The 230686-nt window shown below is 71.3% G+C and carries 206 protein-coding genes, 1 tRNA gene and 1 riboswitch (1 of these 208 cut by a window edge); of the genes, 91 read left to right on the plus strand and 116 right to left on the minus strand.

Annotation, left to right across the window (positions count from 1 at the left end):
• Together ABEB28_RS11840 and ABEB28_RS11845 are read right to left on the minus strand one after the other, a co-directional pair.
• The coding region (locus ABEB28_RS11840) for a helicase-related protein (RefSeq protein ID WP_345728087.1) at positions 1-1441 on the minus strand (1441 nt) is incomplete at its 3' end.
• Positions 1419-2066 carry a DUF998 domain-containing protein gene (locus tag ABEB28_RS11845; protein WP_345728088.1) on the minus strand — a complete coding sequence of 216 codons (648 nt, stop codon included), beginning with the start codon at positions 2064-2066 and terminating at the stop codon, positions 1419-1421. The genes ABEB28_RS11845 and ABEB28_RS11840, both read right to left, overlap by 23 nt.
• A 153-nt stretch (positions 2067-2219) precedes the next feature.
• Between ABEB28_RS11845 and ABEB28_RS11850 the strand changes: the two genes are divergently transcribed.
• Both ABEB28_RS11850 and ABEB28_RS11855 read left to right on the plus strand, forming a co-directional pair.
• Entirely contained in the window at positions 2220-3080 is an 861-nt protein-coding gene (locus ABEB28_RS11850; protein ID WP_345728089.1) for an ATP-grasp domain-containing protein, read from the plus strand.
• A gap of 10 nt (positions 3081-3090) precedes the next feature.
• Positions 3091-3660 carry a hypothetical protein gene (locus ABEB28_RS11855; protein WP_345728090.1) on the plus strand — a complete coding sequence of 190 codons (570 nt, stop codon included), beginning with the start codon at positions 3091-3093 and terminating at the stop codon, positions 3658-3660.
• An 82-nt stretch (positions 3661-3742) separates the two neighbouring features.
• Here ABEB28_RS11855 and ABEB28_RS11860 read toward each other — a convergent pair whose 3' ends face one another.
• The 3 genes from ABEB28_RS11860 to ABEB28_RS11870 all read right to left on the minus strand — a co-directional run bounded on the left by ABEB28_RS11860 (position 3743) and on the right by ABEB28_RS11870 (position 6691).
• On the minus strand, positions 3743-4810 hold the full coding sequence (locus ABEB28_RS11860) for a TIGR03885 family FMN-dependent LLM class oxidoreductase (RefSeq protein WP_345728091.1): 1068 nt from the start codon (positions 4808-4810) through the stop codon (positions 3743-3745).
• 6 nt (positions 4811-4816) lie between these two features.
• Complete coding sequence (locus ABEB28_RS11865) at positions 4817-5587, minus strand: SDR family oxidoreductase (protein WP_345728092.1); 771 nt, start codon at positions 5585-5587, stop codon at positions 4817-4819.
• 99 nt (positions 5588-5686) lie between these two features.
• Positions 5687-6691: a glycoside hydrolase family 6 protein gene (locus ABEB28_RS11870; RefSeq protein ID WP_345728093.1), complete on the minus strand. Its 1005-nt coding sequence runs from the start codon at positions 6689-6691 to the stop codon at positions 5687-5689.
• A gap of 287 nt (positions 6692-6978) precedes the next feature.
• Here ABEB28_RS11870 and ABEB28_RS11875 point away from each other — a divergent pair, with 287 nt between their 5' ends.
• Entirely contained in the window at positions 6979-7398 is a 420-nt protein-coding gene (locus tag ABEB28_RS11875) for a hypothetical protein (RefSeq protein ID WP_345728094.1), read from the plus strand.
• On the opposite strand, the gene ABEB28_RS11880 is transcribed toward ABEB28_RS11875, so the two are convergent.
• Positions 7376-8026, minus strand: a complete 651-nt coding sequence (locus tag ABEB28_RS11880; RefSeq protein WP_345728095.1) for a SecDF P1 head subdomain-containing protein — start codon at positions 8024-8026, stop codon at positions 7376-7378. The genes ABEB28_RS11875 and ABEB28_RS11880 overlap by 23 nt on opposite strands.
• A 128-nt stretch (positions 8027-8154) precedes the next feature.
• Between ABEB28_RS11880 and ABEB28_RS11885 the strand changes: the two genes are divergently transcribed.
• Together ABEB28_RS11885 and ABEB28_RS11890 are read left to right on the plus strand one after the other, a co-directional pair.
• Positions 8155-11250, plus strand: a complete 3096-nt coding sequence (locus ABEB28_RS11885) for an AfsR/SARP family transcriptional regulator (RefSeq protein ID WP_345728096.1) — start codon at positions 8155-8157, stop codon at positions 11248-11250.
• Between the two features lie 126 nt (positions 11251-11376).
• Entirely contained in the window at positions 11377-13458 is a 2082-nt protein-coding gene (locus tag ABEB28_RS11890; protein WP_345728097.1) for an MMPL family transporter, read from the plus strand.
• Between the two features lie 66 nt (positions 13459-13524).
• Here the strand turns inward: ABEB28_RS11890 and ABEB28_RS11895 are convergent, their stop codons facing one another.
• Positions 13525-15795 carry a GmrSD restriction endonuclease domain-containing protein gene (locus tag ABEB28_RS11895; protein WP_345728098.1) on the minus strand — a complete coding sequence of 757 codons (2271 nt, stop codon included), beginning with the start codon at positions 15793-15795 and terminating at the stop codon, positions 13525-13527.
• A gap of 85 nt (positions 15796-15880) precedes the next feature.
• On the opposite strand from ABEB28_RS11895, the gene ABEB28_RS11900 reads away from it, so the two are divergent.
• The 7 genes from ABEB28_RS11900 (at position 15881) to ABEB28_RS11930 (ending at position 26948) form a co-directional block, all read left to right on the plus strand.
• Complete coding sequence (locus ABEB28_RS11900; RefSeq protein WP_345728099.1) at positions 15881-17932, plus strand: UvrD-helicase domain-containing protein; 2052 nt, start codon at positions 15881-15883, stop codon at positions 17930-17932.
• A 151-nt stretch (positions 17933-18083) separates the two neighbouring features.
• Entirely contained in the window at positions 18084-19445 is a 1362-nt protein-coding gene (locus ABEB28_RS11905; RefSeq protein WP_345728100.1) for a hypothetical protein, read from the plus strand.
• 38 nt (positions 19446-19483) lie between these two features.
• On the plus strand, positions 19484-21217 hold the full coding sequence (locus ABEB28_RS11910) for a wax ester/triacylglycerol synthase domain-containing protein (RefSeq protein ID WP_345728101.1): 1734 nt from the start codon (positions 19484-19486) through the stop codon (positions 21215-21217).
• A 24-nt stretch (positions 21218-21241) separates the two neighbouring features.
• Complete coding sequence (locus ABEB28_RS11915) at positions 21242-24028, plus strand: glycerol-3-phosphate 1-O-acyltransferase (protein ID WP_345728102.1); 2787 nt, start codon at positions 21242-21244, stop codon at positions 24026-24028.
• On the plus strand, positions 24022-25485 hold the full coding sequence (locus ABEB28_RS11920) for an HAD-IB family hydrolase (RefSeq protein ID WP_376980330.1): 1464 nt from the start codon (positions 24022-24024) through the stop codon (positions 25483-25485). Before ABEB28_RS11915 ends, ABEB28_RS11920 begins: the two co-directional genes overlap by 7 nt.
• 21 nt (positions 25486-25506) lie before the next feature.
• Positions 25507-26067 carry a hypothetical protein gene (locus ABEB28_RS11925; RefSeq protein WP_345728104.1) on the plus strand — a complete coding sequence of 187 codons (561 nt, stop codon included), beginning with the start codon at positions 25507-25509 and terminating at the stop codon, positions 26065-26067.
• Positions 26061-26948 (plus strand): hypothetical protein, encoded by an 888-nt coding sequence (locus ABEB28_RS11930; protein WP_345728105.1) that lies wholly within the window; start codon positions 26061-26063, stop codon positions 26946-26948. Before ABEB28_RS11925 ends, ABEB28_RS11930 begins: the two co-directional genes overlap by 7 nt.
• Positions 26949-26952: 4 nt before the next feature.
• On the opposite strand, the gene ABEB28_RS11935 is transcribed toward ABEB28_RS11930, so the two are convergent.
• The gene (locus ABEB28_RS11935) at positions 26953-27459 is read right to left on the minus strand and encodes an SEC-C metal-binding domain-containing protein (protein WP_345728106.1); all 507 of its coding nucleotides are present in this window, start codon (positions 27457-27459) and stop codon (positions 26953-26955) included.
• Between the two features lie 127 nt (positions 27460-27586).
• Between ABEB28_RS11935 and ABEB28_RS11940 the strand changes: the two genes are divergently transcribed.
• On the plus strand, positions 27587-28294 hold the full coding sequence (locus ABEB28_RS11940) for a histone deacetylase (RefSeq protein ID WP_345728620.1): 708 nt from the start codon (positions 27587-27589) through the stop codon (positions 28292-28294).
• An 851-nt stretch (positions 28295-29145) separates the two neighbouring features.
• Positions 29146-29907 carry a PP2C family protein-serine/threonine phosphatase gene (locus ABEB28_RS11945; RefSeq protein ID WP_345728107.1) on the plus strand — a complete coding sequence of 254 codons (762 nt, stop codon included), beginning with the start codon at positions 29146-29148 and terminating at the stop codon, positions 29905-29907.
• Here the strand turns inward: ABEB28_RS11945 and ABEB28_RS11950 are convergent.
• Both ABEB28_RS11950 and ABEB28_RS11955 read right to left on the minus strand, forming a co-directional pair.
• Positions 29873-30421 (minus strand): GNAT family N-acetyltransferase, encoded by a 549-nt coding sequence (locus tag ABEB28_RS11950; RefSeq protein ID WP_345728108.1) that lies wholly within the window; start codon positions 30419-30421, stop codon positions 29873-29875. The two genes, ABEB28_RS11945 and ABEB28_RS11950, sit on opposite strands and share 35 nt — an antisense overlap.
• A gap of 223 nt (positions 30422-30644) precedes the next feature.
• Entirely contained in the window at positions 30645-32123 is a 1479-nt protein-coding gene (locus tag ABEB28_RS11955; protein ID WP_345728109.1) for an expansin EXLX1 family cellulose-binding protein, read from the minus strand.
• Positions 32124-32792: 669 nt separating this feature from the next.
• Here ABEB28_RS11955 and ABEB28_RS11960 point away from each other — a divergent pair.
• A complete protein-coding gene (locus tag ABEB28_RS11960; protein ID WP_345728110.1) occupies positions 32793-35426 on the plus strand; it encodes an ATP-binding protein in 2634 nt (877 codons plus the stop codon).
• Between the two features lie 131 nt (positions 35427-35557).
• Complete coding sequence (locus tag ABEB28_RS11965; protein ID WP_345728111.1) at positions 35558-36370, plus strand: LuxR C-terminal-related transcriptional regulator; 813 nt, start codon at positions 35558-35560, stop codon at positions 36368-36370.
• A 36-nt stretch (positions 36371-36406) separates the two neighbouring features.
• Here the strand turns inward: ABEB28_RS11965 and ABEB28_RS11970 are convergent, their stop codons facing one another.
• The 4 genes from ABEB28_RS11970 to ABEB28_RS11985 all read right to left on the minus strand — a co-directional run bounded on the left by ABEB28_RS11970 (position 36407) and on the right by ABEB28_RS11985 (position 40329).
• Positions 36407-37507 carry an ABC transporter ATP-binding protein gene (locus ABEB28_RS11970; RefSeq protein ID WP_345728112.1) on the minus strand — a complete coding sequence of 367 codons (1101 nt, stop codon included), beginning with the start codon at positions 37505-37507 and terminating at the stop codon, positions 36407-36409.
• Entirely contained in the window at positions 37504-38307 is an 804-nt protein-coding gene (locus ABEB28_RS11975; RefSeq protein WP_345728113.1) for an ABC transporter permease, read from the minus strand. Before ABEB28_RS11975 ends, ABEB28_RS11970 begins: the two co-directional genes overlap by 4 nt.
• Complete coding sequence (locus ABEB28_RS11980) at positions 38304-39134, minus strand: ABC transporter permease (RefSeq protein WP_345728114.1); 831 nt, start codon at positions 39132-39134, stop codon at positions 38304-38306. Before ABEB28_RS11980 ends, ABEB28_RS11975 begins: the two co-directional genes overlap by 4 nt.
• A 118-nt stretch (positions 39135-39252) precedes the next feature.
• The gene (locus ABEB28_RS11985; RefSeq protein ID WP_345728621.1) at positions 39253-40329 is read right to left on the minus strand and encodes an ABC transporter substrate-binding protein; all 1077 of its coding nucleotides are present in this window, start codon (positions 40327-40329) and stop codon (positions 39253-39255) included.
• A gap of 440 nt (positions 40330-40769) precedes the next feature.
• Between ABEB28_RS11985 and ABEB28_RS11990 the strand changes: the two genes are divergently transcribed.
• Positions 40770-42677 carry a serine/threonine-protein kinase gene (locus tag ABEB28_RS11990; protein WP_345728115.1) on the plus strand — a complete coding sequence of 636 codons (1908 nt, stop codon included), beginning with the start codon at positions 40770-40772 and terminating at the stop codon, positions 42675-42677.
• Positions 42678-42700: 23 nt separating this feature from the next.
• Positions 42701-43474 (plus strand): universal stress protein, encoded by a 774-nt coding sequence (locus tag ABEB28_RS11995; protein ID WP_345728116.1) that lies wholly within the window; start codon positions 42701-42703, stop codon positions 43472-43474.
• Here the strand turns inward: ABEB28_RS11995 and ABEB28_RS12000 are convergent.
• A complete protein-coding gene (locus ABEB28_RS12000) occupies positions 43471-44949 on the minus strand; it encodes a family 8 glycosyl hydrolase (protein ID WP_345728117.1) in 1479 nt (492 codons plus the stop codon). The genes ABEB28_RS11995 and ABEB28_RS12000 overlap by 4 nt on opposite strands.
• Positions 44950-45011: 62 nt before the next feature.
• Entirely contained in the window at positions 45012-46604 is a 1593-nt protein-coding gene (locus tag ABEB28_RS12005) for an AI-2E family transporter (protein WP_345728118.1), read from the minus strand.
• Positions 46605-46950: 346 nt separating this feature from the next.
• Here ABEB28_RS12005 and ABEB28_RS12010 point away from each other — a divergent pair, with 346 nt between their 5' ends.
• Both ABEB28_RS12010 and ABEB28_RS12015 read left to right on the plus strand, forming a co-directional pair.
• The gene (locus tag ABEB28_RS12010) at positions 46951-47658 is read left to right on the plus strand and encodes a hypothetical protein (RefSeq protein ID WP_345728119.1); all 708 of its coding nucleotides are present in this window, start codon (positions 46951-46953) and stop codon (positions 47656-47658) included.
• 114 nt (positions 47659-47772) lie between these two features.
• The gene (locus ABEB28_RS12015; RefSeq protein WP_345728120.1) at positions 47773-47964 is read left to right on the plus strand and encodes a hypothetical protein; all 192 of its coding nucleotides are present in this window, start codon (positions 47773-47775) and stop codon (positions 47962-47964) included.
• Between the two features lie 238 nt (positions 47965-48202).
• Here ABEB28_RS12015 and ABEB28_RS12020 read toward each other — a convergent pair whose 3' ends face one another.
• Complete coding sequence (locus ABEB28_RS12020; RefSeq protein WP_345728121.1) at positions 48203-49069, minus strand: winged helix-turn-helix domain-containing protein; 867 nt, start codon at positions 49067-49069, stop codon at positions 48203-48205.
• 437 nt (positions 49070-49506) lie between these two features.
• Here ABEB28_RS12020 and ABEB28_RS12025 point away from each other — a divergent pair, with 437 nt between their 5' ends.
• From ABEB28_RS12025 to ABEB28_RS12035, 3 genes are all read left to right on the plus strand, one after another.
• The gene (locus ABEB28_RS12025) at positions 49507-49998 is read left to right on the plus strand and encodes an acyl-CoA thioesterase (RefSeq protein WP_345728122.1); all 492 of its coding nucleotides are present in this window, start codon (positions 49507-49509) and stop codon (positions 49996-49998) included.
• A gap of 92 nt (positions 49999-50090) precedes the next feature.
• On the plus strand, positions 50091-51371 hold the full coding sequence (locus ABEB28_RS12030; RefSeq protein WP_345728123.1) for a hydroxyacid-oxoacid transhydrogenase: 1281 nt from the start codon (positions 50091-50093) through the stop codon (positions 51369-51371).
• Positions 51372-51540: 169 nt separating this feature from the next.
• Positions 51541-51726, plus strand: a complete 186-nt coding sequence (locus tag ABEB28_RS12035) for a hypothetical protein (protein ID WP_345728124.1) — start codon at positions 51541-51543, stop codon at positions 51724-51726.
• 90 nt (positions 51727-51816) lie between these two features.
• Here the strand turns inward: ABEB28_RS12035 and ABEB28_RS12040 are convergent, their stop codons facing one another.
• From ABEB28_RS12040 to ABEB28_RS12070, 7 genes are all read right to left on the minus strand, one after another.
• A complete protein-coding gene (locus ABEB28_RS12040) occupies positions 51817-53127 on the minus strand; it encodes an NAD(P)/FAD-dependent oxidoreductase (protein WP_345728125.1) in 1311 nt (436 codons plus the stop codon).
• A gap of 56 nt (positions 53128-53183) precedes the next feature.
• On the minus strand, positions 53184-54827 hold the full coding sequence (locus ABEB28_RS12045) for a fused MFS/spermidine synthase (RefSeq protein WP_345728126.1): 1644 nt from the start codon (positions 54825-54827) through the stop codon (positions 53184-53186).
• A 12-nt stretch (positions 54828-54839) separates the two neighbouring features.
• Positions 54840-55604: a DUF4230 domain-containing protein gene (locus ABEB28_RS12050; protein ID WP_345728127.1), complete on the minus strand. Its 765-nt coding sequence runs from the start codon at positions 55602-55604 to the stop codon at positions 54840-54842.
• Between the two features lie 264 nt (positions 55605-55868).
• On the minus strand, positions 55869-56855 hold the full coding sequence (locus ABEB28_RS12055) for an MHYT domain-containing protein (RefSeq protein WP_345728128.1): 987 nt from the start codon (positions 56853-56855) through the stop codon (positions 55869-55871).
• A gap of 406 nt (positions 56856-57261) precedes the next feature.
• Positions 57262-58167, minus strand: coding sequence for an MHYT domain-containing protein (locus ABEB28_RS12060; protein ID WP_345728129.1), 906 nt, complete (start codon positions 58165-58167; stop codon positions 57262-57264).
• Positions 58168-58376: 209 nt separating this feature from the next.
• Positions 58377-59057: a response regulator gene (locus ABEB28_RS12065; RefSeq protein ID WP_345728130.1), complete on the minus strand. Its 681-nt coding sequence runs from the start codon at positions 59055-59057 to the stop codon at positions 58377-58379.
• On the minus strand, positions 59054-60541 hold the full coding sequence (locus ABEB28_RS12070; protein WP_345728131.1) for a sensor histidine kinase: 1488 nt from the start codon (positions 60539-60541) through the stop codon (positions 59054-59056). Before ABEB28_RS12070 ends, ABEB28_RS12065 begins: the two co-directional genes overlap by 4 nt.
• 209 nt (positions 60542-60750) lie before the next feature.
• Here ABEB28_RS12070 and ABEB28_RS12075 point away from each other — a divergent pair, with 209 nt between their 5' ends.
• Positions 60751-61350, plus strand: a complete 600-nt coding sequence (locus tag ABEB28_RS12075) for a DUF1707 domain-containing protein (protein ID WP_345728132.1) — start codon at positions 60751-60753, stop codon at positions 61348-61350.
• Positions 61351-61506: 156 nt separating this feature from the next.
• Positions 61507-61734, plus strand: coding sequence for a DUF397 domain-containing protein (locus ABEB28_RS12080; RefSeq protein WP_345728133.1), 228 nt, complete (start codon positions 61507-61509; stop codon positions 61732-61734).
• A 66-nt stretch (positions 61735-61800) separates the two neighbouring features.
• On the opposite strand, the gene ABEB28_RS12085 is transcribed toward ABEB28_RS12080, so the two are convergent.
• Positions 61801-63033 carry a hypothetical protein gene (locus tag ABEB28_RS12085; RefSeq protein ID WP_345728134.1) on the minus strand — a complete coding sequence of 411 codons (1233 nt, stop codon included), beginning with the start codon at positions 63031-63033 and terminating at the stop codon, positions 61801-61803.
• Positions 63034-63184: 151 nt separating this feature from the next.
• Positions 63185-63874 carry a DedA family protein gene (locus ABEB28_RS12090; protein ID WP_345728622.1) on the minus strand — a complete coding sequence of 230 codons (690 nt, stop codon included), beginning with the start codon at positions 63872-63874 and terminating at the stop codon, positions 63185-63187.
• A 237-nt stretch (positions 63875-64111) separates the two neighbouring features.
• Here ABEB28_RS12090 and ABEB28_RS12095 point away from each other — a divergent pair, with 237 nt between their 5' ends.
• On the plus strand, positions 64112-65590 hold the full coding sequence (locus ABEB28_RS12095; RefSeq protein WP_345728135.1) for a glutamate-cysteine ligase family protein: 1479 nt from the start codon (positions 64112-64114) through the stop codon (positions 65588-65590).
• Here the strand turns inward: ABEB28_RS12095 and ABEB28_RS12100 are convergent.
• From ABEB28_RS12100 to ABEB28_RS12110, 3 genes are all read right to left on the minus strand, one after another.
• Positions 65513-66421, minus strand: a complete 909-nt coding sequence (locus ABEB28_RS12100; RefSeq protein WP_345728136.1) for a lysophospholipid acyltransferase family protein — start codon at positions 66419-66421, stop codon at positions 65513-65515. The two genes, ABEB28_RS12095 and ABEB28_RS12100, sit on opposite strands and share 78 nt — an antisense overlap.
• Positions 66418-67209 carry a GNAT family N-acetyltransferase gene (locus ABEB28_RS12105; protein ID WP_345728137.1) on the minus strand — a complete coding sequence of 264 codons (792 nt, stop codon included), beginning with the start codon at positions 67207-67209 and terminating at the stop codon, positions 66418-66420. The genes ABEB28_RS12100 and ABEB28_RS12105 overlap by 4 nt, the downstream gene beginning before the upstream one ends.
• 88 nt (positions 67210-67297) lie before the next feature.
• On the minus strand, positions 67298-68122 hold the full coding sequence (locus ABEB28_RS12110) for a DUF2470 domain-containing protein (RefSeq protein WP_345728138.1): 825 nt from the start codon (positions 68120-68122) through the stop codon (positions 67298-67300).
• Between the two features lie 62 nt (positions 68123-68184).
• On the opposite strand from ABEB28_RS12110, the gene rpsD reads away from it, so the two are divergent.
• The gene (gene rpsD / locus ABEB28_RS12115; protein ID WP_345728139.1) at positions 68185-68796 is read left to right on the plus strand and encodes a 30S ribosomal protein S4; all 612 of its coding nucleotides are present in this window, start codon (positions 68185-68187) and stop codon (positions 68794-68796) included.
• Positions 68797-68889: 93 nt separating this feature from the next.
• Here the strand turns inward: rpsD and ABEB28_RS12120 are convergent, their stop codons facing one another.
• Positions 68890-69420, minus strand: a complete 531-nt coding sequence (locus ABEB28_RS12120) for a magnetosome magnetite crystal formation protein family (RefSeq protein ID WP_345728140.1) — start codon at positions 69418-69420, stop codon at positions 68890-68892.
• Positions 69421-69979: 559 nt separating this feature from the next.
• Here ABEB28_RS12120 and ABEB28_RS12125 point away from each other — a divergent pair.
• Positions 69980-70972, plus strand: coding sequence for an esterase/lipase family protein (locus ABEB28_RS12125; RefSeq protein WP_345728141.1), 993 nt, complete (start codon positions 69980-69982; stop codon positions 70970-70972).
• Positions 70973-71079: 107 nt separating this feature from the next.
• Here the strand turns inward: ABEB28_RS12125 and ABEB28_RS12130 are convergent, their stop codons facing one another.
• The 4 genes from ABEB28_RS12130 to ABEB28_RS12145 form a co-directional block, all read right to left on the minus strand.
• Positions 71080-71733: an ACT domain-containing protein gene (locus ABEB28_RS12130; protein ID WP_345728142.1), complete on the minus strand. Its 654-nt coding sequence runs from the start codon at positions 71731-71733 to the stop codon at positions 71080-71082.
• A gap of 122 nt (positions 71734-71855) precedes the next feature.
• Complete coding sequence (locus ABEB28_RS12135) at positions 71856-73955, minus strand: MMPL family transporter (RefSeq protein ID WP_345728143.1); 2100 nt, start codon at positions 73953-73955, stop codon at positions 71856-71858.
• A gap of 173 nt (positions 73956-74128) precedes the next feature.
• Complete coding sequence (locus ABEB28_RS12140) at positions 74129-74401, minus strand: hypothetical protein (protein ID WP_345728144.1); 273 nt, start codon at positions 74399-74401, stop codon at positions 74129-74131.
• Positions 74402-74408: 7 nt separating this feature from the next.
• Positions 74409-74741 (minus strand): ArsR/SmtB family transcription factor, encoded by a 333-nt coding sequence (locus tag ABEB28_RS12145; RefSeq protein WP_345728145.1) that lies wholly within the window; start codon positions 74739-74741, stop codon positions 74409-74411.
• A 140-nt stretch (positions 74742-74881) separates the two neighbouring features.
• On the opposite strand from ABEB28_RS12145, the gene ABEB28_RS12150 reads away from it, so the two are divergent.
• The 3 genes from ABEB28_RS12150 (at position 74882) to ABEB28_RS12160 (ending at position 76003) form a co-directional block, all read left to right on the plus strand.
• Positions 74882-75172: a DUF427 domain-containing protein gene (locus ABEB28_RS12150; RefSeq protein ID WP_345728146.1), complete on the plus strand. Its 291-nt coding sequence runs from the start codon at positions 74882-74884 to the stop codon at positions 75170-75172.
• Between the two features lie 130 nt (positions 75173-75302).
• A complete protein-coding gene (locus ABEB28_RS12155; RefSeq protein ID WP_345728147.1) occupies positions 75303-75692 on the plus strand; it encodes a YidH family protein in 390 nt (129 codons plus the stop codon).
• Positions 75689-76003, plus strand: a complete 315-nt coding sequence (locus tag ABEB28_RS12160) for a DUF202 domain-containing protein (RefSeq protein WP_345728148.1) — start codon at positions 75689-75691, stop codon at positions 76001-76003. The genes ABEB28_RS12155 and ABEB28_RS12160 overlap by 4 nt, the downstream gene beginning before the upstream one ends.
• 11 nt (positions 76004-76014) lie before the next feature.
• Here the strand turns inward: ABEB28_RS12160 and ABEB28_RS12165 are convergent, their stop codons facing one another.
• Both ABEB28_RS12165 and ABEB28_RS12170 read right to left on the minus strand, forming a co-directional pair.
• Entirely contained in the window at positions 76015-77217 is a 1203-nt protein-coding gene (locus ABEB28_RS12165; protein WP_345728149.1) for an extracellular solute-binding protein, read from the minus strand.
• A 140-nt stretch (positions 77218-77357) separates the two neighbouring features.
• Complete coding sequence (locus ABEB28_RS12170; RefSeq protein ID WP_345728150.1) at positions 77358-78803, minus strand: aldehyde dehydrogenase family protein; 1446 nt, start codon at positions 78801-78803, stop codon at positions 77358-77360.
• 216 nt (positions 78804-79019) lie between these two features.
• On the opposite strand from ABEB28_RS12170, the gene ABEB28_RS12175 reads away from it, so the two are divergent.
• The gene (locus tag ABEB28_RS12175) at positions 79020-80297 is read left to right on the plus strand and encodes an esterase-like activity of phytase family protein (RefSeq protein WP_345728151.1); all 1278 of its coding nucleotides are present in this window, start codon (positions 79020-79022) and stop codon (positions 80295-80297) included.
• 191 nt (positions 80298-80488) lie between these two features.
• Complete coding sequence (gene gabT, locus ABEB28_RS12180) at positions 80489-81919, plus strand: 4-aminobutyrate--2-oxoglutarate transaminase (protein WP_345728152.1); 1431 nt, start codon at positions 80489-80491, stop codon at positions 81917-81919.
• 144 nt (positions 81920-82063) lie between these two features.
• Here gabT and ABEB28_RS12185 read toward each other — a convergent pair whose 3' ends face one another.
• The gene (locus tag ABEB28_RS12185) at positions 82064-82690 is read right to left on the minus strand and encodes a TetR/AcrR family transcriptional regulator (RefSeq protein WP_345728153.1); all 627 of its coding nucleotides are present in this window, start codon (positions 82688-82690) and stop codon (positions 82064-82066) included.
• 244 nt (positions 82691-82934) lie between these two features.
• Here ABEB28_RS12185 and ABEB28_RS12190 point away from each other — a divergent pair, with 244 nt between their 5' ends.
• From ABEB28_RS12190 to ABEB28_RS12200, 3 genes are all read left to right on the plus strand, one after another.
• Positions 82935-85133 (plus strand): MMPL family transporter, encoded by a 2199-nt coding sequence (locus ABEB28_RS12190; protein WP_376980293.1) that lies wholly within the window; start codon positions 82935-82937, stop codon positions 85131-85133.
• 118 nt (positions 85134-85251) lie between these two features.
• Positions 85252-86076: a DedA family protein gene (locus tag ABEB28_RS12195; protein WP_345728155.1), complete on the plus strand. Its 825-nt coding sequence runs from the start codon at positions 85252-85254 to the stop codon at positions 86074-86076.
• 101 nt (positions 86077-86177) lie between these two features.
• Positions 86178-89480, plus strand: coding sequence for an AfsR/SARP family transcriptional regulator (locus ABEB28_RS12200; RefSeq protein WP_345728156.1), 3303 nt, complete (start codon positions 86178-86180; stop codon positions 89478-89480).
• 52 nt (positions 89481-89532) lie between these two features.
• Here the strand turns inward: ABEB28_RS12200 and ABEB28_RS12205 are convergent, their stop codons facing one another.
• From ABEB28_RS12205 to ABEB28_RS12230, 6 genes are all read right to left on the minus strand, one after another.
• On the minus strand, positions 89533-90372 hold the full coding sequence (locus ABEB28_RS12205) for an ABC transporter permease (protein WP_345728157.1): 840 nt from the start codon (positions 90370-90372) through the stop codon (positions 89533-89535).
• A complete protein-coding gene (locus ABEB28_RS12210; RefSeq protein WP_345728158.1) occupies positions 90369-91325 on the minus strand; it encodes an ATP-binding cassette domain-containing protein in 957 nt (318 codons plus the stop codon). Before ABEB28_RS12210 ends, ABEB28_RS12205 begins: the two co-directional genes overlap by 4 nt.
• Positions 91326-91473: 148 nt before the next feature.
• Entirely contained in the window at positions 91474-91896 is a 423-nt protein-coding gene (locus ABEB28_RS12215; RefSeq protein WP_345728159.1) for a DUF2530 domain-containing protein, read from the minus strand.
• 118 nt (positions 91897-92014) lie between these two features.
• On the minus strand, positions 92015-92401 hold the full coding sequence (locus ABEB28_RS12220; protein ID WP_345728160.1) for a hypothetical protein: 387 nt from the start codon (positions 92399-92401) through the stop codon (positions 92015-92017).
• Between the two features lie 140 nt (positions 92402-92541).
• The gene (locus ABEB28_RS12225; RefSeq protein ID WP_345728161.1) at positions 92542-93825 is read right to left on the minus strand and encodes an MFS transporter; all 1284 of its coding nucleotides are present in this window, start codon (positions 93823-93825) and stop codon (positions 92542-92544) included.
• Positions 93822-94247, minus strand: a complete 426-nt coding sequence (locus tag ABEB28_RS12230) for a MarR family winged helix-turn-helix transcriptional regulator (protein ID WP_345728623.1) — start codon at positions 94245-94247, stop codon at positions 93822-93824. The genes ABEB28_RS12225 and ABEB28_RS12230 overlap by 4 nt, the downstream gene beginning before the upstream one ends.
• Positions 94248-94552: 305 nt before the next feature.
• On the opposite strand from ABEB28_RS12230, the gene thpR reads away from it, so the two are divergent.
• Together thpR and ABEB28_RS12240 are read left to right on the plus strand one after the other, a co-directional pair.
• Positions 94553-95113 carry an RNA 2',3'-cyclic phosphodiesterase gene (thpR, locus tag ABEB28_RS12235; protein WP_345728162.1) on the plus strand — a complete coding sequence of 187 codons (561 nt, stop codon included), beginning with the start codon at positions 94553-94555 and terminating at the stop codon, positions 95111-95113.
• A 73-nt stretch (positions 95114-95186) separates the two neighbouring features.
• On the plus strand, positions 95187-95993 hold the full coding sequence (locus ABEB28_RS12240; protein WP_345728163.1) for a thioesterase family protein: 807 nt from the start codon (positions 95187-95189) through the stop codon (positions 95991-95993).
• Positions 95994-96059: 66 nt separating this feature from the next.
• On the opposite strand, the gene sepH is transcribed toward ABEB28_RS12240, so the two are convergent.
• From sepH to ABEB28_RS12255, 3 genes are all read right to left on the minus strand, one after another.
• Positions 96060-97361, minus strand: coding sequence for a septation protein SepH (sepH, locus tag ABEB28_RS12245; protein WP_345728164.1), 1302 nt, complete (start codon positions 97359-97361; stop codon positions 96060-96062).
• 305 nt (positions 97362-97666) lie between these two features.
• A complete protein-coding gene (gene serC, locus ABEB28_RS12250) occupies positions 97667-98800 on the minus strand; it encodes a phosphoserine transaminase (RefSeq protein WP_376980332.1) in 1134 nt (377 codons plus the stop codon).
• A 213-nt stretch (positions 98801-99013) separates the two neighbouring features.
• Positions 99014-100117, minus strand: a complete 1104-nt coding sequence (locus ABEB28_RS12255; RefSeq protein WP_345728166.1) for a citrate synthase 2 — start codon at positions 100115-100117, stop codon at positions 99014-99016.
• Between the two features lie 513 nt (positions 100118-100630).
• On the opposite strand from ABEB28_RS12255, the gene pdxH reads away from it, so the two are divergent.
• Positions 100631-101251, plus strand: coding sequence for a pyridoxamine 5'-phosphate oxidase (pdxH, locus tag ABEB28_RS12260; RefSeq protein WP_376980334.1), 621 nt, complete (start codon positions 100631-100633; stop codon positions 101249-101251).
• A 119-nt stretch (positions 101252-101370) separates the two neighbouring features.
• A complete protein-coding gene (locus ABEB28_RS12265; protein ID WP_345728624.1) occupies positions 101371-102579 on the plus strand; it encodes an MFS transporter in 1209 nt (402 codons plus the stop codon).
• Positions 102580-102617: 38 nt separating this feature from the next.
• Here the strand turns inward: ABEB28_RS12265 and ABEB28_RS12270 are convergent, their stop codons facing one another.
• The 3 genes from ABEB28_RS12270 to ABEB28_RS12280 all read right to left on the minus strand — a co-directional run bounded on the left by ABEB28_RS12270 (position 102618) and on the right by ABEB28_RS12280 (position 105511).
• On the minus strand, positions 102618-103595 hold the full coding sequence (locus ABEB28_RS12270) for a quinone oxidoreductase family protein (protein WP_345728168.1): 978 nt from the start codon (positions 103593-103595) through the stop codon (positions 102618-102620).
• Positions 103596-103609: 14 nt separating this feature from the next.
• On the minus strand, positions 103610-104602 hold the full coding sequence (locus ABEB28_RS12275; RefSeq protein ID WP_345728169.1) for a quinone oxidoreductase family protein: 993 nt from the start codon (positions 104600-104602) through the stop codon (positions 103610-103612).
• A gap of 282 nt (positions 104603-104884) precedes the next feature.
• Complete coding sequence (locus tag ABEB28_RS12280; protein WP_345728170.1) at positions 104885-105511, minus strand: UdgX family uracil-DNA binding protein; 627 nt, start codon at positions 105509-105511, stop codon at positions 104885-104887.
• 125 nt (positions 105512-105636) lie between these two features.
• Between ABEB28_RS12280 and ABEB28_RS12285 the strand changes: the two genes are divergently transcribed.
• Positions 105637-106554: an aldose 1-epimerase family protein gene (locus tag ABEB28_RS12285; RefSeq protein ID WP_345728171.1), complete on the plus strand. Its 918-nt coding sequence runs from the start codon at positions 105637-105639 to the stop codon at positions 106552-106554.
• Between the two features lie 57 nt (positions 106555-106611).
• Here ABEB28_RS12285 and ABEB28_RS12290 read toward each other — a convergent pair whose 3' ends face one another.
• Positions 106612-107973, minus strand: a complete 1362-nt coding sequence (locus ABEB28_RS12290; protein ID WP_345728172.1) for a cryptochrome/photolyase family protein — start codon at positions 107971-107973, stop codon at positions 106612-106614.
• 198 nt (positions 107974-108171) lie between these two features.
• Between ABEB28_RS12290 and ABEB28_RS12295 the strand changes: the two genes are divergently transcribed.
• Entirely contained in the window at positions 108172-108504 is a 333-nt protein-coding gene (locus ABEB28_RS12295; RefSeq protein ID WP_345728173.1) for a type II toxin-antitoxin system VapB family antitoxin, read from the plus strand.
• On the opposite strand, the gene ABEB28_RS12300 is transcribed toward ABEB28_RS12295, so the two are convergent.
• The 3 genes from ABEB28_RS12300 to ABEB28_RS12310 all read right to left on the minus strand — a co-directional run bounded on the left by ABEB28_RS12300 (position 108505) and on the right by ABEB28_RS12310 (position 113701).
• A complete protein-coding gene (locus ABEB28_RS12300; RefSeq protein WP_345728174.1) occupies positions 108505-109830 on the minus strand; it encodes a TolB family protein in 1326 nt (441 codons plus the stop codon).
• A complete protein-coding gene (locus ABEB28_RS12305; protein ID WP_345728175.1) occupies positions 109827-112751 on the minus strand; it encodes a sacsin N-terminal ATP-binding-like domain-containing protein in 2925 nt (974 codons plus the stop codon). Before ABEB28_RS12305 ends, ABEB28_RS12300 begins: the two co-directional genes overlap by 4 nt.
• 95 nt (positions 112752-112846) lie before the next feature.
• A complete protein-coding gene (locus ABEB28_RS12310) occupies positions 112847-113701 on the minus strand; it encodes a DUF3027 domain-containing protein (RefSeq protein ID WP_345728176.1) in 855 nt (284 codons plus the stop codon).
• Between the two features lie 321 nt (positions 113702-114022).
• Between ABEB28_RS12310 and ABEB28_RS12315 the strand changes: the two genes are divergently transcribed.
• From ABEB28_RS12315 to ABEB28_RS12335, 5 genes are all read left to right on the plus strand, one after another.
• Positions 114023-115450: an MFS transporter gene (locus ABEB28_RS12315; protein ID WP_345728177.1), complete on the plus strand. Its 1428-nt coding sequence runs from the start codon at positions 114023-114025 to the stop codon at positions 115448-115450.
• 118 nt (positions 115451-115568) lie between these two features.
• Positions 115569-116045, plus strand: a complete 477-nt coding sequence (locus ABEB28_RS12320; RefSeq protein WP_345728178.1) for a hypothetical protein — start codon at positions 115569-115571, stop codon at positions 116043-116045.
• A gap of 187 nt (positions 116046-116232) precedes the next feature.
• Positions 116233-116868, plus strand: a complete 636-nt coding sequence (gene mqnB, locus ABEB28_RS12325; RefSeq protein WP_345728179.1) for a futalosine hydrolase — start codon at positions 116233-116235, stop codon at positions 116866-116868.
• A 76-nt stretch (positions 116869-116944) separates the two neighbouring features.
• Positions 116945-117787, plus strand: a complete 843-nt coding sequence (locus ABEB28_RS12330; RefSeq protein WP_345728625.1) for a 1,4-dihydroxy-6-naphtoate synthase — start codon at positions 116945-116947, stop codon at positions 117785-117787.
• 60 nt (positions 117788-117847) lie between these two features.
• Complete coding sequence (locus tag ABEB28_RS12335) at positions 117848-119899, plus strand: hypothetical protein (protein ID WP_345728180.1); 2052 nt, start codon at positions 117848-117850, stop codon at positions 119897-119899.
• A gap of 135 nt (positions 119900-120034) precedes the next feature.
• Here the strand turns inward: ABEB28_RS12335 and ABEB28_RS12340 are convergent, their stop codons facing one another.
• Positions 120035-120421: a cold-shock protein gene (locus ABEB28_RS12340; protein ID WP_073253992.1), complete on the minus strand. Its 387-nt coding sequence runs from the start codon at positions 120419-120421 to the stop codon at positions 120035-120037.
• Between the two features lie 200 nt (positions 120422-120621).
• On the opposite strand from ABEB28_RS12340, the gene ABEB28_RS12345 reads away from it, so the two are divergent.
• Positions 120622-120882 (plus strand): hypothetical protein, encoded by a 261-nt coding sequence (locus ABEB28_RS12345; RefSeq protein ID WP_345728181.1) that lies wholly within the window; start codon positions 120622-120624, stop codon positions 120880-120882.
• 437 nt (positions 120883-121319) lie between these two features.
• On the opposite strand, the gene ABEB28_RS12350 is transcribed toward ABEB28_RS12345, so the two are convergent.
• Positions 121320-121952 (minus strand): HAD family hydrolase, encoded by a 633-nt coding sequence (locus tag ABEB28_RS12350; RefSeq protein ID WP_345728182.1) that lies wholly within the window; start codon positions 121950-121952, stop codon positions 121320-121322.
• Positions 121953-122677: 725 nt separating this feature from the next.
• Here ABEB28_RS12350 and ABEB28_RS12355 point away from each other — a divergent pair.
• The gene (locus ABEB28_RS12355) at positions 122678-122953 is read left to right on the plus strand and encodes a hypothetical protein (protein WP_345728183.1); all 276 of its coding nucleotides are present in this window, start codon (positions 122678-122680) and stop codon (positions 122951-122953) included.
• A 174-nt stretch (positions 122954-123127) separates the two neighbouring features.
• Here ABEB28_RS12355 and ABEB28_RS12360 read toward each other — a convergent pair whose 3' ends face one another.
• Both ABEB28_RS12360 and yidD read right to left on the minus strand, forming a co-directional pair.
• A complete protein-coding gene (locus ABEB28_RS12360) occupies positions 123128-123316 on the minus strand; it encodes a hypothetical protein (protein ID WP_345728184.1) in 189 nt (62 codons plus the stop codon).
• 63 nt (positions 123317-123379) lie between these two features.
• Positions 123380-123850 (minus strand): membrane protein insertion efficiency factor YidD, encoded by a 471-nt coding sequence (gene yidD, locus ABEB28_RS12365; RefSeq protein ID WP_345728185.1) that lies wholly within the window; start codon positions 123848-123850, stop codon positions 123380-123382.
• 130 nt (positions 123851-123980) lie between these two features.
• Here yidD and ABEB28_RS12370 point away from each other — a divergent pair, with 130 nt between their 5' ends.
• A complete protein-coding gene (locus ABEB28_RS12370) occupies positions 123981-126395 on the plus strand; it encodes a helicase-associated domain-containing protein (RefSeq protein ID WP_345728186.1) in 2415 nt (804 codons plus the stop codon).
• Positions 126392-126844: a flavodoxin family protein gene (locus tag ABEB28_RS12375; RefSeq protein WP_345728187.1), complete on the plus strand. Its 453-nt coding sequence runs from the start codon at positions 126392-126394 to the stop codon at positions 126842-126844. The genes ABEB28_RS12370 and ABEB28_RS12375 overlap by 4 nt, the downstream gene beginning before the upstream one ends.
• A gap of 5 nt (positions 126845-126849) precedes the next feature.
• Here the strand turns inward: ABEB28_RS12375 and ABEB28_RS12380 are convergent, their stop codons facing one another.
• A complete protein-coding gene (locus tag ABEB28_RS12380; RefSeq protein ID WP_345728188.1) occupies positions 126850-127533 on the minus strand; it encodes a L,D-transpeptidase in 684 nt (227 codons plus the stop codon).
• Positions 127534-127968: 435 nt separating this feature from the next.
• On the opposite strand from ABEB28_RS12380, the gene ABEB28_RS12385 reads away from it, so the two are divergent.
• Positions 127969-129630 carry a DNA repair helicase XPB gene (locus ABEB28_RS12385; RefSeq protein ID WP_345728189.1) on the plus strand — a complete coding sequence of 554 codons (1662 nt, stop codon included), beginning with the start codon at positions 127969-127971 and terminating at the stop codon, positions 129628-129630.
• Between the two features lie 66 nt (positions 129631-129696).
• Here ABEB28_RS12385 and ABEB28_RS12390 read toward each other — a convergent pair whose 3' ends face one another.
• A complete protein-coding gene (locus tag ABEB28_RS12390; protein WP_345728190.1) occupies positions 129697-129837 on the minus strand; it encodes a hypothetical protein in 141 nt (46 codons plus the stop codon).
• Between the two features lie 115 nt (positions 129838-129952).
• Between ABEB28_RS12390 and ABEB28_RS12395 the strand changes: the two genes are divergently transcribed.
• Both ABEB28_RS12395 and pgfA read left to right on the plus strand, forming a co-directional pair.
• On the plus strand, positions 129953-131476 hold the full coding sequence (locus tag ABEB28_RS12395; RefSeq protein ID WP_345728191.1) for an aminotransferase-like domain-containing protein: 1524 nt from the start codon (positions 129953-129955) through the stop codon (positions 131474-131476).
• A gap of 222 nt (positions 131477-131698) precedes the next feature.
• Entirely contained in the window at positions 131699-133366 is a 1668-nt protein-coding gene (pgfA, locus tag ABEB28_RS12400) for a cell envelope lipid trafficking protein PgfA (RefSeq protein ID WP_345728192.1), read from the plus strand.
• 3 nt (positions 133367-133369) lie between these two features.
• On the opposite strand, the gene ABEB28_RS12405 is transcribed toward pgfA, so the two are convergent.
• Positions 133370-133915, minus strand: a complete 546-nt coding sequence (locus ABEB28_RS12405; protein ID WP_345728193.1) for a type 1 glutamine amidotransferase domain-containing protein — start codon at positions 133913-133915, stop codon at positions 133370-133372.
• Between the two features lie 255 nt (positions 133916-134170).
• Between ABEB28_RS12405 and ABEB28_RS12410 the strand changes: the two genes are divergently transcribed.
• The gene (locus ABEB28_RS12410; RefSeq protein WP_345728194.1) at positions 134171-134338 is read left to right on the plus strand and encodes a hypothetical protein; all 168 of its coding nucleotides are present in this window, start codon (positions 134171-134173) and stop codon (positions 134336-134338) included.
• Positions 134339-134361: 23 nt separating this feature from the next.
• On the opposite strand, the gene ABEB28_RS12415 is transcribed toward ABEB28_RS12410, so the two are convergent.
• Positions 134362-136086 carry a glycerol-3-phosphate dehydrogenase/oxidase gene (locus ABEB28_RS12415; RefSeq protein ID WP_345728626.1) on the minus strand — a complete coding sequence of 575 codons (1725 nt, stop codon included), beginning with the start codon at positions 136084-136086 and terminating at the stop codon, positions 134362-134364.
• Between the two features lie 108 nt (positions 136087-136194).
• On the opposite strand from ABEB28_RS12415, the gene ABEB28_RS12420 reads away from it, so the two are divergent.
• Positions 136195-138615 (plus strand): S8 family serine peptidase, encoded by a 2421-nt coding sequence (locus ABEB28_RS12420; protein ID WP_345728195.1) that lies wholly within the window; start codon positions 136195-136197, stop codon positions 138613-138615.
• A gap of 85 nt (positions 138616-138700) precedes the next feature.
• Here ABEB28_RS12420 and groL read toward each other — a convergent pair whose 3' ends face one another.
• The 6 genes from groL to ABEB28_RS12450 all read right to left on the minus strand — a co-directional run bounded on the left by groL (position 138701) and on the right by ABEB28_RS12450 (position 147953).
• Positions 138701-140329, minus strand: a complete 1629-nt coding sequence (groL, locus tag ABEB28_RS12425) for a chaperonin GroEL (RefSeq protein ID WP_345728196.1) — start codon at positions 140327-140329, stop codon at positions 138701-138703.
• Between the two features lie 547 nt (positions 140330-140876).
• On the minus strand, positions 140877-141095 hold the full coding sequence (locus tag ABEB28_RS12430; protein WP_345728197.1) for a cold-shock protein: 219 nt from the start codon (positions 141093-141095) through the stop codon (positions 140877-140879).
• A 506-nt stretch (positions 141096-141601) separates the two neighbouring features.
• Complete coding sequence (gene thrC, locus ABEB28_RS12435) at positions 141602-142879, minus strand: threonine synthase (RefSeq protein ID WP_345728198.1); 1278 nt, start codon at positions 142877-142879, stop codon at positions 141602-141604.
• 10 nt (positions 142880-142889) lie between these two features.
• A riboswitch (SAM riboswitch) is annotated at positions 142890-143020 on the minus strand.
• 178 nt (positions 143021-143198) lie between these two features.
• Positions 143199-143990, minus strand: a complete 792-nt coding sequence (locus ABEB28_RS12440) for a sporulation protein (RefSeq protein WP_345728199.1) — start codon at positions 143988-143990, stop codon at positions 143199-143201.
• Between the two features lie 235 nt (positions 143991-144225).
• Positions 144226-145131 carry an ABC transporter permease gene (locus ABEB28_RS12445; protein WP_345728200.1) on the minus strand — a complete coding sequence of 302 codons (906 nt, stop codon included), beginning with the start codon at positions 145129-145131 and terminating at the stop codon, positions 144226-144228.
• Positions 145128-147953 carry a CocE/NonD family hydrolase gene (locus ABEB28_RS12450; protein WP_345728627.1) on the minus strand — a complete coding sequence of 942 codons (2826 nt, stop codon included), beginning with the start codon at positions 147951-147953 and terminating at the stop codon, positions 145128-145130. The genes ABEB28_RS12445 and ABEB28_RS12450 overlap by 4 nt, the downstream gene beginning before the upstream one ends.
• A 277-nt stretch (positions 147954-148230) precedes the next feature.
• On the opposite strand from ABEB28_RS12450, the gene ABEB28_RS12455 reads away from it, so the two are divergent.
• Positions 148231-150585 (plus strand): AAA family ATPase, encoded by a 2355-nt coding sequence (locus ABEB28_RS12455; protein ID WP_376980298.1) that lies wholly within the window; start codon positions 148231-148233, stop codon positions 150583-150585.
• Positions 150586-150695: 110 nt separating this feature from the next.
• On the plus strand, positions 150696-152462 hold the full coding sequence (locus ABEB28_RS12460) for a sensor histidine kinase (protein WP_345728202.1): 1767 nt from the start codon (positions 150696-150698) through the stop codon (positions 152460-152462).
• A gap of 21 nt (positions 152463-152483) precedes the next feature.
• Here the strand turns inward: ABEB28_RS12460 and ABEB28_RS12465 are convergent, their stop codons facing one another.
• A complete protein-coding gene (locus ABEB28_RS12465) occupies positions 152484-152903 on the minus strand; it encodes a DUF3263 domain-containing protein (protein WP_376980300.1) in 420 nt (139 codons plus the stop codon).
• Positions 152904-153194: 291 nt separating this feature from the next.
• Between ABEB28_RS12465 and nagA the strand changes: the two genes are divergently transcribed.
• The 5 genes from nagA to ABEB28_RS12490 are packed head-to-tail and all read left to right on the plus strand — an operon-like array spanning position 153195 to position 157380.
• Positions 153195-154340 (plus strand): N-acetylglucosamine-6-phosphate deacetylase, encoded by a 1146-nt coding sequence (gene nagA / locus ABEB28_RS12470; RefSeq protein ID WP_345728203.1) that lies wholly within the window; start codon positions 153195-153197, stop codon positions 154338-154340.
• 9 nt (positions 154341-154349) lie between these two features.
• Complete coding sequence (locus ABEB28_RS12475) at positions 154350-155330, plus strand: Gfo/Idh/MocA family protein (RefSeq protein ID WP_345728204.1); 981 nt, start codon at positions 154350-154352, stop codon at positions 155328-155330.
• A 5-nt stretch (positions 155331-155335) separates the two neighbouring features.
• Positions 155336-155875 (plus strand): YbaK/EbsC family protein, encoded by a 540-nt coding sequence (locus tag ABEB28_RS12480; protein ID WP_345728205.1) that lies wholly within the window; start codon positions 155336-155338, stop codon positions 155873-155875.
• Entirely contained in the window at positions 155872-156864 is a 993-nt protein-coding gene (locus tag ABEB28_RS12485; protein ID WP_345728206.1) for a S66 family peptidase, read from the plus strand. Before ABEB28_RS12480 ends, ABEB28_RS12485 begins: the two co-directional genes overlap by 4 nt.
• A 45-nt stretch (positions 156865-156909) precedes the next feature.
• The gene (locus ABEB28_RS12490; RefSeq protein ID WP_345728207.1) at positions 156910-157380 is read left to right on the plus strand and encodes a pyridoxamine 5'-phosphate oxidase family protein; all 471 of its coding nucleotides are present in this window, start codon (positions 156910-156912) and stop codon (positions 157378-157380) included.
• A gap of 53 nt (positions 157381-157433) precedes the next feature.
• On the opposite strand, the gene ABEB28_RS12495 is transcribed toward ABEB28_RS12490, so the two are convergent.
• The 3 genes from ABEB28_RS12495 to ABEB28_RS12505 all read right to left on the minus strand — a co-directional run bounded on the left by ABEB28_RS12495 (position 157434) and on the right by ABEB28_RS12505 (position 160025).
• Entirely contained in the window at positions 157434-157877 is a 444-nt protein-coding gene (locus ABEB28_RS12495; RefSeq protein ID WP_345728208.1) for a hypothetical protein, read from the minus strand.
• Between the two features lie 417 nt (positions 157878-158294).
• Positions 158295-159416 (minus strand): MBL fold metallo-hydrolase, encoded by a 1122-nt coding sequence (locus ABEB28_RS12500; protein WP_345728629.1) that lies wholly within the window; start codon positions 159414-159416, stop codon positions 158295-158297.
• Positions 159417-159599: 183 nt separating this feature from the next.
• Complete coding sequence (locus ABEB28_RS12505; RefSeq protein WP_345728209.1) at positions 159600-160025, minus strand: hypothetical protein; 426 nt, start codon at positions 160023-160025, stop codon at positions 159600-159602.
• Positions 160026-160167: 142 nt separating this feature from the next.
• Between ABEB28_RS12505 and ABEB28_RS12510 the strand changes: the two genes are divergently transcribed.
• Positions 160168-160542: a hypothetical protein gene (locus ABEB28_RS12510; protein ID WP_345728210.1), complete on the plus strand. Its 375-nt coding sequence runs from the start codon at positions 160168-160170 to the stop codon at positions 160540-160542.
• Here ABEB28_RS12510 and ABEB28_RS12515 read toward each other — a convergent pair.
• Positions 160527-161369 carry an alpha/beta fold hydrolase gene (locus ABEB28_RS12515; protein WP_345728211.1) on the minus strand — a complete coding sequence of 281 codons (843 nt, stop codon included), beginning with the start codon at positions 161367-161369 and terminating at the stop codon, positions 160527-160529. The two genes, ABEB28_RS12510 and ABEB28_RS12515, sit on opposite strands and share 16 nt — an antisense overlap.
• A gap of 101 nt (positions 161370-161470) precedes the next feature.
• Positions 161471-162088, minus strand: a complete 618-nt coding sequence (locus ABEB28_RS12520) for an NADPH-dependent F420 reductase (RefSeq protein WP_345728212.1) — start codon at positions 162086-162088, stop codon at positions 161471-161473.
• A 70-nt stretch (positions 162089-162158) separates the two neighbouring features.
• On the opposite strand from ABEB28_RS12520, the gene ABEB28_RS12525 reads away from it, so the two are divergent.
• The 7 genes from ABEB28_RS12525 (at position 162159) to ABEB28_RS12555 (ending at position 166195) form a co-directional block, all read left to right on the plus strand.
• Entirely contained in the window at positions 162159-162524 is a 366-nt protein-coding gene (locus ABEB28_RS12525) for a winged helix-turn-helix transcriptional regulator (RefSeq protein WP_345728213.1), read from the plus strand.
• A 98-nt stretch (positions 162525-162622) separates the two neighbouring features.
• Entirely contained in the window at positions 162623-162853 is a 231-nt protein-coding gene (locus ABEB28_RS12530; protein ID WP_345728214.1) for a hypothetical protein, read from the plus strand.
• Positions 162850-163107: a hypothetical protein gene (locus ABEB28_RS12535; protein WP_345728215.1), complete on the plus strand. Its 258-nt coding sequence runs from the start codon at positions 162850-162852 to the stop codon at positions 163105-163107. The genes ABEB28_RS12530 and ABEB28_RS12535 overlap by 4 nt, the downstream gene beginning before the upstream one ends.
• A gap of 90 nt (positions 163108-163197) precedes the next feature.
• Positions 163198-163575 carry an ArsR/SmtB family transcription factor gene (locus ABEB28_RS12540; protein ID WP_345728216.1) on the plus strand — a complete coding sequence of 126 codons (378 nt, stop codon included), beginning with the start codon at positions 163198-163200 and terminating at the stop codon, positions 163573-163575.
• Positions 163556-164035, plus strand: coding sequence for an SRPBCC family protein (locus ABEB28_RS12545; RefSeq protein ID WP_345728217.1), 480 nt, complete (start codon positions 163556-163558; stop codon positions 164033-164035). Before ABEB28_RS12540 ends, ABEB28_RS12545 begins: the two co-directional genes overlap by 20 nt.
• A gap of 103 nt (positions 164036-164138) precedes the next feature.
• Entirely contained in the window at positions 164139-165116 is a 978-nt protein-coding gene (locus ABEB28_RS12550) for a methyltransferase (protein ID WP_345728218.1), read from the plus strand.
• Positions 165113-166195 (plus strand): carboxylate-amine ligase, encoded by a 1083-nt coding sequence (locus tag ABEB28_RS12555; protein ID WP_345728219.1) that lies wholly within the window; start codon positions 165113-165115, stop codon positions 166193-166195. Before ABEB28_RS12550 ends, ABEB28_RS12555 begins: the two co-directional genes overlap by 4 nt.
• Here ABEB28_RS12555 and ABEB28_RS12560 read toward each other — a convergent pair whose 3' ends face one another.
• Positions 166196-166459 (minus strand): DUF6343 family protein, encoded by a 264-nt coding sequence (locus ABEB28_RS12560; RefSeq protein WP_345728220.1) that lies wholly within the window; start codon positions 166457-166459, stop codon positions 166196-166198. It abuts the gene before it with no gap.
• 9 nt (positions 166460-166468) lie between these two features.
• Positions 166469-167119 (minus strand): TetR/AcrR family transcriptional regulator, encoded by a 651-nt coding sequence (locus tag ABEB28_RS12565; protein ID WP_345728221.1) that lies wholly within the window; start codon positions 167117-167119, stop codon positions 166469-166471.
• A gap of 79 nt (positions 167120-167198) precedes the next feature.
• On the opposite strand from ABEB28_RS12565, the gene ABEB28_RS12570 reads away from it, so the two are divergent.
• The 3 genes from ABEB28_RS12570 to ABEB28_RS12580 all read left to right on the plus strand — a co-directional run bounded on the left by ABEB28_RS12570 (position 167199) and on the right by ABEB28_RS12580 (position 169332).
• Positions 167199-167561: a hypothetical protein gene (locus ABEB28_RS12570; protein WP_345728222.1), complete on the plus strand. Its 363-nt coding sequence runs from the start codon at positions 167199-167201 to the stop codon at positions 167559-167561.
• Positions 167562-167627: 66 nt separating this feature from the next.
• Positions 167628-168179 (plus strand): GNAT family N-acetyltransferase, encoded by a 552-nt coding sequence (locus tag ABEB28_RS12575; protein ID WP_345728223.1) that lies wholly within the window; start codon positions 167628-167630, stop codon positions 168177-168179.
• A 487-nt stretch (positions 168180-168666) separates the two neighbouring features.
• Positions 168667-169332: a hypothetical protein gene (locus tag ABEB28_RS12580; protein WP_345728224.1), complete on the plus strand. Its 666-nt coding sequence runs from the start codon at positions 168667-168669 to the stop codon at positions 169330-169332.
• A gap of 32 nt (positions 169333-169364) precedes the next feature.
• Here ABEB28_RS12580 and ABEB28_RS12585 read toward each other — a convergent pair whose 3' ends face one another.
• Positions 169365-169613 carry a hypothetical protein gene (locus ABEB28_RS12585; protein WP_345728225.1) on the minus strand — a complete coding sequence of 83 codons (249 nt, stop codon included), beginning with the start codon at positions 169611-169613 and terminating at the stop codon, positions 169365-169367.
• Positions 169614-169616: 3 nt separating this feature from the next.
• Positions 169617-169856 carry a hypothetical protein gene (locus tag ABEB28_RS12590; protein WP_345728226.1) on the minus strand — a complete coding sequence of 80 codons (240 nt, stop codon included), beginning with the start codon at positions 169854-169856 and terminating at the stop codon, positions 169617-169619.
• Positions 169857-170211: 355 nt separating this feature from the next.
• Between ABEB28_RS12590 and ABEB28_RS12595 the strand changes: the two genes are divergently transcribed.
• Together ABEB28_RS12595 and ABEB28_RS12600 are read left to right on the plus strand one after the other, a co-directional pair.
• Positions 170212-170613 carry a hypothetical protein gene (locus ABEB28_RS12595; RefSeq protein ID WP_345728227.1) on the plus strand — a complete coding sequence of 134 codons (402 nt, stop codon included), beginning with the start codon at positions 170212-170214 and terminating at the stop codon, positions 170611-170613.
• A gap of 84 nt (positions 170614-170697) precedes the next feature.
• Positions 170698-170997, plus strand: a complete 300-nt coding sequence (locus ABEB28_RS12600) for a 4a-hydroxytetrahydrobiopterin dehydratase (RefSeq protein WP_345728228.1) — start codon at positions 170698-170700, stop codon at positions 170995-170997.
• Positions 170998-171132: 135 nt separating this feature from the next.
• Here the strand turns inward: ABEB28_RS12600 and ABEB28_RS12605 are convergent.
• From ABEB28_RS12605 to ABEB28_RS12615, 3 genes are all read right to left on the minus strand, one after another.
• A tRNA-Thr gene (locus ABEB28_RS12605) sits at positions 171133-171205 on the minus strand.
• A gap of 50 nt (positions 171206-171255) precedes the next feature.
• Positions 171256-171825: a hypothetical protein gene (locus tag ABEB28_RS12610; protein WP_345728229.1), complete on the minus strand. Its 570-nt coding sequence runs from the start codon at positions 171823-171825 to the stop codon at positions 171256-171258.
• A 65-nt stretch (positions 171826-171890) separates the two neighbouring features.
• Positions 171891-172964, minus strand: a complete 1074-nt coding sequence (locus tag ABEB28_RS12615) for a LacI family DNA-binding transcriptional regulator (RefSeq protein ID WP_345728230.1) — start codon at positions 172962-172964, stop codon at positions 171891-171893.
• Positions 172965-173315: 351 nt separating this feature from the next.
• On the opposite strand from ABEB28_RS12615, the gene ABEB28_RS12620 reads away from it, so the two are divergent.
• Both ABEB28_RS12620 and ABEB28_RS12625 read left to right on the plus strand, forming a co-directional pair.
• On the plus strand, positions 173316-174404 hold the full coding sequence (locus ABEB28_RS12620; RefSeq protein ID WP_345728231.1) for an ABC transporter ATP-binding protein: 1089 nt from the start codon (positions 173316-173318) through the stop codon (positions 174402-174404).
• A gap of 134 nt (positions 174405-174538) precedes the next feature.
• Positions 174539-175066, plus strand: coding sequence for a VanZ family protein (locus tag ABEB28_RS12625; RefSeq protein ID WP_345728232.1), 528 nt, complete (start codon positions 174539-174541; stop codon positions 175064-175066).
• Positions 175067-175135: 69 nt separating this feature from the next.
• Here ABEB28_RS12625 and rlmB read toward each other — a convergent pair whose 3' ends face one another.
• Both rlmB and cysS read right to left on the minus strand, forming a co-directional pair.
• Positions 175136-176113 carry a 23S rRNA (guanosine(2251)-2'-O)-methyltransferase RlmB gene (rlmB, locus tag ABEB28_RS12630; protein WP_345728233.1) on the minus strand — a complete coding sequence of 326 codons (978 nt, stop codon included), beginning with the start codon at positions 176111-176113 and terminating at the stop codon, positions 175136-175138.
• A 28-nt stretch (positions 176114-176141) separates the two neighbouring features.
• Positions 176142-177518 (minus strand): cysteine--tRNA ligase, encoded by a 1377-nt coding sequence (cysS, locus tag ABEB28_RS12635; RefSeq protein WP_345728234.1) that lies wholly within the window; start codon positions 177516-177518, stop codon positions 176142-176144.
• Positions 177519-177671: 153 nt separating this feature from the next.
• Here cysS and ABEB28_RS12640 point away from each other — a divergent pair, with 153 nt between their 5' ends.
• From ABEB28_RS12640 to ABEB28_RS12650, 3 genes are all read left to right on the plus strand, one after another.
• Positions 177672-178187, plus strand: a complete 516-nt coding sequence (locus ABEB28_RS12640; RefSeq protein WP_376980302.1) for a SigE family RNA polymerase sigma factor — start codon at positions 177672-177674, stop codon at positions 178185-178187.
• Positions 178184-179266 (plus strand): hypothetical protein, encoded by a 1083-nt coding sequence (locus ABEB28_RS12645; RefSeq protein WP_345728236.1) that lies wholly within the window; start codon positions 178184-178186, stop codon positions 179264-179266. Before ABEB28_RS12640 ends, ABEB28_RS12645 begins: the two co-directional genes overlap by 4 nt.
• Positions 179267-179480: 214 nt before the next feature.
• Complete coding sequence (locus ABEB28_RS12650; RefSeq protein ID WP_345728237.1) at positions 179481-180245, plus strand: hypothetical protein; 765 nt, start codon at positions 179481-179483, stop codon at positions 180243-180245.
• A gap of 257 nt (positions 180246-180502) precedes the next feature.
• Here ABEB28_RS12650 and ABEB28_RS12655 read toward each other — a convergent pair whose 3' ends face one another.
• The 16 genes from ABEB28_RS12655 to ABEB28_RS12730 form a co-directional block, all read right to left on the minus strand.
• Complete coding sequence (locus ABEB28_RS12655; protein WP_345728238.1) at positions 180503-181453, minus strand: TolB family protein; 951 nt, start codon at positions 181451-181453, stop codon at positions 180503-180505.
• Between the two features lie 136 nt (positions 181454-181589).
• Positions 181590-182162: a nucleotidyltransferase family protein gene (locus ABEB28_RS12660; protein WP_345728239.1), complete on the minus strand. Its 573-nt coding sequence runs from the start codon at positions 182160-182162 to the stop codon at positions 181590-181592.
• A gap of 54 nt (positions 182163-182216) precedes the next feature.
• Positions 182217-183350, minus strand: coding sequence for a barbiturase (bar, locus tag ABEB28_RS12665; RefSeq protein ID WP_345728240.1), 1134 nt, complete (start codon positions 183348-183350; stop codon positions 182217-182219).
• 14 nt (positions 183351-183364) lie between these two features.
• Entirely contained in the window at positions 183365-184285 is a 921-nt protein-coding gene (locus ABEB28_RS12670) for a carbamate kinase (RefSeq protein WP_345728241.1), read from the minus strand.
• A gap of 198 nt (positions 184286-184483) precedes the next feature.
• Positions 184484-185980 carry a carboxyl transferase domain-containing protein gene (locus tag ABEB28_RS12675; RefSeq protein ID WP_345728242.1) on the minus strand — a complete coding sequence of 499 codons (1497 nt, stop codon included), beginning with the start codon at positions 185978-185980 and terminating at the stop codon, positions 184484-184486.
• Between the two features lie 205 nt (positions 185981-186185).
• On the minus strand, positions 186186-186884 hold the full coding sequence (locus ABEB28_RS12680) for a hypothetical protein (protein WP_345728243.1): 699 nt from the start codon (positions 186882-186884) through the stop codon (positions 186186-186188).
• 136 nt (positions 186885-187020) lie between these two features.
• Positions 187021-188277: a HipA domain-containing protein gene (locus tag ABEB28_RS12685; protein ID WP_345728244.1), complete on the minus strand. Its 1257-nt coding sequence runs from the start codon at positions 188275-188277 to the stop codon at positions 187021-187023.
• The gene (locus ABEB28_RS12690) at positions 188270-188548 is read right to left on the minus strand and encodes a helix-turn-helix domain-containing protein (RefSeq protein ID WP_345728245.1); all 279 of its coding nucleotides are present in this window, start codon (positions 188546-188548) and stop codon (positions 188270-188272) included. The genes ABEB28_RS12685 and ABEB28_RS12690 overlap by 8 nt, the downstream gene beginning before the upstream one ends.
• A 79-nt stretch (positions 188549-188627) precedes the next feature.
• Positions 188628-189800, minus strand: a complete 1173-nt coding sequence (locus ABEB28_RS12695) for a CaiB/BaiF CoA transferase family protein (protein WP_345728246.1) — start codon at positions 189798-189800, stop codon at positions 188628-188630.
• Positions 189801-189893: 93 nt separating this feature from the next.
• Positions 189894-191213: a lysine N(6)-hydroxylase/L-ornithine N(5)-oxygenase family protein gene (locus tag ABEB28_RS12700; protein ID WP_345728247.1), complete on the minus strand. Its 1320-nt coding sequence runs from the start codon at positions 191211-191213 to the stop codon at positions 189894-189896.
• On the minus strand, positions 191210-193021 hold the full coding sequence (locus tag ABEB28_RS12705; RefSeq protein ID WP_345728248.1) for an IucA/IucC family protein: 1812 nt from the start codon (positions 193019-193021) through the stop codon (positions 191210-191212). Before ABEB28_RS12705 ends, ABEB28_RS12700 begins: the two co-directional genes overlap by 4 nt.
• Positions 193018-194571, minus strand: coding sequence for a pyridoxal phosphate-dependent decarboxylase family protein (locus ABEB28_RS12710; RefSeq protein WP_345728249.1), 1554 nt, complete (start codon positions 194569-194571; stop codon positions 193018-193020). The genes ABEB28_RS12705 and ABEB28_RS12710 overlap by 4 nt, the downstream gene beginning before the upstream one ends.
• A gap of 37 nt (positions 194572-194608) precedes the next feature.
• On the minus strand, positions 194609-195985 hold the full coding sequence (locus ABEB28_RS12715) for a glutamine synthetase family protein (protein ID WP_345728250.1): 1377 nt from the start codon (positions 195983-195985) through the stop codon (positions 194609-194611).
• Entirely contained in the window at positions 195982-197808 is a 1827-nt protein-coding gene (locus ABEB28_RS12720; RefSeq protein ID WP_345728251.1) for an IucA/IucC family protein, read from the minus strand. Before ABEB28_RS12720 ends, ABEB28_RS12715 begins: the two co-directional genes overlap by 4 nt.
• Positions 197809-197965: 157 nt before the next feature.
• Positions 197966-199309, minus strand: a complete 1344-nt coding sequence (locus ABEB28_RS12725; protein ID WP_345728252.1) for a diaminobutyrate--2-oxoglutarate transaminase family protein — start codon at positions 199307-199309, stop codon at positions 197966-197968.
• Between the two features lie 68 nt (positions 199310-199377).
• The gene (locus ABEB28_RS12730) at positions 199378-200721 is read right to left on the minus strand and encodes an alanine racemase (RefSeq protein ID WP_345728253.1); all 1344 of its coding nucleotides are present in this window, start codon (positions 200719-200721) and stop codon (positions 199378-199380) included.
• 251 nt (positions 200722-200972) lie between these two features.
• Between ABEB28_RS12730 and ABEB28_RS12735 the strand changes: the two genes are divergently transcribed.
• A complete protein-coding gene (locus tag ABEB28_RS12735) occupies positions 200973-201890 on the plus strand; it encodes a hypothetical protein (RefSeq protein WP_345728254.1) in 918 nt (305 codons plus the stop codon).
• A 31-nt stretch (positions 201891-201921) separates the two neighbouring features.
• On the opposite strand, the gene ABEB28_RS12740 is transcribed toward ABEB28_RS12735, so the two are convergent.
• From ABEB28_RS12740 to ABEB28_RS12755, 4 genes are all read right to left on the minus strand, one after another.
• Positions 201922-202281: a hypothetical protein gene (locus tag ABEB28_RS12740; RefSeq protein WP_345728255.1), complete on the minus strand. Its 360-nt coding sequence runs from the start codon at positions 202279-202281 to the stop codon at positions 201922-201924.
• 84 nt (positions 202282-202365) lie between these two features.
• Complete coding sequence (locus ABEB28_RS12745) at positions 202366-203181, minus strand: SDR family oxidoreductase (protein ID WP_345728256.1); 816 nt, start codon at positions 203179-203181, stop codon at positions 202366-202368.
• On the minus strand, positions 203178-205049 hold the full coding sequence (locus ABEB28_RS12750) for a hydantoinase B/oxoprolinase family protein (RefSeq protein ID WP_425558949.1): 1872 nt from the start codon (positions 205047-205049) through the stop codon (positions 203178-203180). Before ABEB28_RS12750 ends, ABEB28_RS12745 begins: the two co-directional genes overlap by 4 nt.
• 95 nt (positions 205050-205144) lie before the next feature.
• Positions 205145-207187 carry a hydantoinase/oxoprolinase family protein gene (locus ABEB28_RS12755; protein ID WP_345728257.1) on the minus strand — a complete coding sequence of 681 codons (2043 nt, stop codon included), beginning with the start codon at positions 207185-207187 and terminating at the stop codon, positions 205145-205147.
• 360 nt (positions 207188-207547) lie between these two features.
• On the opposite strand from ABEB28_RS12755, the gene ABEB28_RS12760 reads away from it, so the two are divergent.
• Both ABEB28_RS12760 and ABEB28_RS12765 read left to right on the plus strand, forming a co-directional pair.
• Entirely contained in the window at positions 207548-207901 is a 354-nt protein-coding gene (locus tag ABEB28_RS12760; RefSeq protein WP_345728258.1) for a YciI family protein, read from the plus strand.
• An 84-nt stretch (positions 207902-207985) separates the two neighbouring features.
• Positions 207986-209239 (plus strand): RNA polymerase sigma factor, encoded by a 1254-nt coding sequence (locus tag ABEB28_RS12765; protein ID WP_345728259.1) that lies wholly within the window; start codon positions 207986-207988, stop codon positions 209237-209239.
• 14 nt (positions 209240-209253) lie between these two features.
• Here the strand turns inward: ABEB28_RS12765 and ABEB28_RS12770 are convergent, their stop codons facing one another.
• Genes ABEB28_RS12770 through ABEB28_RS12785 form a run of 4 tightly spaced genes read right to left on the minus strand, consistent with a single transcriptional unit; the run spans position 209254 to position 211659 of the window.
• The gene (locus ABEB28_RS12770) at positions 209254-210099 is read right to left on the minus strand and encodes an NAD-dependent protein deacetylase (protein WP_345728260.1); all 846 of its coding nucleotides are present in this window, start codon (positions 210097-210099) and stop codon (positions 209254-209256) included.
• Positions 210100-210132: 33 nt separating this feature from the next.
• The gene (locus tag ABEB28_RS12775) at positions 210133-210750 is read right to left on the minus strand and encodes a VOC family protein (RefSeq protein ID WP_345728261.1); all 618 of its coding nucleotides are present in this window, start codon (positions 210748-210750) and stop codon (positions 210133-210135) included.
• A complete protein-coding gene (locus ABEB28_RS12780; RefSeq protein WP_345728262.1) occupies positions 210743-211255 on the minus strand; it encodes an RNA polymerase sigma factor in 513 nt (170 codons plus the stop codon). The genes ABEB28_RS12775 and ABEB28_RS12780 overlap by 8 nt, the downstream gene beginning before the upstream one ends.
• Entirely contained in the window at positions 211252-211659 is a 408-nt protein-coding gene (locus ABEB28_RS12785; protein WP_345728263.1) for an Mpo1-like protein, read from the minus strand. Before ABEB28_RS12785 ends, ABEB28_RS12780 begins: the two co-directional genes overlap by 4 nt.
• 107 nt (positions 211660-211766) lie before the next feature.
• Between ABEB28_RS12785 and ABEB28_RS12790 the strand changes: the two genes are divergently transcribed.
• Positions 211767-212207, plus strand: coding sequence for a nitroreductase family deazaflavin-dependent oxidoreductase (locus ABEB28_RS12790; protein ID WP_345728264.1), 441 nt, complete (start codon positions 211767-211769; stop codon positions 212205-212207).
• Positions 212208-212246: 39 nt separating this feature from the next.
• On the opposite strand, the gene ABEB28_RS12795 is transcribed toward ABEB28_RS12790, so the two are convergent.
• The 9 genes from ABEB28_RS12795 to ABEB28_RS12835 form a co-directional block, all read right to left on the minus strand.
• Positions 212247-212861 (minus strand): TetR family transcriptional regulator, encoded by a 615-nt coding sequence (locus ABEB28_RS12795; RefSeq protein ID WP_376980308.1) that lies wholly within the window; start codon positions 212859-212861, stop codon positions 212247-212249.
• A 77-nt stretch (positions 212862-212938) separates the two neighbouring features.
• Positions 212939-213814, minus strand: a complete 876-nt coding sequence (locus ABEB28_RS12800; protein WP_376980310.1) for an NAD(P)H-binding protein — start codon at positions 213812-213814, stop codon at positions 212939-212941.
• Positions 213815-213868: 54 nt separating this feature from the next.
• On the minus strand, positions 213869-215140 hold the full coding sequence (locus ABEB28_RS12805; RefSeq protein ID WP_345728266.1) for an amidohydrolase family protein: 1272 nt from the start codon (positions 215138-215140) through the stop codon (positions 213869-213871).
• A 170-nt stretch (positions 215141-215310) separates the two neighbouring features.
• A complete protein-coding gene (locus tag ABEB28_RS12810) occupies positions 215311-216210 on the minus strand; it encodes a carbon-nitrogen hydrolase family protein (RefSeq protein ID WP_345728267.1) in 900 nt (299 codons plus the stop codon).
• A gap of 10 nt (positions 216211-216220) precedes the next feature.
• Positions 216221-216937, minus strand: a complete 717-nt coding sequence (locus ABEB28_RS12815) for an SRPBCC family protein (RefSeq protein ID WP_345728268.1) — start codon at positions 216935-216937, stop codon at positions 216221-216223.
• On the minus strand, positions 216938-219349 hold the full coding sequence (gene cutA, locus ABEB28_RS12820; RefSeq protein WP_345728269.1) for an aerobic carbon-monoxide dehydrogenase large subunit: 2412 nt from the start codon (positions 219347-219349) through the stop codon (positions 216938-216940). It lies immediately after the preceding gene.
• Positions 219349-219849 carry a (2Fe-2S)-binding protein gene (locus tag ABEB28_RS12825; RefSeq protein ID WP_345728270.1) on the minus strand — a complete coding sequence of 167 codons (501 nt, stop codon included), beginning with the start codon at positions 219847-219849 and terminating at the stop codon, positions 219349-219351. Before ABEB28_RS12825 ends, cutA begins: the two co-directional genes overlap by 1 nt.
• Entirely contained in the window at positions 219846-220730 is an 885-nt protein-coding gene (locus tag ABEB28_RS12830) for an FAD binding domain-containing protein (protein ID WP_345728271.1), read from the minus strand. Before ABEB28_RS12830 ends, ABEB28_RS12825 begins: the two co-directional genes overlap by 4 nt.
• Positions 220731-220881: 151 nt before the next feature.
• The gene (locus ABEB28_RS12835) at positions 220882-222360 is read right to left on the minus strand and encodes a uracil-xanthine permease family protein (RefSeq protein WP_345728272.1); all 1479 of its coding nucleotides are present in this window, start codon (positions 222358-222360) and stop codon (positions 220882-220884) included.
• Between the two features lie 292 nt (positions 222361-222652).
• Between ABEB28_RS12835 and ABEB28_RS12840 the strand changes: the two genes are divergently transcribed.
• Together ABEB28_RS12840 and ABEB28_RS12845 are read left to right on the plus strand one after the other, a co-directional pair.
• Complete coding sequence (locus ABEB28_RS12840; protein ID WP_345728273.1) at positions 222653-223603, plus strand: DMT family transporter; 951 nt, start codon at positions 222653-222655, stop codon at positions 223601-223603.
• Between the two features lie 32 nt (positions 223604-223635).
• A complete protein-coding gene (locus ABEB28_RS12845) occupies positions 223636-224118 on the plus strand; it encodes an OsmC family protein (RefSeq protein WP_345728274.1) in 483 nt (160 codons plus the stop codon).
• A gap of 24 nt (positions 224119-224142) precedes the next feature.
• Here the strand turns inward: ABEB28_RS12845 and ABEB28_RS12850 are convergent, their stop codons facing one another.
• Positions 224143-225789, minus strand: a complete 1647-nt coding sequence (locus ABEB28_RS12850) for a PucR family transcriptional regulator (RefSeq protein ID WP_345728275.1) — start codon at positions 225787-225789, stop codon at positions 224143-224145.
• 103 nt (positions 225790-225892) lie between these two features.
• On the opposite strand from ABEB28_RS12850, the gene ABEB28_RS12855 reads away from it, so the two are divergent.
• The 4 genes from ABEB28_RS12855 to ABEB28_RS12870 all read left to right on the plus strand — a co-directional run.
• Positions 225893-226762, plus strand: a complete 870-nt coding sequence (locus ABEB28_RS12855; protein WP_345728276.1) for an oxamate carbamoyltransferase subunit AllH family protein — start codon at positions 225893-225895, stop codon at positions 226760-226762.
• Positions 226759-228273, plus strand: a complete 1515-nt coding sequence (locus tag ABEB28_RS12860) for an AllF/FdrA family protein (protein WP_345728277.1) — start codon at positions 226759-226761, stop codon at positions 228271-228273. The genes ABEB28_RS12855 and ABEB28_RS12860 overlap by 4 nt, the downstream gene beginning before the upstream one ends.
• Positions 228270-229676 (plus strand): YlbE family protein, encoded by a 1407-nt coding sequence (locus ABEB28_RS12865; protein WP_345728278.1) that lies wholly within the window; start codon positions 228270-228272, stop codon positions 229674-229676. Before ABEB28_RS12860 ends, ABEB28_RS12865 begins: the two co-directional genes overlap by 4 nt.
• 451 nt (positions 229677-230127) lie before the next feature.
• Positions 230128-230686: the 5' portion of an RDD family protein gene (locus ABEB28_RS12870; RefSeq protein ID WP_345728279.1), read on the plus strand. It continues 485 nt past the right edge of the window; only the first 559 of its 1044 coding nucleotides appear in the window; it begins with the start codon at positions 230128-230130; the stop codon falls past the right edge of the window.

A 230686-nucleotide genomic window follows, 5' to 3' on the forward strand; every position in this document is an offset into this window, starting at 1 on the left:
TGGCGCCCGGGTCGGCTCCGCCGCGGAGTCCGCGCCATGCCGCCACCAGGTCACCGCGTCCACCGGCGAGCGTGTCGTCCGCCAGCAACGCCACCACCTCGGCCGCCCGTTGCGCTCCGACCAGCCCTCCCCCGTCGAGCAGCGCGCGAGCCAGCCGCGGGTGCACCCCGGTCCGCGCGAGGGTCCGCCCGCGCGGCGTGACCCGGCCGTCGTCGTCGATCGCGCCGAGGGCCCGCAGCGTGGCCCGTGCGACGTCCATCGCGGCCACCGGCGGCGCGTCCGGGAGCGCGAGACCGGCGCCGGTCGGCGTCCCCCAGCAGGCGAGGTCGAGCGCGAACGCGGTCAGGTCCGCGGCGGCGATCTCCGGCTCCGGGAACCCGGGCAGGCGTGTGTGGTCGGTCTCCGACCAGCAGCGGTACACGGTTCCGGGCGCTTCCCGGCCCGCGCGGCCCGCCCGCTGCGTCGCGGTGGCCCGGGACACCGGAACGGTCACCAGCGCCCCCAGCCCACGCCCCTGGTCGAGCCGGGGCACCCGGGCCAGCCCCGCGTCGACGACCACCCGCACTCCGGGCACGGTGAGGCTGCTCTCGGCGACCGCGGTGGCCAGCACCACCCGGCGCTGCCCCTCGGCCGGGCGGAGGACGGCGTCCTGTTCCCGGGCGGGCAAGCGGCCGTGCAGTTGCACCACCCGGGCGTCCACGCCGGCCAATCGGCGAGCCACCGCGGTGATCTCGAAGACGCCCGGAAGGAACACCAGTACGTCCCCCGACGTCTCCGCGAGTGCGCGCCGCACCACCACGGCGACCTGGTCGAGCAGGCGCGGATCGACACGGCCGCCGTGCGGGGGCGTCACCGGTGTCGGCGGCGGACACCACACCGTCCGCACCGGGTGCGGCGAACCGGAGACCTCCAGCACCGGCGCCCCACCCAGCACCGCCGCCAACTGCTCCGACGCCGCGGTGGCCGACGTCGCGAGGAGGGCGAGGTCTTCCCGGAGCGCGGCCCGCGAGTCGAGCGCGAACGCCAGCGCCAGGTCGGAGTCGAGGTGCCGCTCGTGGCACTCGTCCAGGATCACCGCGCCGACGCCGGGCAGCTCAGCGTCCCGCTGCAACCGGCGCACCAGGACACCGGTGGTGACCACCTCCACCCGGGTTCCCGCGCCCACCCGCCGCTCCCCGCGGACCGTGTATCCGACCGTCCCGCCGACCCGCTCGCCGAGCAGCGACGCCATCCGGGACGCTGCCGCCCTCGCCGCCACCCGCCGGGGCTCGGCGACGACGATCCGACCCTCGATCCTCGCCGCGAGCGCGAGCGGCACCAGCGTCGTCTTGCCGCTGCCCGGCGGTGCCACGAGCACAGCCGCACCACCATCCACCAACGCGTCCACGATCCGCGGCAGCGCCGGACGCACCGGAAGGTCAGGCAACTCCGGCAGCGTCAGCACGCTCCGACGGTATCCGGCGCCGCGCGGCACGCACGATCAGCGCACCCTCGACCAGGAACCAGACGAACAGCGGGAACACCGCCAGCCGTTCCATCCCGGCGACACCGAGACCCAGCCCGTGCTTGCTCAGGTGGAGACCGGTCGCGACCAGCCCGACGACGCCGAACAGCACCGGGAGCCATCGCGGCCCCCTCGTCACCGACCACGCCGCGATCATCCCGACGTTGCCCAGCAGGAACACCAGCGCAGCGCCGAGCACGTGCAGGTTCTCGTCGACGTCGGCCGGCGCGATGCCGACCAGGCAGCACCCGATCGCGGCAGCGAGCAGCAGGTACCTGGCCACCCTTCCGCGCCCGCCCCCGCGCAGTCCGAACACCGCCCCGATCCCGATCAGGACGCCGTTGGCGACGAAGACCGCGTTCATCACCGCGTGCCACGGCGAGCACACGTATCGCGCCGGATCACCCCAGGTGCGGCAGGACACCATGCCCAAGTCGCTGATGTTGTTGTCCGCCCAGCTGAACGACGTGGTCCAGGCGGACTGCACCACGAGCTGCCCGGCGAAGAACGCCGTGCCGGCCGCGGCGAGGGCCAGGCCGCCGAGGAGTCGAGAACGGTTCACCGGTGAAGCTCCCTTCGGTACGAGCACTAGGGGAATCCCACCAGCGGCCCGCCGGAAATTCACGGGCCCCAGCTCCCCGGTCGGGGTAGGCCTGACCCTACGTTCAGCACGAGCGGCTCTCCGACGAGCCGGGCGGATGGTAGGAGGCCATGAGTGAGCAGGCGAATCGTGTTGGTGACGGCCACCGAGCTACCCGGGCCGGACGTGGAGCTACCGGTACTGCGGGCCGCCGCCGACCGAGCCGGGCTGGTCGCCGAGATCGCCGCCTGGGACGACCCGACCGTGGCCTGGGACCGCTACGACGCCGCGCTGATCCGGTCGACGTGGAACTACTTCGACAAGGTCGAGCAGTTCCAGGACTGGGCGGACGCCGTCAGCGGCGTGACCCGCCTGGTCAACAGCGCGGCCACCATCCGCTGGAACTCGGTCAAGACCTACCTCGGAGACCTGCTGGCCGCAGGCGTCCCCACCGTGCCGACCACGTACCTGCCGCCCGGCGAGCCGATTCCGCTCCCCCGCTACGACGACTTCGTGGTCAAGCCGACGGTCGGGGGCGGAGCGCGCGGAGCACGGCGGTTCCGGTCGGCGGACGCCCAGGAGGCGCCGGAACACGTCGCCGCGCTGCACGCGCAGGGGTTCACCGCGATGGTGCAGCCGTACCAGAAGCGGGTCGACACCGACGGCGAGCGCGCGATCGTCTACTTCGGCGGCGAGTTCAGCCACGCGATCGTCAAAGGTCCGGTGCTCTCCGCGACCACCGGCGTCCGGGACGCGGAACCCCACCCGAATCCGCGTCCATACGAACCCAGTGACGCCGAGCACGCGGTGGCACGCGCGGCGCTCGCGGCAGCTCCGGAGGCCCCGCTCTACGGCCGGCTGGACCTGGTACTGGACGACGCCGGGGCGCCGATCGTGATGGAGGCCGAGCTGATCGAGCCGCACCTGTTCCTGGGCTTCGCCCCGGGAGCGGACGACGCGCTGATGTCAGCTTTAAAGCACTTGCCGGGCTGGTGACGATTGGACCGTGAAGGTGATGTTCCGGCGGCTGCCCGACCACGAGTGGGGTCACGTTCTGATCGAGCGTGACGACCACGTGGTGTACCGGATGCATGCCGGGCCGATCACCGCCGAGATCCCGCACGACCTGGTGCACTTCACGGTCGAGGACACGCTGGGTATCGCGGACGGGATCTGGGGCGCGATAGCCGGCGGTGTGGTGTTCCGCAGCATGACCCACGTCTCGGGACGTCGTCCGCCGCACGCGGCCGAGCGGTCGATCGAGCTGATCCGGGCGCACCGGGACCGGCTGCAGCGCGCCGAGCTGATCGGCGGGTTCGTCGAGTCGGCGGCGCACCAGGAGGACGCCGACCGCAGCTCGCTCTACCGGCTGTCGTTCTCCACGCTCGCCGATCCGCCGGACGTGCCCGCGGTCGAGCGCGCGGTGACCGCCCTCCAGCGCGCGGAGGAGCGCTGGCGCGCGCTCCCGATCGGCGCCGACCTGACGCTCACCTGGCCCGGGAATCGTCGCCTCCCCGCGGTGCCCTTGAACAAGCGACTGTCCCGCGGCAAGGCTCGCGCCCGCCGCGGGCACTGAGGCCCGAAGGTCGGGGCAGGACAGCAAAGAGTGGTGTGGGCGCCTGCCCACACCACTCCGAGCTGTCACTGCGTCTTCGACGTCACCGCGTCGGCGGGCCGGTGGGCTGCGGGCCCTCGCCGGCCGGGAGGCCGCCCGGCGCCGTCGCGTCTTCCCGCTTCTCGTGCAGCGAACGAGCCTCCGGCGCCTTCGTCACGTCGAGCTGGGGCAGCACCTTGTCGGCGAACGCGTCCAGGAACGGGTCGAGGTCCTGTCCGACGTGGTGGAGGTAGATCCCGTCCACGCCCAACGCTGCATACTCGGCCAACCATGCGGTGTGCTGCCCGAGGTCGGCGCTGACGTTCACGACCTTCCGCACCTGGTCGATGCCGACCTGCTCGGACACCACGTCGAAGTGATCGGTCATCTCCAGGTCCCAGCAGACCGGGGGCGGGAACACGTTGCTCCGCCACTGCTCCAGCGCGATCGCCTCGGCTTCCTCCTCGGTCTGCGCCCAGCTGAGGTGGATCTGGAGGTTGATCGGCCCCTTCCCACCGGCGCCGCGGTAGGCGTCGATCATCTTCCGGAGCTGTTCGACCGGGGCGCCGACCGTGATCAGCCCGTCCGCCCACTCCGCGCACCAGCGCGCGGTCTCGACGCTCACCGCCGCACCGACCAGCGCCGGCTCCACCTCCGGACGGGTCCACAGCCGGGCCCGGTCGACGGTGACCAGACCGCTGTGGCTGACCTCCTCACCGGCGAACAGCGCCCGGATGATCTCGACGCACTCGCGCAGCCGGGCGTTCCGGACGTCCTTGCGCGGCCACGGCTCGCCGGTGATGTGCTCGTTGCTCGCCTCGCCGGAGCCGAGCGCCGCCCAGAACCTTCCCGGGAACATCGCCCCGAGCGTGCTGATGGCCTGCGCGATGATCGCCGGGTGGTAGCGCTGCCCCGGTGCGTTCACCACGCCGAACGGCAGGTCGGTTGCTTGCAGCGCGGCGCCGAGCCACGACCACGCGAACGCGGAGTGGCCCTGTCGGGCGCTCCACGGTGAGAAGTGGTCGGACGACATCGCTGCGGTGAACCCGAGCCGTTCCGCTTTGGCCACGGCTGCCAGCAGGTCGGACGGGTGGAGCTGCTCGTGGGACGCGTGCACGCCGTAGACAGTCATGTCCCGTCAGGTACCCCGGCGGAGCCACTCGTCGAACGTCAACACTCCGGCGACGCCGTCGGTGCCGCCCAACTGACCGGAGCGCATCATCCGGCCGATCGAGCCGGGCAGCCGCAGCGGGACGACGATTCCCCGCTGGCCGCGCGCCTTCAGCGTTCGGCGCGCCATGTCGACGACGTTCTCGACCCGCGGTCCGTGCAGGTCGGGCGCCCGACCCGACGGCCCGGCCTCCACCGCGTCCGCCAGCGCTTCGCCGACCTCGGAGACCGCGACCGGCCGGGTCACCATCGACGGGACCGCCACCAGCGGTCCGAGCTTGATGCGGTCGGCCAGCTGTCCGGCGAACTCGTGGAACTGCGTGGCGCGGAGGATCGTGTACGGCACCGACCCGCCGGCGACCGCCCCCTCCTGTGCGACCTTGGCGCGGTAGTAGCCGAAGGTCGAGCCGTCGATCGCGACGATCGACAGCAGCACGTGGTGTCGAACGCCCGCGGCTTCCTCGGCCGCCAGCAGACGCTCGGTGGCGCCGACGAACGCCTTCCGCGCGACCTCGTACGACTGGCTCGTGACGTTGTACGTGTCCACCACCGCGTCGACGCCGGTCATCGCCTCCTTCAGGCCGGCGCCGGTGCTCAGGTCACCGCGGTAGCCGGTCGCGCCGGGCACGTCGGTCGTACCCGAGCGGCTCAGCGCCCGTACGTGGTGGCCGCGTGCGGCCAGTGCCACTGCGGCGGCCCGTCCAGCTGCTCCGGTACCGCCCACCACCAGGACGTCCATCGTCGTTCCTCCTCCGTCGGGGTGTTACCCCTGCTGGACGGGGCGACGCCCGTGAACGTGACGGGCCGTCGCGGTGACGCCGGACACAGCGTCGCGCCGTCAGACGCCTTCGGCGAGGGACGCGGCGAGGTCGGGTTCGAACACACCAGCAGCGGCGGCACACCCGTCCGCCTCGCCCGGACGCTTCACCCAGAGGTACGCGGCGACCTGGTCGTCGCCGGTCTCCAGCGTCGGGTACTCCCCGAGCTTGCGCCCGTCCGGGTCGCACCACTCGTCACCCTCGGCCGCGCCCGCGCCGTTGCGCGACGTGTCGATGACGATCTTCTTCCCGTCGACGCCGAGCTCGTCCAGGATCGCCTTGCCGTACCCGATCTCGTCGTCGGTGGGCCGGAAGTTCGACACGTTCAGGGCGATCCCCGAGCCGTACTCCTCCGCACCGGCCGCCGCCAGGCGCTTCGCCATCTCTTCCGGCTTCTTCCAACCGGAGTTACCGGCGTCGTAGTAGACCTGCGCCTGCGACGCCCGGTCGGTGATCGTCTTCGCCGCGTACTCGATCATCTCGTTGCGGGCGGCGCGCTTCGCGTCGTCGAGGCAGTCGTGCTGGGCCAGGGCGTCCGGTTCGAGCACGACGATCGAGGGGTCCGGGCCGAGCCCGGCGGCGAAGCCGTCGATCCACGCACGGTAGGCGTCGGCGTCCGGGGAGCCGCCCTTGCTCGCGCCACCGCAGTCGCGCTCCGGGATCGCGTACGCCACGAAGACCGGCACCTCGCCGGCTGCCTTCGCCGCGGCGGCGGTCTTCGCGACCTGCGATTGCGCCTTCGCCGGGTCGTCACCCCCGGTGACCCAGATCGCCTGCGGCACCCAGGCGATCTTCTCCTCGATCACCGCAGCCCTCGGGTCGCCCTGGTTCTCCTGTACCCAGGCGGCCGCCTGGCCGCCGTCGTCGTGGAGCGACCCCTCGAGCTTCGGCACGGTGATCGACCGGCGCTCGGCGTCGGACGAGTCGTCGCCGGACAGCCAGAATGCCGCGATCACGGCGCCGAGGCCGACGACGCAGACCCCGACGATCGCGACCACCACCAGGACGTTCCGGTGCCGCTGCATTCACTTCCTCCCGGCCGTCGCTCCGACGGTCCCCTGTGGACGCTCAGTACAAAATGTGCCTGGCACGACCCTTCCAGGCTACGAACCGAGAGCAAGCGGGCCGGTGATCGTGACATATCTGGTTAACTCCTACCCGCCGTGAACGTCCCGGGGCTCCGCCACGTAGTGCCCCTTACCGGCCGGTGGCGCGGTCGACCGGTAGCCGCTGCGCTGCCGGCCGGCCATTGCGAGACACTGCCTGACACCCTGACAACTTCCGTGCAACGTTCTGCAATGCGAGGAGTGGCGTGAACCCGGTCGCGAGCCCTACGTGTGAGGAGGGCGTCGTCGAGGCGCTCGGGTGGCACGGAACGCCGTTGGGCGGCGTCCGCGTGCCGGACGCCGAGCTGACCGTGGTGGCCTCGCTCGACGACGACGGGCAGCCGATGCCGACCGGGGTGCTGGTGCCGGTCGCCGGATCGTGGCGGCACGCGCTCTCGATCGCCCGGGCGTGCCTGGCGTTCGCTCCGGCCGCGCTGGTGCTCCCCGAGCCGCCGAGCGAGCTCTGTCTGCTGGAGTGCGGCTACGCGGACGTGGGCATCGTGGTCGACGGCGAGGTCGTGCTGCCCGCGCGGCCGCGGCGGCCGGTGCGCTCCACCCGGCGGGCGATGGACCGCACGCTGGAGCGCGAGCTCAACCGAGTGCTCAGTGGGTCGTCAGCTCGGTGAAGATCGCGTCGACGTCCTTCTTCGTGAAGGCGCCGACGATCTGCACTTTCCCGGCGGAGATCGTCTGGCTGACCTCCGGCGCGGCCAGTACCGTGCGGCCGAGCACCAGCGCGAGCCGCTTCCCGACGTGCTGGGACGTCAGCGCACGGAACGCCACCGTGTCCGCGCTCGAGAACCGCACCTCGACCAGCCACCGGCCGTCGCGGAGTGCGGTGTTCACGCGTTCGACCATCGTGACGGTCATGCCGCCCGAACCGAGCGTGAAGCACCCGTCGTCGGCGGTTCGCCCCGGAGTGCCGCTGCCCTTGCAGCCGCCCGGTGTGACGCTGCGGACCGGCACGATCCGTAACGGCTCCCCCAGCGCGCCGGTGTAACTCTGCGCGGCCGACTCCGCCGGAGCCGGATCGGACGAGCGCCAGAACGCCAGCCCCGCGACCAGGATCGTCACCATCGCGACGATCAGCAGCACCACCGAGCCCCCAACGAGGGACAGCACCGTCCGCCGGCCGCTGTCCGACTGCACCCCGATCCGGTGCTCGATCGACGCCACCGCATCGGACCCACCGGACAGCGTGGGCCGAGGCTCAGCCGTCACGGCCCGCGCCGCCGGTTCGGTCACGTGATCCACCCGAACACTCCGTTCCTCTTCGGCCCCATCCTGCACACACCCTGCTCGACGTGCTCCACCGACCACCCAAATAGCCGCCACTCGGCGGGCGCCGCTCCGCTGCGCGGAACCTGCGGGAGAATCGCGGTATGCGGTTCGGAATCCTGGGCCCGATCCAGGTCAGCACCGCCGACGGGGCATCGTTGTCCGTCGGCGGCGCCCGGCTGCGCGCCGTACTCGCACTGCTCCTGGCCGACGTCGGGCGCGTGGTCCCGGCACAGCGACTGATCGACGGCGTCTACGGCAGCGATCCGCCGGCCGGCGCGACGAACGCGCTGCAGTCCCAGGTCTCCCGGCTGCGGCAGATGCTCGGCGAGGCCGCACCGATCGAGTTCCACCCGGCCGGCTACCGGCTCGCGGTCGATCCCGACGACGTCGACGCCCATCGGTTCCGCTCGCTCGTCGCCGACGCCCGCGAAGCGCCCGACCCGCGGCGCGCGTTCGCCCTCCTCACCGAGGCACTCGACCTCTGGCGTGGTCCGGCGCTGGCCGACGCGGGTGACAGCGCGCCGATCCGCATGCTCGCCGCCGAACTGGAGGACGCGCGGCTGAACGCGGTGGAAACCCGGATCGCCGCCGCGCTCGACCTCGGTGACGTCTCCGAGGACACGCTCACCGAACTGCGGACGCTGGTGGCCACCCACCCGCTGCGCGAGACGCTCCGCGTCCACCTGATCCGGGCGCTGCACACGACCGGCCGGACCGCCGCCGCCCTGCTCGCGTTCGAGGAGGCCCGTCGGACGCTCGCCGACGAACTCGGCGCCGACCCTTCGGCCGAGCTGCGCGCAGCGCACCTGGCCGTTCTCCGCGAACCGGAGCACCGCTCGGTGTCCCCGGCCAAGCGGTTACCGGCGCAGCTCACCAGCTTTGTCGGTCGCGACGCCGAGCTCGACCGGCTGCGCGACCTGCTCGACACCCACCGGCTGGTCACGCTGACCGGGCCGGGCGGCGCCGGCAAGACCCGGCTGGCGATCGAGGCCGCCGCACGTTACCCGGGCGAGAGCTGCCTGGTGGAGTTCGCCGCGGTGCGGACGGGGGCCGAGATCGAACAGATCGTGCTCGACGCCCTCGGGCTGCGCGACGGCGGACTTCGGCCGACCGCCCAGGCCGGCAACCCGCAGGACCGCCTGGTCGCTGCCCTCGCCGACCGCCCGATGCTGCTCGTCCTCGACAACTGCGAACACGTCGTGGACGCCGCCGCTGCCCTCGCCGATCAGCTGCTGCGTCGCTGCCCGTCGCTGCGCGCGCTGGCCACCAGCCGCGAACCGCTCGGCATCACCGGCGAACGTCTGCTGCCGGTTCGCGCGCTCGCACTGCCCGCGGTCGGCGATCCGGTGGAGAAGGCCGGAGCCGCACCCGCTGTACAGCTCTTCGTCGATCGTGCGGCCGCGGCGAGCCCCGACTTCGTGCTGGACGCGACGACCGTGCCGGACGTGCTGCGAATCTGCCGGACGCTCGACGGCCAGCCGCTCGCGCTGGAGCTGGCCGCCGCCCGGCTCCGTGGCCTGCCGCTGGCCGAGGTCGCCTCCCGGCTGGACGACCGGTTCCGGCTGCTGTCCCGCGGCGAGCGCACCGGCCCCGCCCGGCACCGCACGCTGCGGGCCGCGATCGAGTGGAGCTGGGACCTGCTCGACGACAGCGAGCGGACGCTGGCCCGACGGCTGACCGTCTTTGCCGGTGGGGCGACGCTGGCGGCGATCGACCAGGTATGCGGCCTGGACGATGCGGAACTGCTGTCGGGGCTGGTGGACAAGTCGCTGGTCGAGCTGTCCGCGGGCCGCTACCGGATGCTCGACTCGGTGCGGATGTACGGCGAGGAGCAGCTGGCCGAGGCCGGCGAACTCAAGCAGGTCCGTCGCACACACGCCGAGTACTTCCTCGAACTGGCGCTGACCGGCGACGCTCAGCTCCGCACCGCTGACCAGCTGCGCTGGGCCGCGATCCTGGACCGCGAGCGGGACAACCTGCACGCCGCGGTGCGCTGGGCGAGCCAGGCGGACGCCGCCCTCGGGCTGCGGTTGACGGCGGCACTCGCGATGTACTCCTGGATCCGCGGCCGTCGCGGTGAGTTCACGGCGCTGGCCCGCGATCTGCTGGAGGCGGTCGGCGCGCGGCCACCCCACGGTCTGGACGAGGAGCACACGATATGTGTGCTCGCCGCGCGCCTCGGCGGATACGACGGGGCGTGGGCGCAGGGCGACATCGTCTGGCCGGCGAACCCCGCCGAGACGTACCGCCCGCCTCGCCTGCCGTTCCTCAACGTGCTCGCCGCATTGAGCACCGGGCCGCCGGCCGAGAGCGAGCACCTGCAGTTGGAGGCCTGGTACGCCGACCTGAACATCGATCCATGGACGAGCGCTCTGCAGAAGTTCGGGTTGGCGTACCTGCGGCATCTGTTCGACGGCGACGTCGCGGCGGCACGGGCGAACCTGGAGGAGTCGCTCGCGGGCTTCCGCGCGCTCGGCGAGCGGTGGGGTGAATCCATGGCGCTCGCCGAGCTCGCCGACATCGCGGACGGCCAGGGCGAGCACGAACGCTTCGTCGTGCTTAACGACGCGGCGATGCGGCTCGCCGCCGAGCTCGGATCCGACGAGGACCAGGCTGAACTGCTCTGCCGCCGGGCGACGAGCAGCCTCCGCGCCGGAGACGTGGCGGGTACCGAGGCGTCCTTCCGGGTCGCCGCCGAACTCGCCGCGCGGGCCGGTGCCTCCGACGTGCTGGCCCGCGTCCACGCCGGACGGGGTTACCTCGCGTGGCTGCGCGGCGACCTGGACGAGGCGGAGCGCGAGTACCGGCTCGGACTGGCCGAGGTGACCGGCAACTGGTACATCGCCGACGAGATGCGGGCGGTGCTGCTGATGGGATCCGGCTGGGTCGCGTACGCGCGCGGCGACGCCGCGGCCGCCCGCGAACACCACCACGCAGCGCTGCACAGCGGCATCCAATCGTTCTCACCGCTCACGGCCGACGTCGCGGAGGGCCTGGCCGGAGCGGCGGTGCTCGCGGGCGACACGCAGCGGGCCGCGACGCTGCTCGGACTGGTGCCGGCGCTGCGTAGCGGGCAGAGCGCGAGCTTCCCGCAGCTCCCGTTGCCGGACGTGACGTCCGCTCCCGAGTACCGGGCAACCGCCGCACTGGCCCGCACCGACGCGATCTCACTGCTCCACCGCCTGGCCGACGACTAATCGTTGTCTCGCTCGCCCGCGAGACAACGATTTCTCGTCGTCCCCGGGCACCCCGCGCACGGACGGGGTACGCGGCCGTGCGTACGACGTGCGTGATCCGTGCGCGCTCGGATCGACGCTGCGCGCATGACCACTCAACTGGACACGCCCCCAACCCCACTCCCGCCCGAGCCAGACCCTCCCGGCTGGCGCCGACTAGTCGCCCTGCCCGCCGGTCGGCGCGCCAAGTTCCTGGTTCTGCTCTGCTGGCTGGTACTGGCCGGAGTCGCCGCACCGCTCGCCGCCAGCTTGACCAGCGTCCAGGACAACGATTCGCTGACCTCGGCGCCGCACTCGTCGGAGGCATACCAGGCGCAGCAACGCATCGAAGAGGCGTTCCCCGGCGCGGACGCCCTGGTGGCGGTTGCGGTCTACGTCCGCGACGGCGGCCTGACCGACGCCGACCGGGCCGCCGTCGAGGCGGATCGCGCCGCGTTCGCGCAGTACGCGATCGACCGGACGGTGCCACCGGCCACGCCGAGCGAGGACGGGCAGGCGCTGCTGCTGTCGTTCCCGCTCGCCGGCGACAGCGACGCCCAGTCGGACGCGACCGAGAAGATCCGCGACGGGCTCGAGGCCGGCAACCCGGCAGGTCTGGACACCGCCCTCACCGGGTCGGCCGGCGCCGACGGGGACATCTTCGACGCGTTCGAGGGCATGGACCTCATGCTCGTCCTGGTCACCGCCGGGGTGGTGACCCTGCTCCTGCTGATCACCTACCGCAGTCCGATCCTCTGGTTGATCCCGCTGTTCTCGGTGGCGATCGCCAGCCAGGTCGCGAGCGCCGTCGTTTATCTGCTCGCGAAGAACGACGTGCTCTCGGTCGACCTGCAGGCGCAGAACATCCTCACGATCCTGGTGTTCGGCGCCGGTACCGACTACGCGCTCCTACTGATCTCCCGCTACCGGGAAGAGCTCCGCCGGCACGAAGACCGGCACCGGGCGATGGCCGTCGCACTGCAGCGGTCGTTCCCGGCGATCCTCGCGTCGGCGGCCACGGTGTCGCTGGCGCTGCTCTGCCTGCTCTTCGCCGACCTGAACGGCACCCGGTCGCTCGGGCCGGTCGCGGCGCTCGGCGTCGTCGCCGCGTTCGCCGCGATGACCACGCTGCTGCCCGCGCTGCTCGTGATCTGCGGACGGTGGCTGTTCTGGCCGTTCGTGCCGCGGGTGGGCGAGGTCGTGGAGCCCCGGGACTCGCGCGTTTGGAGTGCGGTGGCGCGGGTGGTTAAGCGTGCGCCGGGCCGCATCTGGGCCTCGACGGCGGCGCTGCTGGTCGCCGCTGCGTTCGGCGCGACCACGCTCGGGCTCGGCTTGCCCGCGGACGAGACGTTCACCTCCGAAGTGGGCTCGGTGACCGGTCAGCGGCTGGTCGAGCAGCACTACGCCGGCGGAACCTCTGCACCGGCGGACATCGTTGTCTCCGCCGACCAGGCCCCGGAGGCAGCTGCCGCCGCGGAGGGCGTCGAGGGCGTCAGCGCGGTGAGCGCTCCCCGGGTCTCGGAGGGCACCGCGTTGATCTCCGCGACGCTCGCCGACCCGCCGGACAGCGACGCTGCGCAACAGACCGTCGAGCGGCTGCGCGACGCGGTGGACGACACCGGGGCGCTGGTCGGCGGCCAAACTGCGTGGCAGCTCGACACCGAGCAGACGTCCGAGCGCGATAACCGGGTGCTGATGCCGCTCATCCTCGGCGTGGTGTTCCTGGTGCTGGTCTTGCTGCTGCGGGCCGTCGTCGCCCCGCTGCTGCTGATCGCCAGCGTCGTGCTGTCGTACGCGGCCGCACTCGGGGTCGCGGCGGGCATCCTGCACCTGATCGGGTACCCGCGTCTGGAGCACAGCATCGTGCTGTCGACGTTCCTGTTCCTGGTCGCGCTCGGCGTCGACTACTCGATCTTCCTGATGACGCGGGCCCGCGAGGAAGTTCGGCACCTCGGGCACCGGGAGGGCGTGCTCCGGGCGCTCACCGTCACCGGCGGCGTGGTCACCAGCGCCGGCGTCGTGCTGGCGGCCACGTTCGCCGCGCTCTGCGTGCTGCCGCTCGTTCCTTCTGTCCAGATCGGGATCATCGTGGCGGTCGGCGTCCTGCTCGACACGTTCGTCGTGCGGACGTTGCTCGTCCCGGCGCTCGCCATCCAGGTGGGGCCGAAGTTCTGGTGGCCGTCGCGCTGACGGCGACTCGTACGGCACATGGACGCTACGCCGCCCGGCGTAGCGTCCACATGCCGTCACATGCCCTTACTGCGGCGAGTAGTCGAACTGGGCGAGGCGGGCCCGGGCGATGTCCAGGTCGTCCGGCGTGAACAGGGATTCGAAGCGCGGGTCCAGCACCAGCGCCTCCACGGTCAGGTCCAGGCGCCCCTTGTGCCACAGCGCCGTGAAGCCCGTGCTCACGGTCGCGGACGCCAGGAGGCGCTTCGCGGTCTCCACGCCACCCTCCTCGGCCAGCATCGCGAGCAGGTAGGTCGCGGTGTATCCGGTCTCGTCCCGGGCCCGCTGGTAGATCGTCGCCATGGCTTGGTGGAACTCCTGCGCCGGGTCGGCGGCGGGTACCGGCGTCGACACGACCGCCGGCGACACCGGCGCGTCCTCGGGCGAACCGCCGGTCGCCTCGCGACTCCGGCGGAGCGCGTAGCCCCGGAGGGCCTCGACAGACGTGAACACCTCGTACCCGAGTTCGGCCATCCGCGGCAGATCGGCCTCGTCCGGGTCCAGTTCCAGGACGACCGGCGCGCCCTGGCCCGGCTGCAGACCGTCCGGCCAGACCGCCTCGGCCACCGACAATGCGCGGCCGGTCTCCGGATCCGGGATCTCGGAGTCCCGCTCCGGCGCGGCGAGCCCCAGCCCGACGAGTTCGTCGACCAGCGCTCCGACCTCCTCCGCCCGGATGTCGATCTCGTCGTCCCCGCCCGGCCGTACGACCACCCGCGGCAGGCGGGGCGCGTCGACCCTGGCACCGGTGCGCAGACCGTCCAGGATGTCGTTCGCCGAGTGGGCCAGCAGCTCGCGCCGCGCGGCCAGGAAGTCGCGGTACCGCTCCACCCGCCAGAGATCGGGGTCGGTGGGCAGGCTCTGGGAGGCGAGCAGCCCGGGGAACATCTCCTCGGCGCGGCCCAGGTACTCCTCCGGCCGCCGTCGCGCCACCTCGCTCGCGGTCTCCGGCGTGACCAGCACGAAGTTCGCGATCGCGTTGATCTCCGCGGGCCGGTAGCCGGCGCGGGACAGCACCGCCTTGCCGAACAGAGGCTGCACCCGCAGGTCCGCGGCGGCCGCCACCTCCTGGCCGGTGAGGAAGTCCCGTGCTCCGCGGACCCGGCTGACCAGGTAGACGAGCGGGTAGAAGCGCGCGCCCTTACCCGCGCCATCCAGGTCGCGCGGGTCGATCGTGAGGTCGTACCGACCCCGCCAGCGCTCGAGCCGGGCGATCAGTTCGTCGATGCCGTTCGGCTCGGCGACCGTCGCCAGGTCCTGGTTCAGGTAGGTCTCGGTGGAGCCCGCGAACCGGCCGGACAGCGCCGCGTGCACGTACCAGTGGAGCGCCTTGTCCCGCTCGACGGCGGAGGTGAACTCACCACCGTTCTCCGAGAGCAGCCGGGACAGCACCGCGAACGCCGGGCGGCCGGGCAGCACCCGGGCGTGGTCGAGTCCCAGCCGGGACGCGACCTCCTCCAGCACCAGGTCGATGTGGTCGGCCGCGCTGCTCAGAGCCTGCTCGAACTCGTCGGCCGACACGTCGTCCAGCGCGGAGAACGGTGCTCGGCCGGTCGCGACCGCGTTGACGGTGCGGAGCAGCCAGTCGAGGCTGAAGTCGTACCCCTCGTCGGCCCAGCGCTGCAGGTAGGCGCGCATCGTCGGCCGGGCACCGGACCACTCGGCGCAGATCTTGGCGAGCGCGAGGTCACCCTTGGAGAGCTTGGTGCCGCCCGAGTTGACCCGGTTGAAGATTTCGACGACAACGTCGGTCGTCTTGTCCGGACCGGTGATCTGCTCGGCGTGGAACTCCTTCTCCAGCAGGTTCTGCAGCTTCATCAAGCGGCCGACGTACGGCCAGTTCCGGGAGTCCGACGCGAGGCGCTCGATCTGCGACTCGGGGCCGCGGACGAACAGCTCGGTGACGTCGATCCAGAGCGGGTCGTCCTTCATCTTGACCGGCGCGTAGAACTCGAACGCCTCCTCGGCGACGTTGAACCGTAAACCGGTGAACGCCGCCGGGTCGCCCTCGAAGAACGTCGGCGGACGCCCCCGGGTCACACCGTAGAGCGAGGTGACCCGCTGCTGCCCGTCCAGAAGTAACTGCCGCACACCGGAAGCACCGACCCCGACTCCGCGTACTGCCTTGTCCGTGGTGTCGGTCTCCCAGACCAGCAGCGATCCGACCGGATATCCCAGGTAGAGCGACCGCATGAAGCCCCGTACCTGGTCGCGGTTCCACACGTAGCCGCGCTGGAACTCCGGCAGGAGCATCGATCCGGCATCGATCTGGTCGAGGATCGTGCTCAACTTCGCCATCGGTCTCCCCCGGGTGCGCGGCCAGCATCCCTGGTCTATCAGACTGGGCGGGACACGAGCGGAGCGACCGCAACGGAGGCAACTCGTGGCGCAACTGGCCGTACACGTCGAGTTCCTGGGCGAGTTCGGCCGGCTCGACCCGGCTGAGCGCGAGGACCTCCGGGCCGCACTGACCCGCTTGCCCGAGCTTCCGCTGGAGACGACGCCCGGCGCCAGGGACGACCGCCTCCGCACGGCGCGCCTCACCGACCGGCTGCGCGCGACGGTCGCCGCGCCGCACGGCGTCCGATTACTGCTCGGCGTGCGGCCGGACGCGGAGGCCGTCACCTGGGCGAAGCACCACGCGCTTTCGGTGAACACCGTCTCCGGCGTCCTGGAGATCACCTGTGTCGAGGAGCTCGAACGCCTGCTCCCCGACTACCGCAAGGCAGCCGAAGAGGCACCCGCACTGCTGTTCGACCGGATGTCCGACGCCCAGCTACACCGGCTCGGCATCAGCCCGGACGTCCTGGCGATCGCCCGGACGATCCGCACTTCCGACCAGCTCCGCATGCTCGAACACGTGCTGCCCGAGGCGCAGTACACGATCCTTCACCTGCTCGGCGACGGGCTGCTGCCCCCGAGCGGTACTGAGCAGACCTATCCGGACGACGTCGCCGCCGCGATCCGACGCTCGCAGGGCCGGATCGCGCTCGTCGACGGCCCAGCCGAGCTGCTGGAACTCCTCGCGATCGCGCCGTCCCGCCAGCGGGTCTTCCTGCATCCGGAGCAGGACGCGGTGGCCTACCGGCCCTCCTACGCCGGCCCGGCGATCGTCTTCGGTGGCCCCGGCACCGGGAAGACGGTGACCGCCCTGCACCGCGTCCGGCACCTGGTGACCCGTACCGACCTCCCGCCGTCGTCCGTGCTGCTCACCTCGTTCTCGGAGGGACTGGCCGCCGCGCTGGAGCGGGACCTCGCCCAGATCCTGGACGTGCGGCAGCGCCTGGCCGTCCGGGTGGTCAACGTGGACCAGCTCGCCTCGGAGTTGGTCAGCGAGCGTCGGGGCACGCTCCGCTACCTCACCGACGACGAGTACACCCGGCTCTGGGCGGACGCCTCCCGGCGAACCGGCGGACGGTACGGGCCGCACGTCCTCCGGCAGGAGTGGGAGGGCGTCGTCTTCGCGCAGCGCATCGCCGACCTCGACGGGTACCTGGCCGCCGATCGTCGCGGGCGCGGCCGACGGCTGGCCACGACGCAGAAGCAGCAGCTCTGGCCCGGTCTGGCCGAGGCGAGCCGGGTGCTGCTCGCCACCGGCGTGTGGACACCGCTGACCGTCGCCGACCACGCCGCGGTGTTGCTCGAGCAGCAACCAGAAAAGCCTTTCGCGCACGTGGTCGTCGACGAGGTGCAGGATCTGCACCCGGCTCAGTGGCGGCTGCTCCGGGCCGCCGTCGCGGCGGGTCCGGACGACCTGTTCCTCACCGGGGACGCGCACCAGCGCATCCACGGCTACCGGGTGCAGCTGAAGGCGCTCGGCATCGACGTCGGCGACCGGTCGCAGCGACTGACGATGAACTACCGCACGACCGCCGAGATCCTCGACTGGGCGCTGTGGGTGCTCGCCGAGTCCGACTCGGACGACCTGGACGGCGGGATCGACTCGATGCTCGGCTACCGCTCGGCCCGGCGCGGCGGGGAGCCCGAACTGGTGGGTTATCCCACGGCGGGGGCGGAGCACGCGGGATTGGTCGAGGCGCTCCGGGGCTGGCACGCCGAGGGCGTCGACTGGCGAGAGATCGGGGTCGCCGCCCGGACGCCGCAGGTCGCCCGTGCCGCCGTGGCGGTGCTCACCGACGCCGACGTGCCGGTGGACGACGACGGGGTCACGGTCGCGACCATGCACGGAATGAAGGGCCTGGAGTTCCGGCGGGTCGCGTTGATCGGCATCACCGACGGCGCGGTGCCGGATTCGTCCGCGCTCACCCCCGAGGACGACGATCCGCTCGGGTACGCGCTGGACCTCCAGCAAGAACGATCGCTGTTGTTCGTGGCCGCCACCCGGGCGCGTGAGGCGCTGCGCATTTCGTGGTGGGGATCGCCGAGTTCGCTACTCCCGCGAGGGAACCCTTTTCAACCTCCGGCCTGCTCGTGAGGTCAGCGACCTCAGCGACGGCCGGTCGAAAAGAGTTCCCTGATACTCCCTGGTATCACCAGCATCCGATTTCCCCGATAAAACGGTGATTATCAATCAATACCGGGGCGTCGTCGTCGCACCAGACGAATCGGTGGAAGGATCTTGGCGTATGAGCCAACGGACGCCCAAGCGCAGGCCGCCAGCGAGCCGCCCGCGCTCGTCCTCGCATTTGTCCCTGGCTACTCCCCCTCCGCCGGAAACCACCCACCCGGCGGACGCACTACCCGAGAACCTCGTCCGACTGCTGTTCCGGCAGGCCGCTGGCCTGGTCGACGAGGACGACCCGATCCAGGCGGAGCTTTGGTGCTCCGACGTGCTCGGCGCGGTGTGGGCGGCCACGGACGGCGATCCGGCGGCTGAGGAGACGTTCGCGGACGCGTGGATCGCCGCCGCCGAAGCCCTCGACGACCCCGACCGCCCGGCGGCGCTGACCGCACTGACCGCGCTGAGCAGGATCGCCGGCAGCGCGTCCGCACGGCGGGCCGCGACAGTTGCGGCGGACCGGATCGCGGCCACCGGAGTACCGCGTCCACGCTGGGCAGTACCTGCCGACGGGGCAGCCGACGACGTCTCCGCCGGAGAGTGCTGGCGCTACGGCGACGTGTTCGGCGACCAGGAGACCGTTCTCTGCGCGTTCCGCCGCGGGTCGAGCGAGCACGCGATGCTGGTCCTGATCGACCACACGCTGGGCGGCATCGCCAAGGACGTCTTCTTCACCGAGGCGGTCGCCAGCAGCCTCGCCGACCTGCAGTACGAGCTGGCCTCGACGCCGTTCGCGTTCCTGGAGCCGATCGAACCCGCAGCGGCCCGGCGCCGCCTGCAGCAGGCGTTCGCGATCACCGACGGGCTGGTCGAGCCCCGCGTCAACGAGGAGCTGGCACCGCACCGGGCGCTGGCCCTGGCCCGGATCCGGCAGCTGCCACCGAGCATCGGAAGCATCGTCCCGGAGCCTGCCGTGGAGCCGGAAGCCCTGGTCGAGGAGTTCCTCGCCGCTCCGGAAGCGGCCGACCTGCCCGACGCCGAGCTGGCCGCACGCTGGGCGGGGCTGCTGATCGACCGCGCGCTGGCCCACGCCGACACGCCGGCTCGGGTCGGCCCCGGCGTGCTCGACGAACTGCTGCTGGTCGACGTCCCCGAACACGCGGTGCTGGACGCGGCGGCGAAGAGCGCGATGCCCGGCGTCCTCGCGGCGTGGATCCGCTGGGCCGGGCGCCGGCAGAGCCTCTCCGAGCCAGCGGTGGCGTGGCTGGAGAACGCGTTGGACGAGATGCTGGACGAGTTCTCCGAGGCTTACCGGGACCCGGGAGCGGTCGCACACCGTAATACCTGCCCGGACGCCGTCGACCTCCGATCGCTCCGGCCGATGTGGCTCCCGATCGACCTGACCCGGTCGACACGAACACCGATATCGCCAAGTGTGTTGCGGGCCACATCCGGGGCAAGCAAAGTGGGACGCGCGCGACCGAAATAACCAGATCGGGGCGCCGCGACCAAACCGGGGAGGTGGCGGTGACCGGGCTCGAACTCCCACCCAGCGCGGTGGACGTCGACTACGGGGCACTCGGCTGGGGTTCCAGCCGGACGATGTCGGACTTCGAGGCCGGCATGTGGCGGCTGGAGACCGCCGAGCCGCGGTTACGGTCGACGATCGCCGCGATCGACGTCCTCGACACCACTCCCGACTGGGCTCGGCTGGTCGCCGCCCACGAGTGGGCGCTCGGGGTGATTCCGCGATTCCGCATGCGGGTGGTGGATCCGCCGTTTCAGCTCGGCAAGCCGGTGTGGTCGGTGGATCCGGAATTCGACCTCGACTACCACCTGCGCCGGGTCCGCCTCTCCGAGCCGGGCACGTTCGAGGCGGCGCTGGAGCTGTGCCGCACCGTGGTCGACCGGCCGTTCGACCGGGCCCGGCCGCCGTGGGAGGCGCTGCTGATCGAAGGGCTTTCCGACGGGAAGGCTGTTTACCTACTCAAAACCCACCACAGCATCACCGACGGCATGGGCGGCATGCAGCTGGTCACGCTGCTGCACAGCCGTCGGCGCGAGCCCACGCCGGGCAAGCCGTCCGCGCTGCCGCCGCCGCCCGAACGGCTGAGCGGCCTCGGCGCGCTGCGCGAGCAGCTGACCGACCGGGCCCGGACGCTCCCGGAGACCCTGGTCGACCAGGCCCGGTCCGGTTTCCAGCTGGCCGAGCGGGTGGTCCGCGACCCGGGGAGCGCGATCGAGTTCGCGCAGTCGATGCTGCGGCTGGCCGCGCCACCGGCCTGCCCGCCGTCGCCGATCATGCGCGAACGAGGTCTCGGCCGGAGGTTCGGCACGCTGGAGACGACCGTCGACGAGTTGCGGGCCGCCGCGAAGGCCGCGGGCGGCTCGCTCAACGACGCGTACCTGGCGGCGTTGCTCGGCGGCTTCCGCCGCTACCACGAGCGGATGGACGCGCCGATCGACCTGCTGCCGATCGGGATGCCGATCAGCCTGCGCGACTCCGCCGACCCGATGGGCGGGAACCGGTTCGGCGTCGCGCGGTTCGCCGCGCCGATCGGGATCCGGGACCCGGCCGACCGCATCCGGCGGATCCGTGAGCTGGTGCTGGACGCGCGCGCCGAGCCGGCGGCCGACATCCTGTCGCTCGCCGCCCCGGCGCTGTCCCGACTCCCGGTGGCGGCGGTGGCTCGCTGGTACCTCGGCCAGACCAGCCTGATCGACCTGCAGGCGAGCAACGTGGCGGGCATTCCGGTGCCGGTCTACATGGCCGGCGCGCGGATCGACCGGATGTTCCCGTTCGCCCCCGCGCCCGGCTGCGGCGTCATGGCGACGCTCGTGTCGCACACCGGCACGTGCTGCATCGGCGTCACGATCGACACGGCGGCGGTGACCGAGCCGGACCTGTTCCTCGAGTGCCTCTCCGAAGGACTCGCCGAGGTGCTCGCGCTCGCCGCCGGAGGTGCGGGAAAGCGGTCCACGGCCGCTGCGGGAAAGCCGAAGGCCCGTAAGCGCGCGGCCACCGACGGCGGGGGTACCGCGCGTCCCCGCAAGCGGGCCGCCGCAGCGAGCGGCGGCGCCACGAACGCGAGCGCCACCGCTCGTCCGCGGAAACGCGCGGCCTCGACCGCCGACGGTGCGGGAGCTGGGCGCTCGCGCAAACGGGCCGCCGCGCCGCCCGACGACACGGCGGCCGGCGGATCCCCAACCGGCGGCGCTGCGGGCGACGGCGGACCGGGCACCCGCCCGGAGAACACCTGAACCAGCGGACGGAAGGAGCGCATCGTGCGCGACCCAGAAGCAGAATCCGTCCAGCGCGGGACGCTGTACCTGGTCCAGTCGGACACCCCACAGGAACGGCAAGTGATCGCCGCCTGGCTCACCGAGCAGCTGGGCGCCGAGAACGGCGACCGCGACAGTGGGCGGCTGGTCGTCGACCTGACCGACGAACGACTCCACGAAACCCTCGCGGACGCCGGCGACCTGCTGGTCACCCCGCTCCGGGTGGCCTGGCTCCCGGCCGAGGAGAGCGACAAACCGCTCGCGAAGGTCCGTACGGCCGTGGTCCGGATGGGCGCCCGCCGCAAGCAGGCGACCGTACAGCGGCTGCTCCTGCGCCGCGGATCCGACCGGCACCGGGTACTGGTCGGTGAGCCCGCCACCGTCGACGACCTGCGCGAGCGGTGGCAGCGGCAGGCGTCGGCAGGCAATCGAGCCGACTTCGCGCGGTTTGTTCAGCGCCAGGCCGTGCTCGCCCTCGACCGTGCCGAGCGCGCGCTGATCGGAAGCCAGTACAAGGTCGCCCGGTACGTCGTTGAAGAGATCACCGCGAGCCCTCGCTTCCGCACCGGCGTCGAGAAGCTCGCGGTCGAGCTGGACCTGCCCGTCGAGGAGGTCTACCAGCGGGCGCTGACCGCGCTGCAACAGATGGTCGCCGCCCAGAGCCGTCGGGCGATCGACGCCTGGAACCGCCTCGGCCGGTACTTCTCCCGCGCCTACCGGGTAACGGTCGACGACTCGAAGGCCGACGAACTGCGCGAGCTCGGGCGCAAGTACCCGCTCGTGTTCCTGCCCAGCCACCGGTCCTATCTCGATCCGCTGGTGCTCCGGCCGGCGCTGCTCGCCCACGGCCTGCCGCTCAACCACGTGATGGGCGGCATCAACATCGACTTCTGGCCGGTCGGGCCGCTGACCCGCCGCAGCGGTTACGTGTTCATCCGGCGCAGCATCGCCGACGACGCCGTGTACCGCTGGGTCCTCCGCGAGTACATGGGCTACCTGCTCTCCAAGCGCTTCAACCTGGAGTGGTACATCGAGGGCGGCCGCAGCCGCACCGGCAAGCTCCGCCCGCCCCGCTACGGCCTGCTCACGTACTTGGCCGAGGCGTTCCGGTCGAGCGGCGCCCAGGACGTCTACCTGGTGCCGGTCGCGCTCAGCTACGACCAGCTCTACGAGGTCGGCGTGATGGCCGAGGAGGCACACGGCGCCGCGAAGTCGCCGGAGAGCTTCGCCTGGTTGCTCAAGTTCAACCGGGCTCAGGACACCCAGCGAGGCCACGTCCAGGTGCGGTTCGGCGAGCCGCTCTCGCTGCGGAAGGCACTCGCCGACGAGCCCGACACCCGCCTGGCGGTGCAGAAGACCGCCTTCGAGGTCAGTCACCGGATCAATGAGGCCAGCCCGGTGATGCCCCGGTCGTTGGTCACGCTCGCCCTGCTCGGGATCGAGGACCGCGCGCTCACCGTCGCCGAGGTCACCGCCGTCCTCGACCCGCTGGTGGCCTACTTCTCGGCACGTGGGCTGGCCAACCGCACCGGGCTCGGGCTCGCCGACGAGCGCGGCGTCCGCCACACGCTGGACGAGCTGGCGAACGCCGGGGTCGTCGAGCGTTACGACAAGGGCATCGAGCCGGTGTATCGGGTCGGCCCCGACCAGCACCTGGTCGCCGCCTTCTACCGGAACAACACGATTCACTTCCTGATCACGCGGGCGGTGGCCGAGCTCATGCTGCAGGCTGTCGCTGCGCGACAGCTCCGTTCCGAGGCGCACGCGGACGCTGCGCAGCCGGGCACCGCGGGTGCGGCGGCCGCCGCACCGAGCGAGATGGCTCTGCTGGAGTACGGCTGGCAGGCCGCCCTGGCGCTGCGGGACCTGCTCAAGTTCGAGTTCTTCTTCAGCGACAAGGAAGCGTTCCGGACCGAGCTGCACCGCGAGCTGGCGTTGATCGACCCGGACTGGCGGTCGCGCCTGAGCGACCCGGACGGCGCCGCGACGCTGCTGGCCTCCGCCCGGCCGCACTTGGCCCACCGGGTGCTGCAGCCGTTCCTGGAGGCGTACTGGGTGGTCGCCCAGCGGCTGGCCGCGCGCGATCCACGTCAGCCGGTGGAGACCAAGGCGTTCACCCGGGAGTGCCTGGACGTCGCCAGGCAGCTCCGGATGCAGCAGCAGCTGGCCAGCACCGAGTCGATCTCCGGGGAGCTGTTCGCCACCGCACTCAAGCTGGCGGCGAACCGCGACCTGGTCGACCCGGGCCGGGACGAGGTGCGCCGGGCTCGGCAGGAGTTCGCGGACGAGATCGACGGCTGGGTCCGCCGGGTGCGCCAGGTGCGGACGCTCGCCCTCGGCGGAACCGGCTCCTCCGAAGGCCCGTCCGCCGAGGCGGCGGCCGATCACCCGTCCACCGGGGGTCCGCCCGGCGGATCCGACCCGGGCGGCTCGGGAGCGGCCGGACCCGATCCGACTGCTGCCGAAACCGAGACGACCGGCGCCGGACTCGGGACGACCGGCGCCGGACCCGATCCGACCGCTACCGGCGCCGGGGCCGGGACGACCGGCTTCCGGGCGGCCGGCTCGGAAGCGGACGGTCCAGAGGCGGGCGGTTCGGAGGCGGGCGGTCCGGAGGCGGGCGGTCCAGAGGCGGGCGGTTCGGAGGCGGGCGGTCCGGAGGCGGGCGCCGTCGGCGGCACGACCGAGGCGAGCCACGGCTCGGCGTCCGGATCGCCGGGAGCAGCTGACAGCGCCGCGTCGCCGACCGTGACGGTGAGCGCCCGCCGACCGGGGGTATCTCGATCGTGAAGCTGAACGATCGACTGGCCGAGATAGCCGCCGGCCCACAGGGGCCAAGCGTCGGCGCGTTCTTCGACCTCGACGGAACGCTGATCGACGGCTATACGGCCGTGGCGGTCTACCGGGACCGGATCCGGAAGCGCGACGTCGGCCTGCGAGAACTCGGGCAGACGCTCGGGCTCGCGCTGGACATGCGTCTCCGCGGCGCCGACCTGGACGCGCTCGCCGCGTTCGCGGTCGGAGCGCTCGCCGGACGCCAGGAAGAGGACCTGGAGGAGTGGGGCGAGCGGCTCTTCCGGCAGCAGATCGCCGGGCTGGTCTATCCCGGGGCGCGACAGCTGGTGGAGGCGCACCGCCGGGCCGGACACACGCTGGTGATGGCCACGTCGGCAACCTGGTTCCAGGCCGGTCCGGTGGCTCGCGACCTGGAGCTCGACGACGTGCTGTGCACCCGGCACGGGGTCGCCCACGGCATGCTCACCGGCCTCCTGGACGGTGGGGCGCTCTGGGGACCGGCGAAGGCCCGCGCGGTCGAGGCCTACGCGGAGCGGGCCGGGATCACGCTGACCGACAGCTACGCGTACTCCAACGGCGCCGAGGACGTGCCGTTCCTCGCGGTGGCCGGCTACCCCTGTGCGCTCAATCCGGACGGCGACCTGCCCGCCGCAGCGTTGCTGCACGACTGGCCGGTGCTGCGCCTCGACCCGCCGGGGAGTCACTTCGGGGTCGGTGCGCTGGTCCGGACGAGCGTCGCGCTCAGTGCGTTGCTGGGGTCGGTCGGGCTGAGCACCGGCGTCGGGCTGCTGAGCCGCTCGCGGGCGACGGCGGCGAACCTGGCCGGCTCGATCGGCCCGGATCTGGCTCTCTCGCTCGCCGGGGTGCGCCTGCGGGTGAGCGGGGAGCACAACCTCTGGGCGCGGCGTCCGGCGGTCTTCATGTTCAACCACCAGAGCGGGCTGGACATGGCGATCCTGGGCAGCCTGATCCGCCGGGACGTCACCGCGGTCGTGAAGAGGGAGGCCCGGTCCGACCCGCGGTTCGCCGCGATCGGCGCGCTCCTGGACGTCGCGTACGTGGACCGTGCGGCCGGACGGGGGCGTGCCGCGCTGGAGCCGGCGGTGGCGAAGCTGCGGGCCGGTGTGTCGATCGCGATCGCGCCGGAGGGCACCCGATCGCCGACACCACGGCTCGGACGGTTCAAGAAGGGCGGCTTCTACCTGGCCGTGGAGGCCGGGGTACCGATCGTGCCGATCGTGATCCGGAACGCCGGGGACCTGATGTGGCGGGACTCCCTCCTGGTGCACCCCGGCACGGTGGACGTGACGGTGCTGGAGCCGATCGAGACCGCGGAGTGGCCGATCGACGAGATCGAGAAGCTGGTGGACGTCGTCCGCGCGCAGTACGAAGCCACGCTACGGCAGTGGCCAGGGGACCACGCGCCTGTGGAAACCGAACACAGCTCGTGAGGAGATCGCTACCGTTGATTCATGTGGACGGCGCGCGCGTTGGCGGCGGCGTGTCTCCTCGTGGGTGCCGCCTGTAGCGGCGCGGAGAACTACGGATCGCTCCCACCCGCGGCCCCGAGTGCCGCGTCGGCCGGGGCCTCGTCGGCGGGCGAGCCGTCCGCCGCGTCACCACCGCACTCCGCGGTCGAGGTGGACGTGCTGGCGCAGTACACCCGCTTCTGGGCCGAAGCCCTGCCCGCTGCGGCGGCCGCACCTGCGAACCGGCGGGTCGCGGTCCTCGCTCCGGTGACGACCGAGCCGGAGCTGAGCCACGTGGTCCGCAGCCTCGCGGTGCTGGAAGCGAACGGGCAGACGAACTACGGCGCCGACGTGCCGGTGCAGCAGGTCGTCCGGGTCGACGGCTCGCTCGCACTGGTCGAGGGCTGCCTGGACTCCAGTCGATCGGGGGTGGCCGAAGCCTCCACCGGCGCACCGGTGACCCGGGGCGTGCCACGCAACCCGGTCCGCGCCAACCTCGTCCGGGGTACGGACGGCCGCTGGCGCGTTTCGGCGGTGACGTACCCGCGGGGCGCCACGTGCTGAGCTCCGTGCCGGCCCGCCGCAGCACGGTGCCCCGCCGCCGCAAGGCGGCCCGGCGAGGAAGCTGCTGGGCGCGACCCGGGCGATGGTTGGTCGCCGGGGCGCTCGTCGGATGTCTCGCAGCGCTGACGTCCCCCGCAGCGGCCGCCCAGGCGGGAGAAGACCCGGTCACGGTGACCGGGGACAACCGGCGGTCGGTGGACATCACGGTCCGCGACGACGGACGATCCGCCACCCGGCCGTCCCGTCCGCGGGCGCCGACCGCCGCAGACGCTCCGGAGGCGTGGGACGAGGCCTGCATCGTGCCCAACGCGTCGACGAGCCTGCTCTGCAACGTCGGCAGTGGCTCGGCTCCGGGCACGGCACCGGACGACGTCGTCGCGCTCGCCGTCGAGGCCAGGAGCCGCTTGACGATTCCGCTGCCCCGGCCGACCGTGCGGCCGCTCGTCCGGTTCGCCGACGGCACGACCGGCGGGCTCACCGGCGCTCCCGCCTGGCTCTGGACCGACCCGGCGCACTGGCAGCCGTCCGGGACGCCGCTGACCCGTGAGGTCCGGGCGGGTGCGGTGACGGCGGTGGTCAGCGCTGCCCCGGTCCGGCTCACGTGGCGTCCGGGTGACGGGAGCCGAGTCGTCTGCCGCACCCCCGGGACGCCGCTGGAGGACCCGCGCCGAGGCCCGGCCGGATCACCCGACTGCGGCCACACCTACCGCCGGACGTCCGCGGACCGGCCGGGCGGCGAATACCGGGCGTCGGTGGCCATCACCTGGGCGGTGACCTGGGCCGGGTCGGACGGCAGCGGCGGAGCACTCGCCCCGCTGGTGGTCACCACGACGCTGGCCTACCCGGTCCGTGAGGGCCGGGCCCAACTCGTCGGTCCCTGATCCGTCAGCCGCGGGCCGCGCAGCACTCTCGGTAGGTCGCGCCGGACCCGCACCAGCACTTCTCGCGCAGCGCGGGCGGCCAGGCCGTCACCGTGGTGCCGGCCCGCCCGAGCTCCGCCGCGTACGCCGCCCGGGTCTCGGACACCGCCGGGTCGAGGTCGCGGGCACGCGCGAACTCCGCCAGCCCCTCCACGCTCATCGACGCGACGCCGAGCGCCGCGTCGGCGTTCTCCGCGTGCCGCCGCAGCATGACCTCGACCATGCGCCGGTGCGTGTCGTGCTGGTCGCCGTACTCCGGGACGAGCCGTGGCCAGCGCGCCGCCATCGCGTCCCACTGCTCGGCCGGCCAGTAGGCCAGCACACGGGTGATCTTCGTGGGTTTCTTCTTCCGGCCCGAGTTCTCGCTCCGCATCCGGGACAGGCTGCGCAGCCACGAGTCGATCCGGGCGTCCAGCGTCGGCTCAGCGGGCTCGGTGGGCCTCGTACCCGACCCGTCGCCAGACACAGTCACAGTTCGGAAGCCTACGCGCCGACGGAGCAACCGCCTCGGCGGTCACTGCCCACCACCTACAAGCGCGCGCCACCACCCGCCGCCGCGTGCCACCGCCGCGAAAAGGTTCACTGGAGGGGTGACCCGGTTGGTGTGGTACGTCGCGTACGGCTCGAACATGCATGCGGACCGCTTGCGCTACTACCTCACCGGCGGGCGTCCGCCGGGCGCCGCACGCACCTATCCCGGGTGCCGCGACCCCCGCCCGCCCCGTCGCACGGTCCCGGTTTTCCTCCCCGGTGGCATCTACTTCGCGCTCGAGTCCCGCACCTGGACCGGCGGCATGGCGTTCTACGACCGAGCGCTGCCCGGCCGGGCAGCCGCGCGCGCCTACCTGCTCACCGCGGGCCAGTTCGCCGACGTCGCGGCCCAGGAGATGGCGCGGCACCCGGACGAGGACCTCGACCTGGCCGAAGTGCTGTCGACCGGCCGGGCCCGGCTCGGACCGGGGCGGTACGAGACGCTGGCGTCCCCCGGCGTCCTCGACGGGCATCCGATGCTGACGTTCACCGCGCCGTGGGCGTGCGGGGACGTCGAGCCCAATCCGCCGGCACCGCGCTACCTCGGTCTGATCGCCAGCGGGTTGCACGAGGCCCACGGCTGGGACGCCGCCGCGTTGACCGCGTACCTCGCCGACCGGCCGGGCGTCCGCGGCCACTGGGCCCGGGACGCCGTCGCCGACCGGGTCGGACGGATCGAGTTCCGCTGGACCGCCGCCGGTCAGATCAACGGCGGTGGCGGCACCTCCCCGGACGAATGCACGCCTACCGACAATTTCCATTCGAAGAACGGATAACCGAGCACCCGCTCGAAACAGCCACCGCCGACGGGCGCGGAATACGTTATTCGCCGTCCGTCCGGCACCGAAATAACTGCATTCACCGGGGCGTCGCCCGATCGCCGGTCGCACACGGCGAGCGCGCGGGCGCGGCGCCCGTCGTGCGCCGCGGAATCGAGCCACGCCTCCCCCGCCAGCCCTCCGCCTTGACGAGCGAAGAGATACGTCTGACGGCTGTCTCCCTCGGCGAAGTACCGCACCCCGAACGTGACCGGATCGGCCGCCTCCGCGGCGGTAGCCGTGCCCGTTCCGACGCCGAGGAGAATTCCCGCCGCGAACGCGGCGATACGAACGAGAACCACGATGCACCTCCCACTGGATTCGACGCATCGAGAATGCGCCCCTCAGCGGCGAGAAATGCCTCGTCCCCAGCCCGAATAGTTGTCCCCGATGCCGAATTCCGTCCTTGACATTCGGCCCTCGCACGAGAAGCACCCGCGACGCGGCACCCGCTCGACGCCCCGCCAGAAGGCCGCCAGCCGCCCCGGCGGCGGCTGGAAGGCGCCCGGAGGCGGCCCGAACGGAGCCCGAACGAGGGCTCGAACGGAGCCCGAACCGGGCTCGACGACGCCCCGGCATTGGGCCACCACCAGACGTCGCGGCGCGGACTGGGTACCATCCGCGCGGTGACGTCGGTCAACGGCGTCCACAGTGAGTCTCGGTCCGGGCTGCGGCGTCCCCCAACGCGACGAGCGGTGGTGAGCCACGCCCCGGACGCTGCTGCTTTCCGCGTCGAGCGGCGCGGAAAGCAGCACAGGATGCTGGCGGGGCATAGCCTGTCGCCACAGAGCCGGTAGAGGAGGTCCACGGTGACCAGGGTCGACGTAGTCGCGGTGACGCATCACGGCCTGGTCCGCGGCCGCAACGAAGACACTCTGGCGGTGGCGGGGTTCCTCTCCGGCGCGTTCGAGAACGAACCGGTACGGCTCCAGGTGAACACCGATCGCCCGGTGTCGTTCTTGGTGGCGGACGGACTGGGCGGTCACGTCGAGGGCTTCCGCGCCAGCCGGCTCGCCGCCGCGCTGCTCAGCGACGCGACGCCTGAGCTGCACGACGAGGAGTCGATCGTCGCCGCCGTCCGGGGAGCCAGCGACGCGGTGTTCGCCGAGATGGCGCACAACCCCGACTGGTACGGCATGGGGACGACCGTGGTGGGGCTCGTACTCGACGGTGACCACGCGTTCTGCTTGAACGTCGGCGACAGCCGCTGTTACCGAGTGGCGGACGACGGCGCCCTGGAGCAGCTCTCGATCGACGACTCGCCGCCGCTCGACCCGGCGTCCGGGCGGCGCTTCACCACGATCGTCACGCAGACCCTCGGCGGAACCCGCCAGGAGAGCGTCATCCACCCGCACGTCTCCGCGCACCGCGTGGTGCCCGGCGACCGGTTCCTTCTCTGCAGCGACGGCCTCACCGACTACAGCGAGCCGGAGGCCCTGCCCGCCGCGCTGGCCAATCCGCACGCCGATCCGGTGGAGAGCGTCAACGCGCTGCTGCACGCCGCGTTCGAGGGCGGCGGCAAGGACAACGTGTCGATCATCCTGCTGAAGGTCGTGGAGACCGGGGACTGACCCCGACGACGCCGTCGGCGGACCCGAGCGTCCGCCGCATCATCACGCAGTGGGCTCGTCGGCGGACCGGCCGTCCCCCGGCATCCACGGCGTCCCACTCCTCGCCCTCCTCACGGGTGACCCGGTAGCCCAACCGCGTGTACAGACGACGCGCGCCGGTGTTCGTCGCCTCCACACCGAGTTCGGCGTGCGCTAAACCCCGCCGCTGGATGCGGTCCTCCGCGGCCCGCACCAGCAGCGTCCCGAGGCCACACGAGCGGAACGCCGGGTGCACGACGAACTGCCAGAGCCAGCCGGCGTCCGGACGGCGGCGGTAGTCCACCCCGCCGACGCCCAGCGGGAGATCACTCGGACCGCACACCGCCAGGTAGTCGACGGCTCCGGACGCCCGCCGACCGAGCGCAGCGGAGATGTAGCGGAGGTGGGTCGGCGAACCGGTCCACGCGCACCCCGCGAGGTCGGTATGCAGGAGGTCGCGGACGACCAGGTCGACGGTGACCGTGGCGGAGGCCATGCGGCCATTCTGAGCCGTCGACGCGTACGCCGCCGGGCGTTGCACCGTTGCCGCCCCGGTACGGGACAGAAATGTGCAAAGCCTCGGCTACTCCGGGTTCAGCGCGAGGAACGCGGCTGACCGGCGGGCGGCCTACTGAGTTGGGGACCGATCGGACCTCGCCGTGCCGATGCCGGGCGTCGACGCCCTCGCTTGGGCAACAACCGCCGTCGCCCCCCTGGGCCTAGCCACATGAGTTCCGCCCCGTGTATTCGGCCGTCGTTTCCTCAGCGCGTGGTACCGCCAGGGAGGACGACGGCACTGGGTTCGCAGCGATTTCCTCGGACGCGGACGCGTCCGGGGTCACCGCGCTCTCCGTCGTGTCGTCGGTCTGGTCACTGTTACTGTCACCGGCCGCCGCCAGCGGGGCGTCGGCCGAGGAGTCGGCGTCGTTCGCGGACTCCGCGGAGGCGCCGTTCGTCGGCGCCTGGGTGGTCTGCTGGGACTTCTGCGGCCCCGGCGTCGCTGTCTTGGTGGGCGGGGCGGTCAGCACACCGTCGCCGAGCGCGACCGTGGACTGCTGCACCGCGCCGGGGGTGAGCGTGACGTTCGGAATCGTCGCGGTACGACCGGCGTTGTCGGTGACCCGCACCGAGAAGGGACCGCCCCCGACGCCGCCTTCGGCGACCCAGTAGTTGAACGACGTCCGGCTGAGCGCCGTGAACGCGGTCGAGCCGGCGCCGCTCACCTCGACCTTCGTCAGCGGATTGCCGTGGTTGTCGATCAGGAGTGCCAGCCAGAACTCCGACGACCCTTCCTTGACCCGGACGCTGAGGTCAGCGGGGACCGACGGGTTGCTGACCGCGCTGTAGGTCACCGGTACGACGCCCGCTTGCGGGTCGGCGATGCGCGCGAACGCTTCCCGACTCAGGTCGATGTGACCGGCGGTGCACTCCGGGCACTGGTCGACGATCTTGACCCGGACGCTGCCCGTGGGGCCGGTGACGTCGAGGTAGCCGCCGCAGGCCGCGCTGTCGGAGTAGTCGTCCGGGCCGAGCGCGACGTAGAGGTCGTCAGCCGGCAGCGTCGGGTACGAGCAGTTACCGGTGCCGCCGTCGTAGAACGTCGCTTCCCCGCTCGTCGTCACTCCGGCGGGTGGCACCGCGGCGCACGCGGTACCGGCGAACTGGGCGACGCCGGTGACGAACGCGACCGAGCAGAGCACGGCACCGCCGGTCAGGCTCGGCGCGAACCAGCGACGCCGTAACAGCCGCCGTAGGCCCGCGAACCGCCCCTCGGTCCCGGCCGCCGGTTGCCCGGCCACGAGCTGGGTCTCTGCCGTACCGGCCCGAGTGAACGGGCTACTGGGACCGGACTCCGGCCGTCCCGACCAGCCGCCCGTGTCGAAGGACGGCGCAGTGGCGCTGACCGGCGTCCGCCCCGTGGCGGGCGACGCGCTGGAGGTGCCGTTCGTCCGCGCGGCGGCGGCACCGGAGATGGCGCTGGTCGCAACGCTCGGAACGGCACGGCGACGCGGCTCGGGGTCACGGTGCCGACCGCGACCGGACTCCGCGGGCTCGGCAATCTGGCGCAGTTCCCCGGTGTCTCCCGACCGGGCACGAGCGCGCGCACCGCCGTCCCGCGACCGTGGCGCCCCGAAGAAGTCCGTCTCGGCCAGCAGGTCCCGTGCGTCGTCCGCCCCGTCCCGACGTGCGCGGGTCACGCCTCAACGCCTTCGTCGAACGACGCCCTGCTGGCCAAGCTGTTGCCTCCACCGCTCCACGCCGGACGCACCTGCACCGGCACCGGCCGAACCCCGGGTCGACCGACGGACACCTAAACGGCTCTCATGGTGCCGGGCCCGGCGTGCGCGCTCCAGGCTCGGACGGCCGGTTTAGGCGGGGCTTCGGGATGTCTTAAGCCGGACGAAGTTCGGTACCCGGACGGGGGACCGAGCACTCGGCCGTCCCGGCGGGTTAGCGCCTGCACATCAGGCCTGCCCCCCGCTGCCGCCAGTTTGGGGGCATACTCGCACCCGCGCCATTGCGGAATCCGGTTCCGGGGAATCCACAGTGTCCATCGGCGTGTTCTGCGCCCGCTCGGCGGCGTCGCCGCCGAGCGCCATTTCGCGGCCGTAGATCGCCTTCCGACTACTCGACCCGATCACCCCGAAGTCACTGAGCGAACCCTTTCCCCGGATTGAACACGCAAAGTCATCACGAACCCGAACGCGCGCGGCGCCCAAACTCCAAGAACGGAAACGCCAGGCGGCGTGACGTACCCAGGAGCTGGGGAAGACCTCATACCTGAAGGTTTTTCGTGTTTACCGACGGTGTGTTAAGCCCCATAAAGAGCAAATTGGCAGAACCGACGACAGCGAAGGATAGAGCGGATGCCGCTGACATTGGTCTCCGCATTACGCGGTAGACCGGAGCACGTGCCGGCCGACTTTCCGGACGACGGCACGGCGCCCGCCCCGGAAGGCGCAGCACCGTCCTCCGCGCTCCTGTCGGGAAAGGTCGGCTTGGGCCCCGTGGCCGCCCGTTCCGGGGCCGTGCTGCGGTTCGCGTGGTGCGTCGTCGCTCCGGTGGTCGCGTACGGCAGCGGACCGGTGGCGGCTCCGTCGTACTGGCGGGACGTCTTGCTGGCCGGAGCCCTGCTGTGGGGGGTGAGCGCAGGGGCGGTGTGCTGGCGCGGACGTCTCCCGTACTGGCTCGTCCTCGGTGATGTCGCGGTCTCCGCCGGACTACTGGTCGCGATGGTCCGGCTGGTCCCGGCCGAGTTCACCGGCGCCGCCGGAAGCTGGGTCGTCGGCTGGGCAGGCGTATCCGTCCTGCTCGCCGCCTGGCGCCTGCGGGCCTCGCTCGCCTGGCTGCTGACGTTGGGCACGGTCGGCGCCTATCTGGTCGGGTCGCGGCTGGCGGGCGTGGAAGCCGAGAGCACCGAACCGTTCGGGCTGGCCCGGCCGATCGCCGCGACCGCGCAGGCGATCGGCGTGCTACTCGCACTGGCCGCGATCGGGCTCGTGCTGGTCCGGCTGGTCCGGCTCGGGGCCACGAACGCGGGCGGCACGATCACGGCGCGTAACGTCGCCCGCCAGGAGGACGAGGTCGAACGCGCCCGCCTGCACGACCGCGGCGTGCGTCGCCTGCTGCTGCACGACACCGTGCTGACGACGCTGACCGCGATCGCGCGAGGTGGGCTGGAGGGCCGGGCGGACGTCGTCCGCGCGCGGTGCACCGACGACCTGGAGTCGCTCGCCCGCGATCCGGAAGCGGACGCACCGATCCGGACCGGGAGCCAGCTGGTGGCCGTCGTCCAGCGCCAGGCCGAGTACCGCGGGCTGCGCGTGTACGTCGCGACCGGCGCTCCGGACGACCCGCTACCGGCCGACGTGGCGGCGGCGTTCGCGGCGGCGAGCCGGGAGGCGCTCTCCAACGTCGAGAAGCACGCAGGCACCACCGAGGTGGGGGTGGCCGCGCGCGGCGCGGACGGCTGGCTCGAACTCACGATCCACGACCGTGGACGCGGCTTCGACCCGGCGACGGCACGCAGCGACGGTCTCGGCTTGTCGAAGTCGCTCGCCGGTCGGATGAACGCGGTCGGCGGAACGGCCGCCGTGCAGTCGGCGATCGGGCGCGGGACCGTGGTGACGTTGCGCTGGTCGGCCGCGGACGCCGCGCGCGCCGGCCGGCTTCCCGCCCCCCGCGCCGCGACCGACGGCCAGCCACCGGCCGACGGCCACGGTTCTTCGTCGGCGGGCGCCACCCCAGGCCGCACTGCACCCGGCGACGGCGTCGCCCGCAACGGCATCGCCCGCAGCAGCGTCACCCGCCGGTCCGGAGGGCCCGCAGCCGACCTCGCGGAAGAACGTATCCTCGCTGACCGGTACACCCGCTACGGCCTTCTCGCCCTCGCCTGGATCGGCCACTTCTGGCACGCGCTGAGCCTCGGCTTGCTGATCACCAGCTGGTCGGAGTACCGGTCCGGCTGGGTCGCGGTCGGCGGCTGGATCGTGCTCTTCCTGATCACGTTCGTCCAGGTCTATCTCGTCACGTTCGCGGGCAAGCGCGGTCACCCCTCGGACTGGATCGACCACCACGCCTGGTGGATCACCGGCGTCTCGGTCGCGGCCGCCCTCGTCGTCCTGCTCGACTGCACGCCCGACGGCCTGCTCACCCCGGCGAACTGGCCGATCGGCGTCCTGGGCTGGATCCTCGCGGTGTTCGCGCTGCGACGCCCGGCCCTGTTCGACCTCGCCTGGCTGGCGATCGCGCTGACCACGTTGATCGCGGTCGCGATCGAGTGGGACGGCTCCACCACGGCGCTGGCGATCGCGCTGGGCGTGGTCTTCGGTGCCGGGGTTCCTCAGGTCGGCGCGCTCGTCATCGTCTTCGAACTACGGCGGCACGCGACCGCGGCCGCCTCCGCCCTGGCCGAACAGCACGGGTTGGACGCCGCCCGCGCGGCGCGGCAGGCGGTGATCAGCGATCGAACTCAGCGGGACGCGGCGCTCAACCGGGACCTGTTCCCGCTGCTCCGCGCGCTGGCCAACGGCAGCGCTGACCCCGACTCGCCGCTCGTCCGACGCCGCTGCGAGCTCGCCGCCGCCGAGGTCAGGGCGCTGGTCGACCACGACGACCTCACGACTCCGATAGCGACGCTGGACGCCGTCGCCGCGGTCACCCGCAGCGCCCGGCAGCGCGACATCGTCCCGATCGTCCACCTCGGAGAAGGGCTCGACGTCCTCTCTCCGGGCTGGCAGCGGACATTCGCCCAGCTGGCCGACCGAATGCTGGCCGAGGCCCTGCCCGGTGAGGCAACGCTCACCGTACGGGGTACTCCCGACGAGGTAGCGATCACGTTCTGTTTCCCGACCGGCACCCCGGCACCGCTCCTCGAGTCGGTGGCGGTCGGCGTCGGCAATCAACTGGTGCCGGACCGTCGAGTCCGGGTGGACATCGAACCCGATATGACACGCAACGCCTGGCTGGAGGTGACATGGGACACGAAATCGGTGAAGTGATCCGCGTCGCGGTGGTCGACGACGACGAAATTCTGCTGCATGGAATTCATGCCTGGTTGTGCCACGGAAACCCGCGACCCGATGGACCGACGGACGGCCTCGAGATTCGCGTGGTCAGAACCGCGAAGTCGGTGACCGAGCTGCTCAGGCCGTCCACGAACGGCACCTCGCCCGGTCACTCGCCGATCGCCGGCTCCGCATCACTCGGGGGCCACGCACCGCTCGGGGGTCACGCCCCGCTCGGGAACTCGGCCGCCCTCGGCGTGCAGGGTCCGACCGGCCGTCCGGCGCCGATCGTCGGCACGGCCTCGGTGGCCGGAGCGATACCCGCGGGTGGAACCCCGGGGCGCCGCAACAACGGCGTCACCCGACCGGTCGACCAGCTGCGGGCCGACGTCCCCCCGATGCGTGAACGCCCGCACTCCGAAGAGCCCCGCCTCGCGCCGGTGGCACTCCTCGACCTCCGGCTCCGGGACGGCCGCCGGGTCACCGACAACGTGCGTGCGCTGATCGACGGCGGCTACGCCGTCGTCACCTGCAGCACGATCGACGACGCCGGTCTGGTCCACGAGGCGGGCCGGGCCGGAGCACTGAGCTACGTCCGCAAGTCCCGCGAGGCCGGGGAGATGCGGCAGGCACTGGCCGCCGCCGCACACGGTGAGCGGCACGTGTCGCAGAGCCACGCGGCGCTGATCCAGCGGGCGCGGTCCTACGGGGTGCCGGAGCTGTCCGGCCAGGAGCGAGAGGCGCTGCGCCTCTACGCCTCCGGCCTGACGATGTCGAGCGTGGCCCGTCGGCTCAACGTCAAGCAGGGAACCGCGAAGAGCTACCTCGACCGGGTGCGGGACAAGTACGAGCAGGCCGGCCGCGCCGCCCGGACGAAGCTCGAGCTCCGCGACCGGGCCGTGGAGGACGGCGTGCTCAGCTCACCCCGGCTGGAGTGAGCTGTGGCCGGCGGCGGCTGGCCACAGCTCGATCCACTAAGCGTGCGCGGGTGGGGACAGCTGGGCGGCGGTCGCCGCGACCGGGGTACGGGCGAACGTGACCCGGACCGCGGTGCCCGGCGCCAGCTCCGAGACCGCCGAGCTCGGCACCTGCGCGAGGATCGACTCGTCGCCGGGCATCCGTACCGTCACCCGGCTGCTGGAGCCGAGGAAGGCGGTGGCCACGACCCGCGCGGAGCCCTGCGGATCGGCCGCCACCTGCACCGCCTCCGGGCGCAGGTACGCGGTGACCGCGGTGCCGCGTGGGCCGACGTCCGGATCGGCGAGGGGCAGGACCTGGCCGAGAACCTCGACGCTCCCGCCGTCCCTGACCTCGCCGGGCAGTCGGTTGCTCAAGCCGACGAACTCCGCGACGAACGCAGTGGTCGGGCGCGCGTACACGTCCTCCGGAACTCCGATCTGCTCCAGGTTGCCCGCCCGCATCACCCCGACCCGGTCGGCGACGGCGAGGGCCTCCTCCTGGTCGTGGGTCACGAACAGCGTCGTGGTGCCCACTTCCAGCTGGATCCGGCGGATCTCGTCGCGCAGCTGCACGCGGACCTTCGCGTCCAGCGCGGAGAGCGGCTCGTCGAGCAGCAGCACCGCCGGACGGATGGCCAGCGCACGGGCGAGCGCGACCCGCTGCTGCTGACCCCCGGAGAGCTCGTGCGGATACCGGCCGGACTGGGCAGCCAACCCGGTCAGCTCCAGGACTTCGGCGGCCCGCTTGCGACGCTCCGCCGACCCCACCTTGCGCAGCCGCAGTCCGAACTCGACGTTCTCCGCAGCGGTGAGGTGCGGGAACAGGCTGTACGCCTGGAAAACCATGCCCATGTTCCGCCGGCTGGCCGGCACCCGGGTCACGTCCTTGCCGCCGACGGTCACGGAGCCGGCGTCGGCGTCCTCCAAGCCGGCCAGGACCCGCAACGCGGTGGTCTTGCCGCAGCCGGACGGGCCGAGCAGCGCAACCAGCTCTCCCGGCGCCAGCGTGAGGTCGAGACCGTCGAGCGCGTGCACGGTGCCGAACGTCCGCCGTAGCCCGACCAGAGCGACTTCGACGCTGTCCTTTCTCAGATCAGCAATGACAGCTCCGGTCACGATGCCTCCTTGGACCGACGTCGGCGACCGACGAACGAGAGCGCGAACAGCAGGACGAACGCGAGCACGAGCGAGACCAACGACACCGCGACCGAGATCGTGGCGCTGCTCTTGCCCAGCAGGTTGATCGCGACCTGCAGGTTCTCGCGGTTGAGCAGGGACGCGATGGTGAACTCACCGAGCACCAGCGCGACCGACAGGAACGCGGCGGACAACACCGCGGACCGGATGTTCGGCAGCACGACCCGCCACAGCACGGTGCCCCAGCCGGCGCCGAGACTCCGGGCCGCCTCCGACAACGTCTTCACGTCGATCGCCGAGAGACCGGCGTCCAGGGCCCGGTAGGCGAACGGGAGGACGAGGACCACGTACGCGAACGTGAGCGTCAGCGAGGATCCGCCGACGAAGTACGTCACCCACGCGTACACCGGCGCCAACCCGACGACCAGCACGATCGCCGGGATCGTCAGCGGAAGCAGGCAGAGGAACTCCAGCGGCCGCCGTAGCCACGGTAGCCGCAGCCGCACCCACACCATGGTCGGGACCAGCAGCACGAGCATGAGCAGCGCGGTGAGCGCCGCCTGCTCCAGCGAGTACACGACGCCGGCCGAGAGGTCGGGGTAATCCTCCTGGATCTGACGCCAGTCCAGCAGCGTCTTCCAGACCTCGGCGGTACGGCCGTCGGGGGCCCGGGTGGTGAACTCCAGCATCGCGTAGAGCGGGAGCAGGAAGAACACCCCGAGGACGACGAGCACGGTCCAACGGAACAGGCGTTGCTTGCGCCTGCGGGCGGCGTTCATCCGAGCCAACGAGAAGTCCGGCGCTGGAGCAGCGCGTAGAGCCACATCACGACCGCGACGACCACGACCATGCCGAGGGCCAGCGCCTTACCGACGTTCTCCTGACCGAGCAGCACCTCGCTGGTGAGCGCGTTGCGGATCTGCAGCGGCACGATCGGGGCACCCTGGCTGACCAGGGCGGCCGCGGTCGCGTACGCCGAGAACGCGTTCGCGAACAGCAGCAGCGTCGAGCCGAGGAACGCCGGGGCCAGTAACGGGCCGCCGACCAGGCGCCAGTACTGCCAGGTCGAGCCGCCGAGGCTCTCCGCCGCCTCCCGCCACTGCGGCCGGATGCCGTCCAGAGCGGGCAGGAACACGATCACCATCAGTGGGATCTGGAAGTAGGTGTAGACCAGCGTCAGACCCGGCAGCTCGAACAGCCAGACGCCGCCGGAGAAGATGTTCACGTCGTAGTGGTCGGCGAGGTAGACCGTGACGAATCCGGTGAGGCCGATCGTCGCGTAGAACGCGAACGCCAACGTGACGCCGCCGAACTGCGCGAGCACGGCGCAGGCCGAGGTGACCAACCGGCGGAGCATCCCGTCCGGCTTCGCCGTGGCCACCGCGTAGGCGAGCAGCGCACCGAGAACCGCGCCGATCAGCGCGGATCCCGCCGAGAGCGAGACGCTGAAGACGAACGCGTCGACGACCTGGCGATTGCCGAGCGCCTTGATGTTCTCCAGCGTCGCGCCGCCGCCGTCCTCCGGGTTGGCGCCGAAGGCCCCGATCACGACGACCAGCGTCGGGATGATCAGGAAGACGACGACGTAGGCGCCGAACGGCACCACCCCGAGCAGGCTCAGCAGTGATCGGCGATTCAGGCGCTTTCGCCCGCCCGCCCCACCCTCCGATACGGAGAGTGGGGCGGACACTGAAGGCGCGGTCAGCGCCTCGACTCGTCCTGACTCAGGCAACGGCCTTCGCCCAGTTCGCGGCGAGGTACTCCTTGGCCTTCGTGGTCTGCGCCTCGGTCTGGAAGACCGGGGTGCCGGTCACCGCGGGCAGCTTCGCGAACGCGTCCTTGTCGATCGTGCCGGCCTTCTCCATGGCGTCGGCGCGCACCGGACGGGCCCCACCGGCGAGCCAGAGGTTCTGGCCCTCGTCGGAGTAGAGGAACTCCTGCCAGAGCCGCGCGGCGGCCGGGTTCGGCGCGTCCTTGTTGATCGCCTGGACGTAGTAGCTGCCGACCACGGCGTTCGCCGGGACGACGGTCTTCCACTCGACCTTGCCCTTGAGCTTCTCGCCCTGGCCGACGTTCAGGTAGTCCCAGTCGATGACGACCGGGGTCTGGCCCGACTCGATCGTGGCGGGCGTCGGGTCGACCGGCAGGAAGTTGCCGGCGGCCTTCAGCTTCTTGAAGAACTCGACGCCCGGCGCGATGTCGTCGGCGGAGCCGCCGTTACCGAGCGCGGCCATCACGACACCGCTGAACGCCGCACCGGCCTGCGTCGGGTCGCCGTTGAGCGCGACCTTGCCCTTGTACGCGGGCTTGAGCAGGTCGTTGATGCTGGTCGGAGCCGGAACCTTGCTGGAGTCGTAACCGATCGACATGTAACCGCCGTAGTCGTTCACCCAGAGGCCCTTCGGGTCCTTGAGCTCGGCGGGGATGTCGGCGAACGTCTGCACCTGGTACGGGGCGAACAGGTCGGTGTTCGCGGTCGCCACCGCCGGCCCGAGGTCGAAGACGTCCGGCGCCCGGTCCTGACCCTTGAGCGACTTGGCGGCGGTGATCTCGTCGGCGCTGGACGCGTCCGGCTGCGCCGAGTTCACCTTGATGTCGTACTTGTCCTCGAACGCCTTGATGATGTTGCCGTAGTTGGCCCAGTCCGGCGGGAGCGCGATGACGTTGAGCTCGCCCTCCTTCTTCGCAGCGGCGACGAGGTCTTCGAGGGTGCCGAAGTCCTTCGCGCTGGTGGCCTCGGCCGCCTTCGCGGTGTCACTGTCGCTGGACTTGTCGTCTTCCGGCGGCGAGCAGGCCGTCATCGCCAAGGCGAGCGCCGCCGCGGTCGTCAGCGCCGCGACCCGACCGAATCGGCGGGCGAGAGGGTTAAGCACTGGTCCTCCTTCACACAGACGGTTCCCATGAACCGTCCGAGGCGACCCGCACCGGTGGAGGTTGTTCACCGACATTGCGGGACCAGGCAATTCGTACCGCTGAGAACAGGCGTATTCCAGATCTGTTTCCGTTTTGCGACCTTGCCAGCCAGACATTCAGCCGGAAGAAACTCGGCGTTGGTCCAAATCCGGCAAACTCGGTCTCCTGCTGTGTGCCTCGTCACTGCCCGCTTGACCTGCTAAAGCATGCTTACCGAGGCGACCGGCCTGGCCAGAGGCCGTCCCCGACGCCGACCTATCCCCCGTTCAACGGACACAGTGGAGAATCGGTATCGTTTCGGTGACGGACTCGGGGGTACCTCAGAGCGATGGCCGACACGCAGCAGACGGTCTTGGCGGGCCGGTACCGCCTGGTCGACCAGCTTGGACGCGGCGGTATGGGGACGGTGTGGCGTGCCCATGACGAGCTGCTCGATCGTGACGTCGCCGTCAAGGAAGTTCTGCTGCCTCCCGGCGTCGACGACGAGACCCGCGACGACCTGCTGGAACGCACGAAGCGGGAAGCCCGTGCCGCCGCTCGGCTGAGCCACCCGAACGTCGTCACGGTCTTCGACGTCGTCGAGGTCGAGGGCCGGCCGTGGATCGTCATGGAGCTGGTCAAGGCGCGCGGGCTGAACCAGCTCGTCCGCGACGAAGGCCCGCAGCCTCCGGAGCGGGTCGCCGAGATCGGCGTCCAACTGCTCAACGCGCTCGGGGTGGCGCACGCGTCCGGCATCTTCCACCGCGACGTGAAGCCCAGCAACGTGCTGGTCGCCGAAAACGGCCGCGTGGTGCTGGCCGACTTCGGCATCGCCAGCGTGCAGGGCGACCCGGCGATGACGCGGTCCGGCCTGATCCTCGGCTCGCCGTCCTACATCGCGCCGGAGCGAGCCCGCGGCTTGCCCGCCGGGGCCGCCAGCGACCTGTGGGCGGTCGGCGCGACGCTCTACACCGCGGTCGAGGGCCGTCCGCCTTACGACCGGGACGGCATCGTGCCGATCCTCACCGCCGCCGCGATGGAGGACCCGGACCCGTTCGAGAAGGCCGGTCCGCTCGCTCCGGTGCTCACCGCCCTCCTGCAGCGCGAGCCGGAGAAGCGCCCGTCGGTGGAGGACGCGCGGCTCGCGCTCCGACAGATCTCACTCGCGGCGCTGCCGCCGATCCCGGATCGTCCACGGCGCCGGACCTCGGCCGCCACCGCCGTCCTGCCCACGCCCGATTCGCTGACGCCGACCAGTCCGGCGGCCGCCGGTGCCGCCTCGGACGCGGCTGCCGCCGAGGCGGTCGCCCCGGCCAGCCCCGCGGCGCCGACCAGCCCCGCCCCGGCCGCACCCCCACCCACGCAGCGCACGCCTCCGGAAAAGGCGGCGGTCAATCCTGCTCCGGTGTCGCCCGCCGCGGCCGAGGAGGTTCAAGCGGTCTCCCCGGCGGCGACCGGCTTCGCGTCCGAACCGGCGACGAAGACGCCGCGCCGCGCGTCGGTCCCGCTGGCGGACGACGTACCGGAGAGTGATGCTCCGGCGGCCGGCCGAGGTCGGCTCCTCGGCGTGGTGACGGCCGTGGTCGTCGTCCTGCTGGTGGTCGCCGGTCTCGCGTACGCGCTGAACAACCGCTCGGACGACTCCGACGACCCGACGCCTGCCGCGTCGTCGCCCGCACCGTCCGCTGCGGGCACCCAGGCTCCGTCGCCCGGCTCCACCGCCCAGAACAGCACCCCGTCCGCAGGGGCGAACCCGAGCACCGCCGGGACGCCGAGCGCGGGCGCGCCCAGCAACGGCACGCAGAGCACCGCGCTCCCGGCCGGCTGGCGCCGGGTCACCGGACCCGGCGGGTACTCGATCGGCGTCCCGAACGGCTGGAGCACCAGCAACAGCGGCGACGGTTTCCGCGTCGACGGCAACAACGGCTTCTTTCTGCTGATCCAGGCGTCGGACGCGCCGAAGCCGGACGCCAAGGCCGACTGGCAGCAGCAGGAGGCCGAGCGACGCGGACGCCTTCCCGGCTACCAGCGGATCAGCATCGAGTCGGTGCAGTACCGCAACTACAAGACCGCGGCCGACTGGCAGTTCTACCTCAACCGCGGCCAGGGGCAGATCCACGTTCTCAACCGAGGTTTCGTGACGTCCCCGACCCAGGCGTACGGCTTCTGGTTCGAGGCGCCGCAGAGCGAGTGGAACGAAGCGCTGAGATTCTTCGAAACGTTCGCCAACACGTTCGAGCCCGCTCCCGGTAGCTGACGCCCCTCTCGGACAATGGGGGCATGACGGAAGCGCGGCCGATCGTCGTCGGAGTCGACGGATCTCCGGAGAGTCGGTACGCGATCGCCTGGGCGGCGCCGGAGGCGGTCCGCGGCGGATACCGGCTGCGGCTGGTGCACGCGGTGTCCGCGCGGGGGCAGGAGGACGGTGTGCTCGCCGCGGCCAAAGAGGTGGCCTGCGCCGCGGCACCCACCGTCGACGTCGAGACGGCGCTGGTGACCGGCGGTCCAGCCAGTGCGCTGCTCGCCGAGGGCCAGGACGCGGCGTACCTGGTGGTCGGCGCTCGCGGCGAGACCGGGTTCGCCGGGTTGCTGCTGGGCTCGGTCGCGCTGCAGCTCGCTCAGTACGCGCCCGGGCCGGTCGTGGTGGCGCGGCCGCTGGAGAAGCGCACCGGGCGACTCGTCGTGGGGGTTGACGCCTCCGACGAAGCCGCCACCGCACTCCGCCTAGCGGGTGCCGAGGCCGACCAGCGCGGTGCCGATCTCGTCGTCCTGCACGCGACCCGGGATCCGATCTCGCCGCGCGTCCGGGCGGCGATCGACGCCGCGGTGGCACGCGTTCAGGCGCTGGCACCGGACGCGCACGTCGAGGGGCGAGTCGTCCAGACCCATCCGGCCGAGGCGCTGATCGAGGCGTCGGGCGACGCCGACCTCGTCGTCGTGGGGTCTCGGGGCGTCGGGGGCTTCCGGGGCATGCTGCTGGGATCGGTCGCCGCTGCGGTGCTGCACCACGCCCGCAGCCCGGTCGCGGTGATCCGTCGACGACCGGAGAGCTAACGGACGCCCGGCGTCCACCAGTTGCCGGTCAGCACCAGCATGACCTGCAGGCTGATCGTGGCCGGGTAGTACGCGTCCCGGCGGACCGGTGTCGTGGTCAGGTAGTGCCACTGGGCGTCGATCCAGCGCTGCCCGTTCCGGTCGAGCATGGCCGGCACTGCGAACGGCACGACGAACGCCGGCTCCACGTCGCCGGTGAGCGCGGAACCGTTCAACGCGTACCCGGCCCGGATCCTGGTCGGTTCGTCCCCGCTGGTGTGCCGCGCGAACGCGTTCAGCGCAGCGGCCGCCGCCATCGAGCGCGGTTCCCCCGACAGCACCGCGTCGGTCCCGACCCGCCAGGGCACCCGGCACGCGTTCCACCAGTACTGGCCGTCGTTCTCGCTCTCCAGCACCTCGCCCTCGGCCGGCCGTGGCGTCCGGTCGATGTGCGTCACGAAGTCCGGCAGCAGCCCGGTGCGCGGCGCGTACTCCGACTGCAGACGGGTGATCAAGCCGAGGTGGGCCTCGAGGACGCGATCCCAGAACGGGTCGCCGGTGACCGCGCGGAACGCCCGGAAGTGGCCGAGCATCCAGTCCGAGGAGCGGGAGATCCGGCTCACCTCGTCGTCCCCGTCCCGCGCCCAGTCACCGGCCCTGACCAGGTACGAGCGAGGGTCGACGACGCTCCGCTTGATCGCCTCGATCCGACGGCGCGCCAGGTCCAGGTAGGTGGTGCCGCCCCACTGCTCGTGCGCGAGCAACAGGCCGTAGGCGATGTCCAGATCGGCGTCCGCGGCCGAGTCACCACCGTTGACGCTCTCGCAGCGATCGTTCTGCTCGGCGGCGTGCAGGTCGTGGTCGATCGACGACGGATGCGCCAGCACGTACCGCAGGATCGCGTCGAACTGTTGCTGGGCGTTCGGGTCGGCGCCGGCCATCAGGGCGGTGATCACGAGCCCCCAGCCCTGCCCCTCGCCGACGTACGGCAGGTCGGCGTCCGGGGAAGCCACCGCGGCCCAGTTCTGCCCGCACGGACGCTGGCGCACGAACGCTGCCTGCCACTGCCGGTAGTGGGCGACGACGGCGTCGTTCAGGCTCTCCTGCGGACCGGACGGGCGGATGACCGCGCCGCGGTAGGAGGCTCTCCGGAGACTGCCGAACGGTACTGCGACGGATCGTTCCTGCGGATACAGCGCGTCCCCCTGTGCCGGTACCATCGTCGGCGTCGACGTGGTGAGCGCCGGACGCCGTTCACTCGTGACGATACCGCCGCCGAGCCCGTCGCCTTCGGGAGCGGTTTCCAGCAGGCTGGACGCTGTCGGCACCCCACCGACCATCAGGGTGGCGACTCCACCCGCAACCGCCGCGGCTCGACGACGCGCACGGCGGATCCGCCGTCGCCGGGTGCGCGGCCCCTCGGGGCCGTCCGGATTACGGCGGTAGACGTAGGGCTCGTCCCGCGCGGGCTGGTCAGGGGCCACCGGCCGCGACATGGCGGGGTCCTTCCGAAACGGAACTAATGGCACATTTAGTGCGATTTTAGGCCACTAGTTACCTATTGCGCGGCCCCGTTCCCCGGACGTGGTGCCGACGTCGACACCGGCGTGACCTTGACCTCCACCGCGACCTCCTCGATCGCGGGCACCTCCGCCACGGGTGACTCACCGGACCGCACGCCCGCCACGTCCTCGGTGCGCTCCGGCGCCGTCGACGTCTCCGGAGCCGCCGGAGCGGCCAGCGACCCGTCCGCGTGGTGCGGGGCGTCCTCCCCGTGCCGAGGGGGCACGGGAGGCAACGGCTCGATCGGAATCTTCGCCATCGCCTTCGGATCGTGGATCGGGTGCTCCTCGACCTCGTACCGGCGGATGTACGACCCGACGAACGTCTGGCTGATGGCGGTGAACGGGATCGCCAGGATCGCCCCGATCGGCCCGAGCACGGCGGCACCCGCCAGCACGGCACCGAAGGCCACGGCCGGATGCAGGTCGAGCGTCCGCGCAGTGATCTTCGGCTGCAGCAGGTAGTTCTCCACCTGCTGGTAGATCACCACGAACGCGAGCAGGAACAAGGCATCCACCGGGTCGGATACCAACGCCACGATCATCGGCAGCGTCGCCGCCAGGTAGGTACCGACGGTGGGGATCAGCTGGGAAACCAGCCCGACCCAGAGCGCCAGCGCCACCGCGTACGGGACGCCGAGCATCGTCAGCACGATGTAGTGCGCAAGCGAGGACACCAGCGCGAGCAGGAGCCGGGAGTACAGGTACCCGCCGGTCTTGTCGACCGCGATCTCCCAGGCCCGCATGACGTCCCGCTGGCGGGCCGGCGGCAGCACCGAGCACAGCGACCGACGCACCCGGGGTGCGTCCGCGCAGAGGTAGTAGCCGAACAGGATCACGGTCAACGTCTGGAAGATGACGCCGAACACGCTGGTGCTCAGATCGACCGCGTTCGTCGCGACGCCCTCCAGCCAACGCCGTACCGGACCGTCGTCAGCCGTGACCTGGTTCTGGATCTGCTGGATCGAGATGTTCGTATCGAACGTGCTGTTGATCCACTCGATCGTCAGGTCGAGGTACTGCGGGAACCGCGCGGAGAGCGTCGTCACCTGGGAGATCAGCAGCGAGCCGACCGCCACCATGAACCCGATCAGCGAGAGGAGCACCACGAGCATCGTCACGCCGGTGGCCGCGCCCCGACGCCACCCGCGACGCGCCAGCCAGTTCACGGCCGGTTCCAGCGCGAAGGCCAGGAACTGCGCCAGCAGCAGCAATCCGATCAGGTCGCGCAGCCGACCGAGCAGCCACCAGGTCAGGAAGAACACCGACACGGTGAGCGCCGCGAGCACGAAGGCCCGAGGGAGCCACCGCGGCATCTGGTCGCTGCGACGCCGATCCCCCGGCGCTCGGTGGCGTTCGGCGTCGTCCCGGCCGAACGTCGGGTCGCCCAAGTCGTCGACGGACGCCGCTCGCCGCGGGTCGGGGCGCCCGTGGTCGGAGTCCGGCTCCGCCAGCGGCGCGTCCATGTCCGGGTCGGGCGCGGACAGGTGCCCGCTCCGGTGTCGGCCACTCGGTCGCCCCGCCGCCACGCGCTGCCAAGCGGCCCTGGCGTAGGCGGGAAGAGCGAGCAGACGCTCGCGCTTGGCCATCCCGCCCCTCCCCTTGGGTGTTACCAGCCCGATCGCTTCACCTCGGAGAACGCCGGAGGCTGAAGCGGGTTCAGTGCCACGAGGATACGGCGACCACGCACGGCATGGATCGGCCCACTGCCGCGCGGGCTCGAGGGACCCGCGCACCGCTTCCATGCGGTTGCGGACGCTGTTTAATCTGTGCGTCGATGAAGGGTCTGACACGGACGTGTGAAGGACCACCTAGGATGGACAGGACTCTTCCAACCCGAATCGGTCCCGATTCGGGTTCAGTCCGTCCTGAGCTGGGCACGACAGTGTCAGCCCATCGAGACGTTCACCCCTCAGCTAGGAAGGAGGAGCCTGGATGGTTCTCTTCGTCACCATGGTCGTCCTGGCGGTCGCCGTCGCGACAACCGTGACCGCGCGCGACCGGAAGCGCCGCCAAGGTAGGGGGCAACGCGCGATGACCGCCCTCTCGATCACCGGCGGCGTGCTCTGGACGGCCGCCGCAGCCGGCCTCGCGGTCATGAGCGGCGTTCACCCGGTGCTCCTCGCGCTGGTCGGCGCCTCGCTCGGGTACGCGGTGCACCGGCTCACCCAGCGCGCCTTCGCCACCCGGAACGAGCAGCGTCCGACCGCACTGTTCCTGCTGAACCGCCGGCGCACCCCGCGCTCGGCGTCGGCCGACGACATCACGTTGACGCTCGACACGATCCGGACGCTGGACCTGGAGCAGTCCGAACGCGAGCCGCTGCACTGGTCGGTGGTGGCCGCCGCAGGTACCGCGGCCACCGCACTCGAGGGGTACTGGGCGTACCAGCACCTCATCGCCGGCGGCGGAGTGTTTTCCGACCTCTCCGCGCTGGCCGGATTCGCGCTGCTCGCCACGCTGACCGTCGCCCTCACCGGCGTCGCGGGCCTGGCCGTGCACATGCGGTCGACGCCGCGCCTCGACCCGGCATCGCAGCAGATGCCGGCGCCGAGCGAGATGCCGACGATCGCGTTCACGCCGATTCAGGTCAGCAAGGGCAGCCGGCGTCGCTCCCGACCGACGGCGTCCGCGAGTCGCTGACCCACCACTACCGGGAGCCCCAATCCGGTCGTAGGCTCCTTAATTAGCGCGAAATTGCCTGACCCGACCGCGAGCCCTTTCTTCGATTACCGAGCAGGCCGCAGAGGAGATGCCATGACGCCGCGCAGCTTTCCGTACTCGCCCGATATCGAGGCCGATCTGACCGACGTCGCCGAGCAGTCGCGCACGCTGGTGGACGAGGACGACGACACGACGCTTCCGCCGCTCGGCAATGCCGAGGTGCCGGACGCGGACGCGATCGAACAGTCCCGCGCCGTTCCGATCGACGAGGACGACTACCGCTAGGGCATGTTTCAAAGGTTCAGGCCGCCGTGGGCGTGGTCCAGGCGGCGGTCCGGCAAGGCGGAGGTTCGTCCGGATACCGTTTTTGTATCCGGACGGGCCGACAACGCGGCCGGTCGTCGTCTGGCCTCGGCCACGGCGGGTTGCTGGCCTTCGAAGCACGCCCTTGGCCTGGCTAACGGGCCGTCAGGGTTGGCGGGTGGCCTGTAACCGCCAACCCTGACGGCTGCCCGGGTGGCCGTCAGGCACCCTCGTGCACGACGGCGATCCGCTCCGCCGCGTCGAGCCGGTATCCGACCCCGCGAACCGTGGAGATCACCGGACCGGTGCCCTCGACCTTGGCCCGCAGCCGCCGCACGTGGACGTCGACCGTGCGCTCGCCGCAGATGACCTGGTGCCCCCAGACCAGCCGGAGCAACTGGGGCCGGTCGAAAACCCGCCCGGCGTGCTCGGCCAGGAAGAGCAGCAGATCGAACTCCCGGCGGGTGAGCAGCAGTTGCTCCCCGTCGAGCAGGGCCACCCGGCGGGCGGGGTAGATCTGCAGCGGTGCCCCTGCTGCTGCGGGCTGTCCCGTCGGCGCGGCCGGACCGGGGGCGACGCGCGCCGCCACCGGAGCCTCGGCTGCTCGCTGCTCGACCGTCTTCGGCTCGGCGGACCACGGGGCAGGCGCGACGAACGCCGGCAGGGGCACCGGCGACGAGACCGACCCGCCGACCGACGTCGGAGCGGGCACCGGCGTCGGCCGCGCGCCGGACGTCCAGGTGGCACGGCCCGGTTGTGACGGAAGCGTGGTGACCGAACTCAGCGCGGGCCGACCGGTCCGGGGAGCGCTGTTCCCGGCGCCGATCTGTAGCCCCACAGCGGCGGAGACCTCGGTGCTCGGCGATTCGGCGCCGGTCGAGTCGACCAGGTCGCGGATCTCACCGGCCAAGCGCGTCGCGGTCTCCAGCGCCTTGTGACCGGAGACGGCTACCTCGACCAGGATCGTCGCCGACGAGGGGGATGCGGTACTTCGGGGCGCTGCGACCCGGCCGGCGGGGGTGGTGGTGCGGGGACGCTGCGGCGCGACGCGCGGTCGGGCGTTCTGGGCGACGGGCTGTACGGTCATCGGCTGCTCCTGGCAGGGGGACGCGACCACAGCTCGGGGCGTGGTCGACGGCGTCGGGCGAAGAGGGGTCGGCGGATGCAGACGGCGTAGGAAGCAACGGTCCGACTACGCCGTGGACCGGCCGGTTGCCGTACTCAGGCTGTGTTGCCTCGTCAGGAGCGCCGACAGCGCGCGCTGGATGCGCGTCCGAGGTCGACGTAGAGGCGACCGGTCAAGTTCCAGGCGTCGCTCATGACGTCAGTCTTTCAGAGACGGGTCAAGAAAACAATTCCTATCGGCATAGTAGGTAGAGGCGAGTGAACCATGCCACCACGGCGGCAAAAGTTGTAACGGAATGCACAAGAATCTCGCCCAACTCACTCACCTGAACTGGCAAGACGCGCCACATTCCCCGATATCTCCGGTACCGCGCGGTTTCACCGAGGCACGATGACGCCATGCCGAACCTTCCGACGCGAGCCACGTTTCCCGTGCTCAGAGACGTGCCGACCCGCTGGCACGACAACGACCACTACGGCCACGTGAACAACGTCGTGTACTACGCCTACTTCGACACCGCGGTGAACGGCTGGCTGCTCGACGCCGCCGGCCGCGACATCCGCGAGCTCCCGGCGATCGGGCTGGTCGTGGAGACGTCCTGCCGCTACTTCCGGCCGGTCGGCTTCCCCGACCGCCTCGAAGTGGGCCTCGGCGTCGCGAAGCTCGGAAGGTCCAGCGTCGTCTACCGCTTGGCGGTGTTCCGGGAGGGCGACGACGAGGCAGTGGCGCTCGGACGGTTCGTCCACGTCTATGTCGACAGCGAGAGCAGGCGGACACTGGAGATCCCTCCGGTGCTGCGCAACGTGTTGGCACCGCTCGCCGAGAAAAGTGCCCCGACGTTCGCCGCCGCCGATCTGCTCGAAGCCACCCGTGAGGGGAGTTCCCGATGACGGACCCTATGAACCCTTTTCGACCTCCGACCTTCTCCGAGGTGGAGCCGCCTCAGCCACCGCCGGTCGAAAAGAGTTCACTGACTGAATCCGTGTTCACCTGGGGCGCACCGCCGTTGAAGTACGGTCCGGGCGCGGTCGACGAGATCGGCTACGACGTTTCGCGCCTCGGCGTCCGCAGGGTGCTGGTCCTCACCGACCCCCGGATCGCCGCCACCGGGCTGGCCGCCCGGATCGGTGAGGCACTGAAGGCGGCCGGCGTCGACCACGAACTCTACGACCAGGTGCACTGCGAGCCGACCGACGACAGCCTGCGTGCTGCGGCCGCCGCCGCGACCGAGCTCGCCGGGGCCGAGGCATTCGACGGGTTCCTCGCGGTCGGCGGCGGTTCCGTGATCGACACCGCCAAGGCCGTCAACCTGCTGAGCACGTCCGGCGGCGACCTGATGGACTACATCAACAAGCCGGTCGGCGGGGGCCTGGCTCCGCGGAAGCCGACGAAGCCGCTGATCGCGGTCCCCACCACCGCCGGAACCGGGTCGGAGAGCACTCCGGTCTGCGTTCTGGACATCCTCGGTCTGAAGGTGAAGAGCGGGATCAGCCACCCGTCGCTGCGTCCGGTGCTGGCCGTCGTCGACCCGCTGGTGACGCTCTCGCTGCCCGCCGCGGTGACCGCGGCGTCCGGAATGGACATCGTCTGCCACGCGCTGGAGTCCTACACCGCGCGGCCCTACACCAGCTTCCTGCGGCACGCCGCGGACGCCCGGGTCGCGTACAACGGCTCGAACCCGGTGTCCGACACCTGGGCGGAGAAGGCGCTCGCGCTGATCGCCCGGAGCTTCCGGCGCGCGGTGCTGGTCGGCACCGACCTCGCGGCGCGCTCGGACATGATGATGGCCGCGACGTTCGCCGGTATGGGCTTCGGCAACGCGGGCGTCCACATCCCGCACGCCTGCGCGTACCCGATCGCGGGCATGGTCCGCGATTACCGACCCGCCGGCTACGACGTCGACGAGCCGATGGTGCCGCACGGCCAGTCGGTCTCGCTGACCGCACCGGCCGCGTTCCGCTTCACGTTCCCCACCGATCCGGACCGCCACGTCCGCGCCGCGTCGCTGCTGTCCGGCGGCCGGTCCTCCGGTGGGGCCACCGCCGACGCGGCGCCGGCCGACCGACTGCCCGAGGCACTGGTCGCGCTGATGCGCGACATCGGGATCCCGTCCGGTGTCGCCGCGGTCGGGTTCACGTCCAACGAGGTGGACGCACTGGTCGAGGGCGCGCTCAAGCAGCAGCGGCTGCTGAACGTCGCACCTCGTGAGGTGACCGCCGAAGACCTGGCCGGCATCTTCCAGGCGTCGCTGGAGAACTGGTAGCCGCGCCCTGCGCCACCCCTTCGGATGGACCAGAGTTTCGGTCTGATCAGGACGGGGAATTGGGGGCGCATGTAATGAGGATTGTTCAGCCTCCCACCTTTGCCCAGCTCACCACCGGTGAGAAGGGCCGGCCGAGCAACCCTCACTCCTAACCCCCAAGGAGCCATGCATGTTTGCCATCCTGGCCGCGGTCACGTTCGGGATCTTGCTGTTCCTGGACCTGATCGACCAGCTCCCCATCGGCGACCTGTTCAACTGGAACACGCTCGTGGCACTGGGTCTGCTGTTCATCGCTCTGCACCTGTGCGGGGTCGGCACCGCGTACCCGGCGCGTTTCCGCGGTCGGCGTCGCTGACCGCAAGTTTCTACCTTCCGATGCCCGGCGGCCGTACGCGGCCGCCGGGCATCGGCGTCCCGGGGCATCGACGTCCCGGGCATCGGCGTCTCAGTGCTCGGAGCCGGTAGCGGTGTCCAGCGGTACCGCCGAACCGCGCACCAGACCGAGCTGGCTGACCTGCCGCCGGAACGTGGCGTCGAGGAGCCAGTCGGCGACGACCCGCGGGTGGTTCCCCGGCATCGCCAGCAGGTGGTAGCCGCGGGTGACCACCTTGGCCGGGAACCCCGACAGCGGGATGCCCAGCGGGTTCGCGGCCGCCTTGGCGCCGCTCAGATCGACGACGAAGCCCAGATCGTGATGCTTGTACTGGCGGGCCACGCCGAATCCGAGCGACGCCGCGACGTTCTTACCCGCCTGCACGCCCTGCCGCTGGGCGTGCTGCGCGGTCATCGGCGTGATCTCGCCCGGCCGGGTCAGGTCCGGCACCGCCGCGCCGTCACCGCACGCGTAGACGTCCGAGTGGTCGGGCACGCTCAGGAACGCGTCGACGGTCAGCCGACCGCCCTGGGTCGGCAAGGCCAGGCTCTCGATCAACGGGTCGGGCCGGACGCCGACGCACCAGGCCAGCGTGCGGGTCGGCACGAACTCGCCGTCCGTCAACTTCACACCGTCCGGGGTGGCCTCGGCGACCGAGGTCTTCATCCGCACCTCGACGCCCCGGCCGCGCAGGGTGCGGTCGGCGGCGGTTCCGAGCCGCGGGTCGAGCCCCGGCAGCACCGCCGGCGCCAGGTCCAGCAGCAGCCAGCGGATCTTCTGGTCGCGGAGGTTCGGGAGACGACGCGCGGCGGCCTCGGTGAACAGCTGGCAGGCCGCGGCCACCTCGGTCCCGGTGTAGCCGGCGCCGACCACGACGAACGTGCAGCGGGCCTCCCGCTCGTACGGGTCGGTCGTGACGCTCGCCAGCTCCAACTGCCGGACACAGTGATCGCGCAAGTAGAGGGCCTCGGCGATGCTGCGGAAGCCGTGCGCGTGGTCGGCGACGCCCGGCACCGGGAGCAGCTTGTTGACGCTGCCCGGCGCCAGCACCAGCCGGTCGTACCGGATCGAGCCGCGCTCCCCCTCCGGGTTCTCGAAGTAGACGCGACGCTCGGCCGTGTCGACGCCATCCACGTCGCCGAGCACGAGACGCGCGCCGTTGAGGGTGTTGACCAGCGGCACCGTGATCCGGCGGGGTTCGAGGATGCCGGCCGACACCTCGGGCAACAACGGGAGGTAGAGGAAGTAGTCGGTCGGGTTGACCACCACGACCTCGGCCTGGCCTTTGGTCTGGCGTACAGCCGTGCGGGCGGCGTGGAGCCCGGCGAACCCGGCACCCACGACGACGATCCGCTTCCTCGAGTTCGTACGGTCAGAATTCACTGACGCTCCTTCGGCTCGCGGAGAGGAAGTAGTCCCGGCTTACCCCTACTAGACGGTCACGAACGGTAGGGCGTGACAAGTTGGTCAACGGGCGCATAGTCGTCGGTCAGCACCTGGGCGTCCCGGACGAAGCCGGTGAGGTCGTTCCCGGACACGATCTGGACCGCCGGTGCCCTGCTGGCCAGCGCGGATCGCAGTGCGTCCAGCGGCAACGGAGCCCGGGACGCGAGCACGACCAGGTTGCCTCCGCGACCGGTGAACGCCGCGGGTTCTGCGACCAAAACCACATGCGGGAACCGGTCGGCGATGGTGGCGACCTCGGCCTTGACGAACGCGAGCGGGCCGTGGTCGATCAGGTTGACCGCGTACATGCCGGTCGGGGTCAGCGTGCGCTCGACATCGGCCACCACCTGACTGGTCGTGAGGTGCCACGGGACCGCGACGCCACCGAACGCGTCGCCGACCACCAGGTCGTACCGACGATCGGGCTGGTCGGTGAGACCGACCCGAGCGTCCTCGACCCGGGTCCGGATGCCGTCGCCTTCGCGGAGGCCCAGCTCCTCCCGGTCGAGTTGGAGGACGCCGGCGTCGATCTCGTAGACCAGGCTGTCGCTGCCCGGCCGGACCGCCTCCAGGTACCGGGGCAGCGTCAGCCCGCCGCCGCCGAGGTGCAGTGCTCGGATCGGTGTGCCCGCCGGGCGGAAAACGTCGGTGGCCGCCGCGATCACCCGGAGGTACTCGAACTCCAGGTGGGTGGGGTCGGCGAGGTCGACGTAGGAGTGCCGGAGCGTGTCGAGCTGCAGCACCCGGCCGGTGGAGCGCTCCGGGTCGGTCGTGACCCCGGCGCAGTGGTAGGCGGTCTCCAGATCGCACGGGTCGGGTGCCGCGGCCGTGGCAGCGCACCCCAGCAGCGCGAGCGCGAGCAGACCAGCGATGCGGCGTCGGCCCCGCTTGCGCACGACCTCGCCGTCGCCGGGCACCTCGGCGGCGGCCGGAGCTGAGTCGCGGCCATCGGCGTCGTCGGCGTCGTCGGCCTCGGGCCCGTCCGGGCGGTGGGCATCGCTGCGCCCGCCGGAGCGGCGGTCCTCGCTGCGACGGCTGAGCCAGACGACGAGCAGGCCGGTACCGACCAGGACGACGCCAAGACCGGTCAGGATCGTCGTCGTCGGCACCATCGCCACCAGCACGAACCCGGTGCCGAAGGTCGCGACGATCGAGCCGACCGTGCCCAGGCCGGAGAGTCGCCCGACGATCGTGCCGGTCTCGTCCAAGCTCGCCAGCCGCGCCTTCACCACCACCGGCGGCACCGCGGAGAGCAGCGCCGCCGGCGCGAACACCGCCGCCGCGGCTACCAGCAGGACACCGGACGCGTCACCGCCCTGCACCAGCGCGCCGACGAAGCGGACGAGCGGCGTCACCGCGAAGACCAGCGCACCGCCGCCGAGCAACAGCGGCCCGAGCAAGGCGGAGGGCGGCAGCCGATCGGCCACCGCCCCACCCATCCAGGCGCCGGTCGCGATCGCGGCGAGCGCGACCCCGATCACGGCCGTGTTCGTCTCCAGCGTGATCCCGACGTACGGCGCGATCAGCCGCAAACTCAGGATCTCCAGGACCAGCACTGCGCCCGAGGCCAGTACGACCAGGACGCCGGCGAGTGCGGAGCCTGGCTGCCAACGCGGGGTTCCGTCGGTCGCGGTCACCGCTCCATTTGATCAGGTCCCGGTGAACGTCACCGTGACGGTGGTGAACCCGAGGGACTTCAGTAGCCCTTCGAGCATCGCCTTGGTGTTCGCCTGGGCTCGCTTGTCCAGGTCGGTCTCCTTGGCCGCGTCGGCGATCTTGGCTTCGGCGGCCTTGTAGACGTCGCCGAGCCGGTTCGGATCGTCGTCGAAGAGCGACTTGAACCGGTCGATCACGCCGCGCTCCTGCGCGAAGACGTAACTCTTGTCCTGGTCGAGGTTGACCTTCTCCAGCGCGGGGGCGGGCAGCCGCAGCGAGACCGAGCGGCGGTCCTCGGACATCGTCAGCGCGTTGCTGGTGACGCCGGAGAAGTCGACGTACGCGTCCACGGTGCCGACGCCGACGAACAGCGTCCGCTGACCGAGGATCGACGCCGGCACGTACTTGGTGTCCTTCTCCAGGTCGACGACGACCTGGAAGGTGCCGGTGGCGGCCTGGAAGCGGGCCAGGTCCTGGATCGACTTGAGGACCACCGGACCACTCCGGTCGACGGTGCTCTCGGCGAGCGGCCGGTCGTCGCTGTCCCACCAGGAACAGGCGCGGAACGAGCCGACGCCGACCAGCACGATCACGGCCAGCAGGATCAGGCCCCAGATCCGGGACCGTCGGTCGACCCGGCGGTCGAACCCGCGGTCGGTCTCGGGCCCGTCGGACGGCACGGGGCGGCTCGGAGATTCCTTCGGGAGCTCCGGCAGGGGCTCTGTACGAGCGGTTCCGGACTCGTCCTCGTGGGGCATGGTCGCTCCCTCACCCGGTCGTCGGCCGACGATGTCACCGGCCGGTGACGATGAGGGTCCTCCAGCTTCCCCGGCGCCCAGTTCGGGACGGAGCGCACAGGCCGGCCGAGTAACCCTCGGTGTGGAGCTACCCGCCCGCCGACGAGGACGAACCCCCTGCGCGACACGAGTGCCCCACTCCCGGCGGAGGTTCTCCACCGAGTTCCGACGGTACGGCTACCGCGCTACAGTCGTTGACCAGGTCTTCGTGTCGGCGAGGCCGCCTTACCAGGGGTCGGACGCGTTCTTCCGGCGTGCTGCCTCCGCCAGGTCGACCTCGGCCCAGGGGTTCTTCCCACTGGTTTCGTCGTCCGGCTGCGCCCGGAGCGCGGCCCAGCGCGACGGTTCCGGCGGCGCGGCCCCCTGCCCGGCCGTCTGATCAGCGACGGGCCACTCCGGCGCGCCCCCGACCGATCCGGTGCCCGATCCGTTGCCCGCCCACGGCGAGGCCTGGCCGGCACGCTGGCCGGTTCCGGCGTCGGCACCGGCCCACCGCGACTGCGACTGCGGCTGGGCGGGCGGCGCGACGTCGGCCCAGTGACGGTCGGCCCCACCGGTCGACGCGGCCGCCGGGGTGCGGGGCGTCCAGAGGGAGTCGCCGGACGACGTCGGCTGCCGCCCGATCTCCTGCGCCCGAACTTCCTCGTCGGTCGGCGCCGAGAGCGCCGAGTAGAGCAGCACCACGACGATGATCCCGGCGACACCGGCGATCACCGGCAGCGCGGTGGTGACGTCGACGCCCTCCGCCGCGCTGTGCGTGTTGTCGAGCGTGACCCGTGACGCGGCCATGCCGACGTAGTGCATGCCGTTGACGGCGACGCCCATGATCAGCGCCGCACCGGTGATCAGCCAGAGGTTGCGCGCCACGACCGTGAACCAGAGCGCGGCGCTGGCCGCGACGACGGCGATCACGAGCGAGAGCGCGACGAGCTTCGCGTCGTACCCGACCGTGCCATTGAGCCGCATGGCGGCCATACCCGTGTAGTGCATGCCGGCTACACCCAGGCCGGCGAACAACCCACCGGCGAGCACCCGCCACCACCGCAGCTGCCCGGTTCCGAGGATGAGGAGGCCGATACCGACCACCACCACCGCGAGGACGGCGCTGAGCACGGTCGGCACCACCGAGTACCGAACGTCGCTACCGACGACCGCGAAGCCCAGCATCGCCAGGAAGTGCATCATCCAGATGCCGGTGCCGCCGATCGACACGGCGCTCAGCGTCAGCCATCCGAACCGTTTGGCAGCCGTACGCGCCTGGCGTCCCCGCGTTGTACAAACGAGTCCGAGCAAGGAGCCCAGTACTGACACACCGTAAGCAAGAGCGGGCGTCAGCCAGCCGTAAGCAAAGTGATGGACTTCCGCCATCGAGATCCCTCCCAGATGGGCTCTGAGACCCGACGTTCGCGCACGTCAAGGTGTTTCTCAAGGCCCAAAACGGACGAACTCGGAGGGTGTCTCCCCGGTTACTCCATGGCGATGTACATAGTCGATTTAGACGGACACTCGCACAGGAAACTCACATCCATCCGCGGATAACGATTACAATGCGCTTCGTGAGGCGAATCACGTCCGGAGTCACACAAAGACCCTTTTTAGCCGGATTGCCTGGTTCGATTCAGCGCGGTACGAACGCGCTGCCCGGCTTCCTCTCCGGCGCGGAATCCTCACGATCAGTCACCACGTGCCGCAGGTGGGTCCGCATCGTCGCGCGGGTCGGACGCGCGGCCGGTGGCGGCTGCTGCTCGTTGCAGTCCTGGAGCAACCGGGCCATCAGCGCCTCGGCCGCCCGCTCCTCGGCCGCCGGGGCGGACAGCGTTGCGTAGAGCAGCGCGATCAGCACCGTGCCCACGATGACCGCGCTCGGGATGAGCAGCGTCGTGACGTCCACACCCTCGACGCGACCCCGGCCGGCGACCTCGCGGACCGAGGCGGCGAACATGCCCGTGTAGTGCATGCCGGACACCGCGATCGCCATGATCGGGGACGCCGCCGCCAGCGCCGGCCGGCTCTTGATGACGATCGTGAACCAGAGCGCCACCGTCGCGGCGACCACGGCGATCCCCACCGAGAGCGCGACCAGCACCGGGTCGTACTCCACCACCCCGTCCAGCACCTGCATCGCGGCCATGCCGGTGAAGTGCATGCCGGCCACACCCAACCCGGTGACGACGCCGCCGACCAGCACCTTGAGCATCGACGGCCGACCCAGTCCGACCACGAAGATCCCGACCGCGACGATTCCCACCGCCATCAACGCGGAGAGCGCGGTCAGCGCCGGGTCGTAGAAGACGAACGTGTTGGAGACGGTGAACCCGAGCATCGCCAGGAAGTGCATCAGCCAGATGCCGGTGCCGCCGATCGAGACGGCGCCGAGCGCCAGCCAACGGACCCGCCAGACGATGCGCGCGGTCTCCCGAGCCCGCGCCGTGCAGATCAAACCGAGTAGGCAGCCCAGCACTGAGACCGCGTACGCGAGTACCAGCGTGATCAAGCCATACGTGAAGTGATGGACGTGGGCCACAGCCCTCTCCTTCGCCACGGCGCCCCCGTTGCGATTCGTCGCCTCCGGTGGCGAGCAGGGCCGAAGCCGGAAGGACCGGGGCATCGTGACTCAATGCCGACGGTGCTCGCAATCCGCGACAGACAAGTGACACACAGTGGCACGAAGCGGGTTCTAGCTGCGCGAACGCTGGTCACACCATTCGGGGGTCGAGCAACGGAGCCCTGCCGTCACCCCGACCGGGGTCGTACCAGTCCGGTTTCGTAGGCCAACACCACCAGCTGCGCCCGATCCCGCGCTCCCACCTTCGCCATCGCCCGGCTGACGTGGGTCTTCGCGGTCGCCGGCGACACCACCAGCCGGGCGCCGATCTCCGCATTGGACAGACCGGCCGCCACCAGCGCCACGACCTCCCGCTCCCGATCGGTCAGCACGTCCAGCTCGACGGTGGGTGCCGGCCGTCGGAGCTGTCCGGCGAACTCCGCGATCAACCGACGCGTGACCCCCGGCGAGAGCAGCGCGTCGCCCCGCGCCACGACCCGGACCGCCTGTACCAGCTCCACCGGCTCGGTGTCCTTCACCAGGAACCCGCTGGCCCCCACCCGGATCGCCTCGAAGACGTACTCGTCCAGGTCGAAGGTGGTGAGGATGACGACCCGGGTGGCGGCGAGCCGGGCGCTGGCGGTGATCCGCCTGGTCGCCTCGAGCCCGTCGACGCCCGGCATCCGGATGTCCATCAGGACGACGTCCGGCGCGAGCGCCTCGGCCAGCCGGGCCGCCTCCGCACCGTCCTTCGCCTCGCCCACCACGGCGATGCCGGGCTGCGCGTCGAGCAGCGCCCGGAAGCCCGCCCGCACCAGTGCCTGGTCGTCGGCGATCAGGACCCGGACGAGCCCATCCTCCTCGGTCACGCCGCACCGTCCAGCGGCAGTTCCGCACGGACCCGGAAGCCCCCGTCCGGCCGCGGACCGGCCGCCAACGTCCCACCGACCGACTGGGCTCGCTCCCGCATGCCTGGTATCCCGTTTCCGCCACCTTCCGGTGGCTGCTCGAACTCGATGCGGACGTCGGACGAGTCGTCGTCTTCGCGCACGGGGCCGTCGTCGTCGATCTGGACGACGAGCAGGTCGGCGTCGTACTCCAGCGTGACAACGGCCGGCACCGGCCCGGCGTGCCGCCGCACGTTGGTCAGCGCCTCCTGGACGATGCGGAACGCGGCCAGGTCGACGCGCGGCGGCAACGGACGCGGGTCACCGATCTGCTCAGCGGTCACCTGCAGGCCGGTCGCGGTCGCCCCGGCCAGCAGGTCCTCCATCCGGCCGAGCGTCGGGGCGGGTTGCCGCGGGGCGTCCTCGTCGACGCCGCGCAGCGTGTTGACCGTGGCGCGCAGCTCGACCAGCGCGTCCTTGCTGGACTGTTTGATGGCCGCGAGCGCGGTACGCAGCTCGGCGTGCTCGGCGGCGCTCATCTCGACCGGCACGTCGGTGCCGTCGGCGGTTCGAGCGTCCATCAAGTGCAGTGCCACGCCGGACTGGACGCTGATCAGTGAGAGGTGGTGCCCGAGCAGGTCGTGCACCTCCCGAGCGATCCGGAGCCGCTCGTCCGAGACGCGTCGGCGCTCACCCTCCTGGCGGCTGCGCTCGGCCTCCGCCCGGCGGGCGCGGTACTCCTCGGCGCGTTCCCGGCCGGCTCGACCGGCCTCGGTGCCGACCAGCACCAGCGCGGTCCACAGTGCAGCCGCGATCAGCCCACCGATCGGCACCCCGGGCCCCACACCGACGAGGTACTCGGCCACCGTGAAGGCCGTGTACCCGACGGCCGCGATCGTCCAGGCGATCCAGCGCCGGGTGGTGAGCAGAACCGTGTGCAGCGCGACGAGCTGCGCCACGAACGCTGGTCCGGGTGGGTAGCCCAGGAGGTAGTAGACCGACATCACCAGGCTGACCGCCAACGCCACCGGAACCGGCGCCTTCCGCCGGGCGCCGAGCAGCAGCGGGCCGGCGAGCAGGAGTGCCCATCCGCGGGTGTCGAGCGGTTGGTAACCGTCCAGCGTCTGCTCGGCCAGCACGGTGCCGAGCACGGTGACGATGGCGATGCCGCCCACCGCGGCACCGGCTGGGGACGGACCACGGTGTTCCCACCACTCCCCGTCCGCGCCGTCGGGCCCGAAGCGGTGCCGGTGCGAGTTCCGCCGGTCCGGCTGGTGCCAGGGGCGCGGGCCGTCCCAACCGCGCGCGGCCCGGCGATCCTCGGCCCGGGCCTCCCAGCGCGCTTCCCACCGGCGGCGCGGATCGGACTCGTAGCGCGAACCGTCCCAGGTCTGCGACTCGGCGCGGTCCCGGGAGCGACCGCGGGCGTGCGGATCCCGCCGCCCGTGCCGCTTGTCGCCTCCCATACCGCGACCGTAGGCCAGCATCCGCCGCCGGTCATCGGCCGCCGGGGCCGTCGCTCGTACGCCACCGGGAGTACGCCGGGCCCTCGCCTGCGCCCAGCGACGCAGGCGGACGGCAGCCCAGCAGCCGACGTAATCCCGCCCGCCCGGGCCGAGCATGGAGAGCGTCGGCAACCCCAGCCCCTCGCCGGCCAGGACGAACGGAGACAGACATGCCCGCCGACCCCACGCCACCGCCCTCGTCCGACGCACCGCGCGACGAGCCATCCCGATCCGGACCCGGCCGTCCGAGTCCCGGCCGGGTCCGCTCCTCCACCGCCGAGCGGGAACGGACCGCGTCGATCCTCCGCAGCGCCGCCGAAGCCGGACTATTGACGCTCGACGAGGCCGACGAGCGGATGGCCGCCTGCTACCAGTCCCAGTTCCGGGACGAGTTGGCGCCGCTCGTCGCCGACCTACCCGACGGCGGCCGAGGGCTGATCCCCCCGGACCCCGACGAAGAGGCCAGGGAACGCCGCGCCGATCGCGACCATTTGAGCCGACACATTGCATTCGTGACACTCGTCGGCACGGTACTGATCGGAATCTGGGCGCTGGCCGGTGCCGGATTCTTCTGGCCGGCGTGGCCGCTCGGTTTCCTCGCGCTGACGTTGGTGTTTCACGCTAAGCACCGGAAGCGCCGCCGGGTGTGGCGCGAACACCTCCGCGCCCGCGGTGAGGGATACGAGCTCCGCGGTCCGGCCGGTCATGGGTGCGGTCACGGCCACCGATCCGAGCGGTGGGCGCAGGAAAACACGTCCCGTTCCTGGTAAATGGGGTTCCCAACGTTCGGTCCTGCAGTGTTCGCGACGCTCTGGTGGCGCCCCGGTCCCAGCTTTCACAGGGCACCCGACACGTGTGACGGACGGTGTACCCTCTGCGCGTCAGCTCCTGTCCCTGGTTACAGGGAGTGCAGAACCGGAGGCACCATGCCCGACGTCGACCTCTCTGCGGCCGAGTGGCTGCGGAGCTCGCGCAGCGCGGACGACAGCGGTCCGACCGTCGAGGTCGCGTTCGTCGGTGACCAGATCGCAGTCCGCGACTCCACCGACCCGGACGCCGTGCTGCTGTTCACCCAGGCGGAGTGGGACGCGTTCCTGGCCGGCGTGAACGACGGCGAATTCGACCTCGACGAGGAAGGCGAGCTCGCGAACTGAGCTCTCCCACTTCCGAATCGACGCCGACCCGGCGACCGGGACGCTGCACAACCGGCGTCCGTTCGNTCAGCTCTCCGCGCTGACCCGCGACTGCTGGGCCGCGGCGCCAGGCGCCTTCGGGTGCGGGCCGACCCCGTTGTTCGGCGCCGGTGCGGCCTGCCCACCCTGCGGCGTACCGCCCGGCCCGGGCACCGCCAAGCGCTGCGTGGTCGCCGAGGGGGACGCCACGCCGGACGGCTGCTGGGGGGCGGACTGCTGCGCGTCCGGGGCCTGGGGGGCGGCGGCCGGAGCACCGCTCGTCGGAGCTTCCGGCGTTAACGTCGCCTCGGCGCCCTCGGGGTCGTCCTCTCCGAACAGTCCGCTGGCGCCACCGGTGAGCCGTGCGACCGCCTCACGCAGCCGGGTGATCTCCTGCTTGATCTGCTTCCGGCGGGTGTCGAGCTCGGCGACGACCCGGCGGGCCTCCTCGACGGTCTGCTCGGCCTCCGCCTTGGCCTTCGACCGGATCGACTCCGCCTCGGCACGGGCGTGGGTGATCGTCTGCTCGGCCTGGCGGCGGGCGGCGTCGGTCGCGGCGCGAGCGGCTTCGTCGGCCTTGCGCCGCACGTCCGCGGACTGGGCGTCGGCCTTGGCCAGGACGTCGGCCGCGTGCTTCTCGGCCTCGCCGCGCACCCGCGCGGAGAACTGGCTGGCGTCGTCCTGAACGCGGCGGGCGTCGGCCTTCGTCCGCTCCCGAATCTCCTCGGTCTCGCGGTCGGCTTCGGCGCGAATCTGAGCGGCGTCCTGGCGCAGCGCGGTGGCCTGCTGCTCGGCGTCGGCCACCAGCTTGTCGGCGTGCGCGGTCTTCTGCGCGTACTCCGCCTCGATCGCCTCCCGCCGTTCGGCGAACGCCTTCTCGACCCCGGCCTTGACCGCCTCGATGTCCTGCTCGGCCCTGGCCCGGATCTGATGCGCCTCGGCCTCGGCCCGCTGCCGGATCTCAGCCGCTTCGTCTTCGACCATGGCGAAGATCTGTTCGACGCGCGCACCGAGGTGTTTGTACGAGGGTTTCTCGGCGGTGGGCCGTCGCTGAACGTCCACGATCTGGTTCTGCAGATCGGTCACCTGCGCGGCGAGCGCATGATTCTGCGCCAGCGCATCGTCCCGGCGCGCGGCGAACTGGGACAGTTCGCTCTCGAGCTGGGCGATGTACCGATCGACCTGACGCCGGTCATAACCGCGGAGGGCGAGGTCGAACGTGACCTCGGCGGTCGCCGGGTCGCTGAGGGTGAACAAGTTCTGCTCTTCGCCGTGGGCCATGCGTTCTATCCAAACATGATCGTCCAGACTCACTGGAGTGCTTGGGGCCGACGCGTGACGCGTGTTCAAAACTGTGCGACGCACTACCGCTGCAAAGCCGCCGCCGACGCCGGGTTCCGCTCTGACCAGCGTCGACCCTCACCCAGCGTGGTCAACTGTCGGCCCGCGCCCGTTCCCTTCGTGCCGCCAGCGCACGTTTACCGACGAACCAGACCACAGCAAGCACAATGGCCGCGATAACTACCGCGTTGAGGAGATCGCTGTACTCACCCACCGTGCTCCATTGACTGCCTAGTACGTATCCGAGCACGACAAAAATCGTGTTCCACACGCCGCTGCCGAGCGTCGTGTAGAGCACGAACCGCCACAGGGGCATCCGCTGCACGCCAGCCGGAATCGAGACCAGGCTCCGGACGACCGGAATGATCCGACCGATCAGCACCGCGGTTCCACCGTGTCGGTCGAACCAGCCCTGCGCGCGGTCGAGGTCGCTCTCGTGCATCAGGGGTAGTCGCCGCAGCAAGGCCCGAATGCGTGCGTCGCCGAGCCACGCGCCGAGCCCGTAGAGGGCCAGCGCGCCCACGAGCGAGCCGATCGTCGCGGCGATGATCACCGTCACCAGGTCCATGCGTCCGGTACCGGCCAGGTATCCCGCGAGCGGCAGGATGATCTCGCTCGGTACCGGCGGGAACAAGTTCTCCAGCAACACCAGGAGGCCCACGCCGAACGGGCCCAGCAGCTCGACGACGTCCACCACCCAGCCGGACAGACCCGTGAGTTGTTGTGGGTCGCGAGCACTCCCGCTGGCCAGACTGAGTTCTCCGGCCAGTTGGGGGACCATTTCCGCCACGTGCAGCACACCTTTCACCCGAAGCGACATTCCCACTTCGCAACGGGTTACCCAGCCGGGTTGGTTCCGTAGCGAGGGACACGTCACGCGTTCCCGACCGACCGACAACGGGTACCGCCTGGATGAATTCTTTTCGATCGACCCCTGCGGACGGCGCCCAGCCTGCAGAGATACGTGAGGTTGAAAAGAGTTCACCGAGACCGATGCCCCTTGACCGAGGAGAGAAGCATGGGTCGGGACGTACCGGCGGTCGAATTCACCCGAGATGACCGTCGCCGCTACCGCGAGAAGGTCCGGGCTTGCCTGGACGTTCTCGCGCGGATGCTGGCCGAGTCCCGCTTCGACTTCGACCGGCCGCTGTCCGGGCTGGAGATCGAACTCAACCTGGTGGACGCCGCCGGACGGCCGGTGATGCGGAACGCCGAGGTGCTGAGCGCGATCGCGGACGACCAGTGGGCCACCGAGATCGGCCAGTTCAACCTGGAGATCAACATGCCACCCCGGCGGATCGGTGCGAACGGGCCGGGCGCGCTGGAGAAGGAGGTCCGGGACGCGCTCAACCACGCCGACGAGCGGGCCCGGACGGTCGGCGCCCAGCTGGCGCTGATCGGCATCCTGCCGACGCTGCGCGAGTCGCACGTCAATCTGGAGACGCTGTCGGCGAACGAGCGGTACCGCCTGCTGAACGAACAGATCTTCGCGCTGCGCGGCGAGGACCTGCCGATCCGCATCGACGGCGTCGAGCGGCTGGACACGTACGCGGACAGCGTCGCACCCGAGGGCGCCTGCACCAGCGTCCAGTTCCACCTGCAGGTCAGCCCGGCGACGTTCGGGTCGTACTGGAACGCCGCGCAGGCGGTCGCCGGCGCCCAGGTCGCCGTGGGCGCGAACTCGCCGTACCTGTTCGGGCACCGGCTCTGGGCCGAGACCCGGATCCCGCTGTTCGAACAGGCGACCGACACCCGGTCGGCCGAGCTGAAGGCGCAGGGCGTGCGGCCGCGGGTGTGGTTCGGTGAACGCTGGATCACGTCGGTGTTCGATCTGTTCGAGGAGAACTCGCGGTACTTCTCCGCCCTGTTGCCGCTCTGCGAGGAGGAGGACCCGGTCGCGGTGCTCGACTCCGGCGGGACACCGAAGTTGGCCGAACTGACCCTGCACAACGGCACTGTCTGGCGCTGGAACCGCCCGGTCTACGCGGTGGTCGAGGGCTGCCCGCACCTGCGGGTGGAGAACCGGGTGTTGCCGGGTGGACCGACCGTGGTCGACATCGCCGCGAACATGGCGTTCTACTACGGGCTGGTCCGGGCGTTGGTCGACTCGGAACGGCCGGTCTGGAGCCAGATGTCGTTCGCGGCCGCACGGGAGAACTTCCAGGCCGGGGCCAGGGACGGCATCCACGGACGGCAGTACTGGCCCGGCGCGGGCGAGGTACCCGTCTCCGAGCTGGTGCTCCGCCACCTGCTTCCGCTCGCCGCCCAGGGGCTGGACGCCTGGGGCGTGTCGGCGGACGAGCGCGACCGCTTGCTCGGCATCATCGAGGGGCGCTGCCTGACCCATCGCACCGGCTCGGACTGGCAGATCGCCACGGTCGAGCGGTTCGAACGGGCCGGGCTCGACCGGGACGAGGCGCTACGCCGGATGACCGTGGAGTACATCGACCACATGCACTCCAACGCGCCGGCTCACACCTGGCCGCTGGAGACCTGAGGCCCGCGCCGCCGGCACCGGCCGGATCGCCGCGGCGGCGGTCCGGCCGCCGTACACCAGCCCTTCCGCTGCGGCGGCGAGTCGGCCCCGATCGTCGGTGGGTGCGAGCACGCGGTGACCGCGCAGGTCGGCGACGAGGTCGCGGGTCCGCGCCACACGCCAGATCGACGCCACGAGTGGGTCGTCGCCGACGAACGCCGCTGCCGTGGACGGCCGCCCAGCGCTTCGATAGCTCACGGTGACCGGCTCGATCGGCGCACCGGCGTCGATCGCCGCCTGGAACAGCGCGGGCCGGAACCGGCCGCCCTCGGCCCCGCACCACGTGGTGCCCTCCGGGAAGACGAGCACGCGCGCCCCCGCTCGCAGCGCGGCCCGGACCTCGGCGACGGTGCCGGGCAGCGTCGAGAGTCGGTGCCGGTCGACGAAGATCGTCCCGGCGCGGGCGGCCACCGGACCGATCAGTGGCCAGCCGCGTAGATCCGCCCGGGCGACCACACGTCCGGGTCGCGCCGACGCCACCGCCAGGACGTCGAGCCACGAGATGTGGTTCACGACCACCAGCGCCGCCGTCGGCGACGGTGTCGACGCGTCCGCGGCGACCCGCACGCCGAGCGTCCACAACAACGTCCGGCACCAGGACCGGACGATCGCGGCGCGTCGCTCGCCGCGCACCAGCGGATGGACGACCGCCAGCCCGAGCGCAGCCAGCAGGGTCATGAACGCCCCCACCAGCCGCAGCGCGGCGACCGGGACGGGGACCCTGGCTTCGTCCGCGCCCAGGCAGCGCACCGCGCACGGTGAGTATGGTGCCCACGCCGGGATCGCGTTCATGCAGCCGCCCCCGAACCCGTGTCGCCCAGGAACCGGCGCAGGTAGCGCGGGTCGGTGTCGGCCAGCGAGAGCAGCACGAAGAAGTCCGCCGTGCCGAACGCCGGGTCGTGCGCCGGGGGCCCACAGACCTGGGCGCCGAGCCGCAGGTAGCCCCGGAGCAACGGCGGGACGAACGCAGCCCGCGGTGCGGCACCGGGCTCGACTGCCCAGGGACGCCACGGCTCGACCCGGTGGGCATCCGACGCGAGATGCTTGGCCCGCACCAGCGCCCAGGTAGCGGCCGCCGCCGCACCCCCGTCGGCCAACGGCACCGACGCGCAGCCGGCCAGCCAGCGGTGACCCGCGAGGTGCAGGTAGCGCGCGATCCCGGCCCACATCAGCCCGATCACCGCTCCGGTGCGGTGATCGGGGTGGACGCAGGACCGCCCGGCCTCCACCAGCTGCGGACGCAGGAACGCGAGCCGGTCGAGCCGGAACTCGCCGTCCGAGTAAAGCTCGGCGCTGCGGCCGGGTGGCAGCATGCGGTAGGTGCCGACGCAGGCGCCGGTGCGGTCGTCGCGGATCAGTAGGTGGTCGCAGAGCGGGTCGAATCGGTCGGCGTCGATGGGCTCGACGCCGGATCCGTCGAGTTCCGCGCCGAGTTCGTCGGCGAAAACGCGGTATCGCAGTTCCTGGGCGGCCCGTATCTCGGCCGGTTCGGTCGCGAGGACCACCGAGTACCCCGGTGTGCGGCGGGGGTCAGCGAGCGCCTCGACGGCGGGCGTCGAAGCGAGGACACGTGGAGGCATGCCGGAGGTGTAACGCCCACGCCACCTCGGGCGGAAGGAACAGCCGACAGGACGGCGTGGACATTCCGTGAATTGTTCGCCACGGCCGTCAGTGGGCGTGCGTCTCCGGTGCGTGCTGGTGCGGCTCGGGACGGCAGCGGCAGCAGGCGAGCAGGTGGAACACCTCGGCCAGCTCCTTGAGGTCGCTGATCGGGTGCCGGAAGCCGGCGCGGATCCAGCGCTCCTCCCCCGCGACGTCGACGCCGAGGGTCAGGCCGTAGCGGTCCAGCCGCAACGCCCGGGCGCTGCGAGCCCCCGGGACGGCGGTCTCCCGCGCCTGCGCGCAGAGTTCGGTGAGCAGATCGCCGTGGTGGTCGGCGAGGTCGGCCAGCAGCCTCTGCTCGTCCGCGCCGAACGGGTCGGGCTCGGCGTCCAGGAACGCGTCGACGTCGACGTCGACGCGGCGGAGGCCGTCGGGGTCGGTGTCCTCCGCGTCGTACCCGGGCGTCGCCCACTCGATCTCCGCCAGATCGAGCCGGTAGAGCACGCTGCCCCGGCCGACGTCGAGCAGCTCACCGGCGGCGTTCACCTCGGCGTAGTCCATCGCGGCCCGATGCGCGGCGATACCGGCCAGCCGGGTGGCCCAGCCCGACATCGTGATCCGGCCGCGCCACGGGCTACCCGGAATCGGCTGCCGGTCGGCGACCGTCAGCTGCGCCACCGCGTCCCCGTCCGCGGCGACCGGACGCAGCACGCGGTCCACCGGGCTGTCCTCGGCCAGAAGCAGCAGTACTCGGCCCATCCGGTCGGTGACATGAGTGACGGCGAACTCGGTCGCGGTGAAACCTCCGTCCGACCCACCGTCCGTCCGGATTCGCGCCGGCAGGTGTCCGGCCGCCAGGGTCCGGGCGATCTCCGCCGGGGTCGGTTCCATCACGCCTCCAAATACGGTTAGGCTCACCTTAGTTAGTGGAGCCTAACCCAGAAGGGTGTTCGATGAACAAGTCCCGGCCGAAGGTCCGCCTCTCCCGCGCGCTGGGTATCCCGCTCACGCCGAAGTGCGTGCAGTACTTCGAGCGGCGCCCGTACCCGCCAGGCGACCACGGCCGGCGTCGGCGCCAGCAGAGCGACTACCAGCTCCGGCTGCGCGAGAAGCAGCGCCTGCGCTTCCAGTACGACCTCGGTGAGAAGCAGCTGCGCCGGGTGTTCGACGAAGCGGTGAAGCGCCCCGGCAAGACCGGCGAGGTGTTCGTTTCGCTGCTCGAGCGCCGGCTCGACGCCACGGTCCTGCGGGCCGGCTTCGCCCGGACGATCTACCAGGCCCGTCAGTTCGTCACGCACCGGCACATCACGGTGAACGGACGCCGCGTCGACCGGCCCTCCTACCGCTTGGAGCCCGGCGACGTCGTGGCCGTGCACGAGCGCAGCCGCACGATGACGCCGTTCGTGACCGCCGCGGCCGGTGCGCACGTGGGCGCGGGACCGACCGCCCCGTACCTCGACGTCTCGGTCGGCACGCTCACCGCCCGGATGCTGCGCGAACCGCTCCGGTCCGAGGTCCCGGTCATCTGCAACGAGCAGCTCGTGGTCGAGTTCTACTCCCGCTGACGCGCCGCCCCTCCACGCGGGCCGCGGTGCGGGAGCGACGCGAGGGCGGCCCCATCCGTCGGGATGGGGCCGCCCTCGCGTCTCGTCCGGCGTTCAGTGCAGGATCGTTAAGCCCACCGGGTAGCGGTAACGCTCGCCACCGGCGGCCGAGAGCGCGGCCAGCACCGTGGTGAGCAGCCAGGCCAGGACCAGCGGCACCAGGAAGAGCGCCGCGAGCCCGAACGTCAGGAAACCCAGCAGCAGCGTCGGCGCCAGCGCGGCGAGGAACGCGAGCTGGAAGTTCGCCGCGGCCAGTGCCTGCTCACGCACGTAGGTCGAACGCTCACCCAAAGCGCGGGAGATCGCCAGCGGACCGGCCGCGCTCGACACGACCCCGGAGAGGTGCGCGAGCACCACCCAGGCGCGCTCACGGAGAGTAGGCGTGTAGGTGCGGTAGGCGACTCGGTCCACAGTGGCGGCGCGTTCCACCGTCGCCGTGGCAACCGGTGTGCGCGGAGCCGGCGTCTTCGCCCGCTCCGGCAGCCTCGGCGGGGCGACGACCGCAGTGGCGGCCGGGCGCCGGGTCGGGCGCGGCCGCCGTACCGTCCGCACACCGCCGTCCAGCACCGGCGTCATCACGCTCATCCGAATCCCTCCTCCGCCTACCGGTCCGGACCCCCGTCCGGCATGCGCCCATCGTGCTCGCGGACGGTGCCCGAGTGCGTCAGGGATCCCACTGGTTCTAGCCCTGGCGAAGTACCCGGCCTAACCCCGGGGACTCCCCGGATGGCTGTGAACTCCTCCACCCCTATCCAACCGTCAGTAACCGAAAACGATGTCGGTCGAACGACAGCAATTTCATGGCGCCGACCACACGTCGGATGACAACTCTCCGTGAGCGTCCATACTCGACCCCTAGGTGCGCGCCTACCCGAGTCTCCCGCGGACGCCGCTCCGAGCCAAGCGAAATTGAGACAAACCAGCATGCTGTCCCAAGCGCGCCGAGAGCCTCCGGATCGGGTCCGCGCTTGTCATCCCGCTACGCAAACTCGTCGACCCGCTCACCGGCGCCCCGACAAAGCCCGGCCACAATGGTGCTTCTCAAACAATTATCGACGCCCACTGTTGTCAGTTCGCTCAGTATTGCGACCGCATTTTCGTGGTGTTAATTTCCCCCCGCCTATTACGCCACGGAGGTACTCAAATGCGTCGCAAGCTGCTCGGCTCGATGTTAGCTGCGCTCGGCGCCACCGCGACTCTACTGGCCGGGGCCCAGCCCGCCGCGGCCGATCCGCTTCCGGTCAACTTCAACTGGCTGGCCGAATTCCCGCCCAATATCGGCAACTACCAGCAGGCCCCACCGGGGGCGATCACGGTCTCCCGCAACGCGGACGGCAAGCTCCCCGCCGCGTGCACCTCGTCGCAGCACCCGGTTCCGGTCATTCTGGCGCACGGCACGTGGGAGAACCAGAACGATAACTGGAGAGCCCTTTCGCCGTATCTCAAGAATGCCGGGTATTGCGTCTATACGTTCAACTACGGTGGTGACGACAACGCGGCACTGCAGGGCACCGATGCGGTTCCGTCGAACGCCAAGGAATTGGCCCGCGTCGTCGACAAGGTCATCCAGGTGACCGGGGCGCCGAAGGTCGACATCGTCGGCCATTCGCAGGGCGGAATGATGCCGCGCTGGTACATCAAATTCCTCGGTGGCGGCGCGAAGATCAACAAGCTGATCGGGCTCTCCCCGTCGAACCACGGCACAACGCTGTGGGGCCTGGGGCAGCTCGGCAAGGCGATCGGGCTCGGCTCGACGATCACCGAGAACGGCGGGGTCGTCGACGGCGCCTTCGACCAGATCCAGGGCTCGGCGGTCCAGCAGAAGCTGGCGACCTGCCCGAGCGGTCCGGCTCAGGACGTCTGCGTCGGCGACACGGTCAAGTACACGGTCATCCAGACCAACGGTGATCAGGTCGTCACGCCGTATCAGAACGCGTTCCTGATCGCGACCGACGCCCAGAAGGCGAGCGGCCAGATCACGAACATCTTGCTCCAGGACGTCTGCATCCTGGACGCCTCGGAGCACCTGGCGATCACCTACGACAGCATCGCGTTCCAGCTGATCCTCAACGCGCTCGACCCGAGCACCGCCAAGAGGCCCGTCTGCAAGCTGATCACCCCCTACGTGGGCGGCTGAGCACGCCAACGACTGAGCAGGCCAACCACTGCGGCTCGACCACGGCCGCACGAATCGCGAAGCGCCCCGGGAGTGCAGGCCCGGGGCGCTTCGTTCGGTTCGATCCGTCAGCCGGAGACGCCGTTCGCCGCCGGTTCCGGCCGAACGGGCCGGCCGACGATCGCGCCGACGATGTCGGTGAGCACGGTCAACCGGGTCAACTCGACGTCGTGGAAGGCCGGCGCGTGCTGGCGGGCGACCACCAGCGCGGTCGACGTCCCTTCGAACGGCGCCACCGCCAGGTGCGGGCCGCCGGGGAGGCTGATCAGCCGGGGACGCAGCGGTGTCAGCTCCGGGAGCCGGACGTCAGCGGGAGCCTGCCAGCTGGCGGCGACGACGCTCGTCGACGGTTCGGTCTCCACCAGCACCGCCCACTCCGCGCTGAACAGCGCCGGAGCGGCGTCGACCAGGGTGGCCAGCCCGTGCGCCGGGTTCATCGCCACCTGCGCGAGGACGCCGAGGTCCGGGTAGGCGCCCGGCGGCTCGATCGTCTCCCAGACCCCTTCGACCCGGACGCCCGGCGCGGCCTCGAGCCCGGCGCTGACCCGCTCGCGGACCGCGGGATTCGCCACCGACACCGTGAACTCGTCCAGCGCCCGACCCGAGACGCTCTCCAGCACCGTCACTTGAAGGATGTCGGCGCCGGCCGCACCGAGAGTACGAGTGACGGCACCGAGCGCACCTGGCCGGTCCGGCAGCGAGACCCGTACCCGTAGCAGCATGCCAACCCCCTACCAGCAGCGATATCGCTCAGCCTGCCACGACTGGGTTACCACCGTGTTGCTGCCCCGACGCGTCCGGATGCCCGCAGCGGCGAGACGCCACGGGCATCCGGCCGGGACGCTCACCGATCGGCGCGCCACCGCCGCCCGAGCCAGCTGGGCCACCAGACGGCCGGGCCGATGTCGAGTGCCAGCGCCGGTACCAACACGGTACGGACGAGCAGCGTGTCGAGCAGCACCCCGACCGCGACCAGCAGCCCCATCGCCAGCAATGAGATCAGCGGCATCCCGAGGAAGACCGCGAACGTGCCGGCGAGCACCAGGCCGGCGCTGGTGATCACTCCGCCGGTGGCTCGCAGCCCGGCCAGCACACCCTCGCGGTGGCCGGACTTCGCGACCTCCTCGCGCACCCGCGTCATCAGGAAGACGTTGTAGTCGACGCCGAGCGAGACCAGGAACAGGAACCCGAGCAGCGGCAGCGAGTAGTCGACCGCGTCGACGTCGAACACCCCTTCCAGGATCAGCGCGGTACCGCCCAGCGCGGCCAGGAACGACAGCACGTTGGTGGCGATCAGCAGCAGCGGGGCGACGAGCGAGCGCAGGACGGCGACCAGGATGAGCATGATCGCCACCAGCGCCAGCGGGATCACCACCCACCGGTCCCGGGCGGCGGTTTCCCGGGTGTCGAGCGTCGACGCCGTACGGCCGCCGACCGCGGCATCCGCGTCGGGCAGCTCGGCGAGCGCGGAGCGGAGCCGCTGCACGGTCTTCTCGGCGGCGCCGCTGTCCGGCGCGTCGGCCAGCACCACCGGGACCAGCACCAGATCACCGCCGCGAACCACCTGGTTCACCTGGGCGACGCCGGACGTCGACCGCGCGGCTTCGACCACCGCGTCGGCGGAGCCCGCCGCGGCGACGATCTGAGTCGGCTCGGTCGCCCCGGCCGGGAAGTGTTTCGCGACCAACTCCTGGCCCCGGACCGAGTCCGGCGGCGTCTTGTACTGCTGCGCGTCGCTCGCGCCGAGCGTCATGCTGCTCAGGCCCAGCGTCAGCGCGACGAGGAACACCACCGCGGAGGTCCAGAGCAGGCGCGGACGGCGGCCAACCACGGTGGCGACCGTGTGCCAGCTGACGAACCGGGTGGTGGTGGCCTCGCTGCCGACCCGCGGGACCAGCGGCCAGAACGCCCAGCGCCCGACGACGACGAGCAGCGCAGGCAGCAGCGTCAGGATGACGATCGCCGCACAGGCGACACCGATCGCACCGGTACCGCCGAGGCTCCGGGTGGAGTTCTGATCGGCGGCCAGCAGGCAGAGCAGGCCGACGACCACGGTGCCCGCGGACGCCAGCACGGCCGGCGCGGTGCGGCGGAGCGCGATCGCCATCGCGGTGTGCCGGTCGGCGTGGCGACGCAGTTCCTCCCGGTACCTGGCGATCAGCAACAGCGCGTAGTCGGTGCCCGCGCCGAACACCAGCACGGTGAGGATGCCGCCGCTCTGCCCGTTGACCGGCAGGTCGGCGTGCTTGGCGGCCAGGTACACGACCGCAGTGGCCAGCTGGCTGCCGATGCCCACCGCCAGCAGCGGCAAGATCCAGAGCACCGGGCTCCGGTAGGTGAGCAACAGCAGGACCGTGACGACGCCGACGGTCGCGAGCAGCAGGTTGGCGTCCAGGTCGTCGAAGACCGAGACCGCGTCGTAGAGGTTCCCGGCGGCTCCGGCGACGTGGACCTCGACGCCGGCGGGCGCCGACTCGGCCACCCGATCTCGCATCCGTTCGACCGCGCCGAGCGGGTCGTCGTTGTTGTCGACCGGCACCACGTACATCAGGGCTGCGTCGTCGTCCGACGGGATGGGGCCCTCGATGTCGCCGGCGCCGAGCGCGGCGAGCGCCGATCGGTCCGCGGTGATCGCCGTCCGGTCCGCCGGGGTCAGCCCGCCGTCGCGGGCGTAGACGACGACGGCGGGCAGCAGGTCGTCCTGCTGGAAGCGGGGCAGCAGCTCGGCGACCCGCGTCGACTGCGCCTCCCGCGGCAGGAACGAAGTCGCGCTGTTGTCCTCGACCTCGGTCACCTTGCCGGCGAACGGTCCGGCGCCGATCAGCACGACCACCCAGAACAGGACGACGAACCACTTGCCACGTTTCCAGTGGAACCGGCCGTCGGCCCGGTCGGACGGCGCGTCGTCGACCGGAGGCCGGGCATACTTCGGTGGGGAGTTCATGGCTCTCCTTCAGTGGAATGGGAGTTCCGCTGGGTGGGTCGTCGGGTGGCAGCCCGGCGGCCCACTGCTCATCCCGCGCAGGGCGCGGTGTTCCGATCCCGACGCGGCGGTGGCAGCCGTCGCGTCCGGTGGTTCAGGCGGGGACGCCCTCGGGGGGCGGCGTCGCCGTCAGGTCAGCCGACCTCGCGGAGCAGCTTGTCGATCGCCGCGACCCGGGCGCGTAACTCGGCGACGCCCTCGGAGATCTCACGCTGGCCCGCCGAGAGCTCGGCGAGCGTCGCGCGGAACTCCTCGAGCGCCTCCTGGTTCTCCTTCTGGACGTCCACCGCGATCTCCTTCCGGATGCCGTGGATCACCGCGACCCGGCCGGTCGCGAAGATCTGCCAGGCGATCACGGTGGCGAACAGCACGCCCGCGCAGGCGACGATGGCTACCGGCCACTCCATCAGCGCGTCACCGCCCCTCGTTGGTGGGGCCGCTGAGCGTGCGGGTGGCGGCCGCGATCTGCTGGGGGGTCAGCCGCAGGGCGAACGGCGTCACCTCGACGTATCTCATCGCTTTCCCGTCCTCCGAGACCTCGTGATGGCCTGACACCAACCCGGCTGCTTCCAAGCGCTGCAGGTGCATGTGCAACAACGGCCGGCTCATGCCCATCTCGCGGGCTAGCCGACTGACGTAGTTCCGGCCGGCGGCAAGGGCAGCCACGATGCGGAGCCGATGCGGATTCGCCAGTGCGCTCAGCATCAGCAACAGCTCGTCGCCGGTGGGGTCGGTGCGCTCTTCCATATGTCAGAGAACTCTGACAGGTGACGAGATCAACTGTCAACCAACAGAATTCCCTGTGGCTGCGGAATGGGGTCCACGCCCTCGGCGGGGTAGGCCGCGGCGGGCCTAAGCTGGAAGCACCGAGAGAACCGGGAGACGACGTGACCGTACGAGCGACCTGGAACGGTGTCGTGATAGCGGAGAGCGACGACACGGTCGTCGTGGAGGGGAACCACTACTTCCCCGCGTCGGCGGTTCGGGCCGACTTCCTGCGCCCGTCACAGACGCACACGTTCTGCCCGTGGAAGGGCACCGCGAGCTACTACTCGATCGAGGTGGACGGCACCGAGAACCGGGATGCCGCCTGGTACTACCCGGCGCCGAAGGAGGCCGCCGCCGCGATCACCGACCACGTCGCGTTCTGGCGCGGCGTCACGGTCACCGAGGACTGATCAAAAGGGAGGACCACCGCGCGCCCTTGCGGGCGAAGACGCCGATACCGAAGTACCGGCAGAACGGGTGGCCCTCCCCGTCACCCAGGTTCCCGCAGCGCGGGTGCGCTCAAACACCGGGCGGTACGGCATGGCTGATGAGGTGCGACTCCGCCAGCCGAACGAGGCAAGACCTACCGATCCGGCAGACGAACTCGACTACCGGTTCTCGCTGGCCAACGAACGCACGTTCCTCGCCTGGATCCGCACCGCGCTCGCCCTGGTCGGCGGTGGGCTCGCTGTCGACCAGCTGCTACCCGACCTGGGCCGTCCCGCGTTGCGGGCCACGATCGCGTCCGTCCTGCTGGTGCTCGGCGCGGCAACCGCGGTGCACGCGGCGGTCCGCTGGGTGCAAGTCGAGCGGCGGATGCGCTCCGGGCGTGACCTGCCGTCCACCCGGTACCCCCAGGTGCTCGCGCTGTTGCTGGCGCTCGGTGCGGTGCTCCTCGTCCTCGTCGTCGTTCTCGGCGCCGACAGGTGACGACGCGCCGGCGACCTCCGGGGCTGGCGTCGGAGCGCACCGCGCTGGCCTGGGTCCGATCGCTGACCGGCCTCGGCGGCGTCACGCTGTTGCTGTCCCGCGGGCTGTTGATGCACTGGCCGCTGCTCCCGGCCACGATCGTGATCGGCGCGATCGGAGCCTTCGTACTGGCGGCGTGCGTACTCGGCGAACGCCGATGGCTCGCTCTGCGTCGGCCCGAGCCGGGGCCGCCGCATGCGAGCGTGGTCGTCGCGATCACCGCCGGCGCGGTGCTCACCGCCGCCCTGGGCGGCCTCGTGCTCCTGCACTGAAATCTGGGGCGTCAGCCCACGGCGCGTTTCCACGCTTCTGACCAGGTGCCGTAGCTGGTGCAGGTGGTTCCGCGGTCATCGCGGCAGTCGACGAGCGGCGCCGTCTGCATCGCGACCTTCGCGTAGAACGGCTCGTCGGTCGCGTGGAACGTCCGGCACCAGGACCGGTCGGTCGTCTTCGCACAGGCGGCGGCGGTCGCGGGCGCGATTCCCAGCCACTCCGCCATCCGCGCGTTCACCGTGGGGCTGAGCACGTGGTCCATCCACCTGTACATGCAGTTGGGGTGCGGCGCCTTCGCGCCGAGCATCCAGGTGGTGGACGTTCCGGTCGACCCCTCGGCCGGCACCGCCGACTGCACCGGCGCACCGCTCGCCTTCGTCAGCTGAGCGATGGCCAAGCTGGTCTGTCCCACCACTACCCGCTTGGACGTGAAGGCCGGCACCGCCTGCCGGTAGTCCGTCCAGTACCCGCCGGCCAGCTTCCGCTGGATCTTCAGCGTCTCGACCACCGCGTCCAGCTGAGCCTCGGTCAACGCGTACGGACTGCGGATTCCGAGTTCCGGTCGCGCGGTCTTGAGGTACTGCGCGGCGTCGGCGATCGTCATCGGCGTCTCCGGCGCGGTCACCCGGCCCTGGTACGGCGAGCCCGCCTGGTAGACCGACTGCCAGGACGTCAAGGGCTTGGTCACCACGTCGGTGCGCCAGAGCAGGACGTTGGCCGAGCGCCCCACCGGGACGCCGAACCGCACGCCGTCCACGGTGTACCAGGGCTTGTCCTTCAGCCCCGGCACGACCTGCGCGTACCCCGGCACGAGCGTGGTGTTGACCGGCGCGACCGTGCCCTGGTTCACCAGCCGGAGCGCGACGTCGCCGGTCGCGGCCACGCCGTCGTAGCGTCCGCTCGCCATCAGCGAGGCGGTCTCGTCGGGCCCGCTGGTCAGCGTCACCTCGACCTTGCAGCCGGTGGCCTTCGTGAACGGCGTGACCCAGTCCGCGGACTTGTCGGTCCGGCCGGTCTCGACGTAGCCGGCCGGTGCGACCAGGTTCAGGGCACCCTCGGTCTGGCCGAGGCTGGACGCGGGGCCGGCCGTGGGGACCGTGAACTTCGTCGGCGACGGGACGCTCTTCTTCTCGTCGCCGTCGCCGGTGCAGCCAGCGAGGACGAGTGCGGCGACGAGTGCGGTGGTCAGTCTGCGGGCGTACGTGGGGAACAACTCCTGGCGTCGGCGTCACCCGGTGTGCGGAACCGGGGCGCGGGACCGTGTCGCCCCGCGCGGCCGCAGCCGAGGGCCGCGCGGGACTCCCCTGAGTTTGCCAGCGCTCCGCCAGCGTTCCTTCTGCCCTTAATGTGGAATTACAGATCCACACCCGTTAGGACCATCACCCGTTCTTCGGTGTAGTCGGTCATCGCCGATCGCAGGCCCTCGCGTCCGACGCCGGACGCCTTCACGCCGCCGTACGGCATCTGGTCGGCGCGGTAGCTCGGCACGTCCCCCACGATCACTCCGCCCACCTCCAGCACTCGCTGCGCGGTGAACGCCGTCTGGATGTCCCGCGTGAACACCCCGGCCTGCAACCCGAACTCGGAGTCGTTGACCAGCGCGAACGCCTCGTCGACGGTGTCGAACGGGGTCACCGTGAGGACCGGTCCGAACACCTCCTCGCGGTTGACCGTGGCGTCGGACGGCACGCCGGCCAGCACGGTCGGCGCGTAGGCCGCGTTGTCACGGACACCACCGGTGAGCAGCTCGGCGCCCTGCCCGACCGCCTCGTCCACCCACGACTCGACCCGCTGCGCGGCCGCGACGTCGATGAGCGGGCCGACGTCGGTCGTCTCGTCCGACGGGTCGCCGGTGACCTGCGCTTTCACCTTGTCGACGAGGAGCGGGACGAACTCCTCGTAGCGGTCGCGGGCGACCAGCACCCGCTGCACCGCGATGCAGGACTGCCCACCCTGGTAGTTCGAGAACGTCGCGATGCGGGTGGCCGCCCAGTCCAGGTCCGGGTAGTCACCGCAGACGACGACCGCGGCGTTGCCGCCCAACTCCAGCGTGACGTGCTTGCGCGGCACGGCGTCCTTGATGCTCCACCCGACCGGGCCGGAGCCGGTGAACGACACCACCGGCAGCCGCGGATCGGCGACCAGGTCACCGGCCCGCTCGTTCGGCACCGGAAGCACGCTCACCATGCCCGTCGGCAGGTCGGTCGCGGCCAGGAGTTCACCGAGCAGCAGCGCGGCGAGCGGCGTCTTCGGAGCGGGCTTCAGGACGATCGGCGCGCCGACCGCGATCGCCGGCGCGATCTTGTGCGCGACCAGGTTCAGCGGGAAGTTGAACGGCGAGATGCCCAGTACCGCCCCGCGCGGGAACCGCCGGGTCACCGCGATCCGGCCGGTCGCGGCCGGGTCGGTGTCCAGCCGCTGCAGCTCTCCGCTGAATCGGCGAGCCTCCTCCGCCGCCCAGCGGAACGTCGAGATTCCTCGGGCGACCTCCAGCCGGGCCCACTTCACCGGCTTGCCGTTCTCGGCGGTGATCAGCCGCGCGACCTCCTCGGAGCGCGCGGTGAGCTCGTCGGCGACGTGGTTCAACGCGGCGGCCCGGACGTGCGCCGGGGTCGCGGCCGCGGCGGTCCGCACCGCGTGCGCCGCCGCCACGGCCTGCTCGGTCTGCTCGGGCGTCGGTTCGGCGACGACCGCGACCAGCGACCCGTCGTGCGGATGACGGACCTCGAACGTCCGGTCGCTGGTGGCGGCTTCACCGGCCAGCCAGAACGGCACGACGTCAGGGGACGAAGCAGACATGCGGGCTCCTTGGTTAAGACACCGCCGCAACGCTAACTCGCAGGCAGTGGCGCGGTTCAGGGGGCACCACGGCGCAGAACCGACAACACTGCGATGGTCCCGATTCATCCGATGTTCGATCTGCGACGCTTCGATCGGGAACGGGCTCGATCGGGCCCCGCCCACCGCTCCGCCCGGACGCTCCCCGGGCGAGCCGCAGAACCCTGGAGGTCCTCGGTGCGCAGCCTCCCGCTGCCGTTCCGTCTCGCCGTTCCGGTCGGCACTGTGCTCACAGCGCTCGCCACGGTGATGCTCTCGGCGACCCCGTCCGCCGCGTACTCGTCGAAGTACAGCGAGGTGACGCTGCTCGGCCGTTCGGGCATCTCGGCGACGGACTACCAGCCCGGCCCGGTCTCCGGCACCGCGCTCGACAAGACGACGGTGAACGGTGTCACGCCGCCGTTCGACGGGCAGCCGATCCCCGGCTTCTCGGCGGCGATCACCGCCACACCGGGCGACCGGTCCGGCCGGCGGCTGCTGGCGATGCCGGACAACGGCTTCGGTACCAAGGCGAACTCCGCCGACTTCCTGCTGCGCGCCTACTACGTGCGGCCGCACTACCGGACCGGGCCGTCCCGCACGCCGGGCCTCGGTAAGACTTCGATCGACGGGTTCCTCAGCTTCCGCGACCCCGACCGCAAGATCCCGTTCCCGATCGTGAACGGATCGACGAAGGACCGGCTGCTGACCGGCGCCGACTTCGACATCGAGTCGCTCCAGCGGGACGCGCAGGGCAACCTCTGGATCGGCGACGAGTTCGGACCGTACCTGGTCAAGGTCGACAAGACCGGCAAGGTCCTGCAGGCTCCGATCCCGCTCGCGGACGGCACGAAGTCGCCGCAGTCGCCGGACCTGAAGGCCGGCGAGACGCCCTCCCTCGGCGCGAGCAACGGGTTCGAGGCGATGGCGATCTCTTCGGACGGCAGGAAGCTCTACCCGATCCTCGAGGGTCCGAAGGTCGCCGACACCGACAAGGCCCGCCGGGTGGTGTACGAGTTCGACGTCCGCGCGAACAAGTACACCGGTAAGACCTGGTCGATCAACGTCAGCGCGGTCGGGAACGTGGTCGCCGACGCCCAGGTGCTGGACGGACGTCGGATCGCGTGGCTCGAGCGGGACAACTTCGAGGGCGCCGAGGCGAAGGTCAAGAAGATCCAGATCGCCGACCTGGACACCGCCGACAGCACCGGCGCCGTGAAGTCGACGACCATCGCCGACCTGCTGAGGATCGCGGATCCGCGGCGGATCTCGACCCCGGCCCGCACCGGTGAGTTCGGCGTGGGCCCGACGTTCGCCTTCCCGTTCCAGTCGGTGGAGACGATCCTGCCGCTCACGGGCGAGAGGGTGTTCGTCACCAACGACAACAACTTCCCGGGCAACGACGGCCGGATCACGGGCAAGGCCGACGACGTCGAGCTGATCCAGATCGTGGTGCCGGGCCTGCGCAAGCACTGACCCGCACCGAGGCGGCCCCGCGCTTCGCGGGGCCGCCTGGTAGCGCACTGCGGGTCCGCTGCGGGACGATGGACGAACGTGCCCGCCTGGTGAGCCGATGACCACTCGATCCGTCGTTAACGGCGTGCAATACTGCGGATCCGAGCAAAGCCGCCCGGAAAAGATCGCGAAACAGCGCCCCTGGAGGACCGATGACTCAGACCGACCACCGCGTCGTCGACTCGGCAGGCGCCGGCAGCGTCCCGCAGGAGCGCAAGCTGGTCACCGCGATCCCCGGCCCACGCTCGACCGAGTTGCTGGCCCGCCGCAACGCGGCCGTCGCGCAGGGCGTCAGCGTCACGCTCCCGGTGTTCGTGACCGCTGCGGGCGGCGGCATCATCGTGGACGTCGACGGCAACCAGCTCATCGACCTCGGCTCCGGCATCGCGGTGACGAACGTCGGGAACGCGAACCCGGCCGTGGCCGCTGCGGTGGCCACACAGGCTGCCGCGTTCACCCACACCTGTTTCATGGTCACCCCGTACGAGGGGTACGTGGCGGTCTGCGAGGCGCTGAACCGCCTCACCCCGGGCGACTACGAGAAGCGGTCGGCACTGTTCAACTCCGGCGCCGAGGCGGTGGAGAACGCAGTCAAGATCGCCCGCGCGTACACCAAGCGCCAGGCCGTCGTCGTCTTCGACCACGGCTACCACGGCCGGACGAACCTGACGATGGCGCTGACCGCGAAGAACATGCCGTACAAGCACTCGTTCGGCCCGTTCGCGCCCGAGGTCTACCGGCTCCCGATGTCCTACCCGTACCGCGACGAAGCGGCGGGGCTGGACGCCTCCGGCCCGGCCGCGGCGGCGCGGGCACTCAGCGTCCTCGACAAGCAGGTGGGGGCGGAGAACGTCGCCGCGCTGGTGATCGAGCCGATCCAGGGCGAGGGCGGCTTCATCGAGCCCGCGCCTGGCTTCCTCGCTGCGCTCGCGGAGTACTGCCGGGAGCACGGCATCGTCTTCGTCGCGGACGAGATCCAGACCGGCTTCGGGCGTACCGGCTCGTTGTTCGCGTCCGAGCACGAGGGGATCGTGCCGGACCTGGTGACGACCGCGAAGGGCATCGCAGGCGGCATGCCGCTGGCGGCGGTCACCGGCCGGGCCGAGATCATGGACGCCGCCCACGTCGGCGGGCTCGGTGGGACGTACGGCGGTAACCCGGTCGCGTGCGCCGCGGCGCTCGCCGCGATCGACGAGATCGAGTCCGGTGACCTGGCCGGGCGGGCGCGGCGGATCGGCGAGGTCATGCTGCCGGCGCTGCACGAACTCGCCGAGCGGCACTCGTGGCTGGGCAACATCCGCGGACGCGGTGCGATGCTCGCCGTCGAGTTGGTCGAGCCGGGCACCACCAACCCCGCACCTCAGCTCGCGGCCGCCGTGAACAAGGCGTGCCACCAGCGCGGGCTGGTGACGCTGAGCTGCGGCACGTACGGCAACGTGCTCCGGTTCCTGCCGCCGCTGGTGATCGGCGAAGAGCTCCTCCGCGAGGCGCTCGCCCTGATTACCGAGGCGTTCGACGAGGTCGCCGCCGGCCTGACGCCGGTGCCTGCCACCGCTCCGGAGCGCACCACCGACACCGACTAAGTGCACCGCGACCATTCTGCTCTGAGCTGGAGCCCGTTCAGGGCGAGGCTGGCGTCCGAGCGCGCCGACACCTACTCGGGTTGGCCCTTACCGTCAGGCGCGCCACGCGTCAGCGCCCCTGGGGCCGTGACCTCGGGCCTGCCGTCATAGAGAGGCGCGCTCGGCCGTCAGGCTCGTTCTGAGCGGGCCGCCCTCCGTGCCGCACTCCAGAACGGCTAGGACTGCGGAGCAGATCGTCTCCTGCTCGTCCGGCGTGAGCAGCGGCCGCTGCGGCTGGCCGTCCGGACCGCTGTGGTCGTGGTGCAGCAATCCGGACATCAGCGCGCCCATCGCGCACCGGCCGCGCAGCAGCGCGGTCGGATCGTCCGAACCGGCGAGAACCCGCAGCAGAGACGCCACCCGGTTCGCCATCCCGAGACGCTCGAACATCGCGTGCTTCACCGACGGATCGCTGAGCACCGCGTTGAGGAACTCACCGCGCTCGTTCATCTGCGTGATCAGCCGCTTGACCAGCTCGGCCCGGGACCACTGCCCGGCCGCGGTCGCGGCGATGATCCGGTCGATGTCGTCCATGAACGGCGTCAGCAGCGCCTGCAGCACCTCTTCCTTCGACGGGAAGTGGTAGTACAGCGCCGCCTTCGTCATCCCGACCCGCACCGCGAGGTCGCGAATGGACGTGCCCGCGAACCCGCGCTGCTCGAACAACTCGGTCGCGGCGTCGAGGATCCGCTGCCGGGTGCCCTCGGCCGTACTTCCAGCCGTCCGCCCCACGTCACGCTCCTCTCCGCTAGGCGTTCGACTGCCAAGCGTACGAACTATGCGCTCCCCCGCACAGGGTCCGGCGGTACTGGACCGTAACCGCTACGACCCCACGACGACTCCACCCGGCCTACCCACGCGCTGCCGGATGTGAACTCTGCGTGACGACACGCACTAGTCAGTTGACATGCCGCCCTAGGCTGCCCAAAGTATTAACCGACCGTTCGATTAATTCAATCCCGCGGGGGTGTGACCGATGGCCGGACTGGCCAGGTGGTGCTATCGCCATCGAATCGTCGTGGTGGTCCTCTGGGTCGTCGGGTTGCTGGGCCTCGGTGCCGCCAGCCAGACGGCGGGTTCCGCTTACAACGATAGCTTCGCGTTACCAGGCACTGAATCGACAAAGGCCCTGGACCTTCTCCAGAACGCTTTCCCCGAGGCGGCCGGCGACCAGAACACGATCGTCTGGCACACCGACTCCGGTTCGGTGAAGGACCCCGCGGTCCAGCAGCGCATCGACGAGATGCTCGCCGAGGTCGCCGACTCCCCGTCCGTTACCTCGGTGACCAGCCCGTATACCGATCAGGGCGCGACGCAGATCAGCCGGGACGGCACGATCGCCTACGCCACCGTGACGTTCAACGGGCAGGCCGAAGAGATCGACCTCGAACACATCGAGAACGTGATCGGGCTCGCTGAGGACGCCCGCACCGACGGCCTCGACGTCGAGCTCGGCGGCAACGCGATCCAGGTGGCGACCCAGGCTCCGCCGGGCAGCTCCGAGATCTACGGCCTGATGGCCGCCGCGGTAATCCTGCTGATCGCGTTCGGCTCCGTGCTGGCGATGGCGATCCCGCTGATCACCGCGGTGCTGGCGCTGGCCGGGGGTCTGACGGCGACCATCCTGCTCAGCCACGTGATGTCGGTGGCGACGATCGCGCCCACCGTGGGCGCGCTGATCGGCCTCGGTGTCGGCATCGACTACGCGCTGTTCATCGTCACCCGGCACCGCAACGGCCTCAAGGCAGGCCTGTCGGTCGAAGAATCGACGATTCGAGCGCTGAACACGTCCGGCCGCGCCGTGGTGTTCGCAGGCATCACGGTCTGCATCGCCCTGCTCGGCTTGCTCGTGCTCAATCTCAGCTTCCTCACCGGCATCGGCGTCTCGGCCTCGGTCGTGGTGCTCTTCTCCGTTCTCGCTGCGGTGACCCTGCTCCCGGCGCTGCTCGGCTTCTTCGGGATGCGGGTGCTCTCCCGCCGGGAGCGGCGCCGACTGGCCGCCGAAGGGCCGCACGACGCGGCCACGCGCGGTGTCTGGGCCCGCTGGGCCGGAATCGTGGAGCGACGTCCGCGGATGCTGGCCGCGATCGCGATCACCCTCATCGCGGTGCTCTCGATCCCGACCCTCTCGATCCGGCTCGGCTCGTCCGACCAGGGCAACAACCCCGCCGACACGACCACCCGCAAGGCGTACGACCTGCTGGCCGACGGCTTCGGGCCGGGTTTCAACGGACCGCTGCAGCTGGTCGCCGAGCTGAAGTCGCCCGGTGACACCGCCGCGCTGAACGAGCTGGTGGAGCGGGTCCGGGACGACTCCGGCGTCGCCGCGGTGATGGCGATGCCGACCGAGCCCGGGGCGGAACTGGCGATCGTCCAGGTGATCCCGACCACGTCACCGCAGTCGGAGCAGACCAGCGAGCTGATCACCCGGCTGCGCGAGGACGTGGTGCCGAGCGTCGAGCAGGGCAACACGATCCAGGTGCACGTGGGCGGTCTGACCGCGATCTTCGACGACTTCGCCGACGTGCTCACCAGCAAGCTTCCGCTGTTCCTCGGCGTGATCATCGGGCTGGGCTTCCTGCTGCTGATGGTGGCGTTCCGCAGCCTGTTGGTGCCGCTCACCGCGGCGGTGATGAACGTGCTCGCAGCGGCGGCGTCGTTCGGGGTGATCGTCGCGGTGTTCCAGTGGGGTTGGGGCGTCGAAGCGCTGGGCGGCGGCGCCGCCGGGCCGGTCGAGGCGTTCATGCCGGTGATGATGCTGGCGATCCTGTTCGGACTCTCGATGGACTACCAGGTGTTCCTGGTCAGCCGGATGCACGAGGAGTGGGTGCACACCGGCGACAACCGGCGAGCGGTCAGGGTCGGCCAGGCCAGCACCGGTCGGGTGATCACGGCGGCGGCGGCGATCATGATCTTCGTCTTCGGTGCGTTCATCTTCGAGGGCGAGCGGGTGATCGCGGAGTTCGGAGTCGGACTGGCGAGCGCCGTCTTCATCGACGCGTTCATCCTCCGGACGCTGCTCGTGCCCGCGCTGATGCACCTGTTCGGCTCGGCGAACTGGTGGATCCCGAAGTGGCTGGACCGGATCCTGCCGCACCTCACGGTCGAGCCGGCCGACGAGCCGGTGGCACCGCCCCGCCCGGAGGAGAAGCCCGAGCCGGTCCCGGTGGGCTGACCGACCGCGCGGAAAAACACGCTTGCCCACAAGCGACTCCCGCCGGACGCTGGAAACGGCGTCCGGCGGGATCCGGCCCTACGGCGGCCGGTGCCGAGCCGCCGCGAAGGAGGCGTGAATGGACACGGTCGTCACGCTCGTGACCGACCTCCGTGCCCCCGTCCTCTACGCCTTGATCCTCGCCATCGTCTTCGCCGAGACCGCCGTCCTGCTGGGCATGCTCCTCCCGGGTGAGACCGCGGCGATCGTCGCCGGGGTCCTCGCCAGCCAGCAGCAACTCTCGCTGCAGGCCGTCATCCCGTTGGTGGTGGTGGCTGCGATCGCCGGTGACACCACCGGTTACCTGCTCGGTCGACGCTTCGGCCCGAACGTGCTGGAGGGCCGGCTGCTGCGGCGGCGGCACGACCAAGTCGAGCGCGCCGCCGCGTCACTGCGTCGCCACGGCTGGCTGGTGATCGTCGTCAGCCGATTCCTGCCGTTCCTCCGCACCGTGACCCCGGCCGCGGCCGGGGTGTCGCGGTTGCCGTACCCGGCGTTCTTCGCGGCCAGCGTCGCGGGCTGCGTGCTGTGGGGCGTGGGCTGCCCGGTGCTGGGATATCTGGCCGCCGACTCGTACGAGCGGGTCGAGGAGGTCGTCGGCAACACCGGCATCATCGTTCTCGCGCTGCTGGCGCTGACCGGCTGGGTGGTGCGGGTCCGGCGTCGGCGCCGCGCCCGGCAGGTCGCTGCGCCGGACGGTTCCGGCGTCTCGTCGGAGCCGGCTGACGCTCCGGACCTTCCGGACGCCCACCCGGTCGCCACCAGCACCCCGCCGGAAGCACCCGCCGCTGAGCCGCAGCCCCGCGACGATCCGGCCACCGTCCGACCGACGAGCCCGGCCGGCACCACCGGCTCGATCGACGTCCTCCGCCCACGCCGACGGACCGACCGCCGCCGCCCCTGACCACCGTTCCACCACCGCAAGATCGCCCAGAGGGGAACTCCGTCGCGATCGATGTGACAGGAGGCAGAGAATGAACCCCAAACGGCGGAGGTGGGCCAACGGTGGAGGTCGGACTACTCGGCGCGGTCGAGGTCAGGGCAGACGGCGCACCCGTCGCCGTCGGCGGCCAACGGTTGCGTGCGGTGCTGGCCCGCCTTGCCCTGGACGCTGGTCGTCTGGTCACCGTCGACGCACTGGTCGACGCCGTCTGGGGGGACGAACCGCCCGCCGGGGCGGTGAACGCTCTGCAATCGCTCGTCAGTCGGCTCCGCCGGGCGCTGCCCAACGGAGCCGTCGAGTCGGTGCCTGCCGGTTATCGGCTGGCGGTCGATCCGGACGCCGTGGACGCGCACCGCTTCGAGCGGGCAGCGACGTCCGGGCGCCGCGCGCTGGAGGGCGGTGACCCGCTCGGGGCCGCCACGACGCTCCGGGAAGCGCTGGCGCTGTGGCGTGGGCCGGTGCTGGCCGACGTCGGCGACGTGCCGTTCCGTGGGGCGGTCGTCACTCGGCTGGAGAACGCCCGGCTCGGCGCTCTGGAGGACCGAATCCACGCCGACCTCGCGCTCGGACGGCACGCGGACGTCGTCCCGGAATTGGAAGTTCTCGTCGAGGAGCACCCACTGCGCGAGCGTCCGCACGCGCAGTTGATGCTCGCGCTCGGCGGCGCGTCCCGGCAGGCGGACGCGCTGGCCGTGTACGACCGGATCCGCCGTCGGCTCGCCGATGAGCTCGGCGTCGACCCGGGGCCGGTGCTGGCGGCCGCGCACGCCAGCGTGCTCGGCGCGCCCACCCGACGGACCGCGGACAACAGCGCCCGGCCGCCGCGCACCGTCCGTCCGCCGGAGCCGAGGACGCCAGAGCCGAGGGCGCCGGAGAGCGGGGCACCGAACCGACCGCGGGGCAACCTGCGACCGCAGCTCAACAGTTTCGTCGGTCGCCGGACCGAGCTGGCCGCGGTCGCCGACCTACTGACCACCGAGCGGCTGATCACGTTGATCGGTCCGGGTGGTGCGGGCAAGACCCGGCTGGCCGAGGAGTCCGGCGCGCGGCTCGCCGACCGCTGCCCCGGCGGCGTCTGGATGGTGGCGCTGGCGCCGGTCGGTGACGGCAGCGAGGTACCCCAGACGGTGCTCACCAGCCTGGGGCGCCGCCAGGTCGGCCTGCTCGACCGCGGCCGGCCCGGTGTCGAGGGAGCTGGTCCGCCGGACGTGCACGAGATCCTCACCAAGGCGCTGAGCGCGGGCCCCACGCTGCTCGTGCTCGACAACTGCGAACACCTGATCGAGTCGGTCGCCGCGCTCGCCCACTCGCTGCTGCTCGACTGCCCGGAGCTGCGGATCATCGCCACCAGCCGGGAGCCGCTCGGCGTGCCGGGCGAGCGGCTCCACTCGGTGCCCAGTCTGGCTCTCCCGCCGCTCGGCATGCCCACGCCCGCCCAGGCCGCGCGCTACCCGGCCGTCCAGCTCCTGGTCGACCGGGCCGCGGCCGTCCGCCCCGGGTTCGCCCTGAACCCGGAGAACGTCGCCGCGGTGGTCGAGATCTGCCGGCGGTTGGACGGTCTGCCGCTGGCACTGGAGCTGGCCGCCGCCCGGCTGCGGTCGGTCTCCCCCCAGCAGCTGGCCGCCCGGCTCGGGGACCGGTTCCGGTTGCTCACCGGCGGCAGCCGCACCGCGCTCCCCCGCCACCAGACGCTGCGCGCCGTCGTGGCCTGGAGCTGGGAGCTGCTGAGCGTCCCAGAGCAGGTGCTCTGGCGACGCCTGTCGCAGTTCCCCGCGGGCGCCACGCTGGAGGCGGCCGAACAGGTCTGCGCGGACGAGGAGCTGCTGCCGCCCGCCGATGTGCTGGACACGCTCGCGTCGCTGGTGGACAAGTCGCTCATCGAGCTGGTCGCCGACGTCGACCCGCCGCGCTACCGGATGCTGGAGACCGTCCGCGCGTTCGGTGCCGAGCGGCTGACGGACGCGGGCGAGACGGCCCGGACACGGGACGCACTGCTCGCCTACTACCTCGAGATGGTCGAGACGGCCGAGCCGAAGCTGCGCGGCGCGGAACAGGCCGTCTGGACCGCTCGCCTGACGCTCGAGTACGAGAACATCAGCGCCGCGCTCCGGTGGGCCGTCGACCAGCGACGCGCAGATTCGGCGGTCCGGTTGGTCGCCGCCTTGGCCTGGTACTTGACGGTCCGCGGCGCGCACCAGGAGGCGGCCCGCTGGTGCCAGGCCGTCCTCCCGCTCGTCGACGAGGCGCCGCCGGTCAGCGCGGCGGTCGTCCGCGCGTTCACGGGTCTGATGGAGGCGAGCACCAGCACCGACTACCTCGCCGCACGCGAGCAGGCCCGCCGCATCGCAACGGAGATCGCACCCTACGTCGCGGCTCCGGACGCCCCGCCGATTCTGATCCTGGCCGACAGCATCGTCGGGTTCTTCGCCGATCAGAACGACCGCATCCGGGTCTCGCTCAACCGCGCCCGTACTCATCCCGACCCCTGGCTCCGCGCGCTCGGGATCTTCCTCGAAGCGGCGATCATGGAGAACGACGGGGACCTCGCCGGCGCCGAGCCGTTGTTCAACGCCGCCCGCGACGCGTTCGACGCGGTCGGCGACCGCTGGGGGCGGGGAGCCACGCTGAGTGCGTTGGCCGGTATCAAAGCACTCCGGGGTGATCACCATGGTGCGATCGCCGCCCTGGAGGAAGCCGACCAACTGATCACCGAGCTGGACGGCTTGGACGACCGGCCACGGATCCTGCTCCAGCTCTCGCTGCAGTGGGCCCGGCTCGGCGACTCGCAGCGCTCCGACCAGTACCTCGAGGAGAGCGCCGACGCGGTCGCGCGGATAGGAGACGACGCCTCGACCCGAGGGTTCTTCGGCGCGATCGAGGCGACCGTGCGTCGGCTCAACGGCGACGTGCAGACCGCCGCCGTGCTGCTCGCCGACGAATTGGCCAGGTACCGCGTGACCCCGTACGGACCACCGCAGATCAGATCCTTGCTGCTCGCCGACTACTGCTACGTGCTACTCGCCACCGACGACCCGGAACAGGCGCGGCGTTGTGCCCAGGAATCCCTCGACGCTGCCGAGGAATCCCGTGACGCGCCGGTCCTCGCCGGTGCGATCGAGTCGGCCGCGGCCGTGGCGCTCGGCGTCGGGGACGCGGCCAGCGCGGCGAGCCTGCTCGGGGCCGCCGCGCGCACCCGCGGTCTTCCCGACTTGGGCAACCCGGACGTCCTGCGCACCCGGGCCGCCGCTGCCGAGGCGCTCGGCGACGAGGAGTTCGCGGCCCGGTACTCCCTCGGCCAGCGAGCGCCCCGGGAGGACGTCCCGGAGCTCGCCCGCAAGCTGGTGGCCGCCGCCGGCACGCGGTGAGGCCGTCTCGGGTCGAGCGCCCTCAGCCGCGTGCCGATCGGTGCCTCGCGGGTCACGTACGTCGGCGGTAGGCGGCCAGCGACAGCGGCATGAAGATCACGCAGAGTACCGCTACCGAGATGAGCACCTTGGTCACGGGCTCGGCGACCGGCCCGACGCCGATCAGCAGCGCGCGAGCCGCCTCGACCACGAACGTGATCGGGTTGATGTTCACCCAGGCCTGGAGCCAGCCCGGCAGCGTCGAGGTCGGCACGAACAGGTTGCTGCCGAACGTCAGCGGGAACATCAGCATGGCGCCGATGCCCTGGACCGTGCGGGGGTTGCGGAGCAGCAGACCGATCAGCGCGGTCACCCAGCACAGGCCGAATGCGAACAGCAGCACCAGCGCGCAGGCCGCGAGCGCGGAGAGCGGGTTGGTCCCGATCCGGAAGCCCAGAATCATCCCGAAGCCGAGCACGATCGTCACCGTCACGACGTACCGGACGACGTCACCGAGCACCGCGCCGACCAGCGGCGCCGACCGGGCGATCGGCATCGTCCGGAAGCGATCGAACACCCCGGTCTCCAGGTCGCTGGAGAGGTTCATACCGACGCCGAGGCTGGCGAACGCGACGCTCTGGACGAGGATGCCCGGCAGCACGAACTGCAGGTACGTGTCCTGGCTGCCACTCACCGCGCCGCCGAACAAGTACACGAACAGGATGACGAAGATGATCGGCTGCAGCGTCAGGTCGAGCAGCTGCTCCGGTGAGTGCTTGATCTTGAGCAGGCTGCGCCAGGTGAGCGTCAGCGACTGGCCGAGCGTCCGGGCCGGGCCGAACCGGGTCGGAGCCCGGGGTTCGTCGCGGCCCGGTCCGGTGGTGGTCCGAGGGGTGACCATCGTGGCTGTCATGCCGCGCTCCTCTCGTCGTCGGTGGGGTGGCCGGTCAGCGTCAGGAAGACCTCGTCCAAGCTGGCCCGGCGCAGGCCCAGCTCCCCGGCCGCGATCCCGGCGTCGTCGAGGCGCCGGACGACGTCCGCGAGCATCGTGGGTTCGGCCACCGGAGCGGTGACCAGGGCGCGGGCCGGGTTGCGGGTCGGCTCCACCCGGGTGACCGCGGCGACGATCGCGGCGACGTCGTCGAGCCGGTCGGTGTCGAGCGGGCGTACCTCCAGCGTCTGCTCGCCGACCTGCGCCTTGAGCTGGTCAGGGGTGCCGGTGGCGATCAACCGTCCGCGGTCGACCACCGCGATGGTGTCGGCCAGCTGGTCGGCCTCGTCCAGGTACTGGGTGGTGAGCAGCACGGTGACACCGTCCGCCACCAGCCCGCGAACGGTGTCCCAGACGTCGCCGCGACTTCGCGGGTCCAGGCCGGTGGTCGGTTCGTCGAGGTAGATGACGTCGGGGTGGCCGACCAGGCTCGCGGCCAGGTCGAGCCGCCGACGCATGCCACCGGAGTACGTCTTCGCCGATCGACCGGCCGCGTCGGTCAGCTGGAAGCGTTCGAGCAGCTCGCGGGCGCGCGCCTTCGCGTCGCGGCGGGACAGTTCGAGCAGGCGGCCGATCATCACCAGGTTCTCGGTGCCGGTCAGATCCTCGTCCACCGAGGCGTACTGGCCGGTGACCGCGATCCGGGCGCGAACCGAAGGCGCCTGGCTCACGACGTCGAACCCGGCGACGCGCGCCCGGCCGGCGTCCGGCTTCACGAGGGTGGCGAGGACGCGGACCGCGGTGGTCTTGCCGGCCCCGTTGGGGCCGAGTACGCCGAGGATCGTCCCGGTCGGAACGGCGAGGTCGACGCCGTCGAGGGCGGTCGTCGACCCGTACCGTTTGACGAGGCCTTCAGCCTCGATTGCGTAGGACATTGCGGAGTCTCCCGTTCGGGTGGGGTGACTCCACTCTCGGCGCCCGGGCTGTCAGGGCGCGCACAGGCGACTGACAGCAAGGCTCTCGGCTGACGCCGCGCTCACCGGACGCTGAGACGCGTCCTGGCTGGGCCCGTGGGGCAGATGCTCAGGCCGGTTCGGAGCGGTGACCCGGCTTCGTCAGGTCGGTGTCGGCTGCTGCCTCGCCGGTCGAGTGCGCGGCGTCAGAGGTGCTCGCGGACGCGGTCGGGGCGGCCGGACCGGTCGGGTCGACGACGGACGCCACGGAGTCGGTCGGCGGGGCTCCGGGCGGCTGCTCGGCGCGCGCCGCGGCCACTCGTCCGAGCCGCGAACGACGACGGCGGAGGAACGCGATCCCGATCAAGCCGAGCACGAAGCCGGCGACGCACGTCCAGATCCACCACGTGTCGTCGTTCCGAGCGAGCCAGTTCCGGCCGAAGGTGGCCAGCACGAGGGCGGCGATGCCCCAGAGCGCGGTGCCGGCCGTGACGACGCTGACCGCGTCGACATCCAAGGGCTCCGGCGTCGGACGAGTCGGACGGCGAGCCATATCGGCAGCGTAACGCGGAAGACCACGGCCCGGCGCCGAGGGGCGACGCCGGGCCGGACAGGTGAACTCTTTTCGAGAGAAGGCCGGAGCTGGAGCGGGTCCGGTACGGACCGCAGCGTCAGTCGCAGGCGTTCTTGAACTTGACTCCGGCGGCCGTGACCTCGCTGGAGTCCGGAACAGTCGGGTTGGACGCCGTCGACGCGTTCGTCACCGTGTCGCCGAGCTTGTCGTAGGCGGCGCCGAGGTCCCGGGTGGCGTCCTGGAGATCGCCGTCCCCCTTCTCACCCTCGGAGCGGATCTTGTCCGCGAGGTCGTGGTACGACTGGCCGAGCGCCTTCGGGTCGTCGATGTTCTGCACCGACTGCGTGGTGAAGTTCTGGACCTCCTTCTTGATGTTCTCGCAGGCCTCCGTGTTGTCGGCGCCGACGATTCCGCACGCGAGGGTGCTGCTTAACGCCGCGACCGCGATCGCGGCTCCGACGAGCCGCGGGATCACTCGAGACATCCTGCATTCCTTTCCCCGTTGAGACGGCCGGGTGGGTACCCCCCGGGCGCCGCTGACAGCGGGGAAGCTAGCAGGAAGGATCGGACGTTCTCCGGCATAGTCGCTAAGACGTCACAGGCTTCACTGTTGCCACTGAAGTATCAGGATTTGACTCCTGTGGCGGCGGGTGCCCGGTCGGCGGGGGCCTCCCGCTCGGCCGGGACGGCGGGCCGTTTACGGGCGCGCATCCGGGCCACCGCGAGAGCGGCCGCCGCGATCAACACCGCGATCCCGCCGATCAGGAGCCCCGCGCGGGGCCCGTACCGCTCCGAGATCGGACCGATGATCAGCGAGCCGAGCGGCGTGCCGCCGAGGAACACCAGCATGTACAGCGACATCACACGACCGCGCAGATGCGCAGGCGTACCGAGCTGCACGCGGGCGTTCGCGGCGTTGTTGTGCGCGATGAAGGCGAGCCCCACGAACAGCAGGACGAGCGCCGCGATGCCGAAGTTCGGCGTGAACGCCACCGCGCACTCCAGTGCACCGAACGCGGCCGCGCAGGCGAGCACCCAGCGAGCCGACGGCCGCGTGGTACGGCGTGCCCCGATCAGCGCACCGATCAGCGCTCCACCCGCGAAGGCCGCGGAGAGCAGCCCGAACGAGGCCGGACCGACGTCGAACTCCACCTTGGCCAGTAGCGGCAGCGTCAGATTGAAGTTCATGCCAAGCGTGCCGAGCACCGACATCATCGCGATGACCAGCAGCAAATCCCTGCGGCCCCAGACGAACCGCAGCCCTTCCGTCACCTGACCGCGAGCCCGCTCGACCCGGCGGCCGGTGAGCAACTCGCTCGGGCGCATCGCGAACAGTCCGGCCAGCACCGCCAGGTAGGACGCCCCGTTGATCAGGAACGCCGGTCCCACACCCACCCCGGCGATGACCAGGCCACCGACCGCAGGCCCCAGCAACCGGGCGGAGTTGAACGTCGCGGAGTTGAGCGAGACCGCGTTCGGCAGCCGGTCGGGACCGACCATCTCGGAGATGAACGACTGCCGGGCCGGGGTGTCGAACGCGTTGACCGTGCCGAGCAGCAGCGCGAACACGTAGACGTTCCAGAGTGCCGCGGTGCCGGTCACGACCAGCACGCCCATTCCGAGGGCGAGCAGCATCGAGATCAACTGGGTGACGAGCAGCACCTTGCGCTTGTCCAGCCGGTCGGCGAGCGCTCCGGCCCACAGCGTCAGCAGCAGCACCGGCGTGAACTGCAACGCGGTGACGATGCCGAGCGCGGTACCGGAGTTGTCGGACAGGTCGAGCACCAGCCAGTCCTGGGCGGTGGTCTGCATCCAGGTGCCGGTGAGCGAGACGATCTGCCCGCTGGCGAACAGCCGGTAGTTCCGGACGCGCAGCGACGCGAACATCGCGCGATACCCCGGGCTCATGCGCGCGCCAGCCGGTCGAGGATCGCCACCGCGGCACGGAGTGCGGCCTGGTCGGCTTCATCGAGCTCGGCCAGGCGGGCGGCGAGCCACGCTTCCCGCGCCTGACGGTCGGCGACGATCAACGCCTCGCCTGCGGGCGTCGTCGAGAGCACGATCTGGCGTCCGTCGGTCGGGTGCGGTGCGCGCCGGACCAGGCCACGCTCCTCCAGCGCCGCCACGGTGCGGGTGGCGGCCGGCGGTTGAATCCGCTCGATCTCGGCCAGCCGACGCGGCGTCAGGTTTCCGCCGCCGTTCGCGACCGTGAACAGCGCCGAGATCTGCGTCATCGTCAGGCCGTGCCGCGGACGTTCGGCCCGCAGCCGACGGACGAATCGCCCGGCGGCGGAGCGCAGTCGGACCGCGAGCTCGTCGTGGGCGGGGATATCGGTGGAGTCGGTACCGGTGGAGTCGGTACCGGTGGAGTCGGTACCGGTGGAGTCGGTACCGGTGGAGTCGGTACCGGTGGAGTCGGTACCGGTGGATAGGTCGCGTAGCGCGGGTATGGCCGTCACAGCGGACGTGGAGTGCTCGGGCATTTCCTCTCGGTAGCCCCCTCAGTTGGTGCAGACAACTCGTTACCTGAGGTAACGATCTCTCGGATCTCTGCATTCCGCCAGTGCTGCCGACAGTCGAGTCGCTCACGTCGGCTGGAGCCGCCGCGCGCAGCAGCAGTGCGATGCTCTCCGGCATGCGTCTGTTCGTAGCGGTGCTGCCGCCGCCCGCGGCCGTGGAGCATCTCCGGGAAACCGTGGAGAAGCTGAACGTGGTCCGTGCCGGCGCCGGGGCGGTCCGGACCGAGCTCTGGCACCTGACGCTCGCGTTCCTCGGCGAGATCGAGGAGGAGCGGCTCGCGGCGGTGACCGAGCGCCTCGCGGAGGGCGCAGCGGCGGGCCGAGCGGGCACCCTGGCACTGGCCGGTGGCGGACGCTTCGGGGAGACGGTCCTGTGGGTGGGGGTGACCGGTGACGTCGAGGCACTCGGACGCACGGCGCGCGCGCTCCGCCGGCACCTGCGCGCGGCGCGGGTGGTGCTGGAGCGGCGACCGTTCCGGCCGCACCTGACGCTCGCCCGGCCGCGTGGCCGGGTCACCGCGGACGAGCTGCGGGCTGACGTCGCGGCGTTGCAGGCCTACGCGGGACCACCGTGGGTCGCCAGCCGAGTGCACTTGATGCGCAGCACGCAACATCGCACCCCGGAAGGCACACAAGCGGTCAGCTATCAATCACTGACCGACTGGCCTCTTGAATAAGTTTGTTGCTGGTTGCAAGTCGACGCGTGCAGAACAGGGGCAGCGTCGGGTGCGGTCTGGCAGGCTGGGCTGCGTGCTGGAGATCCATACCGAGATCCGGGAGACCGGTCCAGATCGGTACGCAACACTCATCGACGGCGGTTGGGCGATCGGTTCTTCGCTCAACGGGGGTTATCTTCAGCTTCCGGTAGTGAGAGCCGTGCTCGCGGCGGAGGGCCATCCACACCCCGTCGCGGTGACCACCGATTTCCTGACGGCTCCGCACGCCGGCGAAGCGGAGATCGTGGTCGAGCGGCTGCGTACCGGGAAGACGGTCGGCACGAGCCGGGCGACGCTGATCCAGGACGGGCAGCCGGTACTGGTGTCCTCGGTGGTCACGAGCACGCTCGACTCGAGCAATCCGGACGTCGACCTCGCGCCGCCGATCGAGCTGCCCTCCCCCGACCAGTGCACGCGGATTCGGTCGGACGTCATGCCCGGGACGCGCCTGGGGCTGATGGACCACGTGGACGTCCGGCTCGCACCGGAGTTCGCGAACCTGCTGCGCGGACGTCCGGACGGGAGCATGGCGTTGCGCGGGTGGGCGCGGATGGTGGACGGGCGGGACCCGGATCCGCTGGTCTGCCTGCTCGCCGCGGACGCGTTCCCGCCGGTGACGTTCACCATCGGACGGTACGGCTGGGCACCGACCGTCCAGCTGACGACGTACCTGCGGGTGCTGCCTTCGCCGGGGTGGCTGCGGGCCGAACTGCGCGGGCGCGTGCTCGCGTCGGGTTGGTTCGACGAGGACTGCACGATCCGCGACTCGGCCGGCCGCCTGGTAGCCCAGTCCCGCCAGATAGCCCGTATCCCCCGCGTCCCCGCCCCCACCGAGAACTAGGTCCGCCCAGATACGCCAAATCCGCCTCCACGCGCGCTGTGGAGGCGGATTTGGCGGATATTCGCGTCAGGACCTACGCGCGCCTGAGCCGAACAGGATGTCGTCCCAGCTGGGGAGCTCGGCCTTGCGTGACCGGCCACTGCCGCCCTTGGCAGGCGGTGCCGACGTCGGGTTCGCCGCGGGCGGCGTCCCCACACCGGTCGGGTCGAGCCGCTCCCGCCAGTCGCTCCGCCCGGCGAAGTTGTTCCCGCCGCCGGGCGCTGCCGGCTGCGGCTGCTCCCCACCGGTCGTCAGGTCACCACGTCGTCCCGCCGGACGCCGCGGGTCGTCGCCCCACGGGTCGGGACGCCGCACCTCGTCGGGGCGCGGACCGGCCGCAGCCGCCGGACGCGGCTCGTCGAGCCACCCGGCACCCCGCAGCCCGTCCCGTCCGGACGCGACGACCGGCGCAGGACCGGCCTCCGCGGCGGGCGGCTCCGGGGTCGGCGTCTCCCGCGGGGACGGCTCCGGACGGCGCAGGTCGTCGAAGCGCGGATCGAGCGGGCGACCACGACCGCTCTCGCGAGCCGCCGCCTGACGCAGGTCGCCGCGCCCCTCGCGAGGCAGTTCGCGCGGCACCTCCCGCGCCGGTGCGGCGACCGCTTCGGTGACCGCGGGCTCCTCCCGACGACGCTCGTCGCGCCGCCGCAGCATCGACAGTGCGGGGACGACCGGACCCTCCTTCGGGTCCGCGTCGTCCGGAAGCTTGCCTGCCGGAAGTCCGAACGCGAGCATCTGCTCGTCCGGTCCGATCAGGATGTCCTGGTTCTCGCTGGACAGGAAGTTCGCCATCTCGTCGACCGGCGTCACCATCGTCCGCGTCCGGTCGAGATCCCAGATCGCGTGCGCGGTCGCCTTCCCGGACGGCCACGTGGCGGTGGTACGCCAACCGCCGTCGTCCCGCCGGTAGCTGTCCCACGCCACGGTCTCCACGTCGATTCCGTGCGCCCGGAGGCGCCCGTCGACGACGTCCGCGAGGGTTTGGCCGCTGTCGGCTCCCCGCAGGCGAGTGCGGCGGGCGAGCTGCGCCATGGCGGCCCGCTCCTGCAGCACCGGCCCGGCGAACCGCAGGACCTTCTCCATCGGAACGTTCGCCAGCCGAGCGACGTGCTCCGCCGACTCGCCGGAACGGATCCGGGACTGTATGTCTCGCGGCGTCAACGTCGCCTCCACATCCATCGATAGCTGACCGGGGGTACCGGTCCGCTCCCGCTGGACGGCGGCGATCACCTGGTCGTCGATGGCGAGCGAAAGCATCCGCCCGACCTCGTCGGTCAGAATCATGGCCTGCCCGTCAGCGGAGAGCGCGACGAACCGCAACGGTCGCATTGCGACCTCCCTCTCCAGACACCGGCGAGCGTGCCCACCATACGACGGCAGGGCGCGTATGCCCCGCATACCACGCCGAATGGGCGCGCCGTTCTCCGGCCATGCCAACGGTACGCACTAATAGTCCCGTTTGTCTGTCCCGACGCGCCACTCGTCTTTGTACTGACCCGGAGCCCGCCCAGGACGAGGCTGGCACTCGAGCGCGAGGCCGCAGCGAACCACGGATCCGCCGGTGTCGGGCGCCGCTCGAGGCAGCTTCCGCTGGGCTCGACCTTGCTGTGGTCTCAAGGCCTCGCGCTCGCCTGTCAGGCTCGCCCCCTGGGCGGGCTGCCCACAACAAAGTCGATGGCGGCGGTTAGCTTGGCTACGTCGGCGGGGTCGATGCCGGGGAACATCGCGATCCGCAGTTGGTTCCGCCCGAGCTTGCGGTACGGCTCAGTGTCCACAATCCCGTTCGCCCGGAGCACCTTGGCGACCGCAGCCGCGTCCACCGACTCGTCGAAGTCGATCGTCCCGACGACGTTCGACCGCTTGGCCGGGTCCTTGACGTAGGGCGCGGCGAACGTGGACGCCTCGGCCCACTCGTAGAGGGTCCGGGCCGACTCGGCCGAGCGCTCGGTCGTCCACCGCAGACCGCCCTGGCTGTTGAACCAGTCGACCTGCTCGGCGGCGAGGAAGATCGTCGTCAGCGCCGGGGTGTTGTACGTCTGGTCCTTACGCGAGTTGTCGATCGCGGTAGCGAGATCCAGGAACGCGGGGATGTAGCGCCCCGACGCGCTGATCTCTTCCACGCGGGAAAGAGCGGCCGGCGACAGGAACGCCAGCCACAGGCCGCCCTCGCTGCCCAGGCCCTTCTGCGGCGCGAAGTAGTACACGTCGGTCTCCGACACGTCCACCGCGAGACCGGCCGCCGCCGACGTCCCGTCGTGGAGCATCAGGTGCTCACCGGGCACCCGCTTCACCGCGATCGCGACGCCGGTCGACGTCTCGTTGTGCGGGGTGGCGTAGACGTCGACGCCGTCCTCGAACTCGAAGACCGGGGCGTCACCGGGGGCCGACTCGACGATCGTGGGGTCGCCCAGGAACGGCGCGATCTTCGCGGCCTTGGCGAACTTCGCCCCGAACTCGCCGAACGAGAGGAACTGCGCTCGGTCGCGGATCAGGCCGAACACCGCCGCTTCCCAGAACGCGGTGGTGCCACCGACGCCGAGTACTACCTCGTAACCGTCGGGGAGCGTGAACAGCTCGGCCAGGCCGGACTTCAGCCGCGCCACCTGGCTGCGGACGGTCGCCTGCCGGTGCGACGTCCCGAGGAAGCTCCGCCCGGTCCCGACGAGTGCGTCCACCGATTCCGGACGGACCTTCGACGGGCCGGAGCCGAACCGGCCGTCGGCGGGCAACAACTCGGCGGGGATCGTGACGCTCACGGGCTTGATCAGCGCTCCTTCAGCATTCCGGTCGACGACGTTGCTGGCGGCTTCCGTGCCGCGACGATCCTCCCACCCGCGCGGCGAGGTGCCGAACCAGTTCCTGGGGACGCTCGGCGCGCGCCGAGCGTCCGCAGGAAATACGTACGGGCACGGGCGGCAGGTCACCGAGACACACGAAGGGCGAGCCGCCCTTCGGCGGCCCGCCCTTCGGTGTGGAAAAGATCAGCCGTGCTGGATCGTGTCCCAGCCCTCGACCTCGTCGGGCCGACGCGGGCCCGGGCCGGTGTAGAGCGCGGACGGGCGCACGAGCTTGTTCAGGTTCTTCTGCTCGACGACGTGAGCCGACCAGCCGGCCGTCCGCGCGCAGGTGAACATCGAGGTGAACATGTGCGCCGGAACCTCGGCGAAGTCGAGGACGACCGCGGACCAGAACTCGACGTTGGTGGCGAGCACCCGGTCGGGGCGGCGGGCGTGCAACTCGGCCAGCGCGGCCTTCTCCAGCGCCTCGGCGACCTCGAAGCGGGTGCTGCCGAGCTCCTTGGCGGTCTTGCGGAGCACCGCGGCCCGCGGGTCCTCGGCCCGGTAGACCCGGTGCCCGAAGCCCATCAGCCGCTCGCCCTTGTCGAGTGCGTTCTTGACCCACGCCTCGGCGTTGCCCGACTTCTCGACCTCGTCGAGCATCTTGAGCACGCGCGACGGGGCGCCACCGTGCAGCGGGCCGGACATCGAGCCGATCGCGGACGAGATGCAGGCGGCACAGTCGGCGCCGGTACCCGCGGCCACCCGAGCGGTGAACGTCGAGGCGTTCAGCCCGTGCTCGGCGGCGGAGATGAAGTAGGCGTCGACGGCCTGGACGTGCTTCGGGTCGGGCTCGCCGCGCCAGCGGATCATGAACCGCTCGACGATCGTGTTCGCCTTGTCGATCTCACGCTGCGGGACCGCCGGTAGGCCGATGCCCCGGGCCGACTGCGCGACGAACGAGAGCGCGGTGACCGAGATGCGAGCGAGGTCCTCGCGCGCCTGCTCCGGGCCGATGTCGATGAGCTGCTTCAGGCCCCAGTAGGGGGCCAGCATCGCGATCGCGGCTTGGACGTCGACCCGGATGTCGCCGGAGTGCACCGGCACCGGGAACGGCTCCGCGGGCGGCAGGCCCGGGCCGAACTTGCCGTCCACCAGCAACGCCCAGACGTTGCCGAACGAGACCTTGCCGACCAGGTCTTCGATATTGACGCCGCGGTAGCGCAGCGCGCCACCGTCGCGGTCTGGCTCGGCGATCTCGGTGTGGAAGGCTACGACGCCTTCGAGCCCCGGTTTGAACTCCGACATGGCTGGCTCAGCTCCCAGTGGTCTTCGGTGGCGGTACGCCCCGGCCGGCTCGACCGGCGGTGGGCTGTAGCCGACCACCAGTCGGGAACGTTTCTGTCATCTTCCTACCGTTCCCCGGTGGTCCGCGAGGTCAGACCGGACCAAGCCCATTGTGATCGTGTCGCAGCCCACATCCTCGGAGGACACGGCGGCGACATGAGCGCGTCACGAAACGGCCACACCTTCCGGCGGACGGTAACCATTCCCCGCATCGCCCCTGGATGGGGTAAAGCCGTCCGGGCGGTTACCACCCGATTTCCACCGGCGGGACGGGCTTAAAGTTGTGTCGGCCACACATTGGCCGGGGACGGAGGAATCGTGGACGGACCTGACCGGCGCGACGAGCCAGACGGCGCGACGCCCGCTGCTGCGGCTGCCGCGGAGGTGGCCGCCGCGGCCGAAGCCGCAGCTGCCCAGTCCGGCACGGGCGCCGCCGAGCTCGCGGCAGCGGTGGTCGTCTCGCAGGTCGGCGGGATGCGGGTCGGCTACGAGCGTGGGCAGCTCACCGAGAACCTCCTCGCCGATACCTGGTTCGCCCAGTTCAGCGCCTGGTTCGCCGAAGCCGTCGCGGCTCCGGAGATCATCGAGCCGAACGCGATGGTGGTGGCCACCGCGGCGGCCAACGGGACGCCGAGCGCGAGAACGGTGCTGCTCAAGGACGCCGACGAGCGCGGCCTGACGTTCTACACCCACTACCCGTCCCGGAAGGGCCGGGAGCTGACCGAGAACCCCCGGGCGACGCTCCTCTTCCCCTGGCATCCGATCCAGCGTCAGGTGAACATCGCCGGCACGGTCCGCCGCGTCGATCCGGCCGAGTCGGACGCGTACTGGAGTTCACGGCCGCGAGGTTCCCGGCTCGGGTCCGCAGCGAGCCCTCAGTCCCGGGTCGTGCCCGACCGGGCCACGCTCGAGCACGCCGAGGCCGAGCTCGCGGCCCGCTACCCCGATGACGTGCCGCGGCCGGACACCTGGGGCGGGTTCCGGGTGGTGCCGCACACCGTCGAGTTCTGGCAGGGACGCCCGGACCGGCTGCACGATCGGCTGCGCTACCGGCGGGACGGCGAGACCTGGGTCGTCGAGAGGCTCGCTCCGTGAGTGGTTCGCCCGACGCCACCGGCACGGGCGCGGAGACCACCGCGGAGGAGACCAGCCGATCGACCGGGGGCGCTGCGCCGCCTGCTGCGCCCCCGCCACGCGGCCCCTGGTGGCGGCGCGTGCTGGTGGACACCCGTCCGCTGCGGCAGACGGCATACCGGCGCTTGTTCGTCGGCCAGAGCGTCTCGTTCATCGGGTACCAGATCACCGCGGTCGCAGTTCCCGTACAGATGTACGCGATCACCGACTCCTCGTTCTGGGTCGGCATGCTCGGCCTGGCGGCGCTGGTGCCGCTGATCCTGTTCGGGCTCTGGGGCGGTGCGGTCGCCGACGCGATCGATCGACGGACGCTGCTGCTGATCTCGTCCGCAGTCGTCTGGGGGGCCACCGGCGCGCTGGTCGTGCAGGCGGTGCTCGGCCTGAACAGCACCTGGCTGCTGCTCGGGCTGACCGCGGTGCAGTCGGGAGCGTTCGCGGTGAGCGGACCCACCCGCAGCGCGATCATTCCGCGGTTGGTGCCGCGCGAGCAGGTGGCTTCGGCGAACACGCTGAACTTCACCGCGAGCAACTTCGGCACGGTGATCGGGCCGCTGCTGGCCGGCCTCCTCCTCGCGCGGTGGTCGTACGCCGTCGCCTACGCGGTCGACGCGGTGTTGTTCACGGTGGCGCTGTACGCGGCCGTGCGGTTGCCGCACCTGGCACCGACCGGGGAGCGGGTCAGCCCGGGGCTGCGCGCGGTCGGTCAGGGACTGGCCTTCATCATCCTGAAGCCGGTGCTGCTGATGTCGTTCGCGGTGGACATCATCGCGATGGTATTCGCGATGCCGCGGGCGCTGTTCCCGCAGGTCGCGAACGAGTGGTACGGCGGCCCGGGTGCCGTCGGCTGGCTGTACGCGGCGATCGCGATCGGGTCGGTGCTCGCCGGGCTGTCGTCCGGCTGGATCGGGCGGGTGCGTCGGCAAGGGCTCGCGCTCACGCTCGCGGTGATCGGCTGGGGCACAGCGGTGGCCGCGGCCGGGCTGGCGCGTCAGCTCTGGCTGGTCGTCGTGCTGCTGGCGCTGGCCGGTGCCGCCGACCTGGTGTCAGCGGTGTACCGGCAGACGATCCTGCAGGTCTACGCACCGGACGAGATGCGCGGACGGATGCAGGGGGTGTTCATGGTGGTCGTGGCCGGAGGACCGCGGCTGGGCGACCTGCGGGCGGGCGCCACCGAGTCCTGGTTCGGCCCGACCGTGTCCTGGGTCGGTGGCGGCTTGCTCTGCGTCGTCCTGGTCGTGCTGTTGACCCTCGCCGTCCCGAAGCTCATCAAGTACGACGGAGCGCCATAGCGTTTCGTCCGGACCTGGAGCCCGCCCAGGGCCGTGCACTAGGGCAGCAGGACCGTGCTGCCGGTCGTGGCGCGGGATTCCAGGGCCCGATGGGCATTCGCGGTCTCCGCCAGTGCGAAGCGCTGCCCGATGTTCGGGTCGATCACGCCGCGCTCGACCAGCTCGAACAACTCCGCCGCCGCGGCCCGGAGCTCGTTGCGGTCGCTCAGGTAGTGCGCCATCGTCGGTCGGGTCACGAACAGCGACCCCTTCGACGCGAGGATGCCCAGGTTGACCCCGGTCACCGGCCCGGACGCGTTGCCGAACGAGACCATCAGGCCCCGCGGCCGCAGACAGTCGAGCGAGTTCTCGAACGTCGCCGCACCCACCGAGTCGTAGACGACCGGGACACCTGCGCCGTCGGTCAGCTCCCGTACCCGGGCCGCCACGTCCTCCTCGCTGTAGAGGATCACGTCCCGGTACCCGTTCGCGGTCGCGATCTTCGCCTTCTCGGCGCTGCCGACCGTCCCGATCGCCCGGACCCCGAGGTGACGCAGCCACTGCCCGGCGATCAGCCCGACGCCGCCCGCAGCGGCGTGGAACACCACGGTCTCCCCCGGCTGCACCGGGTAGGTGCGCCGCAGCAGGTACCAGGCCGTGAGGCCCTTGAGCAGCACGGCTGCCGCCGCCTCGTCGGGCACACCGTCCGGAATCGGCACCAGGCAGTCCGCCGGGACGTTCTGCGCGGTCGCGTACGTCCCGAGCGGGCCGGTCGCGTGCGCCACCCGGTCACCGACGGCCAGGCCGGCCGTGCCCTCGCCCAGCTCGGTGACGACGCCCGTCGCCTCGGCACCGAGCGCCGACGGCAGTTCCACGGGGTACAGCCCGGTCCGCCGATAGGTATCCACGAAGTTCAGGCCGATCGCGGTGATCCGGATCCGAACCTCGCCCCGTCCTGGCGGCGGCAGCTCGATCTCCTCGTACCGCAGGACCTCCGGGCCGCCGGTCTCGTGGAAGCGGATCCCGTAGTCAGGCATGTGGAGCCTCCTCGTCAGGGTAGGAGAACCGTAGCGCCGACGGTGGCTCGCGACTCCAGCGCTTCCTGGGCCTTCCCGGCATCGGCGAGGTCGAACCGCTGCCGCAGGTTCGGCCGGATCACCCCGCGCGCGACCAGACCCAGCACCTCGGCGGACGCCGCCCGCAGCGTCGCCGTGTCAGGGAGGTAGGCGTCCAGCGTGGGACGGGTGACGAACAGCGATCCCTTCGCCGCGAGGATGCCCAGCTCGACGCCGGTCACCGGGCCGGAGATGCTGCCGAACGAGACCAGCAAGCCGCGCGGCCGTAAGGCGTCCAGCGAGGTGGCGAACGTGGCGGCGCCGACCGGGTCGTAGACCACCGGCACGCCGACGCCGTCGGTCAGGTCCCGGGCTCGAGCGGCCAGGTCGTCGGTGCGGTAGAGCACGACCTCGTCGTAGCCGTTGTCGACCGCGAGGCGCACCTTGTCCGCCGACCCGACCGTGCCGATCGCGCGGACGCCCAGGTGGCTCAACCACTGGCCGGCGACCAGCCCGACGCCGCCCGCCGCAGCGTGGAAAACGACGGTCTCGCCCGCCTGCACCGGATGGACGTGCCGGATCAGTGCCCACACCAGCAAACCCTTGGCGAGGACCGCCACGGCGTCTTCGTCGCCCACCTCCGGCGGGAGCGGGACCAGCGCGTCGGCGGGCACGTTGCGGGTGGTGGCGTAGGCACCGAGCGGGACGGTCGCGTACGCCACCCGGTCGCCGACCGCGAAGTCGGACGTCGGACGTCGGCGGGTAGCGGGCCCGATCGCCTCGACGACGCCCGCCGCCGAGCTACCGAGGCCGGTGGGGAGCGGGACGTCGAGCCGCCCGCAGCGGTGCAGCACGTCGAGGTAGCTCAGATCGACCGCGGTCTGCCGGATGCGAATCTCGCCGGGGCCCGGTGGTGGTACCTCGATCGGCTCGGGCGTCAAGACCTCCGGGCCGCCGGTGGTACGTAACCGGATCGCGTAGTCGGACACACGTGCCTCCAGTTCCCAGGCGGCTCCGGCGCCGCATCTGACCAGCGTAAACCGGAAATAGAGGCATTCCCTACCAGTGCGTGGGGAATTAGACCGACGCCACACCGCCGCCCGGGCGGGGGCCAGCCGTGAATTTTCGGGAAGACCACCGCTCCGGGCGGGCGCGCGGACGGATTTTCGGGAAGACCACCGCTCGCGGCGGGCGCGGGGCGGATTGTCGGGAAAACCACCCGCCCACGCGGGCTCGCGCCGCCCCGCTCGGGATGCGGCGGTGGTACGGGGTCAGGCGACGGCTCGGGCCGCCACCGTGAGATCCGCGACGAGGTCCGCGTAACCCTTCTCGCGGGCGTCGTCCGGCATCCGCAGGATCGCCGACGGGTGGATCGTGATCAGCGCCTTCGTGCGCTCCTCGGCACCGGGGCCGGTGTACTGCAGCAGCTCACCGCGGTCCTTGGTCACCCGGTACTTCGAGCCGAGCAGCGCCTTCACCGCGGTCGCGCCGAGGCACACCACCACCTCCGGGTGCACGGCCGAGATCTCGGCGGCCACCCAGGGATTGCACGCGCGGATGTGCTCCGGCTGCGGCGTCTGGTGGATCCGCCGCTTGCCCCGCTGCTCGAACCGGAAGTGTTTCACCGCGTTGGTCACGTAGACCGCGCCCTGCTCGAATCCGGCCTCGGCGACCGCCCGCTGCAACAGCTTGCCCGCCGGACCCACGAACGGCAGCCCGCGCTGGTCCTCGACGTCGCCCGGCTGCTCCCCCACGAGCAGCACTTTCGCCTCCGGGTTGCCGGCACCGAACACGGTCTGGGTGGCCGGCGCGTACAACTCACACGCGGTACATCCGGCAGCGACTGCCTTGAGCGCCGGGAGGTCCGCTTGGGCGGGGATGAGAGTGCTGGCGTCCATCGCCCGATATCGTGCCCCGAACGGAGTGCTCTATGCATTCCCAAACGCATGACTGCCCGGTGTCGGCCCGGTCCGGTGATCGGGTCGAAGCACCTGGGTGATCTTCCCGACGATGTGGAGGCTCGATGGCGGCGCGGTGGAACATCCCGTCCGGACATCAGTGGACGATCGAGGCGGGTACCCAGCGGGCGACGCTGGTCGAGATCGGTGGTGGTATCCGCGAGTACACGGTGAACGGTCGGGAGATCCTGGCCGGATACCCGGCCGACGCGATGGCGGCGAAGGGGGTCGGCCAGATCCTGGCGCCGTGGCCGAACCGGATCAGAGACGGCAAGTACACGTTCGGCGGCGAAGACCACAAGCTGTCCTGGGACGAGCCGGAGAAGCGCACTGCGATCCACGGTCTGGTTCGCTGGGAGATGTGGGACCGGCTGGACCACACCCCGACCGCGGTGACGTTGGCCCGGACCGTCCAGCCGCGACCGGGTTACCCGTTCGCGCTCGTCCTGCGGGTGCACTACTCGCTGGGCAAGGACGGTCTCAAGGTCGAGCACCAGGCGACGAACGTCGGGCCGAACCCGGCGCCGTTCGGCCTGGGCATCCACCCGTACCTGACGCTCGGCGGCGAACCGCTGGACGACGCGACCCTGCGGCTGCCCGCCGGTCGCCGGATCCTCACCGACGAACGTCTGCTGCCGACCGGCGTCGAGGACGTCGACGGCACCGAGTGGGACTACCGCAAGGGCCGGAAGATCGGCTCCGCCTCGCTGGACACGCCGTTCGTCGTCACCGAGCGGGACGCGGACGGCATCGCGGTCTCCGAGCTGGTCGACGCCGAAGGGCGCGGCGGGCAGCTCTGGCAGGACGCGTCGTTCGGCTGGGTGCAGGCCTACAACGGGGTCGGGCCGAACGGCGTGGCGAACCAGGCCGTCGCGGTCGAGCCGATGACGTGCCCGCCGGACGCGTTCAACTCCGGCGAAGGCCTGATCACACTGCAACCAGGCGAACGCTGGAGCGGTACGTGGGGCGTGCGTCCCCTCTAAGCCGATCGAGGCGTTGCACGTTCTCGTGCCGCATGACGGAGCAGAATGTGCAACGCCTCAGGCGCGGACCTCGTCGAAGCGGGCCAGGGTCTCTCGGCGTTCGGCTGCGTGGTCGACGATCGGCTTGGGATACCCGTCCGGGGGCTTCGGCAGCGTCCAGGGCTCGTGCACCGCACCGCCCCCGACCCCGGCGAGTTCCGGCACCCACCGGCGCACGTAGGCCCCGTCGGGGTCGAACTTCTTGCCCTGCGTCACCGGGTTGAACACCCGGACGTACGGCGCCGCGTCCGTTCCGGTGCCGGCCACCCACTGCCAGTTGTGGTTGTTGCTCGCGTAGTCCCCGTCGACCAGCCGGTCGAGGAAGTACGCGGCTCCCCGCTGCCACGGCAGGTGCAGGTCTTTCACCAGGAACGACGCGGTGATCATCCGCACCCGGTTGTGCATCCAGCCGATCGCGCGCAGCTGCCGCATTCCGGCGTCGACGATCGGATATCCCGTGTGACCGGAAGCCCAGGCGGTGAACCGCTCGTCGGCGCGCGGCCCCGAGTCCGTCCGGATACCACCCACCCGGGCGTCCAACGACTCCCAGAGGCTCTCCGGCCGGTGGAACAGCACATCGGCGTAGAAGTCCCGCCAACACAGCTCGTTCCGGAGCGTGTCGGCGCCGACCCCGCGGTGACGGGCCAGCTCGGCCAGGATCGTCCGCGGATGCAGCTCGCCGTACTTGAGGTGGACGGACAGACCGGAGGTGCCTTCCCGGTCCGGGCGGTTCCGCTCGGTCGCGTAGTCCCGGATCGGGCCGTCCAGGAACGCGGACAACCGCTCGCGGGCGGCGTCCTCACCGGCGTCGGGAAGGTCGACGTCCGGCAGGTCGGGCACCGAGGGAGGCCCGGCGGAGTCGTGCGCGGGCAGCCAGGAGACGGCGCGCGGCGCGGCGACCGGAGCCCGCCAGCCGTGGGCGGCCCAGGCTTTGGAGTACGGCGTGAACACCCGGTACGGCGAGTCATCAGACTTCCGGACCCGGCCCGGTGCGACGGCGTACGGCGAACCCGTGCGGTGCAGCGTGACGCCGTGGCCGGTGAGCGCCTTCTCGACCTGCTGATCGCGACCCCGGCCGTACGGTCCGTAATCGGCGGCGATGTGCACCTCCTCGGCGCCGATCGCGGCGGCCACCCGGGGCACCTCCTCGACCGGATCGCCGTACCGGATCAGCAGGGCGCCGCCTAGCGACTCGTCGAGCGCGCGCAGCGACCGCACCAGATGGCTGACCCGGGGCCCTCCTGCCGCCCGCAACGGCATCGGATCCAGCACGAACAGCGCCAGAACACCGTCGTCAGCGGCGGCGCTCACCGCAGCGAGCAGCGCCGGGTTGTCGGTGAGCCGCAGATCACGGCGGAACCAGAACACGGTGTTCGGCATGCGCCCGATCCTCACCCGGCTGGTCCGGTTTCGCGACCCGAGGCCGCTTCATACCGTGCAAAAACGACTACAACGGGTTATCCATAACAAGAACTGACCGGACGGTTGAGGCTGCCTGCGCCCGGTCGGCACCCCGGGGCGTGCGCCGCTCGCTAGGCTGAACCGACGGTGGCTGGGGACGAAAGGAGCGTAAGGACCGTGATATTCAAGGCGGTCCGGGACGGGAAGCCGTACCCCGACCACGGTCTGTCGCTGCGGGAGTGGGCTCGGATCCCACCCCGTCAGGTCCGCCTCGACCAGCTGGTGACGACCAAGCGGGAGCTGGCCCTCGACCGGCTACTCGCCGAGGACTCGACGTTCTACGGCGATCTGTTCCCGCACGTGGTCGAGTTCGACGGTGCTCTGTACCTGGAGGACGGGCTCCACCGCGCGCTGCGCGCGGCACTGCAGCAACGCACGACGATGCACGTACGCGTGCTGGTGCACGAACCCGTGCGTGACGACGCGGGCGCCCCGTCCGTCTCTGCCTGATCACGCGCCCAGGCGGCGGACGCGCAGCACCAGCCAGATCGCCAGTACCAGGACGACCACCACGGCAGCGTTCACCCAGAACGGCGCCGGCCAGGGCATCGGCCGTGGCGACCGGCCGTCGAACCGGTCGGCGGCGACCAGATTCGCGGCGACGTCCACGTGCCGGGCGCCCGACGGGAGCGTGACCAGCGTCCGCCGATCGCCGGTCGGACCGAGACCGATCAGCTCCGCGTCGCCCACTGCCCGGTAGTCGGTCTCCTCGACCTCGTCGCCGTCGACGCGCAGGGTGCCTGCGCCGTCGCTGCTCAGGTCCTCGCCTGCTCGGTACCGGACGACGGCCAGCTCGCCGCTGTCGGACCGGCCGAGGACCCGCACCGCCGAGCCGGTCAGCCGGTCGAAGCCGCCGGTGAGCGGCGCGCCGCTGGTCGCGTTGATCTCGTCGACCTGCCAGGTCCGGTCGTCCAGCGCGTCGCGGGTGCAGAGCTTCGTACAGCCGGAGAGCGTGAGGACGGCGATCCGGCTGCCGTCGGCGCTCCAGGCCCCGATTCCGGCCAGCCGGCGGTCCGGCCCGAGGTTGGCCAGCGTCCGGGCGCTCCGGGAGGCCGTGTCGACGATCCGCAGAGCGTCACCGACCTGGACCACGACGCTCCGCCCGTCCGGGGAGAACGCGGCCAGATGTGCCCGGTGGACCGGGACGGCGCCGAGGTCCGCGAGGCGGCTCACCGTGCCGGTGGCCAGGTCGAGCAGGTTCAGGTCCCCACCGGTCCACGGCCCGTGCTCGGGCGCCGCCGCCACGTGGACCAGCAGCTTCTCGCCGTCCGACGACCACGCCACCGGACGGGCCGCCCCACTTCCCCGAATCGCCAACCGGGTCGACTTCCCGGTGGACAGCTCGGTGATCCAGATCGCCGGATCAGTGCTGACCGGATCCGGCGACGGAGAGCCCGAGGCCCGCGCCACGGGGTGCGGGAGCGCGTCGGCCACCGCGGTGCCGTCCGGGGAGAGCAGGACGTCCTCACCAGCCTGGACGTCGACCTTGTACCGCAACGTGCGGTACACCCCGGTCTCGGCGACCACCGCGACCTTGCCGCGGTAGGTCACCCCGCGCATCCCCCAGCCGTCGCCGCTGACCAGTACGGTCGCCGGTCCGGCCGGATCGTCGCGCACGTTCGCCTGCCAGCCGAACGGCTCGAACACCTCCGCCGGTGCGACCAACCGGCCTTGGTCGACGACCCGTTGCGCACTGCCGTAGCCGGCGAGGACCGCCAGCAGCAGTGCGACGCACACCGTGATCGCGAGCGCGGCCAGGGTGCGTAACAGCTTCACAACTCGGATACCAGCGGCGCATCGAGCAGCTCGGCGACGGAGACCGGATCGTCACCGCCGAGGATCGGTGCCCGGCCGTCCAGCGCGTCGAGACGCCACGGCTGGTCGAGGATCGCGACTTGGTCGGCGTCGGCCACCGCGTCCGGAGCGACCCGGATCCGGGCCGGTGCCGGAACCCGGGCCCCGGCCAGCGCCTCGGCGATCCGGGCGTAGATCAGCGGAACGATCCACGGCACCGCGGTGCGGTCGGCGTCCGCGAGCCGGTGCAGCAGGTCGGTGGGGTCGGTCGCGATCGCGTCGTGCAGACCGGTACGGCAGCCGAGCAGTGCCAAAAAGGCCGGGTCCGCAGGCTGCGCGGTGGTGGCGGCCACGTCGTAGAGGCCGTCCAGGTCGACCGCGTCCGGAGTGCGGAGTTCACTCGGCGGACGTCCGTCCAGGATGGGTTCTCGGGCGAGCCACCAGCGGCTGTACGCCGGTACCTCGATCCGGGTGCCGTCGGGGGTGACCGCGAACGCGGTGGCGTTGAGCACGTCTCGCGGCGCCCCGGACGCGAGCAGCTCCAGCGCGACCGGCCACTGCTCCGGATCGACGAGATCCAGATCGCGGATGGCACGGAACCGTTCGATCCGGGTGCCGGGGGGCGCGCCGACGGTGCCGGTCGGGTCGATCGTCTCGATCACCGCGTCCGCCCACTCGGCCAGGCCGTCGAGGTCGAGGTCCGCGTCCTCGCTCTCCAGGTCGGTGAGGTCGACGAGATCGAGGTCGTCGGCTTCGAGCACGGTGAACGTCGTCAGGCAACCCACCGCGGGCAGCACGTCCGGCCCGTGGGCGGCGAGGACGTCGTTCGCGAAGTCCTCGTCGACGACGCCGAACGGGGCGTCGTCGGTGCCCATGCCGGCGAGCACCCGGACCAGCGGCGAGCCGGGTACGACCAGCTCACCGGCCGGGTACCAGTCGTCGTCGGCGGGCAGCGCGAGCTCGGCCAGCCACGGCTGCTCACCGGGGCGGATCCCGGCGGCGACGACGAGCGCGAGGATCGCCTCGGCCAGCGACTCGGGCTCGTCGGCGTCGAGCGAGTCGGCGACCGCGGCGCGGACCCGGTCGTCGGCCAGGATCGTGTGCACGGTTGCCGGGCGCGCCCCGAGCCGCACCAGCAGGTCGCTGCCGGTGGCGTCCGGGTGGACGACGCGGAGCCCCAGCGGCGCGAGTGTGTCCGGGGCGACCGCGGCGAGGTCCGGGCCGGGCAGCAGGGCCCCGCGCACGCCGGTGATCGTGCGTCCGTCGGTGAGCGGCACCGGCAGCGCGGCCAGGGCGTCCGGATCCAGGCTCGCCGGCTCCAGCGCCGCGTAGAGGCGACCCCACCAGGCCGGGGACCGATCGAGGCCGGCCACCGCGTCGACGACGTCGGCGACGCCCAGCCGCCGGACGCCCAGCGCGTCGAGCGCACCGGCGGCAGCGCGGGAGGACCAGTCGGCGGGTAGCAGCCCCGGCACGACGCCGGCCAGCGCGTCCACCAACGCGTCCGCCGCGGCCGCCAGCTCGGACGTGAGGGCGACCGCGTCTTCCGGCGTCACCCGCTTCGGCTCCGCCGTGACGTCCGGCCTCCCGGCAGCGTTCGGCTCCGGCGCGGCCTCCGGGGGGACGCCGAGGCCCGTGGCGAGCAGGTCGAGCTCGTCGTCGCGCAGCGGATCATCGGCACTGGCCACCGGCTCGGGGCTCGGCACCGCGGGCAGGAAGGCGGTGCCCCGGAGCTTCGTGAGCGTCAGCGAGCAGATCGCCGCATCGAGCGGAGCCTTACCGAGGCCGGGGCGCGGCACCAGCGCCAGCGCCTCGACCACCGGCGGGGCCGCGGCCAGCAACGACACCACCGTGTCCGCGGCCCGTGCCGCGAGCCAGTCGGTCAACGGTCCTTGCGCCACCCGGCGACGGGACACCTCCAGCGGGAACGTGGCGGCGAGGTGCAGCGGCAGCGAAAGCGGCTCGTCGGTCGGTGACGGCGCGTGCAGCACCGTGTCACCGGGCAACGGCGACGGCACCCCGTCGGTCAGCGGCACGGCCGCGAGCGTGCGGTACCGCGCCAGCGCCGCGCGCTCCTCCAGCGGACGCTCCGCCAGCAGCTCCGCAGGCACTTCGCCCTCGGCACCGTGGACGAGCCAGGTCGTCACCGTGCCGTTCTCGGCGAGCGACACCGTCTGCTCGCCTGCCCCCGCCCGCTCGATCACCCGCTCGACGCCGTCGACCGCGATCTCCAGGCGGCTCAGGCCGGGGAACGCGAACAGCAGCGTCGGCTCGACGTCGGCCAGCAAGGTCCGGACCCACTCGGTCGCGTCCGGCCGTACCGGCAGATGCACCTCGGTGTCGAATCCGGCCGGCGGCGGTGCGTCGGCCGGCCACGCGAGCCGGAGCACCGGCACGCCGCCGTCCCGCCGTGCCAGCTCGGCAGCGGCCGCTCCGCCGAGCGTGGCCACCTCGGCCCTGGTCCGCTCCGCGGAGAACCGCACCCCACCGGCGTGCGAACGCACCTCGGGTTCGTCGCTCACCGCGAGGACGGCGGCGAACCCCACCCCGAACCTTCCGACGGTGGCGGGCTCCCGGGCGTCGCCCGATGTGGTTTTGGCGGAGGCGCGCAGCGACGTGAGCCCGTCGACGCCGGCCGCGTCCAACGGCGCACCGGTGTTGGCGACCGACAGGACGCCGTCGGCGTACGCGAAGCGCAGTACGCCGGACGCGCCGGCGCGAGCCGCGGCGTCGGACGCGTTCTGGGCCAGCTCCACGACCAGGCGGTCGGCGTAGCCGCCGAGCCCGCCGCGGACCAGCTCCTCCTCGGCGTTCGCGTCCTCCCGGAATCGGGTCGCGACGCTTGCCCAAGACGCGAGAACGGCGGCCCGCCGCTCCGCAAGACCGAACGGGTCGGTGGTCACCAGCGCTGCACTTCGGCGACCGGTGACGACGGACGCGTCAGGGATGACGCCCGCTCGCACGGGCGCAGGTCGATTCCGGTCGACGACACGGAGCGTTAGCCGTGACCGAGCGGCTCGGCATCGGTGGAGTCCTCCACCGAGCCGGGCGTGTGCGTGGTGCGGATGACCTCGATGTCGTCGTCGAGCGCCATCGGCGCGGGCGGCACCGGCGGAGTCGGCTCGACCAGCGCCTCGGAGTGCGCACCACAGCCGTGGTCGGCCGACACGATCCGGCCGTCGTCCGGCGCGAACAGGTTGCCGCATGCACCGAAGATCGAGCCGAGCGACCCGGCCAGCTGCAGGTAGAAGCCGCAGGTGCCGCAGCGCGCCGGAGCGGCCTTCGCGAGGTCGCTCTCCGGCCCGGAGCGGCTGGTGTACCAGCGCTCGGCGGTCTCATCCCGGCCCAGCCGGCTCATCACGCGCGGACGGCCGAAGCCGATCTCGTACTCCACCTCGGCGAGCTCGGGGTCGTCGGAGAGCACGTAACCGGGCACCAGCCGGTCGTCGTCGGGTGCGGTCGGCAGCAGGTCGCCGACCCCCAGGTCTCCGGGGCGCAGCCGCTCGCTCCACGGCACCCACTCCGGTGCCAGCAGCGCGTCCGAGCCCGGCAGCAGCGCGACCTCGCTGACCGTCACGTGCTTGGACCGTGGTGCGCGCGCCACGGTGACCGTCCAGTACCAGCCGGAGTAGCCGGGCTGGAGCGCGGCGAACCGGTGAGTGACCAGTCGTTCGCCGTCGGCGGTGACGTCTGCCGGCGCGCCCACCATCTCGCCGCCGACCTCACGGGCCGCTTCGAGGGCGAGGTCGGTGGCTTGCGCGCAGACGGCGTCGAGTTTGACAGCGCGAGGGGCCCGGCGCGCGGCAGCTTTGCCGGGCCGGGTTGCATCAGTGGCCTCTGGGTTCCCGGTCACCACAGACTCCAGTGGGGGTACGGCAGCGGGCAGCGGGCCATCCCCGGCCGAGTCGGATGCCGCGGGACGGTTCACCGTGCGGGTCGTCACATCATTCATTCTTCCTCACGCGCCCCCGGAGCCGGGAACCCCGGTGCTGTTTCGGCGTGTACCCCCTCTCACGCTGGGGTTCTTCCGCTGCCGCGAGCTCCGGCTCGCCGACGGCGTCAACCCGCCGACCCGACCTCGAACTGGGTAAGGCGACCCCAAGACCTCATCCGGACGGGTGAACCCTCCGCAGGGAGGTGACTGCCGGGGCTTCGCGTGGGTAACGATGGATGCGTGGTAAACGACGGCCCTCACGGCGCTGACAGCCCAGCGCGGAACTATTCCCGGGGACCGTTCGCGACCGCGGTTTCGGGGGCGGCGCGGTTCGGCGGACGTGGCTGGGCTCGGGTACGACACGCGCGCCGTGCGGACGGCGCCGACGAGACCGGTCTGCACCGGATGTTCGACCTGCACGGACTGTCATGTGCCGGTGACGCTTTGGTCGCCGTCGGGCTGGCCGGGACGATCTTCTTCTCGGTGCCGGTCGGCGAGGCGCGGGTCCGGGTCGCGCTCTACCTGCTGATCACGATGGCGCCGTTCGCGCTGCTCGCTCCCCTGGTGGGGCCGGTGCTCGACCGGTTCCGGCACGGACGCCGGTACGCGCTGGCCACGACGATGCTGGCTCGGGGCTTCCTGGCGTACGCGATCGCCGACCAGCTCGACACCTGGGTGCTGTACCCGGCGGCGTTCGGCGTGCTGGTGATGTCGAAGTCGTACGGTGTGGCGCGCTCGGCCGCCGTGCCACGCCTGCTGCCGTCCCGGATCACGCTCGTCGAGGCGAACGCCCGTGGATCGCTGGCCGGGACGATCTTCGGCGGCCTCGCCGGTGCGGTCGGGGCGGCGCTGGCGACGTTCGGCCCGGGGTGGGCGCTGCGGCTGGCGACCGTGGTGTTCTTCGTCGGCATGGTGCTCTCGCTGCGGCTGCCCGCCGGCGTCGACTCGGATCGGCCGGAGGTACCGCCGCGGGTGTTCGCGCTGCTGGCGCACCGTGAGGCGCTGCGGCTGTGGAACCTGCCGGTCTGGGCAGCGGTCACCGCGGGCGCGACGCTCCGTGCGGTGTTCGGATTCCTCGCGCTGTTCATGGCGTTCCGGGTGCGGGAGGACGACCTGCTGCTGGCGCCGCTGACGGCGCTGGGCACGATCGCCGTCGCGCTGGCCGCCGGAAGCTTCGTGGCGACGCTGATCGGCACCCGGCTGAAGCTCCACCGACCGCTGCTGCTGGACGCGATCGCGGTCAGCGGCGTCGCGCTCGGTGCTGCCGTGGCGGCGGTGTTCTACTCGCTGCCGGTGCTGGTGCTGCTCGCGTTCGGCACCGCGCTCGCCAGCAGCCTGGCGAAGCTCGCGGTGGACGCGGTGATCCAGGAGCGGTTGCCGGACGAGTCGCGGGCCAGCGCATTCGCCCACTCCGAGACGATGATCCAGCTGGCGTGGGTGAGCGGCGGAGCGGCGGGCTTGATACCGCTGTCCGGGCGGTGGGGGTTGGCGATGGTCGCGCTGATCGTGGCCCTGGTGGCGGTGCGGGTCGGCGCGTGGGCGTGGGCAGCGCAGCGGGCCGCCACTGCCCCGGCGACCGACCCCGCGAGCGAGTGGACCCTCCAGGCCTACAGCGCCCCCTCGCCCACCCTCGAGCGGCACTCGGCCGGTCCCGCCCGCGGCGTGTGACGGCTCCTCGCGACCACCGACACAGGCGGGAAGCGACGCGCCGGACCCCGCAGGCGGGACGGCCGACCCGCTGGCTATGGTCGAACCGCTGGTCGTTCGGTGGATTCAGGAGCTGAAGATGGGTGTCTCGAAGCGCAGCCTGGCCCTCGCGGTGGCGGCGGCCACCCTCGGCCTGGTCACGGCGTGCGACAAGCCGGCCCCTTACGCCACCGTGGTCAGCGGCGGTGACTCGGTGGGCGGCGAAGCCACCGCCTGGTGCTTCGAGGAGGGCACGTTCAACGCCTCGACGCCCGGCTCGGACTGCAAGGCCGGCCCGAGCAACGCCGGCGAGATCAGCGTGAAGCCCGGCAGCACCGTCCACGTCGACGTCCCGCCGAACGTGGGAGAAGACGGGTGGACGGCCGCGCTGGCCAGCTCGGACGGCAACCTCGCGCCGGTCTCGTTCGTCCGCAAGGGCACCTCGTACATCCGGTTCACGGTCCCGAACGACGCGACCGGAGAGACCACGTACGTGCTGGAGCTGCTCGCGCTGCACCCCGGCGAGAGCGCGGAGAAGGCCCGCGGTCTCTGGCGTTTCGTTCTCAACGTCGGGTGAACCGTCCTCGCTGCCGGGCGTCCCGCGCTGGCCGGTCGAGAAGAGCCCACTGATGCGGGTGCTGCTCGTCACCGCCGTCCCGGCCGAGTTGGACGCCCGGCAGCGAGGACGGTTCACCCGACGTTGAGAACGAAACGCCAGAGACCGCGGGCCTTCTCCGCGCTGGCCGGTCGCTCGGAGCCCACTGATGCGGGTGCTGCTCGTCACCGCCGTCCCGGCCGAGTTGGACGCGGCGCTCGGCGACGTCGCGCCCGGGCCGATCACCGGCCTGGCCGGTGGTGTGGGGCCGGTAGCGGCCGCGGTGAGCACCGCGATGGCGCTGGCGTCCGGTGAGTACGACCTGGTCGTCTCGGCCGGCCTGGCCGGTGGCTTCGCCGGTCGGGCCCCGATCGGCTCGGTGGTCGTGGCCGACACCGTCCGGTGGGCGGATCTCGGCGCGGACACCGAGGAGGGCTTCCTCGACCTCACCGGGCTCGGGCTGGCCGGTGGTGACGTGCTGTCCGCGACGGGTGGCCGGTGGGTGACCGACGCCCTGGGCGCGGCCGGCGTCCCCGCACTGACCGGCGAGGTCCTCACCCTCGCCACGATGACCGGTACCGACCGTCGCGGCGCCGAGCTGGCGACCGTCCACCCGACCGCGGTGGCCGAGGCGATGGAGGGCTACGGGGTGGCGTGGGCCGCCCGCGCCGCCGGCGTCCGCTGGGCCGAGCTACGCGCGGTGAGCAACCTGATCGGTCGGCGCGACCGGAGCGCCTGGGACATTCCGGCCGCGTTCGACGCCCTGCGCCGCGCGATCAGCGCTCTCGCCGCAGCATCGGACTGACCCGCGCGCCCGCTCGGACGTTCCGGGAACGCCGACTACGGTTGGGGGCCGGGAGGTATGGCCGGTGACTGAATCGATGCGGTTGGCGTTCTCGCCCTGTCCGAACGACACGTTCGTTTTCCACGCGCTGGTGCACGGGCTGGTGCCGGGAGCGCCCCCTGTCACCGTGGACTACGCCGACGTCGACGTGACCAACGGCGCCGCGGAGCATGGCGAGTACGACCTGGTCAAGGTCTCCTACGCGGCGCTTCCGTGGCTACTGGACAAGTACACGCTGCTGCCGTGCGGTGGTGCCTTAGGGCGCGGTTGCGGGCCACTCGTCCTGACTCGGGAGGCGGCCACCGGCCCGGAGACCGTGGCCGGCAAAATCGTCGCCGTCCCTGGTGACCGCACCACCGCGTACCTGCTGTTCCGCCTGTGGTCGGCCGACCACCCGCCGGCCGAGGTCGTCGTCCGGCCGTTCCACGAAATCATGCCGGCGGTCGCAGCCGGAGAGATCGACGCCGGACTGGTCATCCACGAGGCACGGTTCACCTACCAGCGGTACGGCCTGCACGCCGCCACCGATCTCGGCGACTGGTGGGAGACGACCACCGGCCTGCCGATCCCGCTGGGTGCGATCTTGGCCCGCACCGACCTCGCCGAGCGCACCGGAGTGACTCCGGCGGCCGCCGCCGAGTTCGTCCGCGCCTCGGTGACCGCAGCCTGGGCCGACCCCACCGCGAGCCGCCACTACGTCCTCTCCCACGCCCAGGAGATGGAAGACCACGTCGTCGACCAACACATCGGCCTGTACGTGAATGAGTTCACCCGCAATTTGGGTACCGAGGGATATGCGGCGGTGGAAGCGCTGCTGGGGCGAGCAGCCGAAGCGGGACTGGTTCCTCCGGTGGTCATTCCTCGGTTGACCGCCGTTTAGCAGCACGGTGTTACCTGCCTAGGCACCCTGACCACGCGACCGACCCCCCGCGGAGAAGCAGTGGAGACGATCCCCGCGCTCGACCGCACCACCGCCCTGGAGATGCCGGCTTCCCAGCCGCTTCACCGCCGCCCCGTCGGCCTGCTGCTCGGGCTCCTCGCCGTGCCCGTCGGATGGGTGCTGCCCTGGCTGACCCACGAGGTCGGTGCGGACGGCGTACTGCCGATCCTCCTGCTACTGAGCATCGCGTCCCTGCTCCGGGGAGGGCGGACGCTGCTGGACCGGCTGGCGCTCGCGCTACTGGTGATGCTCGGCGTGATCAGCGCGGCCGGTCTGCTGTTCTCGGTGTGGCCGTGGGGCCTCGACCCGGTCGCGGTGGCCCGCGCCGGGTTCCTGAGCCTGGTCGCTGCCGGCCTGCTCACCCGGCGCGCGCCTCGGCTACCGACCCGGGTCACCTGGGGCGACGCCCTGTTGGTGGTGGGCGGCGTCGCACCGGCGCTGTTCCTCTGGTCGGCGTTCTGGGGCAAGTCCAGCGCCGAGCGGGTGGCGATGATGATCGGCGCCGAGGATTTGGCCCGCCACTTCACGATCTTCGACACGATCAGGTCGGTCGGCGGGTACCTGCCGTTCCACCGAGACGACGTCACGCAGGAGGTCATTCCCGGGCTGGTCGAGTATCCCCAGTCGTCCCACCTGTTCAGCGCGCTCATGGACAACTTCGCCCGCTCGTCGACCGAGCTGGACGACGGGCTGGTCGCGTTCGACCACTACCTCGCCTGGAACCTGGTCGGGTACGGGATCCTGTCGTTCGCGATGGTCTGGGGTGTCCGCTGGGTGGCGGGGCGGGCCCTGCGCGGCTGGCGCCTGGTGGCCGCGGTCGCCGTGATCACCGGCTGCACCGGCGGCGGCTACCTGGTCTCGCTGTTCGACCGGGGTTTCCCCAGCGAAGCGTTCGGCCTCGCGCTGCTGGCGATGGTGCTCGCGATCGCGGCCCGACCCGTGCGCGGGTCGCGCGAGCAGGCGCTGCTGCTGGCGGCCGGACTCGTCGGCGTCAGCTTCGCGTACTACTTCTTCCTGCCGATCGCCGGTGCGGCCGCGCTGGTCTGGGCCTGGACGTTCCGGCGGTCCCCGCTGCGGGGACCGCGGTGGGGCACGCTGGCAATCGGCGTGGTCGCCGCGCCGCTGGTGTTGTACTGGCCGGTGCTCTCGCTCACCGCCGGGGTCTCGCCGACGCGGGCCTTGCTGCCGGACGTCGGCATCCCGGAGCTCGACCGGCGGATCGTGATCGCGATGTGCGTCCTGGTGCTGCTGGGAACGCTCACCACGGCCGGGCGCCGCAATCCGGTCTGGCGATCGGTGGCCGCCCAGGTGGTGCTCGCCCTGCTGATGGTGGCCGCCATCGGTGGGTATCAGCTCGCCCGGACCGGCGGCGTCTCGTACTACTTCGAGAAGGCCGTGCACGCCGTATTGATCAGCTGCTTCGTCGGACTGGGAGCGGTCGCGCTGCTGCTGCCGATCGACCCGTTCCGGTGGGGTGCGGGACACACCGGGGCAGCAGCGGCGCTGCGCAGGCTGGCGGCGTTCGCGCTTCCCGCCGGAGCGTCGGTGATCGCCGCCGCGCTCGCGTACGGCGTTCTGGTGCCGACCCGGATGGTGGAGACCCGGACGTCCGAACGTGGCGGCATGACCGAACCGGCTCCGGGGACGAGCCGCGGCCGGGCGTTCCACGCCGACGCGCTCTGGCGGCCACCGGACGGGAAGGCGGCGGTCAATACCTACCGGCGGTTCCCGAACGGCGACGACGGCCGGGTGACGATCGTCGTGACCGCCTACCGGCTCTACGTCCCGTCGCTGTTCCTCGCCGGCTTCCGGCGGCAGGGCGGCGAGGCCTTCATTCCGGTCAGCGGGCTGAACGGGACGAAGGAGATCGCCACGCTGGAGCACGTCGCCGAGGTGAGCCCCAAGCCGGTGCGGTTCGTAGTCGCGCGGAAAGACCTGATCACCGGGTTGCGAGAGGTGGCGAAGCGGCGTCCCGGCCTGAAGCTCGAGATCGTCGTGGTGCCCGACTCCGAGGCTCCGACCCCGCCGCCGCTCCCCCCACCCTGGCGCTGAGAGCGCGCAGTGCATCCACAACGGCGGTGGAGCCCGTCCAGGGCGGGGCTGACAGTCGAGCGCGAGGCCGCCTCGTATTAGTCATACTCAAGGCCTCGCGCTCGCCTGTCAGCGTCGTTCTGGGCGGGCCGCCCGCTAGACCTCTAGTTCGCGGGCTACGGCGTGAACCAGCTCGGCGATCTTGCGGGCCGCCTTGCGGTCGGGGTAGCGACCCCGCCGAAGATCGGGCTGCACGCGCGCCTCGAGCACCTTGATCATGTCCTCGACCATGCCGTGCAGTTCGTCCGCCGGACGGCGGGTCTGAGCTACCAGCGAGGGCAACGGGTCGATGACTCGTACGGACAACGCCTGGTCACCCTTGCGTCCGGCGGCCACGCCGAACTCGACCCGGGTGCCGGGCTTCAGCTCCGTGACACCCTGCGGTAACGCGCCTTTGTGGACGAACACGTCGCCGCCTTCGTCCCGGGCCAGGAATCCGAAGCCGCGCTCCGGGTCGAACCACTTCACCTTGCCGGTCGGCACGTCCTGACCCCGTTTTCGTATCGCCGCGATAAACGCCGGGCGCGCGGTACCCCGCCTGCCCCGCTTAAGGCTAGCGACCCGGACGCCCCGCAACCAACGGACTACTTCTTCCGAGAGTGGCGGGAATCACGTCTATGACCTGCCGTAAGTCTGGTCACCCGATCCCTGCGACGTTCCCGGGCTGCTCGTAGGCTGTCGACGTGGCGAGTACCGAGGAATCTCCGGTCCCCCGGCGGGCCGGGCGCTGGCTGTTGCGCATCGGCGCGGCGTGCTTCGTCGTCGGAGTGGTGTTCGTGGGGATCGTGTTCCTGCCGTTCTTCGCGGGCTCGTCCGCTCAGCCGGCGCTCGCCGCCGTCGGCACGATGCTCGGGCCGCTCGGCTTCGTCCTCGTGCTCCTGGGGATCGGTCGCCAGGCCGCCGAGAACAACAGGGCGGCTCGGGCAGCACTCCAGCGCGACTGACGCCGCCTCTCTCGCGCGAGAGGGTGGTTTTCCCGAAAATCAACCTCTCCCGAGCGCCGGAGAGGTTGCCTTCCCGAAAACCCACCTCGCCCCCGTGCGGGAGAGGTGGCCTTCCGAAAATGCGCCCGCGACCAGGGCGCGCGGCGCACTCACGCCCGCACGGACGGCGCGCGGCGCGCTCACGGCCCGCTCGTACGGCGCAGCCCGCACAGACGGCGCGCGGCGCGCTCACGGCCCGCTCGTACGGCGCAGCCCGCACAGACGGCGCGCGGCGCGCTCACGGCCCGCTCGTACGGCGCAGCCCGCACAGACGGCGCGCGGCGCGCTCACGGCCCGCTCGTACGGCGCAGCCCGCACAGACGGCGCGCGGCGCGCTCACGGCCCGCTCGTACGGCGCAGCCCGCACAGACGGCGCGCGCGCGTTTAGCGGCGGCCGCTCAGCCCGCTCGTTGGGCGCTGCGCGCGTACTCCGCCAGCCACGACGGGAACTCCCGCAGATCGTCCAGCACCACGTCCGCGCCGGCGGCGCGCAGAGCGTCCACCCCGAAAGGACCGGTCGCGACCGCGACCGACACCGTCCCCGCGGCCCTGGCGGCGGCGATGTCCGCGGTGTGGTCCCCGACGTAGACAACGGCGCCGCGCTCGGCGAGCGCCGGTCCCTTGGCCTCCGCGTAGACGTTGCCGACCAGGTCGTCGACGGGTAGCCCGAGGTGTTCGACGTGCAGCCGCGCGTTCGGTCCGTACTTGCTGGTGACGACGATCGTGCGGCCACCGAGCCGGTGCACCGCCGCCAGCGCCTCGGTCGCGCCGGGCAGCGGGAGCGAGGCCGCGATGGCGAGCGAGGGGTAGAGCTCGCGGTACCGGTCGGCCATCGCGGATACCCGATCCGCCGGGAACCAGTTCGCGAGCTCGACGTCGAGCGGGGGCCCGAGGCGGGACGTGACCAGGGCGCTGTCGATCGGAACGCCGGTCTCCGCCGCGAGCGCGTCGTAGACGGCCCCGATACCCGGGCGACTGTCGATCAACGTCATGTCGAGGTCGAACCCGACAACCGGCGAGGGAAGGGACATGCCTGCCACGGTATCCGCCGGAGTACCGGAGCTCGTATCGCAGGGTGGAGGCGCGGCAGGGAGGCGGTCAGCTGCGCCCGCCTGCCGCGCCTCCATCGCAACGCTGCACACCCCTCCGAGATCCGCCACATTGCGGATCCTGCAGCGCCGCCGTCCCGAGCAGCAACGACCCCATTCGTCAGCCACTACCCGAGGAGACAGAGTGTCGTCGGAGCAGGACGAAGCAGCGACCCTACTCGACAACCGGTTTATTTGCCCCAAAATGTAGCATAGCTCTCACACAAAGCCGCAAGCGGTCTACTCAAGCCCACGGGGCACACCACCCCCACGGGCGGCCGGGGTCAGCGCATCGAATACCCACAGGTATCGCGAGGATCCGACCGGTAATCACATCCGACGGCGATGTGCGCGAAGGTTTGCTTGCAACTCCCGGCTAGGGCCGATCCCACCGGAGTTGTGACGTGCCCGCTGACGCGCACAGGAGGATTGATGAGCAGCCATCCGGCCGACTACCTGGAATTCGCCACCATCTATTTCTGGGACGAGACGGGCTCCTTCAGCGCCGAGAGCGAGCGCACCGAGCCGCGGCGTCCACTCGAGGACCACCGTCCCTACCCGGGCCGCCGCCAGAGCGCCTCGCGAAACCACCGATGCGGCGGATCCACGGCCCGGCCGCCCAGACCCGGCAGCGCCGACCCCACCAGCGAGGGCCCGAGGAGGCACCAGTGATCGGACAGGACGCCGAACGTCTCAGCCGCCACTACGCCGTCTGGCGGCGGCTACGCGACGCACGCACGCTGGCGCGGGAGGCCGATGACCTGACGCTCCTGGCGTACGCGAGGGACGATCTCGCCGACCTGTCCCTGGCGCTCTCGGAGTTCCTCAGCCTGCACGAGCCGCGCGACGGCTCGCCGTGGTGCCCCGAGTGTTCCGGCACCTGGGCACGCGTCCCGTGGCCGTGCCCGATCTGGCAGAACGTAGAGAAGTCACTCGGCCGCTGATCAGTGTGATCAGTGATGCGCGCCGTGCTCGTCTGGCCGGATCAGTGTGCACACGTGCACCTGATCAGTGATGCGTTCCGTGCTCGTCTGGCCGGATCAGTGTGCACACGTGCACCTGATCAGTGATGCGTTCCGTGCTCGTCTGGCCGGATCAGTGTGCACACGTGCACCTGATCAGTGATGCGTTCCGTGCTCGTCTCCCGGGTGCACGTAGTCGATGCGATCGGTCGGCAGCGGCAGCGGGAGGTCACCGAACGGGCTGGACGGCCCCTGGTGCTCACCGAGGAACTCGCTGACCGCCAGGTGCCCAGGCTTCACTTCAGTGCTCTTGCTGTGCTTGGCCTGCCGGGCCTCGGACGCCATCGTTCCTCCTCGCTTGCGCTGACGAGCACACCATGACCCATCAGCTAACCGGGATCAAGTGTGTCACTGGAGTGGGTCGGGAGTACCCAGCGGGACCTCACTCGTACACCGGTTGATCCGCGCAGCGATCAGGCGCGACCCGTCCAGCAGGCCGTATCGCCGCACGGCCTGGGCGCCGTACTCGCTGCACGACGGCTCGTAGCGGCAGCGCGTCGGCAGGTGCCGGCTGAGCATGCGTTGATACCCGCGGATCAGCACCACCCCACCCGCCGCAGTAGCGGAACGCCGGCCCGACCGCGGACGCGGTGTGGGCGTCGACCGCAGGAACGGCACCAGCATCAGAAGCGTCCCCAGGCTGAGCAGACCGAGGTTGCAGTCGCAGCCGCTGCAACCGTCGCAGCCGTCACACGCATCCAGGCCGCAGGACCCCGCGTCGGTGGCTTTCGAGTGCCGCCGGTGACGCCGCTTGCGCCGACGCGTCTCGCGCCAGCGCCGCCACCCGGCTAGCAGCACCCACCCGGCTTCGTTCGCCACTCCAGATTCCCTTCCGCCAAAGCTCGCAGTACTGTCCGACCGGCCGCAGAGTGGCATAACCAGGGCATCAAGTGCCCGTCCCTGTCGTCATGCGGACCGACGACGCCCGAAACCGGTTAGCGTCTATTCAGTGAGCACGGCGAGCCTGGCAGACCACTACCGCGCGTTGACCGACGAACAGCTGGAACGGCTGTTCGCCGCGCGCCCGGATCTGGCCGTGCCGGTGCCGTCCGACTTCTCCGTATTGGCCCAACGTGCCCACTCCCGGATGTCGGTCGCCCGCGCCCTCGATCACCTCGACCGGTTCCACCTGGAAGTACTCGACGCACTCCGCCTGGTCGGCGGCGCCGAGCACCGGGCCGACCGGAAACGAGTGCTTGATCTACTCGCCAGCGCACCGGCGGGCACCGGCTCGGGCGGCAGCGCAGCTCACCCGGTGCCCGACTTCTCCGTCCGCCGGGTACTGGACCACCTGATCACGCTCGGGCTCGCGTGGCCGGACGGCGAGACCGTGCTCCGCCTGCCCACCGTGCTCGACGAGGTCACCTCGCGCTACCCGGCCGGCCTCGGCCGCCCGGTGACGACGCTGGTGGAGGACGAGCGAACCGAGGACCTCGCACCGGTCCTGGCCGCGCTGCACCTCCCTGCGGCATCGCAGCCGGAGGCCACGGTGCTCATCGGGGAGGCTTTCGGCGATTCGGTGCGGCTGGCCGCCCTGCTCGACGCCTGCCCGCCCGAGGCGCTCGTGGTGCTGGAGCGGCTGGCGAGCGGCGGCAACCCGGTCGGAGCGATCCGCGACGTTCGCCGCCCGACCGATCCGACGGACGCCGACAGTCCTGTGCGCTGGCTCCTCGTCCATGGCCTGCTGGTGCCGCTGGACGCGTCCACCGTCGAACTCCCCCGGGAAGTCGGGCTGGCCCTACGCGGCGATGCGCCGCTCGGTCCGCTGCACCCGACCGAGCCGGCACCCACAGCGGACGCCGCCGCCCCGGCGATCACCCCCGATCGCATCGACGGCGCGGGCTCCGGCCAAGCCCTCGAAGTACTCCGACAGACCACCACCTTGCTCGACGCGTGCGCCGCGGAGCCGCCGCCGGTGCTGAAAGCGGGCGGGCTCGGCGTCCGCGATCTGCGTCGGCTCGCTCGGACCGCCGGGGTGGACGAGGCGACCGCGGCGCTCCTGCTGGAGATCGCCCACGAAGCCGGACTGCTCGCCCGGACCCCGGACGCCGACCCGACCTGGCTCCCGACGGCCGCCTTTGACGTCTGGCAGGCGACGCCGGCCGAACGGCGCTGGGTCCAGCTGGCCGGCGCCTGGCTCGCGATGGCCCGGATGCCGGCGCTGGTCGGCACGCGGGACGACCGGGACCGGGCGATCGCCGCGCTGTCGGCGGAGGTGACCCGGTCCGCCGCGCCCACGCTGCGGGCTCAGACCCTCCAGGTGCTGGTCGAGTACCCCGGTCCGCTGACGCACGCCGACGTGGTGAGCGTGCTGGACTGGCGGGCTCCCCGGCGCGGCGGGCGACGTCGGGACGAGGTGATCAGCGAGCAACTCGCCGAGGCGACCACGCTCGGCGTCGTCGCGCAGACCACGCTCACCAGGTACGGACGAGCGCTGGTCACCGGGGAGGATCCCGTTCCGCTGCTCGCCGACCTGATCCCCGACCCGGTGGACCACGTCCTCGTCCAGGCCGACCTGACCGTCGTGGCGCCCGGGCCGCTGGAGCCGACGCTCGCCGCCGAGATGGCGCTGGTCGCCGACGTCGAGTCCGCCGGTGGCGCCACGGTCTACCGGGTGACCCCGGAGAGCGTCCGCCGGGCCTTGGACGCCGGGCGGTCGGGTAGCGAGCTCCAGGCGTTCTTCGGCGCCCGGTCCCGGACGCCGGTGCCGCAGTCCCTGACGTACCTCATCGACGACGTGGCCCGTCGGCACGGCGGGCTGCGTGTCGGTGCAGCCGGCTCCTACCTGCGCACCGACGACCCGGCGCTGCTCGCCACCGTGCTGGCCGACCGACGCTGCGCGGAGTTGGGCCTGCGGCGGATCGCCGACACGGTGCTGGTGAGCAGCGCGTCGGTCCAGCGGGTCATCGACCTGCTACGCGGCTCCGGGTACGTCCCGGCCGCGGAGGACGCCGGCGGTGGGCTGGTGCTCGGGTGGCCGGAGGCCAAGCGGGCGCCCGGACGGTCGAACCGCGCCGTGCCGCGCGGCGCGAGCGAAATCTCGCTCGATCGGGACTACCTGGCCGGCGCGGTGGTAGCGGTCCGACGCGGCGACGAGGCCGCCCGGACGGCCCGCCGGGCGCCGGTGCTCACCCAGCAGGGCGAGGCCGATCCCGGTGCGGCGCTCGGCGTCCTGCAGCAGGCGGCGCGCGACCGCGCGCGGGTCTGGCTGAGTTATGTGGACGCGCACGGCGGCGTCACTGCTCGAGTGGTCCGGCCGGTCTCGGTCGGTGCCGGTTACCTCCGCGCCGAAGACGACCGGACGGAGACCGAGCACACTTTCGCTCTGCACCGCGTGGTCTCAGCGATCAGGACGCCGGAATGAGCACGTTGCTGGTGGTTCACCACACGATCTCGCCGGCGACGCAGGAGCTGTTGGAGGCGGTGCTCGCCGGCGCCCGCACGGACGAGATCGAGGGCGTGGACGTCGTAGCCCGCCCGGCGCTGGCCGCCACCGTGCCGGATGCCCTGGCCGCGGACGGCGTCCTGCTCGGGACACCCGCGAACATCGGCTACATGTCCGGTGCGCTGAAGCACTTCTTCGACCAGATCTACTACCCGTGCCTGGACGCCAAAGCCGGGACGCCGTACGGCGTCTGGGTGCACGGCAACAACGACGTCAGCGGCGCACTGCGCGGCGTCGAAACGATCACCACCGGCTTGGGCTGGCAACAGGTCGCCGCGCCGGTGACGGTGACCGGGGCGCCGGACAAGGCAGCCCGCGAAGCCTGCTGGGAACTCGGCGCAACGGTGGCCGCGAGCCTGATGGACTGAGTGACTCAGGTCCCGGCCTTGTGGCCGAAGACGTGCACCTCGGAGCCGATCTCGGTCAGGCCGTAGACCGTCTTCGCGTCGCCGGAGAGCAGGTTCACACCGCGCGAGTCGCTGTCGGGCTCGGTGTAGAACGAGGTATCGGTGGCGTGCAGCCCGAAGTCCTCGAAGAACCGCTGCCAGTACGGCAGCTCCGCGCCGGAGAGCGTGGGTTCCTTCTCGGTGATCTCGAACTGACCGGTCGGCGTGGCCAGCTTCGCCCCACTGGTGCGGATCACGACCGGAGCGAACACCACCGAACCGTCGCGCATCACCCAGAGCGTCTGGTGGCTGAGGTCGACGCAGACCGTCGTCGCGTCGGCGTCCGCCTCGCAGGAGGCCGGGGTGGAGTTGTAGAGCCGGTCCGCGATCTCTGCCGTGGCGTCGTCGGCGAACCCGGTAGCGGTTGGCAGCGCGACCGCGGTCTGGAACTTCTTGATCGCCGCGCAGTCGACGGCGTCCTGCTTCGCGTCCATCGAGACCTGGCCGAAGCGGGCGGTCTGAGTCGCGAGGTACCGCTCCACCCGGGCCTGGCCCGGACCGGTGCGGCCGCAATTGCCGCCGGAGCGGGACGCGCGCCCGTCACCGGTGCGGGCCGGCGCGGCGACGTCGATCTGGGACGAGGCGGTGGCTCCCGGGCCGGGACCCACCATGGAGACCGCACCGTAGGAGACACTCCCGGCGACCGCCGCGGCCGCTACTCCGGCGCAGGCGATCCTGGCGGCCCGGCTGGCCGCGCTCTGCCGCCGCCGACGGCCCCGGGGACGGGTGTGCTTGCCGCGCGGCGCTTCCTCAGCGATATAGATGAGTTCTGTGGTCTCCGCTGAGGATGAATGTCGTCCAGGCACGGACCGAAGGTTACGCGGGCGTCACAGCAAATGCCGACTCTCCGCCGCATTCCGTCCTGACACACACGTATCTGTGCTGGTCATCTCATGCGTGTGACAGTGCGCACGACGCATCGGGTGGACGTGAGGTAACCCTCCGCGGTTGAACGAGTGATTCATCCGAGCGGCCGGGTACCTGCGGCCCGCCCGGACAGGAGGGACACTTGTACTTCGCCGTGAAGTTCTTCGAGAGGTGTTCCCGTGCCGAACGGTCCGCTGATCGTCCAGTCGGACAAGACCCTGCTGCTGGAGACCGACCACCCCGACGCGTCGGCCTGCCGGATGGCGATCGCACCGTTCGCTGAGCTGGAGCGGGCGCCGGAGCACGTCCATACCTACCGTCTGACCCCGCTCGGGTTGTGGAACGCCCGCGCGGCCGGCCACGACGCCGAGTCGGTGGTGGACGCGTTGGTCCGCTACTCCCGTTATGCCGTGCCGCACGCCCTGCTGGTCGACGTGGCCGACACGATGGACCGCTACGGCCGCCTCCAGCTGCTGAACTCGCCGGTGCACGGCCTGGTGCTGCACGCGCTCGACCGGGCGGTCCTGGTGGAGATCACCCGGAACAAGAAGGTCTCCCCGATGCTCGGGGCGAAGGTCGACGACGACACGGTTGCCGTCCACCCGTCCGAGCGGGGTCGCCTCAAGCAGGTGCTGCTGAAGGTCGGCTGGCCGGCGGAGGACCTCGCCGGATACGTCGACGGCGAGGCGCACCCGATCGAGCTGGCCCAGAACGGCTGGACGCTGCGCTCCTACCAGCAGGAGGCGGTGGAGAACTTCTGGGCCGGCGGCTCGGGAGTCGTCGTGCTGCCCTGCGGCGCGGGCAAGACGCTGGTGGGTGCCGCGGCGATGGCCGAGGCCAAGGCAACGACGCTGATCCTGGTGACGAACACCGTCGCGGGCCGGCAGTGGAAGCGCGAACTGGTCGCCCGGACGTCGCTGACCGAGGACGAGATCGGCGAGTACTCCGGCGAGCGCAAGGAGATCCGACCGGTCACCATCGCGACGTACCAGGTGATGACGTCCCGCAAGGGCGGCGAGTACCGGCACCTGGAGCTGTTCGGCGCCCGCGACTGGGGCCTGATCGTCTACGACGAGGTGCACCTGCTGCCTGCGCCGATCTTCCGGCTCACCGCCGACCTGCAGTCCCGCCGCCGGCTCGGGCTGACCGCGACGCTGGTGCGCGAGGACGGCCGCGAGGGCGACGTGTTCTCGCTGATCGGCCCGAAGCGGTACGACGCACCGTGGAAGGACATCGAGGCGCAGGGCTGGATCGCTCCGGCGGAGTGCGTCGAGGTCCGCGTCACGATGACCGATGCCGAGCGGATGACGTACGCGGTCGCCGAGCCCGAGGAGCGGTATCGGATCTGCGCGACCGCGCGGACGAAGATCCCGGTCATCCAGAAGCTGGTCGAGAAGCACAAGGGTGAGCAGGTGCTGGTGATCGGCGCCTACCTCGACCAGTTGGACGAGATCTCCGCGGAGCTGGAAGCACCGGTCATCGAGGGCAAGACGACAAACAAGGAGCGGGAGCGGCTGTTCGAGGCGTTCCGCCAGGGCGAGATCAACACGCTGGTGGTTTCGAAGGTCGCGAATTTCTCGATCGACTTGCCGGAGGCCGCGGTCGCCATCCAGATCTCCGGGACGTTCGGCTCCCGGCAGGAGGAGGCACAGCGGCTGGGGCGGGTGCTGCGCCCGAAGGCCGACGGACGGCAGGCGCACTTCTACACGGTGGTCAGCCGGGACAGCCTGGACGCCGACTACGCCGCTCACCGGCAGCGGTTCCTCGCCGAGCAGGGTTACGCGTACACGATCGTGGACGCCGACGACGTGCTCGGCCCACCGCTGCCCGACGTCGGCTGAACCTGACGAAAACTCGAGGGCGTTGAGTGGACCGGTCCACTCAACGCCCTCGTTCGCGTCACGTCGTCAGCTCAAGCGTGGATGTTCCGTCCTCCGCCGGTGCGCTTCGTCGTAGGGACGCCAGTCCATGCCGTCCCGGCTGTCGGCACCGAACCGCGCCCCCAGGAGCGCGATCGCCACGATCAGGAGCAGGATTCCGAGCATCATCGGTTCCACCTTCCGCTACCAGTCCAGTCGATCTAGAATTGGTCCGTTCCAAGCTCTGATGGACCGGTCCAACACCGGGAATCATGGGACCACTTCGATCGAATGGACAGTGCCAATGACCGCCGAGGTGGACCGTTATTCGGGGAACGAGGACCGGGCCAGTGACGAGGCGCGGCTGCTCGTCGCCCTGAGCGACTGGTCGGTCGGCGACGGCCCGCTCTACCAGCAGCTGGCTGCCGCGATCCGTCGCGGCATCGCGGAGGGCGCGCTCCCCGCGGGCAGTGCGCTGCCCGCCGAGCGGCGGCTCGCGGCCGTACTGGCGGTCAGTCGGGCCACCGTGGTCGCGGCCTACGACCAGCTCCGCGGCGAAGGAGTGGTGGAGAGCCGGCGCGGCAGCGGCACTCGCATCGCCCGCACCGCACGCGCCAGCCGGCTGCCGGGAGGAGACGGTCGGGTTCCCGGCGGCCACTCGGCGCAGCTTTTCCAGCGGCTGATCGACGGGCCCGGCACCGTGCTGTCGCTCGCGTCCGCCGCCGGCAGCGCGGACGCCGCGGTGCCGGCCGCGCTGGAGGAGGTCGTCCGGCACGATCTGGCCGAAGCGATGCTCGATCCGGGGTACCAACCGCACGGCATCGCGTCGCTGCGGGAGGCGATCGCCGGCTACCTGACCCGGATCGGCCTGCCCAGCGGTCCCGGCGAAATCCTGGTGACGACCGGCGCGCACCAGGCCGTCGACCTGGTCGCTCAGCTGTACCTGCGGCCCGGTTCCCGGGTCGCGGTGGAGGCGCCCGGCTGGCCGGCGTGTTACGACGTGTTCCGGGCCGCGGGCGCGACGCTGGTGCCGGTGCCGATCGACCAGGACGGCGTCCGCCCGGAGGCGCTCGCCGCCGTGCTGACCGAGACGCCGGTGGATTTGGTCTATTTGATGCCGACGTTCCACAACCCGACCGGCGCGCTGCTCTCCGCGGCCCGGCGGCGGCGGATCGTGGAGCTGGCGGCCGAGCACGACGTCGTAGTGGTCGCGGACGACACGCTCTCCGGTGTGAGCCTCGGGCACGACGTGCCGCCGCCGCTCGCCGCCTTCGCCGCCGCGGCAGGCGACCGGCCGGTCAGCCTGATCCAGCTGGGCTCGCTGTCCAAGTCCGTCTGGGGCGGCCTGCGGGTGGGCTGGGCCCGGGCCTCGACCGACGTCATCAGCCGGCTCGCCCGGCGGAAGGCGCTGGCCGACCTCGGCTCACCGATCATCGACCAACTGGTCGCCGCACGGATCGTGCCCGGCTTGGAGACGCTGGTCGAGCGGCGGGTGCCGGAACGTCGAGCCCAGCTGGCGACGACCGAGGCGCTGCTCACCGAACACCTGCCCAGCTGGCGCTGGCGGACGCCCACCGGCGGGCCGTGCCTCTGGGTGGAGCTGCCCGGCGTCGACGCGGCGGTCTTCGCCCAGGTCGCGCTGCGCCACGGCGTCGAGGCCATCCCGGGGCGCTCGATGGACCTCTCCGGCGGCCACGACGCGTTCCTGCGACTGCCCTACTGCTTCAGCGACGACTTCCTCGCCGAGGTCGTCCGTCGGTTCGCCACCGCCTGGGCGGAACTGGACCGGCACGGCCCCTGGGAACCGAGGCTCCGACCCGTCGTCTGATTCGCTCGGAAAATGTTCGACATTGTCATCGCGGCGCGCAAATCCCCGTTAACATCCTGCCCGCGATGACTGAGTAACCGGCACCACCGCTCGATGGTGCCGAGGCCCTGGCCTGGCATTCTGCAAACTGCCGCGCCCGCGTGTTACCCCGTGGTAACTTACCTCACTCAAGATTCGTGACGGGCATCACCCTTAGCGCCGACTTCAATTCCGGGGGAAGCCATGCGCCGCGGCATCGGTTTCACGCTCATCTGTCTCGGCCTTTTCCTCGCCGTCCTCGGTGGAGCGATTCGGTACTGGGCCCACGAACGGCTCGTGGTGGTGCCGATCGACCTCTACAACACCCTCGACCTACCCGGCCGAGCAACCTACCTGGACATGACGACGGTCAAGGAGAAGACCGCGGACGTCGTCGCCAGGCAGACGATCCGCGCCGACGTCGACGCGAGCTCCGACCGGGTACTGGTCGCGGACCTCTCGCAGGTGATCTCCACCACGGACGGTCAGTTCATCCGGGCCAGCGTCGAGCGGGCCGCGATCGACCGGCGGACCGGCGTCGCGGTCAACTGCTGCGGCGAGATGGTGGAGCAGAAGCCCGCACGGCACGACGGCTACCTGTTCAAGCTGCCGTTCGACACACCGCAGAGCGACTTGGTGCTCTGGGACAGCACGACGGCGTCCGCGAACCCCGCTCGGTTCGAGGGCACGGACGTGATCGCTGGTCACCGGGTGCAGAAGTACGTCACGAACGTCCCCGGCCAGCAGATTCGCACGCAGCCCGACAGCGGCCTGCTGGTGGGCGAGTCCCGCACGTTCGACGCTCCGGTATGGAACACGAGCACGAAGACGCTCTGGGTGGAGCCGGTCACCGGAACGCCGCTCGCGGTCGAGCTGAAGACCCGGACGACGCTGCGGAACTCCCGCGGGCAGGACAAGGTGACGGTCTTCGCGGCGACGCTGCGGACGGATCGCGCGAATCTGGCCCCCGAGACGCTCGCGCTGGTCGAGGACAGCAAGCGCCGGATCGGACTCGTCCGGCAGGCACCACCGCTGGCGCTGGGTGCCGGTGCGACGCTCGCCGCGCTCGGCGTCGGGCTGCTGCTCCTGCGTCGCCGGCCGACCTCGACCGCGAAACACGCACCGGTCAGCCCCGCCGTGCCCGCGGGTCGTCTCGCGCTGGAGCCCGCCCGATCGGGCCGGCCCGAGTCCGCGCGGCCAACCGCCGAACCGCCTGCTCAGCGACGTCGCCCTGAGTACGGGCGGCCGGAAGGGCAGGAGCGGGGCCGACGCGCTACCGAGCAACGGCGCAGCGGTCGCCACGCGACCGGCGAATTCGCGGTTCCGGCGGCGCTCCGTCCCGGCGTCGAATCTCCGCGACGGCCACCGCAGGAGGTGCGGCCGTCGTGGGACGAGATCGGCCCCGGCCGTCCGGTGTCGCCGGCACCGGTGGCCGACCGGCCGCTGAGCCGCTACATCCGGCCCTATCTGGACGGTGACACCGGCGCTCACCGGCGTCCGGACCTCGGCCACGACCCGGTGGGCGAGCGCACCGGCAGTCATCGGGCGCCGGACCTCGACGGGGACACCGGTACCCACCGGCTTCCGGAACTCCCCCGGGAGGGTCGCCGTCGGGCGGCACCGGGCCCGGACGACGAGTGGTTCACCCAGATCCGACCGGAGGGCCTGGGCAGGCACGGGCGGCTCGATCCGGCGGACTGGTCACCGGCGTCCACGAGCGACCGACCCGCCACGCCCAGGTCGGACCAGGGCGCGCCGGCCGACCGCTCGCTCACCGACCTTCTGTCGGCCGACCGCGACGCGGCGGACGCGCCACCGCCCGTGGTCCCGCCCCGGCGCACGCAACGACGCCGGTACCCCGACGGCTGGTAGGGATCAGACCGCTGCCCGGACCAACTCCAGAACCTTCGCGCAGAACGCAGGCAGATCGTCCGGCTTCCGGCTGGTGACCAGCGTGCCGTCGACCACGACCTCCTGGTCGACCCACTCGGCACCGGCGTTGCGGAAGTCGGTCTGCAGGCTGGGCCAGGAGGTGAGCGTCCGTCCGGACACGACACCGGCCTCGATCAGCACCCAGCCGCCGTGACAGATCACGCCGACCGGCTTGCCTGCCGCGAAGAAGCCCTTAACGAAGTTCACAGCTCGCTCGTCCGCACGGACGAAGTCCCCATTGGCCACTCCGCCGGGCAGCACGAGCGCTGCGTAGTCGTCCGCGTTCACCGCGTCCAAGTTGTGGTCGACCTGACGGGTGTCGCCGTGGTCGAGGTGGTTGAAGGCCTGGATCTTCCCGGCGGAGAGCGAGATCAGTTCGGGGCGACCGCCGGCGTCGCTGATCGCGGACCACGGTTGGTCGAGTTCTACCTGCTCGACGCCGTCCGTAGCGACGAATGCGATCCGGGCGCCGTTCAATTGCGTAGCCATCGTCAGCCTTCCGTCGTCTTTGTTACCCAGTGCTGACGGCACCGGATGGCCGGAAATTCACAGCCACCCGCTGGCGATTGCCCTCCGATAGGCCGATCAAACGGTGTTCGCGCTCGCCGTTGCTGACCGTTCTCGGAACGCAGATTAAATTCGGCGATAGCGCAGAGTTGTACTCGTCCCTCGACCGGCCGGAGAGATCATCCGAACGGACCAGGGCGCTTGACGGTGGCGACTCGAGGTCCGAGGCTGGGGTGCATGAGCACACCTCTAGTTTTGACCCTCTTCACCGCGCTGACTGTCGCGGTTATCGCGGGCATCATGGGTGCGGCGATGTGGGGTCGCAAGCGCTCGAACGACGAGGAGTTCGAGCCTGCCTACGAGGGCCGCTACGAAGGCTCCAGCATCTTCGACGAGGTGCACTAGCTCCCTGCGCCCCTCCCGGGCCGTCAGGGCCTGGTGGAAGGCTTGCGAACGTCCGGAGCACCGAGCCGGGCGGCATCCGCGGTCCGGTCGTCGGGCATCCGCTGCGACTCCCGCTCCGCCAGCACCCGCGCCCGGTAGTGCTCCACTTCACGTCGCCGGGTCGCGGCGTCCCACCCGAGCACCGGAGCGAGCACGTCGGCGACGTCCTCCACCGAGTCGAGCCCCCGATGGGCCGTCTCGATCGAGATCCGGGTGCGCCGCGTCAGCACGTCTTCGAGGTGCAACGCCCCTTCGTGGGAGGCGGCGTACGCGATCTCGGCCGCGAGGTACTCGGGCGCGCCGACCACCGGCCGCCCCAGCCGCGGGTTCACGTCGATGCTTTCGAGCAGCTCAGCGGTGAGCGACCCGTACCGCTCCAGCAGGTGTTCGATGGCCCCGACCGTCAGCCCGTGCCGCCGCGCGAGATCGGCACGGTTCGCCCACACCGCAGCGAACCCGTCCGCGCCGATCAGCGGGATGTCCTGGGTACGGCTCTCCGGCACGTCGTGCAGCCGGCGTGCGGCCTTGTCGATGACGTCCGCCGCCATCACCCGGTACGTCGTGTACTTACCGCCGGCCACCAGCATCAGCCCGAGCATCGGCTCAACCACCGCGTGCTCCCGGGACAGCTTCGACGTCGCCTCGACCTCGCCCGCCAGCAGCGGACGCAGCCCGGCGTAGACGCCCTCGATGTCCTCGTGGGTGATCGGGCGCTCCAGCACCGCGTTCACGTGGTCGAGGATGTAGTCGATGTCGACGCTGGAGGCGGCCGGATGTGCCCGGTCGAGGTCCCAGTCGGTGTCGGTGGTGCCGATGATCCAGTGCCCGCCCCAGGGAATGACGAACAGCACCGACTTCTCGGTACGCAGGATGAGCCCGACGTCGCCCGAGATGACCGAGCGCGGCACGACGAGGTGGACGCCCTTGCTGGCCCGCACCCGCAGACCGGGGCGCTCGTGCAGCATCTCGGAGAGATCGTCGCTCCACACCCCGGTCGCCGCGACGACCGTGCGCGCGCGCACCTCGAACTCCTCTTCGCTCTCCAGGTCACGTACCTGGACGCCGACCACCTCGCGCGCGTTGCGGATCAGGCCGACCACCCGGGCGCTGGTGGCGGCAACCGCGCCGTAGGACGCCGCAGTGCGGGCCAGCGTCAGCACGAACCGGGCGTCGTCCACGTGACCGTCGTAGTACCGGATCGCGCCGACCAGGGCGTCCCGACGGAGGCCGGGGAACAGGCGACGCGCCCCGGTACGGGTCAGGTGCTGGTGCCGGGGCAGGCCGCGGGAGGTGCCGAGGATCGAGCCGAGCGTGTCGTAGAGCGCGACACCGGCGCCGTAGTAGAGCCGCTGCCAGCCGCGGTGCTCCAGCGGCAGCAGGAACGGCGTCGGCCGTACCAGGTGCGGCGCGAGCGTGGTCAGCAGCCGGCCGCGCTCCTCCAGCGCCTCCCGGACCAGCCCGAAGTTCAGCTGCTCCAGATACCGCAGCCCACCGTGGATGAGCTTGCTCGACCGGCTGGACGTCCCGGCCGCGTAGTCCCGCGCCTCGACGAGCGCGACCGAGAGGCCGCGGCTGGCGGCGTCGAGCGCTGCTCCGGCGCCGGTGACGCCACCGCCGATCACGACGACGTCGAACGTCTCGGTACGTAGCCGCTCCATCGCGGCGGCGCGCTGCTGCGGTCCGAGCTGGCTGGCGGCGAAGCGGGACACCTGAGGATCACGGCTCACTACTCCACGGTACGTCCCGCTCCTGGTGGGCCGCCCGGCAGACCAGGGTGAGTCCGGTTGCTGTTCAGCGCCGGAGGATACGGTGCGCGCATGCAGCCCCACACCCCTGCCGCCGGCGGTGTTCCCCGCTGGGTCGCGCCCACCCTGGTTTCGCTGGCCGGAGTATGGGCCGTCGCGGTCACCGCGATCGGGCAACCGGTCGCGTGGGGGCTCGAAGAGGTACTGGTCATTTCCGGGTTCGACCCGCCGGGAGCGTACTGGCCGGGGCTGACCGTCCTGACCGCCCTGCTGTCCGGCGCACCGGCGGCGCTGGCGTGGCTGCTGGTCAAGCGTCCGGTGATCGCAGGTGTGGCACGCGCGTGGACGCTTGCGGCCGGCTGCGCTGCGCTGATCGGCCTCGTGCGGATCGTGCCGTGGTCGGCGGGCGACACCGCGGTCGGCCTGCTGGAGGCGCTCGTCGCGCTGGTGCTGGCCTTCCTGTTGCGGCGCCGGTGGCGCCCGGCGGAGACGGCTTCCGATCGCTCCCGGATCGGGGGCGTCGGCGCGCTCACCGCGACCGCGGCCGGGCTCGTCGTGCTGTTGCCGTGGTGGTGGGTGGGCGCGTTGGGCAGCCCGCTCGACGCGGTAGCGGCGGTGCTGGCCGCGGTGGCGCTCAGCGCGCTCGCGGTGCGACTGCGGCGGTCCGGTCCGGTCCGGCTGCCGGTGGGTGGTCCGATCGCGGGGCTAGTGCTGGATGCGCTGGTGGTGGCGGTCTCGCTCACGCTGATCGGGGGCGCCTTCGGCGCGCCGGGCGCTCAGCTGCTCCTGCTCGCGGTGCTGCCCGCGACGTGTCTGCTGGTGGCGTGTACGGATCCGGCCCGTCGCTTTGCGGACGCACTGCTGCTGGCCGCCGCAGCGTTCGGTCCGCTCGCACTGGTCGACGCGGAGGAGGTCACGCTTCTCCTGGTGCCCGGCGACGTTCCACGCTGGGCGGCGATCGGTGCGGGGCTGTCGGCGTGGCTGGCCCTGGTCGCCGGAGCCGTCGTCGCGCTCGTCCTGCTCCTGCGCGTCCGGCACACGCTCCGCCCGTCGGGGGCGGAGGCGGCGCCGGGAAGGGCGCGGGCGTCGATCCGCGGGGGTGCGGGGCGGCGAGTGCTCGCGGGCGCGTCGATCGTGGCGCTGGTCGCCGCGTCGGTGGCCCTCTGGGTCGGTCCCGGGCAGTCCGGCTTCCACGGTGACCGGCTGTTCGTGGTTCTGAAGAGCCAGGCCAACCTGACCGCGGTCGGCAACGGCACCACCGACCTCTCCGATCGACGCGGCACGGTCTACCGGACGCTGGTCGAGCACGCGCGGCGGACGCAGGCTCCCGTGCTCTCGGCGCTGGATCGCTTCGACCCGGACCCGACGTCGTACTACCTGGTCAACGCCGTGGAGGTCGACGACACACCGCTCGTGCGCGCGGCGCTGGCCGGTCGGGACGACGTCCTGTCGGTCCGGCCGAACCCCGAACTCCGGCCGATTCCGGGCGAGCCCGGCCCCGCCGCGCAGAACGTCCCGGCACCGACCACGACGCCCACCAACCTGCTGACGATCAAGGCACCCCAGGTGTGGGCGGACGACGTCGACGGGCAAGGGGTCGTCGTCGGGATCTCCGACAGCGGTGTGGACGCCACCCATCCGACGCTGCGCGCCGGTTACCGCGGGGGCGCCGACAGTTGGTACGACCCGTGGTTCGGGACGACGTCCCCGCGCGACTCGAACGGCCACGGCACGCACACCGCGGCGAGCGCCGTCGGCAAGCAGGTGGGGGTGGCGCCGGGGGCGACTTGGGTGGGGTGCGCGAACCTCGCCCGGCCGCTCGGGAACCCGGCGTACTACCTGGGATGCCTGCAGTTCATGCTGGCGCCGTTCCCGACCGGCGGTGATCCGTTCGCCGACGGCAACCCGACCCGGGCCGCGGACGTGCTCAGCAACTCGTGGGGGTGCCCGGAATTGGAAGGCTGCGCGACCGAGACGCTCGAGCCGGCGGTCGACGCACTGAGCGCCGCGGGCGTCTTCGTCGTCGCGGCGGCCGGTAACACGGGGCCGCGCTGCGGTTCGCTCAGCGACCCGATCGGGCGGTACGACTCGGTCTTCACGGTCGGGGCGGTCGACGACGAGCGGAAGGTCGCGCCGTTCTCCAGTCGCGGACGGGTGCCGGGGGACGCGTCGGCGAAGCCCGATCTGGTCGCGCCGGGCGTCGACGTGCTCTCGGCGTGGCCGGGTGGCCGGTACGCCCGGCTGGACGGGACGTCGATGGCGACCCCACACGTGGCGGGGGTCGTGGCGCTGATGTGGCAGGCCGTCCCGGCCCTACGCGGGGACGTCGCGCGTACGGCGGCGCTGCTGCGGGCCAGCGCACAGGAGGCGACGCTCGGCCCGAGCGTCACGGTGTGCGGCGACAGCGAGCGCAACGTCATCGGCGCCGGTGCGGTGGACGCCGCAGCCGCGGTCACCCTGGCCCGCAAGTCCCAGTCGACCCGCCCACGCTGACCGGGGCTGGCGCGTCCGCACGCGGAAGGGCGGGCCCGGGATATCCCGGGCCCGCCCTTCCGTGTGCTAGCTAGCTAGGCGGGACTCAGAAGTCCATGCCGCCCATGCCGCCGCTCGGGTCGCCGGCCGGGGCCGCAGCCTTCTCCGGCTTGTCGGCGATCACCGCGTTGGTGGTGAGGAACAGCGCGGCGATCGACGCGGCGTTCTGCAGCGCCGAGCGGGTGACCTTGGTGGGGTCGATGATGCCGGCCGCAACCAGGTCGACGTACTCGCCAGTGGCGGCGTTCAGGCCGTGGCCCGACGGAAGGTTGCGCACCTTCTCCGCCACGACGCCACCCTCGAGACCGGCGTTCACCGCGATCTGCTTGAGCGGAGCCTCGAGCGCAACCTTGACGATGTTCGCCCCGGTCGCCTCGTCGCCCGACAGGTCGAGCTTCTCGAACGCGACACCGGAAGCCTGGATGAGCGCGACGCCACCACCGGCGACGATGCCCTCCTCCACGGCGGCCTTCGCGTTACGCACCGCGTCCTCGATGCGGTGCTTGCGCTCCTTGAGCTCGACCTCGGTGGCCGCGCCGACCTTGATGACGGCGACGCCACCGGCCAGCTTGGCGAGGCGCTCCTGGAGCTTCTCGCGGTCGTAGTCCGAGTCGGAGTTCTCGATCTCGGCCCGGATCGTGTTCTTCCGGCCCTCGATCTGCTCCGCGTCGCCGAACCCGTCGACGATCGTGGTCTCGTCCTTGGTCACGACGATCTTGCGGGCGCGGCCCAGCAGGTCGACCGTGGTGTTCTCGAGCTTGAGACCGATCGTCTCGCTGATCACGGTGCCACCGGTGAGGATGGCCATGTCGTTCAGCATCGCCTTACGACGGTCACCGAAGCCCGGCGCCTTGATGGCGACCGACTTGAAGGTGCCCCGGATCTTGTTGACGATCAGGGTGGCCAGGGCCTCGCCCTCGACGTCCTCGGAGATGATCGCGAGGGGCTTGCCGCCCTGCATGACCTTCTCCAGCAGCGGGAGCAGGTCCTTCACGGTGGAGATCTTGCTCTCGACGAACAGGATGTACGGGTCGTCGAGGACGGCCTCCATCCGCTCGGTGTCTGTGGCGAAGTACGGCGAGATGTAGCCCTTGTCGAAGCGCATACCCTCGGTGAGCTCCAGCTCGAGCCCGAAGGTGTTGCTCTCCTCGACGGTGATGACACCTTCCTTGCCGGCCTTGTCCATCGCCTCGGCGATGATCTCGCCGACCGAGGTGTCAGCGGCCGAGATGGAGGCCGTAGAAGCGATCTGCTCCTTGGTCTCGATCTCCTTCGACGCATTGCCGAGGGCCTCGGAGACCGCCGCGACGGCCGCCTCGATGCCCTTCTTCAGCGCGATCGGGTTGGCGCCGGCGGCCACGTTGCGGAGGCCCTCGCGGACCAGCGCCTGGGCCAGCACGGTCGCGGTGGTGGTGCCGTCACCCGCGACATCGTCGGTCTTCTTGGCTACTTCCTTGACCAGCTCGGCGCCGATCTTCTCCCACGGGTCCTCGAGCTCGATCTCCTTGGCGATGCTCACACCATCGTTCGTGATGGTCGGCGCGCCCCACTTCTTCTCGAGAACGACGTTGCGACCCTTGGGGCCGAGCGTCACCCTCACGGCGTCGGCGAGCTGGTTCATGCCCCGCTCGAGGCCGCGACGAGCCTCCTCGTCGAACGCGATCAACTTGGCCATACGGTGATGTCCTCCGATGGTGTCGGACCCCCGGATGCCGCGCACGGCAACCGGAGACTGCACGGTCGGAACGGCGCCCGCGACGGACGACCCCCACTGCATCGGCACGGACCGACGTAGTCGGGAGCCTCGCCTCCCCGACCTGGCACTCAAGACTACCGAGTGCCAACCCCCTGTTTAGCACTCGACCCAGGGGAGTGCAAGCAAACGGGGAGCGGCGAGGAGGCCCACGGACATGCGTCACAGGCGCCGGGCCTCGTGCGGCGTCCCCGCGCGGGGGGACGCCGCCGGGCCTCGTGCGGCGTCCCCGCGCGGGGGGACGCCGCCGGGCCCCGTGCGGCGTCCCCCCGCGCGCAGAATCCGACGACCCGTTCGGGAATCGGAGAAACGGCTTCCGAGTTCTTGCCGGACCGGACACCGTCGAATACGCGCCGGAATTCACCGTGCGGTTTCCCCACGCGTAAGGGTCGGCCTCGTCGACCGACAAAATCAGGCGGGGCCCGTTCCAGTCACACCCACCGGAACGGACCCCGCCGAAGTCTGTGAACTAGGAGGTAGGTCCGCCGTTGAGCACCGTGACGTTTTCCGCCTGCGGACCCTTCGGACCCTGAGTGACCTGGAAGTCGACCCGCTGGCCGTCTTCGAGAGCCTTGTACCCGTCCATCATGATTGCCGAGTAGTGGACGAAGACATCAGCGCCGCCGTCGACAGCGATGAAGCCGTAGCCCTTCTCGGAGTTGAACCACTTGACAGTGCCCTGCGCCACTGTGCACTTCCTTCACTGCTGTTGCCCGCGAGGACGCACTCCTTGACCATGCGCCCCGGGTCTTTCGTCCAAGAGCCCCGCACCGCACAAAGCACGAACACTGGCAAGAACGAACTACGACCGGTCAGGACGGTACCGGACCTCTAGGCAGTGCGAAAGTGACGCTCCGAAAAGGGCTGACTAACTGCGGAGCCTTCGACACTCGATCAGATATCCCCGCCGCGATCCGCATTCCCGCGGGATATCCCACCAGCACTCCAGGGACCACCAGACCGGCCAGGACCAGCAGAACCAGCGGCCCCATAGATCTGAGTAAGAGCTATTCGGAAATACGCGCCCGGATTAATGCTCCTCGCGAATCGGCGCATTATTCGCACAGCTATATAGATATTTATCGTGTTACGAGAACGTTCGTCTAAATCGTCCTGGCGACGCACACTCCCGGTAACTGGCAGACGGACGGCTCCGCGCGATACGCGGAGCCGCCCGTCGACCAGCCGTGAACGTCAGCTCAGCAAACCCGCCTCGCGCGCTCCGCGGAGGGACGGAGCGATCCGGTGCGTCGGGCCGACCTGGTTCTCCACCGCGTCCGCGGTCTTGAGCCCTTCGCCGGTGTTGAAGATGACGGTCTCGGCGTTCGGGTCCAGCTCGCCCGAGGCAACCAACTTCTTCAGCACCGCGACGGTCACGCCGCCCGCGGTCTCGCCGAAGATGCCGGTCGTCTCGGCCAGCAGCCGGATCCCGTCCCGGATCTCGTCGTCGCTGACCGCGGCGATCGAACCACCCGTTCGCCGGACCGCGTCGAGCACGTACGGGCCGTCGGCCGGGTTACCGATGTTCAGCGACTTGGCGATGCCGGTCGGCTTCACCGGGCGGACGACGTCGTGCCCCTCGGCGAACGCGGCGTACACCGGCGAGCACCCGGCCGACTGTGCGCCGAACACGCGCCAGGGGCTCTCCGCCACCAGGCCGCCCTTGATCAGCTCGCTGAACGCCTTGTCGATCTTCGTCAGCAGCGACCCGGAGGCGATCGGCACTACGACCTGCGCCGGCAGTCGCCAGCCGAGCTGCTCGGCCACCTCGTAGCCGAGCGTCTTCGAGCCCTCGGCGTAGTATGGCCGCACGTTCTGGTTGACGAACGCGGTGGACTCGAACGCCTCGTCTTCCTGCAACTCGCTGGTGAGCCGGTTGACGTCGTCGTAGCTGCCCTCGACCGCGACCAGGCGCGGGTTGTAGATCGCCGAGGCCAGGATCTTGCTGGGTTCCAGGTCGGACGGGATGAACACAGTGGCCTGCCAGCCCACGCGGGCGGCGTGCGCGGCCACCGAGTTGGCCAGGTTGCCGGTCGACGCGCAGGCGACGGCGTTGTAGCCGAGCCCCTTGGCGGCGGTGAGCGCTAGCGAGACCACTCGGTCCTTGAACGAGTGGGTCGGGTTGGCCGAGTCGTCCTTCACCCAGAGCGGCGCGTTCAGGCCGATGGCCTCGGCCAGCCGGTCGGCGCGGACCAGCGGCGTCAGGCCGGGGTTGAGCGTCACCCGGTCGTCCGGGTTCTGCCCGACCGGAAGGAGCGGCGCGTAACGCCAGATGTTCTGCGGACCCGCTTCGATCTGCTCCCGGGTCACCGACGCGAGCGCGTCGGCGTCGTAGCCGACCTCCAGCGGGCCGAAACACTCCGCGCAGGCGTGCACCGCGATCAGCGGGAACTCGGCGCTGCAGTTGCGGCAGCGGAGCACTCGGGCAGGGCTGGAGGAAGCAGTGTTCAGGGCACCGAGCAGCGACGTCATAGCGAGGCTTACCTCATCTCTCCCGGGTCACCGGGACGGAAGTGGCACCTGTCGCACCTGCCTCGCTGTACGCGAACCGCATGGATGCGATGGTTGCCGGGGCTTCACCGGGCCGTGTCCCTCTGCCCCTCTGGATGAGTTCCGTATGCAGTTGTGTCGTCCAGTTTACGGCGCCCTCCCCGCTCTGCGTCCGCTTGCTCCCAACCGCTGGGAGTTGTCTACCTCACTGTGCAGACAGTGATCACACAGCGAAGCGGACGCCGCGCGCAGCGACGTCCGCATCAGCAGTTGCTTTGCAGTTGTACTTACTACGGACCGCTCAGCTGAAAAGGCCGCGGCGTTGGGTGAGGATCTGCAGGTGCTCGTGGAGCCACTGCTCCCAGTTGAGCTGCTCGGCACCCGCGTACTGCACCGTGAAGCGGTTGTACGCGTCGCTCCCCGAGCTGAGGAACCCGCCGCGCTTGTCCAGCTCCAGCAGCACGTCCATGGACTGCGGACCGGAGATGAACGTGACCTCGAGCTCGTTGATCGCGCCGGCGTACTGGTGCGCCGGGTAGAACTCGATCTCCTGGAAGAACGGCAGCCGCGAGCCGTACAGCGTCCCGCGCTCCAGGTCGGCACCCTTGAACTGGAAGCCGAGCCGGCTGAACGCGTCGAGCAGCCGGGCCTGGGCCGGCAGCGGGTTCACCTGGATCGGGTCCATGTCGCCCTTGTCCAGCGCACCGGCCAGCTCCAGCTCGGTGCGGACGCCCAGCTGCATGCCGTGCAGCGGGTAGCCGTTGACGCTCGTCACCGGCGTCTCCCACGGCACCGCGAGCTCGAACGGCACCGCGTGGTGCGCGCCGGGCTGCAGGCTGAAACGGTGCCCCAGGTGCAGCCGCTGGAACGCCATCATCGTGTTGTGCTCGTAGTCGTCCCCGCCGACGGTCTCGCCCTCGACCTCGACCTTGGCGACCAGTTCCAGCTCGACCCGGTCGACGACCATCTCGACGTTGCCACCGCTGATCCGCACCTCGCCGCGGAGCACATCGCCCGGCCGGGTGTGCGGGGAGGCGAGCACGGTATCGACGGAGGCCCCGCCGCCGAACATCGCCGAGAGTTTCTTGAACATCACGCGATCCTTAACGTTGCTGAGATGGGCTACTGCCGTGCCGGGTGCGACACCGCGAACAGCAATCGAGGAGCTTGCTGACGCGCCGTCATAATCGCAGCCCGCGCCCCAGAAAGGGACGCACTCGTCAGGGATGCGACTACCGGATGATCGCCCCTGCCGAGCCCGGACCGACGAATACCGGATACCGGCGCCGGTCGCTGCGGCCAGCCGGGGAAATTCCTGGCCGGTCCGCTCAACTCACGATGTCTTTACGCAAGAAACGCCACCACGCGAGCGCGAGAAAGACCGTCGTGTACACCACGGCCGATACCGCACCCTTCACCATGTCTTCCGCGTCGATCGGCGAGGAGAGCAACGCCAACCATGCCGTTCCGTAGCGGGTAGGTAGCAGTCCGCGAAGATCGCCGAGCGCGGTGACCGCCTCGAGGATATTCGAGATGATCCACAGCATCACCGCACCCCCGACCGCGCCCAGCGGCGCGTCGGTCCGCACCGACAGGTAAAACGCGAGCCCGGCGACCGGCAGCAGAGTGATCGCGATGTATCCGACCGCGAGCACGATCCGGCCGAGCGCTTCCCACGCCGGGATGTCGACGCCCAGCTGCGTGCGCAGCGGTTCCCAGCCGAACGCGATCGTCCCGGCGATCATCGCGACGGTCGGCAGCAGCAGGAGCGCGAACGCGCTGTAGGCGAGGCCGACCGTCAGCTTCTGGCGCAGCAGCCGCCCGCGCGGCACCGGCGAGGCCAGCAGGTAGCGCAGCGTTCCCCAACTCGCCTCGCTGGCCACCGTGTCCCCGCAGAACAGCGCGACGACCACCAGCAGCAGGAAGCTGGACGCCACGTAGACCGCGAAGAGCGTGAAGTTCGCGCCGCCTGCCGTCGCCACGTCGGCCAGGCTGCTGCCTTCCTCCGCCGAGTCGGGATCGTCGGGGACACCGATCTTGAACGCGGCCACCAGGATCAGCGGCAGCACGACCAGGAAGCCCAGCGCGATCTGCGTGCGGCGCCTGGTCAGCTGGCGCAGCACCTCGGCGCCGAAACTGAGCGTCCGCCCCGGCCGGTACGCCGCCGGCCCACCGGCGGCCCCGGAGGCGTCCGGCGCGACGTCGGCCGTGCTGCGAGTCTGCGGCTCGGTCATCGGCCCTCCCCCACGAGCTCCAGGAACACGTCTTCGAGACGACGCCTGGCGACCAGGCGCTCCACGCCGACCCCGGCGCCGACCAGTTCCCGGACGACGTCGCTGCGCTCGGCACCGGCCAGCTCGACGACGAGCCCGCGCCCGTTCGGGTGGACCAACGCTATCCCCGGCATCGACGTCAACGCGGCGAGCGCGGCGTCCCGATCGCCGTCGGAGACTTCGACCAGGACCGACCGGCCCTCGCCGACGATCTCCGCGACCGTTCCGGCGGCGACGCCGGTGCCCTTGCTCATCACGACGACGTGACTGCAGACCTGCTCGACCTCGGCCAGCAGGTGCGAGGAGACCAGCACGGCCCGCCCGTTGGTGGCGTACCGGGAGAGCACCGCCCGCATCTCGGCGATCTGCGGCGGGTCGAGTCCGTTCGTCGGCTCGTCCAGGACCAGCAACTCGGGCAGGCCGAGCATCGCCTGCGCGATCGCCAGCCGCTGCCGCATGCCCTGGCTGTACGTCTTCACCTGCCGGTGCACGGCGGCGCCGAGTCCGGCGATCTCCAGCGCCTCCTCCAGATGGGCGGCCTCGGCCGGACGTCCGGTGGCCTGCCAGTACCGGTGCAGGTTGGCGAGGCCGGAGAGGTGCGGCAGCAGACCAGGGCCCTCGACGAACGCTCCGATCCGGGAGAGCACGGGCGCGCCCGGCCTGATCCGGTGACCGAACACCAGGATCTCGCCGCCGGTCGGCCGGATCAGGCCCATCAGCATGCGCAGGGCCGTCGTCTTGCCTGCGCCGTTGGGGCCGAGCAGACCGACGACCTGGCCGGGCTCGACCGTGAACGACAGGTCGCGGACCGCGAGGTATCCGTCGCCGTAGGCCTTCCGCAGCCCGCGGACGACCAGCGGCAGCCCGGCGGCGTCCGAGTCGACGGCGACTTCTTGCCGTCGGCGACGCAACCGGACGACCAGCACCGCGGTGGTCACCCCGAGGACGACGGCGGCGAGCAGACCCGCCAGCGCCCACAGCCAGGCCCCGGTCGCGTCCGCGACCGGCACCGGACTGACCTGGGGCAGCTGCAGGCTGTTGGCCTGCACGGAAACTTGGTAGACGACGGGCGCGGGCGGCCCGGCGTACGCCTGGTCGGCGGTGGCGACGACGAGCCGGATGCTGTGCCCGGCCTCGAACCGGTGCCCGATGGTCGGCAGCGAGACCGTCACCAGCGGCGCGGTGCCGATCGCATCGACGCTGCGCGGCAGGCCGGTCAGTCTGATCGGTGCGACCGAACCGCCCGGCAACGTGGCCCGGCCGTCCGCGTCGACGTCGTAGAGCTTCAGGAAGAGCACGGCTTCGCCGGTCGGCGAGGCGGCACGGAGCCGGACCGTGGGAGCGCCCGCGACGTCCACCGAGCGGGGCAACTCCACCCCGCTGTACGCGGCGAACTGGCCGGGCACGTCGATGCCTGCGCTGGCGAGTCGGCTGGTCAGGGCGCCCGCGCCGGGGAGCGAGGAGACCCCGGCTGGCGTTCCGGCCGGTGGGTTCGCGACCGGCTGCGGGCTGATGCCGTTCAGCCGAACGCGGTACCCGTCGCCATCTGACCCAGGCCGGTAGTCGTCCAGCGTGTAGATCCGGGTGGTCGGCCGGGTGTCCCGGACGCTGATCGCACCGGCGGTCGTGTAGCTGAAGTCGTCGGACGGTGCGGGGCCGGTCTCGTCCAGGTAGTGCCGCAGCCAGGCCAGCGTCATCTCGTCGACACGATCGGCCTCCCGCGTCGAGGCGGTCGCGTCGTGTCCGCCCGCGTACCAGGCGACGCTGACCGGTGTCCCGTTAGCCGCGATGCCGCGCGCGTTGGCGTCGGCCTCGGAGAGCGGGAACAACGTGTCGGCCTGGCCCTGGATCAGCAGCGTCGGAGCGTTGATCCGGTTGAGCACGCTCGCCGGGCTCGACCGGCGAAGTCGTTCGACGATCGCCGGGGTGGCCCGGCCGGACGTCGCAGCTTCGAGGTAGAGCCGGCAGAGGTCGGGGGCGAACCGCCCGCACTGGACCAGTTCCTCGGCCTTCGACGGGTCGACGGTGCTCGGGTCGATCTCGCCGTTCTCGTCCGGCCGGGCTCCCAGCAGCGCGGCGAGGTCGGCGACGCTGGTGGCACCCCCGGCGCTCGCGCTGCCGAAGAACAGCCCCGCCCAGGAGCGCTTGAACACGCCGTCGGCGGGCCCTGCCCCGGTGGATTCCGGGAAGAACGCGGTCGACAGGTCGTTCCAGGTGATCTGCGGGACGATCGTGTCGACTCGCTGGTCGTAACCGGCGAGCAGCAGGCTCAGCGCACCACCGTAGGAGCCTCCGACCGCGGCCACGCGCGGGTCGCCGTCGGCGTCGCGCCGGACGTCGTCGCGGTCGGCGAGCCGGTCGATCAGCGCGCGGGCGTCGTTGACCTCGTAGTCCGGGTCGTCGAGCGAGATCGTGCCGCCGGAGCGGCCGAACCCGCGGGCGCTCCACGTCATCACGACGTAGCCCTGCCCGGCCAGGCGGCGTGCGTCGGCGGCGACGCTCGCCTTGCTGCCGCCGAAGCCGTGGGCCAGCAGGATCGCCGGTGCGGGGTCCTTCGCCGTCGCGCTCTCCGGGACGTAGATCGTCGTGTCGAGCTCGATCGGTTCGTTGCGACCCGGACCGGACTGCACGGTGACCATCGCCGCGTCTGCGCGCACCGGCTCGCCCTCCGGCCAGCGGATCCACACCACCAACGCGGCGATGGCGGCGATCACGGCCACCGTGGTGACGATTCGTCGAGTAGTGACCACCGCACGCCAGCCGGTGCGCGCCGGCCCAGGCATGCCGCGGGCCGGGTGCCCGTCCGCCGGGTGCCCGTCCGCCGGGCCCTCGCTCGCTGAGGTCCCGCTCGCTGGGGTTTCGTCCGCGGCACCGTCCGCCCGGGAGGGCTGGTCTTGGCTCACGTCCCCACCCTAGGTGGGCGTTCCTGAGAGTCGGCTGACCTCTCAGGCGCCTGTCAGCTCCGGTTGGAAACGTCAAAAGCTTGCGGGAGACCGCAGACTTGCTGACGTGACCACTGAGCCACCCTCGCTAACCCTTACCGCTAGCTTGCGTTCGGCCGTGCTCGACGCCCGGCGCGGTGTGGTGCGGCTCCATCCGGAGGTACTGGCAGCGCTCGACCTGCGCCCCGGCGACCCGGTGCTGCTGCGGAGCGCCGAGCGCACTTCCGCCGGGATCGCGGCCGCGAGTGAACCGGGCTCGGCGCGTGGGTTGCTGCTCGCCGACGACCTGACGATGGGCAACCTCCGGGTCCGGGACGGGGCGCCGGTCGACGTCAGCCCCGCACCGGTCCAGGCCGCCCGCACGATCACCCTGGCCGGGGACGCCACCGTGGTTGCTGCGGTCTCGCCGGAGATGCTCCGGCTGGCGCTGCTGAGCAAGGTGGTCACCAGCGGGGACGAAGTGTCGTTGCTGCCGCAGGACCTCGACCCGACCCATCCGCACCGCCCGCTGGTGGAGACCGCCCGGCGGAGCCTGTCCAACACGGTCGGCAGCGGCTGGACGGCCGCGCTGCTCACTGTGGTGTCCGCCGAGCCGGAGACGGCCGCGCTGGTCACACCGGACACCGTGGTCACCTGGTCGGAGGGTTCCGGCGGCGGGGTGTGGGGAGCCGGGCGGACGGCGAGCCCGGCCTGGTCGGCTGCGGGTCCGCGGGGCTCGGGCAGCGCGAACAGCGGGCTCGGGACCCCCGGTCTGCGCGCGAGCGGCCTCCCCGGAGCGACCGGAGCCGGGGGCGTCTCCGGAGCCGCGGGGGGCGCTACCGGCGCGTCGAGCGTCCGACCGAGCACGGGAACCGACGAACTGCAGCGCCTGTTCGGCGAACCCGGAGCCGCGGTCGACGACGAGCCCCGGCCGCCGGAGGAGCTGATCGGCCTGCGCAGCCAGGCCGGCCACCTGACCGAGCTGTTCGACCTCGCGTTCCACCACCGGGAGGTTCTCGACCGGCTGGGCACCACCGTGCAGCTCGGGGTCTTGGTCACCGGGCCGCCCGGCGCCGGGAAGTCGACGCTCGTCCGGTCGGTCGCGCAGGCCACCGGCGCGGCCGTGCTACGGATCTGGTGCCCGGGACTGGCTGCGGTGTCCCCCGACGCCGCCGCGGACGTGCTCCGTCGCGCCACCGCTCGGGCGACGTCCGAGCAGCCGACCGTGCTGCTGCTCAACGACGTCGAGGCGCTGGCGCCGCGGACCGATCCCGGGCCGCTGGCCACCGTGCTCACCCAGCTGATCGCCGGTCTGGCGGGCGCCGGACGGACCGCGGTGGTCTGCACGACGAGTAGGCCGGAGGACGTCGACGCCGGTCTGCGCCGCCCCGGCGTGCTCGACCACGAGCTGCGGGTACCGATGCCGGACGCCGCCGAGCGGCGGGAGCTGCTGTCGCTGTTCACCCGCGCGCTCCCGGTCGCCGACGACGTCTCGCTGGACGACATCGCCGCGCGGACGCCCGGGTTCGTCGCCGCCGACCTGGGCACGCTGGTGCGCGAGGCCGGCGTGCGGGCGGCGATCCGGCAGCGGAACGACGACACGCCGCAGATCGCGAAGACCGACTTGGAGGCCGCCATCCAGTCGGTACGCCCCACGTCGATGGCTGAGTCGACGCTCGAGGTCGCGTCGCTGTCGTTGGACGACGTCGGCGACATGAAGGAGGTCAAGGAGGCGCTGACCGAGTCGGTGCTGTGGCCGCTGCGCTACCCGGACACGTTCACCCGGCTGGGCGTCGACCCGCCGCGCGGCGTGCTGCTCTACGGGCCACCCGGCTGCGGCAAGACGTTCCTGGTGCGGGCGCTGGCCGGCACCGGGCAGGCGAACGTGCTCGCGGTGAAGGGCGCGGAGCTGCTGACGAAGTGGGTCGGCGAGAGCGAGCGGTCGGTGCGGGAGCTGTTCCGCCGGGCTCGGGAGGCCGCGCCGACGCTGATCTTCCTCGACGAGGTGGACGCGCTGGCGCCGGTCCGCGGTCAGGCCACCGACGGCGGCACGACCGACCGCGTGGTGGCCGCGCTTCTCACCGAGCTGGACGGCGTCGAGGGGCTGCGTAACGTCGTCGTGGTGGGCGCGACGAACCGCCCGGACATGGTCGACCCGGCGCTGCTGCGGCCCGGCCGGTTGGAGCGTCTGGTGTTCGTGCCGCCGCCGGACGCGGAGGCGCGCGCGGACATCCTCCGCGCCGCCGCCCGGAAGGTGCCGCTCACCGCCGACATCGACCTGGACGAAGTGGCCGTCGAGCTCGACCGTTTCTCGTCAGCGGACTGCGCGGCGCTGGTTCGCGAGGCGGCGCTCGCCGCGATGCGTGAGTCGATGGACACCGCCGAGGTGACCGCCGCCCACCTGCGTACCGCCCGCGGCCGGGTCCGCCCGTCGCTCGACCCGGTGCAGGTCGCGCACCTCGCGGCGTACGCGGAGCACCGGGAGAGCCGCTGACGCGGAGCACCGGGATCCGCTGACCCCCATTGGGGGTCAGCGGAATCTCCGGAGCGTCCGTACCATCCGCCCCAACAGAGGTCCGAGGAATTCGTCCCGGAGGCGCAGTGGTGCCGCGCGCGGTCCTGCCGGTTCCCGGTCAGACCGGCCGGGCGGTGCTGGCCGGGCTGGTAGCCGCCGTACTGGTGCTGGTCTGCGGCGCTCCGTACTGGCGGGAACACGTGCTCGCCGCCGCGCTGATCTGCGCCGGCTGCGCGGGGTTCGGTGCCGCCGGCGGCCTGCTCGTGGGCAGCGACGACAGCCGTCGTCGGACCGGCGTGCTGCTCCTGCTCGGCTCGGTCTGCGGCTCGCTGGCCTGGCTCGCGTCGTGGAACACCGGGATCTGGCCGATGATCTCGTTCTACGGCCAGGGCGCGTTGTACGTCCTGGCCGGCTGCGCCGTGCTGCTGTACCCGAGCAGACGGCCGACCGGACGCCCGGAGCGGGCCTGGGTGGTGTACGGGATCGTGGTGCTGATCGTCGGGCAGCTGGCGGTGCAGGCCGTCTCGCGTCCGGAGTGGAACGGCCTGGATCCGGACGTGGTCTGGCCGAACGTCGCGTCCGAGCGGTGGATCTTCGACACGACGATCCTCGTCGTCATCGGCGGGCAGCTGGTGCTGGTGGTCTGGTACCTCGTGCTGCTGGTCCGCCGGGCCCGCCTGCTGTCCGGGCTGGAGCGACCGGGCGTCCTGCCGGTGCTGCTGGCCACCGGCGTCACCGGGGGTGCCGCAGCGGTCCTCACCGTCCAGAACGACGCCTGGACGAACCTGGACGCGCTGCTGTCGTTCTACGTCCTGTTCGACACGATCGCGATCGCGATACCGCTCGCGGTCCTCTCCGGCGCGCTCCGCGAACGCTGGCGTGAGGTCGAGGCACCGAACCGGGTCGTCCGGATGACGTCCATGACCACGTCGGTGGCGACCGTGCGGGACGCGCTGGCCTCCGCGCTCCGCGACCCCACGCTGGAGCTGCTGTTCTGGGCGCCGGCGGAGCAGAGTTACGTCGATCGCGCCGGTCGGCTGGTGAGCCGCCCGATCGACCGCCCCACGACCACCGGTCGCTGGTGGGTGGAGGCCCGTACCGACGAGCGGCTGCCGCTCGCGCTGGTCGCGCTCGACGAGGCGCTCCGGCTCCGTCCGGCCATGGTGGACGCCGTGCTGCGCGCCGGCAGCCAGGCACTGCTCACCGCCCAGCTGCAGGCCGTGGCCACCGCCCACCTCAAGCAGGTGCTGGCCGCCCAGGCCCGGGTCGAGGAGCGGGAGACCGCCGAGCGGCAGCGGCTGGAGAACGACCTCCGGGAGGGGGCGCAGCGGCAACTGGTCGCGCTCTCCGCCCGGCTCGACCGGCTCGCGGCCGGAGGGGGCGGGCTGCCGGAGGCGGTGCGGACGGTCGCCGTCTCCTGCCGCGACGAGGTCCGGGAGACCATCGACGACCTGCGGGCACTGGCGCGCGGGCTGCACCCGCCGGTGCTGCGGACCGACGGGCTGGGTGCCGCGCTGGACGCGGTGGCCGAGCGGCTCGGGCTCACGGTGGACCTCGCGGTGCACACCGGGAGGCAGTCCTCGGCGGTCGAGGCAACCGCGTACTTCGCGCTCTGCGAGGGACTGACCAACGTGGCCAAGTACGCACCCGACGCGCGGGTGCGGATCGAGGTCGTCGAGGCCGACGGCTGGCTGCACGGCACGGTCGCCGACGACGGGCCCGGCGGCGCGCGGGTGGTGCCCGGCGGTGGCCTTGCCGGGATCGCCGAGCGCATCCGCGCGCTGCACGGGTGGTCCGTCGTCGAGAGTTCCGTCGGCGCCGGCACCCGCCTGCGGGTCAGCCTCCCCTGTGACTGACGTGGCTGACCCGCGGGTGCGTCAGAGGCGGACGCCGAGACGGCGGGCGGAGCGCTGACGCTGGCGAGCCGCGCGGACTCGACGGAGCCGCTTCACCAGCATCGGGTCGTGCACCAGCGCCTCGTGGCGATCGACCAGCGCGTTCAACAACTGGTAGTACCGGGTGGCCGACATCGAGAACTGCTCGCGGATCGCCTGCTCCTTGGCGCCGGCGTACTGCCACCACTGGCGTTCGAACTCCAGGATCGCGCGTTCGCGATCGCTCAATCCGGACCCTTCCTGCTCCTTCGCGACGGTCAGGTCGGCGTCCGGCGGCGTTGCCCGCTCGGGGCCGACCGCCCCGTCCTGATCGTCACCATGCTCCGGCCCGGCGTACTCGGCGACGTCGTCAGCGTGCTCGGCGACTTCGTCGAGGGGCGCCGGGACGTGGCTGTGGTCCATTGACTCCTCGTCCCTCCTCCGGCGCGTCGCCTCGCGAACTCTTGGTCCGCCCGGCACCATGACTCGGCGCCGAACGATGGGAAGTGGCTAGCGAGGGCGATGACCGGATGACCCTTGTGGCGCGGCAGCGACCCCACTCTAGCCATCCGATCGGCTCCGGACGGGGCGGTGTGAACAGTCTGGCGTCAGCGGGGATCAGGCGGCCGGACACAATTGGCCGAAGGTACGATGACCAACGGTCATGATCTGCGTCATCCCAGGGTCATGATCTGACCCCGGCGGAGGAGCGGCATGACCGTGCTATCCGACGCCACACTGGTGCTTCCGGTCGGTGTCGTCCAGGGTGGCTGGGTGGCCGTCGCCGACGGTCGGATCACCGCGGTCGGTGGGCCCGAGCGGTCCCGGCCCCGTGATCCAGACGTCGTCGACCTCGGTGGATGCTGGGTCGTCCCGGGTTTCGTGGACCTACACGTCCACGGTGGGGGCGGCGAGTGTTACGACGACGCCGGGCCGGAAACGATCGGGGCGATCAGCTCGCTGCACCGCGCACACGGCACCACCACCGCACTGGCCAGCCTCGCCACCGCACCGCTGGACGAGATGCTGCGCGCCGCAGGAATCCTGGCCGATCGGGTCGATTCCGGAGCGCTCGCCGGCATCCACGCCGAGGGCCCGTTCCTCTCCCCCGCGCACGCCGGTGAACAGGATCCGGCCGCGATGCTCGTGCCGGACCCGGACGTGCTGTCCCGGCTGCTCGACGCGTGCCGAGGTCATCTGCGCGTCCTCACCGTCGCTCCCGAGCTGCCCGGCGCGTTGGAACTGGTCAAGCGGGCCGTCGACCAGGACGTGGCAGTGTCGATCGGGCACACCGGCGCCGGGTACGAGCGGACGCTCTCCGCCATCGAGGCCGGCGCCACGCTCGCGACCCACCTGTTCCACGCGCAGCCCGGCCCGCAGCAGCGCGAACCCGGCGCCGTCGCCGCGCTGCTGGAGCACCCGGACGTCGTCGTGCAGCTGATCGCCGACGGCATCCACCTCCATGACGCGTTGCTCGCGATGGTGTTCCGACTCTGCGGCTCCGATCGGGTCGCGCTGGTCACCAACGCGATGGCCGCGGCCGGTGCCGGCGACGGGCGGTACACGCTGGGCACGCGGGAGGTCGAGGTGCGCGGCGGGGTGGCACTGTTCAAAGACACCGGGACGCTCGCCGGCAGCACGCTGACCCAGGACGCCGCCCTGCGCCGGGCGGTGGACGCCGGGGTGCCGCTGCTGGACGTCGTCACTGCGCTGAGCGCCACCCCGGCGCGCGCGATCGGGCTCGGCGGCCGGGTGGGCGCGCTGGTGCCGGGGCTGGCGGCCGACCTGCTGGTGCTGGGTCCGCGTCTGGAGGTCGACGGCGTGATGGTCGGCGGGAGCTGGCTGCGCGCGCCCCACTAACCTGGGCCGGTGGAGAAGCCGCTGCGCTGGGGAATTCTGGGTACCGGGTCGATCGCCCGCTCGTTCACGCACGACCTGCTGACGCTGGACGGCCACGAGGTCGTCGCGGTGGGTTCGCGGGCCGCCGAGACCGCGCAGGCGTTCGCCGACGCGCACGGCATCCCGCGGGCACACGCGTCCTACCAGGCCCTCGCCGAGGACGCCGAGGTGGACGTCGTCTACGTCGCGACACCGCACTCCGGCCACGCGGCGGCGGCCCTCACCTGCATCGCGGCCGGGCGCGGCGTCCTGGTGGAGAAGCCGTTCACGCTGGACGCCGTTTCCGCGGCCGAGGTGGTCGACGCCGCCCGCGCGGCCGGCGTGTTCTGCATGGAAGCGATGTGGACCCGATTCAACCCGGCGGTCGCCCGGATGCGGGAACTGCTCGCCGACGGCGCGATCGGTGAGGTGGTGTCGATCCACGCCGACTTCGGGTTCCCGGCGCCGTACGACCCGGCCGGCCGCCTGTTCTCCCCGGAGCTGGGCGGCGGCGCTCTGCTCGACCTCGGTGTCTACCCGATCTCCCTGGCCTCGATGGTGCTGGGCGCACCGTCGACCGTGCTGGCGACCGCCGGGCTGGCGCCGACCGGCGTCGACGCCAACACCGGCATCGTGCTCGGCTACGACTCCGGCGCGGTGGCGGTGCTGCACTGCTCGCTGCGTGGTTCGTCGCCGATCCGCGCCACGATCGTGGGCACCGCCGGACGAATGGAGCTGCCCACACCGTTCTTCCGGGCGGAGGCGCTGACGTTGGTGCGGTCCGACGCCGAGCCGGTGACCGAGACGTTCGAGCTGCCCGGCCTCGGCTACACGTTCCAGGCCGAAGAGGTGGCGCGCTGCGTGCGCGCCGGGCTGACCGAGTCGTCGCTGATGACGCTCGACGAGACGCTGTCGATCATGCGCACGCTCGATGAGGTGCGCGCGGCGGTCGCGCCCCCTGTGGTTGGCTAGAACTCATGTCCGAGACGCTCAACTGGCTATCCGCCGCTGACCACCCCGAGTTGCTCGCCGCTCCGGTGACGAGCGTCGTGGAGCGACTGACCAAGGAAGGCCGCGAAGTTCAGGTAGCGGCGATCGACCCGGCCGACGCGGACACCGAGGCGTTCTGCGCGCGGTACGGCGAGCCGCTGGACGAATCGGCGAACTGCGTCGTCGTGGCCGGCAAGCGGGGCGGCGTCCTGAAGTACGCCGCCTGCCTGGTCCTGGCCACGACCCGCGCGGACATCAACGGGCTCGTCCGGCGCCACCTCGACGTCCGCAAGGTGTCGTTCGCCCCGCTGGACGAGGTGGTGACCGCCACCGCGATGGCCTACGGCGGAGTCACCCCGCTGGGCCTGCCTGCCGACTGGCCGGTGCTGGTCGACGGAGCCGTCGCGGCCAGTACCGGCGTGGTGATCGGCAGCGGCCTGCGCGAGTCGAAGTTGCGGGTCGCCGGTTCGACGCTGGCCGCGCTGCCCACCGCTCAGGTCCTGGACGGGCTCGGGGTAGTTCGGTGACGACGCTGCCGCCGCGGTTGAAGGCCGGCGACCGGATCCGGGTGGTCGCGCCGTCGATGTCGCTCAGCCTGGTGTCGGACGCCACCCGTACGGGCGCGGTCGCCCGGCTCACGGCGGAGTTCGGGTTCGACGTCACGTTCGGCGCGCACGTGGACGAGTCGGGGCCGCTGGGCACCGGACCGATCGCCGGACGCGTCGCCGACCTGCACGACGCGTTCGCCGACCCGACCGTGGCCGGCATCCTCACGGTGCTCGGCGGGTTCCACGCCAACCAGCTGCTCCCCCACCTCGACTACGACCTGATCCGAGCCAACCCGAAGGTGTTCTGCGGGTTCTCCGACATCACCGCGCTGCAGGGTGCTCTGCTCGCCCGCGCCGGCCTGGTCACGTACTCCGGCCCGCACTTCTCGACGTTCGCGATGCAGGAGCACAACGAGGCGACGATCGAGGCGTTCCGCCGCTGCGTCTTCGAGGACGCTCCGGTCAGCTGGGTTCCGGCGTCGGCCTGGACCGACGACGAGTGGTACCGACTGCAGGACACCGCGGAGGGACGGGACGCACCGGCGCGGAACGAGGGCTGGTGGGTGCTGCAGCCGGGCACCGCGAACGGCCCGCTGGTGGGTGGCAACCTCTGCACGCTCAACCTGCTGCAGGGCACCCCGTACTGGCCGGATCTGGACGGCGCGGTGCTGGTGATCGAGGACGATTTCGAGTCGCACGCGCACGACTTCGCCCGCAACCTCACGTCGCTCCTGCAGACCGGCATCGGGGTCCGAGGGCTCGTGGTGGGCCGCTTCCAGCGGAAGAGCGGCGTCGACCAGGAGCTGCTGCGGCACATCGTCACCAGCGCACCGCAGTTGGCCGGCGTGCCGGTGCTGGCGAACGTCGACGTGGGCCACACCAACCCGCTCTATACGTTCCCGGTCGGCGGTTCGTGTTACCTGGCCGCCGAGCCGGGCGCCGTGGAGATCGTGCTCACTCGGCACTAGAAACGTTGCCGTTTCCTGTCAGGGTTTCGCTGCAGACTGTCGCACATGGCGAAGTGGGAACAGTTCTCCGCAGAGGCACCAGACCTCGCGGCAGCGATCAAGGCACGGTTCACGGCGACGAAGCACCACGTGTTGGCGACCCTCCGGGCCGACGGGTCTCCGCGGGTGAGCGGCACCGAGGTCGAATTCCGCGGCCCGGACCTGATCTTCGGGTCGATGTGGCAGGCGCGAAAGGCTCTGGACCTGCGGCGTGACGGCCGGATGGCGATCCACGCCAACCCCGGCGACGGCTCGATGGAGGGCGGTGACGCCAAGATCAGCGGCGTCGCGGTGGAGGTCGTCGCCGAAGCGGAGCTGAGCGCGTTCGGCGACGATCAGCACCCACCGGAGCCGTCCCATCTCTTCCAGATCGACATCCGGGAAGCGGTACTGATCTCGGTCGACCACGAGCGCAACCTGATGATCGTCGAGCTGTGGCGTCCGGGCCGGCCGGTGCAGCGCACCGAACGAACTTAGGCGACCATGCTCCCCCCGCGGGTGGCCGGTGTCCGCACCGGCCACCCCCGGATTCACGGCGCGGGTGTCGCCCAGGCAGTACGCCACTCCGAGCAGATGTCCCGCCACGGCGCCTGCCGGTCACGGCAGACCTTCCAGAGCACGCGGTGCGGCGGTGACGCATCCGCCGTCGGCGCGTATCCGGTGACCGAGCTCGTGCGGCCGGCGCCTTGCCGGTGGTAGATCGAGCGCACGCCGCCGCTGGTCGTCCGCCAACCCACGTAAACCGAGTCCCCGTCCCGGTTCAGATCCGTGATCCCGCAGATGATCCGGACGAGATGCGCGCTGACCGCGGCCGCGACGCAGTCGGCGGCCCCGCCGTCGGTGGTGCTGCCGGTGGCGGTCCGGGGCGCCGCCGCAGCGAGCGGCAGACCGACGCCGAGCATCGCCAGTACGACCAACCCCGCGATGACGACCACGCGCTGCCCGGTGGCCCCCGCCCGTAGCGCGCTCGGCATCCGGTGCGCCCCCCGACGCAGACGCCGCCGTTTCTGGACCCGGTGTAACCCTTTCGGCACGGTTCTGCCCCTCCCCAGATTGACGAGGACACCGCACTGCATCCTCGGAGATCCGTCCGGATTCAACTAATTACGCTAAGTAGTGAACGCGCATCGCGCTGCCCCACCGGTTCATCCATCCGGTCAGCAGTCACCCTGCCCCTGTGGCCGAGGTGAATGGGACTTGCGGCGCTTCGCCCGGAAACGCGTCGACGCCGCCCCCCGAATAGGGGGCGGCGTCGGGAACGACATCAGACCAGGCGCCCGGAGGGACGTCGGAATGGCGTCGGCGCGAACGCGCACCGGCCCGCGCGGGGAGGGGAGGCGCGGGCGGCGGTGCACGGCCGGGCGCGGCCGTTACAGCACGGAAATCCGAGGTCAGGCGATCGGTCGCCACCAACCGTCCGGCATCCGCGGAGCGTCCACGTCGACGACCTCACCGGGGCGTGGGACCGCGACCCGGACGCCGCACTGGGCCGCCTCGGCGAGCAGCCGCTCGACCGGCTCGGACCAATCGTGCAGCGCCAGGTTGAACGTCCCCCAGTGCACCGGAACGAGCAGACCACCGTTCACCGCGACGTGCGCGGCGACACCTTCCTCGGGTGTCATGTGAATATCGGGCCAATACGGTGCGTAGGCACCGATCTGGATCAGCGCCAAGTCGAACGGCCCGTGCGCCGCGCCGATCGTGGTGTAACCCTCGAAGTAACCGGAGTCCCCGGTGTAGAACACCTTGCGGTCGGCGCCCGCGACCACCCACGAGGCCCAGAGCGTCGCGTTGTCGGAACGGAGCCGCCCGGAGAAGTGGCGAGCCGCGGTCGCGGTGAAACCCAGGCCGGCGATGGTCGCGGTCTCGTCCCAGTCCAGTTCGACGATCCGGGACGACGGAACGCCCCAGCGCTCGAGGTGGGCGCCGACCCCGAGCGGCACCAGGAACGATGCCTCCTGCAGCCGGGCGAGCGTCCGGATGCTGGCCTCGTCGAGGTGGTCGTAGTGGTCGTGGGAGATGACGACCGCGTCGATCTTCGGAAGCTCACCGAGTTCGAGCGGCACCGGGTGCAGCCGTCGCGGGCCGGCCAGCGACGACGGCGAGCAACGCTCGCTCCAGACCGGGTCGAACAGCACCCGGCGGCCTTCGATCTCCAGGAGGACGGTGGCGTGACCGAGCCAGGTGGTGCGCAGACCGGCCGCAGCGGGGGCCGCCAGCTCGGCGAACGATGGGGTGACGACCGGAACGGGCTTGCTCGGCCGTCGGCGCTGACGGCCGAAGAGGAGCTCGCTGACCATGTTGCGGCCCCCGGGTACCCCGGTCGGGGCCACCGACGCCGGATCCTCGTTCTGGAACGCGCCGTCGCGGTACCGCGGCGACTGACGCATCCGATCCAGCCGGGCACCGGCGGGGCGGCCGCCCAGCGCGGAGGGGATGTCCCTGGCGGCCCAGGCGAGCGATGCGGCGACGCCGGTCACCGCCAGCGCGGTGAACAGCGACCTGCTGCCCACCGATCGGCCGCTCGCGGTGGCCGTGTCGACGAGTCGGGACGAGCGGAGCAGTTCGTCCGATAAGAAGTTCTTCGACACGCCGGATCCCCTAACCCTCAGACCTGCACCCTCAACCGGTCGCACAACGAATAAGAGAGGTCACCGGGTGCCGTGATACCGAACCGCGACGTAGCTCACACCGGACTACGAGGTCGACGTTGCGCGCTGCTGCCGACCTGCGGTCATCGTGTGCGCGCACCACACGGTGTGGCCGACGTTCTGCGCCACCAGGACGCCGTCGACCTTGATCCGGCACCGCAGCTCGACAGCGGTCGCCGGCGGCGGGAGCACCGGCTCCTCGGCGATCCGGACCTCGCCGAACAAGTAGAGATCGGTCACGTCCGGGTAGTGGAACGTCAGTTCGCGGTCCCAGGACGAGCCGAAGTGAATGCTCCTCTTGTCCGCGAGCGGCTTCAGCGAATAGCTGGCCTTCATGTCCGCGTAGGTCGAGGGACGGACGGTCTCGAGTTCGAACGACACGATGTGCGTCTCGGTGGACGGCACCGCGCGCAACGCCGTACAGCCGGTCATCAGTAACAGCCCGGCGACCAGCACGACGAGCTGCCGCATCCCTGAACCTCCATCACCTCTCCTGCGGCAGCTTAGTGTCCCGTCGCCAACATGCCAAAAGAACCTTTGATGCCTATTTAGACGTTTCGCCAGCACCGATGTTCGCGCTGCCGGTATCGGCGGGATTCGTTACGGTAATCCGATGGCCCGAGGAACGCTGATCGCGGAAAGCCTCGAAGTCGGCACGGTCGTCGAGGATCTCTCGCTCCGCGTGGACCGGCTCGAACGCGTCCGGCCGACGAACGTCTCACCGGAGCAGACGGCTGCTGGGGCGCCCCCCGAGTGGACGCTCCTGTTCTTCGACGTCGCCGACGAGGACGCCGAGCGGCTGGCGGACGTGCTCGCCGGCTCCCTCGGTTCGTTCGGCTGGTACGTCGACTTCACCACCGACGACGAGACGTTCGTCGTGTTCGCCCGCCGGGTGTTCCGGTACCGCCGCGGCGATGATGCCGGGCGGGCCGAGGCGCAGGCCTACGCGCTCTCGGTGGGCGTACCGGTGAGTCAGACGGACTGGTGAGACACCCGCCTGGCGACGAACGAGGCGATGTCCGCGGCGACCGTGGCTGATGCGTTGAGGTCGGGTGCGTTGTGGTCGAGCTCCGGACGGATGCGGCAATCGGCGTCAGGCATCAGCTGGTGCAGCCTTCGGAGGGCGGTGGTCAGGTAGTCCGCCGTACGCCCACCGCCCAGCAGCAGGGTCGGTGACCGGACGCTCGCGTACCGGCGTCCGTCGGAGTCCAGCCGAGCGATCTCGGCGACCTCGGCCGGTGTCGCCGACATCATCGACCTGGCCGCCTCCCCGTCCGCGCCGTGCAGCAGCAGGTGGGCGAGTCCTCGATAGACGAACATCGGCGCGTCGCCGAGCGGCACCATCCGGGTCCCCTTGAGGAACGTCGCCATCGCCGCGCTGTGCCGCCCGAGCGCGAGGTGGCGCCGGAACTCCGGCAACCAACTCGCGTCGAACGATCCGCCGATGCTCACCGTCGGCTCGTAGACGACCAGCGCGTCGACCGGTCGCCACAGCGCCAGGTGGAGCGCGACCAGCCCCCCGTGACCGTGCCCGAACAAGAGATCGGACCCCGTCTCCCGCAGCACCGCGAACACGTCCGCGGCCTCCGCCTCGATGCTGTAGTGCGGTCCCTGCGGGCCGCTACGCCCGTGCCCGCGCCGATCGACGACGTGCACCGTGAAGTCTCCGGAGAGCTCGCGGGCCAGTCCGTCGTAGTGGTGCGCCCTGCGGTTGTTGTCGGGGACGACGACGAGGCCGGGACCTCGTCCGGTACTGAGCACGTCGATCGGCGTACCGTCCGCCGACCGTACGATGCAGGTCGAAACAGTGCTCATCACATGGCGCTCCTTCGCCGGCCGGCCGCTTGCAGATCAGTGTGCGGATTCGACCTGTTAGGACGCTGATAGAGCGCTGACAGACCCGTGGCGGGCCGGTCTCAGCAGGCGATCGCCAGCCCGAACGGCACCGGCCCGAGCGTCCGGACCGTCGGGCGAACCGCGAGCACGAACCCCTCCACCCAGCGCGCCGTCGGCAGCCCGCCGAGGTCGAGCACCTGGTCGGCCACCCAGCCCAGGTCACCGAGCAGGGACCGCGTCACTGCTTTGGCGTCCACGTCGTCCCCGGAGAGGAAGGCGGTCACCGGCGCGCCCGGGTGCGCCATGAGCGAGACGTGCATCGTGTTGAGCGTCTTGACGATCCGCGCGGTCGGGAGCGCGGCCTGCAGCTCTTCGGCGAGGCTGCTGCCGGGGTAACGCAGGCCGGCGGCGAACCCGTCCGGGCCGGTGTGCACGGCGTTGGCGACGTCGACGAGCACGGCACCGGCGGGCACCGGGAGCCCGGCGAGCACCTCCACCGCGACGTCGCCGGGGAGGCCGTTCACCACGACGTCCGCCTGCGCGACGGCGTCCACCGCGGCGCGAACGGTCGTACCCGCGACCGGTACCGTGCCCGCGGGCCGGCGGGAGCCGAAGACCACTGGGTGGCCGGCGGCCACGAGCGGTCCGGCGAGCGTCCGGGCGACGGCCCCGGTGCCGAGGATGGCGATTCGTGTCATACGCCGACGCTATTTTCGAATCGAACGCTCGCGGGAGTAGGCACTTCGAAGTACCCACCGGGAGGAACCCATGACGCCCGAGGCCTATCTGACCGCCGTCGGCGCCTGCCCCGGCCATCGGGTGCTCGACCGCCTCGGCGACAAGTGGGTCAGCCTGGTGCTCAAGGAGCTGGGCGAGGGGCCCTGCCGGTCCGGCGAGCTGAGCCGGACGCTGGCGGGCGTGAGCCGGAAGATGCTCACCCAGACGCTGCGCGGCCTCGAGCGCGACGGGTTGGTGGCCCGGACGACGACCGGCGGAGCGCCCTCTCAGGTCGAGTACCGCCTGACACCGCTCGGCCGCGGGTTGCGCGAAGCCATGCTCGTGGTGGTCGGCTGGGCAGAGGCCCACATCGGGGAGGTGGACGCCGCCCGGGCGGCTTACGACGGGAATTGCTGAAAGTTGGCATCCCACTTTCGGTGTGGAGCCGATTGCTTCGGGTAGGGGCGAGCGGAATCGCCTTGTCCGGGCAGGGCCTGATCCCAGGGAGCGGAACCGTGGGTCTCGTCTGGCACCGACCATTGACGTCCGAAGACGTCGCGACCGCCTATCGGTTGCTCGAGTTACACCAGCCGATCAAGCCTTACCGAGGCGAGGCGGTCTGCGGCAACGCCGGCCACTGGACCTCGCCCCCGGCGTGGCCCTGCACGCGTGCGCGGTGGGCACACGAGGTGCTGGCCGCGGCCGAGCGCGGCGAGATACCGGACGATCTGCGAGCACCGGCATGAACCGACCGCCGGACGCCCCGGCCCAGGAGACTCCCGATTTGGGGCTGACCGCAGGCGACATCGTCGCGCTCGTCGCCCAGCAGATCGAGATCCGTGGCGCCCGGCCCACGCTGACCAGCGAGTCGAAGGAAGCCGCCGAGCGCGCCGCTGGGCAGTTGCTGGACTCCCTCGGCGGCTGGGATGCCGCGCAGTCACCGGCCGTCGTCGCCCACGCCAACGGCGCGGAACACCCCCCGCCGCCTCCCCCGGGCTAACCCTCCGAGCAGCTTCTTCAACCTATCGGTTGACAACACCACGGACGCTCCTTCTTGTTCAACCAGCTGGTTGAACAAGAAGGAGCGTCCGTGGCGGCCGATCCGCTCTCCCGCGTCTTCTCGGCGCTCGCCGACCCGACCCGACGCGACATCGTGGCCCGGCTCGCCGTCGGCGACGCGACCGTCAACGAACTCGCGGCGCCGTACGAGGTGAGCGTTCAGGCGGTCTCCAAGCACCTCAAGGTGCTGGAGGACGCCGGACTGGTGAGCCGGAGCCGGGAGGCACAACGCCGCCCGGTGCACCTGGAAGCGGAGGTGTTCGACCTGATGACTGCGTGGATCGAGCGATATCGGCGACAGGCTGAGGCCCGGTACCGCCGCCTGGACGAGGTCCTGCGGGACCTGCCCGACGAACCGCCCCGACCCGATCACCCCCAAGGAGGCAGCCATGCCCACCCACACCCGTGAGACGGAGATCGTCGCCGACCCGACCGTCCCGCTGATCCGGATGACCCGGGAGTTCGACGCTCCGCCGGAGAAGGTCTTCCGCGCCCACGTCGATCCCGATCTGCTCGTGCAGTGGCTCGGCCCGGCGAAGAACGAGATGGTGATCGATCACTTCGACTGCCGAACCGGCGGCTCGTACCGCTACCTGCACGTGGACGGCGATGCCCAGTACGGGTTCCACGGGAGCTTCCACGAGGTGCGCCCGTTCGAGCTGATCATCCAGACGTTCACGTTCGAAGGGGCGGGCGACGGCGTCTCGCTGGAGAAGGTCGTGTTCGAAGACCTCGGCGACGGCCGGACCCGCCTGGTGTCCACGGCGATGGTCGACAGCTTCGAGGAGCGGGACGCCTGGCTGGTCAACGGCATGCAGGAAGGCGTCCGCGAGGGTTACCAGCGGCTGGACACCCTGCTGGCGAGCTGACCGTGATCGAGCGGTGCCGCGATCGCTACGGTCGCGGCACCGTTGTGACGGCTGGGCGCTTTCGACCGGAATAGGAACGCCGTTTCTGGGCAGAGACGCCGACATGACTACGACACACAGCGCGGTGGTCGGGGCTCCCGACGAGACCCGGCGCGACGAGGCTCTGATTCAGCTCGGGCAGGCGCTCAAGGCCCTGGGTTACATGTTCACGACCGTCACCCCGGTCACCCACGAGCGGGTCAACCGGCGTCCGGACAACGCCTGGGCGCACGACCTGCGCGGCGCTCTCGGCTGGAGCCGCCCGTTCCGGCCGGACACGCTCCCGCCGTCGATCGTCGAGGCGATGGACGCCGCCGGCGTGCTGCACCGCGACGGTGACACCTGGCGCAGCCTCGTGCGGTTCTCCAGCTACGACGACGAGCTGTTCGTGCACTCGGCGTTTCCGACCAGCGCACCGGACGCGGTGTTCTTCGGGCCGGACACCTATCGGATGGCCGACGCCGCGGCGGCACACGTCGAGTCATGGCGGGGCCGACCGATCCGCCGTGCGGTGGACATCGGCTGCGGCACCGGCGCCGGGGCCATCGCGGTCGCCAAGCGAGCCCCGGACGCCGAGGTGCTGGCCGTCGACATCAACGAGAACGCGCTGCGGTACGCCGAGGTCAACGTCGCGCTGGCCGGCACGGACGGCGTCCACCCGTGCCGCAGCAACCTGCTGCACGACGTCAGCGGGTCCTTCGACTTGATCATCTCCAACCCGCCGTTCATGGTCGACCCGGCCGGGCGCGCGTACCGCGACGGCGGCGGGCCCGGCGGGCACGCGCTCTCGCTCGACATCATCGACGTGGCCGCCGAGCGGCTGGAACCCGGTGGTTCGCTGGTTCTGTTCAGTGGTGTCGGCATCGTCGACGGGCGTGACTCGCTCCGCGCCGCCGCCGCGGAACGACTGGCTGGTACCGACCTCACCTGGACCTACCGCGAGGTCGACCCGGACGTCTACGACGAAGAGCTGGACGGCGACGCGTACGGGAACGCCGAGCGGATCGCGGTCGTGCTGCTGACCGCAGTGCGCGCCGAGTGAACACCGCACCAGGCCGGGCCACGGTCGGCGTCGAGGAGGAGTTCCTCCTCCTCGACCCGGTCACCGGCGAGAACGTGCCGCTGGTCGAGCAACTCCTGGCGAAGCTCCCGGACGACCTGCGGGACCGGACCCGGCTCGAGTTCCGCCACTGCATGCTCGAGCTGGTGACAGCCCCGGCCGTCGACCTGACCGACGTGCGGGAGCAGCTGAACCGGCTGCGGTCGGCGGCGGCCTCTGCCGCGACGAGCGTCGGGGCGGGCGTGGCGCCGGTGGCCGCGACCCCGGTCGCCGACACCGACCGGCAGGCCACCGACGACGAGCGGTTCGCCGCGATCGCCCGGCACTACGGCCCGATCGCGCACGATCCGGCGGTGTGCGGCTGCCACGTGCACGTCGGCGTGCCGTCCCGGGCAGCGGCGATCGACGTGTGCCGACGGATCCGACCGTGGTTGCCGGTCGTCCAGGCGCTGGCCGCGAACTCGCCGCTGTACCTCGGCGCCGACACCGGGTACGCGAGCTGGCGGTCGGTGCAGCTCGACCGCTGGCCGAGTCTCGGGCCGATTCCGCACCTGGAATCCGTGGACGACTACGACCGGGCCGTGGCGGCACTCGTCGCCTCCGGCGCGATGCTCGACGAGACGATGGTGCTCTGGCACGTCCGTCCGTCGGCCACGTACCCGACGGTGGAGGTACGGGTCGCCGACGTGTGTCCCACGGTCGACGACACGGTGCTGGTGGCCGGTCTGGTGCGCGGCCTCGTCGCGACCGCGCTCGGGAGTTCTTCTGACGCCGGGCGCGTCCCGGATCACCTGCTGCACGCCGCCCACTGGAACGCCGCGCGCACCGGGCTGACCGGCACGCTGCTGGATCCCCGCGACGGACGAGCCCGCCCGGCGTGGTCGCTGGTGGACGAACTGGTCGACACGATCGGCCCGGAGCTGCGACGGCACGGCGATCTGGACGTCGTCACCGCGCAGTTGGAGCGGCTGCGCCGCGACGGAACCGGAGCCGACCGCCAGCGCCGAACGCTGGCGCGCACCGACAGCATCGCCGCGGTCCTCGCCGAACTGACCTGCTAGTTACTCGAACAACGAGCCGCTATCGGAGCCGGCCCGGTTCCGAGCCCGCCGTCGCAACTGGATGACGACCAGGTCGACCAGCGCCACGACCGCTAGCGCCACCATGATCCAGGCGGGTACGGCCTGGTCGGCGACGAACAGCAGGACCGCGAGCACCGCGGAGACGACGAACCCGAACGCGGCCAGGACGAGCCGCAGGTTGAGCGGACTGTACGCGTGGCCGACGGTGCCCCGCCGACCCGGAGGCTGAGCGCTGAGAGGCATGCTCTGGCGCTACCCGGGTTCGCCGGCTCCATTCGCCGAGTGGCCGCCGCTCTTCGTCGCGGCCTCGGCTTTGATGCCAGCGAGCAGCAACCGCAGGCCGTATTCGAACTGATCGGCCGAGCCGACGACCGGCAAGTCGACGCCTGCGGCATCCAGCGCATCGACAGCCCGGGCCGCCTGGTGCCAGCGGGGGTCGCGCTCGCCGGCCCGGACCGCCATCGCCAACGCCGCGGCCAGGTAGGCGACCAGCGCTTGCGAGGCCCGGACGACGTCGGCGGGGGGCAGACCGGCGTCGGCGAGGGCGGTCAGCACGGCGGCGCCGAGCCGCTGTCCGTTCGCGCCGAGCGGCGGGCGGGACGCGATGTGGGCGGCGATGCCCGGGTGCCGCAGCGCCGCAGCGCGGATGCCGTCAAGAACCTCGCGGAGCCGCACGTCCCACGGCGCGTCCGCATCCGGCTCGACGACGTCGGCGAGCGCCTGGTCAGCGACCGCGTCGAGCAGCGCTTCGCGGTCGCCGAAGTGCCGGTAGAGCGCCATCGGGTCGCAGCCGAGCTCGGCGGCGATCCGCCGCATGGACATCGCCTTCGGTCCGTCCCGATCGCCGACCTGGAGGGCGGCCGCCGTGATCACCGTCGGGCTCAGCGTGCGTTGCCGGGGCATGCGCCAAATCTACGCCGTAGACATTCAGGAGCACGCATGTCTACGCTGTAGACAACCACGAATTACCGGAGGTGGCTCGATGCCCGTCGTCCAGGCTGCTCGTCTCCTTGCGCTCTTCCTGAGCGCAACCACGTTCGCGTTCCTGTTCCTCCACGACAGCTGGCGTACCGACAACCTGTTCCTGGTCCCTGATCTGCTGCTCTGCGCCGCACTGGTGGCCGCAGCCGCCGTCCCGGCCGAGCGAGGCCTGCCGTACCTGCTCGCCGCGTTCGGATATACGTCCGGCGTCCTGACCACCGCGGCGTTCGAGTACGTGGCCCAGGGGCAACTCGGCGTTCCGAGCCTGCTGGGCGCGCTCGGCGCGGTCGCGGTCACCGTCCTACTCGCTCGCGCCGTCGCCACACCGGCCCGGGTTGCCGCCCCCGTCCCTGCCGAACGCTGATCCCGCGTCTCCTCGGCGGCCATGCTGCCGGAGTGCCGGCCGAATCCCCTTTGCGACCATGGAGGCGTGACGTACCAGGTGCGGCGAATTCGTCCCGACGATTGGCTGGAGCTCCGTCGTCTTCGACTGGAAGCGCTGAAAGACTCCCCGCTGGCCTTCGTCGAGCAGTACGACGACGCGATCGCGCTCCCGGACAGCGCCTGGCAGGAGCGGGCGCGCTCCACCGCCACCGGACGAGAGGGAGCACGCTTCGTCGCCGCGGACCCAGCCGGCCAACTCGTCGCCACGGCCGGCGTGTTCCGCGAGCCGGAGATCCTCGACCACACCTCGGCGATGCTCGTCGGCGTCTACGTCACGCCTGCCTACCGAGGCCCGGAGCGGCGCACGGCAGCGGCGGTCACCGACGCCGCCGTCGAGTGGGCGCGCACCGAGTTGCGCGCGGATCGCATCCGGCTGTTCGTCCTGGCGATCAACGAACGCGCGAAGTCCTTCTACCGACGCGCCGGCTTCGCCGAAACCGGCGAAACGATGCGCTACCCGCCCGACCCTAGTTACCTGGAGCTAGAAATGGCGTGCGCGAGCAGCCCTCGGAGAGCTGCCGAGGCAGTCGAACCCTGACCGCCTCCGGGGACCACCGCGGCGCCATGAGCGCGACGACTCGCGCCCGAGCGATCCGGCGGCGCGCTTCGGCCGCTTGGGTCCGGGCCACCGCGGATTCCTCCCGTGACAGCCGACTTTCATTCCTCGTCACACCAGCGAAGAAGTGCAGATCTCGTGAGCAGCGGCGCGCGTGGTGACAATCGAGCATCACGCGCGCGATCCGACGAACGGCGTCACCACCGGGGCCCCTGCCGCGCGGGGCTCGGGCGGCGGCCGAAGGCCGCCCTTGATCTATGTAAGGGAACTTTGAACACAGCGACGTCTGACCGGCACCGCGGCAAGCCCGCCGCTCACCGGAGATAGAACCCCGCCTGGCTGCGCTCTGTCTCGTGCCGTGGCCGGGCGGGGCCGTAGAGCGGGGATAGCGCAGTCGGCAGCGCAGCGGTTCCAGGCGTCCAGGATGTGCGGCTCGATACTGTGCGCCCAACAGCGGGAGGGCGTCAGCATGGCAGTGCTCATCGACAGCAGCCGGATCCGACCGGGCCGGGTCTGGTACGTCATCGTCAGCGTCGTGTTCGGTCTCAGCCTGATCGCCGGAATCGCTGTGTTCTTGTTCGGAGTCTCGAAAGCGAACGACGCCGACCCGAAGGTGCTGACACAGTCGAGCGGCTCCACGCCCACGCAGGTCTTGCTCGGCTACGACACCAGCTACGTGATCTACGTCGAGCAGAGCGCCAGCACGCCGACCTGCACGGCGAACCCGTCCTCTGACATCGCGCTCAGGCGGCCGCAGGACGACCCGCTGTTCAAGCGGCTGCATAAAGACGGCCGCTTCGATCACGGCGGCAAGACCTGGAAGCCGGCGGTGACGGTCTTCCCTCACAGGACCCACACGGTCGCCCTCTCCTGCGGGAGCACGCCGTTCCTCGTCGGCGACCAGGCGCCAATCACGGGCAGATTCTTCGGCGGTGCTGCCGGATTGGTCGGCCTGCCTTGCATCGGCTTTGTGATCGCGATGATCATCGGGTTGATCACGGTGATTCGTCGCAGCGGCAGCAGGAAGCGGTTGCAGATCGAGGCGGCCGCCCCGTACGGCCCCAACGCCTACCAGCAGCCCGGTCCTTACCAGCAGCCCGGCCCGTACGGAGGCCAGTACCCGCCGCAGTACTGAGCGGCCCCTCTCCCACTCGAAATACCCGTGCATCATGTCGACGCGTCCTGACTGCCGCGGCCAGGCAATGCCAGGGCTCCGTAGGCGGCAAGAAGGATCGCAGCGCCGTACTCGGCTCCGCTGATCGCTTCGGCGCTGGTGGGTGGATTCAGCCCCCGAGCGGCGAGTAGATCGTGCACATGTGCGGCCAGATCTGCTGGGCTGATGGGCACCGACTCAGGCGGCAGGTCGGTCTCTGCGTCGATGTAGACCGTGCCGCGATTGGTAGCGAGCATTGCCACGACTCAGACCGCCGTTTCGACGGCAGGCAGGATCTCGCCGCGGTCGTCGGCGGCGAGCACATCAACGGCCCACCGATGGTGGTCGCACGGCCACAGCGGCGCGTAAATCTGGTGCGTGGCCGACGCACACAGCCGGACCGGGTTATCAGGGTGACCAGTGGGCGCGCAGGGCTGGTGCTGGTTGATGATTCCGCGTGCGGTCTCGACGTCATCGGGCACTTCCGGCAGCAGCTCACCCAGCACTACGCCGCTGACATGATGCTCGGGCCGCTCGCGCTCCTGGAGACGATCGCGGCGCAGTGCAGACTGATCGGTGGCCTGATCGACGCGGCCGACGGCCCGACTCGGCGGAACATGGCCCGATCGGCGTGGCCTATTCGACGTTCGCGGCCTGGCTGCACCTCGACGCAGGCGACCCGGGCGGCGCGCTGCGGTGGCACGACGTAGCTCAGGAATGGGCTTACCGTGCCCAGGACCGGGTAGCGGTTGCGCGTGCGCTCGTGGACCGAGCGATGGCGCGAACCGATCTCGGCACGGGTGCCGCCGTGGTGGACCTCTGCGAGGCTGCCCTACTGGACGGAGCCGTCTCCATCCCGAGGTGCGGGTCTTCGCCTACCAGCAGCAAGCACACGGTGCGTCGCTGCTGAACGACCGGGCCGAGGTCGATCGGCTCCTCGACACCGCCGGGGCGCTGATCGGCTCCGTCGACGTCGAGCTGTGGGGCACCGCTTGCCTGCGTACTCCGCACTACGTCGAGGTCCAGCGGGCCACCTGTTACGGGCGGCTGGGAGTCCCCCGCGAGGCCGAGCGCATCTGGTCGCAGATCCTGCCGGAAGCTCCGCCGTCAGCTCGCCGAGACGTCGGGGTGTGGTCTGCCCGGCGCGCTCAGGCGGCAGCAGCGGCCGGGGAGCCTGAGCAGGCGGTCGAGCTGGCACGTCAGTCGGTGGCAATCGCCGTGACACCGGGTCAGCCCGCGCTCGCCGGGAGCTGGCCGCGCTGAACGTAGCCATGACCCCGTGGCAATCCGACCCGGTCGGGCGTGACCTGGCCGAGGCACTGGCACGGATCACCGGGAGGATCTGACGTGGCCGAGGCACTGACCCACGAAGAGATCGAGAAGCGCATCGCCGATCTGCCGGGTTGGACGACGGACGGTCGCAAGATCGAGCGCACGTACGACATCGCGCACATCCCCGGAGCGGCATTCGTCGTGCACATCGCGGCCATCCAGGACGACCTCGGACATCACTCCGACGCCACGCTCGGCTACCGGCAGCTGCACGTGTCGATCAGCTCCAGCGACCTGGGCGGACGCGTCGCCGAGCACGACATCGAGCTAGCCCGTCGCATCGAGGCAGCCGCACCCGCACACGGCGCGATCTAGTCGCGGAGAGTAATCACCCCCGCGAGCAATCCACCCTGGATCGACCGCCCCCAGGTACGCCGGTTCTCGGGGGGTAAGTGGGGGGCGCGAACCAGGGAGCGCCGAGGCCGGGCCCCCGCTGACCAGCAAGAAGAGAGCTGGTGAGGGGACTTGAACCCCTAACCGCCCGATTACAAGTCGGGTGCGCTGCCAATTGCGCCACACCAGCAGGTACGCCTGATCGTAGCCGCTCCCCACACACCCCTGCTGGGACGCTGCTCACTGATGGGTCTGTGCCCCCATCGCGAACTTCGTCAGGTCGGTCCAATCGAACGCCCCGATGGCGAGCGGCTCCGGCGGCGTCTGGTCGACCACCGCGTCCTCGAACTCCGGACGCCACCCACCGACCGTCGCGATCACACCCGACTCCAGGTAGCTGGCCACGTCCAGGTTGAACCACTGCCGGGACGTCGGCCTGCGCCCCGTCCCCGCTGGGCGCGGAGCGTCCAGGCCGAGGTAGCTGGCCTGGGAGCGTAAGGCCCCCGCGTCCGCCATCTCGTGCAAGTCGCAGACCTGCGCCCGGATCACCCGGGACCAGGCGGAGAAGCCGTCCATGACGTCGAGGTCGAGATCCTCCCGTGCCCAGTACCGCTCGAACGGCGGAGCGGACGCATCCAGGGCTTCGTGGATCCACTCCACCAGTTCGTCGGGCTCGAGCGCCTTCTCGTCGCTCCGGTCGTACCCGGTCGACCACCAGGCGCGCAGGAACTCCTCCAGCGGTCTACGGGTGGAGGACCCGAATCGGGACATCGCGAGGTACAGGTCACTGTTGGTTCGGACGGTGGGCACTCGACCATCCAACTAGACCCAGGGGTCCCTCCAACAGGGACCTGCGGCCAGTTAACCCAATCGACTCAGCGGGGTCCGGTCGTCGTCTGTCGGATGCGCAGTTCGGTCGGAATGGTTGCCCGCATGGTCGGCGTCTCGTCCCGGTCGTCGCGGCTGAGCAGACGCCAGGCGGCCCGGCCCTTCTCCGCGTGCGACTGGTGGATCGTCGTCAACCCGCTGATGCTGGCCTCGGGGATGTCGTCGAAGCCGGTGACCGAGAGGTCGCTCGGCACCTGCCGCCCCATCGCCTTGGCCGCCTGGATCGTGCCGAGGGCCAGGACGTCGGTGGTGCACGCGACCGCAGTCAGGTCGGGGTACTGGTCGAGCATCTCCTTGGCCGCGCCCGCTGCCGAGTCGATCGTGTTCTCCCAGCACTCCCAGACCGGAACGTCTTCCCGGTCGAGCGCCAGCCCGTCGAACAGGCCGTCGAGCCGCAGCCGCACGACGTCGTAGGGCGAGGACCGCTGGCGCTCCGGGGTGGCCTGGCCACCCGGTCCGCGCTGCGAGCTGATCCGGCTACAGATGATGCCGATCTTCCGGTGCCCCAGCTCGGCCAGGTGCGCGCCGGCCTTGGCGGCCGCCGCCCGGTCGTCGATACCGACGAAGTCGGCTCCGGTCGCGTTCAACGGTTCGTCGACAATGACGGTCGGCAGCGGACGCGCGAGCGCGGCTTCCAGGTGCGGGTCGTCGTTCGGCAACGAGTAGACGATGAAGCCGTCGACGGCGGCGGCCGCGGCGAGAGCCGGGTCGGTACCGGCGCCCGGCACCGCGGGGACGAGCAGAAGTCCGGTCTTCGCGTCCTCGCACTCACGCGCCAGGCCGGCGAGGAACTCCACCGCGGCGGGGTCACGGAACGCGTACGACAGGGCCTCGGTGAGGAGCAGCCCGATCGCGCCGGCCCGCCGCGTACGCAGCGAGCGCGCGAGCGGGTCGGGACCGGGATACCCGAGACGCTTCGCCGCCTCGAGGACGCGCTGACGCAGCTGGGGGGACAGCTGGTCAGGGCGGTTGTACGCGTTGGAGACGGTGGTGCGGGACACGCCGAGTTCCGCCGCCAACGACGCGAGCGTGGCGGTTCGACGGGGCTGCCGCTGGACCATGGGCGGACCCTAACCGATCAAGGGCGCTGCGTATACCCGCCAGTAACCGACCGACTTTGTGATGTAGGTCATCTGCACATACCTAGTGTGGGTTTGAAACGATTCATGGCGATAGACATTACTCTTTGCATAGACCCGTTTACTGATTGCGACTCGGTCTGATAATGATGAATCGGATCTAAAGCGCGTCCCTTTCACTCTCTTTCGCCGAACGGCAACGTCGCTGACATGCGGGAGATATGTTTGCTCCACGATCGGGCCTGATGCCCGTTCGCGGGAGGCGGAGCTGTCTGCACCGTCCTCACCACTCGGATCGTCCGGCACGTTCCTGCCGGTGGAAAGGACTGCACCATGGCTACGGTCACGTACAAGGGGGCCAGCCGGATTTACCCCGGCTCGACGAAGCCCGCCGTCGACAAGCTCGACCTCGAGATCCACGACGGCGAGTTCTTGGTCCTGGTCGGCCCCTCCGGTTGCGGCAAGTCGACGTCGCTGCGGATGCTCGCCGGCCTCGAGGACGTCAACGAGGGCGCGATCCTCATCAACGACAAGGACGTCTCGCACCTCCCGCCGAAGGCTCGCGACATCGCGATGGTCTTCCAGAACTACGCGCTCTACCCGCACATGACGGTCGCGGAGAACATGGGCTTCGCGCTGAAGCTCAAGAAGACGCCGAAGGCCGAGATCGCCGAGAAGGTCCGTGAGGCCGCGAAGCTGCTGGACCTGGAGCCCTACCTCGACCGCAAGCCGAAGGCCCTCTCCGGTGGTCAGCGCCAGCGGGTCGCGATGGGCCGGGCGATCGTGCGCCAGCCGCAGGTCTTCCTGATGGACGAGCCGCTCTCGAACCTCGACGCCAAGCTGCGCGTCCAGACCCGTTCGCAGATCGCCGCCCTGCAGAAGCGGCTCGGCATCACCACCGTCTACGTCACCCACGACCAGGTCGAGGCGCAGACCATGGGCCACCGGGTCGCGGTGCTCAAGGACGGCCTGCTCCTGCAGTGCGACACCCCCCGGGTGCTCTACGACAAGCCGGCCAACGCGTTCGTCGCCGGCTTCATCGGCTCCCCGGCCATGAACCTCAAGACGGTTCCGCTGACCGAGGACGGCGCACAGCTCGGCCCCATCGTCGTGCCGCTCACCCGCGAGCAGGTCAAGGCCGCCGGTGAGGGCGGCGCGAAGACGGTGACGATCGGTTTCCGCCCGGAGGCGATCAGCCTGGTCTCCGACGGCACCGGGCTTCCGGTGATCGTCGACCTGGTCGAGGAGCTCGGGTCGGACGCTTACGTCTACGGCCACGCGGAGATCGACAGCGAGGACACCCGGATCGTCACCCGCACCGACGGTCGGACGATCCCGGCGCTCGCCGACACCGTGCACCTGCAGATCGACAAGGACGAGGTGCACGCGTTCCACGCCGAGAGCGGCAAGCGCCTCGACTGAGGATTGTTCAGCCGGCCTCTGCGCTGCAGAGCTGAGCGGCTGAATGGTTCGCACTAGTTCGTAGTAGGAAAGACCTGCGCCGACGCATTCGGCGCAGGTCTTTCCACGTTCTGGGGGTCAGCATCGTCAGCGAGTTGTCAGCGATCGTGCTCGTCGCGGTGGTCGTCCTGGCGTTGGCAGCACTGGGGTGGCGACCGCTGGTACGGCACTCGGGAACCCATCCGCTCGTCGCGATCGGGTTGCTGCTGAGCCTGGCCGGGGTCGCGATCGTGACGCTCACTCCTGCGCCCACGCCGTTCGCGAACCACTGGCAGGGATGGGGATGCGTCCGAGCCGGCTGGCAGCCCGACTGGGTTCCGTGGCCGTTCGTGGGAACGATCAACGGGCGCAGCCTCAACGTCTGGATGTTCGTGCCGCTCGGTGCGTTCATCGCGCTGACCGGTACACGCAAGCCCGCGACGCTGTGGACGCCGTTCACGCTCGCGGCGTTCGCGACGCTCCTGCCGTTGGGGATCGAAGCGGCTCAACGGCTACTGCCGCTGAGCCGGTTCTGCGACACCCGGGACGTTGCGGACAACGTCTACGGGCTGCTGATCGGCGTCGGGCTGGGACTGGCGCTTCGGCCGGCCCGCCACCGCTTCCGTCAGCTGCTCCCGTCGTGACGCGCGCTCCCACGCCCAGATACGTCGAATCCGCTTCCACGAGCTCCGTGGAAGCGGATTCGACGTGAATCAGCGCGGAAGGCGGCGCTGGCGCGCTACCTCGGCGAGCAGCACGGCGGCCGCCACCGATGCGTTGAGCGACTCGGTGTCGGCGGTCATCGGGATCGACACCCGCTGGTCACAGGCCTCGCCGACCAACCGCGACAGCCCGCGTCCCTCGGAGCCCACCACGATCACCACCGGGTCGGTGCCCACCTCCAGGTCGTCGGAGGTCACCTCGCCGTCGGCGTCCAGACCGAGCACGGTGAACCCCTCGTCCTGCAGCGACCGCAGCGTCCGGGTGAGGTTCGTGACGCGAGCCACCGGCACCCGAGCCGCCGCACCGGCCGACGTCCGCCACGCGGTGGCGGTCATGCCCGCGGCACGACGCTCCGGAAGTATCACGCCGTGGGCGCCGAACGCCGCAGCCGAGCGCACCACCGCACCAAGGTTGCGCGGGTCGGTGACACCGTCCAGCGCGACCAACAACGGCGTCCCGGACACCGACGCCAGCACCTCCGGCAGGTCGGCGTAGGCGTACGGCGGCACCTTGAGCCCGATGCCCTGGTGCAGCACTCCCCCGGTCATCCGGTCGAGCTCGGTGCGGCTGACCTCGATGATCGACAGACCCCGGTCGCCTGCGGTCTGCACCGCCTCGTTGATCCGCTCATCGATGTCGACGCCGAGCGCGAGGAACAGCGCGCTGGCCGGGATCTCCGCCCGCAGCGCCTCGACCACCGGGTTGCGGCCGACGAGCAGCTCGGCGCCCTCCCGAGAGCCCTGCGCACGCCGCCCGGGTGCCGTACGCGCCCGCTCGGAGCCGGGCGAGGGAGATCGCCGAGCCGCTGCCGCCGACTTCTTGTGCGCCTGGTGCTTGTACCGGTCGACGGCCTTGGGCGTCGGCCCCTTGCCTTCCAGTGCCTTACGACGCTGGCCGCCCGAACCGACGACTGCGCCCTTCTTGGTGCCCGCCTTGCGGCGGTTGGGGCGCTGGCTGTTGCCGGGCATACGTATCGCTTTCGATCGAAATGGAGAGCTACAAAGACCAGCGGGGACCCGCCGGCGTGTCCTCAACCACGATACCGGCGTCCTTGAGCTGATCCCGGATGCCGTCTGCGGCACCGAAGTCCTTCCGCGCCCGGGCAGCCTGACGCTGTTCCAGCGCCACCGCCACCAGCGAGTCGACGACGCTCCGCAGGTCCTCCGACGCACCGTCGTGGGCAGTCCACTGCGACGGGTCGAGTCCGAAGACCTCGAGCCCGCCCCGGACCTCGGCCAACGCCGAGCGCACCGCCGCATCGTCCCCGGTGGCCAGCGCCGCGTTCCCGGCCCGCACCGCCTCGTGCACGGACGCGATCGCAGCCGGCGTGCTCAGGTCGTCGTCGAGCGCGTTGACGAACGCCGGCGACAACGAGGTCTCACCGGCCCCGACCCGCTCGACTGCCCGCTCGACGAAGTTCTCGATCCGCCGGTACCCGACAGCGGCCTCGAGCAGCGATTCCTCGCTGTAGTCGATCGTCGAGCGGTAGTGCGGCGTCGCCAGGTAGTAGCGGAGGTCGACGGCGCGGACCAGACCCAGGACGTGCGGCAGGTCGATCACGTTCCCGATCGACTTGCTCATCTTCTCCGGACCGAGGTTCAGCAGCGCGTGGTGCACCCAGTAGTTCGCGAACCCGAATCCGGCGGCCTTCGACTGGGCGATCTCGTTCTCGTGGTGCGGGAACACCAGGTCGAGGCCGCCACCGTGGATGTCGAACGTCTCGCCGAGGTAGCGGCCGGCCATCGCCGAGCACTCGAGGTGCCAGCCCGGACGGCCCGGGCCCCACGGCGTCGGCCAGGACGCGGTCGCCGGCTCTTCGGGCTTACGGCTCTTCCACAGTGCGAAGTCGCGGGGGTCGCGCTTGCAGTGCTCGTCCGTCCCGTCGCCCTGCACGTGGTCGAGCCGCTGCCCGGAGAGCGCGCCGTACTCGGGGTAGGAGACGACGTCGAAGTACACGTCACCGTCGGCCGCGTACGCGTGACCACGCTCGATCAGCGTGTGCATCAGCTCGATCATCTCGGGCACGTGGCCGGTCGCCCGCGGCGCGATCGTGGGCGGCTGGCACCCGAGGGTCGCGTACGCGTCGGCGAACGCGCGCTCGTTGGTGTACGCCAGGGCCCACCACTCGAGGCTGCCGGCCTTCGCCAGGATCTTGTCGTCGATGTCGGTGACGTTCTGCACGAACGTCACCGCGTAACCCGACCGGGTCAGCCACCGCCGCAGCACGTCGTAGTTGACGGCCGAACGCAGGTGCCCGATGTGCGGAGCGGACTGCACCGTCGGACCGCACAGGTAGATCCCGCATCGCCCCGGCGAGAGGGGGACGAACTCGCGGATCGACCTGCTGGCAGTGTCATGGAGACGGAGCGTCACGCCGCGCGATTCTACGCGGACCCGAGACCGCGGTGCCTCGCCCGGACCAGTACCCGACACGGAATCCGGACGTTGCCGCAACCCCGAGGACTCCCAGCCCCCTCTTAAGAGGGCAGGCACCCGGCGAAGTCAGTGCTCCGGAGAGGGATGGGCGTGGCCGACCAAGAGGACGAGGAGTACCACGAGTACGTCCGGTCCGCGCTACCGGCGTTACGCCGGCTGGCCTACGTCCTCAGCCAGGACGGCCACCGCGCCGACGACCTGGTGCAGAGCGCGCTGGTGAAGCTCTACCTGCGCTGGGACCGGGCACGCACGGCCACCAACCGGGACTCCTACGCCCGGACGGTGCTGATCCGGGTGTTCCTCAGCGAACGCCGCACGGGCTGGGCCCGGCGCGTGGTGCTGGTCGACCATCTCCCGGAGAGCATGGTGACCGGCCCGGATCCGGCCGCCACGCTGGCCCTCCGGGCCGCGTTGGCGACGCTGCCCGCGAAACAGCGCGCCACGTTGGTCCTCCGTTACTACGCAGACCTCTCGGTGGACGAGACGGCCGAGGCGCTCGGCTGCCCGGCGAACACGGTGAAGAGCCACACCGCACGGGGTCTCGCGGCACTGCGCCGATTACTCCCCGACGAGTCCTACCCCACCGAGACGAGGAGTGGACGATGAACGAAACGACACTCCGGACCTTGTTGCACGACGTCGCGGCGGAGACGCCGGAGACGACCGCAGTGGACTCCTACCTGGCGGCCGAGACCGCCCGGCGTCAGCTGCGCTCGCGTCAGCGGCTGGTGACCATCGGCGCGGCGGCGCTGGTCCTGCTGGTGACGGTGGCGGCGGTCGTGGTGGCAGCGGTGGTGCGCGACCGCCCAGCGCCGCCTGTCGTTCCCGGTCCCAAGCCGTCGGCACCCCCAGCTCCCACCGCGTTCGACCCGGCCGACACCCGGCTGCAGATGGGCTTCCTGCCGCCGGGGTTCGACCGATGGGTGAGGCGGCTGGAGAGCCCGGGGGTCCGCTTCCAAACGACCAAGGACAACACCTCCGGTCGAGAGATCGACGTCTACCTGGCCGCACGTGGAGCACGGTTGGCCTCGGCCCCACGCATGGATGGCTTCGCCGAACCCACCGACCCGAACCCGGACGACCGAATCGCCGGGCCCACGGTCAGAGGACGCGAGTCGACCTGGTTCCCGCGGGACATCGCCGCCGGGAAAAACCGGGCGGGCGAATTGCGGTTCACCTGGGCTCCCGGCGCGCTCGGCTCGGTGACGCTGTGGGACGTCGGCGACGCGATGAACGTCGCCGCGAAGATCGCCGAAACACTCCGCGTGGACGTTGGTGTCCCAACCGCGCTCCCGTTCACGATGATCCGCCCGAAGGTTCCGCTCACCCGGCTGGAGATCGCGCACTACGACCGGTACAGCGCGCCCGACGGTGCCTCCGCGTTCAGTTTCGTGTACTCGGCGAAGGACGAGGTCGGGCCGGGCATCGACATCCAGGTCGACACGGTGACCGCTGCGCTGTCACCCGACCGGAGGATCGGGCCGTGGCAGGTCGACACGGTCAACCGCAACGGCGCGACCTCCTACAGCTTCCAAGCCGAGCCCGAGACGTTCGTGCAACTTCGGCCCCGGGCGGAGCGCAGCTCGGCGGAGGAGATCCAAGCGGCGCTGAAGCTGACCGAGGACATCATTGCGAGCTTCCGGATGACCGGAAAGATGCGCCATCCGTCGACGTGGAGGTCCTAGGACGCATGACCCGGCAACGGCTGATCCTTGCAGGCGCAGCGGCGCTCGTCCTGCTCGTGACCGTGACCGCCACTGTGCTGACAGTCGGTTTTCCGAGCGCCCCGCCCCACCGGCCGAACCCGCGCCGGTACCGGCGCAGGCACCGGCCGCCTTCGACCCGCTACGGACGAAGGTCACCCCGACCTGGCTGCCCGACGGCGTCGACCGCTGGAAGGTGCACATCGAGGCCGGCGGCGTGACGTTCTCCGCCGGTTCGACCCCCGACATCGACAACGTGTACGTCTACTTGGCGGCCCGGGGCGGTGGAGTGCAGTGGGGTGGCAAGCTGCCTGATTCGGTCCCGACCGAGCGACCCAACCCGACCAGTGAACCGGGTCCGACGATCCGAGGCGCGAAGTCGACGTGGTGGCCGAACGGCGACCATACGTTCGCCGCCTACGCCGGTCACTTCGGCCAGCTGGACTTCGTCTGGGCCGAGGGGGCGAGGGCGATCGTCGTGATCAAGGACCTGCCGGACGGGCGGAACACCGCGATCCGAATCGTCGAGTCGCTCGGTGTCCAACTCGGCGTCCCCACCGGCGTTCCGTTCACGTTCGCGAAGCCGAAGGTGCCGCTGCTGCGGATCGACATCACCCACTGGAACAAAGTCGGTTCGGCGTTCCGCCTGTTCTTCTGGGAGCGGCGAGGCATCGGGCCGGGTGTTCAGATCGACGTCGCGACGAACCCGGCGGCCGGGCTGACGCTCGAAACGCCGCTCGAGGACATCGGGCCGTACCAGGTCGAGCATCGGCCGATCATGCAGACCGGCTTCGAGACCTTCCGATTCGCGCCGCGGAAAGACGTCCTGGTCGCGATGGAGAGCCGTCCAGAAGGATCGGTCGCGACGAACTCGGTTCCCGCCGCGCAACTCGCCTCGCGCACGATCAAGAGCTTCGAACTGACCGGTGATCTCCAAGACCCGTCGACCTGGAAGTCCTGAACGACAGTCGGGCCGGCTCGGAGTGTTCCCCCGGACCGGCCCGACCTATGACGCAGTGACTCTGTGGCGTGGTGTCGAGTTCTCGAGCGATCACCTCCTCGAATAGCCGGGACTAAACCTGTGGCCGCGACGGCGGGTGCCGACGCTCGGGTGGCCGAGTCGAACCGTTCGGGCTCGGGGCCGTCCGACGCGAAACCGGACGACGAGCCGACGGGCGGCGGAAGCCGGTGAAGGCGCGTGGAGTCCTCATGTCCGGATCACCTCCAGCTGGTCGGGTAACCGACGGCGTTCAGCGACTTGGCGGCGGTGCCATCGGACTTGGCCTTCATCACCCGCGGTTCGCTCTCGGTGGCCTGCGCCCACGCGGCGTAGGCGATCGCGGTTCCGGTCGGCGCCCACACCGTGTCCTGCTCGCCGACGCCCTTCGTGCGGGTGATCTGGCGGGCGCCGCTGCCGTCCGCCTTCATCGTCCAGAGGTCGTACGTGTCCGCAGCGGTGGCGTGGCTGAACACGATCGTGGTCCCGTCCGGGCTCCACGCCGGGCTGTTCTTGTCCCCACCGTTCCGGGTGAGCGCGGTCTCGCGGGTGCCGTCGACCCGGACGACGACCACCTCGTGGTTGTACGGCTCACCGCTGCGCTCGTCGACCTGGCCGCGGGTCACCGCGAAGCGGTTGCTGTCGGGGGCCCAGCTGATGCCGGTGCCGTAATAGAAGCCGTCGCGGCTCACCTTGCGCGCGCCGGTGCCGTCCGCGTTCATCACCCAGATCGCGCCCTGCGTCTGGTACGCGATGCGCCGACCGTTCGGCGACAGCTCGGGGCCGAACGCTTCGCTCTCCAGCGAGGTGAGCTGGCGGCGGTTCGAGCCGTTCGCGTCCATGATCCAGACCTGCGCGCCGAAGCCCGTGCGGCCCTGGTCGGAGTAGACGATCTTGCGACCGTCCTTGGAGTACGCGCCGTACTTACGCTGGAAGACCTCGCCGGCCAGCAGCGTCTTGGTGCTGCCGGACGCGATCTGGTCCATGTCGCGGCCGTTGTCGACCAGCAGGCGACCGTCGCTGTTCGCGGTCCACGCCGACCCGGCCGGGTGGCCCGCCTGCGGCTGCGCGGCCTGGGCCTGCGCGGCCAGGGCCGGGCTGGTCAGGGCGAGCGCCGCCCCGACGAACGCCGTGCCGACCGACGCCGTCGCCCGAAGCCCCGTGTTGATCATCCGCCGCATGGTTGCTCCCCCGTAGCTCGCCCGGTGTCCGGGCTGCGTGCACCCTTCGCGCTACCTGTCGGCTCCGGCGCGGCACCCTTGCAGGTTTTCGTCCGGTTATCTTGTGGTATAGCGCGGATCACACTTTTCAAACGAGAGCGTCGGGGGTATCGACGTCGTCCGGGCGACCGGTGTCGTCGCACGCCACTGGAGTGATCAGGCCCCTGTTCGCGGCGAGGAACGCGCGGGCACCGACGTCACCGACGGCGGTGGCGGCCACCGCCGCCCAGTGCTCGGCCCCGAGCAGCACCGGATGGCCACGTTTCCCGCCGTAGGTAGCGGTGACGACCGTGGCACCGCCCCGGTACGCCGAGATCAGCCTGCGGACGGCGTCGGCCCCGAGAAAGGGTGTGTCGACCGGCACGAGCACCGCAGCGCCGGCTGTGCCGGCCTTGCCGGCCGCGGTCAGGCCGACGCGGACCGAGGACCCCATGCCCTCGGCCCAGCCGGGATTGTCGACGACCGTCGCGTCATCGACGCTCAACGGCGCGGCACCGGCGACCACGAGGACGCGGTTGCAGCCACCGTCGCGCAGCAGGCGCACCGCCCGGTCGACGAGGCGATCACCCCGGTACTCGACCAGTGCCTTGGGCCGCCCGAACCGACGCCCGGCCCCGGCCGCCAGCACGATCCCGACCACGTCAGCCGCACCGTCGTCCACGGCGCCGAACGTAGCGGAGCCCGGGCCCGACCGGGGCCCGGGCTCCGACGAGACTCAGCCGCGGTAGCCGGTCGGCTCCCCCGCACCGAGGTCCACGATCGCAGCGACCGGGCCGCCACCGTCCGGCCCCTGGTGCGCGGCCGACACCGAGACGAACACGGCCGGGTCGCCGGTCACCGCCGCGGTGACGCCGCCGACCGTTGCCTTGATCTGGCGGTGCCAATGCACGTCCGAGTCGTCGAGCATCGCGTTGCGGCGGCCGCGCACGACGCCGTCCTGCGAGACCTCGCACTTGAGGAAGACGTTGACGAGCTTCCCACCGAGGTCCGACGGGTGCGGACGCTCGGGCAGCTCCAGACCGGCGCTGCGGATCGCGTCCCAGATGCCGTCGGCGTCCAGCGCGTCCTTCATGACGCCGTGCCCGATCCGGTAGCGGCCACCGACGCCCCGGGCGTTGCCGACGACGACCACCTGGGCTTGGTCGAGCTCGACGCCCGAGGAACAGGACGCCACCGACGAGTAGAGCGACCGGTCGTGCATGACATCCGCGTCGGTCGGCATGTCGATCTCGCCCAGGGCCACCGCGATACCGAGTGCGGTGGTGCCGTTCGAGAGGTCCATCGACTCGTGGGTGTGCTCGGTCCAGACCGTCTTGCCGCGGCTCTTGGCGTCCCGGATCGTGTGGATCGTCAGCAGCGGGGTCTTGGTCTGGACGTAGTGCACGTCGGCGGGGTCGGTGATGCCGGCCCGCTCCATCGCGACCTTCACCGCGGCGGCGACCTTCTCGACCATCGCGACGCGACCGATGTCCTCGGGCAGCAGCACGTCGCTCATCGCGAAACCGACGGTCAGCCGCGGCTCGTCGGTCTTCTCCGCCTGCTCCGGCGGGATCGTCGCGAACACGGTGGCGTGCGGGGAGAGCACGCCGTCGGTGCCGCCGGACCAGACGATCGGGATCTGCTTGACCTCGTCCGCGCTACGAGTGCCCTTCTCGACGAGCACCTCGCGGAACGCCCGGTCGGCGATGATCCGGGTGTAGTCGTTGACGCCGCCGTTGCCCTCGGTCTTGCCGATGACGGCGATCACCCGGTCGGCGTCCAGGATCTTGTCGTCGATGAGCTGAGCGAGGCCCGACGCGTCGCTGACGTTCAGAATCGGGACCTTGCGAACTTCAATGGCGTCGGGCACTGGCTCTCCTTCAGTCATTTCGGGGTTACTACCGTCCCCACGGTGCTGTGGACGGCGTCCGCGATGGAATCGAGCGACGTGATCACCGAGCGGCCACCATTCTCGGCGAACCGGCAGGCGGCTTCGACCTTCGGCCCCATCGACCCGGACGCGAAGTGGCCCTCGGCGGCGAGCCGACGGAGCTCGACCACGTCGATTTCGCCGAGCGGACGGGCTTGCGGGGTGCCCCAGCCGATCACGGCGGCCTCGACGTCGGTCGCGATCACCAGCGTGTCAGCGCCGAGCGCGTGCGCCAGTAGGGCCGCGCCCAGGTCCTTGTCGATGACCGCCTCGACGCCGCGCAGCCGACCGTCGGACTGGCGGACGACCGGGATGCCGCCACCGCCGTTGCAGACGACGACGTACCCGGCGCCGAGCAGCGTGCTGATCGCCGGAGCGTCGACCACCGCCCGGGGCTCGGGACTCGCGACCACCCGCCGCCAGCCGCGCTCCCCGCGGTCCTCCCAGAGCTGACCGTGCTGGATCATCACCGCGGCCTCGGCTGCGCTCAGGTACCGACCGATGGGCTTGGTCGGGTTGACGAAGCCGGGGTCGTGCGCGTCGACCAGAGAGCGGGTCACCAAGGCAGCGACGGGTCGGTCCGGCAGCCTGGCCTGCAGCTCGTTGAGCAGGACGAAACCGACCGTTCCCTGGGTCTGGGCACCGCACCAGTCGAGCGGCACCGGCGGCACCACGTGGGCCGCCATCTCGTTCTTCACGAGCAGGTTGCCGACTTGTGGGCCGTTCCCGTGGGTGAGTACGACCTCGGCGCCGGTCGCGACCACCTCGGCGATCGGTGCGGCGGCGCGGCGGATGGCCGCGATCTGGTCCTCGGGACGGGCACTGCCGTCGGCCGAGGTCATCGCGTTCCCACCGAGAGCGATCACGACCCGCATCAGGCGAGCGTAGGAACGATTCCGTCCCTGGACATGGTCAACACTCGCCCAAAGAAGCTCCATCTTTCGGCAGACGCCCAGATGAGCGTCCGCATCGTGCCCCGGCCCCGGGCGACGGGGCGCCGTGCCCGGCAATTTTTCGGGAAGACCACCTCTCCGGGCGCCCTGAGAGGTGGTCTTCCCGAAAATCGGGACTAGCTAGCCGCCGATGCGGCGGTAACGATCGGTGCGGGCGGCGACCCGGCCTTCCGGCTCCTGGTCCAGCAGGCCGACCAGTTCGTGTTCGATGACCCGCCCGAGTCTGGCCAGGAACGCCTCCGGCTCGTCGGCCGCGTCCGGTCGCTCGGCGACGATCCGGTCGACGATGCCGTTCGCCAGCAGGTCCCGGGCCCGGACGCCCTGCGAGGACGCCATCTCCGGTGCGCGATCGGTGGTCCGGTGGACGATCGCCGAGGCTCCCTCCGGCGGCAGCGGCGACAGCCACGCGTGCTCGGCCGCGATCACCCGGTCGGCAGGCAACAGCGCGAGCGCCCCGCCGCCGGTGCCCTCCCCCAGCAGGACGCAGAGCGTCGGCGTCGGGAGGTCGATCAGATCGGCCAGGCACCGCGCGATCTCCCCGGCCAGCCCGCCCTCCTCAGCCTCTTGGGACAGTGCGGCCCCGGGCGTGTCGATGATCGTCACCAGCGGTAGCCGCAGCTCCTGCGCCAACCGCATGCCGCGCCGCGCGGTGCGCAGCGCCGCCGGGTCCAGCGGGCTGTCCGCCGTCTGCCCGCGACGGTCCTGCCCCAGGACGACGGCGGGCGCCGCACCGAACCGCGCGAGGGCGAGCCGCATGCCCGATCCGGTCTCGCCCTGCTGCGTACCGTGCAGCGGGATCACCGGCTGTGCCGCGTGCTTCAGCAGCCTGCGGACGCCCGGCCGGTCGACCCGGCGGGAGCGCGTCACCGACTCCCACGCGGGCACGTCAGGAAGGTCCTCGCGGGGGACGTCGGAGGGGCGAGGGAGCCCGCTGCGGGGCGAGCAGAGGATCTCCAGCGTCCGCGCGGCAAGATCGGTGACCTGCTCGGGCGGGAGCACGGCGTCGACCAGGCCGTGCGCGAACAAGTTCTCGCCGGTCTGCACTCCGGCCGGAAACTCTCGTCCGTTGAGCAACTCGTACACCCGCGGGCCGAGGAAGCCGATCAGCGCCTCCGGCTCGGCGACCGTGACGTGACCGAGCGAGCCCCACGACGCGAACACACCACCGGTGGTGGGGTGCCGCAGGTAGACCAGGTACGGCAGACCAGCGGCCTTGTGCGCGGTCACCGCGCGGGTCATGTTCGCCATCTGCAGGAACGCAACCGTGCCCTCCTGCATGCGGGTGCCGCCTGAAGTCGGCGCGGCGATCAGCGGCAGGCCCTCCCGAGTGGCCCGCTCGACGGCGGCGGCGACCCGACGGGCGGTGGCCACGCCGATCGAACCGGCCAGGAACCGGAACTCGCCGACGACCACGGCGACGCGGCGTCCGCGCATCCGACCGGCGCCGGTGAGCACCGCCTCGTCGACGCCGGACTTTTCCCGAGCGGCCGCGAGTGCCGCCCGGTAGTCGTCGTCGGCGTCGACCGGGTCGGTGACCGGCTCGTCCCACGACTCCCAGCTGTCCTGGTCGAGTGCGCTCTCGATGAGTTCCCGGGCAGAGAGCCGGCGTCGGGTCACGGATCCTCCTCGGCGTCGTGGAGACGTCTCATCCTGCCGGGTCAACGGCTTCGGGATCGTTCCAGACCGATCGATGTCACAACGCGGGCCTCGGCGGGGCGTCCCCCGACGTCGAATCGGGGTCCACGACGCCCGTGGACCCCGATTTTGGTTGTCGGCCCCGAAGAGCGCGCTGCTCGTCGCTTAGGGGCGACGGAAGCGGCGCTCAGGACTCGTCGTCGCCCTCCAGCCGCCGGCTCGCCTCCTCGGCCTCCTCGCGGGTGGCGTAGCGCGGCTCGGCGAGGTCGTAGAGGAGTTCGTCCTCCTCCTCGCTGATCAGAAGCTCCTCCAGATCGACGCCGGGGCCGACGATGTCGTCGGGCTCCAGCGGCGCCGCGGTGTGGTGCACGGTCATGAAGCCGCTACCCGGCTCCAGCTCGGGCACGTCCAGCGCGGGGAACGTGGCGCCGGAGAGATGGAAGAGCTCGTAGATCGCCTCGCCGACGCCGGTCACCGGCTCGGCCCCGTGCGGGTCACCGTCCCAGGAGCGGATCCGGGCCAGCTGTCCGGCGCGGACCAGCGCCTCCGGGTCCGCGATGCGGTAGTCGTACCGGGCCCGGACGGTGATGGTCATCGGCGGCGTCGCGCCGGGATCCACGCCGTTGTGCGCGTGCTCGTGGTCGTCCTCGAGTTCGTCCTCGTCGAAGTCGTCTTCGTCCAGGTCGGCGAAGACGGGGCCCCAGCCGGACGTTCCGAAGATGACTTCCTCGTAGCGGCGGGCCGAGGTGCGGAGCGCCTCGATCGCCGCCAGCGCGACCCGGACCGGAGCGTCCGGGTCGACCATGACCGCGGCGTGCCGCCGGATCTCTTCGGCCAGCACCTCGGCGGCCGCGGCGACATCCTCGTTGGAGAAGGCGTTCGACATGGCGCAGACCCTACGAGAACGGTTGCCGTGCTACTAACGGCGCGCCCAGCACTGAGCTCATCGGGCCCTTCGCGACCACCCGCACCGCCGCCAACGACGCGCAGGAGTGAACACCGCCACGTCGCGGGACGAGGTTTCAGAGCGACCCCAGGAGTTCCTTCGCTCGGTCGCGCGTTCGCCGCACCACGTCCGCCGGAACGTCGCCGACCGCAGCCGCCGCCCGGTCGACTGCCTGACCCGCGCCGTGCAGCATTCGCTCGATCTCCCCCGACGCAACCGGCGCCGGCATCCGCCAGGTTCGCGCTTCGGCCAGCAGGTCGGCGCCGGTCACGGCGTCGACTTCCCAGACACCGTTCACCGACATCGCCAGCGATGAGCTGAGCGGCGCTTCCCCCGGTCGGACCGTGAGCAGGGTGGTCGGTACCAGGTCGTAGAGCGGCGCAAGGCGCCGATCCCGGGGGCTCCGGTAGGCCATCGAGAAGTTCCGCGCGTGCGCGTCGGCATTGCCGATCAGGACGGTCAGGACGGCCGCATGCAGTAGTCGGACGAGGTCCACCGGCGGTTCCGAACTGACCGCACGCAGAGCGAAAGCGGCGTCGACGAATCCCGGACCCCCGTCGGCCTGGTACTTCGCCACCGGCGACCGCCCCAACGCCTGGCAGAAGTCTTCCTGGTGGATCCGGAGAACTCGGCCGTCCTCCCCGACTCGGCGGTCGAACCGGCTCACTGCGAGCACCGGCCGTCCAGCAACCTCGACGACGTCGGCGTCCGCGACCGTCATGCCGAGTTCGCGAGCGACGGCTAGCCCGAAAGCCTCCAGGCGGGCCAGCCCGGGGAACCGCGCCGGTTCCGGCTTGAGGATGTGAGTGGACGGCGCCCCGTCGACCGGCCGTGCCCACCGGCCGTCGGGCAGTCGAGCAACCAGCAGTTTGTCCTGCAGCCCGGCGAGCGAGAGGCGAACGTGCGCGTCCACACCGAGCGGCGCGGTCCCGAGCGAGGCGACCTCGGCTGCTAGCCGCTCGTCGTCCAACGGCTCGGCCTCGGCGAGTGAATCGGTCGGTGTCTCCCCGGGCGGCAGCAGGGCGACCGCTCCCGCGCAGTCGCGTCCGATCGCGCGCAGCAGTCCGAACACGTGACCTCGGCGGACACCGAAACGCTGCTCGATCCGCGTCCGCATCTCCCCTTCCGGCAGCAAGCCTTCGAGGTAGGGCGCGACCGCGCCGGGCGGGTAGTGCGCGGAGCGCACCGGCAGCGCCGCGGAGACGAACAAGGCTCCCTCTCGCACGGCGTCCGGCGTGTAGGTCAGCCGCAGCCGGTCGCCGCCCACGTCGTCGAGGTCGGCCAGGTGACGGCCGCCGAGCCAGACCGCAAGGCGGAACCGGGCGTCAGGCATCGTCGTCCGTTGACGGCTCGACCGGCGCGCCGCGGGGCACCAGCACGATCTCGTAGCCCAGCAGACCCACGAGGTCGAGCAGCCGGCGCACCTGGGCGCTCACCTGTCCGGTCTCGAGCAGCCCGACGTACTGGCGGTGCAGTCCGGTCCATTCGCCGAGTTCCTGCTGCGTCATGCCGCGTTGCTTACGTATATCGGCGATGGCGGCACCCAGGTCCTCCGGCGTGCCCACCCGCCGGACCATCACTCCGCTGCCCTGATTTTCGGTCATTGCGCCTCAGGATAGCTGATGCAAGGATTTTCTTGCATCGGCTACCCAGGCGCCAGATGCCCGGAAATCCGGGCACCGGCTACGGCGTCTCGTCGAGCCAGGCCAGGACCGACTCGGTGTGCTGGCCGAGCGTCGGCGGCGAGGCGTGGCGCTCCCGGCCGCCCGCGTAGGCGTTCGCGTCGAACCGCAGCGGCGGGCCGGGCAGCGTGATCGACCCGAGCACCGGGTGATCGACGTCCACCAGCAGGCCCTGCGAGCGGGTCTGCTCCCACTCGTAGACGCGGTCGAGCGTTCGCACCTCCCCCGCCGGGATGCCGATCTCGGCCAGCTTCGGCAGGAGATCTGCGAGCGCGTACGACGCGAACACCTCGTCGACGGCCTTGATCACGTCGTCCCGCCGGCGCACCCGATCCGGGTTCGTGGCGAACTCCGGCCGGTCCAGCGACGGGAACGCCGCGATGAACCGACGCCAGAGCGCCTCGCTCCCCACCGAGATCTGCAGCGAGCCGTCGGCGCAGTGGAACAGGCCGTACGGCGCGATCGACGGGTGATGGTTCCCGGACGCCGTCGGCACCTCCCCGGCGACCGTGTACCGCGTGCCCTGGAACGCGTGCACGCCGACGATCGCGGCGAGCAGGCTGGTGCGCACCACCCGTCCGCGCCCGGTCTCGTTGCGCTCGTGCAGAGCCGCGACCACGCCGTAGGCCCCGTACATGCCGGCCAGCAGGTCCCCGATCGGGACGCCGACCCGGGTCGGTTCGTCCGCCGACGGCCCGGTCAGCGACATCAGACCTGCCTCGCCCTGCGCGATCTGGTCGTAGCCGGCCCGCCCGCCCTCCGGTCCGTCGTGCCCGAACCCGGTGATGCTCAGGACGACCAGCCGGGGATTCAGAGCATGGAGCCGCTCGACGTCGAACCCGAGGCGGTCCAGCACGCCCGGACGGAAGTTCTCGACCAGGACATCGGCCCGCTCGACCAGACGCCGGAGTGTGTCCCTCCCGAAATCCGACTTGAGGTCGAGCGTCACCGACTCCTTGTTCCGGTTGCACGACAGGAAGTACGTCGCCTGCGGGTCGTCCTCCGGGCCGACGAACGGCGGTCCCCAGGAGCGCGTGTCGTCACCGCCGGTCGGGTTCTCGATCTTGATCACCCGAGCGCCCAGGTCACCCAACATCATCGCGGCGTGCGGCCCGGCGAGCGCCCGGGACAGGTCCACCACCAGAACGCCGTCCAACGGACCGTTCGACCCCACAGCGCCTCCTCGAGTCAGCAGTTGCCCCAGGCTATGAATGCGGTACCCACTCCCACGACGGCGATCCCGGCCAATGGCAGGTGTCCGTCTCGGTCACATCTGACCAGGCGCGGCGTCGACTCGGACTCCGAACGTCGTGAACGCGGCCTGGGACGGCAGTCGGTAGGCCTCGCGGCCGGTCAGCGCGTTCAGGATCGCGGCGGCCCGGTAGGCCCCGAGGCCGAGGTCGGGCGTTCCGACGCCGTGCGTGTGCAGCTCCGCGTTCTGGACGTAGAGACCGCCGGTCACCGCGGGATCCAGCGCGACCCGGTAGTCGGCGTCGATCCGGAAGCGGCCCCGGACGTCCCGCCGGATCGAGTCCTCCAGCGGCGCCAAGCAGAGCGGCTGCCGGGCGGCGTAGCCGGTGGCCGCGACCACGCGGTCCGTCCGCACGGTGATCTCACGGCCCTGGAGCACTTCCCGGCACTCCAGCGTGATCCCGTCCGGACCTCGGGACGCGCCCACCACCTCGATGTTCGGCGACATGGTCAGCGGCACCGTGCCGCCGGCCACCGTCCGCTCGTACAGCTCGGTGTGGATCGCGTCGATCGTGTCGGCGTCGATGGCCTTGTACAGCTGCCACTGCGCGGGGACCAGCGCGTCCCGGACGCCCTCCGACAGGCCACGGAAGTACCGGGTGTAATCGGGCGTGAAGTGTTCCAGGCCGAGCTTGGAGTACTCCATCGGCGCGAACGCCGGTGCCTTGGTCAGCCAGCGCAGCCGGTACCCGGCCTCCCGCTGACCGCGCAGCAGGTCGAGCAGCACCTCCGCACCCGACTGCCCGGACCCGAGGATCGTGATGTCCTGCGCTCCGCGCAGTGACTCCTGCCGGTCGAGGTACTCCGCCGAGTGGAACACCTCCTTACCGAGCAACGGACGCAGCGGCGCGGGCACCGCCGGTTCGGTGCCGATCCCCACCACGGCGTTGCGCGCCCTCACCACGGACACCCGGGCCGTGTGCAGGTCACACACCTCGGCGACGAACAGCTCCGCCTCGGCGTCCCAGGAGACCGACTCGACGCGCTGACCGAACCGGCAGGAGGGCAGCGACTCGGCCACCCAGCGCAGGTAGTCGTCGTACTCGGTGCGCGGGACGTGGAAGCGCTCGGCGAAGTAGAACGGGAACAGCCGGTCGCGCTCCCGCAGGTAGGACAGGAAGGACCAGCGGCTCGTCGGGTCGACCAGCGTCACCAGGTCAGCCAGGAACGGCACCTGGAGAGTCGCTCCCTCGAGCAGCATCCCGGGGTGCCAGGAGAACCCGGGCCGACCGTCGAAGAAGACCGTCGAGAGACCGGGCAGCGGCTCGACGAGCGCCGCCAGCGACAGGTTGAAGGGCCCGATCCCGATGCCGAGGACGTCGTACGGCTCGCTCACGTGCGTACCTCCCAGAGGGGATTGGGGATCCGGACGTAGACCGACTGGGTCTCCACCGGACCGACGAGCTCGTCCAGCCCGGCGACCCGGGTCAGCAGGTTCGCCTTGCACGGCACTTCCGGCTCGTCCAGCAGAGCGCGGACGAATCCGTAGCGGCGCGTCTCCAGCGCCGCCACAGCGGCACGCAGCAGCAGGACCTCGTCGGCGAGGCCTGCTGAACCGATCGCACCGATCAGACCCAGCAGGTTGTTCACCCCGACGTAGTACGCGACGCGCTCGTCGATGACGTCGTCGGGATTGGTCGCGTCGCTCGCCGCACCGAGCCCCGGCACCAGTGCGCGCAGGCTCCCGGCGCGGGAAGGCGACAGGTAGTAGCCCTGGTTGTCGCGGTACCAGCCGCCGACCGGCCAGCCCGCCGGGTCGAGCGTCACCAGCGTGTTCTGCTGATGCGCCTCCAACCCGAGTCCGTGGACGCCGTGCAGCCAGGCGACCGGCGCGATCACTTCGTCGACGTACCGCCGTAGCCACTCCACGGCCACCGCCGCGACCGGACGCCCTCCGGCCCTGCGCCCCCCGCCCGCCCGCCCGTGAGCGGAATCAGAAGAGCTTCCGCGGGCCAGCTGCTCGATCAGCACGGCCAGCCCGGACCGGGAGTCGGCCAGGTCCGGACGCTCGGCAACCAGGCCGGCCACGCACACCACCCGGGCGTCCGGACCGAACGGGTTGTCGCGCAGGCTGACCGCGAGCGCCACCTGCCCGGTCGGGTCCTCGGTGGGCAGCGGAACCGCGGCCCAGGCCGGGTCGCCCAGGATGCGGAACCGCGGGTGCGCGGCGGCGAGCAGCTCGCCCAGACCGGCTTCGACCAGCCGGTACATCTCCGCTCCGCGGATCAGTTCCGGCACCAGGTGTTCCCGCCGCGAATTCGTGATCCGGACGCCGAGCGAGAACTTCAGCATCCGCGGAGCGTCCGCCCGGTACAGCGTCCGCACCGACGACGTGGCCGCCCAGGCGGGGCCACCCGGCCCGAGGTCGCACAGCCGCCCATCGCTGATCAGGTCTTGCACGTCGGCGCGGCCGAGCAGCGATCTGGCCTGCCAGAAGTGAGCGGGGACCAGGACCGTGCCGGAGGGCGCACGCAGACCGCGAGGCGCCAGCGCTGCCAGCTGGTCGAGGGCGCTCGTCCCGGTCGCGGAGCCGTGACGCACCAACGCGCGGTCGACCGCGAACCAGTGCAGGGGCGCCGCGCCGCGCAGCTCCGGTGCCGCGCCGAGCTCGTCCACGTCGGACAGGCCGGGGCGGCTCTTCGGCGTCGGGTGCAGCGGATGACCTGATACCAGGGCCTGTTCGCCGACGAGGAACGGCGCGATCGGGTCGCCGTTCGGCGTGGCAGCGCGAGCCCGCAGGTAACGGTCGAGCCGACGCGTGGAGTCGATCACCTGCTCGACGAGGTCGGCCGGCGAGCCGTGGGAGTTGGCCTCGGTGGCCAGCAGCGCGGCGAGCACGGTGGCGTCCAGCGTCCTCCCGGACCGGAACCGAGCCGGTCCGAAGCGGTGCCATCCGGTGGCCGACCAGTAGCGCACCTCGGCCATGATCCGGACGCCGGTGGCGTGCAGCGAGATCTCCAGGGTGGCGCCCCGCGCGGGTACCGGGACTCGCGCCTCGCGCACCCAGCAGCGCAGCAGTGCCTGCACCGCGAGCGCGTTGGCGGCCCCGTCCAGCCCGGTTGCGCCCGTTCGCGGCGTACCGGTGGTGCGGCTCCGATCGGACGCGCCGCCGAGCAGCCGGTTCAGGATGTTGGGTTCGGTCATGTCGCGTCCTCGCCCGGTTCGGTGTCCGCGGCCGCAGTCCCCGCGGCGACGACGTCGGCGACCAGGCCGTCCACGTCGGCCTCGGTGGTGTTCGGGTTGAGGAGCGTGAGCTTCAACCACACCCGGCCGTCGATCTCGGTGCGGCCGACCACCGCTCTCCCTGTAGCGAGCAACGTCCGACGGAGCCGGGCGTTCACCTCATCCGGGCTGCCAGAGCCGCTCGGGCTGCCGGAGCCGCCGCGGAAGCGGAACACGACCGTGGTGAGCACCGGTGGCTGGTATAGCTCGAGCGTCGGCTCGGCGGTGATCGTCCGCGCGGCGTGTGTCGCCAGCGCCGCGCACCGGTCCACCAGCGCGCCGAGGCCCGCCCGGCCGAGGGCTCGCAGGGTCACCGCGATCTTCAGCGCGTCGGGGCGGCGAGTGGTGCGCAGCGACCGGCCGAGCAGGCTGGTGTAACCGGCGTCCTCGTCGTCGGCCGGGTTGAGGTACTCGGCTCTCCTGGCCAGCGCGGCGAGGTTCGTCGCGGCTCGGGTGAGGAAGACCCCGGCGGCGACCGGCTGCCAGCCGAGCTTGTGCAGGTCGAGCCCGATCGAGTCGGCGCGGGACAATCCCGCCAGCAGCGGCGCGAGGGCGCTCGAGAAGAGAGCGCCGCCACCGTAGGCCGCGTCGACGTGGAGCCAGGTGCGATGTTTCGCGGCGACGTCGGCGATCGCCGGAAGCGGGTCGATCGCGCCGAGGTCAGTGGTGCCTGCGGTCGCGACGACCGCGATCGGGAGCTCGCCGGCTTCCTCGGCCCGGGTCAGCGCTTCGTCAAGGGCTTCCGGGTCGAGGCGGTGGTCACGGCCGGTGCGGACCGGCACCACGGCGTCCTCGCCGAATCCGAGCAGTCCGGCCGCGCGGTGTACGGAGAAGTGGGTGACGGCGGAGGCGAAGATCCGGTAACGGCCGAGTGGCACGCCTTCCCGGACCGCGCTGGTGCCGGTACGGGCGCGGACCGCGTGCTCGCGGGCGAGCAGGAGGCCGAGCAGGTTCGACTCCGAGCCGCCGGTGGTGACGACGCCGTCCGCGGTCGGGGGGTAGCCCGCGAGGTCAGCCAGGTCGGCGACGACCGCGGGCTCCAGCGTCGTGCTGATCGGCGCCTGGTCCCAGGAGTCCAGGGACGGGTTGAGCGCGGACGCCGCCAGGTCGGCGGCGACCGCAACGGCGAGCGGCGGGCAGTGCAGGTGGGCGGCGCAGCGCGGGTCGGCCGGGTCGACCGAGCCGGCGGCGAACAGCCGCACGAGTTCCGTCAGCGCCGCCACCGCCCCAACGCCGTCGGCAGGCGCGAGACCGCCGGCAGGCGCAGCACCGCCGGCAGGCGCAGCGATCGCGGTTCGCCACGCCTCGTCGAGGGCCGCGGGGCGGCCGACCGGGGCGGGACCGCCGCGGTCTCGGGCGCCCGCGGCGAGCGCGGCGAGTACCGGGGCGAGCAGGCGCGCCAGCGCCTCAGCACCCGCCACCCCGCCGCTGAGCGCGGTGGTGACGCGATTTGACGCCGAATCGGCCTCCACGGTGCCCGTGGAAGCCGATTCGGCGTGAATCCGCGGGTCAGAGGCGTTCGAAGCCACGCTGACGCTCCCAGTCGGTGGTCGTGGCGGCGAACGCGGCGAGCTCGGCGTCCGCGGCGGCCGCGAGGTGTTCGACGACCTCGCTCCCGAACGCGCCCCTCGCCACCGCGCTCTCTCGCCAGCGCCGGGCGGCGGCCTCCAGCGTCCGGGGCAGCGGATCGCCGTCCCCACCGGGTGGCGGCAGCAGCAACTCGTGCTCCACCCCGTACAGCCCGGACGCCACGATCCCCGCCACGACCAGGTACGGGTTCGCGTCTCCGCCGGCGATCCGGTGTTCGAACCGCAGTGACGATCCTGCGCCGACGACCCGCAGCGCCCTGGTGCGGTCGTCCCTGCCCCATGCCGCGGAGGTCGGCGCGAACGCGTCCGGAGACAGTCGCTTGTAGGCATTGATCGTGGGCGCGCACAGCAGCGTGAACGCGGGCGCACACGCGAGGACGCCGGCCAGGAAGTGCTCCGCGAACGACGTCAGCGCTCCGTCGTCGTCGAAGACCGGGCGGTCGGTGGAGTCCCGCAGGGACAGGTGCACGTGGCAGGAGTTGCCCTCGCCCTCGTCGAACTTGGGCATGAACGTGAGCGCCTGCCCAGCCGCCTCCGCGATCTGCTTGGCGCCGGTCTTGTAGAAGACGTGGGCGTCGCAGGCGGCCATCGCCTCCGCGTAGCGGAACACGATCTCGTACTGACCGGGGTGGACCTCTCCGCGCGCCGATTCGATGCGTAGCCCGGCCCCGGCCATGCCGCGGAGCAACCGGCCGACGAGATCGTCGAGCTCGCCGAGTCCGGTGAGCGCGTAATCGGAGTTGTACCGGGACGCCGTACGCAACCCGCGGTAGTTCCCGGCGAACGCCTCGCGGTACGACTCGGTGAAGACCAGGAACTCCAGCTCGGTACCGACCAGCGCGGTCAGCCCGCGATCGGCCAGGCGGTCGAGCTGGGTGCGGAGGATCTGCCGCGGCGCGACCGGCAGCGGGGTGCGGTCGACCGGGTCGACCGGATCGGCCAGCACCAGGACGGTTCGGTCCCGCCACGGCAGCGGACGCGCGGTGCGCAGGTCCGGGAGCAGGAGGACGTCGCCGTAGTGGCCGGCGTATCCGGCGGCGGGCTGCATCTCGACGTCCGCCGAGAGCAGGTAGTCGCAGGCACCGTACCCAGCAGCGGCGACCTCCTCGCGGAAGAAGTCGCCGGCGAGCCGGGTGCCCTGCAGTCGCCCGTAGAGGTCCGGCAGCGCGAGCACCACCTCCGCGGCCTCCGCCACCGCCGAGGCCGTATCCACGGCGGGCGACGCGGCGGGGACCTCGCCGGCGGGGGAGGACGGAGCCGGTGCGGCGGCGCTCGCGCCGTTGGCGGTCGCGGTCACCGGCCCGCTCCGTCAGCGGGCATCCCGTCAGCAGGCCCGTCAGCCGGTGCCGCCGCCTCGCGGACGAGCGGGTTCGGGACTGTGCCGTGGACGATCTCGAACTCCTCCTTCTCCGCCCGGTCGTGGAAGCCACCGCCGGTGAGCTGCTCCCGATTGAGGCAGATCCGCTCCACCTCGGCCGCGGTCAGTCCGTACGCCGCGTGCCGCTCGGCCAGCTCGGGGAACCTGTCCCGGTACGCGTCCACCTCGGCCCGCACCAGAGTCCAGAACTCCGGCTCGGCCACCCCGAGTTGCGTCTCCGCGATCACCGCCAGCGGTCGGAACACTCCGGCGAACACCGCGGTGATGATCGAGTGCGCCAACTCCCCCTCCGACCAGCGCGGCAACAGCCGGTCGGCCTCCCGGGGCAACCCCGGGTACTCGCGCCCGGGCAGCAGGTTCACGTCCTCGGCGAAGTCTTTGAGCATGGTCCGGACCGGAACGTCGTCCGGGCCGAACACCACGACGGTGTTCTCGCCGTGCGGGCAGAACGCCAGGTCGTGAGCGTGCAGCGCGTGCAGTGGGGCGGCCAGCACCACCGCGAGCAGCGTCCGCAGCCACTCGCGGGGGGCGAGCGGGGACCGAGCCGCCAACTCCGCGGCCAGCGCGCGCCCGTCCGAGCCGACGACCAGCATCGACGCCAACGACCGCGCCTTGTCCCCGGCGCGCAGGTATGTCTGCACCGGCTCTCGCCAGACCGCCGCGAGCAACTCGTGGTAGCGGTACGGCGCATCCGGGATCCGGTCGAACAGCGGATGCCGTACCGCCACCGACGCGACCTCTCCCAGGAGATCCACGTGCGTGGCGAGGAACGGGTCGGCAGCCTGCATCGAGTGCAGCCAGGCCGAGACGGCAGGCGCGCCCGCGGTCGGCTCGGCCGGGAGTCCACGCCAGACGAGCGTGTTCCGGATCAACAGCGGCACCTTGACGTTGCGCTTCTCCGGATGGTCGACGTTGACCAACGTGCGCACCGACGCCAGAGCCCGGTACCGGTCCGGCGCCTCGCCCAGGACGACGATCCGCCCGTCAGCCAGGTACGGAGCGAACAGCGTGCGGACACAGGCGTCCAGGTGGAACGGGTGGACCGGGAGCCACACGTACCCGGCAGGCGCCTTCGCGGCGAACGCCCGGGTGGTCTCCGCGTCCAATTCGCCGTCGAGTGTGACGCCGTGTGCGCTGGCCAGCGACGGGTGGACCGCGATCCAGGTCAGCCGGAGCGTCCGGCCGGCCTCCGGTGCGTACGCCTCGGCATCGGACGCGGTGAACCCGAGCCGCCCCTTGTTGAGCACCATCGCGGGGTGGCCACCCTGCGCGGACTCCAGTTCGACGTAGTCCGCGTCGGCGAGCACCTTCGCGGTCGGCAGGTTGCGTCGCAGCAAAGCGTCCGCGGACCAGGTGGCGACCAGCTCGCGCAGCGCCTCAGCGGTGGTGGGGCCGTCCAGACCGAGCGTGGCCCGCGCATCGACCAAGAACTCCATCGGGTCGGCTGCGGGTCGGCCGTTGCGGAGCACCGACTCCGGGGCGATGCGCCAACTCTCGAACCCGCCGCGGGTGGCCGTGAACGTGTACTCGACGCCGTCGCCGAGCGTCACCCGGTAGTTCCCGCCGCCCAGCGTCTCGGGCCGGAGCATGTCCTCGTAGGACAGCTCGGCGAGGGCGCGGACGAGCAGCGCGTGCCCGGCGTCCCGCCACGCGGTGTCCTCTTCGACGGACGGTTCGCCCAGTCGCGGCGCAGGCAAGGCACTCGTGGTCGAGCCCGGGGTAGGAGCTGTCGAGGACGTCATCGGCGGCCTTCTCCAGTCGCTGCTGTCGTATCTTCGGTGCGTCCGGGGGTCCTGCAGCGTCGCAGGTCAACGGATGTGACGGGCACCGCGGTGCCCTTCCCTACCCTCCCTCGGACAGGCCCGGACCTGGCAAGGGACGTTCGTCGGCGAACTACGGTCAGGCAGCGGCTCGAAGCGCGTCGGCGAGCCGATCGAGCACCGCGTCGGCCTGTGCTGGGGTGATGATCAGCGGCGGAAGCAGACGCAGCACCGCGTCGTGCCGACCACCCAACTCAACGAGCAAACCACGGCGCAGGCACTCCGCCCGCACGCGTCCGGCCAGCTTGGACGCTGCGGGCCGGGCGCCCAGATGGTCGGCGTCGACGTCCACGTCGATCAACTCCACGCCCAGCATCAAGCCCCGGCCACGGACGTCGCCGATCGCCGGGTGCTCGGCGGCGAGCGATCGCAGCCCACCGAGCAGCCGCGCCCCGACCGCCTCGGCGTGCGCGGGCAGGTCGTTCTCGCGCACGTACCGAAGGGTCGCTGCTCCGGCGGCCATCGCCAGCGTGGTGCCGCGGAACGTACCGGCATGTGCGCCCGGCGCCCAGACGTCGAGGTCGTCGCGGTAGAGGACGACCGCGAGCGGCAGACCGCCGCCGATCGCCTTGGACGCCACCAGGACGTCCGGAACTACTCCGGCATGTTCGTGCGCCCACATCGTCCCGGTCCGGCCCACGCCGGTCTGCACTTCATCAACGACCAGGGGGACGCCGTGGCGGCGCGTGACCGCCCGCATCCGGCGCAGCCAGTCGTCGGGGGCGGGGATCACGCCGCCCTCACCCTGCACCGGCTCCAGCAGCATCGCCGCCGGTGGCAGGATGCCGCTGCTCGGGTCGTCGAGCAGCCGCTCCACGTAGGACGCCGCCGCGTTCGCGCCGAGGTCGCCGCCGAGGCCGAGCGGGCAGCGGTACGGGTAGGGGTAGGGCAGCCGGGTGACGTCCAGGCTCGGGCCGGCGAGCGGCGTCCGCGCGGCGATCCCGCCGGACGCGGTGAGCGCGGCGAGCGTCATGCCGTGGTAGGCGCCGGTGAACGCGGCGACACCACCGCGTCCGGTCGCGGTCTGGGTGAGCTTGATCGCGGCCTCGATCGCGTCGGTGCCGGCCGGTCCGCAGAACTGCACCTTCGCCCGGTCGACGAACGGCGTCGGCAACGTCGCGAACAGCTCGTCCACGAACTCGTCCTTCTCCGGCGTCGCCAGGTCGAGCGTGTGGAGCGGACGCTCGGCGTCCATCGTGCGGCGGATCGCGTCGACGACGACCGGGTGGTTGTGCCCCAGCGCCAGCGTGCCCGCACCGGACAGGCAGTCCAGGTACGTTCGCCCGTCCGCCCCGTGGATCGTCATACCCTCGGCCCGCACCGGGACGATCGGGAAGTGTCTCGCGTACGTGCGGGCGGCCGACTCGCGAGCGTCCTGCCGAGCGAGAATCGTGGAGCTGTCGACCCTGCTGAGCACGGTCATCTCAGGGCATCCCCGGGGTCGGATCGCAGCGCAGGCCACGATGGACAGTTAGTAAGGCGAGCCTAACCTCATCGAAAGTCGGCCAAGTCGTCAACTCGGCTCGCCGGACGCGGCCGAGGCGCTTGCCCGTCCGGACGAATCAGCGCCGTTCTCCATGCCGGCGGCTGACCGAGGAACGCCGGCATCGCGAACTCGAAACCGTAGGCACCGGCGTTCGGGAAGATCAGCAGGTCACCTGCGCGGACCGAGTCGACGGTGACGTCTCGCGCCAGCACGTCCTCCGGGGTGCACAGCTCGCCGGAGGCCGTCACCACCGCCCGTTCGGCCGCGGGACGGGGCAATCCGACCGGCCAGTCGTCGACCGGCAACACGGCGAAATTGTGACGTATCTCCCACGATGTCGGAAGTTGGAAGTGGTTGATACCGCCACGGACGATAACGAACACCTCACCGTAGGAACGCTTGACGTCGACCACCTCGGTCGCGTACCAACCCACCGGACCGGCCATCCAGCGACCGGGTTCCAGGATCAACTCGACGTCCTCCGGCAACCGCATCGCGGCGAGCGCGGCGCCGAACGCCTCGACGTCGAACTCCGGCCCCGGCTCGAACGGAATACCCAGTCCGCCGCCGACGTCGATCGTCCGCAGCCGGAGGCCGTGCTCGTCCGCGGTGCGGACCGCCCACTCCACGGCACCGCGCACGTAGTCCACATGCAGGTCCGCGTCCATGTTCCCGCTCACCGCATGCAGGTGGAACCCCAAGAATCGGACGCCGGGCAGCGAGCCGAGCGCCCGGATGGCGGCCGGGATTTCGGCTTCCGGGATGCCGAACGGGCTGGGCAGGCCGCCCATCGTCAGGCCGGTGGCGCGGGAGATCTCGACCGGGGATCTCAGTGGGTTGACGCGCAACGCGACGGGCACCTCGCGGCCCGGCGCGTGCCGTCCCGCGGCGACGGCGGCCCGGGAGAGGCGGTGCAGTTCGAGCACGCTTTCGACGTTGACCGCGACCGCATCGTCCGGAAGGTCGGGGCCGACGAGGCCGGCGAGCATCGTCGGGTTCTTGGCCGGGCCGCTGACCACCAGCCGCGGCGGGACACCCGCCTTCGCGGCGGCCGCCGACGCGAGTCGCGCCTCGGCGACCGACGCGACCTCGAAGCCGTGCACGACCTCGGCGAGGGCACCGAGCAGCGGCGCGAACGAGTTCGCCTTGACCGCGTAGCAGACCTTCACCTGCGGGGGCAGTGCCCGGACCAGCCGGGCGGCGCGCTCCTGGGCCGCCGACAGGTCGTACAGATAACCGCCGACCGGCTCGCCGGATCCGCGCGACGCCAGCGCCGCCGCGCGGACGGCGGTGGGTACCGCCTCGACCGGCAGCGCGCTGGCGCCCTCGAACGACCGAGGCAGTTCCACCGTGTTCCTCTCGTCTGCGTGCGGGCGCCTGCGCCCCGACGGCAGGCTACGCGAAAGACGACAGTTCGGACGTCCCGCGTCCGGTACGGCCCGCAGAGCGAGCGTTGGTGAGTCAGGATGGTGGAGTGAGCACGAGTAACGCCGCCGCGCCACGGTGCGGTGCGGCGACGCGATCCGGGCGGCCCTGCCAGAACCGTGTGCCCGAGCCGGGTGAGCGCTGCCGTGTACACGCGGGGCAACCGGCGCTCGAAGTGACCCCCGAGCCGTCCGAGAAGGCCGCACCGCACTCCGAAAAGGCGGGTTCACGCGCCCGGAAGAGCACCCGCGGCCGGAAGTCGACACCCGTTCACGGCCGGGCGCGCAACAGCGCGCCGAAGACCCCGCCGCCGCCCCGCGGCGCCCGCCCCCGGAAAGCGACGCCCCCGCCCCCGGCCGGGCCCACCGAGGCTCCGATCCCGGAGACCGACGCCCCAACTCCGCAGCCCGACGCCGACGCGAGCCCAGCCGCCGCCGCGCTGTCGGCGACCGGCGACCCCGGCACCCCGGACACGGCCACTCCAGAACCCGGCACGGCAGAACCCAGCGCCTCGGAAGCCGGGGCTGGGGAAGCCGGAGAGCCGGGGAGCGCTCAGCCGGGCGCCGGGAAGGCCCAGCCCGAGCCGGAGCCCGAGGTGCGGGACCCGCGGCTGGACCGGGCCGCGCAGCGGTGCGCCCCCGCGCTCGCGAACGGGGCGATGGAAGCAGTGGACGCGCTAGCCGTGCCCTACCTCGGCGAAGCCGGCTGGGGGCAACTCCGGGACTCGTGGCGCCGGGAGAACTGCGCGCTGGTCGCGAAGGTCGCCAGGCAAGCCCTCGAATCGCCCGCCCGCCTCCACGACGCCGCGGGCAAGCTGGCCGCCCAGGTCTGGATCTGGCTCGGGCGGCCTTGGCTCGAGCAGATGATGGTGCGGGAGGTCGTCAAGCGCCTGCCGGTCCTCGGCGAGAGCCAGGTCAGGCCGGTGGCGCGTGTGGTTCAGCTCGCGGGAATTCGCCTGTGCCACTCCCACGACGGCGATCTGACGCACTGCCCGTGCTTCGCGGACCTGGTCGAGCACGAGGGCGAACGCCGCCCCCGCCAACTCCTCGACGCGGCCCCCAAAGGCTGGGACGCCCTCGCCCGCCTCCGCTGAGCGGTATCCGGCCCGCCGGCGAACGGTTCGCCTAACACTCGTCGTAGGAACCGTTCTCGAGCAGGTACGAGTCCTTCACCCAGCCGCGGACGTTCTGTGTCCGGTTGTAGAGGTAGGTCCAGGTACCGCTGGTGTCGTTGGACGCATAGCAGATGTAGGTCAGGTCGTCGTCCCGGTCGCCGGTGGACTTGACGTCACAGGAGAAGCCAGGCCCCTTGTACATCGTCACGTTGTCCTGGACGAACCCACCATCGGTGCGTCCTCCTGGGCCACGCGCGTGATTGCATCTGTCCGCGGCCGCCACCGTCTCCGGGACAACTACCGCTCCCAGTGCACCGGCGAGCGCGAACGCACTGATCAGCGCTCCGGTCCGGGTTCCTCGATCACCCATGATTCGACTCCTCATTACGAGTTTCACTAACGCGAATCAGGGTAATCCATATTATTTGCGCAAATTGCCCCAGAAAAGTGAGGATTACTCCGGTCTCTCGGATGCCCGCGCCAGGACGTCGGCCACGGCGGTGGGGGCGCGGCCCAGGAGTGCGGTGATCACTCGCGGGTTTCCTACCAGCCCGTGCTCGTCGTAGTACGCGAACATGGCGCCCAACGCGTCCCGGGCGTAGCCCCGCAGCGGCGTGTCCAGGTACCACTCGTTGATGTTCTGACGCTCGGCCCGCACCCCGAGCAGCACGGCGGCGTCCGCCACGGACAGCAGCTCCGGTCCCGCCAGCTGGTACGACGCGTACGAGTGCCCGGGCTCCGTCAGCACGGAAGCAGCCACCGCCGCCACGTCCAGCAGGTCGACGAACGCGAACCGGGCGTCGACGGAGTACGGCACCCGCAGCACAGCGTCGGCGGGAACCCGCAGGTTCTGGGCGTAGGCGCACGGCTGGAGCACCGTCCAGTCCAGATCGGACGCGAGCAGCGCCTCCTCCACCCGCGCCTTGGCCCAGTGGTGCGGCATGGCCTCGACGGACGGATGCAGCACCGAGTGGTAGACCACCCGCGGTACCCCGGCAGCCAGGACGTTCGCCACCAACGACGGCTCGTCGGGGTGCACGTTCGGCGCGATCACGTACGCCGCCGAGGCTCCGGAGAGCGCGGCGGCCACTTGCGAAGCGTCCGCCAGATCGGCAGTGACGGTCTCGGTCGCACCTAGATCAGCCACCGCGCTGGTCGATCCAGGCCGACCAGGGCGCACCAGCGCCCTGGTCGGCACGCCCAGCTCCGCCAGCGCGGCCAGGACGGCGCGACCGGTCTTCCCGGCCGCGCCCGTCACCGCGATGGTCACAGCACGTCCACGTCCGCGTGGGTGCGACCGCCGGCCAGCGCCGGGAAGCCCGGACCGCGGTCGAAGAACGCCTCCGACCCGGACGCCCGGGAGGCCCGCAGCTCGTCGGAGGCCGCCACGTCGATCGAGCCGTCGGAGGCAACCACGACCCCGTAATCGGACAGCGCACCGGCCGCCGAGATCTTGCCCCAGGCCAGGTCCTGGGCGACCTCGTCGTAGGGCCGCTCCAGCGGGTTGCCCCAGCCGCCACCACCGGTCGTCCGAATCCGGATCACCTCACCGGCCCGGACCGGCTCCGCGTCGGCCAGCGCGTCCACGACCCGCTCGTTCGGGCCACCCGGGTCGATCACGACCTCGAACGGACGCCCGGCCTTGCCGCCGCGCACACCCCAGCAGGCGAGCAACGAGCGATCGGCGATGGACATGAACGACGCGTCCCGCAACATCCGAATGTGCTTCTCGTACCCCAGGCCACCGCGGTAACGGCCGGCGCCACCGCTGTCCACCGCGAGGCCGAGCGACTCGACCACGAACGGCCACCGCGCCTCGGCGAACTCCACCGGGATGTTCCGCGAGTCCGGGACGACGTGGATCGTGTCCTCGCCGTCGGCGTAGTACCGGCCGCCGGAGCCGCCGCCGAGCACCTCACGCATGAGGTACGGCTGGCCCTCGGCATCGGTGCCGTAGACCCCCGTGTAGCGGATCGTCTCCTGGTCGGCCGGCATCTTCCCGTCCACCGCCTTCGCGACGACGCCGGCCAGCACTCCCAGCAGGCGCAGGATGACGAACGTCCGCGCGTTCGTCGGTGCCGGGAAGATCGGCGTCAGTAGTGTCCCCGGCGGCGGGAACTTCATCTCGATCAGCGGGACGACACCCTCGTTGACGTCGAGCTCGGCCATCCGCTCCGGGGAGTCGGCGAGGTTGCGCAGGATCGGCGCCAGCCACTTCGCCAGGAAGTTGCCGTCCGAGTAGTTCGCACAGTGGTTGATCGGGCCCTTGGCCTGCGGCGACGTCCCGGTGAAGTCGAGGATCAGCCGCCCGTCGGTCACGCCGTCGCCGGCCGAGACCTTCGTCAGAGTGATCCGCTGGGCGTGCAGCTTCGGCTCGTCGACGCCGTCGTGCTCGGCGTAGTCCTCCCAGACGTAGGTGCCGTCCGGGATCTTGGAGAGCAGCTCCTGCTGGAACACCCGGGTGGTGTTCGCGAGGATCGTGTCGAAGCAGGCCTCGACGGTCTCGCGTCCGTAGCGGGCGAACAGCTCCCCCAGCCGACGCGCGCCCATCAAGCAGGCAGAGCACTCGGCGTCCAGGTCGGCCGCGAGCGAGTCGGGCATCCGCGAGTTGCGGGTCATGATCTTCAGCGCGGCCTCGTTCGGCACGCCCGCGTCCCAGAGCCGGATCGGCGGGACCATCAGGCCCTCTTCGAAGACGCTCGTCGCCGCCGACGGCATCGAGCCGGGCACGGCGCCGCCGATGTCGTCGTGGTGCCCGAACGCCTGCACGAACGCGACGACCTCGTCGTCGTGGAAGACCGGAACCGTGACGCAGAGGTCCGGCAGGTGCCCGATCCCGCCCTCGGACAGGTAGACGTCGTTGTGGAAGAAGACGTCCCCTGGCCTCATCGTCGAAAGCGGGTAGTCCCGGGCGACCGGCTGCACCAGCGCGGAGTACGACCGGCCGGTGAGCTTGCGCAGCTTCCGGTCGTGGATGCCGGCGCGGAAGTCGTGCGCGTCGCGGATCATCGGCGAGCGGGCGGTGCGGCCGATCGCCGTCTCCACCTCCAGCTCGATCGCGGCGAGCGTTCCTTCCACGATTTCGAGGACGATCGCCGTCTCCACCTCCAGCTCGATCGCGGCGAGCGTTCCTTCCACGATTTCGAGGACGATCGCCGTCTCCACCTCCAGCTCGATCGCGGCGAGCGTTCCTTCCACGATTTCGAGGACGATCGGGTCGACAGCCGGGCCGGTCACGCGGCGGCCTCCTTCGTGATGATCAGGTTGCCGAAGCGGTCGATCTCCGCCGTGAAGCCGGGGTGGAGCGGCACCGTCGAGCCGTACTCCTCCACGATCGCCGGGCCGGTGATCGTGTTGCCCGGCCGCAGGTCCGGACGCCAGTAGATCGGCGTCTCCCGGTACCCCTCACCGGCGTCGAAGCAGACCTCTCGCGTTCCGGTCGGCGCGGGCGCCGGGCCGGGCGTCAGCTCGACCAGCTCCGGACGCCGGATCGGCCCGACGCCGGTGACCCGCAGGTTCACCCACTCCACCTGCTGCTCGGGCTTGTCCCGGAAGCTGTAGCCGTAGGTCTGTTCGTGCGCATCGTGGAACGCGTCCCTGGCCGCGTCGAGATCGAGGCCCTCGACCGGAACCCGCACCTCGAACGCCTGACCGTAGTAGCGCAGGTCGGCGGTGCGCAGGTACCGCTGCTCGTCGCGGGAGAACCCTTCGCCGTCCAGGGCGGCCGCCGCCTGCGACTCCAGCGCGGCGTACGCGTCGGCCACCCGGGAGACGTCGAGCGCCTCGTGCCTGGAGACCAGCGTCTGCACGTAGTCGTTCTTCACGTCGACGGTCAGCAGGCCGAACGCCGAGAGGTTGCCCGGATCGCGCGGCACCAGCACCGACGCGCACCCGAGGATGTCGACCAGCCGGCAGAGCAGCAGCGAGCCGGAGCCGCCGAACGTCACCAGCGTGAAGTCACGGACGTCCAGGCCGCGCTTCACCGTCACCTGTCGGAGCGCGTTGGCCTGGTTCCACGCGGAGATCTCCAGCACGCCGGCCGCGACCGCGGGCAGGTCCAGCCCGAGCGCGTCACCGAGCTCCTGAAGCCCCTTACGGGCGGCCTCGACGTCGAGCGGGACCTCGCCGCCGAGCAGGTGCGGAGGGATCCGGCCGAGGACGACGTGCGCGTCGGTGACGGTGGGCTCGGTGCCGCCGCGGCCGTAACAGAGCGGCCCGGGGTCGGCGCCGGCCGAGCGGGGGCCGACCTTGAGCGTGCCCTCCCGGGAGAGCCAGGCTACCGAGCCACCACCGGCGCCGACGGTCACGACGTCGATCATCGGGATCTTGGACGGGTACGCGCCGACGGTGCCTTCGGTGGTCAGCGTCGGCTCGCCGTCGAGCACGACGCTGACGTCGGTGGACGTGCCCCCACCGTCACACGTGAGCACCTTGTCGAACCCGGCGGCGCCGGCGACCAGCGCAGCGCCGAGCGCGCCCGCCGCCGGGCCGGACAGCACGGTGGTGATCGGCTGGTGCACGACCTCCTCGGCCGAGAGCACCCCGCCGTTGGACTTCATCACGTAGAACGGGACGCCGTCCGGCAGGCGCTCCGCGATACCGCGAACGTACGCACCGACCCGGGGCTTGACCGCGGCGTCGACCAGTGTCGTCATCGCGCGCTCGTACTCGCGGTACTCCCGGAGCACGTCGCTGGAGAGCGATACCACCGCACCCGGGTGCTCCTCGGCGAGGATGTCGCGCATCTTCCGCTCGTGAGAGGCGTCCGCGTAGGCGTGCAGGAAGCAGACGCCGAGCGTGTCGACGCCCTCGGCGCGGAACCACCGCGCAACCTCACGCGCCTGGCCCTCGTCGAACGGGCGGATCTCCGCGCCGGTGTGGTCGAGGCGACCACCGACGGTTTTCACCAGGTCAGCGGGGACGATGCGCGGCGGCTTGACCCAGAAGTACGAGTTGCCGTAGCCGTCCGGGACGCTCTGCCTGGCGATCTCCAGCAGGAAGCCGAAGCCTTCGGTGGTGATGAAGCCCAGTCGACCGACCTTGCCCTCGAGCAGCTGGTTCGTGGCGACGGTGGTCCCGTGCACGAACGCGGTCACCTCGGCGTCCTCGCCGATCAACGAGAGCACCTTCCGGACGCCGTCGAGGAAACCCTCGGCGGGGTCCGACGGGGTGGACGGGGTCTTCGTGGTGACGAGCCGACCGGTCTCCTCGTCGATCGCGACCACATCGGTGAACGTGCCGCCGGTGTCGATCCCGATCCGCAGACGTCGCGCCATCCGCCCTCCCTGAACTGTGATGGAGGCCACCTTGCAGAGGCCATGCTCTGCTGCGGCCCGCCCAGACGCCGACCGGCGGCGTTGGAGGCCTGTCCGGATACAACAGCGGTATCCGGACAGGCCTTCGCCTTACCGGACCGACGTCTGGGTGGGGCCTCGCGAGAGCGAGGCCACTGCAAGGTGGCCTTCCCGAATTCAACGGGCAAGATCCGCCAGGTTCGTCGTCAAGTCTTGCCGAGAAGGGCTGGGCAACCGTCGTCAACGCGCGGCCTCGAAAAAATCTTCGAAGGCGATGTCCGAACCCGGGGACACCAGACGACGCACTAAGTGACGACCGCTTTCGAGCCGAGGAGAACGACGATGAAGTTCCTGCAGATGGTGAAGTCCCGCGAGAACCAGGGCAATCCGCCGCAGGCGCTGTTCGACGCGATGGGCAAGTACATGGAGGAGTTCGCCGCTACCGGCCGACTGGTGTCGACCGGAGGGCTGCTGCCGACGTCGGCGGGCGCCACCGTGCGGGCCTCGGGCGGGCAGATCATCGTGTCGGACGGGCCGTTCGCGGAGGCCACCGAGGTCATCGGCGGGTACGCGATCGTCGAGTACGACTCGCTCGAGGACGCGGTCGCCGGCGCGAAGGACTTCATCCAACTGCACGTCGACCACTGGCCGGGGTGGGAGGGCGAGTCCGAGATCCGCCAGATCGCCGACTTCTGACGCCGTCGGTCCAGGCCCGAGCCAGTCCGGTGAGGGTGGGCGCGTCTTGTCGGGGGACGCGCCGCCCTGCTCTGATCGGGAGCCGTGGGCTCCGACGACATCGTGGCGAGGATCTGGCGCGAGCAATCGTCCCGAGTGGTGGGCGCACTGCTGCGGATGACCCACGATCTCGACCTGGCCGAGGACCTCGCGGCCGACGCGCTGGTGGCCGCGCTGGAGCAGTGGCCGGACGCCGGGGTGCCCGACAACCCGGGCGCCTGGCTGATGTCTGTGGCCAAGCGCCGTGCCGTCGACCACTTCCGCCGGGCGGACCGGTTCCAGCAGCTCGCGGCGCAGATCGGCCGGACCACCCTCGGCCGAGACAGCGAGGAGACCGTCGTGCCGGACTTCGACGCCGCGGTCGACCACATCGAAGACGACGTGCTGCGGCTGATGCTCGTCACGTGCCACCCCGCCCTCACCACCGAGTCCCAGATCGCGCTGACGCTCCGGCTGCTCGGCGGACTCACCACGAAAGAGATCGGCCGCGCGTTCCTGGTGCCGGAACCGACCGTGGTTCGTCGGATCACCCGGGCCAAGCGGACGCTGGCCGAGGCGGGCATCGAGCTCGACAGCCTCGACCGCACGGAGCAAATGCGCCGGCTGCCCGCGGTCCTGCAGGTGATCTACCTGATCTTCACCGAGGGTTACTCGGCGACGGCCGGTGACGACTGGATGCGTCCGGCGCTCTGCGACGAAGCCATCCGGCTCGCCGGGCTGGTCGTCGGCATCGTGCCCAGGGAGCCGGAGCCGCAGGCGCTACTCGCGTTGATGTACCTCCAGGCTTCGCGGCTACCGGCGCGCACCGACCCGGGCGGCGCTCCGGTGCTCCTCGCCGATCAGGACCGCAGCCGCTGGAACCAGCTGGCGATCCGCCGCGGCTCGGACGCGCTGGACGCCTGCCGCCGCGCCGGTGGTGCGCACGGCGTCTACGCGTTGCAGGCGGCGATCGCGGCCGAACATGCGACCGCGCCGAGCGCCGAGGCCACCGATTGGACGAAGATCGCGGGCTTCTACGACGAGCTGGCCCTGGCTACCCCCTCGCCGGTCGTCCGGCTCAACCGGGCCGTCGCGCACGGCATGGCCGACGGACCGGCGGCCGGGCTACGTCTGGTGGACGAGCTGGCGGGCGAACCCGCGCTGCGGGAGTACCACCTGCTGCCGAGCGTCCGGGGTGACCTGCTCGCCAAGCTCGGGCGGCGTGAGGAGGCCAGGGCGGAGTTCGAGCGGGCGGCCGGGCTGGCCCGCAACGCCCGGGAGCGCGCGTTCCTGCTGGAACGGGCGGCGGCTGCCGAGTAGCTGACGCCCGGCCGCTACTGCGCGGCCGCCGCGAGGGCCGCGAGCGTAGGGCCGAGCGGTGCGTCGACGCGGACACACGCGTGGTCGTCGCCGCGCGTCGGGCCCTGGTTGACGATCGCCACCGGCGTCCCGGCCTTCGCCGCCTGCACCACGAACCGCCGCCCGGAGTACACGGTCAACGAGCTCCCCAGCACGAGCAGGAGCCCAGCGCGGTCCACGGTCGCCTGACAGTCGGCGACCCGGTCCTTCGGCACGCTCTCCCCGAAGAACACGACGTCCGGCTTGAGGACGCCGCCGCAGTTGATGCAGTCGACGACGGCGAACCCGTCGAGCTGCTCCTCCGGCAGGTCGACGTCACCGTCGGGGTTCACCGTGGTCGGGTCGACGGGAGTTCCGAAGCCCGGGTTGGCCGCGCGGAGCCGATCGTCCAGCTCGATGCGGTCGCTCAGCTCGCCACAGTCCAGGCAGACGACCCGGTCGAGCGAGCCGTGCAGCTCGACGACGTCCCGCGCCCCGCCGGCCTGATGCAGCCCGTCGACGTTCTGGGTGATCACCCGCTCGACCAGCCCGCACGATTCGAGCTGCGCGACCGCGCGGTGGCCGTCGTTCGGGGCAGCGGCGGAGATCATCCGCCAACCGAGGAAGCTCCGGGCCCAGTACCGGCGGCGCGCGATCTGGTCGCGGGTGAACGCCTGGTAGGTCATCGGAGTGTGGTTGCGCTGGAACGCGCCGGACGGACCGCGGTAATCCGGGATCCCCGACTCGGTGGAGATCCCGGCCCCGCTGAGCACGACGACGTCGCCGGATCGCACCAGCGACGTCAACTCTCCGAGGGCGGCTTCCGCGAGCGTGAGCGTCACCCAACCATCGTGCCTCAGCCCGCCGGAACCCGCCTACGACGTGGGCTCGGCCAGGAGGAACCAGCGGTGGCCGGCCGGGTCGACGACCACTCCGGCCCGGCCGTACGGTCCGGGGACGACGGCTCGCTCCAGCATGGCTCCCGCGGCGACGGCGCGCTCCGCCACGGCGTCCACGTCGTCGTCGGAGGCGAACGACAGGTGCAGCGTGACGCTGACGCCGCCGAGGCTCGACGGCGCGCGCAGGTTCATCTCCGGGAACTCCTCGGCGAGGAAGAGCCGGGTGGTGCCGATACGCAGCGTCGCGTGGCCGAGCTTGCCGTCCGGCATGATGACCGGCTCGTCGACGAGTTCGGCACCGAACGCCTCGGTGTAGAACGCGATGGCCCGGCGGCCGTCGGGCACCGAGAGGTACGGGGTGAACTCCTGGATCGGGATCGGGGTGTTCATCAGGGCCTCCTCGGCCTCGTCGAACGCGGACTGCAGAACGTCGTCGAGCGCATCGGCCGGGCGGAGTTCGACCGGACGCCCGTGGCGGAGCGGTAGCGGCCGACCCAGGGCCTCCTCCAGACGGGCCCGCAGCGCGGCGGCGAAATCCGGGTCCGGCGCCTCGCGCGGGTCCGGGTCGCGAAGAGCGTCCAGCGGATCAGTCATCGCTGCTGCCCTCCTCGTACGCGCTCCGGAACGCGGCCCGCGCCCGCACGATCAGGGCCTCGGTCGCGTGCAGGGTCCGGCCCAGTAGCCGGGCCACCTCCGGCACCGGCAGATCGTCGACGTACCGCAACGTGAGCGCAGCACGGTGATGCGGCCCGAGCCGCTCGAGAACACCCCGGGCCCGCAGGACGTCGAGCTGGGCGTCCCACGGATCGTCCTGCTCGGGTGGTGGCTCGACGAGACGCAGGGAGCGCTGCTCACGCGCCTCGCGTCGCCAGTGGTCGACCAGCTTGTTCCTGGCGACGGTCACCAGCCAGCCCGGAGTCAGATCGCGGCCGCTCCGCACCGCGACGACCGCTGCGAGGAACGTCTCGGCGGTGAGGTCCTCGGCCAGCGTCGCGCTCCCGCATCGGGACCGCAGGTATCCGTAGACGTCGGGCAGCACCCGGTCGTACAGCGCCAGCAGCGCGGCGCTGCGGTCGGTGTACTCCGGTTCGCTGCTCACACCTGTTCATCGACCGGCGACTCACTTCTCCGACGGTCGATCGCGCATTCGGTGTTCCAGCGGTCGGCGAGAAGCTGGAGTTCGGCGTCCCGGCCGGTCAGCATCATCGTCCACATCCGCGCGTCGGCCCGGACGAACCAGAGCTGTTGGTCGAGGCTGAGCTCCTGGGGCGGGGTGAAGACCGTGTTGTGCTCGACCAGCCGGTGCGCGGCGGCGGCCGCGGCGTACCGGATCGCCGGCAGCAGCGCGATCGCGGCCGCGGACCGACGTTTCCGCAGCGCCAGGCCGGCGACCAGCAAGCCGGCGCCGAATCCGCCGAGATGGGCCCAGCGGGTGGCGGCATCGGCGTGCCGCGCCACGTAGTACGGCCAGAACTGCTCGAAGGTCTCGAAGCGCGGTGCCATGGCGGCCGAGCGTAATCCGCCCGGTCGGCCGGAGGGGCCGCTTGCGGTGTTTCCCGTGGGTGTGAGCGGCCACCGGTGAACGACAGCTGCTGAACTAGTCTCTGCGCATGCCACTTACGGGTGAATACGAGCCGAGTCCGTCCAATTGGGCCCGCCAGCAGGCCGAGAAGTTCGAGGCCAGCAACGGCGCGAAAGCGAACACGCTGCGCGGAGTGCCGATCATCCTGCTCACCTCGGTCGGAGCGAAGACCGGGAAGCTGCGCAAGACGCCGCTGATGCGGGTGGAGCACGAGGGCGAGTACGCCGTCGTCGCGTCGAAGGGCGGCGCTCCGGAGAACCCCGTTTGGTACTACAACCTGGTCAAGAACCCGCACGTCGAGCTCCAGGACGGCGCGGTGAAGAAGGACTACCGGGCGCACGAGGCCACCGGCGACGAGCGCGCGGTCTGGTGGGAGCGGTCGCTGGCGGTGTGGCCCGACTACGCCGAGTACCAGAAGAAGACCGACCGCCAGATCCCGGTCTTCGTGCTCACCCCGATCGAGGACTGACGGCCCCGGCCGTGCCGGGCCGCGCCGGCCCGGCACGGTTCATTCCCGTAGCGACGCGAATGCGTAGTCGGCCGCCGCGACCGCGTCCGGGTAGAGGTCGGACGCCGCCCTGCCCTCGATGAGCTGACGCCAGTTCTCCCGGGCCAGCACGCGTTGAACGGCGACGATCTGCGCGGCGTGCAGAGCGGCCGCCACCGGCACCGGCCCGGGCGACGCCGTCTCCGCCAGCGCTTCGGCCAGTGCAACCTCGTCCGCCTCCGCATACGCGACCACCCGAGCCGCGAGCGCCCGGGTACCGAACACCATGCGGTGGAACGCGAGGACCTCCGGGTGGTCGTTGAGCCCGGTCACCGGATCCCGGCGCGCCAGGCCGTCGACGAAGTGCCGGTGCAGCGCGTCGATCGGCTCGACCACGTCACCGCGCTCCCGGACGATCCGCGCCGCTTCCCCCTGGTGATCGGCGATCCGGTGCAGCACCAGGTCTTCCTTGCTCGGGAAGTACCGGAACAACGTCGGCTTGGACACCTCGGCGGCCTCGGCGATGTCGGCCACCGAAACGTCGTCGAATCCGCGCTCGAGGAAGAGCGAGATGGCGACCGCCGAGATCGTGTCGTGCGTCCGCCGCCGTTTCCGCTCGCGAAGTCCCGTCGTCACGGCGCCAAATCTGTCACACGCCGAGGCGTTGCACATTTCTTGCCGGTATAGCGGCGAGAAATGTGCAACGCCCGACATCAGCCCGCGAACAGGGTGGCCTGGTCGGTGACGCTTTGGCGGAATGTTCGCGGTGCCGATCCGAGGATGTCGGACAACGTCGGGGAGACGTGCGCGGGCCTACCCATCGTTGCGCCCCAGGCCGCGAGCAGCATGTCCACGACCGGGCCCGGCCAGGTTCCTGCCGTCTCGCGGCGGAACTCGTCGGGCGTGAGCTCCTCGAACCTGATCCGACGTCCCAGGACGTCGCCGATGATGTCCACCTGCTCTGCCTGGCTCAGCGACTCGGGACCAGTCAGGACGTAGTCGCCGCCCGCATGCCCGTCCTCAGACAAGGTGCGCGCTGCGACGGCGGCGACGTCGCGGTCGTCGACGGGCGCCGTCTCAGCAGCGCCGTAGGGCCACCGGACAGGCTCTCCCGCCCGGATGGCGGGCGCCCACCAGGCCAGCGCGTTCGACGCGAACATCCCGGGCCGGATGATCGTCGACTTCAACCCGGCGTCCCCGATCTGCCGCTCGATCTCGGCGTGGAGCGCCGCCGTGGGATTCGGTTGCTGGAAGAACGGGTGCGGGGTTTGGTGCGGCGAGGAGAGGAAGACAACCCGCCGCGGGTGGGCGGCCAGACGTTCGAACACGGCCGGGAGGGTCGCCGGCGGGGCGGTCCAGACGAGGAAGACGGCGCTGACGTCTCGCAGCGCGGCGTCCAGCGATTCGGGCACGGTGAGGTCACCCGTGACGACCTCGACGTTCGGCGGCAGCGTCGCCACCGCCTCGGCGCGACGCGCGAGGGCACGAACCGGCACCCCAGCGTCGCCCAGGAGGTCGACCACCAGGCTCCCGACGCGTCCGGTCGCACCGGTGACGAGCACCGGTCCGTCCACGAGATCCAGTGCCACTTGCGTCCCCTGTTCACTCGACCAATATGTTTCTCGGTTAAATTCGTTACCAAGTTACATGATTGGTGGAGCGTCCGCTGCCGGGAACACCGTGACCGTGGTGGTCTCGGCGACGACGCGGCCTCGGGACACCACCCAGCGTGGTGCGGCGTGCCGTCGCAGCAGGTCCACCATGCGCTCGGCGTCGTGCACGACGAAGTTCGCCGCTGCTCCGTCGGCGAGCCGATGCCCCTCGATACCCAGCACGCGCGCCGCGTCGGTGGTCACCAGATCGAGCAGCTTCTGCTGCGCTGGGCCGGTGCGGAACTCCAGCAGGTGCGCGGCGAGGAACGCCACCTCCCAAAGGTTGTCGCGTCCGAACGGGTAGTAGGCGTCCTCGATGTCGTCCTGTCCGAGCGCCACTGGGATCCCGAGCTGTTGGAAGAGACCGACCGGCAGGTGCAGCGGCCCGGTGTGCGGGTCACTCACGAAACCCAGCCCGGCCCGTGCAGCGAGCCCCGCCAGCCGGAGCAGCGTCGGCTGCGGATAGAGCGCCAAGGCGCGGGCGTGGCAAGCCACTCCGCGGCCGACGAGTCCGCGCTCGATCATCGCGGTGGCCAGCAGCTCCGTGGTGCGGAGACCGGCGTCGCCCGCATCGTCGACGAGCATCGCCACCCGCTTGCCGAGCCGAGCCGCCAGCGCGCAGGCCCACTCGACGTGGCGCGCCGCGTCGGCGTCGGTGTGCTCGATCCACGGGATCCCGCCGACGACGTCGGCGCCGGCCGTCAACGCTTCCTCGCAGAGCTCGGCCGCGCCCGGATCGCGCACGACTCCGTCCTGCGGAAACGCCACGATCCGGACGTCGAGCACGTCGGCGAACTCGGCCCGGGCGGCGTTGACCGCGTGGAGCCCTTCCAGCCCCGCTGCGGTGTCTACGTCGACGAACGCCTGGAGGTGCAGGGTGCCGTGGCGGACCGCCTCGGTGAGTGCTCGCCGGATCTGGGGCAGCGCCTGCTCGCGGCCGTACCCGGTCTTCACGGCGCTGGCGAGCTCGATCGACGTCATCGCGGCGCCCATGTCGCCGCCGGTGTACGCGGCGAGCGCGGTGTCGCCGACCCGGTCGAGCGTGTGCACCTTGTCGAGGTGGAGGTGGCAGTCCACCGCCGACTCGGTGACCAACCGCCCCTCCGCCGCGAGCACGCGCACGCCGCCCGGCAGCGACGCCGTGCCGCCCGCCGGCGCCGGTGCGGCCTCGCCGCGCGGGTGGATGCGTACGCGCCCGTCGGCGACGGCCAGGTCGACGACCCGGCCGTCCCGCAACCGCGCGTCGGTGACCAGGAGTTCCATGGTCTCCTCCGAGTGAACGACGCGGATTTACGTCAAAGCCGCCTCCACGGCGCGCGTGAAGACGGATTTGACGTAAATCCTCGGGGCGAACGCGGTCTGAGCGCTCGGGATGGACGCAGGCCGCGCGCGGATGGACGCGACCTGAGTGTGCGGGCGGGCCCGCGTGGGCCTCAGCCGTGAGGGAACGGGGTCTTGGCCGGGGCGCGGAGCTCGTCCAGGTGCCGCTCGATCACGGTCAACGACCGATCCGCGAGGTGGTCGAACCGCTGCTTCACGCTCGACCCGGGCGTCAGCGAGCCCATCGCGGTCGCCGGATCGAGCCGCGCGGTGACCCAGCCCTGGTGCGAGGCACCGCGCGCCACCACCTCCGCGATCGGCGTGACGATCAGCGAGTTGCCGAAGTAGATCGTTCCCCCTGGGTCGACGCCGGTGGCGTTCGCGCCGATGACGAACACGTGGTTGTCGTAGGCGCGGGCGCGACTGGTCAGCTCCCACAGGTCCGCCGACCGCAGCAGCGCCGACGGACGGCAGATCACCTCGGCGCCGAGCACCGCCTCAATGCGCGCCAGCTCCGGGTAGTCGCCGTCGAAGCAGATGACCAGCCCGATCTTGCCCAGCTCGGTGTCGACGACGATCGCTCGGTCGCCGGGCGTCACCCAGCCGCCGTCACCGCGGCCCTCGCCGCAGAACAAGTGCGTCTTGCGGTAGGACCCCAGCACGTCGCCGGACGGCCCGATCAGCGCCGCCGCGTTGTAAACCGTGCCCCGGTCGGTGCCCCGCTCGTAGGTACCGAGCACGACGTGGACGCCGAGCGAGCGGGCGACCTCCTGGATCGGTGACGTCACCGGCCCCGGGATCTCGCTGACGACGTCCCACAGCGCTTCCGGGCCGACGCCCGTGGTGAAGCCGGTGGTCGCGGTCTCCGGCAACACGACCAGCTCGGCGCCGGTCTCCTCGACGCAGCGCCGCACGTACTCGGCGCACCGGGCCAGGTTCGCCGCCACCGTGGCGGCGCTCAGCGGCCCGGGCTCCGGCGCGATCTGGACCGCCGCCGCGGTGAACGCCCTCATGCCCGGCCCCTCACGATCGACGACGCCCGATCAGCCCACCGACCAGGACGCCGAGCAGCGCGATCCCGGCGCCGAAGACCGCGCCCTGGACGAAGCCGCCGGGCAGCGCGCCGCCCTCCGCGGCCACCGGCTGCGGCGCGTTGAACACCCGCGGGGCGGCGGGCGCCGGTCCGGCCACGGACGCCTGCCCGGCCGCGGGCGCCGCTGAGCCCACCTCAGCCGCCACGGCTCCGGACTGGGCCCCGTCGAGCAGGGCTGCGCCGCCGGTCAACGCTGCCGCCTCGGCCGGCGCGTTCAGCAGCGAATCGACGGCGGCGAAGAACTCACCCGCGGTCTTCTTCGCAACGCCGGACAGCACCCGCTGCCCCACACCGCCGACCGCTCCACCGACCACCGCGTCCGCGGCGTACGAGAGCAACGTGGTGCCGTTCGCACCGTCCTCCAGGGTCACCAGCACGTCCGCCGACACCGTGCCCGGCGCACCGGCGCCCTTCGCCCGCAGCACGAACGACGTCGGCGCCTGCTGGTCGGTCAGCCGCACGTCCCCGACGTACGAGCCCTTGATCGACGCCACGCCCGCGGTCACCGTCATCCGGTAAGCGTCCGCGCCGACCTGCTCCAGCTGCTGGCAGCCGGGGATCGTGCGGACCAGCACGGCTGGGTCGTTCAGCGCGTCGTACACCCGCTGCACCGGGGCGTTCAGCGTGGCCTTGCCGTTGACCTTCATCTATTTGGTTCCTTCCAGCAGAGCGTTCTGCTCGCGGAGCGCCCAGAGTTCGGACGGGGAGATCGGCATCCGGGTCACGAAGAAGCCCTCCGCGTCCGAGATGGCCGAGGCGAACAGTGCCGCGGACGGGATGACGCCGGCCTCACCGGCGCCCTTCACCCCGAGCGGGTTGAGCGGTGACGGCGTCTCGAGGTGATCGGTCTCGATCGTGGGCACCTCGGACGCGTACGGAATCAGGAAGTCCATGTAAGACGCGTTGAGCGGCTGGCCGTTCTCGTCGTAGACGATCCGCTCGTAGAGCGCACCACCGACGCCCTGAGCGACGCCGCCGTGGATCTGACCCTCGACGATCCGCGGGTTGATCAGCGTTCCGCAGTCGTGCACGACGCAGTACCGCAGGATCTTGATCTCGGCGGTCTCCGGGTCGGTTTCCACGACCGCCGCGTGCATGCCGCTGGCGAACGTCGAGCGGATCGGCGAGTAGTAGTCGACCGCCTCCAGACCCGGCTCGTCGTCCTCGTCGATCGGCGGCTTGGTCAGGTCGGCGGTGCCGGCGAACTGGGTGGCCCGCTTGGCCTCCTCGTCGAACGCGTACCGCAGCGGGTTGGAGAGCACCGCGACCGTGCGCAGCGGAATGCCCTCATGGGCCTCCGGCGGCATGCCCTTCACCCGCACGACGCCGTCGACGATCTCCAAGTCCTTCGGGTCGACCTCGAGCGCCTCACCGGCGATCCGCAGCGCCTTCGCGCGGACCTTCCGGGCGGTGAGCGCGACCGCGTTACCGCTCATCACCGCCGCGCGGGACGCGAACGTGCCGACCGCGTACTTGAAGCGGCGGGTGTCACCGGTCGTGACCGAGACGTCGTCGACCGGCACCCCCAGCTCCTCGGCGGCGATCTGCGCGAACACCGTCTCGTGGCCCTGGCCCTGGGTGGTGAGGCCGGTCGCGACGACGACCTTGCCGGTGGTCTCGACCCGGACGAACGCACCCTCGTACGGGCCGGGGCCGGTGCCTTCCACGTAACAGGCCAGCCCGATGCCGACCTTGCGGCCCTCGGCGCGGGCGGCGTCCCGGATCGCCTCGAATTCGTCCCAGCCGACCAGCGCCTTGATCTTCTCCAGCGACGTCGGGTAGTCGCCGGAGTCGTAGATCAGCGGCCGACCGTCCTGGAACGTCAGGTGGTGGTCGTAGGGCATGTCTTCGGGCTGGATGAAGTTCCGGCGACGCACCTCCGCGCGGTCCAGACCGAGGCGATCCGCGATCGCGTCCATCGTGCGTTCCATCGCGAACACACCCTGCGGACGACCGGCCCCTCGGTACGGCGTCACCGTGACCGTGTTGGTGTACATCGACCGGAACTCGACCCGGTACGCGCCGGGCTTGTACGGGCCGAGCAGCTGGGTGGAGGTGACGATCGGAACGATGATGCCGTAGGGCGTGTAGGCGCCGTTGTCGTGCCAGAACTCGACGTCGAGCCCGAGGACGTGCCCCTCGTCGTCGAAGCCGACCGTGACCTTCTGGAGCTGCCCCCGCTCGTGCGTGGAGCTGATGAAGTGCTCGCGCCGGTCCTCCACCCACTTGACCTCACGGCCGAGCTTGATCGCCGCCCACGGGATCAGCACCTCCTCGGGCCAGGGGTGCACGATCTTGACGCCGAAGCCACCACCGACGTCCGGCGCGATCACCTCGACCCGGTCGACCGGCAGATCGAGCTTCGCGGCCAGCGCGAACCGCACCGAGGTGGATGCCTGCGTCGAGGTGTAGACCCGCAACGAGCGGTCGCCGGCATCCCAGCGCGCGTAGACACCCTTGCCCTCCATCGGCATCGACGCCGAGCGCTCGATGTCCAGGTCCAGGCTGAGTGTGTGCGGCGCGGCGGCGATCGCGGCCGGCGCGTCCCCGACCTCCTGGACGAGGTGTGCCGACACGTTGTCCGGCACGTCCGCGTGGACGCGATGCGCGGCCTCTCGTGCGGCCGGTAGCCCGACGACCGCGGGCAGCGCCTCGTACTCCACCCGGATCCGGTCGCAGGCGTCCTCGGCCACGTAGCGGTCGGCGGCCACGACCATGACGACGGCCTCACCGACGTGGCGGACGATGCCGTCGGCCAGCGGGGTGTTGACCCGGGGAGCGTGCAGGGCGGGGTGCGGGATCAGCAGCGGGAGCGGCTCGGACACCCGCGGATTCGGGTCGTCGGCGAGGTCTTCGTAGGTGTAGATCGCGACCAGGCCCTCGACCTCGAGCGCGTCGGTGACGTCGACGTCCAGAATCCGGGCGTGGGCGTGCGGAGAGCGGACGAACGCCACCGCGAGCGCGCCCTCGCCCAGGTCGTCCAAGTAGCGGCCGTTGCCGGACACCAGACGGGGGTCTTCCCGACGGGTCATCGGGACCCCGAACGCGCGGGTCGCCATCAGATTGCCCCCTGCTCCTGCTGGATCTCCGCGGCTCGCAGCACCGACTTCACGATGTTCTGGTAGCCGGTGCACCGGCAGAGGTTGCCGCCGATCGCCTCCCGCGCCTCCTCCTCGGTCGGGTCCGGGTTCTCGCGCAGGTACGCGGTGATCGTCGTGACGAAGCCGGGCGTGCAGAAGCCGCACTGGAGCCCGTGGCAGTCGACGAACGCCTGCTGCACCGGGCCGAGCCCGCCGTCCGGAGCGAGACAACCCTCGACGGTCGTGATCTCGGCGCCGTCGACGCTCACCGCGAACAGCAGGCAGGAGCGCATCGGACGGCCGTCGACCAGCACCGTGCACGAACCGCAGACGCCGTGCTCGCAACCGAGGTGCGTACCGGTGAGGCCGAGGTCGTGCCGGAGCGCGTCGGCGAGCAACCGCCGGGCCGGCACGGACGCGGTGCGCAGCACGCCGTTGACGGTGAACGTCACGTCGTGCGTGGTCTCGGTGGCGCTCATGCCGCAACCTCCGTTCGCGCCACCGCATGCGCGGCAGCAGCCTTCAACGCCCGGCCGGTCAGCACCCCGGCGAGATGCCGCCGGTACTCGGCGGTGGCGTGGATGTCTTCCTCGGGTTCGACGACCGAGCCCACGAGGCGCGCGGCGGCGGCCCAGTCAGCAGCATCGTAGGAACGGCCTCCGACAAGTTCGGTGAAGTCCACGGTCACCGGCGTCGGGCCCATCGATACGTACGTGGCGCGAGCCGCGGAGATCCGCAGGTCCTCGTCGAGGGTCACCAGCGCACCCAGTCCGCACATCGCGTAGTCGCCGTGCCGGCGGGACACCTCCAGCCACGCGGTACCGGTGTGCGGTGGCGGGATCGGGAACGTCACGCTGGTCGCCACCTCGCCGGGGCGGGTCGCCGACTCCAGCGGCGCCAGGAAGAAATCGTCGACCGGCACCGCCCGCGAACCGGAGACGGAAGCCAGCTGCACCGAACCACCCAGCAGCGCCAGCACCGACGGCATCTCGCCGGCCGGGTCCGCGTGCACGATGCTGCCGACCGTGGTGCCGCGATTGCGGATCGTCGGGTGCGCCACGTGGGAGAGCGCCTGACGCAGCAGCGGCAGCACCCGCTCGGCGTCCGCGGAGTGCTCCACCTCGGCGTGCCGGGCGATCGCACCCACGGTGACGGCGTCCGGCGTCACGTCGATCCGCGCGAGTTCGGAGAGCCGATTGATGTCCACCAGATGGGCAGGCGCCGCCAGCCGCATGTTGAGCATCGGAACCAGACTCTGGCCTCCGGCCAGCACCTTTCCGTCCCCGTCCAGCTCGGCCAGGACGGTCAGCGCTTCCTCGAGCGTCTCCGGACGGTGGTACTCGAACGCCGATGGTTTCATGCCGCGATAGTCCCCCAAGAAGTCCAGGGCGACCCAGCAACGTCGCTGGTGAACGCCCCGGAACGGCTCTCCCGGGCGGCCGGTAGGTCGCCGGCCCGGGCTGGTCGGTCGGCGAGCGGCGCGAGGCCGCTCGCCGACCGTGAAACAACGCTTACGGCTCCTTGTAGGCGCCGGGTTCGTCGACGACGAGGATCGCGCCACCGGCGTCCTTACCCGCGGCGGTCTCCGCTGCTCCGTCGTCGTCGGAGGTGGGCCGCGGAGTGCGCTCGGCGAGCCACATCTCCTTGAGGTGCGGCGGAGCGATCGCCTTCGCCAGGTGGAAGCCGGCCACGGTCACGATCGTGCCGAGCGCGATGCCGGAGAGCGAGAAGTCGTCGGTGAAGACCAGGCTGACGCCGCCGATACCGATGATGATCCCGGCCGCGGCCGGAACCAGGTTGATCGGGTTGGCGAAGTCGACCCGGTTCTCCTTCCAGATCTTGGCTCCGAGCAGGCCGATCATGCCGTAGAGCACGACCGTGATGCCGCCGAGCACACCGCCCGGCGTCGCCGAGACGACCGCGCCGAACTTCGGTGAAAATCCGAACAGGATCGCGACGATCGCGGCCACGTAGTACGCCGCGGTCGAGTAGACCCGGGTCGCGGCCATGACACCGATGTTCTCCGCGTACGTCGTGGTGGGCGAGCCGCCGACCGCGGACGCGATCACCGTGCCGACACCGTCACCGGCGATCGCACGGCCCATCACCGGGTCGAGGTCGTCACCGGTCATCTCGGCGACCGCCTTGACGTGACCGGCGTTCTCCGCGATCAACGCGATCACGGCAGGCAGGACCAGCAGGATGGCCGCGATCGAGAAGGACGGCGCGTGCCAGCCGACGACGTCACCCTCGGTGTGCGGCGGGAAGCCGATCCAGTTCGCCGCCTCGACACCGTCCCAGTTCACGCGCCAGTGCGTCGTCTCCTTGGCGGCAGCGGCGTCGTACGAGGTGATCTGGCCGAAGATGCGGTCGAACACCCAGGACAGGGCGTAACCGAACAGCAGTGCAAGGAAAATCGCGATCCGGCCGAGGAAGCCCCGGACGCCGACCGCGACCACGATGACGAACACCATCGTGATCAGCGCGATCCACTGGTCCTGCGGCCAGTACGTACCGGCCACCACCGGGGCGAGGTTGAACCCGATCAGCATGACGACGGCACCGGTGACGACCGGCGGCAGCACGCTGTAGATCGCTCTCGAGCCGACGAAGTGGATCAGCACACCGACGAGCGCGAGCACCACGCCGGCGACGAGGATCGCGCCGGTCACCTCGGCTGAGTCGCCGCCCTGCGCGCGGATCGCCGCCACGCCGCCGACGAACGACGCCGACGTGCCCAGGTAGCTGGGGACCTTGCCGCTGACGATCAGCAGGAAGAGGATCGTCGCGATACCGCTCATCATGATCGCGAGCTGCGGGTTCAGCCCCATGATCAGCGGGAAGACGAACGTCGCTCCGAACATCGCGACCACGTGCTGGGCGCCGAGGCCGACCGTCCGGGGCCACGAGAGCCGTTCTTCCGGACGGACGACCTCGCCCGGCGGCGGTGCTTTGCCTCCGTGTACGACACTCCACCCAAAGAGAGCCATGGCCCGAACCCCTTCTCAGCCGCCCCGGTGTGAGGGCGGTCCAGGGCCACCCTCGGAGGATGACGACGAATATCCGGCCACGGTGACCTGGGTCTCATGGTCAAGACAACACCGACTCGGGCCTCGTCCCTTGGCGGAAACTGCCCAGGGGGTGGTCGATCTGTCAGTGATTGTCGCCCGCGTGACGCGATAGCAACACGTACGACACGAGTCTGAGCGACGCTCGGCCGGTTCGACCGCAGTCACAGCGGTATCAATTGAACCGGACGTAAGACCTAGCGTCGGTACCACTATGGGAATTACCGGACGCGCAGCTTTCGTCCGGCTGGTAGTGCTGGCAGCACTGTGGGGTTCGAGTTTTCTGTGGGCCGCCATCGCGCTGCGGGGCCTCCCGCCGGGCGTCCTCACCGTGGTCCGGCTCGCGCTGGGCTCGGCGCTGTTGCTCGCGATCTGCCGAATCCGCGGCGTCCGGATCCCCGCCGAGCCGCGCGTCTGGGTGCACCTCGGCGTGCTGGCCGCGATCGGCCACGTGATCCCGCTGCTCCTGTTCGCCCACGCGGTGCGGTCGATCGACTCGCACGTCGGCGGCACGCTGAACGCCACCACGCCGCTCTGGACGCTCGCCATCGGTGTCTGTCTGGGCACTTCCGGGCGGATTCCCGGGCGGTACGTCGCCGGCCTGCTCGCCGGCCTGGTCGGCACGCTGCTGGTGGTCGGCGCCTGGCCACCCGGCGATCGCCTGCCGGTCGTCCCGACAGTGCTCGGCATGATCGCAGCGGCCAGCTACGGCGCCAGCTACATCTACATCGATCGATACATGGCGCGCGTCGACCGGCCGCCGATCGCGCTCGCCGCCGGACAGCTGGTGGCCGGCACCGCGCTCGCGCTGATCGCGCTCCCGGTCGCCGGCCCGCACTCGCTGGACGGCGTCCGGCTGGGGCCGGACGTCATCGTCGCCACGATCGCGTTGGGCGCGTTCTGCACCGGCATGGCGACCGTGCTCAACATCCGCCAGGTAGCGGACGTCGGGCCGGCGGCGTCGGTCGTGGTCTATTTGTTGCCCGTAGTGGCCGCGGTGCTCGGCTGGTTGGTGCTGGACGAGCAGATCACGCCGAGCACGATCGTCGGCACCGCGGTCGTACTGGTCGGCGTCGCACTGATTCGGACACCGCGGCGTCCGACGACCGACGACCGCGGCGAGCCGGGCACCCAGCAGCGGCCGCAGGTCCCGACGAATTCCTGACGGTCGAAACTTCAGCTTAGGAGAGCACCAGGGTGGTAGCGGTCCACAACTACGAGTTGGGCCTGGTCTGGACGGGTAACCAGGGCACCGGAACCAGCGCGTACCGGGCGTACAGCCGGTCGCACGAGGTGACCTCGGAGGGCCGACCTCCCCTGCTGGGGTCGTCCGACCCCGCGTTCCGGGGTGAAACCGACCGCTGGAATCCCGAACTCCTGCTGCTCGCAGCGCTCTCCGGGTGTCATCTGATGTCGTACCTGCACGTCTGCGTCGAGGCCGGAGTGATCGTCAGCGCATACGCCGACACACCGACCGGGTCGATGACGCAGACGCCGGGCGGCGGTGGGCGCTTCACCGAGGTCGTTCTGCACCCCCGGGTGACGCTGGCCCGGGACAGCGCGGGGAAGCAGGACCTCGCGAGCCGCCTGCACCGCGACGCCAGCGCCCGCTGCTTCATCGCGGCCTCGGTGAACTTCCCGGTCCACCACGAGCCAACGGTCGTCGTCGCCGACCGCTGACGCAGGCCCGGCCGCCCGCGTGCCCTACAACCCGCGGATCTCCAAGACGCGAAGGGCGAGTGCTAGGTCGAGGCGGAGAGCGGCGTCGTCGGTGAACGGACCGACCAGCTTCTCCAGCTTCGTGATCCGGTACCGCAGCGTGTTGTAGTGGAAATGCAGCCGCCGCGCGGCCTCGGCCACCGTGCAGTTCGTCTCCAGCAGCACCGCCAGCGTCCGCCGCAGGTCCGCGTTCTCCGGCGTGTCCGCCGCCAGCTCGCCGAGCACCTCCTCGACGAACCCGCGCAGCTCCGCGGTGTCCGGGATCAGCGACAGCAGTCGGTGCACGCCCAGGCGGTCGAAGCTCGCCCGAGCGCCGTCGCCGTGCAGCCGACGCCCGATCCGGACCGCCTTCCGCGCCTGCTCGTACGCCCGCGGCAGCTCCTGCGGGGTCAACGCCGGCCGGGAGATGCCCAGCGAGAACGACCGCCGTCCTCCGCCCCCGTCACCGACGACCTGCCGTACGAGTTCGTTGACCGCCCGCTCGATCACGTCGGCGCCCCCACCCCCGGACGGCAGCCCGAGCAGAACGACGACCTCCTGGTTGAAGTTGACGACCGGTGCCTTCGGGTCGCGCCACCGCACCACCGACTGCCACGCGGTGGCGAACCGCTCCTGCACCGGACGCAGCTCCGGGGCCGCCCCACTGGGCACCGTGACCGGGTCGAGCTCGGCGACCACCGCCACCAACGGCCGCTCGACGTCCCAGCCGAGCGTCCGCGCGTGCGCGACCGCGGTCGGCACGTCCTCCACCCTGCCGGTAAGGAGGTCGCGGAGGAAGTCCGCCCGGTACTTGCCCTCGACCGCGTCGATCGCCAGCTGTTTGGTCACCGCCAGCGCGGCCACGGTGGCGGCGCGCTCCAGCGAGTACACGTCCGCGGCGTCCAGCGGAGCGTCGGAGAACGCCACGATGCGCCCGTGGTCGATCCGGCCGGCGACCACCGGCACCGTCGTGTGGAACCCGCCCTCGTGCGGACGGACACCGGTCGGCTCGTCGTCGACACGGAACCGGCCAGTGGGGTCGAAACAGCCGGTGTCGGACAGGCCGTCCTGGTCACCCGCCCGGGCGATCACCCGACCGTCCGGCGTCGTGACGATGACCGGGCCACCGAGGATGCGGGTCAGCTCAGCCGCCAGGTCGTTCAGCCCACCACCCTCCAGGACGACGCTCACCAGCGCCCGGTGCACCTCGTCCGAGCGGGCCAGCACCGCAGCCTGCCGGTGCAACAGCGCGCTCAGCACTTCGTTGAGGATGTCGTCGAAGCCCACGGCCTCGGCGACCTCGATGATCGGGAAGCCCCGCCGGTCGGCCTCGGCCAGCACCTCGGCAGGCAGCTCGTCCAGGTAACGGTGCAGCTTGACCGCGAGCGCGGCCAGGCCTCGCTCGTCCAGCTCGCGGACCAGGTCGACCAGATCGGTTGGGTTGTTCCGCAGCGGGTAGCCGGTGGTGAGCAGCAGTTCGTGCGGCTTCACCCAGGGCAGGATGTCCGGGACCTCCATGACGTTGAGCCGCTGCACGACCCGGTCGAGACCGGCCTCGCCGGCGAGCACGCGTGCGCCCGCCAGCGAGCTCGCCTCGAGCACGTCACGTACCGGCAACCCCACGGGGGACGCCGTCAAGTTGGCCGAAGGCACCCGGCCATCCTTGGCAATTCTTCCCATGCCGACACGGTAGACGCGGCCTTACCGTCGGCCACGTGGGCCGGGGGTTTCGGCACCCGAAGAGGCTCGGACGGGGGTGACGCAGGTGCTGCCGTGCTCGGCGTCCGTCTCGCTCGCCCCGGTGCTGACCGGACCGGTCCGCGCCGTACCGGTGACGGCCTCGCTCTCCCGAGCGCTCTACGTCGACACGCTCGATCCGGAGATCCCCGCACTCTGCCTCACGGCCGCGGACGCGGTTCGGGTGCCCTGCGCGCTGGTCCTGGGGCCCGGCGTCGCGGTGCCGACCGCCGCTGTCGGCTCGACCGCCTGGGTCGGCGAGGGCCGGATCCGACTGGCCTCCGGCGCATCGGCCGCGGTCACCCGCTGGTGGCGACCGTCCCGCCCACAGGTGCACCTTCTTCATGCGGACGCCAGGCAGCGGGCACTTCGCGAGTTGGCAGCGTCGCCGAACGGGCCGGCCGGGGAGTTCGACCCGGCGATCCAGGAACTCGCGGCGCAACTCGCCACCGCGCTGACCGACGCGACGGGCTCGACGGGCTCGACGGGCGCAGCCGACGGGGTGCGGGCGTTGCTGGGACGGGGCGACGGGCTGACGCCGCTCGGCGACGACGTCCTGGCGGGCGCGCTGGTCACGCTGAACGCCGCGAGCCACCCAGCGGCACACGTGCTGGGCTCGATGGTCTCCGGGGAGCTGGCAGCCCGACCGGGGATCGCCACCACGCCCGTCTCCGCGGCGCTCCTGGCCCACGCCGCCCGCGGCGAGTGCATTCCCGAGCTCGCCGCCGTCCTCACCGACTCCGCCGCTCGGCTGGAACCCGCGATCAGTGCCCTGCTCCGGGTCGGGCACTCCTCGGGGTTCGGCCTGCTGCTCGGCGTCGACCTGGCGTTGTCGGTCCTGACCGGGCCGACGCACGCGCTGCACCCCACCGGAAGGATGGCAGAGTGACTGCTTTGCACCATATTGAGCTGCGGCGCGGGACGTACCGCGACTCGGTCCAGCTACTCGGAGTCAGCCAGGCCGTCGGTGCGCTCGACGGGGTGACCGGCGCGATGGTCGCGATGGGTACCGAACTGAACCTCGAGCTGATCGCCGGGATGGGCTTCGGGATTCCGGACGACGCCACGGCCGGCGACATGGTGGTGGCGATCGCCGCCGTCGACGAGGCCGCCCGGGACGCCGCACTCGCGGCGCTGGAGGCAGCGCTGGCGGCCAAGACACCGCAGCCGACCGGGGACACCACGCTCCCGCCTCCTCGTACCGTCGGCGCAGCAGTGAACACCGCAGGGGCGACGCTCGCGCTGATCTCCACCCCCGGTCGTTACGCGTTCACCGACGCGATGGACGCCCTGGACGCCGGCGCGTCGGTGCTGGTGTTCAGCGACAACGTGCCGGTCGAGCAGGAGATCGCGCTGAAGGACCGCGCGGCCGAACGAGGGCTGATCGTCATGGGCCCGGACTGCGGCACCGCGGTCGTCGGCGGCGTCGGCCTCGGTTTCGCGAACGTCGTCCGGCCAGGTCCGGTCGGGCTCGTCGCGGCGTCCGGCACCGGCGCACAACAGGCCATGACGCTGCTCGACGCCGCAGGCGTGGGCGTCTCGCACTGCCTGGGCGTCGGCGGACGCGACCTGTCCACTGCGGTCGCCGGTCGCTCGACGCTGGCCGCGCTCGACGCGCTCGACGCCGACCCGGCGACCGAGGTGATCCTGGTGATCTCCAAGCCGCCTGCGGACGAGGTGGCGTCCCGGGTCCGTGCGCACGCGGAGAAACTCTCGAAGCCCGTGGTGTTCGGGCTTCTGGGCAGCGGTCGCCCGGACCTGACCGCGGTCGTGACCGAGGTGCTGGGTGCGCTCGGCCGGTCGGCGCCGTCGCCGTGGCCACGGTGGTTGCCGTCGGACGAACCGCGCGACCTGGCGGCGCCGTTCGGTTCCGGCTCCGGTTCGCTGCGCGGGTTGTTCAGCGGCGGAACGCTCTGCGACGAGGCGATGGTGATCGCGTCGGCGGCGCTCGGCCCGATCAGGTCGAACATCCCGCTGGAGCCTTCCTGGGCGTTGGCCCGCGATCTGAAGGCCGACGGGCACGTGATGATCGACTTCGGCGACGACACGCTGACCGCGGGGCGTCCGCACCCGATGATCGACGGGACGCTTCGACTGGAGCGGCTGGCCACCGAGGCCGCCGATCCGTCCTGCCGCGTGGTGCTGCTCGACGTCGTGCTCGGACACGGCGCACACCCCGACCCGGCCGGTGAGCTGGCACCCGCGATCGCGGCCGCGGTGCTCGCCGCCGACCGCGCGTTCGACGTGGTGGTCGCGCTCGTCGGTAGCGCGGGCGATCCGCAGGGCCTGGAGCGTCAGGCCACCGCACTGCAGGGCGTCGGCGCCCGGGTGTTCTCGTCCAATGCCGAAGCCGCTCGTGAGGCGGTCGCGATCCTGAACCCTGCCGAGGTGACCGAATGAGCACTTTCTCCGGGCTGTTGGACGGCGAGCCGTCGGTGGTCACCGTCGGCGTCGACCTGTTCACCGAGGCGCTGACCGCCCAGGCCGCGGCCGTGACGCCGGTGACCTGGCAGCCGCCGGCCGGCGCGCCGGACGCGCTCGCGCGGGTGATGGCCGATCCGCGGCGGGTGGCGGCGAACGCCACGGCGCTCGACCGGATGCTCGCTGCCGGCGCGACGCTCGTCGACGTGCGACCTGCGTCCGAGGTCGTCGGGTTGGAGTCGGGACAGTTCCGGCACGCCGGGCCGCCGATCGACTGGGAACGCGCGTCCGGGCCGTTGCGTGGGGCGTTGATCGGCGCGGCACTGCTGGAAGGGTTGGCTTCTGACGCTTCGTCGGCTGAGCAATTGCTGTCCGGTGGCGCGGTCGAGTGGGCACCGTGCCACTCCGACGGTGGGGTCGGCCCGATGGCGGGCGTCGTGTCGCCGTCGATGTGGGTGTTCGTCCTCCGCGACGAAGCCCACGACCGGACGTCGTGGTGCTCGCTGAACGAAGGGCTCGGGAAGGTCCTGCGCTACGGCGCTTACGGACCGGAGGTGATCGACCGGCTGCGCTGGATGTCGGCGGTGCTGGGGCCCGCGCTGCAGGCCGCGGTGCGCCGACACGGGCCGGTGGACGTCAAGGGGATCATCGCGCAGATGGTCCAGATGGGCGACGAGGGCCACAACCGGAACCGGGCAGGCACGCTGATGCTGCTGCGTGACCTGCTGCCCGCGATGATCGACGCCGGGGTCGCGTCCGCCGACGTGGCCGACGTGGCGCGCTTCATCGGAGGCAACGACCACTTCTTCCTGAACCTCGTCATGCCGGCCTGCAAGCTGCAAACAGCGGCGGCGTCCGGGATCCCCGGGTCGACGGTCGTCACGACGATGGCCCGCAACGGAACGGACTTCGGGATCCAGGTGTCCGGCACCGGCGACCAGTGGTTCACCGGACCGGCGAACACTCCGCAGGGCCTGTTCCTCGGGTCGTACGGCCCGGAGGACGCGAACCCGGACATCGGCGACTCCGCGATCACCGAGACGGCGGGGATCGGCGGATTCGCGATGGCGAGCGCCCCGGCGATCGTCCGGTTCGTCGGCGGCACGGTGTCGGACGCGCTGCGCACCAGCCGGGAGATGTACGGGATCACGACCGGCGAGAACCCGGCCTACGCGCTGCCGATCCTGGACTTCCGCGGGGCGGCGACCGGCATCGACGTCACGAAGGTCGTCCGGAGCGGCGTGCTGCCGCAGATCAACACCGGCATGGCCGGACGCGTGGCCGGCGTCGGCCAGGTGGGGGCGGGTCTGGTGACACCGCCGATGGAGTGCTTCGTGGGCGCGCTCGACGCACTCGCCGAGGCCGCACCGCCGCTCGCCTGAGTTTTGCCGCGGCGGGAGCGCGGCGGGTGCGCCTGGGTGGCACGGCCAGAATTGTCTGCGGTCACCGGGGCCGACGCCGATGTCGGAGGTGCGAGGGTCGCTGCCCCTCCTGCGGACCCCCCCGCGACGCCGGAGATCGGACCCCACGGCGGCCCTCGCATCAACACCGGACGGCCCACCCCCATGGTCCGACCGGCCCGGTTCGACTCGGCACCCCCCGCAGCCGGACGAACCACGCATGCCGCCGCTTCACCTGCCACCGCCCCCCGGCACGTGAAGCGGCGGCTCTGCGTTTACAGGCTATTCAGCCGACCTCGCGCAGCGTCCTGAGCTGGACCACGCGGAGAGCTGAATAATTCTCGTCGTCCCTGTGTGGTGGGCTGCCACTTCCCGCCGTACGGCAGGATGGCGGGAGGACCTGTAACAACAGCAGAATCGGTGAGGTGATCCGGTGACCCCGATCCCCGGTTGGTATCCCGACCCGGCGGATCCGGACACGCAGCGTTACTGGGACGGCGAGCAGTGGCTCGGCGCCCCGCTGCCCGTCGACGCCACGCCGCCCCCCGGCCCGCCACCGGCCGCGCCGGTGAGCACCTCCCCAGCGGCACCCGCCGCACCGACCCAGAGCGGCTCCGGCTGGAACTCCACCTGGACGCCGCCCGGCGCTCCCGGCCCGTCGGGTGCTCCCGGCCCGTCGGGAACCGGCCCGGCCGGCCCCAGCCCGAGTGTCCCGGGCGCATCCGGGGCACCCGGCTTCCCCGGCGGGCCGAGCGCTCCAGGTACCCAGCAAGGCCCGGGTTTCCCTGGCGGATCGGGCTTCCCGGGCGGACCGAACGCGCCCGGCGCCCCGGGTGCCAAGAAAACGCGCTGGGGTCAGCAGCAGACCCTGCTCCCGCCGGTACCGCCCGGCCACATCCGGGTGCCGGGCTCCACCGCCGTGATGCCGATCGACACGACCCGGCTGGCGCCGCTCGGGCTCCGCGTGCTGGCTCGCGTCATCGACATCATCG

This window comes from Cryptosporangium minutisporangium (genome assembly GCF_039536245.1).
GTDB classification, from domain to species: Bacteria; Actinomycetota; Actinomycetes; order Mycobacteriales; family Cryptosporangiaceae; genus Cryptosporangium; species Cryptosporangium minutisporangium.

Bases quoted from the DNA above. Each gene is read 5' to 3' on its own strand.
- ABEB28_RS12480 (WP_345728205.1), top strand. From the start codon at position 155,336: ATGTCCGAGACGCTCAACTGGCTATCCGCCGCTGACCACCCCGAGTTG.
- ABEB28_RS12835 (WP_345728272.1), bottom strand. From the start codon at position 222,360: ATGGCTCTCTTTGGGTGGAGTGTCGTACACGGAGGCAAAGCACCGCCG.
- ABEB28_RS12120 (WP_345728140.1), bottom strand. From the start codon at position 69,420: ATGAGCGTGATGACGCCGGTGCTGGACGGCGGTGTGCGGACGGTACGG.
- cutA (WP_345728269.1), bottom strand. From the start codon at position 219,349: ATGGCGACCCGCGCGTTCGGGGTCCCGATGACCCGTCGGGAAGACCCC.
- ABEB28_RS12195 (WP_345728155.1), top strand. From the start codon at position 85,252: ATGGACACGGTCGTCACGCTCGTGACCGACCTCCGTGCCCCCGTCCTC.
- ABEB28_RS12360 (WP_345728184.1), bottom strand. From the start codon at position 123,316: ATGGCGTCCGAGGCCCGGCAGGCCAAGCACAGCAAGAGCACTGAAGTG.
- ABEB28_RS12725 (WP_345728252.1), bottom strand. From the start codon at position 199,309: ATGACCGTGCTCAGCAGGGTCGACAGCTCCACGATTCTCGCTCGGCAG.
- ABEB28_RS12270 (WP_345728168.1), bottom strand. From the start codon at position 103,595: ATGCCTGACTACGGGATCCGCTTCCACGAGACCGGCGGCCCGGAGGTC.
- ABEB28_RS12350 (WP_345728182.1), bottom strand. From the start codon at position 121,952: ATGTCCCTTCCCTCGCCGGTTGTCGGGTTCGACCTCGACATGACGTTG.
- ABEB28_RS12815 (WP_345728268.1), bottom strand. From the start codon at position 216,937: ATGAAGGTCAACGGCAAGGCCACGCTGAACGCCCCGGTGCAGCGGGTG.
- ABEB28_RS12105 (WP_345728137.1), bottom strand. From the start codon at position 67,209: ATGCCTCCACGTGTCCTCGCTTCGACGCCCGCCGTCGAGGCGCTCGCT.
- ABEB28_RS11890 (WP_345728097.1), top strand. From the start codon at position 11,377: ATGACCACTCAACTGGACACGCCCCCAACCCCACTCCCGCCCGAGCCA.
- ABEB28_RS12225 (WP_345728161.1), bottom strand. From the start codon at position 93,825: ATGAGCCCGGGGTATCGCGCGATGTTCGCGTCGCTGCGCGTCCGGAAC.
- ABEB28_RS12525 (WP_345728213.1), top strand. From the start codon at position 162,159: ATGACGCCCGAGGCCTATCTGACCGCCGTCGGCGCCTGCCCCGGCCAT.
- ABEB28_RS12080 (WP_345728133.1), top strand. From the start codon at position 61,507: ATGCCCGACGTCGACCTCTCTGCGGCCGAGTGGCTGCGGAGCTCGCGC.
- ABEB28_RS12720 (WP_345728251.1), bottom strand. From the start codon at position 197,808: ATGACGTCCTCGACAGCTCCTACCCCGGGCTCGACCACGAGTGCCTTG.
- ABEB28_RS12545 (WP_345728217.1), top strand. From the start codon at position 163,556: ATGCCCACCCACACCCGTGAGACGGAGATCGTCGCCGACCCGACCGTC.
- ABEB28_RS12465 (WP_376980300.1), bottom strand. From the start codon at position 152,903: ATGGACCACAGCCACGTCCCGGCGCCCCTCGACGAAGTCGCCGAGCAC.
- ABEB28_RS12620 (WP_345728231.1), top strand. From the start codon at position 173,316: ATGGCTACGGTCACGTACAAGGGGGCCAGCCGGATTTACCCCGGCTCG.
- ABEB28_RS12145 (WP_345728145.1), bottom strand. From the start codon at position 74,741: ATGGAAGAGCGCACCGACCCCACCGGCGACGAGCTGTTGCTGATGCTG.
- ABEB28_RS11985 (WP_345728621.1), bottom strand. From the start codon at position 40,329: ATGACGGCCTGCTCGCCGCCGGAAGACGACAAGTCCAGCGACAGTGAC.
- ABEB28_RS11865 (WP_345728092.1), bottom strand. From the start codon at position 5,587: ATGGACGTCCTGGTGGTGGGCGGTACCGGAGCAGCTGGACGGGCCGCC.
- ABEB28_RS12840 (WP_345728273.1), top strand. From the start codon at position 222,653: ATGGGAATTACCGGACGCGCAGCTTTCGTCCGGCTGGTAGTGCTGGCA.
- ABEB28_RS11895 (WP_345728098.1), bottom strand. From the start codon at position 15,795: ATGGCGAAGTTGAGCACGATCCTCGACCAGATCGATGCCGGATCGATG.
- ABEB28_RS12205 (WP_345728157.1), bottom strand. From the start codon at position 90,372: ATGACAGCCACGATGGTCACCCCTCGGACCACCACCGGACCGGGCCGC.
- ABEB28_RS12410 (WP_345728194.1), top strand. From the start codon at position 134,171: ATGAGCACACCTCTAGTTTTGACCCTCTTCACCGCGCTGACTGTCGCG.
- ABEB28_RS12680 (WP_345728243.1), bottom strand. From the start codon at position 186,884: ATGTCGAACGCCTTCTCCAACGAGGATGTCGCCGCGGCCGCCGAGGTG.
- ABEB28_RS12705 (WP_345728248.1), bottom strand. From the start codon at position 193,021: ATGACCGAACCCAACATCCTGAACCGGCTGCTCGGCGGCGCGTCCGAT.
- ABEB28_RS12785 (WP_345728263.1), bottom strand. From the start codon at position 211,659: ATGGCACCGCGCTTCGAGACCTTCGAGCAGTTCTGGCCGTACTACGTG.
- thpR (WP_345728162.1), top strand. From the start codon at position 94,553: ATGCGTCTGTTCGTAGCGGTGCTGCCGCCGCCCGCGGCCGTGGAGCAT.
- ABEB28_RS12565 (WP_345728221.1), bottom strand. From the start codon at position 167,119: ATGCCCCGGCAACGCACGCTGAGCCCGACGGTGATCACGGCGGCCGCC.
- ABEB28_RS12440 (WP_345728199.1), bottom strand. From the start codon at position 143,990: ATGTTCAAGAAACTCTCGGCGATGTTCGGCGGCGGGGCCTCCGTCGAT.
- ABEB28_RS12420 (WP_345728195.1), top strand. From the start codon at position 136,195: ATGCAGCCCCACACCCCTGCCGCCGGCGGTGTTCCCCGCTGGGTCGCG.
- ABEB28_RS12085 (WP_345728134.1), bottom strand. From the start codon at position 63,033: ATGGCCCACGGCGAAGAGCAGAACTTGTTCACCCTCAGCGACCCGGCG.
- rpsD (WP_345728139.1), top strand. From the start codon at position 68,185: ATGAACAAGTCCCGGCCGAAGGTCCGCCTCTCCCGCGCGCTGGGTATC.
- ABEB28_RS12510 (WP_345728210.1), top strand. From the start codon at position 160,168: ATGGCCCGAGGAACGCTGATCGCGGAAAGCCTCGAAGTCGGCACGGTC.
- ABEB28_RS12070 (WP_345728131.1), bottom strand. From the start codon at position 60,541: ATGGGAGGCGACAAGCGGCACGGGCGGCGGGATCCGCACGCCCGCGGT.
- gabT (WP_345728152.1), top strand. From the start codon at position 80,489: ATGACTCAGACCGACCACCGCGTCGTCGACTCGGCAGGCGCCGGCAGC.
- ABEB28_RS12095 (WP_345728135.1), top strand. From the start codon at position 64,112: ATGGGTCGGGACGTACCGGCGGTCGAATTCACCCGAGATGACCGTCGC.
- ABEB28_RS12075 (WP_345728132.1), top strand. From the start codon at position 60,751: ATGCCCGCCGACCCCACGCCACCGCCCTCGTCCGACGCACCGCGCGAC.
- ABEB28_RS12190 (WP_376980293.1), top strand. From the start codon at position 82,935: ATGGCCGGACTGGCCAGGTGGTGCTATCGCCATCGAATCGTCGTGGTG.
- ABEB28_RS12670 (WP_345728241.1), bottom strand. From the start codon at position 184,285: ATGCGGGTCGTGATCGCTCTCGGTGGGAACGCGATGACCTCGGCCGAC.
- ABEB28_RS12135 (WP_345728143.1), bottom strand. From the start codon at position 73,955: ATGAACTCCCCACCGAAGTATGCCCGGCCTCCGGTCGACGACGCGCCG.
- ABEB28_RS12330 (WP_345728625.1), top strand. From the start codon at position 116,945: ATGCGGTTGGCGTTCTCGCCCTGTCCGAACGACACGTTCGTTTTCCAC.
- ABEB28_RS12020 (WP_345728121.1), bottom strand. From the start codon at position 49,069: ATGACCGTACAGCCCGTCGCCCAGAACGCCCGACCGCGCGTCGCGCCG.
- ABEB28_RS12280 (WP_345728170.1), bottom strand. From the start codon at position 105,511: ATGGACGCCAGCACTCTCATCCCCGCCCAAGCGGACCTCCCGGCGCTC.
- ABEB28_RS12775 (WP_345728261.1), bottom strand. From the start codon at position 210,750: ATGACTGATCCGCTGGACGCTCTTCGCGACCCGGACCCGCGCGAGGCG.
- ABEB28_RS11885 (WP_345728096.1), top strand. From the start codon at position 8,155: ATGCGGTTCGGAATCCTGGGCCCGATCCAGGTCAGCACCGCCGACGGG.
- ABEB28_RS12140 (WP_345728144.1), bottom strand. From the start codon at position 74,401: ATGGAGTGGCCGGTAGCCATCGTCGCCTGCGCGGGCGTGCTGTTCGCC.
- ABEB28_RS12760 (WP_345728258.1), top strand. From the start codon at position 207,548: ATGAAGTTCCTGCAGATGGTGAAGTCCCGCGAGAACCAGGGCAATCCG.
- ABEB28_RS12515 (WP_345728211.1), bottom strand. From the start codon at position 161,369: ATGAGCACTGTTTCGACCTGCATCGTACGGTCGGCGGACGGTACGCCG.
- ABEB28_RS12690 (WP_345728245.1), bottom strand. From the start codon at position 188,548: ATGACCGAAAATCAGGGCAGCGGAGTGATGGTCCGGCGGGTGGGCACG.
- ABEB28_RS12580 (WP_345728224.1), top strand. From the start codon at position 168,667: ATGGCAGTGCTCATCGACAGCAGCCGGATCCGACCGGGCCGGGTCTGG.
- ABEB28_RS12405 (WP_345728193.1), bottom strand. From the start codon at position 133,915: ATGGCTACGCAATTGAACGGCGCCCGGATCGCATTCGTCGCTACGGAC.
- groL (WP_345728196.1), bottom strand. From the start codon at position 140,329: ATGGCCAAGTTGATCGCGTTCGACGAGGAGGCTCGTCGCGGCCTCGAG.
- ABEB28_RS12125 (WP_345728141.1), top strand. From the start codon at position 69,980: ATGCGTCGCAAGCTGCTCGGCTCGATGTTAGCTGCGCTCGGCGCCACC.
- ABEB28_RS12215 (WP_345728159.1), bottom strand. From the start codon at position 91,896: ATGGCTCGCCGTCCGACTCGTCCGACGCCGGAGCCCTTGGATGTCGAC.
- ABEB28_RS12290 (WP_345728172.1), bottom strand. From the start codon at position 107,973: ATGCCGAACACCGTGTTCTGGTTCCGCCGTGATCTGCGGCTCACCGAC.
- ABEB28_RS12220 (WP_345728160.1), bottom strand. From the start codon at position 92,401: ATGTCTCGAGTGATCCCGCGGCTCGTCGGAGCCGCGATCGCGGTCGCG.
- ABEB28_RS12830 (WP_345728271.1), bottom strand. From the start codon at position 220,730: ATGAAACCATCGGCGTTCGAGTACCACCGTCCGGAGACGCTCGAGGAA.
- ABEB28_RS12395 (WP_345728191.1), top strand. From the start codon at position 129,953: ATGACCGCCGAGGTGGACCGTTATTCGGGGAACGAGGACCGGGCCAGT.
- ABEB28_RS12010 (WP_345728119.1), top strand. From the start codon at position 46,951: ATGGTTCTCTTCGTCACCATGGTCGTCCTGGCGGTCGCCGTCGCGACA.
- ABEB28_RS12560 (WP_345728220.1), bottom strand. From the start codon at position 166,459: ATGCCTCTCAGCGCTCAGCCTCCGGGTCGGCGGGGCACCGTCGGCCAC.
- ABEB28_RS12615 (WP_345728230.1), bottom strand. From the start codon at position 172,964: ATGGTCCAGCGGCAGCCCCGTCGAACCGCCACGCTCGCGTCGTTGGCG.
- ABEB28_RS12155 (WP_345728147.1), top strand. From the start codon at position 75,303: ATGGCTGATGAGGTGCGACTCCGCCAGCCGAACGAGGCAAGACCTACC.
- ABEB28_RS12550 (WP_345728218.1), top strand. From the start codon at position 164,139: ATGACTACGACACACAGCGCGGTGGTCGGGGCTCCCGACGAGACCCGG.
- ABEB28_RS12450 (WP_345728627.1), bottom strand. From the start codon at position 147,953: ATGCCTGGGCCGGCGCGCACCGGCTGGCGTGCGGTGGTCACTACTCGA.
- ABEB28_RS12380 (WP_345728188.1), bottom strand. From the start codon at position 127,533: ATGGTGGGTCCCGGCCCGGGAGCCACCGCCTCGTCCCAGATCGACGTC.
- ABEB28_RS12050 (WP_345728127.1), bottom strand. From the start codon at position 55,604: ATGCCCCACGAGGACGAGTCCGGAACCGCTCGTACAGAGCCCCTGCCG.
- ABEB28_RS12320 (WP_345728178.1), top strand. From the start codon at position 115,569: ATGGGTGTCTCGAAGCGCAGCCTGGCCCTCGCGGTGGCGGCGGCCACC.
- ABEB28_RS12655 (WP_345728238.1), bottom strand. From the start codon at position 181,453: ATGATCAACACGGGGCTTCGGGCGACGGCGTCGGTCGGCACGGCGTTC.
- ABEB28_RS11860 (WP_345728091.1), bottom strand. From the start codon at position 4,810: ATGACTGTCTACGGCGTGCACGCGTCCCACGAGCAGCTCCACCCGTCC.
- ABEB28_RS11960 (WP_345728110.1), top strand. From the start codon at position 32,793: ATGCCGCTGACATTGGTCTCCGCATTACGCGGTAGACCGGAGCACGTG.
- pdxH (WP_376980334.1), top strand. From the start codon at position 100,631: ATGCGGGTCGGCTACGAGCGTGGGCAGCTCACCGAGAACCTCCTCGCC.
- ABEB28_RS11950 (WP_345728108.1), bottom strand. From the start codon at position 30,421: ATGGCCTCCGCCACGGTCACCGTCGACCTGGTCGTCCGCGACCTCCTG.
- ABEB28_RS12825 (WP_345728270.1), bottom strand. From the start codon at position 219,849: ATGAGCGCCACCGAGACCACGCACGACGTGACGTTCACCGTCAACGGC.
- thrC (WP_345728198.1), bottom strand. From the start codon at position 142,879: ATGACGTCGCTGCTCGGTGCCCTGAACACTGCTTCCTCCAGCCCTGCC.
- ABEB28_RS12445 (WP_345728200.1), bottom strand. From the start codon at position 145,131: ATGACCGAGCCGCAGACTCGCAGCACGGCCGACGTCGCGCCGGACGCC.
- ABEB28_RS12645 (WP_345728236.1), top strand. From the start codon at position 178,184: ATGAACGAAACGACACTCCGGACCTTGTTGCACGACGTCGCGGCGGAG.
- ABEB28_RS11925 (WP_345728104.1), top strand. From the start codon at position 25,507: ATGTGGACGGCGCGCGCGTTGGCGGCGGCGTGTCTCCTCGTGGGTGCC.
- ABEB28_RS12805 (WP_345728266.1), bottom strand. From the start codon at position 215,140: ATGGAACTCCTGGTCACCGACGCGCGGTTGCGGGACGGCCGGGTCGTC.
- nagA (WP_345728203.1), top strand. From the start codon at position 153,195: ATGACCGTGCTATCCGACGCCACACTGGTGCTTCCGGTCGGTGTCGTC.
- ABEB28_RS11975 (WP_345728113.1), bottom strand. From the start codon at position 38,307: ATGAACGCCGCCCGCAGGCGCAAGCAACGCCTGTTCCGTTGGACCGTG.
- ABEB28_RS12755 (WP_345728257.1), bottom strand. From the start codon at position 207,187: ATGGCGCGACGTCTGCGGATCGGGATCGACACCGGCGGCACGTTCACC.
- ABEB28_RS11990 (WP_345728115.1), top strand. From the start codon at position 40,770: ATGGCCGACACGCAGCAGACGGTCTTGGCGGGCCGGTACCGCCTGGTC.
- ABEB28_RS12375 (WP_345728187.1), top strand. From the start codon at position 126,392: ATGAGCACGTTGCTGGTGGTTCACCACACGATCTCGCCGGCGACGCAG.
- ABEB28_RS12865 (WP_345728278.1), top strand. From the start codon at position 228,270: ATGAGCACTTTCTCCGGGCTGTTGGACGGCGAGCCGTCGGTGGTCACC.
- ABEB28_RS12255 (WP_345728166.1), bottom strand. From the start codon at position 100,117: ATGTCGGAGTTCAAACCGGGGCTCGAAGGCGTCGTAGCCTTCCACACC.
- ABEB28_RS12090 (WP_345728622.1), bottom strand. From the start codon at position 63,874: ATGGTCCCCCAACTGGCCGGAGAACTCAGTCTGGCCAGCGGGAGTGCT.
- ABEB28_RS12790 (WP_345728264.1), top strand. From the start codon at position 211,767: ATGCCACTTACGGGTGAATACGAGCCGAGTCCGTCCAATTGGGCCCGC.
- ABEB28_RS12535 (WP_345728215.1), top strand. From the start codon at position 162,850: ATGAACCGACCGCCGGACGCCCCGGCCCAGGAGACTCCCGATTTGGGG.
- ABEB28_RS12100 (WP_345728136.1), bottom strand. From the start codon at position 66,421: ATGAACGCGATCCCGGCGTGGGCACCATACTCACCGTGCGCGGTGCGC.
- ABEB28_RS12740 (WP_345728255.1), bottom strand. From the start codon at position 202,281: ATGGGTGATCGAGGAACCCGGACCGGAGCGCTGATCAGTGCGTTCGCG.
- ABEB28_RS12170 (WP_345728150.1), bottom strand. From the start codon at position 78,803: ATGTCTGCTTCGTCCCCTGACGTCGTGCCGTTCTGGCTGGCCGGTGAA.
- ABEB28_RS12505 (WP_345728209.1), bottom strand. From the start codon at position 160,025: ATGCGGCAGCTCGTCGTGCTGGTCGCCGGGCTGTTACTGATGACCGGC.
- ABEB28_RS11870 (WP_345728093.1), bottom strand. From the start codon at position 6,691: ATGCAGCGGCACCGGAACGTCCTGGTGGTGGTCGCGATCGTCGGGGTC.
- ABEB28_RS12035 (WP_345728124.1), top strand. From the start codon at position 51,541: ATGTTTGCCATCCTGGCCGCGGTCACGTTCGGGATCTTGCTGTTCCTG.
- pgfA (WP_345728192.1), top strand. From the start codon at position 131,699: ATGCGCCGCGGCATCGGTTTCACGCTCATCTGTCTCGGCCTTTTCCTC.
- ABEB28_RS12015 (WP_345728120.1), top strand. From the start codon at position 47,773: ATGACGCCGCGCAGCTTTCCGTACTCGCCCGATATCGAGGCCGATCTG.
- ABEB28_RS12025 (WP_345728122.1), top strand. From the start codon at position 49,507: ATGCCGAACCTTCCGACGCGAGCCACGTTTCCCGTGCTCAGAGACGTG.
- mqnB (WP_345728179.1), top strand. From the start codon at position 116,233: ATGCGGGTGCTGCTCGTCACCGCCGTCCCGGCCGAGTTGGACGCGGCG.
- ABEB28_RS12285 (WP_345728171.1), top strand. From the start codon at position 105,637: ATGGCGGCGCGGTGGAACATCCCGTCCGGACATCAGTGGACGATCGAG.
- ABEB28_RS11995 (WP_345728116.1), top strand. From the start codon at position 42,701: ATGACGGAAGCGCGGCCGATCGTCGTCGGAGTCGACGGATCTCCGGAG.
- ABEB28_RS12130 (WP_345728142.1), bottom strand. From the start codon at position 71,733: ATGCTGCTACGGGTACGGGTCTCGCTGCCGGACCGGCCAGGTGCGCTC.
- ABEB28_RS12810 (WP_345728267.1), bottom strand. From the start codon at position 216,210: ATGAGGGCGTTCACCGCGGCGGCGGTCCAGATCGCGCCGGAGCCCGGG.
- ABEB28_RS12110 (WP_345728138.1), bottom strand. From the start codon at position 68,122: ATGGAACCGACCCCGGCGGAGATCGCCCGGACCCTGGCGGCCGGACAC.
- ABEB28_RS12685 (WP_345728244.1), bottom strand. From the start codon at position 188,277: ATGCCTGACGCCCGGTTCCGCCTTGCGGTCTGGCTCGGCGGCCGTCAC.
- ABEB28_RS12000 (WP_345728117.1), bottom strand. From the start codon at position 44,949: ATGTCGCGGCCGGTGGCCCCTGACCAGCCCGCGCGGGACGAGCCCTAC.
- ABEB28_RS11905 (WP_345728100.1), top strand. From the start codon at position 18,084: ATGAGCCAACGGACGCCCAAGCGCAGGCCGCCAGCGAGCCGCCCGCGC.
- ABEB28_RS12390 (WP_345728190.1), bottom strand. From the start codon at position 129,837: ATGATGCTCGGAATCCTGCTCCTGATCGTGGCGATCGCGCTCCTGGGG.
- ABEB28_RS12005 (WP_345728118.1), bottom strand. From the start codon at position 46,604: ATGGCCAAGCGCGAGCGTCTGCTCGCTCTTCCCGCCTACGCCAGGGCC.
- ABEB28_RS12495 (WP_345728208.1), bottom strand. From the start codon at position 157,877: ATGCCGAGCGCGCTACGGGCGGGGGCCACCGGGCAGCGCGTGGTCGTC.
- rlmB (WP_345728233.1), bottom strand. From the start codon at position 176,113: ATGCCCGGCAACAGCCAGCGCCCCAACCGCCGCAAGGCGGGCACCAAG.
- ABEB28_RS12210 (WP_345728158.1), bottom strand. From the start codon at position 91,325: ATGTCCTACGCAATCGAGGCTGAAGGCCTCGTCAAACGGTACGGGTCG.
- ABEB28_RS12570 (WP_345728222.1), top strand. From the start codon at position 167,199: ATGCCCGTCGTCCAGGCTGCTCGTCTCCTTGCGCTCTTCCTGAGCGCA.
- sepH (WP_345728164.1), bottom strand. From the start codon at position 97,361: ATGCGACCGTTGCGGTTCGTCGCGCTCTCCGCTGACGGGCAGGCCATG.
- ABEB28_RS12490 (WP_345728207.1), top strand. From the start codon at position 156,910: ATGGCGAAGTGGGAACAGTTCTCCGCAGAGGCACCAGACCTCGCGGCA.
- ABEB28_RS12520 (WP_345728212.1), bottom strand. From the start codon at position 162,088: ATGACACGAATCGCCATCCTCGGCACCGGGGCCGTCGCCCGGACGCTC.